The organism is Citrobacter sp. Cy070, from assembly GCF_030332245.1.
In the GTDB taxonomy this organism is placed as follows: Bacteria; Pseudomonadota; Gammaproteobacteria; order Enterobacterales; family Enterobacteriaceae; genus Citrobacter; species Citrobacter youngae.
The window spans coordinates 114546-321001 of sequence record NZ_JAOWIG010000065.1 but is presented as its reverse complement, the minus strand read 5'-3'; the positions used below and the strand labels follow the sequence as shown (position 1 = coordinate 321001).

At 52.1% G+C, this 206456-nt stretch carries 190 protein-coding genes, 3 tRNA genes, 1 other RNA gene, 1 pseudogene and 1 riboswitch (1 of these 196 only partly in view); of the genes and pseudogenes, 88 read left to right on the top strand and 107 right to left on the bottom strand.

What is annotated here, in order from left to right; translation table 11 throughout:
- From OGY19_RS12120 to OGY19_RS12050, 15 genes are all read right to left on the bottom strand, one after another.
- Positions 1-775 (bottom strand): T6SS effector BTH_I2691 family protein (locus OGY19_RS12120; RefSeq protein WP_286596526.1); only part of this gene is annotated, 775 nt, incomplete at its 3' end.
- A gap of 58 nt (positions 776-833) precedes the next feature.
- Entirely contained in the window at positions 834-1805 is a 972-nt protein-coding gene (locus OGY19_RS12115; protein ID WP_286596524.1) for a DUF4123 domain-containing protein, read from the bottom strand.
- 13 nt (positions 1806-1818) lie between these two features.
- On the bottom strand, positions 1819-4191 hold the full coding sequence (locus tag OGY19_RS12110; RefSeq protein WP_286596523.1) for a type VI secretion system Vgr family protein: 2373 nt from the start codon (positions 4189-4191) through the stop codon (positions 1819-1821).
- A 43-nt stretch (positions 4192-4234) separates the two neighbouring features.
- Complete coding sequence (locus tag OGY19_RS12105) at positions 4235-4690, bottom strand: putative T6SS immunity periplasmic lipoprotein (protein WP_137378847.1); 456 nt, start codon at positions 4688-4690, stop codon at positions 4235-4237.
- A gap of 90 nt (positions 4691-4780) precedes the next feature.
- Entirely contained in the window at positions 4781-5230 is a 450-nt protein-coding gene (locus OGY19_RS12100; RefSeq protein ID WP_331254164.1) for a putative T6SS immunity periplasmic lipoprotein, read from the bottom strand.
- Positions 5230-5760 carry a type IV secretion protein Rhs gene (locus OGY19_RS12095; protein WP_286596521.1) on the bottom strand — a complete coding sequence of 177 codons (531 nt, stop codon included), beginning with the start codon at positions 5758-5760 and terminating at the stop codon, positions 5230-5232. Before OGY19_RS12095 ends, OGY19_RS12100 begins: the two co-directional genes overlap by 1 nt.
- A complete protein-coding gene (gene tssH / locus OGY19_RS12090; RefSeq protein ID WP_286596520.1) occupies positions 5750-8377 on the bottom strand; it encodes a type VI secretion system ATPase TssH in 2628 nt (875 codons plus the stop codon). Before tssH ends, OGY19_RS12095 begins: the two co-directional genes overlap by 11 nt.
- A 163-nt stretch (positions 8378-8540) precedes the next feature.
- Complete coding sequence (gene tssD, locus OGY19_RS12085) at positions 8541-9032, bottom strand: type VI secretion system tube protein TssD (RefSeq protein WP_003024437.1); 492 nt, start codon at positions 9030-9032, stop codon at positions 8541-8543.
- 16 nt (positions 9033-9048) lie between these two features.
- On the bottom strand, positions 9049-10713 hold the full coding sequence (locus OGY19_RS12080) for an OmpA family protein (RefSeq protein ID WP_061068584.1): 1665 nt from the start codon (positions 10711-10713) through the stop codon (positions 9049-9051).
- A 3-nt stretch (positions 10714-10716) separates the two neighbouring features.
- Positions 10717-11358, bottom strand: a complete 642-nt coding sequence (gene tssL, locus OGY19_RS12075) for a type VI secretion system protein TssL, short form (RefSeq protein WP_048213209.1) — start codon at positions 11356-11358, stop codon at positions 10717-10719.
- Positions 11359-11363: 5 nt separating this feature from the next.
- On the bottom strand, positions 11364-12701 hold the full coding sequence (gene tssK / locus OGY19_RS12070; RefSeq protein WP_061068585.1) for a type VI secretion system baseplate subunit TssK: 1338 nt from the start codon (positions 12699-12701) through the stop codon (positions 11364-11366).
- Between the two features lie 23 nt (positions 12702-12724).
- A complete protein-coding gene (gene tssC, locus OGY19_RS12065) occupies positions 12725-14254 on the bottom strand; it encodes a type VI secretion system contractile sheath large subunit (protein ID WP_137376165.1) in 1530 nt (509 codons plus the stop codon).
- A gap of 65 nt (positions 14255-14319) precedes the next feature.
- Positions 14320-14817, bottom strand: coding sequence for a type VI secretion system contractile sheath small subunit (tssB, locus tag OGY19_RS12060; protein ID WP_048213212.1), 498 nt, complete (start codon positions 14815-14817; stop codon positions 14320-14322).
- A 468-nt stretch (positions 14818-15285) separates the two neighbouring features.
- The gene (gss, locus tag OGY19_RS12055; protein ID WP_061068587.1) at positions 15286-17148 is read right to left on the bottom strand and encodes a bifunctional glutathionylspermidine amidase/synthase; all 1863 of its coding nucleotides are present in this window, start codon (positions 17146-17148) and stop codon (positions 15286-15288) included.
- A 153-nt stretch (positions 17149-17301) separates the two neighbouring features.
- Entirely contained in the window at positions 17302-19590 is a 2289-nt protein-coding gene (locus tag OGY19_RS12050; RefSeq protein WP_286596516.1) for an FdhF/YdeP family oxidoreductase, read from the bottom strand.
- A 217-nt stretch (positions 19591-19807) separates the two neighbouring features.
- Between OGY19_RS12050 and yghU the strand changes: the two genes are divergently transcribed.
- Complete coding sequence (yghU, locus tag OGY19_RS12045) at positions 19808-20674, top strand: glutathione-dependent disulfide-bond oxidoreductase (RefSeq protein ID WP_048213215.1); 867 nt, start codon at positions 19808-19810, stop codon at positions 20672-20674.
- 95 nt (positions 20675-20769) lie between these two features.
- On the opposite strand, the gene hybG is transcribed toward yghU, so the two are convergent.
- The 11 genes from hybG to yghX form a co-directional block, all read right to left on the bottom strand.
- Entirely contained in the window at positions 20770-21018 is a 249-nt protein-coding gene (hybG, locus tag OGY19_RS12040) for a hydrogenase maturation factor HybG (RefSeq protein WP_048213216.1), read from the bottom strand.
- A gap of 30 nt (positions 21019-21048) precedes the next feature.
- Positions 21049-21390: a hydrogenase maturation nickel metallochaperone HypA gene (gene hypA / locus OGY19_RS12035; protein WP_003828349.1), complete on the bottom strand. Its 342-nt coding sequence runs from the start codon at positions 21388-21390 to the stop codon at positions 21049-21051.
- On the bottom strand, positions 21383-21871 hold the full coding sequence (hybE, locus tag OGY19_RS12030; RefSeq protein WP_005123148.1) for a hydrogenase-2 assembly chaperone: 489 nt from the start codon (positions 21869-21871) through the stop codon (positions 21383-21385). Before hybE ends, hypA begins: the two co-directional genes overlap by 8 nt.
- On the bottom strand, positions 21864-22358 hold the full coding sequence (locus tag OGY19_RS12025) for a HyaD/HybD family hydrogenase maturation endopeptidase (RefSeq protein ID WP_061068591.1): 495 nt from the start codon (positions 22356-22358) through the stop codon (positions 21864-21866). The genes hybE and OGY19_RS12025 overlap by 8 nt, the downstream gene beginning before the upstream one ends.
- Complete coding sequence (gene hybC, locus OGY19_RS12020; protein WP_003024476.1) at positions 22358-24061, bottom strand: hydrogenase 2 large subunit; 1704 nt, start codon at positions 24059-24061, stop codon at positions 22358-22360. The genes OGY19_RS12025 and hybC overlap by 1 nt, the downstream gene beginning before the upstream one ends.
- The gene (gene hybB / locus OGY19_RS12015; protein WP_115601464.1) at positions 24058-25236 is read right to left on the bottom strand and encodes a Ni/Fe-hydrogenase cytochrome b subunit; all 1179 of its coding nucleotides are present in this window, start codon (positions 25234-25236) and stop codon (positions 24058-24060) included. The genes hybC and hybB overlap by 4 nt, the downstream gene beginning before the upstream one ends.
- Positions 25226-26212, bottom strand: coding sequence for a hydrogenase 2 operon protein HybA (gene hybA / locus OGY19_RS12010; RefSeq protein ID WP_115601463.1), 987 nt, complete (start codon positions 26210-26212; stop codon positions 25226-25228). Before hybA ends, hybB begins: the two co-directional genes overlap by 11 nt.
- 2 nt (positions 26213-26214) lie before the next feature.
- On the bottom strand, positions 26215-27333 hold the full coding sequence (gene hybO / locus OGY19_RS12005; RefSeq protein ID WP_016154493.1) for a hydrogenase 2 small subunit: 1119 nt from the start codon (positions 27331-27333) through the stop codon (positions 26215-26217).
- A 188-nt stretch (positions 27334-27521) separates the two neighbouring features.
- Positions 27522-27809: a DUF2623 family protein gene (locus tag OGY19_RS12000; protein WP_048213218.1), complete on the bottom strand. Its 288-nt coding sequence runs from the start codon at positions 27807-27809 to the stop codon at positions 27522-27524.
- 85 nt (positions 27810-27894) lie between these two features.
- Positions 27895-29535, bottom strand: coding sequence for a methyl-accepting chemotaxis protein (locus OGY19_RS11995; RefSeq protein ID WP_115601462.1), 1641 nt, complete (start codon positions 29533-29535; stop codon positions 27895-27897).
- 215 nt (positions 29536-29750) lie between these two features.
- A complete protein-coding gene (gene yghX, locus OGY19_RS11990) occupies positions 29751-30638 on the bottom strand; it encodes a YghX family hydrolase (RefSeq protein ID WP_048213220.1) in 888 nt (295 codons plus the stop codon).
- A 155-nt stretch (positions 30639-30793) separates the two neighbouring features.
- On the opposite strand from yghX, the gene OGY19_RS11985 reads away from it, so the two are divergent.
- Positions 30794-31834 carry an aldo/keto reductase gene (locus OGY19_RS11985; RefSeq protein WP_005123138.1) on the top strand — a complete coding sequence of 347 codons (1041 nt, stop codon included), beginning with the start codon at positions 30794-30796 and terminating at the stop codon, positions 31832-31834.
- 77 nt (positions 31835-31911) lie between these two features.
- Here the strand turns inward: OGY19_RS11985 and OGY19_RS11980 are convergent, their stop codons facing one another.
- Entirely contained in the window at positions 31912-32415 is a 504-nt protein-coding gene (locus OGY19_RS11980; protein ID WP_319026329.1) for an ESA_00282 family adhesion-associated protein, read from the bottom strand.
- A 103-nt stretch (positions 32416-32518) separates the two neighbouring features.
- Here OGY19_RS11980 and OGY19_RS11975 point away from each other — a divergent pair, with 103 nt between their 5' ends.
- Together OGY19_RS11975 and OGY19_RS11970 are read left to right on the top strand one after the other, a co-directional pair.
- Positions 32519-32923: a hypothetical protein gene (locus tag OGY19_RS11975; RefSeq protein ID WP_115601461.1), complete on the top strand. Its 405-nt coding sequence runs from the start codon at positions 32519-32521 to the stop codon at positions 32921-32923.
- 1 nt (position 32924) lies between these two features.
- On the top strand, positions 32925-33332 hold the full coding sequence (locus tag OGY19_RS11970) for a hypothetical protein (RefSeq protein WP_048213223.1): 408 nt from the start codon (positions 32925-32927) through the stop codon (positions 33330-33332).
- A gap of 75 nt (positions 33333-33407) precedes the next feature.
- On the opposite strand, the gene exbD is transcribed toward OGY19_RS11970, so the two are convergent.
- Together exbD and exbB are read right to left on the bottom strand one after the other, a co-directional pair.
- Entirely contained in the window at positions 33408-33833 is a 426-nt protein-coding gene (exbD, locus tag OGY19_RS11965; protein WP_048213224.1) for a TonB system transport protein ExbD, read from the bottom strand.
- A 6-nt stretch (positions 33834-33839) separates the two neighbouring features.
- Positions 33840-34574 (bottom strand): tol-pal system-associated acyl-CoA thioesterase, encoded by a 735-nt coding sequence (gene exbB / locus OGY19_RS11960; RefSeq protein ID WP_048213225.1) that lies wholly within the window; start codon positions 34572-34574, stop codon positions 33840-33842.
- 251 nt (positions 34575-34825) lie between these two features.
- Here exbB and metC point away from each other — a divergent pair, with 251 nt between their 5' ends.
- Together metC and yghB are read left to right on the top strand one after the other, a co-directional pair.
- Positions 34826-36013, top strand: coding sequence for a cystathionine beta-lyase (gene metC / locus OGY19_RS11955; protein WP_115601460.1), 1188 nt, complete (start codon positions 34826-34828; stop codon positions 36011-36013).
- Positions 36014-36144: 131 nt separating this feature from the next.
- Positions 36145-36804, top strand: coding sequence for a DedA family general envelope maintenance protein YghB (gene yghB, locus OGY19_RS11950; RefSeq protein WP_048213227.1), 660 nt, complete (start codon positions 36145-36147; stop codon positions 36802-36804).
- Between the two features lie 69 nt (positions 36805-36873).
- Here yghB and OGY19_RS11945 read toward each other — a convergent pair whose 3' ends face one another.
- A complete protein-coding gene (locus OGY19_RS11945; RefSeq protein ID WP_115602380.1) occupies positions 36874-37773 on the bottom strand; it encodes an AraC family transcriptional regulator in 900 nt (299 codons plus the stop codon).
- Positions 37774-37966: 193 nt separating this feature from the next.
- On the opposite strand from OGY19_RS11945, the gene yqhD reads away from it, so the two are divergent.
- The 4 genes from yqhD (at position 37967) to OGY19_RS11925 (ending at position 42205) form a co-directional block, all read left to right on the top strand.
- Positions 37967-39130 (top strand): alcohol dehydrogenase, encoded by a 1164-nt coding sequence (gene yqhD, locus OGY19_RS11940; RefSeq protein ID WP_048213229.1) that lies wholly within the window; start codon positions 37967-37969, stop codon positions 39128-39130.
- A gap of 104 nt (positions 39131-39234) precedes the next feature.
- Positions 39235-40062, top strand: a complete 828-nt coding sequence (dkgA, locus tag OGY19_RS11935; protein WP_048213230.1) for a 2,5-didehydrogluconate reductase DkgA — start codon at positions 39235-39237, stop codon at positions 40060-40062.
- Between the two features lie 188 nt (positions 40063-40250).
- Positions 40251-41705: a DASS family sodium-coupled anion symporter gene (locus tag OGY19_RS11930; protein WP_286596512.1), complete on the top strand. Its 1455-nt coding sequence runs from the start codon at positions 40251-40253 to the stop codon at positions 41703-41705.
- 44 nt (positions 41706-41749) lie between these two features.
- Positions 41750-42205: an HIT family protein gene (locus tag OGY19_RS11925; protein WP_048213232.1), complete on the top strand. Its 456-nt coding sequence runs from the start codon at positions 41750-41752 to the stop codon at positions 42203-42205.
- 94 nt (positions 42206-42299) lie between these two features.
- Here the strand turns inward: OGY19_RS11925 and OGY19_RS11920 are convergent, their stop codons facing one another.
- The 5 genes from OGY19_RS11920 to OGY19_RS11900 all read right to left on the bottom strand — a co-directional run bounded on the left by OGY19_RS11920 (position 42300) and on the right by OGY19_RS11900 (position 49850).
- Complete coding sequence (locus OGY19_RS11920) at positions 42300-44471, bottom strand: YgiQ family radical SAM protein (RefSeq protein WP_040233974.1); 2172 nt, start codon at positions 44469-44471, stop codon at positions 42300-42302.
- Positions 44472-44660: 189 nt separating this feature from the next.
- Positions 44661-46073 carry a cell division protein FtsP gene (gene ftsP / locus OGY19_RS11915; RefSeq protein WP_005123112.1) on the bottom strand — a complete coding sequence of 471 codons (1413 nt, stop codon included), beginning with the start codon at positions 46071-46073 and terminating at the stop codon, positions 44661-44663.
- Positions 46074-46144: 71 nt separating this feature from the next.
- Entirely contained in the window at positions 46145-46882 is a 738-nt protein-coding gene (gene plsC, locus OGY19_RS11910; RefSeq protein ID WP_040233973.1) for a 1-acylglycerol-3-phosphate O-acyltransferase, read from the bottom strand.
- A gap of 196 nt (positions 46883-47078) precedes the next feature.
- Positions 47079-49337, bottom strand: a complete 2259-nt coding sequence (gene parC / locus OGY19_RS11905) for a DNA topoisomerase IV subunit A (protein WP_101742476.1) — start codon at positions 49335-49337, stop codon at positions 47079-47081.
- A gap of 117 nt (positions 49338-49454) precedes the next feature.
- Positions 49455-49850 carry a YgiW/YdeI family stress tolerance OB fold protein gene (locus OGY19_RS11900; RefSeq protein ID WP_005123105.1) on the bottom strand — a complete coding sequence of 132 codons (396 nt, stop codon included), beginning with the start codon at positions 49848-49850 and terminating at the stop codon, positions 49455-49457.
- A gap of 152 nt (positions 49851-50002) precedes the next feature.
- On the opposite strand from OGY19_RS11900, the gene qseB reads away from it, so the two are divergent.
- The 4 genes from qseB to OGY19_RS11880 all read left to right on the top strand — a co-directional run bounded on the left by qseB (position 50003) and on the right by OGY19_RS11880 (position 53044).
- A complete protein-coding gene (gene qseB / locus OGY19_RS11895) occupies positions 50003-50662 on the top strand; it encodes a quorum sensing response regulator transcription factor QseB (RefSeq protein WP_101742475.1) in 660 nt (219 codons plus the stop codon).
- Positions 50659-52008 (top strand): quorum sensing histidine kinase QseC, encoded by a 1350-nt coding sequence (gene qseC, locus OGY19_RS11890; RefSeq protein WP_115601459.1) that lies wholly within the window; start codon positions 50659-50661, stop codon positions 52006-52008. The genes qseB and qseC overlap by 4 nt, the downstream gene beginning before the upstream one ends.
- 109 nt (positions 52009-52117) lie before the next feature.
- A complete protein-coding gene (locus OGY19_RS11885) occupies positions 52118-52699 on the top strand; it encodes an NAD(P)H-dependent oxidoreductase (RefSeq protein WP_048213236.1) in 582 nt (193 codons plus the stop codon).
- 30 nt (positions 52700-52729) lie between these two features.
- The gene (locus OGY19_RS11880) at positions 52730-53044 is read left to right on the top strand and encodes a putative quinol monooxygenase (protein ID WP_003024557.1); all 315 of its coding nucleotides are present in this window, start codon (positions 52730-52732) and stop codon (positions 53042-53044) included.
- 107 nt (positions 53045-53151) lie between these two features.
- Here the strand turns inward: OGY19_RS11880 and parE are convergent, their stop codons facing one another.
- Genes parE through nudF form a run of 5 tightly spaced genes read right to left on the bottom strand, consistent with a single transcriptional unit; the run spans position 53152 to position 57557 of the window.
- On the bottom strand, positions 53152-55044 hold the full coding sequence (gene parE / locus OGY19_RS11875; protein WP_040233967.1) for a DNA topoisomerase IV subunit B: 1893 nt from the start codon (positions 55042-55044) through the stop codon (positions 53152-53154).
- A gap of 28 nt (positions 55045-55072) precedes the next feature.
- Positions 55073-55654 carry an esterase YqiA gene (gene yqiA / locus OGY19_RS11870; RefSeq protein WP_003024575.1) on the bottom strand — a complete coding sequence of 194 codons (582 nt, stop codon included), beginning with the start codon at positions 55652-55654 and terminating at the stop codon, positions 55073-55075.
- The gene (cpdA, locus tag OGY19_RS11865) at positions 55654-56481 is read right to left on the bottom strand and encodes a 3',5'-cyclic-AMP phosphodiesterase (protein WP_048213238.1); all 828 of its coding nucleotides are present in this window, start codon (positions 56479-56481) and stop codon (positions 55654-55656) included. Before cpdA ends, yqiA begins: the two co-directional genes overlap by 1 nt.
- A 24-nt stretch (positions 56482-56505) precedes the next feature.
- Positions 56506-56928 carry a DUF1249 family protein gene (locus OGY19_RS11860; protein WP_005123087.1) on the bottom strand — a complete coding sequence of 141 codons (423 nt, stop codon included), beginning with the start codon at positions 56926-56928 and terminating at the stop codon, positions 56506-56508.
- The gene (gene nudF, locus OGY19_RS11855) at positions 56925-57557 is read right to left on the bottom strand and encodes an ADP-ribose diphosphatase (protein WP_040233966.1); all 633 of its coding nucleotides are present in this window, start codon (positions 57555-57557) and stop codon (positions 56925-56927) included. The genes OGY19_RS11860 and nudF overlap by 4 nt, the downstream gene beginning before the upstream one ends.
- 199 nt (positions 57558-57756) lie before the next feature.
- On the opposite strand from nudF, the gene tolC reads away from it, so the two are divergent.
- The 3 genes from tolC (at position 57757) to OGY19_RS11840 (ending at position 61239) form a co-directional block, all read left to right on the top strand.
- Positions 57757-59238, top strand: coding sequence for an outer membrane channel protein TolC (gene tolC, locus OGY19_RS11850; RefSeq protein WP_086523458.1), 1482 nt, complete (start codon positions 57757-57759; stop codon positions 59236-59238).
- A gap of 157 nt (positions 59239-59395) precedes the next feature.
- Positions 59396-60073 carry a DUF1190 family protein gene (locus OGY19_RS11845; protein ID WP_003024591.1) on the top strand — a complete coding sequence of 226 codons (678 nt, stop codon included), beginning with the start codon at positions 59396-59398 and terminating at the stop codon, positions 60071-60073.
- A 5-nt stretch (positions 60074-60078) separates the two neighbouring features.
- Positions 60079-61239 (top strand): glutathionylspermidine synthase family protein, encoded by a 1161-nt coding sequence (locus tag OGY19_RS11840; protein ID WP_115601458.1) that lies wholly within the window; start codon positions 60079-60081, stop codon positions 61237-61239.
- A gap of 43 nt (positions 61240-61282) precedes the next feature.
- Here OGY19_RS11840 and ygiD read toward each other — a convergent pair whose 3' ends face one another.
- On the bottom strand, positions 61283-62071 hold the full coding sequence (gene ygiD / locus OGY19_RS11835; RefSeq protein WP_105242194.1) for a 4,5-DOPA-extradiol-dioxygenase: 789 nt from the start codon (positions 62069-62071) through the stop codon (positions 61283-61285).
- Between the two features lie 147 nt (positions 62072-62218).
- Here ygiD and zupT point away from each other — a divergent pair, with 147 nt between their 5' ends.
- The 4 genes from zupT to dsbI all read left to right on the top strand — a co-directional run bounded on the left by zupT (position 62219) and on the right by dsbI (position 66809).
- A complete protein-coding gene (gene zupT, locus OGY19_RS11830; RefSeq protein WP_003024600.1) occupies positions 62219-62992 on the top strand; it encodes a zinc transporter ZupT in 774 nt (257 codons plus the stop codon).
- A 636-nt stretch (positions 62993-63628) separates the two neighbouring features.
- Positions 63629-65425 (top strand): arylsulfate sulfotransferase AssT, encoded by a 1797-nt coding sequence (gene assT / locus OGY19_RS11820; RefSeq protein WP_286596505.1) that lies wholly within the window; start codon positions 63629-63631, stop codon positions 65423-65425.
- Positions 65426-65448: 23 nt separating this feature from the next.
- Complete coding sequence (locus OGY19_RS11815) at positions 65449-66117, top strand: thiol:disulfide interchange protein DsbA/DsbL (RefSeq protein WP_048213244.1); 669 nt, start codon at positions 65449-65451, stop codon at positions 66115-66117.
- Positions 66118-66131: 14 nt separating this feature from the next.
- A complete protein-coding gene (gene dsbI, locus OGY19_RS11810) occupies positions 66132-66809 on the top strand; it encodes a protein-disulfide oxidoreductase DsbI (RefSeq protein WP_115601457.1) in 678 nt (225 codons plus the stop codon).
- An 83-nt stretch (positions 66810-66892) separates the two neighbouring features.
- On the opposite strand, the gene ribB is transcribed toward dsbI, so the two are convergent.
- Entirely contained in the window at positions 66893-67546 is a 654-nt protein-coding gene (ribB, locus tag OGY19_RS11805; RefSeq protein WP_048213246.1) for a 3,4-dihydroxy-2-butanone-4-phosphate synthase, read from the bottom strand.
- Between the two features lie 106 nt (positions 67547-67652).
- A riboswitch (FMN riboswitch) is annotated at positions 67653-67802 on the bottom strand.
- Between the two features lie 132 nt (positions 67803-67934).
- Between ribB and ubiK the strand changes: the two genes are divergently transcribed.
- Complete coding sequence (ubiK, locus tag OGY19_RS11800; RefSeq protein ID WP_048213247.1) at positions 67935-68231, top strand: ubiquinone biosynthesis accessory factor UbiK; 297 nt, start codon at positions 67935-67937, stop codon at positions 68229-68231.
- Between the two features lie 33 nt (positions 68232-68264).
- Here ubiK and glgS read toward each other — a convergent pair whose 3' ends face one another.
- Positions 68265-68471, bottom strand: a complete 207-nt coding sequence (gene glgS, locus OGY19_RS11795) for a cell surface composition regulator GlgS (protein ID WP_086523459.1) — start codon at positions 68469-68471, stop codon at positions 68265-68267.
- A 260-nt stretch (positions 68472-68731) separates the two neighbouring features.
- On the opposite strand from glgS, the gene OGY19_RS11790 reads away from it, so the two are divergent.
- The 3 genes from OGY19_RS11790 to OGY19_RS11780 all read left to right on the top strand — a co-directional run bounded on the left by OGY19_RS11790 (position 68732) and on the right by OGY19_RS11780 (position 71336).
- On the top strand, positions 68732-69361 hold the full coding sequence (locus tag OGY19_RS11790; RefSeq protein WP_115601456.1) for an OB-fold-containig protein: 630 nt from the start codon (positions 68732-68734) through the stop codon (positions 69359-69361).
- Between the two features lie 24 nt (positions 69362-69385).
- Entirely contained in the window at positions 69386-71065 is a 1680-nt protein-coding gene (locus OGY19_RS11785) for a flotillin family protein (RefSeq protein ID WP_115601455.1), read from the top strand.
- A gap of 211 nt (positions 71066-71276) precedes the next feature.
- The gene (locus tag OGY19_RS11780) at positions 71277-71336 is read left to right on the top strand and encodes a type I toxin-antitoxin system Ibs family toxin (RefSeq protein WP_137346154.1); all 60 of its coding nucleotides are present in this window, start codon (positions 71277-71279) and stop codon (positions 71334-71336) included.
- 124 nt (positions 71337-71460) lie between these two features.
- On the opposite strand, the gene hldE is transcribed toward OGY19_RS11780, so the two are convergent.
- The 3 genes from hldE to OGY19_RS11765 all read right to left on the bottom strand — a co-directional run bounded on the left by hldE (position 71461) and on the right by OGY19_RS11765 (position 77221).
- On the bottom strand, positions 71461-72894 hold the full coding sequence (hldE, locus tag OGY19_RS11775; RefSeq protein ID WP_048213251.1) for a bifunctional D-glycero-beta-D-manno-heptose-7-phosphate kinase/D-glycero-beta-D-manno-heptose 1-phosphate adenylyltransferase HldE: 1434 nt from the start codon (positions 72892-72894) through the stop codon (positions 71461-71463).
- A 59-nt stretch (positions 72895-72953) separates the two neighbouring features.
- Positions 72954-75794 (bottom strand): bifunctional [glutamate--ammonia ligase]-adenylyl-L-tyrosine phosphorylase/[glutamate--ammonia-ligase] adenylyltransferase, encoded by a 2841-nt coding sequence (glnE, locus tag OGY19_RS11770; protein ID WP_115601453.1) that lies wholly within the window; start codon positions 75792-75794, stop codon positions 72954-72956.
- A gap of 125 nt (positions 75795-75919) precedes the next feature.
- The gene (locus OGY19_RS11765) at positions 75920-77221 is read right to left on the bottom strand and encodes a CYTH domain-containing protein (protein ID WP_115601452.1); all 1302 of its coding nucleotides are present in this window, start codon (positions 77219-77221) and stop codon (positions 75920-75922) included.
- A gap of 241 nt (positions 77222-77462) precedes the next feature.
- Between OGY19_RS11765 and OGY19_RS11760 the strand changes: the two genes are divergently transcribed.
- On the top strand, positions 77463-78083 hold the full coding sequence (locus OGY19_RS11760) for a TIGR04211 family SH3 domain-containing protein (RefSeq protein ID WP_115601451.1): 621 nt from the start codon (positions 77463-77465) through the stop codon (positions 78081-78083).
- A 61-nt stretch (positions 78084-78144) separates the two neighbouring features.
- The gene (locus OGY19_RS11755) at positions 78145-79386 is read left to right on the top strand and encodes a multifunctional CCA addition/repair protein (RefSeq protein WP_192464326.1); all 1242 of its coding nucleotides are present in this window, start codon (positions 78145-78147) and stop codon (positions 79384-79386) included.
- Positions 79387-79447: 61 nt separating this feature from the next.
- Here the strand turns inward: OGY19_RS11755 and bacA are convergent, their stop codons facing one another.
- Entirely contained in the window at positions 79448-80266 is an 819-nt protein-coding gene (gene bacA / locus OGY19_RS11750) for an undecaprenyl-diphosphate phosphatase (protein ID WP_115601449.1), read from the bottom strand.
- Positions 80267-80356: 90 nt separating this feature from the next.
- Positions 80357-80725, bottom strand: a complete 369-nt coding sequence (folB, locus tag OGY19_RS11745) for a bifunctional dihydroneopterin aldolase/7,8-dihydroneopterin epimerase (protein WP_115601448.1) — start codon at positions 80723-80725, stop codon at positions 80357-80359.
- Between the two features lie 106 nt (positions 80726-80831).
- Between folB and plsY the strand changes: the two genes are divergently transcribed.
- On the top strand, positions 80832-81449 hold the full coding sequence (gene plsY / locus OGY19_RS11740; RefSeq protein WP_003024662.1) for a glycerol-3-phosphate 1-O-acyltransferase PlsY: 618 nt from the start codon (positions 80832-80834) through the stop codon (positions 81447-81449).
- Positions 81450-81480: 31 nt separating this feature from the next.
- Here plsY and ttdR read toward each other — a convergent pair whose 3' ends face one another.
- Entirely contained in the window at positions 81481-82422 is a 942-nt protein-coding gene (gene ttdR, locus OGY19_RS11735) for an L-tartrate utilization transcriptional activator TtdR (protein WP_115601447.1), read from the bottom strand.
- A gap of 212 nt (positions 82423-82634) precedes the next feature.
- Here ttdR and ttdA point away from each other — a divergent pair, with 212 nt between their 5' ends.
- The 10 genes from ttdA (at position 82635) to ureG (ending at position 90708) form a co-directional block, all read left to right on the top strand.
- Complete coding sequence (ttdA, locus tag OGY19_RS11730) at positions 82635-83543, top strand: L(+)-tartrate dehydratase subunit alpha (RefSeq protein ID WP_115601446.1); 909 nt, start codon at positions 82635-82637, stop codon at positions 83541-83543.
- A complete protein-coding gene (ttdB, locus tag OGY19_RS11725) occupies positions 83540-84145 on the top strand; it encodes a L(+)-tartrate dehydratase subunit beta (protein ID WP_115601445.1) in 606 nt (201 codons plus the stop codon). Before ttdA ends, ttdB begins: the two co-directional genes overlap by 4 nt.
- Positions 84146-84193: 48 nt before the next feature.
- Complete coding sequence (locus tag OGY19_RS11720; protein ID WP_115601444.1) at positions 84194-85657, top strand: anion permease; 1464 nt, start codon at positions 84194-84196, stop codon at positions 85655-85657.
- Positions 85658-85778: 121 nt separating this feature from the next.
- A complete protein-coding gene (locus OGY19_RS11715) occupies positions 85779-86603 on the top strand; it encodes an urease accessory protein UreD (RefSeq protein ID WP_222116523.1) in 825 nt (274 codons plus the stop codon).
- A 10-nt stretch (positions 86604-86613) separates the two neighbouring features.
- A complete protein-coding gene (locus tag OGY19_RS11710) occupies positions 86614-86916 on the top strand; it encodes an urease subunit gamma (RefSeq protein ID WP_115601442.1) in 303 nt (100 codons plus the stop codon).
- A gap of 9 nt (positions 86917-86925) precedes the next feature.
- Entirely contained in the window at positions 86926-87246 is a 321-nt protein-coding gene (locus OGY19_RS11705) for an urease subunit beta (RefSeq protein WP_115601441.1), read from the top strand.
- Positions 87239-88942 (top strand): urease subunit alpha, encoded by a 1704-nt coding sequence (gene ureC, locus OGY19_RS11700; protein ID WP_115601440.1) that lies wholly within the window; start codon positions 87239-87241, stop codon positions 88940-88942. The genes OGY19_RS11705 and ureC overlap by 8 nt, the downstream gene beginning before the upstream one ends.
- Positions 88943-88951: 9 nt before the next feature.
- Entirely contained in the window at positions 88952-89410 is a 459-nt protein-coding gene (gene ureE, locus OGY19_RS11695) for an urease accessory protein UreE (RefSeq protein WP_003024684.1), read from the top strand.
- On the top strand, positions 89410-90081 hold the full coding sequence (locus OGY19_RS11690; RefSeq protein WP_115601439.1) for an urease accessory protein UreF: 672 nt from the start codon (positions 89410-89412) through the stop codon (positions 90079-90081). The genes ureE and OGY19_RS11690 overlap by 1 nt, the downstream gene beginning before the upstream one ends.
- Positions 90082-90090: 9 nt before the next feature.
- Positions 90091-90708, top strand: coding sequence for an urease accessory protein UreG (ureG, locus tag OGY19_RS11685; RefSeq protein ID WP_115601438.1), 618 nt, complete (start codon positions 90091-90093; stop codon positions 90706-90708).
- Positions 90709-90745: 37 nt separating this feature from the next.
- Here ureG and tsaD read toward each other — a convergent pair whose 3' ends face one another.
- Positions 90746-91759 (bottom strand): tRNA (adenosine(37)-N6)-threonylcarbamoyltransferase complex transferase subunit TsaD, encoded by a 1014-nt coding sequence (gene tsaD / locus OGY19_RS11680; protein WP_115601437.1) that lies wholly within the window; start codon positions 91757-91759, stop codon positions 90746-90748.
- A gap of 236 nt (positions 91760-91995) precedes the next feature.
- Here tsaD and rpsU point away from each other — a divergent pair, with 236 nt between their 5' ends.
- The 3 genes from rpsU to rpoD all read left to right on the top strand — a co-directional run bounded on the left by rpsU (position 91996) and on the right by rpoD (position 96203).
- A complete protein-coding gene (gene rpsU / locus OGY19_RS11675) occupies positions 91996-92211 on the top strand; it encodes a 30S ribosomal protein S21 (protein ID WP_001144069.1) in 216 nt (71 codons plus the stop codon).
- A 234-nt stretch (positions 92212-92445) separates the two neighbouring features.
- Entirely contained in the window at positions 92446-94191 is a 1746-nt protein-coding gene (gene dnaG, locus OGY19_RS11670) for a DNA primase (protein ID WP_003024697.1), read from the top strand.
- Positions 94192-94355: 164 nt separating this feature from the next.
- Positions 94356-96203 carry an RNA polymerase sigma factor RpoD gene (gene rpoD / locus OGY19_RS11665; protein WP_003024699.1) on the top strand — a complete coding sequence of 616 codons (1848 nt, stop codon included), beginning with the start codon at positions 94356-94358 and terminating at the stop codon, positions 96201-96203.
- Positions 96204-96248: 45 nt separating this feature from the next.
- Here the strand turns inward: rpoD and mug are convergent, their stop codons facing one another.
- A complete protein-coding gene (mug, locus tag OGY19_RS11660) occupies positions 96249-96755 on the bottom strand; it encodes a G/U mismatch-specific DNA glycosylase (protein WP_115601436.1) in 507 nt (168 codons plus the stop codon).
- Between the two features lie 124 nt (positions 96756-96879).
- On the opposite strand from mug, the gene OGY19_RS11655 reads away from it, so the two are divergent.
- Positions 96880-96955, top strand: a tRNA-Ile gene (locus tag OGY19_RS11655).
- Between the two features lie 231 nt (positions 96956-97186).
- Here the strand turns inward: OGY19_RS11655 and OGY19_RS11650 are convergent.
- The 5 genes from OGY19_RS11650 to OGY19_RS11630 all read right to left on the bottom strand — a co-directional run bounded on the left by OGY19_RS11650 (position 97187) and on the right by OGY19_RS11630 (position 102140).
- Positions 97187-97510, bottom strand: a complete 324-nt coding sequence (locus tag OGY19_RS11650; protein WP_001573898.1) for a DUF1889 family protein — start codon at positions 97508-97510, stop codon at positions 97187-97189.
- 113 nt (positions 97511-97623) lie between these two features.
- Positions 97624-99435: a diol dehydratase reactivase subunit alpha gene (locus OGY19_RS11645; RefSeq protein WP_115601435.1), complete on the bottom strand. Its 1812-nt coding sequence runs from the start codon at positions 99433-99435 to the stop codon at positions 97624-97626.
- A 10-nt stretch (positions 99436-99445) separates the two neighbouring features.
- Positions 99446-99874: a glycerol dehydratase small subunit DhaB3 gene (locus tag OGY19_RS11640; RefSeq protein ID WP_005131409.1), complete on the bottom strand. Its 429-nt coding sequence runs from the start codon at positions 99872-99874 to the stop codon at positions 99446-99448.
- Positions 99875-99876: 2 nt separating this feature from the next.
- Positions 99877-100461 carry a propanediol/glycerol family dehydratase medium subunit gene (locus tag OGY19_RS11635; protein ID WP_040230555.1) on the bottom strand — a complete coding sequence of 195 codons (585 nt, stop codon included), beginning with the start codon at positions 100459-100461 and terminating at the stop codon, positions 99877-99879.
- Between the two features lie 11 nt (positions 100462-100472).
- Positions 100473-102140, bottom strand: a complete 1668-nt coding sequence (locus OGY19_RS11630) for a propanediol/glycerol family dehydratase large subunit (RefSeq protein WP_061068648.1) — start codon at positions 102138-102140, stop codon at positions 100473-100475.
- Positions 102141-102533: 393 nt separating this feature from the next.
- Here OGY19_RS11630 and OGY19_RS11625 point away from each other — a divergent pair, with 393 nt between their 5' ends.
- From OGY19_RS11625 to OGY19_RS11610, 4 genes are read left to right on the top strand one after another with little or no spacing between them, the layout of a single operon-like run.
- Positions 102534-102962 carry a GlcG/HbpS family heme-binding protein gene (locus OGY19_RS11625; protein WP_061068649.1) on the top strand — a complete coding sequence of 143 codons (429 nt, stop codon included), beginning with the start codon at positions 102534-102536 and terminating at the stop codon, positions 102960-102962.
- A 22-nt stretch (positions 102963-102984) separates the two neighbouring features.
- The gene (dhaT, locus tag OGY19_RS11620; protein ID WP_048213323.1) at positions 102985-104148 is read left to right on the top strand and encodes a 1,3-propanediol dehydrogenase; all 1164 of its coding nucleotides are present in this window, start codon (positions 102985-102987) and stop codon (positions 104146-104148) included.
- A gap of 15 nt (positions 104149-104163) precedes the next feature.
- Positions 104164-104517, top strand: a complete 354-nt coding sequence (locus OGY19_RS11615) for a glycerol dehydratase reactivase beta/small subunit family protein (RefSeq protein ID WP_061068650.1) — start codon at positions 104164-104166, stop codon at positions 104515-104517.
- Complete coding sequence (locus OGY19_RS11610; protein WP_061068651.1) at positions 104518-105048, top strand: cob(I)yrinic acid a,c-diamide adenosyltransferase; 531 nt, start codon at positions 104518-104520, stop codon at positions 105046-105048. It begins immediately after the preceding gene.
- On the opposite strand, the gene dhaR is transcribed toward OGY19_RS11610, so the two are convergent.
- Both dhaR and OGY19_RS11600 read right to left on the bottom strand, forming a co-directional pair.
- Positions 105026-106951, bottom strand: coding sequence for a dihydroxyacetone kinase operon transcriptional regulator DhaR (dhaR, locus tag OGY19_RS11605; RefSeq protein WP_048213505.1), 1926 nt, complete (start codon positions 106949-106951; stop codon positions 105026-105028). The genes OGY19_RS11610 and dhaR overlap by 23 nt on opposite strands.
- A 92-nt stretch (positions 106952-107043) precedes the next feature.
- Entirely contained in the window at positions 107044-108141 is a 1098-nt protein-coding gene (locus tag OGY19_RS11600; RefSeq protein ID WP_005131422.1) for a glycerol dehydrogenase, read from the bottom strand.
- 560 nt (positions 108142-108701) lie between these two features.
- Between OGY19_RS11600 and OGY19_RS11595 the strand changes: the two genes are divergently transcribed.
- Positions 108702-110360 (top strand): glycerone kinase, encoded by a 1659-nt coding sequence (locus OGY19_RS11595; RefSeq protein WP_048213326.1) that lies wholly within the window; start codon positions 108702-108704, stop codon positions 110358-110360.
- Between the two features lie 90 nt (positions 110361-110450).
- Here the strand turns inward: OGY19_RS11595 and cfa are convergent, their stop codons facing one another.
- Positions 110451-111605: a cyclopropane fatty acyl phospholipid synthase gene (gene cfa, locus OGY19_RS11590; RefSeq protein WP_048213327.1), complete on the bottom strand. Its 1155-nt coding sequence runs from the start codon at positions 111603-111605 to the stop codon at positions 110451-110453.
- 67 nt (positions 111606-111672) lie between these two features.
- Here cfa and OGY19_RS11585 point away from each other — a divergent pair, with 67 nt between their 5' ends.
- Positions 111673-112521 carry a helix-turn-helix domain-containing protein gene (locus OGY19_RS11585; RefSeq protein ID WP_115602379.1) on the top strand — a complete coding sequence of 283 codons (849 nt, stop codon included), beginning with the start codon at positions 111673-111675 and terminating at the stop codon, positions 112519-112521.
- Here the strand turns inward: OGY19_RS11585 and OGY19_RS11580 are convergent.
- Entirely contained in the window at positions 112518-113300 is a 783-nt protein-coding gene (locus OGY19_RS11580; protein ID WP_115601434.1) for a siderophore-interacting protein, read from the bottom strand. The two genes, OGY19_RS11585 and OGY19_RS11580, sit on opposite strands and share 4 nt — an antisense overlap.
- Before the next feature lie 239 nt (positions 113301-113539).
- Between OGY19_RS11580 and OGY19_RS11575 the strand changes: the two genes are divergently transcribed.
- On the top strand, positions 113540-114223 hold the full coding sequence (locus tag OGY19_RS11575; protein WP_115601433.1) for a PadR family transcriptional regulator: 684 nt from the start codon (positions 113540-113542) through the stop codon (positions 114221-114223).
- On the opposite strand, the gene OGY19_RS11570 is transcribed toward OGY19_RS11575, so the two are convergent.
- The gene (locus tag OGY19_RS11570; protein ID WP_048213330.1) at positions 114220-115785 is read right to left on the bottom strand and encodes a methyl-accepting chemotaxis protein; all 1566 of its coding nucleotides are present in this window, start codon (positions 115783-115785) and stop codon (positions 114220-114222) included. The genes OGY19_RS11575 and OGY19_RS11570 overlap by 4 nt on opposite strands.
- A 318-nt stretch (positions 115786-116103) precedes the next feature.
- The gene (locus OGY19_RS11565; RefSeq protein ID WP_048213331.1) at positions 116104-117624 is read right to left on the bottom strand and encodes a methyl-accepting chemotaxis protein; all 1521 of its coding nucleotides are present in this window, start codon (positions 117622-117624) and stop codon (positions 116104-116106) included.
- Positions 117625-118054: 430 nt separating this feature from the next.
- Here OGY19_RS11565 and ygjG point away from each other — a divergent pair, with 430 nt between their 5' ends.
- From ygjG to OGY19_RS11550, 3 genes and pseudogenes are all read left to right on the top strand, one after another.
- Positions 118055-119434: a putrescine aminotransferase gene (gene ygjG, locus OGY19_RS11560; protein ID WP_168216430.1), complete on the top strand. Its 1380-nt coding sequence runs from the start codon at positions 118055-118057 to the stop codon at positions 119432-119434.
- A gap of 70 nt (positions 119435-119504) precedes the next feature.
- A pseudogene (locus tag OGY19_RS11555) lies at positions 119505-119906 on the top strand (MGH1-like glycoside hydrolase domain-containing protein); the annotation flags it as partial.
- Positions 119907-120051: 145 nt separating this feature from the next.
- Entirely contained in the window at positions 120052-122070 is a 2019-nt protein-coding gene (locus OGY19_RS11550; protein ID WP_116360758.1) for an NADPH-dependent 2,4-dienoyl-CoA reductase, read from the top strand.
- Positions 122071-122124: 54 nt separating this feature from the next.
- Here OGY19_RS11550 and rlmG read toward each other — a convergent pair whose 3' ends face one another.
- Positions 122125-123261, bottom strand: a complete 1137-nt coding sequence (rlmG, locus tag OGY19_RS11545; protein ID WP_061068656.1) for a 23S rRNA (guanine(1835)-N(2))-methyltransferase RlmG — start codon at positions 123259-123261, stop codon at positions 122125-122127.
- A gap of 84 nt (positions 123262-123345) precedes the next feature.
- Between rlmG and OGY19_RS11540 the strand changes: the two genes are divergently transcribed.
- The 4 genes from OGY19_RS11540 (at position 123346) to sstT (ending at position 127643) form a co-directional block, all read left to right on the top strand.
- Positions 123346-123849, top strand: a complete 504-nt coding sequence (locus OGY19_RS11540; protein ID WP_048213335.1) for a M48 metallopeptidase family protein — start codon at positions 123346-123348, stop codon at positions 123847-123849.
- Positions 123850-123918: 69 nt separating this feature from the next.
- On the top strand, positions 123919-124917 hold the full coding sequence (locus tag OGY19_RS11535; protein WP_115601429.1) for a Gfo/Idh/MocA family protein: 999 nt from the start codon (positions 123919-123921) through the stop codon (positions 124915-124917).
- Positions 124918-125187: 270 nt separating this feature from the next.
- On the top strand, positions 125188-126156 hold the full coding sequence (locus OGY19_RS11530; protein WP_048213337.1) for a TerC family protein: 969 nt from the start codon (positions 125188-125190) through the stop codon (positions 126154-126156).
- A 242-nt stretch (positions 126157-126398) separates the two neighbouring features.
- Positions 126399-127643 (top strand): serine/threonine transporter SstT, encoded by a 1245-nt coding sequence (gene sstT / locus OGY19_RS11525; protein ID WP_061068658.1) that lies wholly within the window; start codon positions 126399-126401, stop codon positions 127641-127643.
- Between the two features lie 14 nt (positions 127644-127657).
- Here the strand turns inward: sstT and OGY19_RS11520 are convergent, their stop codons facing one another.
- The 3 genes from OGY19_RS11520 to uxaC all read right to left on the bottom strand — a co-directional run bounded on the left by OGY19_RS11520 (position 127658) and on the right by uxaC (position 131407).
- Complete coding sequence (locus OGY19_RS11520; RefSeq protein WP_115601428.1) at positions 127658-128212, bottom strand: YgjV family protein; 555 nt, start codon at positions 128210-128212, stop codon at positions 127658-127660.
- Positions 128213-128346: 134 nt separating this feature from the next.
- Positions 128347-129834: a UxaA family hydrolase gene (locus OGY19_RS11515; protein WP_115601427.1), complete on the bottom strand. Its 1488-nt coding sequence runs from the start codon at positions 129832-129834 to the stop codon at positions 128347-128349.
- A 160-nt stretch (positions 129835-129994) separates the two neighbouring features.
- Complete coding sequence (uxaC, locus tag OGY19_RS11510; protein WP_048213341.1) at positions 129995-131407, bottom strand: glucuronate isomerase; 1413 nt, start codon at positions 131405-131407, stop codon at positions 129995-129997.
- A 474-nt stretch (positions 131408-131881) separates the two neighbouring features.
- Between uxaC and exuT the strand changes: the two genes are divergently transcribed.
- From exuT to OGY19_RS11455, 11 genes are all read left to right on the top strand, one after another.
- The gene (gene exuT / locus OGY19_RS11505; protein ID WP_048213342.1) at positions 131882-133183 is read left to right on the top strand and encodes a hexuronate transporter ExuT; all 1302 of its coding nucleotides are present in this window, start codon (positions 131882-131884) and stop codon (positions 133181-133183) included.
- Between the two features lie 134 nt (positions 133184-133317).
- A complete protein-coding gene (gene exuR / locus OGY19_RS11500) occupies positions 133318-134094 on the top strand; it encodes a transcriptional regulator ExuR (RefSeq protein ID WP_005131459.1) in 777 nt (258 codons plus the stop codon).
- A 349-nt stretch (positions 134095-134443) separates the two neighbouring features.
- Complete coding sequence (gene yqjA / locus OGY19_RS11495) at positions 134444-135106, top strand: DedA family general envelope maintenance protein YqjA (protein WP_005131462.1); 663 nt, start codon at positions 134444-134446, stop codon at positions 135104-135106.
- A gap of 3 nt (positions 135107-135109) precedes the next feature.
- A complete protein-coding gene (gene mzrA, locus OGY19_RS11490) occupies positions 135110-135493 on the top strand; it encodes an EnvZ/OmpR regulon moderator MzrA (RefSeq protein ID WP_048213343.1) in 384 nt (127 codons plus the stop codon).
- Positions 135494-135641: 148 nt separating this feature from the next.
- Complete coding sequence (locus OGY19_RS11485; RefSeq protein WP_115601424.1) at positions 135642-136010, top strand: DUF1090 domain-containing protein; 369 nt, start codon at positions 135642-135644, stop codon at positions 136008-136010.
- Positions 136011-136043: 33 nt separating this feature from the next.
- Entirely contained in the window at positions 136044-136349 is a 306-nt protein-coding gene (locus OGY19_RS11480) for an ElaB/YgaM/YqjD family protein (RefSeq protein ID WP_003024832.1), read from the top strand.
- 2 nt (positions 136350-136351) lie between these two features.
- Positions 136352-136747 carry a phage holin family protein gene (locus OGY19_RS11475; RefSeq protein WP_048213345.1) on the top strand — a complete coding sequence of 132 codons (396 nt, stop codon included), beginning with the start codon at positions 136352-136354 and terminating at the stop codon, positions 136745-136747.
- Positions 136747-137046 carry a YqjK-like family protein gene (locus OGY19_RS11470; protein ID WP_048213346.1) on the top strand — a complete coding sequence of 100 codons (300 nt, stop codon included), beginning with the start codon at positions 136747-136749 and terminating at the stop codon, positions 137044-137046. Before OGY19_RS11475 ends, OGY19_RS11470 begins: the two co-directional genes overlap by 1 nt.
- A 175-nt stretch (positions 137047-137221) precedes the next feature.
- Positions 137222-137614 carry a DoxX family protein gene (locus tag OGY19_RS11465; protein WP_048213347.1) on the top strand — a complete coding sequence of 131 codons (393 nt, stop codon included), beginning with the start codon at positions 137222-137224 and terminating at the stop codon, positions 137612-137614.
- A gap of 71 nt (positions 137615-137685) precedes the next feature.
- The gene (yqjG, locus tag OGY19_RS11460; RefSeq protein WP_115601423.1) at positions 137686-138672 is read left to right on the top strand and encodes a glutathionyl-hydroquinone reductase YqjG; all 987 of its coding nucleotides are present in this window, start codon (positions 137686-137688) and stop codon (positions 138670-138672) included.
- A 382-nt stretch (positions 138673-139054) separates the two neighbouring features.
- Entirely contained in the window at positions 139055-139420 is a 366-nt protein-coding gene (locus OGY19_RS11455; RefSeq protein WP_115601422.1) for a DUF805 domain-containing protein, read from the top strand.
- A 37-nt stretch (positions 139421-139457) separates the two neighbouring features.
- Here OGY19_RS11455 and yhaJ read toward each other — a convergent pair whose 3' ends face one another.
- Positions 139458-140354 carry a DNA-binding transcriptional regulator YhaJ gene (yhaJ, locus tag OGY19_RS11450; protein WP_048213350.1) on the bottom strand — a complete coding sequence of 299 codons (897 nt, stop codon included), beginning with the start codon at positions 140352-140354 and terminating at the stop codon, positions 139458-139460.
- A gap of 104 nt (positions 140355-140458) precedes the next feature.
- Between yhaJ and OGY19_RS11445 the strand changes: the two genes are divergently transcribed.
- Together OGY19_RS11445 and OGY19_RS11440 are read left to right on the top strand one after the other, a co-directional pair.
- Complete coding sequence (locus OGY19_RS11445; RefSeq protein WP_048213351.1) at positions 140459-141160, top strand: pirin family protein; 702 nt, start codon at positions 140459-140461, stop codon at positions 141158-141160.
- A 26-nt stretch (positions 141161-141186) separates the two neighbouring features.
- Complete coding sequence (locus OGY19_RS11440; protein WP_186336729.1) at positions 141187-141336, top strand: protein YhaL; 150 nt, start codon at positions 141187-141189, stop codon at positions 141334-141336.
- A 54-nt stretch (positions 141337-141390) separates the two neighbouring features.
- On the opposite strand, the gene OGY19_RS11435 is transcribed toward OGY19_RS11440, so the two are convergent.
- The 19 genes from OGY19_RS11435 to garP all read right to left on the bottom strand — a co-directional run bounded on the left by OGY19_RS11435 (position 141391) and on the right by garP (position 166990).
- Entirely contained in the window at positions 141391-142701 is a 1311-nt protein-coding gene (locus OGY19_RS11435; protein WP_115601421.1) for an L-cysteine desulfidase family protein, read from the bottom strand.
- Positions 142702-142725: 24 nt separating this feature from the next.
- Positions 142726-144057, bottom strand: a complete 1332-nt coding sequence (locus tag OGY19_RS11430; protein WP_286596491.1) for an SLC5/6 family protein — start codon at positions 144055-144057, stop codon at positions 142726-142728.
- Between the two features lie 283 nt (positions 144058-144340).
- A complete protein-coding gene (gene tdcG, locus OGY19_RS11425) occupies positions 144341-145705 on the bottom strand; it encodes an L-serine ammonia-lyase (protein WP_061068663.1) in 1365 nt (454 codons plus the stop codon).
- An 87-nt stretch (positions 145706-145792) separates the two neighbouring features.
- Positions 145793-146188 (bottom strand): enamine/imine deaminase, encoded by a 396-nt coding sequence (locus tag OGY19_RS11420; RefSeq protein WP_048213355.1) that lies wholly within the window; start codon positions 146186-146188, stop codon positions 145793-145795.
- A gap of 13 nt (positions 146189-146201) precedes the next feature.
- Entirely contained in the window at positions 146202-148496 is a 2295-nt protein-coding gene (pflB, locus tag OGY19_RS11415) for a formate C-acetyltransferase (protein WP_115601419.1), read from the bottom strand.
- A 28-nt stretch (positions 148497-148524) separates the two neighbouring features.
- Positions 148525-149733 (bottom strand): propionate kinase, encoded by a 1209-nt coding sequence (gene tdcD / locus OGY19_RS11410; RefSeq protein WP_115601418.1) that lies wholly within the window; start codon positions 149731-149733, stop codon positions 148525-148527.
- A 31-nt stretch (positions 149734-149764) separates the two neighbouring features.
- A complete protein-coding gene (gene tdcC / locus OGY19_RS11405) occupies positions 149765-151096 on the bottom strand; it encodes a threonine/serine transporter TdcC (protein WP_005131699.1) in 1332 nt (443 codons plus the stop codon).
- Positions 151097-151118: 22 nt separating this feature from the next.
- The gene (gene tdcB, locus OGY19_RS11400) at positions 151119-152108 is read right to left on the bottom strand and encodes a bifunctional threonine ammonia-lyase/L-serine ammonia-lyase TdcB (RefSeq protein ID WP_048213358.1); all 990 of its coding nucleotides are present in this window, start codon (positions 152106-152108) and stop codon (positions 151119-151121) included.
- Positions 152109-152206: 98 nt separating this feature from the next.
- A complete protein-coding gene (gene tdcA, locus OGY19_RS11395) occupies positions 152207-153145 on the bottom strand; it encodes a transcriptional regulator TdcA (protein ID WP_048213359.1) in 939 nt (312 codons plus the stop codon).
- 674 nt (positions 153146-153819) lie between these two features.
- A complete protein-coding gene (locus OGY19_RS11390) occupies positions 153820-155658 on the bottom strand; it encodes an ATP phosphoribosyltransferase regulatory subunit (RefSeq protein WP_048213360.1) in 1839 nt (612 codons plus the stop codon).
- Between the two features lie 148 nt (positions 155659-155806).
- Positions 155807-157075, bottom strand: a complete 1269-nt coding sequence (gene hisS, locus OGY19_RS11385) for a histidine--tRNA ligase (RefSeq protein ID WP_115601417.1) — start codon at positions 157073-157075, stop codon at positions 155807-155809.
- Positions 157072-158454: an amino acid permease gene (locus OGY19_RS11380; RefSeq protein ID WP_260846220.1), complete on the bottom strand. Its 1383-nt coding sequence runs from the start codon at positions 158452-158454 to the stop codon at positions 157072-157074. The genes hisS and OGY19_RS11380 overlap by 4 nt, the downstream gene beginning before the upstream one ends.
- A 212-nt stretch (positions 158455-158666) precedes the next feature.
- Positions 158667-159803: a histidine decarboxylase gene (locus OGY19_RS11375; RefSeq protein WP_048213363.1), complete on the bottom strand. Its 1137-nt coding sequence runs from the start codon at positions 159801-159803 to the stop codon at positions 158667-158669.
- A 40-nt stretch (positions 159804-159843) separates the two neighbouring features.
- Positions 159844-161196 carry a histidine-histamine antiporter gene (gene hdcC, locus OGY19_RS11370; RefSeq protein WP_115601415.1) on the bottom strand — a complete coding sequence of 451 codons (1353 nt, stop codon included), beginning with the start codon at positions 161194-161196 and terminating at the stop codon, positions 159844-159846.
- Positions 161197-162330: 1134 nt separating this feature from the next.
- An RNA gene (rnpB, locus tag OGY19_RS11365) (RNase P RNA component class A) lies at positions 162331-162707 on the bottom strand.
- 32 nt (positions 162708-162739) lie between these two features.
- A complete protein-coding gene (gene garK / locus OGY19_RS11360) occupies positions 162740-163885 on the bottom strand; it encodes a glycerate 2-kinase (RefSeq protein ID WP_061068667.1) in 1146 nt (381 codons plus the stop codon).
- A 65-nt stretch (positions 163886-163950) separates the two neighbouring features.
- Positions 163951-164841 carry a 2-hydroxy-3-oxopropionate reductase gene (garR, locus tag OGY19_RS11355; protein WP_048213366.1) on the bottom strand — a complete coding sequence of 297 codons (891 nt, stop codon included), beginning with the start codon at positions 164839-164841 and terminating at the stop codon, positions 163951-163953.
- A 28-nt stretch (positions 164842-164869) separates the two neighbouring features.
- Positions 164870-165640, bottom strand: a complete 771-nt coding sequence (gene garL, locus OGY19_RS11350) for a 2-dehydro-3-deoxyglucarate aldolase (protein WP_115601414.1) — start codon at positions 165638-165640, stop codon at positions 164870-164872.
- 15 nt (positions 165641-165655) lie between these two features.
- The gene (garP, locus tag OGY19_RS11345) at positions 165656-166990 is read right to left on the bottom strand and encodes a galactarate/glucarate/glycerate transporter GarP (RefSeq protein WP_048213368.1); all 1335 of its coding nucleotides are present in this window, start codon (positions 166988-166990) and stop codon (positions 165656-165658) included.
- Positions 166991-167401: 411 nt separating this feature from the next.
- Here garP and garD point away from each other — a divergent pair, with 411 nt between their 5' ends.
- The 8 genes from garD to OGY19_RS11305 all read left to right on the top strand — a co-directional run bounded on the left by garD (position 167402) and on the right by OGY19_RS11305 (position 175556).
- Positions 167402-168973: a galactarate dehydratase gene (garD, locus tag OGY19_RS11340; protein ID WP_115601413.1), complete on the top strand. Its 1572-nt coding sequence runs from the start codon at positions 167402-167404 to the stop codon at positions 168971-168973.
- A 179-nt stretch (positions 168974-169152) separates the two neighbouring features.
- The gene (locus OGY19_RS11335) at positions 169153-170007 is read left to right on the top strand and encodes a tagatose bisphosphate family class II aldolase (protein ID WP_061068670.1); all 855 of its coding nucleotides are present in this window, start codon (positions 169153-169155) and stop codon (positions 170005-170007) included.
- 133 nt (positions 170008-170140) lie between these two features.
- Positions 170141-171412: a tagatose-bisphosphate aldolase subunit GatZ gene (gene gatZ / locus OGY19_RS11330; protein WP_115601412.1), complete on the top strand. Its 1272-nt coding sequence runs from the start codon at positions 170141-170143 to the stop codon at positions 171410-171412.
- Positions 171413-171426: 14 nt separating this feature from the next.
- A complete protein-coding gene (gene gatA / locus OGY19_RS11325) occupies positions 171427-171891 on the top strand; it encodes a PTS galactitol transporter subunit IIA (protein ID WP_048213372.1) in 465 nt (154 codons plus the stop codon).
- A gap of 29 nt (positions 171892-171920) precedes the next feature.
- Positions 171921-172205, top strand: coding sequence for a PTS galactitol transporter subunit IIB (gatB, locus tag OGY19_RS11320; protein WP_003828616.1), 285 nt, complete (start codon positions 171921-171923; stop codon positions 172203-172205).
- A gap of 4 nt (positions 172206-172209) precedes the next feature.
- A complete protein-coding gene (locus tag OGY19_RS11315; protein ID WP_286596483.1) occupies positions 172210-173583 on the top strand; it encodes a galactitol-specific PTS transporter subunit IIC in 1374 nt (457 codons plus the stop codon).
- A gap of 44 nt (positions 173584-173627) precedes the next feature.
- Positions 173628-174671, top strand: a complete 1044-nt coding sequence (gene gatD / locus OGY19_RS11310) for a galactitol-1-phosphate 5-dehydrogenase (protein ID WP_061068672.1) — start codon at positions 173628-173630, stop codon at positions 174669-174671.
- A 111-nt stretch (positions 174672-174782) separates the two neighbouring features.
- Positions 174783-175556, top strand: a complete 774-nt coding sequence (locus tag OGY19_RS11305; protein ID WP_048213375.1) for a DeoR/GlpR family DNA-binding transcription regulator — start codon at positions 174783-174785, stop codon at positions 175554-175556.
- 113 nt (positions 175557-175669) lie between these two features.
- On the opposite strand, the gene rsmI is transcribed toward OGY19_RS11305, so the two are convergent.
- A complete protein-coding gene (rsmI, locus tag OGY19_RS11300) occupies positions 175670-176533 on the bottom strand; it encodes a 16S rRNA (cytidine(1402)-2'-O)-methyltransferase (protein WP_003024942.1) in 864 nt (287 codons plus the stop codon).
- A 63-nt stretch (positions 176534-176596) separates the two neighbouring features.
- Between rsmI and OGY19_RS11295 the strand changes: the two genes are divergently transcribed.
- The 4 genes from OGY19_RS11295 to dolP are packed head-to-tail and all read left to right on the top strand — an operon-like array spanning position 176597 to position 180211.
- The gene (locus tag OGY19_RS11295; protein WP_115601411.1) at positions 176597-178648 is read left to right on the top strand and encodes a penicillin-binding protein activator; all 2052 of its coding nucleotides are present in this window, start codon (positions 176597-176599) and stop codon (positions 178646-178648) included.
- Positions 178606-179001 (top strand): YraN family protein, encoded by a 396-nt coding sequence (locus OGY19_RS11290; RefSeq protein ID WP_115601410.1) that lies wholly within the window; start codon positions 178606-178608, stop codon positions 178999-179001. Before OGY19_RS11295 ends, OGY19_RS11290 begins: the two co-directional genes overlap by 43 nt.
- Before the next feature lie 34 nt (positions 179002-179035).
- A complete protein-coding gene (gene diaA, locus OGY19_RS11285) occupies positions 179036-179626 on the top strand; it encodes a DnaA initiator-associating protein DiaA (RefSeq protein ID WP_048213380.1) in 591 nt (196 codons plus the stop codon).
- A 9-nt stretch (positions 179627-179635) separates the two neighbouring features.
- Positions 179636-180211, top strand: coding sequence for a division/outer membrane stress-associated lipid-binding lipoprotein (dolP, locus tag OGY19_RS11280; RefSeq protein ID WP_048213381.1), 576 nt, complete (start codon positions 179636-179638; stop codon positions 180209-180211).
- A 93-nt stretch (positions 180212-180304) separates the two neighbouring features.
- Here dolP and OGY19_RS11275 read toward each other — a convergent pair whose 3' ends face one another.
- Positions 180305-180940 carry an NAD(P)H-binding protein gene (locus tag OGY19_RS11275; RefSeq protein WP_115601409.1) on the bottom strand — a complete coding sequence of 212 codons (636 nt, stop codon included), beginning with the start codon at positions 180938-180940 and terminating at the stop codon, positions 180305-180307.
- 37 nt (positions 180941-180977) lie between these two features.
- Positions 180978-181406 carry a YhbP family protein gene (locus OGY19_RS11270; protein ID WP_115601408.1) on the bottom strand — a complete coding sequence of 143 codons (429 nt, stop codon included), beginning with the start codon at positions 181404-181406 and terminating at the stop codon, positions 180978-180980.
- A gap of 52 nt (positions 181407-181458) precedes the next feature.
- Between OGY19_RS11270 and OGY19_RS11265 the strand changes: the two genes are divergently transcribed.
- Complete coding sequence (locus tag OGY19_RS11265; RefSeq protein ID WP_115602378.1) at positions 181459-181749, top strand: GIY-YIG nuclease family protein; 291 nt, start codon at positions 181459-181461, stop codon at positions 181747-181749.
- On the opposite strand, the gene OGY19_RS11260 is transcribed toward OGY19_RS11265, so the two are convergent.
- Both OGY19_RS11260 and ubiT read right to left on the bottom strand, forming a co-directional pair.
- Positions 181746-182249, bottom strand: a complete 504-nt coding sequence (locus OGY19_RS11260; protein WP_048213385.1) for a GNAT family N-acetyltransferase — start codon at positions 182247-182249, stop codon at positions 181746-181748. The genes OGY19_RS11265 and OGY19_RS11260 overlap by 4 nt on opposite strands.
- Complete coding sequence (gene ubiT, locus OGY19_RS11255) at positions 182243-182767, bottom strand: ubiquinone anaerobic biosynthesis accessory factor UbiT (protein ID WP_003024968.1); 525 nt, start codon at positions 182765-182767, stop codon at positions 182243-182245. The genes OGY19_RS11260 and ubiT overlap by 7 nt, the downstream gene beginning before the upstream one ends.
- Positions 182768-182987: 220 nt before the next feature.
- Between ubiT and ubiU the strand changes: the two genes are divergently transcribed.
- From ubiU to OGY19_RS11240, 3 genes are all read left to right on the top strand, one after another.
- Positions 182988-183983 carry a ubiquinone anaerobic biosynthesis protein UbiU gene (gene ubiU / locus OGY19_RS11250; RefSeq protein ID WP_115601405.1) on the top strand — a complete coding sequence of 332 codons (996 nt, stop codon included), beginning with the start codon at positions 182988-182990 and terminating at the stop codon, positions 183981-183983.
- A gap of 8 nt (positions 183984-183991) precedes the next feature.
- Positions 183992-184870, top strand: coding sequence for a U32 family peptidase (locus OGY19_RS11245; protein ID WP_105242198.1), 879 nt, complete (start codon positions 183992-183994; stop codon positions 184868-184870).
- 78 nt (positions 184871-184948) lie between these two features.
- Positions 184949-185956, top strand: coding sequence for a luciferase-like monooxygenase (locus OGY19_RS11240; RefSeq protein WP_115601404.1), 1008 nt, complete (start codon positions 184949-184951; stop codon positions 185954-185956).
- Between the two features lie 90 nt (positions 185957-186046).
- On the opposite strand, the gene mtr is transcribed toward OGY19_RS11240, so the two are convergent.
- The 12 genes from mtr to OGY19_RS11180 form a co-directional block, all read right to left on the bottom strand.
- Positions 186047-187291, bottom strand: a complete 1245-nt coding sequence (mtr, locus tag OGY19_RS11235) for a tryptophan permease (RefSeq protein WP_115601403.1) — start codon at positions 187289-187291, stop codon at positions 186047-186049.
- A 145-nt stretch (positions 187292-187436) separates the two neighbouring features.
- The gene (gene deaD / locus OGY19_RS11230) at positions 187437-189359 is read right to left on the bottom strand and encodes an ATP-dependent RNA helicase DeaD (RefSeq protein WP_061068683.1); all 1923 of its coding nucleotides are present in this window, start codon (positions 189357-189359) and stop codon (positions 187437-187439) included.
- Positions 189352-189432 (bottom strand): protein YrbN, encoded by an 81-nt coding sequence (gene yrbN, locus OGY19_RS11225; RefSeq protein ID WP_010723222.1) that lies wholly within the window; start codon positions 189430-189432, stop codon positions 189352-189354. The genes deaD and yrbN overlap by 8 nt, the downstream gene beginning before the upstream one ends.
- Before the next feature lie 106 nt (positions 189433-189538).
- A complete protein-coding gene (gene nlpI / locus OGY19_RS11220) occupies positions 189539-190423 on the bottom strand; it encodes a lipoprotein NlpI (protein WP_040234121.1) in 885 nt (294 codons plus the stop codon).
- A 109-nt stretch (positions 190424-190532) separates the two neighbouring features.
- Complete coding sequence (gene pnp, locus OGY19_RS11215; RefSeq protein WP_047408353.1) at positions 190533-192665, bottom strand: polyribonucleotide nucleotidyltransferase; 2133 nt, start codon at positions 192663-192665, stop codon at positions 190533-190535.
- A 245-nt stretch (positions 192666-192910) separates the two neighbouring features.
- Positions 192911-193180 (bottom strand): 30S ribosomal protein S15, encoded by a 270-nt coding sequence (rpsO, locus tag OGY19_RS11210; RefSeq protein ID WP_000059465.1) that lies wholly within the window; start codon positions 193178-193180, stop codon positions 192911-192913.
- Positions 193181-193453: 273 nt separating this feature from the next.
- The gene (truB, locus tag OGY19_RS11205; protein ID WP_048213392.1) at positions 193454-194398 is read right to left on the bottom strand and encodes a tRNA pseudouridine(55) synthase TruB; all 945 of its coding nucleotides are present in this window, start codon (positions 194396-194398) and stop codon (positions 193454-193456) included.
- On the bottom strand, positions 194398-194802 hold the full coding sequence (gene rbfA / locus OGY19_RS11200; RefSeq protein ID WP_003024988.1) for a 30S ribosome-binding factor RbfA: 405 nt from the start codon (positions 194800-194802) through the stop codon (positions 194398-194400). Before rbfA ends, truB begins: the two co-directional genes overlap by 1 nt.
- Positions 194803-194948: 146 nt before the next feature.
- Entirely contained in the window at positions 194949-197639 is a 2691-nt protein-coding gene (gene infB / locus OGY19_RS11195) for a translation initiation factor IF-2 (protein WP_048213393.1), read from the bottom strand.
- A 24-nt stretch (positions 197640-197663) separates the two neighbouring features.
- Positions 197664-199151, bottom strand: a complete 1488-nt coding sequence (nusA, locus tag OGY19_RS11190) for a transcription termination factor NusA (RefSeq protein WP_043017784.1) — start codon at positions 199149-199151, stop codon at positions 197664-197666.
- Between the two features lie 28 nt (positions 199152-199179).
- A complete protein-coding gene (rimP, locus tag OGY19_RS11185; RefSeq protein WP_061068860.1) occupies positions 199180-199632 on the bottom strand; it encodes a ribosome maturation factor RimP in 453 nt (150 codons plus the stop codon).
- Positions 199633-199839: 207 nt separating this feature from the next.
- Positions 199840-199916, bottom strand: a tRNA-Met gene (locus OGY19_RS11180).
- A gap of 334 nt (positions 199917-200250) precedes the next feature.
- Between OGY19_RS11180 and argG the strand changes: the two genes are divergently transcribed.
- Positions 200251-201594 carry an argininosuccinate synthase gene (argG, locus tag OGY19_RS11175; RefSeq protein ID WP_003024998.1) on the top strand — a complete coding sequence of 448 codons (1344 nt, stop codon included), beginning with the start codon at positions 200251-200253 and terminating at the stop codon, positions 201592-201594.
- A gap of 191 nt (positions 201595-201785) precedes the next feature.
- On the opposite strand, the gene OGY19_RS11170 is transcribed toward argG, so the two are convergent.
- The 3 genes from OGY19_RS11170 to OGY19_RS11160 form a co-directional block, all read right to left on the bottom strand.
- Positions 201786-201872, bottom strand: a tRNA-Leu gene (locus OGY19_RS11170).
- A 9-nt stretch (positions 201873-201881) separates the two neighbouring features.
- A complete protein-coding gene (gene secG / locus OGY19_RS11165) occupies positions 201882-202214 on the bottom strand; it encodes a preprotein translocase subunit SecG (RefSeq protein ID WP_006687886.1) in 333 nt (110 codons plus the stop codon).
- Positions 202215-202381: 167 nt separating this feature from the next.
- Positions 202382-203275 (bottom strand): LysR family transcriptional regulator, encoded by an 894-nt coding sequence (locus tag OGY19_RS11160; RefSeq protein ID WP_061068684.1) that lies wholly within the window; start codon positions 203273-203275, stop codon positions 202382-202384.
- 148 nt (positions 203276-203423) lie between these two features.
- On the opposite strand from OGY19_RS11160, the gene iadA reads away from it, so the two are divergent.
- Positions 203424-204557: a beta-aspartyl-peptidase gene (gene iadA, locus OGY19_RS11155; RefSeq protein WP_101741909.1), complete on the top strand. Its 1134-nt coding sequence runs from the start codon at positions 203424-203426 to the stop codon at positions 204555-204557.
- Between the two features lie 10 nt (positions 204558-204567).
- The gene (dcuC, locus tag OGY19_RS11150) at positions 204568-206034 is read left to right on the top strand and encodes a C4-dicarboxylate transporter DcuC (protein WP_115601400.1); all 1467 of its coding nucleotides are present in this window, start codon (positions 204568-204570) and stop codon (positions 206032-206034) included.
- 49 nt (positions 206035-206083) lie between these two features.
- On the opposite strand, the gene glmM is transcribed toward dcuC, so the two are convergent.
- Positions 206084-206456 carry the 3' portion of a phosphoglucosamine mutase gene (gene glmM, locus OGY19_RS11145; protein ID WP_115601399.1) on the bottom strand. The gene runs 965 nt beyond the window's last position, so the window shows 373 of its 1338 coding nt (coding positions 966-1338); its start codon lies beyond the right edge, outside the window; its stop codon occupies positions 206084-206086.

Sequence of the window (206456 nt, the reverse complement as noted above, 5' to 3'; positions counted from 1 at the left end):
CTATCCCTGCTGCATCATGCAACGCCATCAGCAACGGTGTCACGGGGGAACCGTCTGGCTTCACACCCCGTTCCTTCATCTGCCGGATTGTATTTCCGGCCACTCCGTTCTTCCACGGATACAATGTCTCCTGCGGCCCCGGCTCTTTGACTATGGCATAGCGTTCACTCACACACTGGCTGACGCGGATTTTAGTATGGGTGCCATACGGTAACCGCATTGCCGGACACAGCTGGCTGCCCTGCGCCGGGATGTAATCCAGAACCCTGGCGAGATTTGCTGTGGTTGCCTCTGTTATTTGCTGTGAAGCCTGGGGCGCCGTCCAGTTTGAGGAACTCAGGCGCTGCATTCTGCGCTGCCTTTGACCGCTATCGCCCGCGTAACGCTCCATCGTTTTTTCCGTCCAGGGACACTGCGTGAATGCTATCCAGATATCATTCTCCAGGACTTCATAAGGCAGCGTCAGAAAATCCTTTCCGCCATCACTGTACGTTCCCTGCCGACAGTCTGGCTCTGATTTCTCCAGAACATTTTTCGCCGACAGCTGTTTCCACAAACTGCCGTCATCACACACCGACCACGCTTCCCAGTCCGTCAGGTACGGATAATAGATATAGATATATCCCCTGCGCATCGCGCGTAGCGCATAGTGATAGTTTTCGTTTTCCGCCGGGTAAGCTGATATTCCAGATTTTGCCCACGCCGGCAATGGTTCTTTAATATATTCAGGAACCACCGCATAGCGTACAGGTATTAATGCCGGTCCCTGTGACATACAGTCACATTTATGATTTATCATCCCTGTTCTCCCACATATTCGAACTGTAAATTGCTTAATTAATGTTTGCTCGAATTTCATTCCATTGTTGTTCTGTGATATGAGATATGATTTGAGTAAATTTCCCCCTCTCACTTAAGCTATTTATTTCAAGCAAGTTTTTAATAAATTCATGGTTATAAAACTCCGGAGCAACATTAATTGAACACTGGCCCCACTTGATAAGATCTTCTTGATCAGAAAAAGTATATAATACAGCTCTTTTAAGTGACTGCTGCAATAGCTTAAATACCGCGGGCTCTGAAAACCGTTCACGACTCAAATTAGCCAGACGATAATTACAGATAACTCTATTTTTTATCCCTGCAAAATTTATATCACGCCAATTGTCAGCGCTCAGCGATAACGTATATGAAAGTCGCAGTTGATTCTCAGACTGATTTATTTTATTGATAAACTGACCATCGCCATCAATAAAACTCCACACTTCAATTGGCCCTAACAAACGTCGTTGTTGCCAGTCATCCAGAATAGATAAAAGAGAGATCATAATTGCCGGATCATAATACCGAAGCAAAACATCTTTTCCATCATGCTGCTGGATTGCCACCTTTCCCAGATAATCTGCGAGATTTACAATGTTTTCTTCGCAAGAAAGCCAACCACATACCATCCTGCCCTTACCCAGCAGTATTTCATTAGGTTCGATCTCTTGCAGAGCTTGCATAATGCTTTCTTGTAGTAACTTACAATCCTCAGGTAAGGATAAATTCAGTGAAACCAAACAAGGTTCAAATTCAGATGATAGATAACGAGTAGCAACAGGTACCCTTACAACATATCTATTTGTTATTTCATTATAGAATGATGATTCTTTATTTCTCAACCTTATAATTGCAGTATCAATCATTAAAATGCAATTTCTATTTAACGTTCTAAAAGAATTAAATATTTGCTCACCAATATAATCCCCTTGTTTTTGCATTGCCTGTAAGGAGTAATCATAAGTTATTAATGATTCCTTCATTATTGGTCCTCCATCAACCCAGCGTCACTGTAGGGCTTTGCGTACCACCAGCAGCATCAATAGCTGTGGCGCAAGGATCCGGTAATTCTATGCTGGCATTCAATGTTGCAGGAGCCATTTTCTGAATCCCAATGCTCTTTACGCGTACATTACCAGGCGCCCCTACTTCTATTTCACCATCTTTAAGCCTGATATACGCGCCACCACAACTGAGTACTAACTCTGTCGCTGCGGTAATGATCACCTGCTCATCCTTGCTGGCTATACTCAACGTTTTCTTTGCCAGCAGATCCATTGCATCTCCCTGTGCCTGAATTTCCACTTTTCCTTTGCTGGCGAAAATTTTAATCCCCATCCACTGAGCGAAAAGACTTATTGTTTCTTTCACACCAAGGCGGAATTTTTTAGCGACACTGACATCCGTGTCCGCTCCGGAGGTTACAATGACATTCTCACCTGATGAGAGTTGGATGCTGGCAGGAGTCACCTGCGCAATGCCAGCAGGGGCAGAAAAAAGTAAAGCCTGTTTCTTGAGGTCTGTCACAGACTCCATTAACAATGCTTTTTGCCTCTCGATATCAGCCAGTTCTGCTTTCGCTTTTTCTGCTGCAGAGCGAATACCTTTCGCATCCTGAAGCGCAGCTTGTAAGTTAGCTACTGCTTCATGCATATCTAACTGCAAACCTCCAGCTAATTCCTGGCGATCGGCACTGATAAAGATCCCTTTCCCAGCCCGAATAGCTCCCCACTGGTCTGTACGCAGTTCAAACCCCTCGCCCCGCAGCGCACGCTGTGCATCCACGTTATGCCCCAGGTTCAGCTGCGTCTTGCCGCCGTACTCGGTGCTGAGCTTGACGTGCTCCTCGCCCCGTTTGTCTTCCATGCGCAGCTTGTTGTTCGCGGGCGTGCGGATGACGTTGCGGGTGTGGTTTGCCTGTGTCACATGGTCCGGATGCCGGGAGTCGTGCAGCGCATGGGCGATATAGGGTCGGTCCGGGTCCCCTTCATGAAACGCCACCGCCACTTCTGTGCCCTGTATCAGCGGGAAGTGAATCCCGTAGGTGTCGCCACCGTAGGGTTTGGCCAGGCGCAGCAGCATGCTCTCGTAACCCTGCTGTTTGCTGTCCTGGTCTGCATCAAACTTCACCCGGTACAGCCCCTCCGCCGTCTGATGCGCGTAGATATCCCCGCTTTTCGGGCTGCTGACCCGCGCCGTCAGCGTGCCGCTGACCTTCGGTCTTGCCTTCAGCGCCGGACGCCAGCACTGCGTCTCACTGTACGGTACCGCCGCCAGCGTCACCCTCAGCGCATCCTTCCTGCTGCCGCTGAACCCGGCCCGGATGACCACCACCGGCTGCTGCAGCACGCCCGGCAGCGTCGACGGCACGCTGTTGTCGGTTATCGTCAACACCTGTCCCGGACGTAACCCCGCATCCGTGCTGAAACCCGTTATCAGCGTCTGCTCCGCCAGAAAACGCTCGTGGTCCAGTCGCGCCCAGAAGTTCCCGGTTTCCGCCGCCGGATCGAATGCATCCCCGGTTTCAAGATGGCGCGGTTTGTAGTGATACACCTCGCCATAGCGCATTTCCTCGCCTTCGCCGCCGGTGATATCCGCCCTCGCCGACTGCAGCACTTTCTGCGCTTCGCGGTGGTTATAGTCTTTTGTCGTCACTCCCGCCGGTGCCACCTGGTGCAGAATGTTCAGTCCCCAGACGGAGTCCGCCCCGCTGTCGCTCATTCCTGACGGGCTGTTCAGCGCCAGCCGTTTATCAAACTCATAAGCGCTCTGCTGGTCTGCAAAATGCACCACTTCCGTCCGGGTGTCCGGCTGCAGCGTGAAGAAGTAAAATATCCCCACTTCCGCCAGCAGACGCTCAATAAACGCCAGGTCGCTCTCCTGATACTGATTTATCTGTTCACGCTTCGGATAACTCTGTGTCAGCGTGAATTCATACTCCCAGCCATGCAGGGCGTGCTCCTGCAGGATTTCACTCACCACTTCCGGGACCGATTTGTTTATGAAGAAACGGTGCGTGCGGAACTGTTTATCCAGCAGGGAGAGATAAGGCTCGACGATAATTTGATATCTTGATTCATCGGCAGAACCAGATACCCGCTGAAAATCAGTTATCACACCATGGACTATTTTCTGCGTCGTCATAGATGCCAGCTTGCCAGCATTCATCGTCAATGTTGCTACCTGACGCACAAATTGATTTACCTGAATATCTTTATCTGTACTGGTAAACAAAATACCATAGTAATAATTCCGGCTCAGCCCTTCAGAACCACTGAAATCCTCTACATCCAATACAGAAGAGCAAGAAGGAATAGATAAACTATATCGATTAAGCGTAGTTGCTACCGTTTGATGAGACTTATCCATAAGATTAACTCCGTTCAACGCACTTTATTTCCCGATTTAAAAATCACTTATCCATCGCAGAATAAGGCCTGGCTATTTCCATATCGGTAAGATGGATGTTATAAATACGACCATTAGAAATCTCCACCCCACTAACAACACTTCGGGGTCTATCACTTGAATAAGGAATCTCTAACGTGTACGTAACTACAAACTGGCCACTAGCAGGAAAAGTATAAAAATCGGGTGTTATGCACCATTTATTATTAAGAAGAATAAGCGGTGGATTTGGCATAAATTTCTCATCAGCAAATTCAGCACCTCTACGAGTAACCGTAATGATACCTGGTTTGTACTCTTCAGAGTCCTTCACCCAGAAGCAGATATTTTCCCCAACCACGCTAACTGTGGCTTCCTCATCGGTAAATGATCTGTCACCATATCCAGGGCACCCGGTGAGAAATAACAGACTGTAACTCAGCAAAGTTGCATTAATTAACTTCTTAGCTCTTTTTACCAAAGAAGCCCTCACAATGCTTATCTAATGGCATTTTCATAACGAGGTCCATACACAGTGAAGTCATTATGATTTATACATACTTGAAGTGTTTTACCTATCCATCTCAGAATATGGTCGTATGATTTCCATATCGGTAAGATGAAAATTGTGGACATTCCCATTAGAGACTTCCACACCACTAACCACGCGCTGCGGTCGGTCATCTAAACTATCATTTGGTATACTATAGGAAACGATAAACTGCCCCTTATCTGGAAAAGTATAAAAATTAGGAGTAATACACCATTTCTCGTCAATCAATATCAATGGTGGATCTATAGTGAATTTTTCCCTTCCGAATTCAGATCCTCGTTGAGTAATAGAAATGATACTGGGTTTATGTTTCGCAGAATCATTCACCCAGAAACAGACATTTTCCCCAACCATGCTAACCACCGCTTCCTTATCAAGAAGTAACACATCCCCATATCCTGGACATCCGGTGAGAAATAACAGACTGTAACTCAACAGACTGAAACAACAAAATAATCTACCTTTCATCACCAGGGAAATCCTCGAAGAGTATTTCTATACGATTCTCTGATTACATTTTCATGAATATCCCCATCTAAAGTTATATTATGATTGAACCGCATATCCAGCCACGTTCTATATCCACTCTTTTTTAGAATAAAGCTATCCGCGATAATTTGAGCCTGCTGCTCCATGGGGTACTCGCTTAGAAGTCGTCCATCCAATTTATATCGATAACTGACTAACCAACTCACCAGACCTCGACAAATAACGTTCATGCCATTTTCTCGCTGCCAGACATGGCTCATTTCATGGATAAATAAATGTTGCGAATAGGGTAATGCCTGAGAAAAATCTTCCCGATACAGTTCACGAAAGTAAATCTCACCGTCAGGCGTCATCGCCGTATTCGAATCTTGTAAATTTAATGGTAAATAACTATCTCGATGAATCCACACTTTATGGTACTGGAGAGCAGAACCAAATACAGACTTTGCCAGTTCAATCTCTCCAGATGTAAGCGTTCTGAGACCACCTTCTTTAATATTATTTGGCACTCTCAAACTCCATCATGATGCCCTTCAACTCATCCCAGCTAAGGATCAGAGAGTGTGGCTTTTGCTGCCGGGAAAGATATGTTAACAACTGCTGACTGAGCACTGGCAAGATTTGTTGGTTCAGCAGACTGTCGATATTCCTCGCCCCCGTATCCGGTAGCAGGCAAGCGGCGGTCAGGGCATCAAAAAGGTTCTCGGATATCGTCGTGGTGATACCGTAGTGGCGCTGCAATCGCTGGCTAACCTGATCCAGCTTCATTTGTACAATGGTGCGCAGCGCTGGTTCACTGAGCGGGTGATAGATAATGGTCTGGAAACGTGCCAGCAGCGCCGGCTGAAAATGGTCGCGCAAAAGCGGGCGCAGCAGTTCATGCAGATCGGGCTCTGTCGCTTCCGGCTGTTCTTCCAGCAGCTGCATCACGGCATCGCCGCCAAGATTGGAGGTCATCAAAATAACGGTATTGCGAAAATCAATTTCACGACCTTCGCCATCGCGCATGAAACCACGGTCAAATACCTGATAAAACAGGTTCATGACGTCGCGATGCGCTTTTTCTACTTCATCCAGCAGTACCACGCTATAGGGGCGCTTTCGCACGGCTTCGGTCAGGATCCCTCCCTGACCATAACCCACATATCCCGGAGGCGAGCCCTTGAGCTGGCTCACGGTGTGCGGCTCCTGATATTCAGACAGATTAATGGTGATCAGCGATTTTTCACCGCCAAACAGAATCTCGGCCAGCGCCAGCGCCGTCTCCGTTTTCCCGGTACCGCTTGGTCCGGTAAGCAGAAACACACCCTGCGGGCCGTTTTCCGGCGTAAGACCCGTTTTCGATGCGCGCAGTCGTTGCGCGATGGCATTAAGCGCATAATCCTGCCCGACAACGCGTTTTCCCATCTGAGTTTCAAGCGTCAGCAAGTCTGCCTGGGAGTCCTTCATTAGTGAAGACAACGGGATACCGGTCCAGTCGGCAATCACCGTTGCGACAGTGCGCGCGTCTACATCCGGAAACAGTAAAGGATGACCCTGCTGAAGCACACTAAGCTGCTGCTGCAATTCAACCGTCTCCGCCTGACGGGAAATATCATGGCGGCTGGCCAGCAGTTGCTCAGTGAGCGCTAATTCCTGGCCATACTGGGTTTCGCGTTCATCTAGCTCGACAAGCAGACGATTTTCTTGCTGTTCAATGCTCGCCAGCCTTTCACCATGCTGACCATTTCCTAGCGCGAGATCTGCAAGCAACGCCTGCTTTTCGATTTCAAGCGCGGTGATCTCCGACCTCAAACGCGTCAGTGGTTCCGGAACGGTATCAAGGCTGATACGTACTCTTGCACCTGCGGTGTCCAGCAGGTCGACGGCTTTGTCCGGCAACTGCCGCCCGGTAAGGTAGCGGCGAGAGAGCGTAACAGCGGTTTTAACCGCGTCGTCAGTGATGTGAACGCCATGGTGTTCCGCATAGCGTGATTTCAGACCGCGCAGCATCAAACAAGCAGTGTCATCATCTGGCTCATCCACTTTCACCATCTGAAAACGCCGCTCCAGCGCAGCATCACGCTCAAAATACTGTTTATATTCGCTCCATGTGGTCGCCGCGATGGTTCGTAGTTCACCTCTGGCCAAAGCGGGTTTTAGCAGGTTGGCTGCGTCAGCGCCTCCCGTCTGATTACCAGCCCCAATGATGGTATGTGCTTCATCAATAAAGAGCAGAACGGGGGTTGGCCATTGCTGAACGGCATCAATGATATTTTTTAAACGCTGTTCAAACTCTCCTTTCACCCCAGCCCCCGCTTGAAGCAGCCCAAGATCCAGCGTGCGTAACGTCACCGCTTTCAGGCTATCCGGCACGTTACCTTCCGCAATACGCAGCGCCAGTCCCTCCACCAGAGCGGTCTTGCCGACGCCGGGTTCCCCGACCAGAATGGGATTGTTTTTTCGCCGACGGGACAGCACATCCACCATTTGACGAATTTCATTATCGCGACCAAATACCGGGTCGATATCGCCGGCACGCGCTTTCGCGGTGACGTCCTGCGTAAATTTATCGAGCACGCCTTGTAATGCTGACGACAACGTCGACTGAGCCAGGCCAGGACGCGATTCATCATCAGGAGAAACCTGCGCCAGAGCGGCTTCCTGCTGTCTTTCGGGACGTTCATCCGACTGGACATTTAATAGCGGCAGGAGTCGTTCCAGTTGAGTATGTCCGGCGCTCAGAAGAGGCCACAGGCCATCACACTTCAGTAGTGAAGGTTTGCCTACCAGTGCCATCAGCAGATGCACACCCCGTATCTGCGAATTTTCATCCGTTGCGGCGCATAGCCATGCTTGTTGCATTAAAGAAAGAAGCGCATCAGACAACTGCGGGCGGCTTTTCACGGAACGAGGCTGAACATCCAGATGCACCAGCAGCGACTGCCAGAGATTGTCGATATCCCATTCATAGCGACGAGCGATGACGGTAATATCGCCCTCCCCCTGCTCAAGCAACTTCAGTAGCCAGTGTTCAGGCGTGATTTCTGCATGCGCGCGCGTCTGGCATAACGATGCAGCCGCTTCAAGCGCCTGAGCACAGTAGGGATTGAGACGACGTAATAACACTGCTGACTGGTGTTCCATTTGGTTCCTGACTCCCTGTATTCAGGCACGCTACCGCCCGTGGCCGTAATCCAATGCCCATAAGGTAATAAGTGACGTTGATACTCTCTGCTTAACCCCCCACTCCGGACGCTCAGCAGAGGGCATAAAAAAACGGATGAGGAAATCCTCATCCGTTAGTGCATTACGCGGTGGTACGCTCGTTCCAGGCGTCAGAATGGATAATGTTGCCATCCTTATACGTCCAGACGATCTTCTCGTAGCGCAGTTCTATCTGTTCCAGGTGGTTGTGCTTCTCTTTAGCCGGATCCTTGATGTCGTACATCACAGGATTTACTTTCACCACCTTCACGTTGTGCAGAGTGGTGTTGAAGTATTCCACTTCCTGACCCGCATCATTAATGCGATACCATTTGAACTCTGCCTGGCGCAGGGTCTGACCGGTCGTTACAGCCTTGTACAGATACGGGCTGGAGGCATCGATTTCCTTAGTGAAAAGGAATGGGGTATGGATGCGCGTCCCGGTCAACTTACCGGTGTTGTTATCGGTAGGGATGTACAGGTTATGTTCCTGAGCCACTACTTCGATACTGCCCACACGGTCTTTCACGTCAACAGAGCCTTTAATATCCGCACCGCCGTCATCTTTCAGCCAAAGGTAGACTGGAATTGCCATAACTCTTTCTCCATTTTTACTTCGCTAATGCGTCACCATCTTGCGGTGACGGTTCCCTCATGCCCGGCACCCGACAGGCATCAACCTGCGGAACCAGACTGATCTCTACACGGCGGTTGGCAGCCCGACCCTCCAGCGTATCGTTGGTTTTGTAGGGATGTGATTCACCGTAACCCTGAACGGCAAAGCAACTCTCTGCGACGTCACCGGTATCACGCATCCAGTCGCGAACAGATTCCGCACGTTTGAGAGAGAGCTGCTGATTAGATTTATCGTCACCCACATCATCGGTATGCCCGGCGATGACTATCAGCCAACCGGGCCTGGCTTTGATATTGACCAAAGCTCGAATGAGCACTCTTGTTGAACCCGCTTTTAGCGCCCATTTGCCCGTATCAAACAGCGACATGCTGTCAAGACGCACGGTTTGCGGGGAGGTCGCTTTTGGTTTTTCAGGTGGCAACCAGTCGCTGATTGCGGCCTGCAAAGGTGGGATCAATCTCATCCCCTGGTACAATCCCATTGAAAGAGAAAGGGGTTCGCCGCGCTGATACCAGCGATCAAGCCGCTGCGCATCCCGACGAAGTTGATCCTGAGCCTGAATCTTTGGCTCGACAGGATTGCCGCTAAGATGGCGGTATAGTGTCAGATGATCGTTTGTGATCCTGATGAGATGCTGGTTATTGATAAAGCTGCATGCCATCGCCAGTCCAACAAAAATGCCGCATAGCAGACCACTTATACCCACAGTTCGTTGAAATGCTGTCAGCGCCCGGCGGCGGGATAAAAAAGGCAATGCTAAATCAGGAAAAGGCAGCAGTTCGGACGCTGCAGAAGCCGCAGGAGAAATCGTTGTTTGATCGGTGATATGCCGCTGCCACAGGTTATTTTCACAGGCCGCTAATGAGGTGAAACACACAACCCGTAAAGCAGAGAAAAGTGGCGGAGCATGGCGCTCGGCATCGCCTTGTACCTTCTTCAGCCAACCCAGTAAAGTATCTAACCACACTGCATGTGTAAGGTGAGAATGGCGAGCCGAGTGCTCTTGCGATGAGAAAGGAACAAAATCATCTAATCCTGTAGCCGACTGCACTTCAGTATCCTGAGGGGTGCGAATAAACCAACGCACAGTCTCATTGCACTGAGGAGAATTCAGCCAACAACACAGCCAAAACGGCGGTATACCTGATAACCAACGCCGACTCTGGGTCACCACCCGCCGCCAACTGAGCAGCATGTGCTTGAGCGCGTCTTCATCATTATGCCGTTCCGGGATCAATGCCAGCATCACGGAAACGCGCATAAGAAGCCCCGGACGCTGCACAGCTATCTGACGAACCAGAGCACTGTAATGCTCTGGGGATTGAACAGATAAATACCAGCCCTGTGAACTCTCGCAGGAATCGCCACGTCCGGCAAACAAAGGAGCAGTATCGCCACATACCAGCACAACAGGTCCACTGAAACTCTCTGGAGGGAGCGGAACGTCATGAGCAGAATGAGCAGACGTCAACCGACCATATTGACGCCAGCCATAAACGATCCCTGGAATGGAAAACAGTAAAATAAAGACGGTAAGACCACTGCGAACACCCATACTTAACGGACTGAATCCCCAGACCAGCAACAAAGCCAGCACGGTTGCCAGCGCATAGTTAACGATCCCTCGCAACTGAGCCATGTCTTAACCCTGCCCAATAAGCTGAGCAATCTGCCCTTGTAAGACATGAGAAAATGTGAGCCATAAAGCACCCAACGCCAGTGCGCCGACAAGCCATGCCAGCCACCAGCGGCGCTTACCGCCAGAGAATCCGGAAGCCCGCATGATGACTGGCGCATCGTGCTTTAACTTAAAAGGCATTGCCTGAGTCGTCAGCGCTTCAAGAACATCTTCACGACGCTCGTCTCCTTGCTCACGATAACGCCCAACAAAACCGAGCGTGATTGCGCGATAAAAGCAGGTTAATACGGCGGTATCAGGAACGGGCTCGCGCAGTACGGTACGGATACGCTCCCAAAGTTCTTCCCCGGCATTGGTGGTGTTGAAATAGCGAGCCTGTAAAGGTGTCGCAAGCCAGGTGATATAACCGCTATCCTGGCGGTTGCGGTTCAATACGCTTTCATCCAGTAATGCACATTGCGTATAGAGCATGTGCTCAACGCTGTGTTCGCTGTATCCCATGTCACGTAAGGCCTCACGTGCAGAATCAATCCATTGGCAGGCCCGGCGATAGAAAGCAGCCCCATCGTCGACTTCCGACCCATCACGTAATTGGCTTACAGCAAGCCAGGTTGGCCAGAACACCTGATCAATATCCTTATTCATTTATTTCAATCCCTTAATACTGCAAATAGCTCAAGTTGAATCTCTCCCAACGTTCCCGGCACATAGAAAGCGCAATTACCGGCGTCCAGCATGGACTGGGCGGTTGGATGATTAATCTCAAGAGCAAAATATTGATTTTCCAGTCGTAGTGGGATGGCTGCGGGTACATGCGTCAGCGGTTTTAATGGAATGCCGCTAAGTGCCACATTGACGACATCCGACACATCAGCCCGACTCCCTGCTTTACACAGCTGTGGAAACTGCGTCAGGAGGACATGCGCTGGAAGAGCCGAACGAACGGACAGATAAAAATCAGCGCCTTCACGCAGTCGGGCATCCGACAGAGCGCCATACCAGAACTGTCGCTCCTGCGTCAGTTCAATCGCGACAACGCGAGATGGCAGGCTGGCTTCCAGTAGTTCCACCAGCAGTGCAAACAGTGGCGGGAATACCTGCTGCGGATTTGCGTGCTGGTATGGAGGTACAACACTGACATCATTGTCTAATGAAAAGGTCAGCAGGCTGCCGGCTAACCGCGCCAACTCACGCCACAAAAGCTCGGGGTGACGGCCCGGATTTTGCAGCATTTCTTTCAGAACAGGCTCCGAGCTATTAAGTGCATTTAGCAGCCAAAACAATGAAACGTCTGCTACCGCAAAATCCGCCATTCGTTCGTTACTTTCACGGCGCAAGGCCATCAGGCGACGGCAACGCGCCTGGATACGGTGTACTAAATCACCGAGCGAGTTGATTAATGAGGGGCTCGCTGAGAGTGAAAGCGAGGGTGGTAAAAAATCGCGTCCCAGCTCCCATTGCCCCTGAGCATTACGAATAAGGCAAGCTACCGGACAGGTCAGATAAGCGCTGTTATCGTCATGGGCATACCGGAGGGTAATAGCATGCCGCAGTACCGCCATATCAGTCCGTTCCTGGCCTGCGAGATCCTGCACTGGTAGCCATTCCTGCTGCCAGCGACACGGACGGCTAACGCCGTTGCCTGATGAAAGATTGCCGCCATTAGCTGAAAGCAGCGGCAACGCCAGCACGATATCAACGCTGCTGTAACCAGTAAGATGCGATAAATCACACGCCGGAGGCAGGTTATCTGAAATACCTGTATCCACTAACGTACCGTCAGGAAAGCGCACCACCAGATTAACGGGATTCAAACGGGAAACCGTTAGCGCACTTTCATCAAACTCCGCACTGATGACGCCCCACGGTGATGAAAGTGACATGTGAGCAACAACGTCAGCGACATAAGCATCCCAACGTGTCTGTTGCTGAAACTGCTGGGGAGCCAGAAAGGCCCCCTCGCTCCATAACGGACGATAGATCTTCATCGCACCTCCTGTGCGCTGCGTCGTTAAGATTTCGACTTCGGCATTTGTGAAACTAACGACAGACTGACGTCCATACCTTCAACCTGGAAATGCGGAATGGCATACAGGCGTACACGGAAGAAACCGGGGTTATCCTCAATATCCTCCACCACGACACGCCCATCACGCAGCGGGTGTGATGCCTGCAAGTCGTCGCCAGGATCGGTCATTTCGGTTACCAGACTGCGCAGCCAGTTGTTAAGTTCAAGCTCAAGCAGACGGCGATCTTTGGTCGTGCCAATATTTTCCCGCTGCAAGATTTTCAGGTAGTGAGCGATGCGAGAAAGCAGGAAGATATACGGCAGACGTGAGTTAATCCGGCTGTTAGCCGTCGCTTCCGGAGTATCAAACTGCGCAGGTTTTTGAGCCGAGTTAGCAGAGAAGAAGCAGGCGTAATCACGATTCTTATAATATGAAAGCGGAATAAAGCCGAGGTTAGCGAATTCAAACTCGCGGGTTTCCGGAATCATCACCTCAGATGGAATCTTCACCTGATTACCCGTACCCAGATCGTACAAATGGATAGGCAAATCTTTAACTGCGCCGCCCGCCTGCGGCCCACGGATCTGGACGCACCAGCCATTCTTGATAAAACTTTTCACCATGTTGACAGCGAAAGAGAAAGAGGCGCTGGTCCACAGATATTTTTCGTGATCCGGCCCCTTAACTTCTTCAACATAGTTAAAACTGCGTACCGGCACCGTATCAGGGCCGTACGGCAGGCGACCCAGCACACGCGGCATAGTCAGCCCGATGTAGCGTGAATCATCGCTATCACGAAATGCTTTCCACTTGATGTATTCAGCTCGTTCGAAATAATCATTGATATCTTTTATGGCCGCGACGTCTTCCATATTTTCTTTCAGGAAGAATTTCGGCCCCACGGCACCAATAAACGGCATATGACAGGCTGCCGAGACGCCAGAAATATTGCGCAGCAGTGCAATATCCTGCGGGCTGTTATCAAATTCGTATGCTGAAATCATTGCCGCAATGGGTTCGCCGCCTGGCTGATCATATTCTTCAATATAAACATGGCGGTATAACCCGCTCTGGATAAGTTCCGGCGCGTCGTCAAAATCATCACGTAACGCATCCTTGCTGATATCCATCATTTCTACCCGGACATTTCGACGAAAATCGATGCCGGTGATCATCGAATGTAAACCGCGCCAGAGCGATTCTTGCTTCTGAAACTCAGCATGATGCATGACTTCATTTACCTGATCGCTAATCTGCTTATCAAGGCGAGCAATTTGTTCATCAAGCAGCGTTTTATCCAGGCGCTCTACTGGCTGTGCGGCATCCGCCAGACATGAGACCAGAACCTGAATAGCGGCGGTCACGCGTTCAGCTGGAGCGGCATCAGAAAGCGCTTCATCACTCTGCCACGCATCAACATTTTTTAATGCCGAAACCGGGGAAAGATTAATTTTGTCAAAGAGGGATTGATAAACGCTGCGTTCATTGGTCGTAGTGGCCGCGACTGAAGAGGTATGTTCCTGAACAGACATCAACATATTCCTTTTATGATCCTTTACTATTCCTGCCAATTAAGCGGAGGAAACCCTGTATAGCGTTAAATCTCTTCTGGCATCATGGTTGCCAGTTCATCACGCAGTTCCTGACTCAGGGCTGGATCCTTAAGGATGGTTTCCAGCTCGCGACGAAAAGCAGCGTTATCGAGTAAGTTAGATTTCAGGTCACGAAGTAAGTTACGCATAGCTAACAGAACGCGTAATTGTGGGATATTCCTGGCTACCTGCTCGGGCTCAAAATCGTGGATATTTTTAAAAGTAAGATTAATATCGTCTTTTCTACCATCACCAGCTAACGTATTTTTAACACTCAGATTAACGACTGGTGAGAACTTAGCTAACACATCGTTGAAATTATTCTTATTAATATCAACCTTTTCGCGTTCCGATAGAGGTCGTTGTTCTCTACCATTACTGAAATCACCCACGGTCAAAAGTTTTAACGGCAATTCAACCTTTTTCTGAACGCCTCCGGTATGTAAATCTAACTTGATATTAACGCGTGCCGTCGGCACTTCATTCTGAAAACTGTCACCCATACATCCCTCTCAGACCGGCGATTCCTGCCGATATTTTGCATTTCCTGACGGAGCATTTTCCAATCGCTCAACGAGTTTCATACAACGTCATTTCTGTGGGCAGTCAACAATGACTGTTAATGACAATTAATGATTATAATTAGTGTGGCGATGTAATCCGATATATTCTCTAATAGAAAACATGATCAATATCACTGTTCAACAAAATAATACATCAGTATTATTTATTTAAAAGAGAGATCAAGAAGCTCTTTATCTAATACAAACAACAGGAATTAAATAATGTTAAATGCATTCACTGAATAAATGTATTTTTATTATGCAAGTATTAATAAGGGGAATATCTATAATTATATATATAGACCACATCATTTATTAAAATATAATCGAAATCAATTAAACTATAAATAAAAAAAGCCGAAGATATACTTCGGCTTTTCGCACCTCATTCCTGAGCACGCAGAAAGATTACGCTTCCTGCACCACAATCAACGGCTCGATATCGCTCTCTTTTTTAATCACTAGCGACTCATCACCGCGCAGGCAGGTCCCGCCGTAGTTACCACCTACGGTGAACGTACAAACCTGAATATATTTACCGGCAACCTTCGGCAGACACCAAAGCTGCTGATAAATGTTCTTCTGCTCAGCAAACTTACCGCTGGTTTTATCCAGTAGCTCTTCCTGATGACTCACCAGATCGATGTTGCTGCCACAACGTCCTGCAATAGGTTTCACCGCATAACCGGTTTGCGCCAACTCTTCATTAACAGTGAAATCGGTATCAAGCAGATAGCGGTGATGCGGGAAAAGCTGCCAGAGGATCGGCAATATCGCTTTGTTGCCAGGGATCACCGTCCACAGAGGTTCGAAGACCAGCACTTCCGGGCGCAACAGCACGTCGATTAAACGTACTTCCTGATTGGTATGCCCGGTACGAATTGGCACCGCGGCGTACTCCGTTTCGCTGACCTCTCGCACCTGCTCAATCGCGGTTTCCCACGCCCAGGTTTTCCAGACGCAGTTCACCAGGCGACCGTCACCGTCAATCAGTTGACCGGCGTCATCCCAGCGTAGCTCATCGAGGCCACGCAGAATTTTGCTGTCAAACCCGGCCTGACGCAGCGCCTGCTGCATAAACTGCGCGTGGTAGTTTTCTTCGATATCCTTATCCTGCATGATGTGGACAAACGGACGTGCGCGGCTGTGCTTCCAGGCACCCGCCAGTTCGTTGATCAACCCTTCAGCCGGGTTGTGTCCCTGCCCTGTGTAGCCTCGCTCGGCCCATCTTTCGAGAATCAAGCCAGCTTCGGTATGGCACGAGGCGGAATCGGCATTGTACTCATACACCTTCAGTCCGCGTTCATCCATACAGAAATCCATACGACCCGTAATCATATGATGTCGACGACGCTGCCAGGAAAGGCGCAGACGCGGCCAGAGGATTTTCGGGATATCGAACAGCGCCAGCAGGTTGTCGTCTTTCAGCACCTTGTCGGTCGCGTGCAGGTACATCAGGTGTAACTCGTTAGTGGCTTTGATCAGCTCCTGCTCGGCACTCTCGGTAATGGTGAAGTACTGATGCGGATCCTGATTAATGACGTGACCGTTCGCCAGCACGTAGGCTTTTTGCAGCGGATCCTGCTCATCCAGCCATTTACCGTCGAACTGTCCGTTATCTTCCAGTCGCGCGCTGCCAATTTTCAGCGAGTCATTGGCGATCTCCGGCTGCGGCAGGCTGTAACGGGTATCCTCGGTCTGGATCATCCAGCCAAGGATGGTGGTGTCGTCAAAGGTATCCCGCAGGGTGTAGCAACCGTTTTCAACCACCATCTCCAGTTCACGGGTCCACTGCTGTCCGGGAGGCAGCGGCGTATGGAGCACGTTCTGTTCGGCAATACGGATTTTGTTTTCCAGCAACTGGGTGACGACCGCCACATGGCCGGTGTCTTTAAATTCGCCGCCTTTTTGCCAGATAAGCAACGCGCCTGCTACCGGTGCGCGGGGTGAACCATTGGGAAATGCCTGTAACGGCAGGATATTGTCATTCACCACTTCACGCAGGAAGCGTAAGGAGAAAATCTCCCAGGCCATGCCTACATCGGTGAAGACCACGCCATAGTTTAGGAAAAGAAAGCGGCGTGCGAACTCTACGCACTGCCATTTGTGGCCCATGTATTCGTCGTCGATATAGCTGCGAAATGCCGCATCATCGTCGTAGTCCCGTGGGTCAAGGGAGCTGTAATCTGAAGAGTAGATTGCTACGCCGCCTGGGGCGTAGCCCAATAATGTCCCGAATGGGGCATCCTGACTGGTCGTTCCTTTGCTCATGCACCTTACCTCAAAACAATACAGCCTGAGCAGGTTGGCGTGAATTTTTCGCTCTGATTGCCTGCTCTGCGACACTAACCGGACAGAGGTCGACATCATCATACACCTCAACGCAGCGACTGGCGCTCAGAGGCGAAAAATTCACAGCAGGAACTACGCCTGGGTAAGGATTACCGGCACGCTTTTATACGCCGGAGTCAAACTTTGTGTGTCCACCGCGTCCAGCGACAGCAGGACATTCGCTTCAGGCAGATAAGCGCCAATTGAGCCCGACGCCATGTTGTAAATCACCACCGTTAAGCCGTACATGATGCGATCCGCGCACGGCTGGCCGTTGTCACCCAGCGCCTGAACGTTGACCACATCACCCTGGCTCAGACCGCGAGCCGCCGCTTCCTCGGCGCTTAAAAACACCACATCCCGACGACCGGTAATGCCGCGATAGCGATCGTTCATACCATAAATCGTGGTGTTGTACTGATCGTGACTGCGTAGCGTCGCTAGTATCAGCGTATCGGCAGGCTGATTTTCCCGCTCTACCGCCCGCTGATGGCTGACGATAAAGTTGGCTTTGCCATTTACCGTTCGCCATTCACGGCGCGATGCAGGGGTATCCATACGAAACCCGCCCGGCTCGGCAATACGGGCGTTGTAATCGTGGAACGCCGGGATCACGGCTTCAATGGCGTTACGGATCAACGCGTAGTCCCCGGTTAACGCTTCCCAGTTGATCGGCGAAAGAGGCAGCGTGGCGCGTGCTATGCCCGCCACAATCGCGGGCTCTGATTTTAGCCAGCGGGAAGCCGGTTTCAGCGCGCCGCAGGACGCGTGGACCATCGACATTGAATCTTCGACGGTCACCGACTGAATGCCCGTCACCTGCAGATCGCGCTCGGTTCTGCCCAATGCGGGGAGCAGATAGTTATGTTTTGCCAGCAGCAGGTGCGATCTGTTCAGTTTGGTCGCAACGTGAACCTGCAGATCCAGCTTTTTCATCGCCGCAAAAGTACGCTGCGGCTGTGGCATCGCCACCGCCAGATTGCCGCCCATGCAGATGAGCGCTTTTGCATCGCCCCGCTCGATGGCGCGAATACTTTCCACACTGGAGCGGCCATGTTTGCGCGGTACACGGATAGAAAAATACGTCTCAAGGCGTTGCAGGAAATCTTCTGATGCTGCCTCGTTGATCCCCACCGAACGGTCACCCTGCACGTTAGAATGACCGCGCAACGGGCAGATCCCCGCCCCCGGCTTACCTATGTTGCCTTTCAGCAGCAACAGATTTACCAGTTGCTGGACGTTCTCAGTGCCGTTTTTATGCTGGGTGATACCCAGACCATAACAAACAATCGTGGCGCGGGATTTACTGTAGCTGTGCGCCAGATCTTCCATCTGACTGCGCGTCAGTCCCGAGTCCTGTTCCAGCTCCGCCCAGCTACGCTGGCGTAAGTCATCATACAACGCGGCATATCCGGCGGTATGTTCATCGATAAACGCATGATCGAGCGTTGGCTGCTGATCCAGTAAAATCCGCGCTTCATCCATTTCGATCAGCGCCTTCATGATGCCTTTAAGCAGCGAGGCGTCACCGCCCATTTTGACCTGGTAGTAGTCGTGGCTCAGCGCCGTCGCCTGGCCGGTGAACATCTCTTTCGGACTTTGCGGAAAACTAAAGCGCTCAAGCCCCCTTTCGTTCAGCGGATTAATGGAGATAATTTTTGCCCCGCGTTTGGCAACGTCGCGTAAGGTGGTCAGCATGCGCGGATGGTTAGTGCCAGGGTTATGCCCGATACAAATCACCAGATCGCAGTGGTCAAAGTCCTCAAGTTCAACGGTTCCTTTTCCAAGGCCAATGGCCGGCGTTAGCCCGGCGCTGGTCGGTCCGTGGCACATGTTTGAGCAATCAGGGAAGTTGCTGCTGCCATATTCGCGGGCAAACAGCTGATACAAGAACGCTGCCTCATTTGACGTTCTGCCGGAGGTGTAAAACTCAACCTGTTGTGCTGAATCATAGCTGCGCAGACGCTCACCGATTTCCTGGAAGGCGATATCCCAATCCACCGCCTGCCAGGTGTCTGACGCTGCATCGTATTTCATCGGATGCGTTAAACGACCGATATTTTCCAGCGCATAATCGCTGTAGTGCCAGAGCGTGGAAACCGGGTGACGGCTGAAAAATTCCGGTGACGCTTTCTTGCGGGTTGTCTCCCAGGTGACTGCCTTAACGCCGTTTTCGCACAGCTCCATCGGTGCCCGATGGCCTGGGTCCGGCCACGCACAGCCCGGACAGTCGAACCCTTTCACCTGGTTCATTTTAAACATCGCGATAATGTCGCGGGCGACAGCCTTTTGCGAAAACAACGAAGCAGTGACGGCTTTTACCGCGCCCCCCCCCCCCGCCGGGCCCTGATAACCGCTTACTCCTGGAACACCCTTTTTCATTATTACTGCTTATTCACCGCCAATTTTTGATGGTGAATACGGTAGCAATTTCCGTCCAACATTGATTTCCTCTTCATGGAGTACGGGCCAGGTACAATGAACGGGTTAGATTTATCTTCCCCTTTCAGCACAAAACGGCATAAAGTCCCAATCTGTTAAATTGAGTTCTACCTGGCTGCTACACTGCATCAAACAACCACTCAGAAGGCAGGTCACTATGTCAGACAATACCTATCAGCCCGCGAAAGTCTGGACGTGGGAAAAATCGAACGGCGGCGCATTCGCCAATATCAATCGCCCTGTTTCCGGCGCTACACACGAGAAAACGCTGCCAGTTGGCAAGCATCCGCTGCAGCTCTATTCGTTGGGTACGCCAAACGGGCAGAAAGTGACAATTATGCTGGAGGAGCTGCTGGCGCAGGGCGTGAAGGGCGCGGAATACGATGCCTGGATCATCCGCATCGGCGATGGCGATCAGTTTTCCAGCGGCTTTGTGGAGGTGAATCCGAACTCGAAGATCCCGGCGCTACGCGATCACTCGCAAAACCCACCGGTTCGCGTATTCGAATCTGGCGCAATCCTGCTCTATCTGGCGGAAAAGTATGGCTATTTTCTGCCGCAGGATTTACCAAAACGCACCGAAACGCTGAACTGGTTATTCTGGCTACAAGGCGCAGCCCCATTCCTCGGCGGTGGCTTTGGCCACTTCTACAACTATGCGCCAGTGAAGATTGAGTACGCGATCAACCGCTTCACCATGGAAGCCAAACGCTTACTCGACGTGTTGGATAAACAGTTAGCACAGCATCAGTTTGTCGCCGGAGATGAATACACCATTGCCGATATGGCGGTCTGGCCATGGTTTGGCAATGTGGTTCTGGGTAACGTGTACGACGCGGCAGAGTTCCTTGATGCAGCAAGCTACAAGCACGTGCAGCGCTGGGCAAAAGAGATTGCGGCACGTCCGGCAGTAAAGCGGGGCCGTATTGTAAATCGCACTAACGGACCGCTGAACGAGCAGCTTCATGAACGCCATGACGCCAGCGACTTCGATACCAATACTGAAGATAAGCGACAGGCTTAAAATGCCTGATGGCGACGCCGGGGCGTCTTATCAGGCCTACAAAGACGCCCTGGCGTAGGCCGGATAAGGCGTTTGCGCCGCCATCCGGCATAAAATCAAGCGCTGGTGACGTCATACTCCATGCGGCGAAGTGCATCCAATGTGAATTTAGCTTCATCTTCATCAATGATGCTCATGGCGAACCCTACGTGCACCAGCACCCATTGCCCGACCAGTTCGGCAGGCTCGCCTTCACATATCAGGGCAATATTGACATCACGCTTGATGCCGCACACTTCAACCTGCGCAAGCTGGTGAATATCTTCACCAACGGCCAGAACCTGACCAGGGACTCCAATACACATATCTGACTCCGCCCCATAGCAACCTATGGGCTATTCGACTTCAATACTTTTCACTTTCAGTGAATCGCCAGCATCTACCCGCAGACGATCGCCCTGACAGAGAGGACACTGCGCATCATGCTGGGTGATCTCTACGACCTGACTGCAATCCCAGCACCACGCCTGGGCGGGTTTGTAATCAATATGCAGCTCACAACCCTGGGCCAGCGTCCCCTGACAGACGATGTCGAAACTGAAACGCACGGCGCTCTCTTCAACGCAGGAGAGCGCCCCGATTTCCAGCCAAACGCCGGTTACACGTTTGACACCGTGCTGCTCTGCCTGCTGTTGAACAATCTCAACCGCGCTCTGACAAAGGGACAGCTCATGCATTTTCGCAGTTCCGACGACCCAGCAGCAGCGCGCGGCGGTTGAGCTGCGGCGCATTTGGATCGCTTACCGGCAGCGATAACAGCATTCGTGCGCAATCGTCAGTCAGGCGCACACCTTCTTGCGCAGACATGCTGTGCGAAAGCGGCGACATCAGCGAACAGGAGAGGTATTGCGATACACCCTCCAGTTCACCCACGGTAAAGGTCATTTCGCCATACGGCAGACGCAACCCGATTTTTTCGCTGACTTTACGCACCGGCCAGACCTGATCCGGCCCTGGGAAAATCAGCGCGCTGAGCATCCAGGGTGTGATAACACACCCCGTCCACTGTCCTTCAAACAGCGTAAAATCAGAGACATATACCGGCATATTCGGATGCAGGAAAGAAAGATCGTGCATCGAACGCCGGGCAACCTCTTCAAACGCGGCCTGAATTTGCTGCTTCGGGGCTGTCTGAAAGCCTAAGAACTCCTCAGACATGTGCCTTCTCCCGTGGAATAGCTTCAACGCCAGACTCGCGCAGCGCGGCAAGAACCTGCTCAAGCGCAGGTTCAATCATCGCTTCGACCGTTGGCGTTAGCCCGATATGCGGCTCCAGCGATTCCGGAATAACGCCGACTAACGTCAGCTTTTTCGGAAACTCGCCAGTGAAACGCAGGGCCGACAAAACGTCGGCCAGGCCAAGCTGGTGCGGTGAGATTTTGTTGGTAAACAGCGCAGGGATCTCTTCATCCCGCAGGACCATCATCGTTCCTGGCGTGTTTTTCTTCGACACAATGGCGTCAGCAATGATCAGATGATCTCTGTTCGCCATATCGCCGAGAAGCTCCATCCCAGCCGTACCACCGTCCAGAACATCAACAAAGTCTGGCAGGATGTACCGTTGCTCTAATGCCTCAACGATACGCACCCCGATGGCTTCGTCGGTCAGCAAAATATTGCCGACCCCTAAGACTAATATCCGCATTACAGAACCTTAACTGAGACCACTTCGTTCCCGTCAACGTCCACCACATGCACCGCACATGACATACAAGGGTCGAAGGAGTGAATGGTACGAACCACTTCCAGCGGTTTGTTTGGATCGGCAATCGGCGTTCCTACCAGCGAGCGCTCATACGGTCCCACTTCATCATTAAAGTTACGTGGGCCAGAGTTCCAGGTTGACGGAACAACCGCCTGGTAGTTGCTGATAATGCCATCTTTAATCACCATCCAGTGAGACAGCATACCGCGCGGCGCTTCGAGGAAACCGACACCTTTGAATTCGCCCGTTGCCGGGATATCCGGTTTCACGAAGGTGGTGTGGTCGCCTTTACCGATGTTCACGATCAGCGCGTTGTACTGATCCTGCAGAACGTTCTGCAGTTCACAGCAGTGAACGGTACGGCCAATAATACGACCCAGCGTAGAGTGCAGCTGCGACACTTCGATAGTTTTACCGGTCAGCTTGGTGTAAATCGCGATGATTTCATTCAGCTTGGCATGGGTAGACTCGCGTTTGGCCGCCAGTTTACACAGCATGTTAGCCAGCGGACCCACTTCAACCGTTTTCCCGTAGAAAGTCGGCGCTTTAACCCAGGAGTACTTGCCGTCATCTGACCAACCGGTGTAATCAGGAACCGTTGTGCCTTCCCACGGGGCCTGCGGCGCTTCGTCTTTGTACCACGCGTGTTTCGCACTCTCCTGAATCCCTTTGATCAGGTACTCATCGGAGTGAGAGGTGATCGGACGATAGGTCGACAGATCTTCATTAGTAATGTAACCACCCGGGAACAGGAAGCTGCCGTTTTTACCGTCAGTCGGGAATTCCGGCGCGCTCAGATAGTTAACCGCACCCTGACCACGCTCCAGCCACTCAGGATAGAATGCAGCAATAACCGCGGTATCTACCTTGTAAACCTGCTCAACGAAGTCGCTCAGCTTATCAATGAAAGACTTGATGTACATCAGGCGTTCAAGGTTCAGCACGCCAAGACCGTCGAGGTTAATCGGGTTAGCAACCCCACCTACCGCCAGGTTCTGGATGTGCGGCGTTTTACCGCCCAACAGCGCCACAACGCGGTTGGCATCACGCTGGCATTCCAGCGCCTGCAGATAGTGAGCGACCGCAATCAGGTTCACTTCCGGCGGCAGCTGCATTGCCGGGTGACCCCAGCAACCGTTAGCAAAAATGCCTAACTGACCGCTGGCAACAAGATCTTTGATCTTGTTCTGAACCTTGGTGAACTCTTCTGCGCTGTTCAGGTGCCAGGAGGACACGCCGTTCAGCATGGCAGATGCTTTCGCTGGATCGGCTTTCAGCGCAGAAGTGATATCCACCCAGTCCAGCGCAGACAGCTGATAGAAGTGAACAATATGGTCATGCGTGGTGTGCGCGGCCAGAATGATGTTACGGATGTACTGTGCGTTTACCGGAACATCAATATTCAGCGCGCTTTCAGCTGCACGAACAGAAGAGATAGCGTGAGTTGTGGTGCAAACACCACAAATACGCTGCACAATCATCCAGGCATCGCGCGGATCGCGGTTTTTCACGATCTCTTCCATGCCGCGCCACATGGTACCGGAAGCCCATGCTTTAGATACCACGCCATTTTCGATTTCGCAGTCGATGCGTAAATGACCCTCAATACGGGTTACCGGATCAATAGTAATTCTCTGGCTCATGCTTTGCTCGCCTCATGACGATTTTGATCGTTTTGTTTTAAAGGAGGAAGTATCGGCAGTAGACGAATGAGTACGATGTATGCACAAATCTCAATAGCCACAAAACCAATAGAAATCAACAGCTCTTCCCAGGTCGGGAAGTAGTGGTAGCCACCACCAGGATTGAACGCCACCAGCGAATAGGACAGACGCCATGTTGCACAACCCAGCAATGCGCTCAGCGCAGACAGATACAGCATGCGCGAGTCGTTACGCAGCTTAGTGACGCGCAGCACCACCAGCGGGAAGACCATCAGCACGACCTCAAGCCAGAACATGGCTGAGTAGAAATCGCCTGCAAACGCATACGACAGCTTGTCGCGATAGATCAGCTCGCCAAAGCGCAGGACCACGAAAATCGCCAGCAGCACGCTGATGGTGTTCGTCAGCTTAATGAACAGACTTTTCTCGTCCGGACCGTTACCTTTCAGACCCGCTTGTACCAGTGAGCCTTCAAAAATGACGATCGAGAAGCCCATTATAAAGGCGGTTAATACCGAGAAAAGCGGCAACATTTCATAAGCTTGCCAGAGCGGATGTACTTTATAGCCCGCAGAAATCATCAATGACCCCATTGAAGACTGGTGCATGGTCGGCAGCAGCGCGCCGAGGGCAATAATAAAGAACATCACTTTATTCAAACGCTTGAGAGAAACTTTCCACCCCAGACGTTCAAACAGAGCCGGCGCAAATTCCAGCGCCATGATGCCGATATAGATGGTCATACAGACCGCCGTTTCGAACAGTACCGAGTTCACGTTGAAGTGACCCGGAATGTAGAAGTACGGCAGGTTCCAGTAACGACCGACGTCAATGGTGATCGACAAACCACCCAGCGAGTAACCAAACAGGCTTGCCAGCAACGCCGGACGTACCAGTGGATGGTATTGTCCTCTGTTGAAAACATACACCGCCCACGCCAGCGCCCAACCGCCGCACGCAAAGCCAGTACCAATCAACAGGTCAAATGCGATCCATACGCCCCACGGGAAACCGCCGTTCAGATCGGAGACTGAACCCAATCCGAAGACCAGACGTTTCACGATCAGGAGCATACACAGGACGATAAGCGGCCCAAAAATAATGACCGGTTTGCTGATTATTTTTCCGCCCAGCGGTTTAGGATCATGACTCATGATCGTCTCCTCCATCGTGATGGTCGTTTTTCGTGTTACGACGAACCAGCACGGTTAAGCCCGCCAGCGCAGCCAGGGGTAAAATCATGCCCTTGTACAGGGAATGTTGAACATGTTCGGAACGCGCACCGGTTGAAAGGTCATCCAGTTTTGGCAGATCCAAATCCTCGTAAGGAACACCCGTCAGCACCATAACCTGCGTACCACCGCCTTCCTTTTCACCGTACAGGTGCGGATAGTACTTCGGTACCGTATGCAAATAAGTATCACCAGCGTTCACTGTCTGACGCGGATAGTGGTATTCGCTGCCAGGCTTCAGTGCGAGACGTTTTTTCGCCTCAGCCATCAGCTCTTCACGGGTACCAAAAATCACTGCACCGGCAGGACACACTTCAACACATCCCGGTAAGCCACCTTTGTCCAGACGTTCAACGCCTTTCTGGTTACACAGTTCACATTTATGAAGCGCACCAAATGGGTTGTTGTAGTCGTATTTAGGGACGTTGTACGGACAGGCGACCATGCAGTAACGACAGCCCGTGCAGACATCTTTGTCATAGTGGACGATGCCGGTTTTCGGGTCTTTCTTCAGCGCGGAAACCGGGCAAACGGAGACGCAGTTTGGATCGACACAGTGCATGCACTGTTTCTTAATGTATGCGTAACCATTTTCTTCCTGGTCTTTGTTAACGCCTGTTCCGCTACGCCACACCTGGATGATGTTGTTGGTGTACGGTGACAATTTGTCGTTGTTCGACCAGGTCTGCTCGCCTTCCGGGTTACGGGCCGGGAAGTTGATATCCTGACACTTAGTGACGCAGGCCTGGCAGCCTACGCACAGCGTCGAATCATAGAGCATCCCAAGAGAACCCGGGATCGGCGGACGGTTTTCTGCAGCCGCATGGCTGACGGACGGCGCGGCGCCCAACAGCAATGCCCCGCTGGAGGCTGCTTTAATAAAGTTACGTCTGTTCACGGTTATTCTCCCCGTGAGTCAGCGTTATCTTTCTTCTGCTGACGCCCCAGTTCACGTACCGCCATCACGCTGACGCCGGCAACCAGTCCTACTACGCCGCCAAGCAGCCCAATAGCCCCAGCTGAAATGTTGCCGCCTTCTTTCATGTTGACATCAGGCTTCTCTGAACGCGGGGTTTGGTTTTCCACATGGGCGAGTTGGTGAATGCCTTTATGGAAACCGACGCCTTCTTCGTTACAGCCGTAGCAAGGATGACCAATAGCCACCGGCCACACGCCGCCAACATCACAGAATTGCAATGTTGAGCAGTTGCCGTACGTTTCTGGCCCTTTACAGCCCAGATGATAGAGGCACCAACCTTCACGATGGCCTTCATCGCCGAACTCTTTAGCAAAACGACCGGCATCAAAGTGCGGGCGACGTTCGCAGTGTTCGTGAATCAAACGACCATAGGCGAATGTCGGACGGTTTTTGGTATCCAGCTTCGGCGGCTTACCGTAAGTGATGATATGCGCGACCGTGGCGAGGAAGTTATGCGGGTTAGGCGGACAGCCTGGGATGTTGATGATGGTTTTGCCTGGCAGAACTTCTTGCAAGCCGACTGCACCCGTTGGGTTCACGCCAGCGGCAGCCACACCACCCCATGCGGCACAAGAGCCGATAGCGATGATAGCTGCTGCACCTTCGGCCGCTCTGCGGATGTGATCCACAATTGGCTCACCGGCAACCATGCAATAAATACCATTATCTTTTAGTGGTATAGAACCATCTACCACCAGAACATATTGCCCTTTGTACTTCTCCAGAGCGTTATGTTTGTTCTCTTCGACCTGGTGGCCAAAGGCGGCAGAGAGCACCTCATGATATTCAAGAGAGATAGTCTCCAGAACGAGGTTTTCCACTGTAGGGTGTGTCGCACGAAGCAGCGATTCAGTACAACCCGTACACTCCTGAGCACCAATCCAGATAACCGGCGGGCGCTGAGGACGAGAAACTGATTCGGCCATTTCTGCGGCGGCTTTGCTACTGAGCCCCATAGTAGCGGCCAGTGCTGCACAAAGCTTCATGAAATCACGGCGATTGATGCCGTTCGAATTGATGAGAGAATTATCTCCAGTCATTTTATTGTTATTCCGTTGCGAAGACCTGGCTTTTATTTTGCACCATTCGCATGTTGCATATTGCGATCGGCGCGCCATTACCACACTTTTTATATGGTTATGTGCATTATAATACTTCGGCGGAGCAACAAAACGAAGGCGTAGGTCAATAGTGTAATTAATTAAAGCAAGATAATACCCCTTTTGGATCAAGCTTCGAGCCGATAGCCGGCCATGAAAAACCGAATTGTTGTACTCGACTGGTTCTCTTTGAAGAAATCCATCACCATCTCTTTATCCAGCCCGTAACGACGCGTCAGGATCCCCGCTTCCCATGCGCTGAGCTGTCGGTCACCCGTTTTTTCAAACATTCGATGTGAAAAACCCAGAACAAAACCGCGTTTATAATCTGAACAAAAATTCGCCACTGAACGAGCACTGTCCGCACTTGAGGCGTTCAATCCGGCCATCAGGCCCTTTCCAAAATGGTTGTCCATGCATAACCTCCAATCGCTATATAACAAATTATATAGCGATTTTTTAAGCAAAGGCCAGAGGTATCACGCACTTTTTTGTGCCAGATTAAAAGGACACCCACTCGTCCGTTTTAGGTGCTGCAGAGGTTCTGCTTTCTGTGGAAGGGGAAGCGGTATTGGCAGCGGCGTATTGCACATCATTCGCAGACAGGCGGAACTGTTGCACCGAGCGTTGTAGCTCTTCCGTTTGCCGTTCCAGCGCCACTGCCGCAGCGGATACTTGTTCTACCAACGCGGCATTCTGTTGCGTCACGCTGTCCATCTGCGTGATCGCAACACTCACCTGCGAGATACCTTTATTCTGCTCTTCAGAAGCAGAGGCAATTTGTTTCATGATAACGGTCACTTCGGTGGCACCGCGCAGAATCGCTTCCATGGTTAATCCCGTCTCTTTAACCAGACGAGCGCCCTGTTCGACACGACGCGACGATTCACCGATTAATGTCTCAATCTCTTTTGCCGCACCGGCGCTACGGCTGGCGAGATTACGTACTTCCCCTGCTACCACGGCAAAACCACGTCCCTGTTCACCAGCCCTGGCCGCTTCAACGGCGGCGTTGAGCGCCAGAATGTTGGTCTGGAAAGCAATGCTATTAATGACAGAGGTAATTTCTGCGATCTGTTTAGAACTGGCAGCAATACCGTCCATGGTGTCGACCACTTCAGAAACCAGGGTGCTTCCTTTACCTGCCGTTTCTGTCGCCGTATCGGCGAGTTGGCTGGCCTCACGCGCATTTTCGGCGTTAAGTTTTACCGTAGCGGTCAGTTGCTCCATGCTGGCAGCGGTCTCTTCCAGCGCCGCGGCCTGCTCCTCAGTACGGGAAGAGAGATCATTATTGCCGGTAGAAATTTCCGTAGCGCCTCGCCAGATGTTGTCACTGCCTGAACGAATCGTACTTACGGCTTCACGCAGGCTGTCCTGCATTGCGCACAATAAAGGGACCAGTTGGCCCACGCAGTTACGCCCAAAATCTTCAATTGGATGGCTGAGATCGCCCTGGGCAATCTGGCGGAACTGCAAGCGAATGCGACCGAGAGGTTTCACCATCATGGTAACGAGGTAACGATCGGTGAAGAACAGGAGGGCAATCCCGAGGATAACGGCAGTAATAATCAGTGTCCGAATGATCGACGTTTTACCGTCTACCATGATACGCGTCGCATCAAGTCTCTTTCCGGCGGTGGTATTAAACAGCTCAGCGCTGGCACCAAATTCACGGCTCAGTGCGGGCGTAATCGTGCTGGCATGTTCCGAAAACGCCGTAAGCGAGCCCTGCTGCGCCAACTGCATTTGCGGTATCACGCCTTTATCCAGCAAAGCTTGCCACTTGGCCAGCACTGTTGCTGAAATTTCCGGGTCCATCGGTCCTGGAGACAATGTTTTCATCTCCTGGAGCTTTTGGCTCAGATTATCCAGCGATTGCTGGGCAGGTGCAAAATCAGGCGTTTCACCACCAATTTTGACATCCACAGCACGGCTCAGGCGTGTCACAAAGCGAAAGTACTGATCGTTCCCCTGACTCAGTACCGTCATCTGTTTGACAAGATGACGGTCAATATCGTTGCCTTCTGATATTTTTGATAAAGCATGAAGACTGAATAAACCCACGCCCGACCAGAGCAGGCAAAAAAGTCCCAGTATCGCCAGCATGACAATACGAATAGTGAAGTTTTTCAGCAAATACATAATAATTTCCTTGCCATTGATGAGGAATTCGCCATCAGGCGATACTTCCCCTTGTTATCGGCAGGCAATGAAGAAGATATAATACGTTCTTTATTTTTTTACTTTTTTAAGTCTATCTATTATCCCTGCTGGTCATATCAATATGAATGTTAATGAAATTAGGTAGCATTATTATTCAGATAATTAACCTAAAGCTGTAAGTAATGCGTTGTTTTTCATAACAAATATTTATCAAACCAGGCAAGAGTGCGTTCCCAGGCTAAATCAGCAGCTGCTTTATCATAACGGGGTGTCGAATCGTTATGAAAACCATGATTAACACCGGGATAGATATATGCTTGATAGATTTTCTTATTCACTTTGAGTGCAGCTTCATAAGCGGGCCAGCCTTCATTAATTCGTGTGTCTAGTTCTGCATAGTGTAATAATAAAGGCGCATTAATTTTAGGGACATCAGAAGCAGGAACCTGACGACCATAAAAGGGCACCGCACATGCCAGTTCAGGGAAAGCAACAGCCGCTGCATTCGCCACACCACCACCGTAGCAAAATCCGGTGATCCCCACCTTTCCTGTCGCCATCGAATAACGCTGCATAAACTCAATAGCGGCAAAAAAATCATTCATCAGCTTAACGGGATCAACCTGCTGCTGTAATTCCCGGCCTTTATCATCATTGCCGGGATAACCGCCCAGTGAACTTAATCCATCGGGTGCCAGTGCAATATAACCCGCCTTCGCCACCCGCCGTGCTACATCCTCAATATACGGATTCAGCCCACGATTCTCATGTACCACTACCACCGCCGGAACCTTCCCCGTCACCTTCGCGGGTTTCACCAGATAACCTCGCACATCACCATGCCCATCAGGCGATGGATAGGTAATGTATTCTGCCAGAATATCGGGATCGGTAAATTCTACCTGCGTTGCCAGGGCATAGTTCGGTTTCAGCAAATTGAATAGCGCCAGTGCCGTCATGCCACCTACCGCATATTTCGCCGCCAGATTCAGAAACTCGCGTTTCGTAATTTTGCCATGGGCGTAATAGTCATAGTAATCGAGTAACTCCTGCGGAAAGTCTTTAGCAGTCAGACGCGGCATGGTCGCACTCCTGAGTGATGTTTTTTTAAGCAAAGCACAGCGGTCTGTTTTTGCCCAGTTTTTCATCCCAATGTGACCTGGTGAACGGGATATTCACCACGAACCCGCTAGAATAGAAACGTTGTTTTGAAATTCACCTGCACTAAGGAGATCTCATGGCCTGGTTTGCCAATCCTGAACGTTATGAGCAAATGCTCTATCGCTACTGTGGGCGCAGCGGCTTGCGCCTGCCCGCGCTGTCGCTGGGTTTATGGCACAGTTTTGGACACGTTCACGCTCTGGATTCACAACGAGCACTGCTGCGAAAAGCATTTGATTTAGGGATCACTCATTTTGATTTAGCCAATAACTACGGGCCACCTCCGGGCAGTGCTGAAGAGAATTTTGGTCGATTGCTGCGCGAGGATTTTGCACAATATCGTGATGAATTGATCATCTCGACCAAAGCGGGTTACGACATGTGGCCGGGGCCTTACGGTTCTGGCGGCTCACGCAAGTATCTGCTGGCCAGCCTCGACCAGAGCCTCAAGCGCATGGGTCTCGACTACGTCGATATCTTCTATTCGCACCGCGTTGATGAAAATACGCCAATGGAAGAGACCGCTTCCGCGCTGGCCCATGCTGTGCAAAGTGGCAAAGCACTGTATGTCGGTATCTCATCTTATTCGCCAGAGCGCACGCAGAAGATGGCCGAACTGCTGCGGGAATGGAAAATTCCGCTGCTTATCCACCAGCCATCCTACAACCTGCTTAACCGCTGGGTAGACAGCAGCGGATTGCTGGATACGCTGGAATCCAACGGGATGGGCTGTATTGCCTTCACCCCGTTGGCGCAGGGGCTCCTGACAGGGAAATACCTCAACGGTATTCCTGATGGTTCCCGCATGCAGCGTGAAGGGAAAAAAGTCCGTGGGCTGACGGAAAATATGCTGACGGAAGCAAATCTTAACAGTCTGCGTTTGCTCAATGAGATGGCCCAACAACGTGGGCAGTCGATGGCGCAAATGGCGTTAAGCTGGCTACTAAAAGATAACCGGGTCACATCGGTATTAATTGGTGCCAGCCGACCTGAGCAGTTGGAAGAGAACGTTCAGGCACTGGCAAACCTGACATTCAGCGCCGAAGAACTGGCACAGATTGATAAACATGTCGCGGACGGCAAGCTCAATCTGTGGCAGGCCTCATCAGACAAATAACGATCTGAACATTACGCCGGGTGTAGTCCTACCCGGCCTTAATGGCCTGCTGATGAGAGTGGCAAGTAAATCTCGCCTCACACCTCGTCCTCTTTAATCAACGGACGCTGGTATTCCGGCCATACCAGTGCGACAAGTGCAGGATAGGCTTCCAGGCTGAACTCCCTGAAGCACTGCCGCAAGTTAAGCACATCCAGATCGGCGTGCGGGACTTTCTCCCCGCTGAGGCAGCGCTTTTTAATATTGTCATAATACTTATAAACCGCAGAGTTAAGATCGCTACAGCGCCGCTGCGCGTCAAAGAGCCCGGGCGTTTCATTCAGCTCCACCATTGTCATCCTCTTGACTGTGGAGTGGATAAAATCAATATATTCGTGATTGACTCGCCAATACCATACCGGAGTAATCGAATTCATCAGGGCAGAAAAATGATCTTCTCCCTCTTCTTTACTTAGCATTTCCGGCTGGCGCTGTGCGTTAACATCTTCTGCATAACGGTTTTTATTTGCACTACGCATTAGCAAAAGTACCCCGCAGGTAAGCAATAGCAGGGTAATAACAGAATAAAATATACTGTTCATAGCGGGCTCCATTTTTTTTGATTTTAAAATTACCCCATGCTATTGTCAACGCGGCCTACCTTATTAAAAACATCATATTATTGGCAGCAAAGGATATTTCAACATGCTTCCCGAGCATCTTGTTCCCTCTCGTTTTCATTTATCCGCAACCCCGAACAATACAAATACCACAGAAAATAGTGAAAATTTGACTCAGGGAAAGATAAAACTAAGTGATTACGAATCAGAAATTTTGATTAGCTCCGTAGCTACCGGCCAGTCCCGGAATATGTTATTTGAAGAGTGCGATCGTCATTTAAAAGAGCGCCTTTTCCGCGCCGCAAAAATTGAGTCATTTACTCGTCTGCTCAATTCATTACAGGCGGAAGGCGACATTAACGCCCAGGAATTAAGTAAAATTTTGGCCAAAAAAACAACCATGATAAATGAACAAGGCAACAAAATTTGGCTTAATTTAATTACTCGCGAAACCAACGATCCTATTTTTTATTCTCTGGAAGAGAAATAAAATGAAAGATGTTGAAGATAATAATGTTTATTTGGCTTTAGATAACCACAAAAGCGATGAGTTTGTCTTAAAACAAAATCTATCTGTGTTGATAGCCAATAAAAACACGACGCTGGAAAGCCTTGCTCAAGAGATGGTTTCTATTCCCGCCGCACTGGTGCGGATGAAATGGCAAAATCGTCATGAAATCTACGCACTGCAAGCCAAAGAAGAGATTTACGGTGCCACTATCGAGGCCATCATCGCTCAGCAACCAGAATTGCGGGACAAAATAATGGCCCGTCTGGAAAGCACATACCAGCATCTGCTTGCACGTGAAACTGCCACACTGCGCCTGACCCGCAAGCTATCCGATGGGAACTATGAGCCCACAAAAATCACTACGGTGGCGTTGGACGAGAACAGATAAGGCAAAAGACTTGCAGAGGAGTGATGTCAGGAGAAGCTTGCCGGGTAAGGTCAAACCTGTACCCGGCAACAAGGATTATTTGGCTTTCACGGTCTCTTCACCGACCAAACCAATCTTCAGGTAACCCGCCTGGTGCAACGTATCCATAACCTTCATCATAGTTTCGTAGTCGACGGTTTTATCTGCCCGGAAGAAGATGGTGGTGTCTTTCTTGCCTTCAGTTAGCGCGTTTAACTCGTTAATCATCGTCTCATCGGTGACCTGATCGTTACCAATAAACATGGTGTTATCGGCTTTTACTGACAGGTAAACCGGTTTTTCCGGACGCGGTTGCGGCGTACTGGTGGATGCAGGGAGATTGACCTTCACATCCACGGTTGCCAGTGGCGCTGCCACCATAAAGATGATCAACAATACCAGCATGACGTCGATAAACGGCGTCACGTTGATGTCATGCATTTCACCGTTATCGTCCAGGTTTTCATTAAAGCTCATTGCCATGGAACATTATCCTACACGTAATTTCTGCGCAGCACGTACCGGGTGTGCAGACGCGCTTGCACTCAGGTCCAGGTCACGACTTTGCAGCAACAGCACCTGCGCCGCGACATCGCCCAGCATCGCTTTATAGCTGCCGATCTGACGAGCAAAAATGTTGTAGATAACAACAGCAGGGATTGCCGCGACCAGACCGATCGCGGTTGCTAACAGTGCTTCTGCAATACCTGGAGCAACAACAGCCAGGTTGGTGGTTTGGGTTTGTGCGATACCGATGAAGCTATTCATGATGCCCCATACTGTACCAAACAACCCGACAAATGGAGAGATAGCCCCGATGGTTGCCAGGTATCCATTACCCCGCCCCATCTGACGGCCAACGGCGGCAACGCGACGTTCCAGACGGAAACCGGTACGCTCTTTGATCCCTTCGTTGTCATCACTGCCTGCTGACAGTTCCAGTTCATTCTGTGCTTCGTTAATCAACAGAGCACCCAGGCTTTTGCCATCGAATCCAGCGGCAATCTCACTTGCCTGATCTAAAGAGCGGGCATCTGCCAGCATTTGCTGTTCACGCTTAAGACGGCGCTTCTGCGTAAAGAACTCAAGGCTCTTACTAAAGAAGATAGCCCAGGTGACCACTGACGCCAAAATCAGCCCAATCATCACGCACTTAACCACGATATCGGCGTGCTGATACATACCCCAGACGGAAAGGTCCGTCTGCATCAAATTATTACCCACTCTGTATCTCCAGGACGCAAATCACAAAATCTGAGCGTAATCATATCAAAACGACGTCGAATTGATAGTCGTTCTCATTACTATTTACATAGTGCCGCACCTTTGGTTTCTTTTCCTTGCGCTCACGCAGTAAAAAAGTCACCAGAAATCGATTTGAGAATATTTTGTACTTTATGGCTGTTCTGCAGGACGCGGCAGATGAGATTCATGCTAGTTTAGACATCCAGACGTATAAAAATAGGTAATACAACATGGCAGATAAGCAGCTTGAGACCAAACTCGTTCACGCCGGGCGTAGTAAAAAATACACGCTGGGTTCGGTAAATAGCGTGATCCAGCGCGCGTCTTCACTGGTATTCGACACCGTTGAGGCGAAAAAACAGGCGACGCATAACCGCGCAAACGGTGCCCTTTTCTATGGCCGTCGCGGCACGCTGACGCATTTCTCACTGCAGGAAGCGATGTGTGAACTGGAAGGCGGGGCCGGTTGCGCCCTGTTCCCCTGCGGTGCAGCAGCCGTTGCCAACACCATCCTTGCCTTTGTTGAACAAGGCGATCATGTGCTGATGACCAACACCGCCTATGAACCCAGCCAGGATTTTTGCACTAAGGTGCTGGGCAAGCTTGGCGTGACAACCGGCTGGTTCGATCCGCTGATTGGCGCGGATATTGTGAAGCATATACAGCCGAACACTAAAGTCGTTTTTCTTGAATCTCCAGGTTCTGTCACCATGGAAGTTCATGATGTTCCAGCCATTGTTGCCGCCGTCAGAAGCGTAGTGCCTGACGCGATCATCATGATTGATAACACCTGGGCTGCGGGCGTGTTGTTCAACGCGCTGGATTTCGGTATCGATATCTCAATTCAGGCAGGGACGAAATATCTGATTGGTCATTCCGACGGCATGGCTGGGACAGCGGTATCCAATGCCCGTTGCTGGGATCAACTGCGTGAAAACGCCTATCTGATGGGACAAATGCTGGACGCCGATACCGCCTATATGACCAGCCGTGGATTGCGGACGTTAAGCGTTCGCCTGCGCCAACACCATGAAAGCAGTTTAAAAGTCGCCGAGTGGCTGGCTGACCATCCGCAGGTTGCCCGCGTGAATCACCCGGCACTTCCCGGCAGCAAGGGACACGAGTTCTGGAAACGCGACTTTACCGGTAGCAGCGGTCTGTTCTCATTTGTTCTGAATAAGAAGCTAAATAATGAAGAACTGTCTGCGTACCTGGATCACTTCAGCCTGTTCAGCATGGCCTATTCCTGGGGCGGTTTTGAATCACTGATTCTGGCTAACCAACCGGAACATATCGCGGCAATCCGTCCGCAAGGCAAAGTGGACTTCAGCGGAACGCTCATCCGTTTGCATATCGGTTTAGAGAATGTTGACGATCTGATTGCCGATTTAGCCGCAGGATTTGCCCGAATCGAGTAACATTGCCGCAGATGGACATATATGCAGACACTTCTGGTGGAAAAGTCTGCAATTGTTGCGTCCGGGATCAAGGCATCCCGGACAATTCAGGAGTACAATCCACTTATAAACGCTGTTCCACAGGAAAGTCCATGGTAGTCATTCAAGATATTATCTCCGCGCTTTGGCAACACGATTTTGCCGCGCTGGCGGACCCACACGTCGTGAGCGTGGTGTACTTCGTGATGTTCGCCACACTGTTTTTAGAAAATGGCCTGCTGCCCGCCTCCTTTTTGCCCGGTGACAGCCTGCTATTACTGGCAGGAGCGCTGATTGCTCAGGACGTGATGAGTTTTTTACCTACCATAGCGATTCTGACTGCCGCTGCCAGTCTCGGTTGCTGGCTGAGCTACATTCAGGGGCGCTGGCTGGGCAACACGCGGACGGTAAAAGGCTGGCTGGCACAATTACCTGAAAAATATCATCAGCGTGCTACCTGTATGTTTGACCAACACGGGTTGATGGCACTACTCGCCGGACGTTTCCTGGCGTTTGTACGTACCTTACTGCCAACCATGGCGGGGATTTCAGGGCTGCCTAACCGTCGCTTCCAGTTTTTTAACTGGCTGAGCGGGCTGCTGTGGGTCACTGTGGTCACCAGTTTCGGCTATGCGCTCAGCATGATCCCGTTTGTTAAACGCCACGAAGATCAGGTGATGACCTTTTTAATGATCCTGCCTGTTGCCCTGTTAACCGCAGGTCTGCTGGGAACGCTGTTCGTGGTGATTAAAAAAAAATACTGTAGCGCCTGAGTATCAGCCGTATGCCGGAGTCACTCCGGCATTTCGTTGATGGCGCGCAGCGTTAAGGCCGACAAGAAATCACCCCCCCTGCATCATCCGAATTCTGGCTGCATCTTCTCCTGGCGTGACGCCAAAGTAACGTTTGAACTCCCGACTAAACTGCGATGCACTCTCATAACCTACGCGCATGGCCGCCGCGCTGGCTTTCATCCCGTCATGAATCATCATCATCCGCGCTTTATGCAATCGATAGCTCTTCAGATACTGTAACGGTGAAGTACTGGTCACCGATTTAAAATTATGATGGAACGCCGACACGCTCATATTGGCCTCTGCCGCCAATTGCTCAACATTGAGATTTTCGGTGTACTTGGTTTCAATTCGCTTCAGCACACGGCTTATCAAACTGAAATGTGTCTGGCGACTGACCAGCGCCAATAACGCGCCACCACGCGGCCCGGTCAGTACGTGGTAGAGGATCTCACGAATAATCTGTTTTCCCAGAATACGTGCATCCAATGGCCGCTCCATCACATCCAGCAGGCGTTCCGCAGCACAGAGAATTTCATCGGATAGCGTCGCCGAATTGATCCCGCTTGCCGCCATTGCAGGCTGGAACAGCTCATCCTCACCAATATCCATCAGCAATTCCTGCAATTGCAGGATATCGACGTTCAGGCGGATACCAGCCAACGGAACGTCCGGTGTCGCATACGTTTCACATTCAAAGGGTAAAGGTACTGTGAGCAGTAAGTATTCGTTGGCATCATAGCGAAAGACACGCTCGTTGATATAACCAATTTTATATCCTGAAAAGAGAAATATAATGCCAGGCTGATACATCACTGGTGTGCGCGCCCCAGGTTCAGAGCCGTACAGTAAGCGAATATCAGGCAGCAGATCATTTAATTTATTTTCATTATTTTTCAGATGCTTAATTTTATCTGTCAGCAGGAGACAGATCTCATCACGGTTCATAGGGCACCATTTCATCATTGATTTTCAGCCCTGATATAGTGCGGACTTTTATCCATTTTCTCCAGTAGTCTGTAGAAATGGGCAAGACATTGGCAGAAATGAGCATTGAGAGGAACGCTTCTGACGACCACAATGTTCACCATCAGGCAGGCACTCGCCTACCCTCTTTTTTACCCACACAAGGTAACGAGCAATGAACAACTTTAATCTCCATACCCCAACCCGCATTCTGTTTGGTAAAGGCGCGATTGCAGAACTGCGCGACCAAATCCCACAGGATGCTCGCGTACTGATTACCTACGGCGGTGGTAGCGTGAAAAAAACCGGCGTTCTGGCACAGGTTCAGGATGCACTGAAAGGCCTGGACGTGCTGGAATTTGGCGGTATTGAGCCGAACCCGTCTTATGAAACGCTGATGAACGCGGTAAAAATCGTGCGTGATGAGAAGGTGACATTCCTGCTGGCGGTAGGCGGCGGTTCTGTTCTGGATGGCACAAAATTCATCGCCGCAGCAGCACATTACGCTGACGGTGTTGACCCATGGCGCATTCTGGAAACACGCGGTAACGACGTACAAAGCGCCGTTCCAATGGGCTCCGTATTAACTCTGCCGGCAACTGGCTCCGAATCTAACTCTGGCGCGGTAATTTCGCGCAAAACGACTGGCGACAAACTGGCCTTCATGACCCCGTTTGTCCAGCCGGTATTCGCTGTACTCGATCCGGTTTACACCTATACTCTGCCGCCACGTCAGGTTGCCAACGGCGTGGTAGATGCTTTTGTTCATACCGTAGAACAATACGTGACTTATCCGGTAGACGGGAAAATTCAGGATCGCTTCGCCGAAGGCATTCTGCTGACGCTGATAGAAGACGGTCCGAAAGCATTGCAGGAGCCGGAAAACTACAATGTGCGTGCGAACGTCATGTGGGCAGCCACTCAGGCGCTGAACGGACTGATCGGCGCAGGCGTACCGCAGGACTGGGCAACCCATATGCTGGGTCACGAACTGACGGCAATGCACGGACTTGACCACGCTCAGACACTGGCCATTGTTCTGCCAGCGCTTTGGAATGAAAAACGCGATACCAAGCGTGCCAAACTGCTGCAATACGCAGAACGCATCTGGAATATCACCGAAGGCTCCGAAGACCAGCGCATTGATGCCGCGATTGCCGCCACCCGTCAATTCTTCGAACAAATGGGTGTACCGACTCGCCTGTCTGACTACGGTCTGGATGGCAGTTCCATCCCGGCACTGCTGGAAAAACTGCAAGCGCATGGCGGCACGAAACTGGGTGAACATCAGGACATTACGCTGGACGTCAGCCGCCGGATTTACGAAGCTGCCCGCTAAGGTTTTTTAACCTCCGACTTTCGTTTTTGGGTATTTATACCAGACTTAAGTCACACCTATGTCACCGGAGTATGTTCCGGTGACAGTCATTAAGGGGAGGAATTATGACCACTCCAACCATTATCAAACTACAGGATGGTAACGTCATGCCGCAACTGGGCCTGGGGGTCTGGAAGGCAAGCAACGAAGAAGTCATCACCGCCATTCATAAAGCGCTGGAAGTAGGGTATCGCTCAATTGATACCGCTGCGGCGTACAAAAACGAAGAAGGTGTCGGCAAAGCAATACGCGATGCTGGCGTACCGCGCGAAGAGTTATTCATTACCACCAAGCTGTGGAATGATGATCAGAAACGCCCACGGGAAGCGTTGCTCGAAAGCATGGAGAAACTCCAGCTCGATTACCTCGATCTCTACCTGATGCACTGGCCTGTTCCGGCGATCGATCACTACGTTGAAGCGTGGGAAAACATGATCGACCTGCAAAAAGAGGGGCTGATTAAGAGCATCGGCGTGTGCAACTTTCAGATCAATCATCTCCAGCGCCTGATGGATGAAACAGGTGTCCCGCCGGTGATTAACCAGATAGAACTGCATCCACTGATGCAACAGCGCCAGCTGCACGCCTGGAACGCCACACATAAAATCCAGACCGAATCCTGGAGCCCGCTGGCGCAAGGCGGCAAAGACGTATTTGATCAAAAGATCATTCGCGACCTCGCTGAAAAATATGGCAAATCACCGGCGCAGGTCGTCATTCGCTGGCATCTGGATAGCGGCCTGGTGGTGATCCCGAAATCCGTCACCCCTGCCCGTATCGCCGAGAACTTCAATGTCTGGGACTTCCGCCTGGACAAAGATGAACTCGGTGAAATAGCAAAACTCGATCAAGGTAAACGCCTTGGCCCTGACCCGGATCAGTTCGGCGGTTAATCTCTCCTCTCCAGCCCGGCATTCCCGTCGGGCTTTTCTCCTGTCGAAATATTAAGAAACAATAAACGCGCAACTATTGATGTATTTATGGCACATCCACGTGCAGCATTACGCAATATAACTTACTAATTATTCAGTAATAATATTGATTTAATGAACACATCACAAATATCTATAGGTGCGTGACCATGGCGGAAAAAACACAGCAAGGCGTCAAATGGCTCCCATTAATTCTTATACTATTTATTTCTGCCGGGCTCTGGCAGCTTACCCCACCCAGTGGGTTAAGTGCGCCAGCCTGGCATTCAGCCATTATCTTCGTTGCTACCATTGCTTCTATCGTGGCAAAAGTTCTGCCTATTGGCGCAGTCGGCATTATCGGTATTACCGTTTTTGCCCTCGCTTATGCTGCCGGGGATAAAACCGCCAGCGGCGCTATTACCACCGCACTGAGCGAACTGAACAGTTCTCTGATCTGGCTGATTGTCGTCGCCTTTATGATTGCCCGCGGGTTTATCAAAACGGGCCTCGGACGACGTATTGCGCTGCAGATGATCCGCCTGCTCGGCAAGCGCACGCTGGGACTCGCCTACGGACTGGCGTTTGCGGACCTGATACTTTCCCCCGCAATGCCAAGCAACACGGCCCGCTGCGGCGGCGTCATCTATCCCATTGCCGACTCCCTGGCGCGCAGTTTCCACTCGAACCCGGAAGATGAATCCCGCAGTAAAATCGGCACCTTTCTTATCACCTGTATTGGCAACGTCAACGACGTCACCGCCGCGCTCTTTATGACCGGATATACCGGCAACCTGTTGGCAGTGAAGCTGGCGGCCAATGCGGGGGTCACTCTGACCTGGGGCTGCTGGTTTATGGCGGCATTGCTGCCTTGCCTGGTTTCCTTACTGCTGGTTCCATTACTGGTCTACTGGATTGTGCGCCCGGAAATTAAACACACGCCGGATGCCCCTAATCTGGCGCGTAAAGAACTGGCGGAAATGGGCCGTATGTCACGCGGGGAATGGCTGATGCTGGCGACCGTCGGCGTCCTGCTAGTACTGTGGATTTTTGGTGATACGCTGGGCGTCGACGCCACCACCGCCTCATTTGTTGGTTTATCCATCTTGCTGCTCAGCGGCGTTCTGAGCTGGGAAGATGTCAAAAGCGAGAAAGGTGCGTGGGATACACTGATCTGGTTTGCCGCACTATTGATGATGGCAAATCAGTTGAAAAAACTGGGTTTTACCACCTGGTTTGGCAACCTGATTGGCGATAGCCTGAGCAGTACTATGCATGGGACCAGTTGGGTGGTTGTCCTGCTGCTGCTCAACGCCGCGTACTTTTATACCCACTACTTTTTTGCCAGCGGTAATGCGCAGATTGCGGCGCTGTATGCCGTTTTCCTTGGCGTCGGTCTGCATTTGAATATTCCTGCAGCCCCTACGGCGTTGATGCTGGCCTTCACCAGCAGCCTGTACTGTTCCCTCACTCAGTACACTCACGCTCGCGGGCCGATTCTGTTTGGTGCCGGGTACGTACCGACGGGAGTCTGGTGGCGAACAGGATTCATCATCAGCCTGTTCAATCAAGCCGTCTTTATCACTGTAGGGCTGATGTGGTGGAAGATGCTGGGTCTGTACTAAACTCACTGCGTCCTGACGAAACGTCTTATCTACGGAGAAAAGGAATGACCTGTATTTTCTGTCAAATTGTTGAAGGTAAAGCGCCCTGCCATAAAGTCTGGGAAGACGAGCATCACCTGGCCTTTCTGTCGATTTTCCCAAACACCGACGGTTTTACCGTGGTGATCCCGAAAAAGCACTACCCAAGCTATGCATTTGATATGCCGCCACAGGCGCTGGCAGACCTGATGCTGGCGACCCAAAAGGTGGCGAAAAAACTGGATAAGGCTTTCCCGGATGTCAGTCGTACGGGGATGTTTTTCGAAGGGTTTGGCGTGGATCATGTGCACAGTAAGCTCAGCCCTATGCATGGCACAGGTGATTTGACGCACTGGAAACCGATTGAGTCCCGGCAGACTAAATTTTTCGAGCAGTATGAAGGGTATCTGTCGTCACATGACCACGAACGGGCTGACGATGAAAAACTGGCCGCATTAGCGGCCAGAATTCGCGAAGCATAAATACTGAGCATGTCTGCCGGATGGCGGTGCGAGCACCTTATCCGGCCTACGGTCTGTCTGGCCCGGTAAGCATTTCACTACCGGGCAAGACAGATTAGCGCCCCGCGACTTTCCCGCGTTTTTTATTCGCCGCAGGTGTCTGACGCTGGTGCGCGACTGGCGTATGCTTGGTCAGTGCCGGACGTGTATGGCGGTTCTGACGACGTGCTTCACGCATCTCTTCCAGCGTCGGGGCCGGAACCAGACATTCGCGACGACCGCCAATCAGATGCTTTTTCCCCATATCTTCCAGCGCCTGACGGATTAACGGCCAGTTAGCAGGATCATGGTAACGCAGCAGTGCTTTATGCAGACGGCGCTGTTTATCACCTCTTGGCACTACCACATCTTCACTCTTATAACCAATTTTGCCCAACGGGTTTTTCCCGGTGTAATACATGGTTGTAGAGTTTGCCAGCGGTGATGGGTAGAAGTTCTGCACTTGATCCAAACGGAAACGACGCTGTTTCAACCACAGAGCCAGATTCACCATATCCTCATCACGCGTACCCGGGTGCGCAGAGATAAAATAGGGGATCAGGTACTGCTCTTTACCGGCCTGTTTAGAGTAGGTATCGAATAACTCTTTAAAGCGGTCGTAGCTGCCCATACCCGGCTTCATCATTTTCGACAATGGGCCTTCTTCTGTATGCTCCGGCGCAATCTTCAGGTAGCCACCCACATGGTGAGTTGCCAACTCTTTAATATAGCGCGGGTCCTCCACGGCGATGTCATAACGCACCCCGGATGCGATAAGGATCTTTTTAATGCCTTTCAGATCACGCGCGCGGCGGTAGAGATTAATCGTCGGTTCGTGGTTAGTATCCATATGCGGGCAGATATCCGGGTAAACGCAGGACAGACGACGACAGGTCTGTTCTGCACGCGGAGACTTACAGCGCAGCATATACATGTTTGCAGTTGGACCGCCGAGATCGGAAATCACGCCGGTAAAGCCCGGAACGGTATCGCGAATGGCTTCGATCTCATTGATGATCGAATCTTCAGAACGGCTCTGGATAATGCGCCCTTCGTGCTCGGTGATCGAACAGAACGAGCAACCACCAAAACAGCCACGCATGATATTGATCGAGAAACGGATCATCTCATAGGCGGGAATACGGCTGTTACCGTACGCCGGATGCGGTACGCGCTTGTACGGCAGTGCAAAGACGCTGTCCATTTCTTCAGTCGACAACGGGATCGCTGGCGGGTTAACCCAAATATAGCGATCGCCATGCTTTTGCATCAGCGCACGCGCGCATCCTGGGTTCGTTTCGTGATGCAGAATACGCGACGCATGGGCGTACAGAACTTTGTCGCTCTTCACTTTCTCGAAAGACGGTAACAGTACGTAGGTTTTTTCCCACGGCTTCGGACGCGGCGGCTGTACGGTTACCGCTTTCGCTTCTTGTTTTTTCGGTGCGACCGGTTTGTTATCAGCACACGGTAAGTCTTCGCCATACGGATGGGGGATGGGGTCAATTTTCCCGGGCATATCCAGACGTGTGGAATCCACTCCACTCCAGCCCGGCAGCGCTTCTTTAACCATAATCGCGGTATTACGCACGTCGCGGATCTGATCAATGGTTTCGCCCATCGCCAGACGGTGCGCGACTTCCACCAATGGACGTTCGCCGTTACCAAACATCAGCATGTCAGCTTTTGAATCCACCAGCACGGAACGGCGCACGGTATCTGACCAGTAATCGTAATGCGCAGTACGGCGCAGGCTGGCTTCAATACCGCCGAGAATAACCGGCACATCTTTCCAGGCTTCTTTACAGCGCTGGGTATAAACCAACGTCGCACGGTCCGGGCGTTTACCCGCCACGTTGTCCGGCGTATAGGCATCGTCATGGCGCAGTCGGCGATCGGCGGTATAACGGTTGATCATCGAGTCCATGTTACCGGCGGTTACGCCGAAGAACAGGTTAGGTTTGCCCAGACGCATAAAGTCATCTTTGCTGTTCCACTCCGGTTGGGCGATGATCCCCACGCGAAAGCCCTGCGCTTCCAGCATACGGCCGCAAATAGCCATGCCGAAGCTCGGGTGATCGACGTACGCATCGCCGGTAACCAGAATGATGTCGCAGCTATCCCAGCCAAGTTGATCCATTTCGTCGCGTGACATCGGCAAAAATGGTGCCGGCCCAAAGCAGGCAGCCCAGTACTGCGGCCAGGAGAAAAGGTCTCTGTCCGGTTGGATCAGGGATATTGCGCTCATAATGCTTCCAAAAAAATGGTAAAAAAATAATCAAAGGCCGGGGATTATACGCTGGATCAACAGGGGAAATGAAGGAGTATTGTAAGGATGTTAAATTTCATCTCTGCTGGTGCTACGCTGACCGTTCCTGTGCTTTCGCACGGTCCAGGCCGGGTTAGGCGAAGCCGCCACCCGGCACAGGAATATCTATTACGGTGCCGGATTCACCAGCATCTGGCCAATAGAACCACGGTCTGCCATTTCCAGCGTCTGGCTGTTGAAGTAGAACGGGAAATGCGCCCAGGAAGGCTGCCCATAATAGACCAGCAACTCCACTTGCCCATCAACCCAGACGGTATCTTTCCAGCCACGGTCTTCCGGGAACGGCATCGCGCCATTCACATTACGGATCAGGAAAGAGACGCCTTCAATATGGAACGACTGCGGCATATCTGCACGCACCGTCCAGCGCTCCCAGGATCCCTGCTGCGCCGTGATATCCATGCGATTGACATCCCACAGTTGGCCATTGATTCCGGGATCGTCATCAAGGCTAATATCACGGCTGCGAATCGGCGAGCCGCTCAAAATTTCGGTGGGTAACAGACGCATTGGCAGGCTATCCGTTACCAGCGGCAGAAGGCCGGTTGGTCGCAGAGTCAGTACCAGCGTGGAGATCAGGATACTGGAAGGTTCAAAGAAACCACGGATCCTGTCGACAATACTGGCCGCCTCGCCGCAGGTAATCGAAACTTCATCACCGTTGGTCATATCGACCAGAATCTCACGACGCTCGCCTGGCGCCAACGATAGCTGCTTCACCGAAACCGGCGCGGGTAAAAACCCCTGATCGCCTGAGATAACATGCAGCGCACGACCATCGCTCATTTTCAGCAAATAACGACGCGAATTTGAGGCATTCAGCAAACGCAAACGCACCCAGCCGCGGGACACTTCGACATACGGACTTTGCGCCCCGTTGACCAGAAGAGTATCCCCCACAAACCCCCCACTGCCCGGTTCGCTATATTCTGGCGTACCGAAGTTATCCAGACGCTTATCCTGAATAATGACTGGAAAATCATCCACGCCGTAGTGGTTAGGGATCGGCAGTGATTTACTCACTTCATCTTCAACCAGCCACATCCCGGCAAGGCCGTTATAGACCTGCTGGGCAGTGCGATTTGGCGTGTTGGCGTGATACCACAAGGTTGCAGCACTCTGGCGAATCGGCAGCACGGGCGCCCAGTCCGCATTAGGCGACATCATACGCGCCGGCCCCCCCATAAGAGGACCCGGGACCTGTAATCCGGCAACGGTCATTGAGACATTTTCTGTCAGACGGTTGCTGTAGATAAGCTTGACGTCATCACCTTTCCAGACGCGGATTGTCGGCCCCAGGTAGCGCCCGTTAACACCCCAGACGGGTGCGCGCGTGCCCGGCGTAAACGACCAGTGCGCACGTTGCAGCGTCATAAATAGCGGCTGTCCCCGACGGGACTCCAGCAGGGGGGGAACAGGTAGCGGTTGTTGCTGACCGGCAGCATTAGCCTTCAGCGGAACAGCACCTGCACACAGTGCGATCCCCGATGCCTGAATGAACTGACGCCGACTGAATGACATATAAGCTCCATGAAAAACTGGCGATTAACACGCAGGAAATCATTTCCTGTAACAAACCCGAAATGAGCGAATCAAACCTTACCGGCAGCTTCCCGCTCAGCAACTTCTTTATCGAGTTCTGCGATTTTTTGTTCCATCAGCGTGCGGCAATGCGCTGCCAGTTCACGAACCTGATCTTTACCAAAATGACTGATATCCACTGGCGGCAGCATCTCTACAATCGCCAGCCCATTATTGAGTCGGTTCAATTTGATCTTATTAGAGGTCGTTGAAACGCAAACAGGGATAACCGGGACACCCGCAGCAATTGCCGCATGGAACGCACCTGTTTTAAACGGCAGCAGACCGCGACCGCGGCTACGCGTTCCTTCAGGGAACATCCAGATAGAGATACGACGCTTTTTAAAGTGGTTCACCACCGCCGCAATGGTGCTGTGCGCTTTGGCGCGGTTATTTCTGTCGATCAACAGATTACCGGTGAGCCAGTACAGTTGTCCGAAGAAAGGGATCCACAACAGGCTTTTTTTACCTACTGTGACCGTCGGTGGCTGAACGATATTCGCTGCGGTAACCATGTCATAGTTATTCTGGTGGTTACAAATATAGATAGCATTACCATAGTTCTTCGCGTCAGGCGGCATGCGACACTCGACCTTCAGGCCATACAGGGGAGCCAGGCGACCAAACATATGGCCGAACGTCGCAACGTGTTTTGGATTTCTTGGGCTGAACAGACAGTATATGCAACCGAAAATACAGACCAAAATGCAGTAAATAACAGTAATAATTAAACGAAAAATATATAGCATAACAACCTCTAAAGGCCTAAGAGCCTGGCATTCTACGTCACCTGATTCCGAACACTGCATCAGGTTAGGGCATTGTTAAGAGTGGCTCTCTGGAAAAGCGTATTGTTAATCGCAACGCACGAATAAACAACGGTTTCACGGGAATTTTTAAAACAAGCTCTCCCTGTGCGAAAACAGGGAGAGCCAGACGCTGGCGTTATTCTTCACTGTCGCCGTGACTGGCGCGTCGAGGCGAGTCAATCTCAACACGATCGATGCGTTGCAGACCGCGCATGAGCGTACCGCGACGACCACGCTCGCCGGTTACCTTCTGTAGCTCTTCAGGGCGCAGTTTAATTTTGCGTTTCCCGACGTGGATAGTCAGCGTGCTTTGCGGCGGTAGCACGTAGAGTTGTGCCAGACCATCTTCGCCTTTCGCAGCTTCCGCAGAAGGAATATTGATTATCTTGTTCCCTTTGCCTTTCGACAACTGCGGCAAATCGCTCACCGGGAACATCAACATGCGGCCCGCATGGGTAATCGCCAGCAGCATATCGGTTTCATCTTCAATCACCACCGGCGGCATAACATGCGCGTTTTCCGGTAGCGTAATCAATGCCTTGCCCGCACGGTTACGCGCGACCAGGTCATTGAAGGTGCAGACAAAACCGTAACCGGCATCAGATGCCATCAGCAGCTTCTGATCGTCGCCTTCCATCAGCATATGCTCAACCGTCGCACCCGGTGGCAGCGTGAGCTTCCCGGTCAACGGCTCACCCTGACCACGCGCCGACGGCAGCGTAATCGGGTCGATAGCATAACTACGCCCGGTTGAGTCAACGAACACCACCGGTTGGTTGCTCTTACCCTTCACAGCCGACTTAAAGCTGTCGCCCGCTTTGTAGCTTAAACCTGGCGCATCGATGTCGTGGCCTTTCGCGCTACGCACCCAGCCACTCTGGGACAGCACAATGGTCACCGGCTCAGACGGCAGCATGTCATGCTCGCTCATCGCCTTCGCTTCTTCACGCTCCCGCAGTGGAGAACGGCGATCGTCACCATAGGCATCCGCATCAGCCTGCAGTTCTTTCTTCAGCAGGTTACTCATTTTGCGTTCAGAGGCCAGAATGCCCTGCAGTTGATCGCGCTCTTTCGCCAGTTCGTCCTGCTCACCGCGGATTTTCATCTCTTCCAGTTTGGCAAGGTGGCGTAATTTCAGCTCAAGAATGGCCTCCGCCTGAGTTTCTGAAATACCAAACCGCGACATCAGCTCGGGTTTAGGTTCATCTTCATGACGAATAATTTCGATTACTTCGTCAATATTGAGGAACGCTATCAGCAAACCTTCAAGAATGTGCAGGCGTTTGAGTACTTTCTCCAGGCGATAGTTCAGGCGACGGCGCACGGTATCGCGGCGGAACGTCAGCCACTCGGTGAGGATCTCCAGCAGGTTTTTCACCGCCGGACGACCGTCGAGGCCAATCATGTTCAGGTTAATGCGATAGCTTTTTTCCAGATCGGTAGTAGCAAACAGATGGTTCATCACCTGTTCCATATCTACGCGATTCGACCGCGGGACAATCACCAGACGAGTCGGGTTTTCGTGATCCGATTCGTCGCGCAGGTCATCGACCATCGGCAGCTTTTTATTGCGCATCTGAGCGGCGATCTGCTCCAGCACTTTAGCCCCGGAAACCTGATGCGGCAGCGCGGAAATCACCACCGCGCCGTCTTCTTTCGTCCATACCGCACGCATACGTACGGAACCGCGTCCGTTTTCGTAAATCTTACGAATCTCCGCACGCGAGGTAATGATTTCTGCTTCGGTCGGATAATCCGGCCCCTGTACGATATCCAGCAGTTGATCCAGCGTCGTTTTCGGCTGCTCAATCAGCGTAATTGCCGCTTTGGCCACTTCACGCAAGTTATGCGGTGGAATATCCGTCGCCATACCCACGGCAATTCCGGTCGTGCCGTTTAGCAGGATATTCGGCAGACGCGCAGGCAGCATTTTCGGCTCCTGCATGGTACCGTCGAAGTTTGGCACCCAGTCTGACGTGCCCTGACCGAGTTCACCCAGCAGGACTTCCGCATATTTAGACAGGCGGGATTCCGTGTAACGCATCGCGGCGAAGGATTTCGGATCGTCTGGTGCCCCCCAGTTCCCCTGCCCGTCAACCAGCGGATAACGGTAAGAGAAGGGCTGGGCCATCAGCACCATCGCTTCATAGCAGGCGCTGTCGCCGTGCGGATGGTATTTACCCAATACGTCACCGACGGTACGGGCGGATTTTTTAAATTTGGCGCTGGCATTCAGCCCCAGTTCGGACATCGCGTAAACGATGCGACGCTGAACAGGTTTCAGACCATCACCAATAAACGGTAACGCCCTGTCCATGATGACGTACATGGAGTAGTTCAGATAGGCGTTTTCCGTGAATTCATGCAGCGCAAGGCGCTCTGCCATATCGCTCATTAATCGTGGTTCCTCAACTTATACCCGTCTATTGAAGGGCAATATTGCCGCAGATACTACCCTATCTGGCGTGTTGAGTCACAAAGAAAAGGGCCGCGACTGCGGCCCTGATGGGGATTATTTGGCAACTTTGGTAATCTGTTTCACGTCGATTTCAACGGAGTTCCAGTCTTTATCCACTTCACCCTGGATTTCAACCACATCCTGCGGCGTGACGGTCACGCCGTTCCAGCGTTTGTGGTCGATATCTACGTTCACTGTGCCGGTTGCATCTTTAAACACATACAGGTCGTCGGAAATACGCTCAACGATGTTCCCGCGCAGGGTAACCCAGGTGTCATCACGCAGCGATTTGGCGCTTTCTACCGTCGTGCTGCTACCGTTTGGGCCAACAAAGCCGCCATTTTGGCTTTGCGTTGTCGTCGTCGGTCCAGAGAAGCCGCCCTGCTGCGCTGCCAGAACAGGTGCGGAACACAGTGCCATTACGGCAACCATTGCAGCTAATTTTTTCATCGTCATGTCTCCCTTTCATGTTGGTTTACGACTATTAAATAAGTTAATCCTTAACAAGTTCTTAAGGCAAAAAAAGATACTTTTTTTACTGTACAGAGGCTGTAGCCACAGGTTTACTTGACGGTAATGAGAGCGACCGCAGGGAAGAACATATGCGTATTTTACTGGTAGAAGATGACACGCTGATTGGCGACGGCCTGAAAACAGGTCTGAGTAAAATGGGTTTCAGCATCGACTGGTTTACCGAGGGTCGCCAGGGGAAAGAAGCACTGTACAGCGCCCCTTATGATGCGGTGATCCTCGACCTGACGCTGCCAGGCATAGACGGGCGCGATATCCTGCGCGAATGGCGAGCCAACGGGAAGCAGGAGCCGGTGCTGATTCTTACCGCTCGTGACGCGCTGACAGAACGCGTGGAAGGTCTGCGCCTGGGCGCGGATGACTATCTGTGTAAACCCTTTGCGCTGATCGAAGTTGCCGCCCGACTGGAAGCATTGGTACGCCGCGCCAGCGGCCAGGCCACCAGCGAACTGCGCCATGGTCAGGTAACGCTTAATCCCGGCGCGCTGGTCGCCACGTTCGCAGGTGAGCCGTTATCGCTTAAGCCAAAAGAGTTCGCGCTGCTGGAACTGCTGATGCGTAACAAAGGGCGCGTCCTGCCCCGCAAGCTGATTGAAGAAAAACTGTATAACTGGGATGAAAACGTCTCCAGTAATGCGGTGGAGGTCCACGTCCATCACTTGCGCCGTAAGCTCGGCAGCGACTTTATCCGCACGGTACATGGCATTGGCTACACCCTGGGTGACGCATGAAACTCACACAACGCCTGAGTCTACGCATCAGACTTACGCTTATATTTATCATTTTGGTTTTGGTAACCTGGTTGATTTCCAGTTTTGTCGCCTGGAAACAAACCACCGATAACGTTGACGAGATGTTTGACACGCAACTGATGCTGTTTGCCAAACGGCTGGTCACACTGGATCTTGATGAACTAAAAGCTTCTGAGCGCATCGCGCAGACACCGAAAAAGTTCAAACATGGCCATATTGACGACGATGTACTGACCTTTGCGGTCTACACGCCGGATGGGAAAATGGTTCTTCATGATGGTGACAATGGTCAGTACATTCCCTATAGCTATCGTCGGGAAGGGTTTGACGATGGTTATCTGAACGGTGATAACGATAAATGGCGCTTTATCTGGCTAACTTCAGCGGATAAAAAGTACCGGATCGTGGTCGGTCAGGAGTGGGAATATCGCGAAGATATGGCCCTGGCGATCGTGACGGCCCAATTGGTGCCGTGGCTGGTCGCCCTGCCGCTGATGCTGCTGATCCTGATTGTCCTGTTAAGCCTTGAACTTAAGCCGCTAAAAAAGCTGGCGCAGGCTTTACGTGTGCGGGATCCGGAATCTGAAGAACCACTGAGCCTGAAAGGTATTCCTGGCGAGGTTCGCCCACTGGTTGATTCGCTCAATCAACTGTTTATCCGCACACACTCGATGATGGTTCGCGAACGGCGCTTTACCTCTGATGCCGCCCACGAACTGCGCAGTCCGTTGACGGCACTGAAGGTACAGACCGAAGTCGCGCAGTTGTCCGACGATGATCCGCAGGCACGACAAAAAGCGTTAATGCAGATGCAGACGGGAATTGACCGCGCTACCCGACTGGTTGATCAGCTCCTGACGCTTTCGCGCCTCGACTCCCTCGACAATCTTCAGGATGTGGCGGAAATCTCGCTGGAGGAGCTTCTGCAATCCGCGGTGATGGATATCTACCATCCGGCACAGCAGGCGCACATCGATGTGCGGTTGCAGATTAACGCGCACCACATCACGCACACGGGACAACCGCTGTTACTCAGCCTGATGGTCCGAAATCTGCTGGATAATGCGATTCGCTACAGCCCGCGGGGGAGCATTGTGGAAGTGACGCTCAATACCCGCAATTTCAGCGTCAAAGATAACGGGCCTGGCGTTGCGCCGGAAATCCTGACGCACATCGGTGAACGCTTTTATCGTCCGCCGGGACAAAGTGTTACCGGTAGTGGTCTGGGCCTGTCGATCGTTCGTCGTATAGCGACTTTACACGGGATGTCTGCCTCGTTTGGTAATGCTCCGCAAGGCGGGTTTGAGGTCAAAATCAGCTGGTAAAGACCGCATTATTGCTAGTAATGCAAAAGACTTTGCACATTTTGCTAATTTCACCGCACCACCCGTGGGGGTAAAATCGTCCTCAAACGTATTTCCTTGAGGACACAAAATGAGCAACATTCTGATTATCAATGGTGCGAAAAAATTCGGCCACTCTAACGGTCAGTTAAACGACACCCTGACCGAGGTCGCGGACGGTATCCTGCGCGACCTCGGGCATGATGTTAAAGTCGTACGCGCGGACAGCGATTATGACGTAAAAACAGAAGTGCAGAATTTTGTCTGGGCCGATGTGGTTATCTGGCAAATGCCTGGCTGGTGGATGGGCGCACCGTGGACCGTGAAAAAATACATCGATGATGTGTTTACCGAAGGTCACGGTACGCTGTATGCCAGCGATGGTCGTACACGTTCAGATGCCTCTAAAAAATACGGCTCAGGCGGGCTGATTCAGGGCAAAAAATACATGCTGTCCCTGACCTGGAACGCGCCAATGGAAGCCTTCACTGAAAAAGACCAATTCTTCCATGGTGTTGGCGTTGATGGTGTGTATCTGCCGTTCCATAAAGCAAATCAGTTCCTGGGAATGGAAGCGCTGCCGACCTTTATCACCAATGACGTGATTAAAATGCCAGATGTTCCACGTTATATCGCAGAATATCGCGAGCATCTGACCGAAATTTTTGGTTAACTGGTAACCTGGAATTAGAAGGAGTTAACCATGCTTACCGTTATTGCAGAAATCCGTACACGTCCAGGTCAACACCACCGCCAGGCGGTACTGGATCAGTTTGCTAAAATCGTTCCGACTGTACTGAAAGAAGAAGGCTGCCACGGCTATGCGCCAATGGTCGATCATGCAGCAGGTGTGAGTTTTCAGACCACAGCACCAGACTCAATCGTGATGGTTGAACAGTGGGAAAGTATTGCGCACCTTGAAGCGCATTTGCAGACCCCGCATATGAAAGCCTACAGCGAAGCCGTGAAAGGCGACGTGCTGGACATGAATATCCGTATTCTGGAGTCGGGTATTTAAGGTTGTCGATTTGCCGGATGAGGCTTTGCTATCCGGCATATAATCGCTTCGTCAGATGAGAGCCGGATAAGGCATTTTACGCCCCTCTCCGGCTTTTCTACATGCAATTAGCCTTCGAGATCCGCCAGGTCACCTTTCTCTTGCAACCAGTTACGACGATCCTCTGAACGTTTCTTGGCCAGCAGCATATCCATCACCGCATTCGTACGCTGATCGTCCTCATCATCAATGATGAGCTGCACCAGGCGACGCGTATTGGGGTCCAGCGTCGTTTCACGTAACTGCATCGGGTTCATTTCACCCAGACCTTTAAAGCGCTGGACGTTCGGCTTGCCTTTCTTGCGCTTTAACTGCTCCAGCACGCCCGCTTTTTCTTCTTCTGTTAGTGCGTAATACACCTCTTTGCCGAGATCGATACGATACAACGGCGGCAGCGCCACATAGACGTGACCGTGTTTCACCAGCGTACGGAAGTGTTTCACAAACAGCGCGCACAGCAGCGTAGCGATGTGCAGACCATCGGAGTCCGCATCCGCCAGAATACAGATCTTGCCATAGCGCAGTTGGCTCAGATCATCACTGTCCGGATCGATGCCGATCGCTACCGAAATATCATGCACTTCCTGCGAGGCCAGCACTTCATCAGAAGAAACCTCCCAGGTATTGAGGATCTTACCTTTGAGCGGCATGATCGCCTGGAATTCACGATCGCGCGCCTGCTTGGCCGATCCGCCCGCCGAGTCACCTTCGACGAGGAACAGTTCGGTGCGATTGAGATCCTGTGCGGTACAGTCCGCCAGTTTCCCCGGTAGCGCCGGACCGCTGGTCAGCTTTTTGCGTACCACTTTTTTCGCCGCACGCAAACGACGCTGTGCGCTGGAAATCGCCATTTCCGCCAGCAGCTCGGCTGACTGCACGTTCTGGTTCAGCCACAGGCTAAAGGCATCTTTCACTACGCCAGAAACGAATGCCGCACACTGACGTGAAGAAAGACGCTCTTTGGTCTGTCCGGCAAACTGTGGATCCTGCATTTTTACCGACAGCACATAGGCGCAACGATCCCAGATATCTTCTGCTGACAGCTTCACGCCGCGCGGCAGAATATTACGGTACTCGCAGAATTCACGCATCGCGTCCAGCAGTCCCTGACGCAGGCCGTTAACATGCGTACCACCCTGCATGGTTGGGATCAGGTTGACATAACTTTCAGTCAGTAATTCACCGCCTTCCGGCAGCCAGAGCAGCGCCCAGTCTACGGTTTCTGTTTCACCGCTGAAATTACCGATAAACGGTTTTTCCGGCAGCGTTGGCAGACCGTTTACGGCTTCGCTCAGGTAGTCATTCAGACCGTCCTGGTAGCACCAGCGCTGCTCGCTGTTGTTAACTTCATCTTTAAAGGTGATCTCTACGCCCGGACACAGCACCGCTTTGGCTTTCAGTACGTGCGTTAAGCGAGAAACAGAGAAACGCGGGCTGTCAAAGAAGGTTTCATCCGGCCAGAAGTGTACGCTGGTACCGGTATTGCGTTTACCACAAGTACCGACCACCTGCAGATCCTGCACTTTGTCACCGTTTTCAAACGCGATGTTGTATACCTGCCCGTCGCGGCGTACGTTCACTTCCACACGTTTGGACAGGGCGTTAACAACGGAGATACCGACACCGTGCAGACCACCGGAGAACTGGTAGTTCTTGTTGGAGAACTTGCCGCCCGCGTGCAGACGACAGAGGATCAGCTCAACCGCCGGAACGCCCTCTTCAGGGTGAATGTCTACTGGCATGCCGCGTCCGTCATCAATGACTTCCAGAGACTGGTCGGCATGTAAGATCACGTCCACGCGTTTCGCGTGGCCCGCCAGTGCTTCATCCACACTGTTATCAATCACTTCCTGTCCAAGATGGTTCGGACGGGTCGTATCGGTGTACATCCCAGGGCGACGGCGTACCGGCTCAAGCCCAGTGAGTACCTCAATGGCATCAGCGTTATAAGTTTGCGTCATGGTTTAAATAAGCAATTCGAATTGATCGTCAGAAACTGTGCAGTCCAAGGAAATCGACAATCGGGTTGAAATAATCTTCGAAGCCCGTGAATGCGTGGTTTCCGCCCTCAATAACTGTCTGACGGCAGGAGGCGTAATACGCCACCGCCTGGCGGTAGTCCAACACTTCATCGCCCGTTTGTTGAAGCAGCCAAATCAAATCCGGCGCTTCCAGCGGGTCAATCTGCATGACTTTAAGATCGTAAATATGGCGTGACTCTAGCACATATTGCTGCCCCGTGTAGGGGTTCTCGTTTTGACCGAGATAGTCGACCAGCAGTTCATAAGGCCGTACAGCAGGGTTCACCACCACTGCCGGCAGCATAAAACATTGCGACAGCCAGGTGGCGTAATAGCCTCCTAATGACGAGCCGACAATCCCCAGCGACTCGCCGCCATGCTCAAGGATAATTGACTCCAGCATCTCTGCGGCCTGGGCCGGATACGGAGGTAACTGCGGTACAATCATCTCAACGTGCGGATGGTGCTCCGCCAGCCAGTTTTTTAGCAGACATGCCTTCGCCGAGCGAGGAGAACTGTTAAATCCATGAAGATAGAGAAGCGTAGACATCAGTAGCCTTCTGAAGCGGTATCAGGGTGGAACCGATTACCCTGTAGACGACACACCTGGGTCTGTAACGTACCGTCGGCAAAGAGTTCCAGCGTCCGCCAGCCGGGGCTGATGGTATCTAACGTGAAGTTGGAACAATGCGGCTTAAACTGCACGCAGGTCGATGGCGTCGCCAGCAGGCGGCGGCCGTTCCAGTCGAGATCCAGCTCCTGATGAATATGCCCGCACAGCAGATACTTTACGCGCGGATAGTTCACCAGCACGTTGTCGAGCTCCGCCGCATTGCGCAGACTGTGTTGATCGAGCCAACTGCAGCCCGCAGGCAAAGGATGATGATGCAGAAGCAGCAAGGTATTGCGCTCAGGCGCATCGGCAAGTTTACGCTCCAGCCATTCAAGCTGAAATTCGCTTAACTCACCGTGAGGGACGCCGAACACCTGGCTGTCGAGCAACAATATTTGCCACTGTTCACCGATGAAGATGCGTTTGGCGGGGGAAATACCCGCATCCTGAAGCGCGCTGTACATCGCTGGCTGAAAGTCGTGATTACCTGGTAACCAAACGCAGGGCGCACGAAAACTTGCGATGCCCTCAGCAAAATGCTGATAGGCCGCAGCGGATTGATCCTGCGCCAAATCCCCAGTCGCAACGATCAGATCGTACTCTGGCGACTCTGCATGTATGGCATCCAGTACGCACTGGTAGCTATCCCAGGTGTTCACACCCAGTAAGGTTTCATGCTTTTCGGCAAACAGGTGAGTGTCTGTAATTTGTAAGATCCTGACTCTGGCCTCACCAGCCAGAGGAAGGGTTAACAGGCTTTCCAAATGGTGTCCTTAGGTTTCACGACGCTAATAAACCGGAATCGCCATCGCTCCATGTGCTAAACAGTACCGTAACCAGTCGGCCAAAAACTGATTAATTTGATGCTTTTCGTCGCGTTGATGCAACTTTTTATTTGGATAATCATACCGCGCTTTGAAGCGAAAGATCTGCTGACTTGAACACACTTCAGCCACCCTCGCATCATGATACAGGCGCACGGTCAGCGACGGCAGGCTCCAGTAGGTAACCGCTGGTGCCGTCTGTTCGATCGCGACAAGCGTAGTGTATCGGGTCGATTCCACAATCGTTAATCGATATTGTGCGTTTGCAACCTGATAGCTCACTGTTTCACCGGCTGCATCATTGCGTGGCAACAGGCGGCGCAACTGCGAAAAATTGGTTTCGCACAGGCGCATCATTTCAGGGAAGTCAGGTGTGTAACGCTTCATTTTTTCCACTCAGTTTTTAACTCTTGATAGTGCAGCTGTAACCATTGCAAGGCGATGACAGAAGCCGCGTTGTCGATTATCCCCTCTTCTACCCATTGATAAGCCTGTTCCCGACTCACCACATGAACACGAATATCTTCGTTTTCATCCGCCAGACCGTGGATACCATTTGCGGTCGAAGCGTCCACTTCACCTACCAAAATAGACAGGCGCTCACTGGTGCCGCCAGGGCTTGCCAGATAACTCAGCACGGGTTTCGTACGTTTAACGTCCAGTCCGGCTTCTTCCATTGCTTCACGGCGAGCCACATCTTCAACGGTTTCGCCTTCCTCAATCATTCCGGCTACCATTTCCAGTAGATACGGCGTTTCGCTGGTGTCATAGGCCGCGATGCGGATTTGTTCGACCAACACAACTTCATCCCGCTCAGGGTCAAAGGGTAGCAAGACTGCCGCGTGTCCGCGCTCAAAAATTTCACGCTTCACTTCACCGCTCATACCACCGTTAAACAGGCGATGACGGAAGCGATAAAGATCCAGTGAAAAAAAACCGCGGTATAGTGTTTCTCGTGCAATAATTTCTACATCATTTTTAGTGAATGTCATTGGCAAGTTGTCTGGTTTACGCATTGTGCTGTCCTGGTACCAATAGTGATTAAAATGTGAATTTCAAGGTCGTTTGACTGCTGTTTGAGCGCCCTTGTGTTAAATTGATGCAAATTAACGCCGTATGGCACGTAACGCCAACTTTTTGAAGTGGCGGATTCTGCTAGAATCAGCAATTATTTTTACAATTTGATCAGCGCTAAATACTGCTTCACAACAAGGAATGCAAATGAAGAAATTGCTCCCCATCCTTATCGGCCTGAGCCTGTCGGGGTTCAGTACTCTGAGCCAGGCAGAAAACCTGATGCAGGTTTATCAGCAAGCACGCCTGAGCAACCCGGAATTGCGTAAATCCGCCGCCGATCGCGATGCTGCATTCGAAAAAATTAACGAAGCGCGTAGTCCTTTACTGCCGCAACTGGGCTTAGGTGCCGATTACACCTACAGCAATGGCTTTCGTGATGCCAATGGCGTCAACTCCAACGCGACCAGTGCTTCGTTAAGCCTGACTCAGACTCTGTTCGATATGTCAAAATGGCGTGCCCTGACGCTGCAAGAAAAATCAGCGGGCATCCAGGACGTGACCTATCAGACCGATCAGCAAACGCTGATCCTGAATACTGCCACGGCTTATTTTAACGTATTGAACGCGATTGACGTGCTGTCTTACACCCAGGCACAAAAAGACGCCGTTTATCGTCAGTTGGATCAGACGACCCAGCGTTTTAACGTTGGCCTGGTCGCCATCACTGACGTACAGAACGCCCGTTCACAGTACGATACCGTGTTGGCAAATGAAGTTACCGCGCGTAACAACCTGGACAACGCCGTTGAACAGCTGCGTCAGGTCACCGGCAATTACTACCCGGAACTGGCTTCGCTGAATGTTGATGGCTTTAAAACCAACAAACCGCAGGCGGTAAATTCGCTGCTGAAAGAAGCAGAAAACCGCAATCTGACGTTATTGCAGGCACGTTTAAGCCAGGATCTGGCGCGTGAGCAAATTCGTCTGGCACAGGACGGTCATCTGCCGACGCTGGGTTTAACCGCCTCTACTGGTGTTTCTGATACCTCTTACAGTGGTTCTAAAACTAATACCTCTCAGTATGACGACAGCAACCAGGGCCAGAATAAAATTGGTCTGAACTTCTCGCTGCCGCTGTACCAGGGCGGGATGGTTAACTCGCAGGTGAAACAAGCGCAGTACAACTTTGTTGGCGCCAGTGAGCAACTGGAAAGCGCGCACCGCAGCGTAGTACAGACCGTTCGTTCATCATTCAACAACATTAATGCGTCTATCAGTAGCATTAATGCGTACAAACAAGCGGTTGTCTCTGCCCAAAGCTCCCTGGATGCGATGGAAGCCGGCTATTCTGTAGGTACACGTACCATTGTGGACGTGTTGGATGCTACTACCACGCTGTACAACGCTAAGCAGCAGTTGGCAAATGCGCGTTATACCTATCTGATCAACCAGTTAAACATCAAGTCTGCGCTCGGTACGCTTAACGAGCAGGATCTGGTGGCGTTGAACAATACGCTGGGTAAACCTATTTCCACCGCGCCTGACGCCGTTGCGCCGGAAAACACCCAGCAAGACGCCGCAGCAGATGGTTATACTGCCAACAGTGCGGCACCAGCGGTCAAACCGGCAACAGCACGTACAACCAGCAGCAGTAACGGCAACAACCCGTTCCGTAATTGATGCTGTAGACGGGGCCTCGGCCCCGTCTGAACGTAAGGCAACGTAAAGATCTGCCCCTTCCTGCGCATTCTCGCCTCTTCCCGCTTCAATTTCGACCAGTCATCCTCTATCCTGAGCATTATTTACTGTGTTTACCACTGGGTCCTGGAAGACAAAAATGAAACGGACAAAATCGATACATCATGCCTCGTTCCGCAAAAGCTGGAGCGCGCGCCACCTGACTCCTGTCGCCCTGGCAGTTACCGCAGTGTTTATGCTCGCGGGCTGTGAAAAGAGTGACGAAACGGTTTCGCTTTATCAGAACGCGGACGACTGCTCTGCGGCGAATCCGGGTAAAAGCGCCGAATGCACCACCGCGTTTAACAATGCGCTGAAAGAAGCTGAACGTACCGCGCCAAAATACGCCACTCGTGAAGACTGTATCGCTGAATTCGGCGAAGGCCAGTGCCAGCAGGCTCCTGCGCAAGCAGGTATGGCGCCGACCGGTGAAGGTCAGGCTCAGGCGCAGAATCAAAGCAGCGGCAGCTTCTGGATGCCACTGATGGCAGGCTACATGATGGGCCGACTGATGGGTGGCGGAATGGGCGCTCAGCAACCGCTGTTTAGCTCGAAAAACCCAGCCAGCCCGGCTTACGGCAAATACACAGATGCCAGCGGCAAAAACTACGGCGCAGCAACGCCGGGCCGCACCATGACCGTACCAAAAACCGCCATGGCGCCGAAACCTGCCACCACCTCTACCGTAACCCGCGGCGGATTTGGTGAGTCAGTCGCCAAACAGAGCACCATGCAGCGTAGCGCAAGCGGCACCACCACACGTTCAATGGGTGGCTGATCGTCATGGAAAGAGTCAGTATTGTTGAGCGCCCGGACTGGCGCGATAAGGCCACCGAATACGGTTTCAACTTTCACACCATGTACGGCGAGCCGTACTGGTGTGAAGACGCGTACTATAAGCTGACGCTTGCTCAGGTCGAAAAGCTGGAAGAGGTCACCGCAGAGCTGCATCAGATGTGCCTCAAAGTGGTGGAAAAGGTCATTAACAGCGATGAGCTGATGACCAAGTTTCGTATTCCGAAGCATACCTGGGGCTTTGTCCGCCAGTCCTGGCTGACACAGCAACCGTCGCTCTATTCCCGCCTCGATCTGGCGTGGGACGGTAGCGGTGAACCTAAGCTTTTAGAAAACAACGCCGATACGCCAACCTCATTGTACGAAGCCGCCTTTTTCCAGTGGATCTGGCTGGAAGATCAGCTTAATGCGGGCAACCTGCCGGAAGGCAGCGATCAGTTCAACAGCCTGCAGGAAAAACTGATCGAACGTTTCACTGCGCTGCGCGAGCAGTACGGTTTTCAGTTGCTGCACCTGACCTGCTGTCGCGATACGGTCGAAGATCGTGGAACGATCCAGTATTTGCAGGATTGCGCGGCTGAGGCTGAAATTGCCACTGAATTTCTCTATGTCGAGGATATCGGGCTCGGTGAAAAAGGTCAGTTCACGGACATGCAGGACCAGGTGATCGCCAATCTGTTCAAGCTCTATCCGTGGGAGTTTATGCTGCGTGAAATGTTCTCCACCAAGCTGGAAGACGCTGGCGTCCGCTGGCTGGAACCGGCCTGGAAAAGCATTATCTCCAACAAAGCGTTGTTACCGCTGCTGTGGGAAATGTTCCCGAACCATCCGAATCTTCTGCCGGCGTACTTCGCCGAAGACGACTATCCGCAGATGGATAAGTTCGTCGTGAAACCGATCTTCTCGCGTGAAGGCGCTAACGTTTCCATCATTGAGAACGGTAAAACGATCGAAGCCGTGGAAGGGCCATACGGTGAAGAAGGCATGATCGTGCAGCAGTTCCATCAGCTACCGAAGTTTGGCGACAGCTATATGCTGATCGGCAGCTGGCTGATTAACGATCAACCTGCCGGGATCGGCATTCGCGAAGACAGAGCGTTGATCACCCAGGATCTCTCGCGCTTCTATCCGCATATTTTTGTCGAGTAATTCGTTGTGCCCGGTATCGCTAATGCTTACCGGGCCTACGTTTTTATCCCACCTGTACTGACAACATACTCAGGCTACCCATCTCAATCCCATCAACAGGAATCGTCACCGGCTCTTTGCCATCCCACGCGCCGAGGACATACAGCAGCGGCAGATAGTGATCCGCCGTTGGGTTCGACAGCGATCCGCCTTCATGATCCATATAGTTAACCAGCGGGTGCTGTTCAACCGGTCCCTGCCATGTCAGGTTGGCTTTAACATAATCGTTAAATGAGGTCGCCCACGGGTATGGTGTATTCTCACCATGCCAGCGTGCTGTACGCAGGTTATGCACTACGTTGCCACTGGCCACCAGCATAATGCCTTCATCGCGCAACGCTGCCAGCTTACGGCCCATTTCAAAATGCCACGCCGCAGGTTTGGTGCTATCGACACTCAACTGCACCATCGGGATATCTGCGTTCGGGTACATCTTGATTAGCACACCCCATGAACCGTGGTCAAAACCCCACGCTTCTTTGTCTAAGGCGACGGGCACAGGAGCAAGCAAGTCAACCAGATGCTGTGCCAGTTCTGGCGAGCCCGGGGCCGGATAATGCGTGTCATACAGTGCCTGCGGGAAACCACCAAAATCGTGGATAGTTTTAGGTGCTTCCATCGCGGTTACGCCAGTACCGCGTGTAAACCAGTGTGCCGATACCACAACAATCGCTTTCGGGCGCGGCAACGTTTCCCCCAGTTGCTGCCAGGCACGGGTATAAACGTTATCTTCCAGAACATTCATTGGGCTGCCGTGTCCCAAAAACAATGCTGGCATACGAGTTGAAGACATGATGATATCCTTACTGAGGGAGTCATTTTGATATCACCACAATACGCTTTTTCGGTTGATGAAGAACTCAGATAACCATGATGAAGATCATCAGTTATTTTGACGATCCGCCCCGAACAGCAGATTGATAAGGAGTTTTATTTGTCGATGTCAGTACCTTTACTTCTGACCTTACTGGCAGGCGCCGCCACATTTATCGGTGCATTTCTCGGCGTGCTGGGACAAAAACCCTCTAACCGCGTTCTCGCGTTTTCTCTGGGTTTTGCCGCAGGTATCATGTTGCTGATCTCCCTGATGGAAATGTTGCCAGCCGCACTGGCAGCAGAGGGAATGTCGCCGGTGCTGGGTTACGGGATGTTTATCGTTGGTTTGCTGGGCTACTTTGGCCTGGATCGTTTGCTGCCGCACGCTCACCCTCAGGATTTAGTCCAAAAAACCACACAACCATTACCCGGTTCCATTAAGCGTACTGCGATTTTATTAACTCTGGGTATCAGCCTGCACAACTTCCCGGAAGGGATTGCAACTTTTGTTACCGCCAGCAGCAACCTCGAACTGGGCTTTGGTATCGCGCTTGCCGTCGCATTACACAATATTCCTGAAGGATTAGCCGTTGCAGGTCCGGTCTATGCAGCCACGGGCTCCAAACGTACCGCTATATTCTGGGCCGGGATCTCGGGAATGGCGGAAATATTAGGTGGGGTACTGGCATGGTTAATTCTGGGCAGTTTGATTTCGCCCGTGGTGATGGCGGCAATTATGGCCGCGGTCGCCGGAATTATGGTGGCGCTGTCAGTCGATGAATTGATGCCACTGGCAAAAGAGATCGACCCAAATAATAATCCCAGCTATGGGGTCCTGTGCGGAATGTCGGTGATGGGGTTAAGCCTCGTCATCCTCCAGTCCATGGGAATCGGATAATCCAGAGGGCGGATGCCACCCTGCTCATTTACAGCATCCGCTCATCCATAGCAGAACGTGAAGGACTATTCCTGTTCCTTAATCACGCTGTTATCTTCACCAGAGCGACGAAAGAGTTTGTTTCGCGCCTCGAGCAATGCGTCTCTGTCTTGCCGGAATGCCCGACAATAACGCTTCATATGGCAATAATAACCCAATGCAACGAATGCAATTAATACGATCCAATACCAGGCAATAAACATTCTTTTACCCTTAACATTTAACATCATTAAACATTTAACGTTAAAATTTTACACAAGCTTATTCTGACATACTCCTATAGTGGCATATTCCAGAAACAAATATATGATTTCGATCATATAAACCAGCGGCTAAGCCAATAGTCAAACTCGCTATAGAAAATAAAACAATGTCGACAAGATCACACTACGCAATAATAAATATTGTTCTCAGAATATCTCACTCATACTATCGGAAATAATAAAAAATAATTTCTGCAAATAATACATTTTATCAATATTAATATATTCACCATAATAGTTGAATCAGTAACACCATTTTATATTTTATCGACACCATGAAAACATAATATATTCAGCATAATTATATTTATAGGTAATATAAGGAGATATATCCATGTTTATACAATATCGAAAAACGCTTCTCGCAGGCACTCTGGCACTGACGTTTGGATTAACAGTCGGAAACTCTTTTGCCGCGGGTTTTCAACCCGCCCAACCCGCAGGGAAACTGGGCGCAATAGTCGTTGATCCTTATGGAAACGCCCCGCTTACCGCGTTAGTGGAATTAGACAGTCACGTTATCTCAGATGTTAAAGTCACCGTTCATGGCAAAGGCGAGAAAGGAGTTCCTGTTACTTATACTGTTGGCAAAGAATCGTTAGCAACCTATGACGGCGTGCCTATTTTTGGTCTTTATCAAAAGTTTGCTAATAAGGTCACCGTTGAATATAAAGAAAATGGCAAAGCCATGAAGGATGATTATGTGGTGCAAACGTCCGCCATCGTTAATCACTACATGGATAACCGTTCAATTTCCGATTTACAGCAAACGAAAGTGATTAAGGTAGCGCCTGGTTTTGAAGACCGTCTCTATCTGGTGAATACCCATACCTTCACGGCACAAGGGGCGGAATTCCACTGGCATGGCGAAAAAGATAAAAATGCCGGCATCCTGGATGCGGGTCCTGCGGGCGGGGCATTACCCTTTGACATTGCCCCCTTCACCTTTATCGTCGATACGGAAGGTGAATATCGTTGGTGGCTGGATCAAGATACCTTCTACGATGGCCATGACATGGATATCAATAAGCGCGGTTACTTGATGGGTATCCGGGAAACGCCGCGCGGCACCTTCACAGCCGTTCAGGGTCAGCATTGGTACGAATTCGATATGATGGGGCAGATTCTGGCCGATCATAAGCTACCGCGCGGATTCCTTGACGCATCGCATGAATCGATCGAAACAATCAACGACACCGTGCTACTTCGCGTGGGCAAACGCGATTATCGCAAAGAAGATGGCATCCATGTGCAAACCATCCGTGATCAGATAATTGAAGTAGACAAGTCCGGCCGTGTGGTTGACGTGTGGGATCTGACAAAAATACTCGATCCGATGCGTGATGCGCTTCTGGGTGCACTGGACGCAGGCGCGGTATGCGTCAACGTTGACCTCGCTCATGCCGGTCAACAGGCGAAACTGGAGCCAGATACACCTTACGGTGACGCCCTCGGGGTGGGTGCAGGTCGTAACTGGGCGCACGTTAACTCCATTGCCTATGATGCCAAAGATGACTCCATTATTATCTCTTCCCGCCATCAGGGCGTCGTTAAAATCGGTCGCGATAAACAGGTGAAATGGATCCTCGCTCCGTCGAAAGGCTGGAATAAGGCGCTGGCAAGCAAGCTGTTAAAACCGGTTGATGGTAAAGGCAACGCGCTAAAATGTGACGAAAACGGCAAGTGCGAAAACACCGATTTCGATTTTACTTATACACAGCACACCGCATGGCTCTCGAGCAAAGGGACATTAACCATCTTTGACAACGGCGATGGTCGTGGACTCGAACAACCAGCATTGCCGACGATGAAATATTCCCGTTTCGTCGAATATAAAATTGGCGAGAAAAAAGGTACCGTTCAGCAAATCTGGGAATACGGCAAAGAACGCGGTTACAACTTCTATAGTCCCATCACCTCGGTTATCGAATATCAGAAAGACCGTGACACCATGTTTGGCTTTGGTGGTTCAATTAATTTATTTGACGTTGGGCAACCAACCATTGGCAAAATCAATGAAATTGACTACAAGACCAAAGAAGTCAAAGTTGAGATTGATGTCCTTTCAGATAAGCCAAACCAAACTCACTACCGTGCATTACTGGTCCGCCCACAACACATATTTAAATAATCGCGTTAGATTAAGGATTAATTATGTCATCTAAATGGATTACTTCATTATTTAAAAGCGTGATATTAACCGCAGCGCTTGCCTCGTCGTTTGCCGCCTCCGCTTTTACAGAAGGCACTGATTATATGGTTTTAGAGCAACCGATTCCGAATGCTGATAAAACGTTAATCAAAGTATTTAGCTACGCCTGCCCGTTCTGTTACAAATATGATAAAGCCGTGACTGGCCCGGTTTCTGAAAAAGTGGCCGATCTCGTCACCTTCACACCATTTCATCTGGAAACCAAAGGGGAATATGGTAAACAGGCCAGTGAAGTTTTTGCAGTAATGATTGCTAAAGATCAGGCCGCAGGGATTTCATTATTTGATGCCAAATCGCAGTTCAAAAAAGCGAAATTCGCTTATTACGCTGCTTACCACGACAAGAAAGAGCGCTGGTCAGATGGTAAAGATCCGGCCGCATTCATTAAAACAGGTCTGGATGCTGCAGGCATGAGCCAGACAGATTTTGACGCCGCGCTGCAAGATCCCACCGTTCAGCAAACGCTGGAGAAATGGAAAGCGGCATACGACGTAGCCAAAATTCAGGGGGTTCCGGCTTACGTCGTTAACGGTAAATACCTGATCTACACCAAAAGTATCAAATCCATTGACTCCATGGCTGAGCTTGTCAGAGAGCTGGCGACAAAATAAACAGGGACCAGGCTATGGCTTTCATAAAAGGATTTTGGCGGGACTTACGTACCACGCCGGTTGATACGCTGGTGAGATGGCAGGAACGGCGCTTTCTGTGGCTACTGATGGCGTGCGCGATGGGCGGGTTAATAATACTGGCGCACTCATTCTTTCAAATCTATCTCTATATGGCTCCCTGCGAGCAGTGTGTCTACATTCGCTTCGCCATGCTTGTGATGGTTTTCGGTGGATTGATCGCGGCAATAAATCCCAAAAATGTTGCTCTGAAGCTTATTGGCTGCATCGCGGCATTTTATGGCAGCATCATGGGCATTAAGTTCTCCATCAAACTTAACGGCATTCATTATGCTGTACATAACCCGGATCCGGACTCGCTGTTTGGCGTCCAGGGATGTTCCACCGATCCGATATTCCCTTTCAATTTGCCGCTGGCAAACTGGGCTCCGGAGTGGTTTAAGCCCACAGGAGATTGCGGCTATGACGCCCCCGTGGTTCCCGATGGCGTAGCGCTCAGCAGTACGCAAAAGTGGTTTATCGATCTATACCAACAGTCTGAAGGCTGGTATCTGCTCCCGCCGTGGCATTTTATGAACATGGCACAGGCCTGTTTGCTGGCCTTTGGTTTATGTTTACTACTGCTGGTGATAATGAGTGGAGCCTGGGCTTTAAAACTGACCAGAACCAAATAATTGGAGCAAGAAACAAAAAAACCGAAGCCAGGAAGACGGCTTCGGTTTTTTATGCTTACCACAACTAACGTGGTAATAGTCTATTAGCTGGCTTTGCGCTCGTGCGCCTGACGATAAGCCACTAAATCTTCGATAGTGACTACAGCCATATTGTGCTTGCCGGCAAACTCAATGCACTGTGGCGCACGCGCCATAGTACCATCATCATTAGTCAATTCGCACAGCACACCAGCCGGTTTAAAACCAGCCAGCGTCACCAGATCGATGGTGGCTTCGGTGTGGCCACCGCGAGTTAACACACCGCCAGCCTGAGCACGCAGCGGGAAAACGTGACCCGGGCGATTCAGATCGGAAGGTTTAGCGCCATCTTTAATCGCCGCGCGAACTGTAGTGACACGGTCTGCTGCGGAAACACCGGTAGTCACACCTTCTGCAGCTTCAATGGTCACGGTAAAACCCGTACCATAAGCGCTGGTGTTATTTTCCACCATCATCGGCAGATCGAGCTGTTTGCGTCGGTCTTCAGTGATGCACAGGCAAACAATACCGCTACCGTGACGGATGGTCAGCGCCATCTGTTCAACGGTCATGGTTTCTGCCGGGAAAATCATATCACCTTCGTTTTCACGGTCTTCATCGTCAAGCACCATCACACCGCGTCCTTCACGCAGTGCAGCAAGCGCATGTTCAACACGTTCGAAAGGCGTACCAAAAGAGGAAAGTAGCGTCTGATTCATGGTAAAAAAACCTCACTAAATTTATGGTTACCAGAATCAGGGCAGTCTTAGGAGTGCCGTCAAAGCGGCAAAAAAATAACGTGAGCGGGTCCATGCCCGACTGGATCGTTACTCTCTCCCATCCGGACTCTAACCGTCGGCCCCGGAATTACACCGGATCTGCTGACCTTTTCGCATTCACGAAAAGCGCTCGCGGGCTTTCAACATCAGTTGATTTACCGCCGGTGGGGAATTTCGCCCCGCCCTGAGAATAAGCGGGTTAACTATAACGCTATTGATTACCTTCATCAACGCCTTTACTCGTCTTAGCTTCACACAATTCTGGTTTATGCCTGTGCCAGTTCGCACTACAATAGGCAGCAACACGTACCAGTTCAGGGAAACCACAATGATTGACCCGAAAAAAATTGAGCAGATTGCTCGTCAGGTTCACGAGTCGATGCCGAAAGGGATCCGCGAGTTTGGCGAAGACGTCGAGAAGAAAATTCGTCAAACGCTTCAGTCACAGCTGACCCGTCTGGATCTGGTAAGCCGTGAAGAGTTTGATGTACAGACTCAGGTTTTGCTGCGTACTCGTGAGAAGCTGGCGCTGCTTGAGCAACGCCTGACTGAGCTGGAATCGCGTGAAACAACGGCAGAAGTTAAGCCTGCCCCGGCGATCCCATCAGTCGATCCGCAAGAGTAAAAACGACAACGGGCCGCAAGGCCCGTTTCTCTGTTAGTGTTCCAGTTCCAGCTTCCTGGCCTCCGTCGCCTGCTGGCAGTAAAGTGCATAGCGTTTGCAAAACCAGCTACGGTGTTCTTCATCCATATTCCCAGTTATCGCCTGGATATCAACGGGATGGCCCTCAGCCTGCATCCTGGCAAAACTTCGGGCCAGGAAATCGAAATTGTTCATTGAATACATACTGCTGTTCATGAGCATACCCTCCAGTTATTGAATATCTGCTAAGGCCATATGCTTTTTCTGATTTCAGTATTTCCCTGGATGCGAAGATATTCTGCACATATTGTGCGCAAAAAAACCTTCAGCTTCACAGTTTCCTACGAAATCTAAGAGGGGGATGAGCCTCTTTTCGGATTCAAGACCAGGAGGACGCATGTTATTGTAACGTCATGTAAAAGTAAGAGGTGAAACCATTACTTTTGACACTATCAGGGAACGCGGTCGCAGGAGGAAGAAAGTTGGTTTTATTCACGGATTATAACGGACCCTACCTGTTTGCTATTTCATTTGTCCTGCTGATTGGCTTACTGGAAGTCATCTCTCTTGTTTTCGGGCACTTCCTTTCGGGCGCACTGGATGCGCATCTCGATCACTACGATGCCCTGACTTCAGGCAATATTGGACAAGCGCTGCACTATTTGAATATCGGACGTATTCCCGCACTGATCGTGCTGTGCTTACTCGCTGGCTTCTTTGGACTCTTCGGCATCCTTCTTCAACATGGTTCGGTCACACTGTGGCAAGCTCCGCTCAGCAACCTGCTGCTTGCTCCGCTGAGTTTTATTCTTGCCGTCTTCGCCGTGCATTACAGCGGAAAAATCATTGCTCCCTGGCTGCCACGGGATGAAACCACCGCTCTCGCAGAAGATGAGTTTATCGGCAGCATGGCGATTATTACCGGACATTCCGCAAGTGCCGGAACCCCATGCGAAGGGAAATTTACCGATAAGTTCGGGCAGACCCACTATGTGCTACTAGAGCCTGAAGCAGGCAAAGAATTCAAAAAAGGAGACAAGGTGCTGATTATCTGCCGACTCTCCGCAACGCGTTACCTGGCCGAGCTAAACCCCTGGCCAAATGTTTTGTAATTTTTACTTTAAGGGAATAACACAATGGATGATGTTTTTGGCATGTTACCTTCATGGATGTTTACCGCCATTGTGGCGGTGGTCGTCTTAGTAATTATCGGGATTATTTTTGCCCGCCTGTATCGTCGTGCGTCTGCTGAACAGGCGTTTGTGCGTACCGGCCTTGGCGGACAAAAAGTGGTGATGAGCGGCGGCGCAATTGTCATGCCTATCTTCCACGAAATCATTCCTATCAACATGAACACCCTCAAACTTGAGGTAAGCCGTTCAACTGTCGACAGTCTCATCACCAAAGACCGTATGCGCGTAGATGTTGTCGTCGCCTTTTTCGTGCGTGTGAAACCGTCTGTTGAAGGGATTGCTACCGCCGCACAGACGCTGGGACAGCGGACGCTGTCACCAGAGGATTTACGTGTGCTAATAGAAGATAAGTTTGTCGATGCCCTGCGTGCCACTGCGTCCCAGATGACCATGCATGAACTGCAGGATACGCGTGAAAACTTCGTTCAGGGCGTACAAAATACCGTCGCGGAAGACCTGTCCAAAAACGGCCTGGAACTGGAGAGCGTTTCACTCACCAACTTTAACCAGACCGAAAAAGTCCATTTCAACCCGAATAACGCCTTTGATGCCGAGGGTCTGACCAAGCTGACCCAGGAAACAGAACGCCGTCGCCGCGAACGTAACGAAGTCGAACAGGACGTTGAAGTTGCGGTACGTGAGAAAAACCGTGATGCGCTGTCGCGCAAGCTGGAGATCGAGCAGCAGGAAGCCTTCATGACGCTCGAGCAGGAGCAGCAGGTGAAAACCCGCACGGCCGAGCAAAACGCCAAAATCGCCGCCTTCGAAGCCGAACGTCATCGTGAAGCTGAACAGACGCGTATCCTTGCCGAACGCCAGATTCAGGAAACAGAAATCGAACGCGAGCAGGCGGTGCGCTCAAGAAAAGTCGAGGCCGAGCGTGAAGTTCGTATCAAAGAGATCGAACAGCAGCAGGCAACGGAGATAGCCAACCAAACCAAGTCCATCGCCATTGCTGCCAAGTCCGAGCAACAGTCTCAGGCTGAAGCGCGAGCTAACGATGCCCTGGCCGAAGCGGTTCGCGCCCAGCAGAACGTAGAAACCACCCGCCAGACCGCGGAAGCGGATCGTGCCAAACAGGTCGCGCTGATCGCCGCGGCGCAGGATGCAGAAACCCAGGCAGTTGAACTGACCGTGCGGGCAAAAGCCGAAAAAGAAGCCGCAGAATTGCAGGCGGCGGCAATTGTTGAACTGGCCGAAGCGACGCGCAAAAAAGGTCTCGCAGAAGCCGAAGCCCAGCGTGCGCTCAACGATGCCATCAACGTGCTTTCCGACGAACAGACCAGCCTGAAATTTAAGCTGGCTCTGCTGCAGTCTCTGCCAGCGGTTATTGAGAAATCCGTTGAGCCAATGAAGTCTATCGATGGGATCAAGATTATCCAGGTTGATGGCCTGAATCGTGGTGGCGCCGTCGGTGAAGTGAATGCAGGTAACGTAAGCGGTGGAAATTTGGCTGAGCAGGCATTATCAGCCGCCCTTGCCTATCGTACACAAGCGCCGCTGATTGACTCGCTGTTAAATGAAATTGGTTTGTCCGGCGGTTCGCTAAATGCGCTTACCACTCCGTTAAACGCCACGACAACAGTCGACGTTAACCATCAGACAACGATAAAAGAAGAATAACGACTTCTGCCTTATGTCCCCCGTCCCTGGCCCATAAAGCCGGGGATTTTTTATTCTGGCGCGCCGTTTTGCGTGGATGCTCCAGCAATAAAAAAACCTGCGGGAGAAAGCCCTTGCGCCTGTCAGGTCGCTCACTAACAATCGCTTGGTCAGCAAGGGGCTGCAACGAGAAAGCCCCTCTCGAAGAAGGGGCTTTAATAAGGAAAGGGTTATGATGAAGCGAGTCATCATACTGGTTGTGCTGTTACTGTTAAGTTTCCACGCTTACTAACAGTCAATCAGAGGGGGGAGAAATCCCCTCTCACCCTTATTCCTGTACTTTAGGTCGAAAAAACAGCAGCGTCAACAGCGGGAAACGCACAGAAACGAAAAGTTTGACCCGTTTCCAGCATTTGTTATTTATCGCTGTCTTTCTGGATCTTCTTGATGATATTGGTCGTCGAACAACCATCTTCGAAGTTCAGCACCAACACTTCTCCGCCGTTGGCCCATACCTCTTTGCTGCCCGCAATATCTTCTGGCTTATAGTCGCCGCCTTTGACCAGCAGATCCGGCAGGATGCCAGCGATCAGACGCTGCGGCGTATCCTCTTCAAAAGAGACCACCCAGTCGACGGATTCCAGCGCGCCCAACACGATCATGCGCTGTTCCAGCGGGTTGACCGGACGCGTTTCGCCTTTCAGACGTTTGGTCGACGCATCGCTGTTTACCGCCACGATCAGGCGATCGCCCAGCTTGCGCGCATTTGCCAGATAGGAGACATGGCCCGCATGCAGGATGTCGAACACGCCGTTAGTCATCACCACTTTCTCACCGCGCTTGCGGGCGCTGGCGACGGCCTGTTTCAGCTCAGATTCGCTCATCACGCCAAAACCAGTATCAGCCCGACCACGCACGGCGTTTTCCAGTTCAATCGGAGAAACGGTGGAGGTTCCCAGTTTACCGACCACAACACCGGCTGCGGCGTTAGCAAAATAGCACGCCTCTTCCAGCGAGTTACCCGCCGCCAGCGTCGCCGCCAGCACGCCGATTACCGTATCGCCCGCACCGGTTACGTCATACACTTCCTGCGCCTGCGTCGGCATATGCAGTGGCGATTTGCCCGGTTGCAGCAGCGTCATACCCTGTTCTGAACGGGTGATCAGCAGTGCGGAAAGGTCGAAATCAGCAATCACTTTCATGCCGCGCTCAACCAGTTCATCTTCGCTTTTGCATTTACCGGCTACCGCTTCAAACTCAGACAGGTTCGGCGTTAGCAGCGTTGCGCCGCGGTAACGCTCAAAATCGGTCCCTTTCGGATCGATAAGCACCGGCACGCCAGCCTTACGCGCCAGAGCAATCATTTGCTGCACGCTTGCCAACGCGCCTTTGGCGTAGTCAGAGAGCACCAGAGCGCCGATAGAACCCAGCGCCTGATTAATACGCTCGTGCAGCGGTTGCGGATCTACGCCTTCAAAACCTTCTTCGAAATCCAGACGAATCAACTGCTGATTGCGGGAAAGCACGCGCAGTTTGGTGATTGTCGGATGCGTCGGCACGGAAACGAAGTCGCATTTTACGTTCACATCCGCCAGCGTTTTGCTCAGCGCACGCGCCGCGTCGTCGATACCAGTCAAACCCACCAGACGAGAATTTGCGCCCAGAGAGGCAATGTTCATCGCCACGTTTGCTGCGCCACCGGGACGTTCTTCGATGGTATCGACCTTCACCACCGGAACCGGCGCTTCAGGTGAAATACGGCTGGTAGGGCCGTACCAGTAGCGATCCAGCATCACATCACCGACAACCATGACTCCTGCACGTTCAAACTCTGGCAGCGTTACTTTCATTCCTGTCTCCTGAGAGATTCTCTGAGGGTCTTAAAATTTGCGCGCGATAATAGCACACTTCACTCGGCAACCAGCCACTTCTGCCAGCTGTCACGCACCAGCGTACGTTCAGCACTGAAGTGTTCAGGCGCTACATGGCCCGGAAGTTCCTGCAACGCAAGATGGTGAAGTTCATCGCGCAGCGTTGTATAAGCGCGGGTAAGCGCCAGCGCTTCCTGCTCATCCATAATGTCGTTTTGCGCCAGCAATTCCAGAATGCGCACGTTATCCGACCAGCGCGTCAGCTTCGGTTTTTCATGCGCATAGCGCAGCACCAGATATTGCGTAATAAACTCAATATCGGTAATGCCACCCTCATCCGCTTTAATATCAAAACGATCCCGATGTTTATTGCCCAAATGGGCGCGCATTTTCTCACGCATTTCACGCACGTCGGTCTGCAAGGTTTTCCCATCACGGACGAGGGTCATGATATCGCGACGAATCGCATCAAACTGAGAGGTCAACTGCGGGTCGCCGTATACCACGCGAGCACGCACCAGCGCCTGATGTTCCCACGTCCAGGCTTCGTTGCGCTGGTAGTCAGCGAAAGCATCTGTTGAGGTCACCAGCATTCCCGCCGCGCCAGACGGACGCAGCCGCGCATCCACTTCGTACAAAATACCGGACGAAGTACGGGTACTGAAAAGGTGCATAATGCGCTGCGACAGACGCAGATAGAACTGTCGCCCGTCAATCTCACGCTCACCGTCCGTCATCACGTCCATCGGACAATCATGCAGGAAGATCAAATCGAGATCCGAACTGTAGCCCAGTTCCCAGCCGCCCAGTTTGCCATAGCCGACGACGGCAAAACCGCGCCCCTCACGTTCACCAAGATGCGTTGGCTGCCCGTAGCGAGCAACCATCTGCGTCCACGCCTGCTGGACTACCGCATCGATAATCGCTTCCGCCAGCCAGGTTAAGTGATCGCTCACTTTCATCACTGGCAGCGTACCGGCAATATCAGCCGCGGCAATACGCAGTAGCTGCGTTTGTTTAAACTGGCGCAGTGCCTCCAGTTGCTGTTCTTCGTCATCTTCCGGTACGCGCAGCAAATACTGGCGCAGCTCATCGCGGTAGGCATCCGTCGCGGTGGGTTGATACAGGGTGTTCGGATCCAGCAGTTCATCGAGCAACAGCGGATACCGCGCCAGCTGGCTGGCAATCATCGGCGAGGCGGCACAGAGCGAAATCAGGTGCTTAAGCGCTCCCGGGAATTCACTCAGCAGCTCCAGATAGGTCGTGCGGGTCACAATGCCCACCAGCAGCGGAGTGATGCGCGACAGCGGTATTGAGGCGTCGTCACGCGTACAGACATCGCTCAACAGATGCGGCATTAAATGATCCAGCACCTGACGTCCGCGCGGGCCAATGGTGCGTTTATCCAGCTCTTTGCGGAAATCGGCAATCAGAGACAGCACGCGCCGGCGATCTTCATCCGCCAGATGCGTCAGCACCGGCGTGGTATCATCTTCCTGTAATGCGTCCTGCCACAGTTCGCGCCACTGTTCTGAGAGTGACTCTTCCTGGGTTTCGGCCTCGTCATCGCCAATCAGCTCGTTGAATACCCGGCGCACGTTGTCCATATGATTGGCCAGCACATCAGTTAACTGTAGCCAGTCATCAACGTTCATCCCCCACGCCAGTCGCGCGCGATTCAGTTCATCGACCGGCAACGTCTGGGTCTGTTCATCATTGATGCTTTGCAGCAGGTTTTCCAGGCGGCGTAAATAGAGATAGGCTGCGCGCAGTTGTTCCGCGTCGGTATCAGAAAGCAAGTGCAGCGCATTGATGGCGCTAAGTGTCGGTAACAACGAGCGGGATTGCAGCGATGGCTCGCGCCCACCGCGAATCAGCTGGAATACCTGCACGATAAATTCGATTTCACGAATGCCGCCCGCCCCCAGCTTGATGTTGTCTTTCAGGCCACGACGGCGCACTTCACGCGCAATCATCCCTTTCATGTTACGCAGCGACTGGATCACGCTGAAATCAATATAGCGACGGAAGACAAAAGGCCGCAGCATGGCACGAAGCTCGCTGACGTATGTGCCGTCGGCATCGCCCATAATGCGGGCTTTAACCATCGCATAGCGTTCCCAATCGCGCCCTTGTTCCTGGTAATAATCCTCCAGCGCGGAGAAGCTCAGCACCAGCGGGCCGCTGTCGCCAAACGGGCGTAAACGCATATCCACCCGATAAACAAACCCATCCATTGTGGGCTGATCCAGCACTTTGATAAGCCGCTGGCCCATACGGGTAAAGAACTGGGCGTTATCCAGTTCGCGACGCCCACCCTGCGTACTGCCGTGTTCCGGCCAGGCAAAAATCAGGTCGATATCGGAGGAAAAATTCAGCTCGCCACCGCCCAGTTTCCCCATGCCTAAAATCAGCAGCGGCTGCGCAACACCTTCAGGATTACACGGCGTTCCCCACTCACGACAGCAGGCGTCATACAACCAGTCTCGAGCGGCAATAATCAGCGTTTCAGCCAGATGGCTTAACTGCTGCAAAATACTCTCTTCCGTCACCAGCGACAGCGTCTGTGCCCAGGCGATACGCACCATAATGCGACGGCGAAACAGGCGTAACTCACGCATCAGTGTGTTTTCGTCACTAACATCAGCCAATGCATGCTGTAACCAGTTGGCATAGTGTTGCCATTCATCCGCCAGGGGTGGAGCGCTTTCCAGCTCAGCCAGCCATTCGGGATGGGCAATAATGCTGTCACGGACAAAATCACTGAATGTAAGTACTGACTTCGCCTGAACGCTAAGTGAGGACTCAGATATTGCTGCTGGCAGCCGCTCAACAACGGTCGGCCAGTACTGCTGTAACGGTGAAGAGAGCTGCTTCATTTACGGGTTATCCTTTGAATGGTGCCGGATGCGTCTTTTCGCCTTATCCGACCTACATGACAGTTACACACATCGCGTAGGCCTGATAAGCGCAGCGCCATCAGGCATCCCGGCCTCGGCCCTGATTATCGTTTTCCGCTGTGCAGCCAGAACGGTTCCAGTGCAATCGCCTCGTTACGGAAGTGTTCAATTTCAATATATTGGTTGGCCGCAATGGCACGACGTAAGCCCTGCCAAGTAGCGATCCATTCCGATGCGACATTTTCGTCGTAGTATCCCGCCAGCATCAGCATGCTATCAATGTTGCGCGTCAAACGTGGAAGTTGATCGGCGTACTGATCGCCCAACGGCTGCGCAAAAGCGGTTTTCAGCTCAGCGGCATGGCGTGAAAGATGGGTATCAGAGAAGCGCTTAAAGGAGTCGGCAATTTTGCCCTGCGCCTTCGCATCCAGGAACGGCTGCCACCCTTTGGTCACCAGCCATTCGGTCAGCGCCAGCTTGGCCATTGCCGTTTGCGTACTGTAAACCGCCGAAATAGCAGAAACGTCCGACGCAATGATCGCTTCCGATTGGGTCAGCAAATCACGTAAGTGAGCGCTCGCTTTTCGTGGCACATTACCGCCAAACAACATCAGAATGTGACGCACCAGACCCATTGCCGCCAGCACCTCGGCTTTCGCCCCTTTCACGCCGCGTACCCACAGCTCTTCGTGGTACTGCCACTGTGATAATGCCAGCTCCAGCGCCGCTTCCAGCCCCTGCTCAATGCTCGCCTTCGCCGGAACCTTCAAAATCCGCGTCGGTTTGAGTTCGCGCAGCGCATTCCCCTGGGCCAAATGATAACCGCGCGCTGCCTTGCTCAAACTGCCCTGGCGTAAACCGGTTTGCGAAACCAGCTGGTTTGCCAGCTTCAGTACCGCACGGGTATCGCCGCTTAGCAGTTCAAGTTCAAGCTCACAGATAGGTTCTGCAAACTCGCCCGCTTTCACTTCCCCCAGATCGAGGGCCATTTCAATCCGGCTGCCATCAACATCAACCAACCATTTCTCACGGTAAAAATCGGTGCTGAACAACGGCTGCACTTGAGAAGCAAGTTCAGCGGGCAGTTTGCCATCAGGCCAGACTTCCGTTGGGAACAAGGCGAGATCCAGCTCAGGCGCGTTTAGCGCAACGTTAAATTCCGGTCGCTGATGCAGACCGCCCGTCACGCGTCCGGCAATTTTCATGGTCATTTCGTAATGACCGTTTTCACCGCGAATACGCAGCCCCATATCGTGACCACGCAACCACGCATCCGGCGTTTCGTAGTAAATATTCAGCAACTGGCTGGGCGCATGATGCTCTCCCCCCAGCGTATTCAGACGTTCACGTAGCGCATCGACAGCGTCACTATTAACGATAAATTTTAATTCGATTTCCTGGGCCATGGTCTTGTACTTATGGGTTATGTCACAGTTGAGAAAACTGACTGCGAACTAAGTTCGTTCTTTATGGTCAGTAGATAGTATTTTGCGCCAAATTGCCATGCAACGAGCAATTTGACGGGCGTAAAAGTTTCGAGTGGTGGCAAAAAGGACACAGATGATTCCGATTGATGTCGAATGCTTTGCGTAGAGACACTGATGCCACTACTATCGTTCCACTTTCTATGACAATAACGACAGCCTGATGCCAAAATTACGCCTGATTGGATTAACTTTACTCGCACTTAGCGCCACTGCAGTCTCTCATGCCGAAGAAAAGCGCTATGTCTCTGACGAACTGAACACCTGGGTCCGCAGCGGTCCGGGAGATAATTATCGCCTCGTGGGTACGGTTAACGCCGGCGAGGAAGTCACGCTATTACAGACCGATGCCAACACCAACTACGCCCAGGTGAAAGACAGCACCGGACGTACCGCCTGGATCCCACTGAAAGAGCTGAACAGTACGCCGAGCCTGCGTACCCGAGTTCCCGACCTGGAAAACCAGGTTAAGACCTTGACCGATAAGCTCCATAATATCGATACCACATGGAATCAGCGTACCGCCGACATGCAGCAAAAGGTAGCGCAAAGCGACAGCGTGATTGACGGGCTGAAACAAGAAAACCAGAAGCTGAAGAACGAACTTATCGTGGCGCAAAAGAAGGTGAGCGCAGCCAACCTTCAGCTCGATGACAAACAGCGCACCATCATCATGCAGTGGTTTATGTATGGCGGCGGCGTGCTGGGTCTTGGTCTGCTGCTCGGTCTGGTTCTGCCACACATGATCCCAAGCCGTAAACGCAAAGATCGCTGGATGAACTGAATCGCCTTCTCCGCCACACTGACATATGATTAAGGGATGTTTTTTTCAAAAGGAAAGTGGCGTGAAGATTTATCTGGTCGGTGGTGCTGTTCGGGATGCGTTATTAGGGCTACCGATTAAAGATAAAGATTGGGTCGTTGTCGGCGCCACGCCGCAAGGAATGCTCGACGCGGGTTACCAACAGGTAGGCCGCGATTTCCCCGTGTTTCTGCATCCGCAAACCCGGGAAGAGTATGCGCTGGCGCGTACTGAACGTAAATCAGGTTCGGGATATACCGGATTCACCTGCTACGCCGCGCCAGATGTGACGCTGGAGGCCGATCTTCAGCGGCGCGACCTGACCATCAACGCAATGGCCCGCGATGACAACGGGGAGATTATCGACCCGTATAACGGACGCGACGATCTGGAAAACCGCCTGCTGCGTCATGTTTCCCCGGCCTTTAGCGAAGATCCGCTGCGCGTGCTGCGCGTGGCGCGCTTTGCTGCCCGTTATGCGCACCTCGGCTTTCGTATCGCTGACGAAACCATGACGCTGATGCGCGACATGAACGCCGCTGGCGAGCTGGAACACCTGACGCCTGAGCGCGTGTGGAAAGAAACGGAAGGTGCCTTAACCACCCGCAACCCACAGGTATTTTTTCAGGTCCTGCGCGATTGCGATGCCCTGCGCGTGCTGTTCCCGGAAGTGGATGCCCTGTTTGGCGTTCCGGCCCCCGCACAGTGGCACCCGGAAATTGATACCGGTATTCACACGCTGATGACGTTGTCGATGGCGGCCATGTTAAGCCCGGAGGTCGACGTGCGTTTCGCCACGCTGTGTCACGATCTTGGCAAAGCATTAACGCCTAAAGCGCTATGGCCGCGCCATCATGGCCACGGTCCGGCGGGCGTTAAGCTGGTCGAGCAACTGTGTCAGCGCCTGCGCGTACCGAATGACATTCGTGATTTAGCCAAACTGGTGGCCGAGTTCCACGACCTGATTCATACCTTCCCGATCCTGCAACCGAAAACCATCGTTAAGCTGTTTGATTCCATCGATGCATGGCGCAAACCGCAGCGCGTGGAGCAAATCGCCCTCACCAGCGAGGCCGACGTGCGTGGGCGAACCGGTTTTGAAGCGGCGGATTACCCGCAAGGCAGGCTGTTGCGTGAAGCCTGGCTGGTTGCACAAGCGGTACCCACGAAAGATGTCGTGGAAGCGGGATTCAAAGGTCAGGCAATTCGTGAAGAACTGACCCGGCGTCGCATTGCGGCGGTGGCCAACTGGAAGGAGAAGCGGTGTCCTAAACCCACCGCCTGAACGGATATCACCCGTAGGCCGGATAAGGCGAAACGCCGCCATCCGGCACCACGGTAAGTCATCAGAAGAACACGACGTAAACGGCAGCCGCCACAATAAAGCGGTAAATAGCAAACGGAATGAACGAAATACGCTTAATCAGCTGCAGGAAGGTTTTGATCGCCACCAGTGCCACGATAAACGCCGTCACAAATCCAACTGCAAACATTGGGATATCTGATGCACTAAGGAACGACCAGCTCTTGTAGAGATCCAGCGCCGTCGCGCCCATCATCATCGGCACAGCCAGCAGGAAAGAGAATTCAGAGGCCGCGTAACGGCTCACCCCCATCAGCATACCGCCAGAAATCGTCGCACCGGAACGAGAAAAACCAGGCCATAGCGCCAGACACTGGAAACAGCCAATCATAAACGCCTGTCGATACGTCATATCATCCAGACCCGGCGCGCGCGGCTCTTTCGGTTTGAGGCACTCTGCGACAATCAGCAGCACGCCCCCCACCACCAGCGCATACATCACGTTGATCGGATGAAACAGTGACTTGATGGTGTCGTGGAAGACCAGCCCCAGGACAACGGCTGGAATCATCCCCAACAGGATATGCCCCAGCGTCAGCCGACCTTTACCAGTACCTTCATGCGGGGCCTTGCCAAAGTGAATGCCAATTAAACCAAACAGACGTCGCCAGAACATCACCACTACCGCCAGAATGGAACCCAGTTGGATCACGACTTCAAACGTTTTTGCGGTATCGCCCTCAAAACCTAACAAGTGGCCAACAATTATCATATGGCCGGTACTGGAAACGGGTAGGAACTCCGTCAGCCCTTCGACCACACCCAAAATTGCCGCCACCAGCAGCGAGTGCATATCACTCATCAATAAACCCCTAACGAAAGAGAAAAAGCACGGCAAAAAAGAGCCGACGTCAGGACTCTTTTATACCCGTTTGATTTAGAAATTATTAAATTAATTATTTTCTTTCAGATTATTGCCACGCTCAATGACGACCCCGACGTTTGCCGCACGGGCCACCGCACCAGGTTTGCTCAGCTTGATGCGCACCCACGGAGAATTAAAGCGGTTAAGTAGCAGATCCGCCACCTCTTCCGCCACACGTTCTACCAGCGCAAAACGCCCGCCTTCCACATGGTTAACAACCGTTTGAGCAATATCAGCATAGCTCAGGCAATCAGCCACATCATCGCTTTTCGCCGCTTTGCGGTTATCCCACGCCATTTCGATATCGAACACCAACTGTTGTTCGATCGTTTGTTCCCAGTCGTAAACACCAATAGTGGTGATTACAGAAAGTTGCTCTATAAATACAATATCCATCACGACCTGCCTGCTTTTTGGCTAACCCGGATACCACTTCCGGCGAAATATGCGTATTATCCACAGAAGTAGCGTTTTACACGACATTTTCAAAACGGAACAGCTTATGAGTGCAATCGCGCCTGGAATGATTATCTTCGCGTACCTCTGTGGCTCAATTTCCAGTGCTATTCTGGTATGCCGCCTTGCTGGATTGCCGGACCCGCGCGACAGCGGCTCTGGGAATCCGGGCGCGACAAACGTGCTGCGCATCGGTGGCAAGGGAGCCGCCGTCGCGGTACTGATTTTCGACGTCCTGAAAGGTATGTTACCCGTCTGGGGTGCCTATGCGCTAGGCGTCAGCCCCTTCTGGCTGGGATTGATCGCAATCGCCGCCTGTCTGGGACACATTTGGCCGGTATTTTTCGGCTTTAAAGGTGGAAAAGGCGTTGCCACCGCCTTTGGCGCAATTGCGCCGATTGGCTGGGACTTAACCGGCGTGATGGCCGGAACCTGGCTACTAACCGTCCTGTTAAGCGGCTATTCGTCGTTAGGCGCTATCGTCAGTGCGCTGATCGCCCCTTTTTACGTCTGGTGGTTCAATCCCCAGTTCACTTTCCCGGTGTCCATGTTGTCGTGCTTAATTCTGCTTCGTCACCATGACAACATTCAGCGTCTGTGGCGTCGTCAGGAGCCGAAGATCTGGACCAAGCTGAAGAAAAAACGCGAAAAAGACCCCGAGTGATTTTATTGTCGGATAGCGACGCGTCGGTGTCTTATCCGGCCTCGGGGATGTGATACCCCTCCACCGGTTTGCCTAATCGGTTCTGACACCACGTCGCCAGAAACTCCACGCACACGCGAAGCTTCACGCTGCGATACAACGGCTCCTGATAAACCGCCCAGATATTGGCGCTTTGCGCATAGTCCGGTAGCACCCGCACCAGTTCACCGCTAGCCAGAAACGGTTGTACGTCCCATTCAGAACGCAGCATGATCCCTTTTCCCTGCAGCGCCCACTGCAGCACAATCTCACCGCTGTTAGAAGAAAGGTGTCCCGCCACCTTAACCGACTTTTTCTCCTGGCCGTTATCCAGTTCCCACACCCCGTGAGTCATATCCCGTTCTTTGGTGACCAGACAATCATGCCGAATTAATTCCTGTAACGTCGTCGGCCCACCGTATTTTTGTAAATACGCCGGCGCTGCGCATAATATCCTTTTATTTTTCGTTAACAAATGCGCAATATAATAATCAGGAATTTCATCATTGATACGAATATCCAAATCGATATTATCCTGCGCCAAATCAATTTGCCGATCGTAAAGTTCAAAATGTACCTGTAATTCAGGATAGCTGTGCATCAATTCGGTAATTGCCGGTGCAATATAACTGCGCCCAAAACCAAAGCTACAGCCGATACGAATCATCCCTGCCGGACGCGTTTTGAGTTGCGTAACGTCATCGACCAGATGCTGATAACCTGCGAGGATCGCCTGCGCATGTTCATAGCAACGCTGACCACTCTCCGTTAGCGCCACGCCGCGCGCCGAGCGGCTTAGCAACGTAGCCCCCAGCGTAGACTCAAGGATCTGAATGCGTTTCGTCACAAACGCCGGCGTTTGCCCCAGCGTCGCAGCGGCGGCGCTAAAGCTGCCGCTATGAACAATTTCAACCAGCACCTGCAGGTCTTTCGCCAGGGGATACGTGTTCAGCATGATCGGTAATCCGTAATGTGGTTAACCGCAGTGTAATTCTCCCATACGTATTAAACCCTGCCCTGGCGCAATTTTTATTGCCTTATCTGGACATCATTCACGAACTGTTAATTAGATATTCACAGTGCCAAATAATATAAAACCACATTTTTAGTGGTAGTTTGTGGCGGAGAATTTATTTCCAGACAAATAAAAGAACTGGAGTTAATAAGATGAGCAATCAAAATAACCAACATGCGATAACTACGCTGACGAACATTGTCGCCGACTTTACCGCCATGATTTCTACCCGCATGCCTGACGATGTTGTGGATAAATTAAAACAGCTGCGTGAAGGCGAAACATCAAAGATGGGTAAAATCATCTACCACACCATGTTTGACAACATGCAGAAAGCTATCGACCTGAATCGTCCGGCCTGTCAGGACACCGGGGAGATTATGTTTTTTGTGAAGGTCGGTTCCCGTTTTCCACACCTCGGCGAACTGCAAAGCATTCTGAAACAGGCCGTTGAAGACGCCACGGTAAAAGCGCCGCTGCGCCATAACGCGGTTGAGATTTTTGACGAAGTGAATACCGGAAAAAATACCGGTACCGGTGTGCCGTGGGTCACCTGGGACATCATCCCTGATAACGATGACGCGGAAATCGAAGTCTACATGGCAGGCGGCGGCTGTACGCTGCCGGGGCGCTCGAAAGTGTTAATGCCTTCTGAAGGCTATGAAGGCGTGGTGAAATTTGTCTTCGAAAATATCTCCACGCTGGCAGTCAACGCCTGTCCGCCGGTACTGGTGGGCGTGGGTATTGCCACCTCTGTAGAAACCGCTGCCGTGCTTTCTCGTAAAGCGGTGCTGCGCCCAATCGGATCACGCCATCCAAACCCAAAAGCGGCAGAACTGGAACTGCGCCTGGAAGAAGGACTTAACCGTCTGGGCATTGGGCCGCAAGGGTTGACCGGGAATAGCTCAGTGATGGGTGTGCATATCGAATCCGCCGCGCGCCACCCGTCGACTATCGGCGTTGCCGTCTCTACCGGCTGCTGGGCGCATCGTCGCGGCACGCTGTTGATTCATGCCGACCTCTCCTTCGAAAACCTGTCTCACACCCGGAGCGCGTTATGAAAAAGATCCTCACAACCCCGATCAAAGCCGAAGATCTGGCTGACATTCGCGTTGGCGATGTCATTTACCTGAGCGGCACGCTGGTGACCTGCCGTGACGTTTGCCACCGCCGCCTGATCGAACTGAAGCGCCCGATTCCTTATGACCTGAACGGCAAAGCCATTTTCCATGCGGGCCCGATCGTCCGTAAGAACGGTGAAAAATGGGAGATGGTCTCCGTCGGCCCAACTACCAGCATGCGTATGGAAGCGTTTGAGAAAGACTTTATCGAGCAGACGGGCGTCAAGCTGGTGGTCGGCAAAGGCGGCATGGGGCCGCTGACGGAAGAAGGCTGCAAACAGTTTAAAGCGCTGCACGTCATCTTCCCGGCTGGCTGTGCGGTCGTGGCGGCTACTCAGGTTGAAGAAATTGAAGAGGTACACTGGACCGAACTCGGCATGCCGGAATCTCTGTGGGTATGCCGGGTAAAAGAGTTCGGCCCGCTGATCGTTTCCATCGATACCCACGGTAATAACCTGATTGCCGAAAACAAAAAGCTGTTCGCTGAACGTCGCGATCCTATCGTCGATGAAATCTGCGAGCACGTGCACTACATCAAATAACCCTCCCGGAGGGGCGTAACGCCTCTCCCTCTTCGCAGGGATACAACAATGGCACCTTTAGCTGGTTGGTGGCGATACCTGGCTCCGCTGGTGGTCATCGCCATTATTGCTGTTCTGCCCGTCCCCACCGGTCTTGAGAGTCATACCTGGCTCTATTTTGCCGTCTTTACCGGTGTGATTGTCGGGCTTATTCTGGAACCTGTACCGGGCGCGGTGGTAGCGATGATTGGCATTTCGATCATCGCTGTCCTTTCACCGTGGCTGCTGTTCAGCCCGGAGCAACTCGCGCAGGACGGTTTTAAATTTACCGCCAAATCGCTGTCGTGGGCGGTATCTGGATTCTCAAACTCGGTCATCTGGCTGATCTTCGCGGCCTTTATGTTTGGTACTGGCTATGAGAAAACCGGCCTTGGTCGGCGAATCGCGCTGATGCTGGTGAAAAAGATGGGGCACCGGACGTTATTTCTCGGCTATGCGGTGATGTTCTCCGAACTTATCCTCGCTCCCGTCACGCCTTCCAACTCCGCGCGCGGAGCCGGAATAATCTACCCGATTATCCGCAACCTGCCGCCGCTGTATAATTCACAACCCAATAGCGCCAGTTCACGCTCCATTGGCTCGTACATCATGTGGATGGGCATTGTCGCTGACTGCGTTACCAGCGCTATTTTCTTAACGGCGATGGCACCGAACCTGCTGTTGATCGGCCTGATGAAAGGCGCGTCCCACACGGCGCTGAGCTGGGGCGACTGGTTCTTAGGCATGCTGCCACTGAGCATTTTGCTGGTGCTGATCGTGCCGTGGCTGGCATATGTGTTGTATCCACCGGTACTGAAATCCGGCGATCAGGTTCCACGCTGGGCGGATACAGAGCTAAAAGCGATGGGACCACTCTGCGCCCGCGAGAAAAAGATGCTGGTGCTGATGGTCGGCGCACTGGTGTTGTGGATTTTCGGCGGCGATTTTATTGACGCGGCGATGGTCGGATACAGCGTAGTGGCGTTGATGCTGGTTTTGCGCATCATCAACTGGGATGACATCGTCAGCAATAAAGCCGCATGGAACGTCTTTTTCTGGCTGGCCTCGCTGATAACGCTCGCCACCGGACTGAACAACACCGGCTTTATCTCCTGGTTTGGCAAACTGCTGGCGGGAGGACTGAGCGGCTATTCGCCGGTGATGGTGATGGTAACGCTGATCGTGGTGTTCTACCTGCTGCGATACTTCTTTGCCAGCGCCACGGCGTATACCTCTGCCCTCGCGCCGATGATGATTGCCGCCGCGCTGGCGATGCCGGAAATCCCATTACCGGTCTTCTGCCTGATGGTCGGCGCCGCCATTGGCCTGGGCAGCATTCTGACCCCATACGCCACCGGTCCCAGCCCTATCTACTACGGCAGCGGCTATTTGCCGACGGTGGATTACTGGCGGCTCGGCGCTATTTTTGGCCTGATTTTCCTCGTGCTGCTGGTGATCACCGGTCTGCTCTGGATGCCCCTCGTGTTACTGTAAACTCCCTTGGGCGGCGTATTGTCGCCCCTTTTTCCATAAGCTTCTCATATGACCCTTTTCCCGATGCGCTGAGGCATACTTTTTTGTATGCAAACACCCTCATGCTGATAAGGGAAACGCTCTGGACACGGTTGCGTACGAGACACTCACACGGGGCTGGCAGGCCGAACTGGATCTGAATTTTACCCGCACCGGGCACAAAACGGTGCTCGCCTCGGCGCGTCATCATGGTCCATTGACGGTTCAGCGTCCGTTTTACCCGGAAGAGGAGGTCTGTCACCTCTATTTGCTGCATCCACCTGCGGGGATCGTTGGCGGAGATGAGCTTCATATTGCCGTCACACTCGACGAAAACAGCCATGCGTTAATCACCCAGCCCGGCGCGGGCAAGTTTTATCACAGCCGAGGGCCACAAGCGTTGCTGCGCCAGCACTTTACCCTCGCCTCGCACGCCACGCTGGAGTGGCTGCCGCAGGATACAATCCTCTTTCCCGGTGCCAACGCTGTTATTCAGTCTGTATTTCACATCGCATCAGAGAGTCGTTTGCTGGCCTGGGATCTGTTGTGTCTTGGGCGACCAGTTATGCAAGAGACCTTCAGCCACGGCGTGCTGCAAAATCGCCTGGAAGTGTGGCGAGATGACCTGCCGCTGTTGATAGAACGCTTGCAGTTGCAGGAGGGAGAGCTGAGTGGCGTTGCGCATCATCCCTGGGTCGGCACGTTGCTGTGTTATCCGGCCAACGAACACATGCTGGAGGGCACGCGGGAGCGGCTTATGGCGCTTGGCGATTACGCCGGGGCAACACTTAACGACTCGCTGCTGACAATCCGTTTTCTTGCTAACGACAACCTGGTTGTTCAGCGCGTTATGCGTGACATCTGGCAATTCCTGCGCCCGCTACTGACACACAAAGTGCCCGTACTACCGCGAATCTGGCAAACCTAAGAGAACCCTTATGGAACTGACCCCCAGAGAAAAAGATAAGTTGTTGCTGTTTACCGCCGCGCTGGTGGCGGAACGTCGCCTGGCCCGCGGGCTGAAGCTGAACTACCCGGAATCGGTGGCGCTGATTAGCGCTTTCATCATGGAAGGCGCGCGCGACGGGCAAACCGTGGCCGCGCTGATGGAGGATGGGCGTCACGTCCTGCGTCGCGATCAGGTGATGGAAGGCATACCGGAAATGATCCCGGATATTCAGGTTGAAGCCACCTTTCCGGACGGATCGAAACTGGTCACTGTCCACAACCCGATCGTCTAAGGAGCGGCAATGATCCCAGGTGAATATCAGATCGCAAAAGGCAATATCGCGCTTAATCAGGGGCGGGAGATCTGCACGATCGTGGTGGAAAATCATGGCGACAGGCCCATCCAGGTGGGATCGCACTATCACTTTTTCGAAGTGAACCCGGCGCTGCGCTTTGACAGGCTGGCCGCACGCGGCTTTCGTCTGAACATTGCTGCGGGCACAGCGGTGCGTTTTGAGCCGGGACAAAAACGTGAAGTCGAACTGGTGCGCGTTGCTGGCGCACAAAGGATCGTGGGTTTTCGCAGCGAAGTGATGGGCGCGCTGGAGGCAGATAATGAGTGAAATTTCCCGGCAGGCGTACGCCGACATGTTTGGCCCAACCACCGGCGATAAAGTGCGTCTGGCGGATACCGACCTGTGGATCGAAGTGGAAAAAGACTTCACCACCTACGGCGAAGAGGTCAAATTCGGCGGCGGAAAAGTTATCCGCGACGGCATGGGCCAGGGGCAAATGCGCGCCGATGCATGTGTGGATCTGGTGATAACCAACGCGCTGATCGTCGATCACTGGGGGATCGTGAAAGCGGATATCGGTATCAAAGCCGGCAGGATCTTCGCCATCGGCAAGGCAGGTAATCCCGATATTCAGCCCAACGTTACGATCCCGATAGGCGTGGGAACTGAAGTCATCGCCGGGGAAGGCAAGATCGTCACCGCAGGCGGCGTGGATACGCATATTCACTGGATCTGCCCACAGCAGGCGCAAGAGGCGCTGGTTTCCGGTGTGACAACGATGATCGGCGGCGGCACCGGTCCGGCCGCGGGCACTCACGCCACCACCTGTACGCCGGGTCCGTGGTACATCGCTCGCATGCTGCAGGCGGCAGACACGTTACCGGTTAACATCGGTTTACTGGGCAAAGGTAACGGCTCAAATCCTGACGCCCTGCGCGAGCAAATCACCGCGGGCGCAATTGGCCTGAAAATCCATGAAGACTGGGGTGCCACGCCTGCCGCTATCGACTGCGCGCTGACCGTGGCCGACGAGATGGACATCCAGGTCGCGCTGCACAGCGACACGCTCAATGAGTCCGGTTTCGTGGAGGATACGCTGGCGGCGATTGGCGAGCGCACCATTCATACTTTTCACACCGAAGGCGCGGGCGGCGGTCATGCGCCGGATATCATCACCGCCTGCGCGCATCCGAATATCCTGCCCTCCTCTACGAACCCGACGCTGCCCTATACCATCAACACCATCGACGAGCATCTCGACATGCTGATGGTTTGCCACCATCTCGATCCGGATATCGCCGAAGACGTGGCCTTTGCCGAATCACGCATTCGCCGGGAAACGATCGCTGCCGAAGATGTGCTGCATGACATTGGCGCCTTTTCCCTGACCTCGTCCGATTCACAGGCAATGGGGCGCGTGGGCGAAGTGATCCTGCGCACCTGGCAGGTGGCGCACCGCATGAAGACGCAGCGTGGAGCTTTGGCAGAAGAAACCGGTGACAACGACAACCTGCGCGTTAAACGCTACGTCGCCAAATACACCATTAATCCGGCGCTAACCCACGGTATCGCCCATGAAGTCGGCTCCGTTGAGCCTGGCAAACTGGCCGATCTGGTGCTGTGGTCACCGGCATTCTTTGGCGTAAAACCGGCGACGATCGTTAAAGGCGGGATGATCGTCTGTGCGCCGATGGGCGACATCAATGCCTCGATCCCCACCCCGCAGCCGGTGCATTACCGCATGATGTTCGGCGCACTTGGCGCAGCGCGGTATCACACCCGGCTGACCTTTATTTCGCAGGCCGCTGATGCGCGAAACATCGCGCAGCAGCTCAATCTGCAAAGCGCCATCGCCGTCGTTAAAGGCTGCAGAACAGTGAAAAAGGCCGACATGATCCACAACGACCTGCAACCCAATATCACCGTCGATGCTCAGACCTACGAGGTGCGTATTGATGGCGAACTGATTACCAGCGAACCGGCAAACGTTTTGCCGATGGCACAACGCTATTTTCTGTTTTGAGGAGTGACGATGATCTACCTGACCCAACGCCTGGACCACGCTCACCGCGTCACCGCAAGCGTCACGCTACCCATTGATATGCGAGTAAAAAGTCGTGCCAGAGTGGCGCTGAACGACGGTCGCGAAGCCGGGCTGATGCTACCGCGCGGTTTGCTGTTACGCGGTGGCGACCTGCTGACCACCGACGATGGCAGCGAAGTGATCGAAGTGATCGCCGCGCCGGAGTCGGTTTCCGTGGTGCGCTGCGCCGATCCTTTCCTGCTCGCCAAAGCCTGTTATCACCTCGGCAATCGCCACGTTCCGTTGCAAATCCTGCCCGATGAGCTGCGCTACCATCACGATCACGTGCTGGACGCCATGCTGCGACAGTTCAACCTCGAGGTGACGTTCGCTCAACTACCGTTTGAACCGGAAGCAGGCGCTTATGCCAGTGAATCACACGGGCATCATCACGGCCATGCGCACTGATGCATAACACCCAACAGCTGCGTCTGATGCAGCTCGCCAGCAGCGCACTCCCGGTGGGGTCGTTTACCTGGTCCCAGGGTCTGGAGTGGGCGGTGGAGATTGGCTGGGTGAAAAGCGTCGATGACTTCTCTGCCTGGCAAATTCAGCAGATGGAGCAGAACTTTTTTACCGTCGACCTACCGCTGCTGGCGAGACTGTATCGCGCCTGCGAGCAGGACGATCTCGCTGCCGCACGCCGCTGGACCACTTACCTGTTAGCCTGTCGCGAAACCCGCGAACTGCGGGATGAAGAACGCAGCCGGGGCGCGGCGTTTACGCGGCTGGTCACCGACTGGGAGGCGGATTGCTCGCGAGAGTGGCGCCCCCTCTTCGCCGACAGCCAACTCTGCGGCATGGCCTGGCTGGGCGTGCGCTGGAGAATTCCCCTGACCGAACTGGCGTTAAGCCTCGGCTACAGCTGGATTGAGAGCGCTGTGATGGCTGGCGTCAAGCTGGTTCCTTTTGGACAACAGGCGGCCCAGCGTTTGATTATTGCGCTCTGCGATCGCTATGCGCAGGGTCTGGCACAGGCGCTGGCGTGTCCTGACACCAGTCTCGGCTCCGCAACGCCGTTGGCCGCCATCGCCTCTGCCCGGCATGAAACGCAATATTCCCGATTATTCCGCTCCTGAGGAGAAAAAATGAGTAACAGCAAGCATCCCCTGCGCGTAGGCGTTGGCGGCCCGGTCGGTTCCGGCAAAACGGCGCTGCTGGAAGCGTTATGCAAAGCCATGCGCAGCAGCTATCAACTGGCGGTGGTCACCAACGATATCTACACCAAAGAAGATCAACGCATTCTCACCGAAGCGGGCGCACTGGAGCCAGACAGGATCGTCGGTGTGGAAACCGGCGGTTGCCCGCATACCGCCATCCGCGAAGATGCATCGATGAATCTGGCTGCCGTAGAGGCGTTAAGCGAGAAATTCGGCAATCTGGATCTGATTTTTGTGGAAAGCGGCGGCGATAACCTGAGCGCCACCTTCAGTCCGGAATTAGCGGATCTGACGATCTATGTGATCGACGTTGCCGAAGGCGAGAAGATCCCGCGTAAGGGAGGCCCGGGGATCACTAAATCCGATTTTCTGGTGATCAATAAAACCGATCTGGCCCCTTACGTCGGCGCCTCGCTGGAGGTGATGGAACGCGATACCCTGCGTATGCGCGGCGAGCGTCCGTGGACGTTCAGCAATTTAAAATCCGGAGAGGGTCTGGAAAAAATTATCGCGTTTCTGGAAGAGAAAGGAATGCTGCGGATGTAGCGTCTTGCCCGGTAACATTGCGTCACCGGGCAAAAAATCACGCCGCCGGTAATTCCGCCAGCGGCCAGCGTGGGCGCACGGTTACGCCAAGATCCGCCGTTGCGCCTGCTTTAAAACGCACCATGCCCGCGTAGGCGATCATCGCCCCGTTGTCGGTACAAAATTCCGGACGCGCGTAAAATACTTCGCCACGACGTTTTTGCATCATTTCAGCCAATTTTGCGCGCAGCGTACGGTTCGCGCTCACGCCCCCCGCCATCACCAGACGTTTAAAACCGGTTTGATCCAGCGCGCGTTTGCACTTGATCATCAGCGTATCAACTACCGCATCTTCAAAGGCACGGGCGATATCTGCGCGCGTCTGATCGTCATTTTCGTTATTACGAATGGTATTCGCGGCAAAGGTTTTCAGCCCGGAGAAGCTGAAATCCAGCCCCGGACGGTCGGTCATCGGGCGCGGGAAGACAAAGCGTTTTTCAACGCCTTGCGAGGCCAGCTTTGACAGCATTGGGCCGCCAGGGTAATCCAGCCCCAGCAGCTTGGCGGTTTTGTCGAACGCTTCGCCAGCAGCATCATCAATCGATTCGCCGAGTAATTCATACTGACCGATACCGTTGACGCTAATCAGCTGCGTGTGACCGCCAGAAACCAGCAGCGCGACGAACGGGAACGCAGGGGGATTATCTTCCAGCATCGGCGCCAGCAGATGCCCTTCCATATGGTGCACAGGAATTGCTGGTACGCCCCAGGCGAACGCCAGTGAACGTCCTACGGTTGCGCCAACCAGCAGCGCGCCAACCAAACCAGGACCTGCGGTATACGCTACCGCATCAATCTCTTTTGCCGTCAGTCCCGCCTCTTTCAGCGCGGCCTGGATCAGCGGTACGGTTTTACGTACGTGATCGCGCGAGGCCAGTTCTGGCACTACGCCGCCGTAGTCAGCGTGTAATTTCACCTGACTATACAATTGGTTGGCTAAAAGACCTTTTTCATCGTCGTAAATGGCGATGCCGGTTTCATCGCAGGATGTTTCAATACCCAGTACACGCATGACTTGTTTTACCTCGCTCTATTACCGCGCAGTGTAGGACCAATGCGGGTTGATGTAAAACTTTGTTCGCCCCAGGAGTTCCGCTCGTGTATACTCCTTGTCCTTATAAAAGTCCCTTTCAAAATCGCGTCGGTGCTTTACAAAGCAGCAGCAATTGCAGTAAAATTCCGCACCATTTTGAAATAAGCTGGCGTTGATGCCAGCGGCAAACCGAATTTATTAAAGGTGAGAGTTACATGCCGGTAATTAAAGTACGTGAAAACGAGCCGTTCGACGTAGCACTGCGTCGCTTCAAGCGTTCATGCGAAAAAGCAGGTGTTCTGGCGGAAGTTCGTCGTCGTGAGTTCTATGAAAAACCGACTACCGAACGTAAGCGCGCTAAAGCTTCTGCTGTGAAACGTCACGCGAAGAAACTGGCTCGCGAAAACGCACGCCGTACTCGTCTGTACTAATCCATTGAGAGCCAAAGCTCTCAATTCAGACTGAGTTGTAGTTGTAAGGCCGTGCTTCCGGAAGGAATGCGCGGCTTATTTTCGTTTATGCATTGGCATATACACAAAATCATTCAGTATGCATCAAGGCGGCAAGTGAGTGAAGCCCCGGGGCTTACATAAGTAAGTGACAGGGGTGAGCGAGCGCAGCCAACACAGAGGCAGGCTGAAGGATGAAGTGTATAAAAGGGGCATATGGCTGGACGAATTCCACGCGTATTTATCAATGACCTGCTGGCAAGAACCGACATCGTCGATCTCATCGACGCGCGGGTAAAGCTGAAAAAGCAGGGCAAAAATTATCACGCGTGCTGTCCGTTCCATAACGAAAAAACCCCCTCTTTCACCGTAAACGGTGAAAAACAGTTTTATCACTGCTTTGGGTGTGGCGCGCATGGCAACGCCGTCGACTTTCTCATGAACTACGACAAGCTCGAGTTTGTGGAAACCGTCGAAGAACTGGCCGCAATGCACAACCTTGAAGTGCCCTATGAAGCAGGCAGTGGCCCCAGTCAGATAGAGCGCCATCAACGGCAAAGCCTTTATCAATTGATGGACGGCCTGAACACTTTTTATCAACAGTCTTTGATGCAGCCCGCCGCTACCCCTGCGCGCCAGTACCTGGAAAAGCGAGGATTAAGTAGCGACGTTATCACCCGTTTTGCTATTGGTTTTGCGCCCCCCGGCTGGGACAACGTCCTGAAACGGTTTGGCGGCAATGCTGAGAATCGCAAATCGTTGGTCGATGCGGGGATGTTGGTCACCAACGATCAGGGACGCAGTTACGATCGCTTCCGCGAACGGGTGATGTTCCCCATCCGCGACAAACGTGGTCGGGTCATTGGTTTTGGTGGACGCGTGCTGGGCGATGCCCTGCCGAAGTATCTCAACTCCCCGGAAACCGATATTTTCCATAAAGGTCGCCAGCTGTATGGCCTTTATGAAGCCCAGCAGGATAACGCCGATCCGCAGCGCCTGTTAGTGGTAGAAGGCTATATGGATGTGGTGGCGCTGGCGCAATACGGCATTAACTACGCCGTGGCATCCCTTGGGACATCCACCACCGCCGATCACATTCAGCTGTTGTTCCGCGCGACGAACAACGTAATTTGCTGTTACGACGGCGACCGCGCCGGGCGCGATGCAGCATGGCGCGCGCTGGAAACCGCACTGCCCTATATGACAGACGGACGCCAGCTACGCTTTATGTTTTTACCTGACGGCGAAGATCCCGATACGCTGGTGCGTAAAGAAGGGAAAGAGGCCTTTGAAGCCCGGATGGAGCAGGCGCTGCCGCTCTCTGCGTTTTTATTTAACAGCCTGTTGCCGCAGGTGGATTTGAGTACCCCAGACGGACGCGCACAGCTCAGCACGCTGGCATTACCGCTGATTACTCAGGTACCAGGCGAAACGTTGCGCATTTACCTGCGACAGGAGTTGGGAAACAAGCTCGGCATTCTGGATGACAGCCAGCTTGAACGTTTAATGCCAAAACTGGCAGAAAATGGGGCTTCCCGCCCGGTTCCACAGCTAAAACGTACGACCATGCGTATACTTATAGGGTTACTGGTGCAAAACCCGGAGCTCGCCCCGCTGGTTCCACCGTTAGGCGCACTGGATAGCAATAAGCTGCCTGGACTTGGCTTATTCAGAGAACTGGTCAACACTTGTCTGGCTCAGCCAGGTCTGACCACCGGGCAACTTTTAGAACACTACCGCGGTACAAATGATGCTGCGACCCTTGAAAAACTGTCGATGTGGGACGATATAGCAGATAAAGATATCGCAGAAAAAACCTTCACCGACTCACTCAACCATATGTTTGATTCGATGCTTGAACTGCGCCAGGAAGAGTTGATAGCTCGTGAGCGCACACACGGTTTAAGCAGCGAAGAACGCCGGGAACTCTGGACACTGAACCAGGAACTGGCGAAGAAATAACAGAAAGACAAAAGTATTTAACGGCTTAACTGCCGAATATCGATCGGGAAGCCCCCGACAGCCGCACGGAGAGGCAGCGGCAAAATATAAGTATGCCCTCGTTTTGCCGTTGGCGGTTTTACCGCCCAACACCAATCAAACGAATTAAGTGTGGATACCGTCTTATGGAGCAAAACCCGCAGTCACAGCTGAAGCTTCTTGTCCAACGTGGTAAGGAGCAAGGCTATCTGACCTATGCCGAGGTCAATGACCATCTGCCGGAAGATATCGTCGATTCAGATCAAATCGAAGACATCATCCAAATGATCAATGACATGGGTATTCAGGTGATGGAAGAAGCACCTGATGCCGATGATCTGCTGCTTGCTGAAACCTCCAACAGCACCGATGAAGACGCGGAAGAAGCGGCTGCCCAGGTTCTGTCCAGCGTTGAGTCCGAAATCGGTCGTACAACTGACCCGGTCCGCATGTACATGCGTGAAATGGGTACCGTTGAACTGTTAACCCGCGAAGGCGAAATCGACATAGCTAAACGCATCGAAGACGGGATTAACCAGGTTCAATGCTCCGTTGCCGAATACCCGGAAGCTATCACCTACCTGCTTGAGCAGTACGATCGCGTAGAAGCTGAAGAAGCACGTCTTTCCGATCTGATCACTGGCTTTGTCGATCCAAACGCGGAAGAAGACATGGCGCCAACGGCGACCCACGTCGGTTCTGAACTCTCTCAGGAAGAGATGGATGACGATGAAGACGAAGATGAAGAAGATGGCGACGACGACAGCAGCGATGACGACAACAGCATCGACCCTGAGTTAGCGCGTGAAAAATTCGGTGAACTGCGTACTCAGTACGAAATCACTCGCGACACCATCAAAGCGAAAGGCCGCAGCCATGCTGCCGCGCAGGAAGAAATTCAGAAGCTGTCCGAAGTGTTCAAACAGTTCCGCCTGGTGCCGAAGCAGTTCGACTACCTGGTAAACAGCATGCGCGTCATGATGGACCGCGTGCGTACTCAGGAACGTCTGATCATGAAGCTCTGCGTTGAGCAGTGCAAAATGCCGAAGAAAAACTTCATCACCCTGTTCACTGGCAACGAAACCAGCGAAACCTGGTTCAACGCGGCAATCGCGATGAACAAACCGTGGTCTGAAAAACTGCACGATGTGGCCGATGACGTTCACCGCGGCCTGCAGAAACTGCAGCAGATTGAAGAAGAAACCGGCCTGACCATCGAGCAGGTTAAAGATATCAACCGTCGCATGTCCATCGGTGAAGCGAAAGCCCGCCGTGCGAAAAAAGAGATGGTTGAAGCGAACTTACGTCTGGTTATCTCTATCGCTAAAAAATACACCAACCGTGGCCTGCAGTTCCTGGATCTGATTCAGGAAGGTAACATCGGTCTGATGAAAGCGGTGGATAAGTTTGAATACCGTCGTGGTTACAAGTTCTCCACCTATGCAACCTGGTGGATCCGTCAGGCGATCACCCGTTCGATCGCAGATCAGGCGCGTACCATTCGTATCCCGGTGCATATGATTGAGACCATTAACAAGCTCAACCGTATCTCCCGTCAGATGCTGCAAGAGATGGGCCGCGAGCCGACGCCGGAAGAGCTGGCTGAACGCATGCTGATGCCAGAAGACAAGATCCGTAAAGTGCTGAAGATCGCGAAAGAGCCTATCTCCATGGAAACGCCGATCGGCGACGATGAAGATTCGCATCTGGGTGATTTCATCGAGGATACCACCCTCGAGCTGCCGCTGGACTCTGCGACCACCGAGAGCCTGCGTGCCGCAACGCACGACGTTCTGGCTGGCCTGACCGCTCGTGAAGCGAAAGTTCTGCGTATGCGTTTCGGTATCGATATGAACACTGACCACACGCTGGAAGAAGTCGGTAAACAGTTCGATGTTACCCGTGAACGTATCCGTCAGATCGAAGCGAAAGCGCTGCGTAAACTGCGCCACCCGAGCCGCTCTGAAGTACTGCGTAGCTTCCTCGACGATTAATCTCGCCACATAAGCATAAACGCCACCGCAAGGTGGCGTTTTTCTTTATAGTCCCCGCCTGAGCAGGGCGTCGTTCACTTCCCGATACGCTTCCACCAGTTTATCCAGCGTGATCCGGCTTAACCCGCTGGGATTCGGCAATACCCATAATTGCGTCGCGCCAATGGTCAACGTCTGCTTCCCCCACTGCGCCCCACGCTGGCTAAGGCCCTGCTCAAAGGCCTGCTTACCGAGGATTGCGAGCGCGGCGGGCTGATACTCTTCTATTTTCTCAATGAGCAGACGACCGCCGCTACGCATCTCTTGTAGCTTCACTTCATTGGCTTGTACCGTTGGTCTGTCGACAAACTTAGTCACGCCGCAGCGGAAATCCAGCAGATGCTGTGCCTCTTCAGGTTTAAGCTGGCGATCGGTGAACCCCGCCTGATGGATAACCTTCCAGAAGCGATTCGCGGGATGCTCAAAGGGAAATCCTGTACCCGCAGAAGAGAGCCCCGGATTGATGCCGCAAAATACTACCCGCAGCCCCGGTGCCAGTATGTCCTTAACCATAATTACTCCGAACAATACATCAAGGGACAAGTATAACGGACTGAAAATACATTGTTTATAAAAACAGCATCCGTACGCTTATGTCTGGATTGCAACGCGGAGTTACTTTATAATCCACCGCCACGGCCCCTTAGCTCAGTGGTTAGAGCAGGCGACTCATAATCGCTTGGTCGCTGGTTCAAGTCCAGCAGGGGCCACCAAATAAAACAAGGACTTGCGAGAAATCGCAGGTCCTTTTTGTTATGGGAAATATATTCAATTGTTGGCAAACCAATAATTGAGTAGTTCGGGATGTGTAATGATCTCTGGGAACACGCCACGCGGGGAATAAGGTATATCATGCGATACGCCAGCCCATATTGCTGGCATGCCATTAGGACGCTGCCATCCCGAGATGGAAACGTCCGTTAGCGTGTTATTCGATAGTCAGCTCACACGAGTTCTTTGAGCTGCTCCTGCATATAGGTCGAAAAATACTCTGGATTCTTGATAAGGATACGGTTACCGGAGGCGACTTTTTCTGCCCATCCGGCTACTTTTTTCGTGAACTCAGGATTCCATCCCTCCTGCTCACCCCGTGCCATTACAACTTCCGGACTCGCTGGCACACCTAAGTCATGCAAATACTTTAGGATTCCCTTAGCGGTACTTTCATCCATTGAATGGGGTACTGACGCCGAAGTGTTCATACCACCAATAAAATCCAATGCTTTCTCAATTGCTGTTGGCATGCTCTTATCCTTAAAATTAACCACGTGAGAGACACATTTATACTATGTACCCAACTCCGTCGGGATATCAAAGAGAACGTTGCCTTTATTTGATTTACCCCGCAGCTAAACGCTTGCGGCGGCTGTTTTCTGCACGATTAATTCGCCATTCCGGCCAAAACCAGCCCGGTCGCCACCGCATTACGCGGCCCTTCGGTACCACGAATGTTGCCCTGTCCGGCGACAACCCCGTAATGTGCCAGCGCGTCGGTAATCATCTGTGGGATTTCGAAATCCAACGAGGAACCGCCCACCAGCACCACGAAAGAGATATCGCGAATGGATCCGCCGGGAGACACCTGGCGCAATGCACGCAGGCAGTTGGTCACAAAAACCTTCTCTTTGGCCTGACGGCGCACCAGACGAATTTTTTCCAGCGAAGTCTGGTTATCTACCGGGATCAGCTCGCCATCTTTCAGATACACCACTTTGGCGAACACTGATGGGCTGAGTGGTTCGCGGAAAAACTCCACCGCACCGTTCTCATGACGAATACTGAACAGGCTCTCTACTTTCGCCAACGGGTATTTTTTTATTTCCTCGGCCAGAAACGGATCGCTCAGACCCAACTCCGTCTGAATCAACAGGCTGACCATATTACCCGCACCGGCCAGATGTACCGCCTTTACTGTCCCTTCGCTATTGATGATGGCTGCATCAGTGGAACCTGCGCCTAAATCGAGGATCGCCAGCGGTGCAGCACATCCAGGCGTCGTTAACGCACCTGTCACGGCCATATTGGCCTCTACCCCTCCTACTTCAACGGAGGTGTTTAATCGCGCGCTCAACTCGCTGGCAATAGCCTGCATTTGTAAACGATCGGATTTCACCATCGCCGCAATGCCGACAGCATTTTCCATCGAACACTCCCCGGCGATGCCGCCCTGCACCTTGCGCGGAATAAACGTATCAACCGCCAACAGATCCTGAATATGCACCGCGTTCATATCATGCCCAGTCAGCGAGGCCATCACCTTTCGCACTCGCTCCAGCATGCCGCCTGCGTGCGTACCAGCTTCCCCACCAATATCGCGCACGGGCGCGCAGGCGTTCATCGCCTGCATAATGGCCTGCGCACCTTGCGCTACGTCGGCTTCACCGCCGCGCTTTTCACCACGGATAAAGATCTTACCCGCCGGGATCACTCTTGATTGCACATCGCCCTGCGGGGTTTTCAGCACCACGGCGGAGCGGTTACCAATCAGCGCTCTGGCAATAGGGACGATGGTTTGTGTTTCCTCCGGCGTCAGGGCAAAGAACGTGGCAATGCCGTAGGGGTTAGACAGTGCACGAACAACCTGGCCCGCGGCCGCGACTTCAACCGCCGCCAGCACGCCTTCCGGCACCTTCTCCAGCAGGGTGACTTCATCAACCACCGGCATTGGCCGACGCAGGCGATTATTCACCAACACGCCATCATCTTTTTTCAGGATGGCCGCCACCACGTTGATTCCGCGATCCAGTGCCTCATTGATGAGCCAAACTGCCTCGAGAAAATCCATTGCCTCACCCACCAATGGGATCCAGCCCTGAGCAAATCGATCCTCACTCAATGCCGCCAGCTTCTCCACAGCAATGGTGGTTCCCATTCCCACGCCAACGCCGCCGGGCGTTTGTGGGTTATGCCCTATCATCGTTGATTCGGTAATGATGGTTTCCGTAATGGTTTCCATCGCCACATCGCCAATCACCGGTGCGGCTTCATTGATACAGATTTTTGCCACATCTTTAAGCGACCATGGCGTTTTTTCCAGCGCCTGCTGCAGGGAAGCGACCACCCCGGCAATATTGTCCCGCGTTCCTTTCATGCCCGTAGTCGCGACAATCCCGCTGGCGATAAACCGGTCATGCTGCGCCAACGCCACTTCCGTGGTGGCGTTGCCGATATCAATCCCTGCGATTAACGGCATATTCCCTCCGTCACTGGCTGCCTTTACGCAGCTTGTTTCTCTGCTGATACACCTCTGCCGACTCACGCACAAATCCGGCGTTCACCGTCGCGTGCCAGGTATGTTCCAGCTCATCAGCGATCGCCTGTAGCTCCGCGAATGAAGAGCGAAACGGACGTAGCGCGTTGTAGATTTCCAGAATGCGGGTATCCGGGATGGCAATCAGTTCGGCCGCGCGGCGGAAGTTGCGCGCCACGGCGTGACGTTGCATCTGTTCGGCAATCTGCGCCTGATACTCCAGCGTTTGCTGAGAAATACGCACATCCTGCGGCCCTACATGTCCCGCCAGCACATTCTCAAGGGTGATATCGGTTAGCGGTTTCCCGGTGGGGGTCAGGATTTTCTCCGGGCAGCGGGTAGCTAAAGGATAATCCTGCGCGGTCATGATGTTGTCGTTCATTGTCATTCCCTTACTAATGCAATATGCAGCGTGACAGGCGCAGCATCCTGCACCACATGCTTGGTTTCTTTAATGTGAAACAGCGCGGCTTTGGCCATAAATTTGGGGCGCACCATCTGGTCATTGACCACCGGAACCGGCGAGGGCGACTCTTTGCGTGCATAGCGCGCAGCGTTCTTTCCAATCTGGCGATAGGTTTCCAGCGTCAGCAGCGGGGCCTGAGAGAAGAGTTCAAGGTTACTCAGGGGCAGCAAATCACGCTGATGAATAACTGTGGTTCCCTTTGACTGAATACCAATCCCGATGCCGGAGCCACTGAGGTTCGCCGCATCCCACGCCATAAAAGAGACATCAGAGGTGCGCAGAATTCTCACCACTCGCGCATGCAGCCCCTCTTCTTCAATCCCTGCCACCAGCTCTTTCAGAATCGCGTTGTGCGGCATATCAATCAGGGTTTTATGCTGGTGCTTGCCAAAGGCCGGCCCGACGCCAATCACCACTTCATCAGCGCGATCGTCTGCTTTTGCCGCCTCGCCTTCACTGACCTGCAAGGTAAAAACGGGCTTACGTTCAGTTGTGCATTCCACGGTGTACCGCCTTATTCAATCGAGCTGGGCTGAACCACGCCCGCAATATTTTTAATTTCTGCCCAGCGTTCGGCACTGATGCGATAGCCGGTGCCGGGTCCCTGATAATCATTGATGTCATTCACGGCGCTGACCACGTCGAACTGACGATCCAGAATGGCCGATGTTTGCAGGTAATCACCGGTCACGCGCTGTCTCAACATATTGAGAATATTGCTGGCGATATCTTCAAATCCGCTACCGCTTAGCGCCCCGACGATATCCAGCCCGGTAATGTTGCGCTTCATCATCTCTTCCACTGCCGCCAGATCTTCCACCACATTGCGCGCAGGCATGTCTTTGCTGCCGTGAGCGTAGGTGGCAGCCTCCACTTCCTCATCACTGATAGTCGGCAGGCCCAGTTCTCGGAATACCGCCTGGATAGCCCGCGCCGCCTTGTTACGGATAGCGATGGTTTCTTCTTCGGTTACCGGGCGCAGGCCGCCGTCAACCATCAGGTCACGTTGCAGTATGTTGTAATCATCGAAGTCTTCAGCATCGAAGTTAGAACCGGCAAACATGTTGTCGTAATTGGGGACGGCGCTATAGCCAGAGAAGATAAAGTCGGTGCCGGGCAGCATCTGCATCAGGGTGCGGGCGGTACGGCGAATATCGGAGTGTGAGAAGGTCTGGTCATTAGCCGAGGCCACTTCAAGGTCGAGCATCGACGCAATCAGGTTTTCCGCCAGTACCGCGCGGATCCCCGACGGCACTGCGCCCGTCATCCCGATACAGCTAACCGCGCCGTTTTGCAGCCCCTGTACACCCGCGCCTTTGGTGATAAAAATGCAGCGCGACTCCAGGTACAGCATCGATTTACTTTCGGAATAGCCCATCAAGGCTTCCGAACCGGTACCGGAGGTATAGCGCATCTTCAGGCCGCGGGACGCATAGGCCGAGGCGAGAAATGCTTTTGACCATGGCGTATCGTCGCCGTCAGTGAATACCGATTCCGTTCCGTAGACCGACACCGTTTCGGCGTAGCTGGTTAACCCACGCATTCCCAGCTCCAGCTCAGTAGCCTCTTCAACAGAACATTGTGTCAGTACGCCAGGGCGACCACACTGAGAACCGACCAACAGCGCAAGGGCGTTAAACGGCGCATAGCGGGCAATCCCGACCGTCGTTTCCTGTTCGGAAAAACCACGAATCCCCGCTTCAGCGGCATCGGCGGCAATCTGCACCGGATTATCTTTCAGGTTGGTCACATGGCACTGGTTAGAGGGGGTGCGTCGGGCGCGCATTTTTTGCAGCGCCATCATCATCTCTACCACGTTCATTTTCGCCATCACCTCCACCGCTTTCGCCGGGGTAATAGCGGTGGTAATAGCAATGATCTCTTCGCGACTGACGTGGATATCCACCAGCATTCTGGCGATCTCCAGTGCGTCGAGCTGCATGGCACGCTCGGTTTCAGCCACGTTTATCGCGTAGTCGGCAATAAAGCGGTCAATCATGTCGAACTCGGCGCGGCGCTTGCCGTCCAGTTCAACGATACGACCCTTTTCCACCTTCACAGAAGAGGCTGGATCGTAGGGACTTTCCATGGCGATCAGACCTTCTTCCGGCCATTCGCCAATAAGCCCATCCTGATTTACAGGGCGCTTCGCAAGAACTTCGAATCGTTTTGATCTTCTCATAGTTTATAGACTCAAAAGATAAAGAATAGGGACGCCAGGCTGTATCGCTGGTGCTCTATCCCCCCAGCAATCGCCTTTATCAGCAATAGCCGAACTTTAAATGAGCAGGCCGATAAAAAAATAAAATTAATTACGTTCCAATTTGATACATATTTAAATGTCAGCGTTTCATATTGAAACGGTCAACAGGAATATCCATAAAGAATTGTGACGCGCTTAAATGATCATTATCAACAAATGCCGAACGCAGGGAATTAAATTAATATTTTAGAAAAATCCACACTATTGACTTAATAACGCGTCGCGAGAAAATACAGAAAACCCAATGAGAAAAAATAGCTGTAGCGCGATATTTTTTGCGACCTCAGCCCTACAACCTTGTCAGGAGATACTGTGAATAAGAGCCAACAAATTGCCACCATTACGCTGGCGGCCGCAAAGAAAATGGCGACTGCCGTCGAGGCAAAAGCGATTGAAATCAACGTTCCGGTGGTCTTTTCCGTGGTCGACCACGGCGGAAACACGCTACTGATGCAGCGCATGGACGAGGCGTTTGTCACCAGTTGTGATATTTCTCTCAATAAAGCCTGGACCGCCTGCTGTCTGCGGCAGGGCACCCATGAAATTACCGATGCAGTACAACCAGGTGCTTCTCTATATGGTTTACAGCTCACCAACCAACAGCGAATCGTTATTTTTGGTGGCGGTTTACCTGTTGTATTTGACGGTCAATTAATTGGTGCCGTCGGCGTTAGCGGCGGCACCGTGGAACAAGACAGATTATTAGCAGAAACCGCACTGAATTGTTTCTCTGAATTATAATTTAAATCTAAGAAGGTATATTATGAGCTATCGTATGTTTGATTACCTGGTGCCAAATGTGAACTTCTTTGGCCCCAATGCTATTTCCGTTGTCGGCGAACGTTGCAAACTATTAGGCGGTAAAAAAGCGCTGCTGGTCACCGATAAAGGTCTGCGGGCGATAAAAGACGGTGCGGTAGATAAAACGCTGGCACATCTGCGTGAAGCCGGGATTGAGGTGGTCGTATTTGACGGCGTAGAGCCGAACCCTAAAGATACCAACGTGCGCGACGGTCTGGAGGTCTTTCGTAAAGAGCAGTGCGATATCATCGTTACTGTCGGCGGCGGTAGCCCGCATGACTGCGGTAAAGGTATCGGTATCGCAGCCACGCACGAAGGCGATCTCTACAGCTATGCCGGGATTGAAACCCTGACCAACCCGCTGCCGCCGATTGTCGCGGTGAATACCACTGCCGGTACCGCCAGCGAAGTCACCCGCCACTGCGTGCTGACCAATACCAAGACCAAAGTGAAATTCGTGATCGTCAGCTGGCGTAACCTGCCGTCGGTTTCCATTAATGACCCGCTGCTGATGCTCGGTAAACCCGCCCCGCTGACCGCCGCCACCGGGATGGACGCCCTGACCCACGCCGTGGAAGCCTATATTTCCAAAGATGCCAACCCGGTCACCGATGCCGCCGCTATCCAGGCGATCCGCCTGATCGCGCGTAATTTACGTCAGGCTGTGGCGCTGGGCAGCAACCTGAAAGCCCGTGAAAATATGGCCTATGCTTCGCTGCTGGCGGGTATGGCCTTCAACAACGCCAATCTCGGCTATGTTCATGCGATGGCACACCAGCTCGGTGGTCTGTACGACATGCCGCACGGCGTGGCAAATGCGGTATTGCTGCCACACGTAGCCCGTTATAACCTCATCGCTAACCCGGAAAAATTTGCCGATATCGCTGAGTTTATGGGCGAGAACACCGACGGGCTGTCAACCATGGATGCCGCTGAGCTGGCCATTCACGCCATCGCCCGTCTCTCCGCTGATATCGGCATTCCGCAGCATCTGCGCGATCTGGGCGTCAAAGAAGCCGATTTCCCGTACATGGCGGAAATGGCGCTGAAGGACGGCAACGCCTTCTCTAACCCGCGCAAAGGGAACGAGAAAGAAATTGCCGAGATCTTCCGTCAGGCTTTCTAATCCAAAGGGGGCGCAATGTCACTTTCATCACCGGGCGTACATCTGTTTTATCACCCACGCTGGCAGGATACCCGCGCGCTTGATGAACTGTGCTGGGGACTGGAAGAGCAAGGCGTCCCATGCCGGACGGTCTGTTGCGACGAGAATGACTGTGCGCTGGCGTTGAGCAAACTTGCGGCCAAAAGCTCCACGCTGCGTGTCGGTCTTGGTCTTAACGCCACGGGTGATATTGCTTTAACCCACGCCCAGTTGCCAGAGGATCGGGCGCTGATCCGTGGTCATATCGCCGCCGGAATGGCGCAGATCCGCACGCTTGGTGCCAATGCTGGTCAACTGGTCAAAGTGCTTCCTTTCAGCGAGATAACATAAATGTACCGTATCTATACCCGCACTGGTGATAAGGGCACAACCGCGCTGTTTGGCGGCAGCCGTATCGACAAAGACGATATCCGCGTGAATGCCTATGGCACCGTGGACGAACTGATTTCCCAGCTTGGCGTCTGCTACGCCAGCACGCGCCTGACAGAGCTTCGCCAGGATTTACATACCATCCAGAAGACGCTGTTTGTGCTCGGCGCGGAACTTGCCAGCGATGAGAAGGGTCTTGCTCGCTTAACGCAGACGATCAGTCCCGAGGATATTCAGGCGCTGGAGCAGCTTATTGATCGCAATATGACGCAAAGCGGTCCGCTAAAAGAGTTTGTTATTCCGGGGAAAAACCTCGCATCGGCACAGCTACACGTTGCGCGCACGCTGGCGCGTCGGCTGGAGCGACTCCTCATCACCATGGGCAGAACGTTGACGCTGCGTGATGAGCTTAAGCGTTACATCAATCGTCTGTCAGATGCGCTGTTTTCGATGGCCAGAATCGAAGAAACTACTCCAGATGTTTGCGCTTAAACTGGCTGGCATCGATGTCGTACTGCTTCATCTTGCGCCACAAGGTGGTGCGGCCAATATTCAACAGTTGCGACATTTCCTGCACACGTCCGCTGGTGACGCGGGCGGCATGGATAATCGCCTCTTTTTCGATGGCGGTAAACGTCAGGCTGGCTGGCAGCAGTGAAGATGCTGCTTCCAGACCCGGACGTTCGGCAAACAGATAATCCGGCAGATTACTCAGGCGAATATGGCCATTGTCGCTACTAATGGCGATATTTTCGATAATGCTGTTGAGTTCAAAATCATTGCCCGGCCACGAGTAGGCCACCAGTTGCGCCAGCGCGTCATCGTCCAGCTTCAGGCTAGATGAAAAGCGTTTTTTCAGGCTATTTAAGCGTGTATGAATCAGCGCCGGAATGCTGTTACGCCGTGCCCGCAGCGGTGGAATAACAATTTCAAAGGAGTGTAACGCGTAATACAGTTGGCGGCTAAAGCGGTTTTGCTCCACCAGGTTGGCGAGATCAACCGTGGTAGTAGCAATCACTTTGACATCTACCGGGATCAGGCGGCGGGCATCAAGTCGGGTCAATACGCCCTGCTTGATAACCTGCAACAACGCGGATTGCAACTCTGGTGCCAGATACTCAATTTTTTCCAGAAACAGCGTACCGCCGTTCGCCAGTTCAAGGCGGCTCAGCCGACCGTTTTCATCATCGGTTGGCGCACTGCCCATAAAATCCTGCCCCAGCACGCTGTTGGCATACAGTTGGCAGTTCACGGCGATATACGGCCCGCTGGCACGTTCACTTTCATTGTGAATAGCCTGGCTCAATAGCTCTTTACCCACTCCCTCTTCACCACACAACAGAATAGGGAAACTCCCTCTCGCCGCCTGGCGACCAAAATGGATCAGCCGGCGGGTTTCCGGGTCATCCGTCGACATCTGTTCAAAGGTGTGGCTGACTTTTCCGAGCTGGCTGGTCATCAGTTGGCGCATTTGTTCGACCGGGTGCAGCAGCAGAATAAAGCTGTTACCCTGCTCTTCAACAATCGGCTTCAGGGTAATGACGGCATCAACAAACTGATGCTGACTTTCAAAGGTGACTTCGACGTGATTCAGGCCGCGGGCATGTTTGATCGCCCGGCGCAGCAGCATGGGCAGATTGAGCAAGTCATTAATGTTTTTACCCTGGCTGGCCTGTGCATCCAGATGTAAAAGCAAAGCGGCACGGGCATTAAGAAATTGCAGAACGCCCTGCTCGTTCCACGCCATCACGCCATCATCCATGCTTTCCAGCAGTCCGTACATCTGATTCAGATGGCGGTTAGATTCGGCCAGCAGGCTATCAGTCAGCAAAGAGTTGCCGACTTCTCTGGCAATCGCCAGCGTCAGGGACAAATCAGAAACGCACTCATGCTCTACCAGACAGCACAAGGAAATAGAGCCAAACAGTCGACCATGGTTATCGAATACCGGCGTCGAGCAGAACGACCACGGATGCAGCGCCTGCTTAAAATGCTGATCGCCAGAGGTTTTTGTCGGCTGCCCTGGCATCGTTGCCAGCGATAGCGCACAACTGCCGATAATGCTTTCCGCACAGTAGCTACCGTCACGAAAGCCAAGTTCCGCCAGCTGTTCCACCGTCTGCGGATCGCCGCACCGGCTGAGAATACAAGCCGATTCATCCAGAATCAGCAGTGCGCACGGACGTCCATCCATAAACTCCCAGGCATCTTCCAGCGCAGCCTGTCCAATCGTCAGTAGCGCAGTCTTACGGCGACAAATCGACGCAAAAGTCAGTCCCTGTGCCTGATGCGGTGCCTGCCAGGTTTCCCGCTGCATAAACTTGCTGCAACGATGCCATGACTGAGCAATGACCGAAGAGACTTCCTTCCCGATGCCATGAGTGTGCGCCGTCATATCCATTTCCGCTGTTTTACCATAGACAACCCCTCCGGCAGAGACTGCCAGAGGGGGAGAAGATGCCAAATAAAAGGCTTACCGACGTCTGATTAACGTGCCAGCCACTGCTGTCCCAGCAGGTCTGCCGTCAGAATAGCGGCATGGACGCTTTCAGGCGTCACCGGGAACGGCATATTGTGAATGGTTTCACCTTCCGCGCAGGTGGCTTTCGCAACGGCCATAATCTTAGCGTCGATGCCGTCTTTCACGCCCATTTGCGCCAGCGTTACCGGCAGATCTACTTTCTGGCAGAAATTCAGCACCGTTTCGATCTCTTCCATCGGGCTGTTCTGCAGCACCAGTTGCGCCAGCGTACCAAAGGCGACTTTTTCACCGTGGTACAAATGGTGGCACTCTTCCAGAATCGTAAAGCCGTTGTGGATCGCATGCGCCCCTGCAAGACCGCTGCTTTCAAAGCCGATGCCGCTGAGGTAAGTGTTCGCTTCCACGATACGTTCCAGAGCATCGGTCACCACGCCAGCTTGCGCCGCCAGGCGAGCCTTTTCACCTTCTGCCAGCAACGTATCATAGCACAAGCGCGCCAGGCTCAGGGCCGCCGCCGTGGACTGTCCTCCCGCCATGCTGGTCGCTCTGGCATCAAAACACGCTTTTGCTTCAAACCAGGTCGAGAGCGCATCGCCCATCCCGGCTACCAGCAGACGTACCGGCGCTTTGGCGATAATTGCCGTATCCATGACAACCATATCCGGGTTTTTCGGGTAGATCAGATATTCTTCGAACTCACCGGCTTCGGTATAGATAACAGACAGCGCACTGGTTGGCGCATCAGTTGAGGCGATAGTTGGGATCACCACCACCGGCAGTTTCTGGTAGTAACCGATCGCTTTGGCTGTATCCAGCGTTTTCCCACCGCCAATCCCAACCACACCACGGCAACCGTGCTGCTTCAGAATGGCAATCAGGCGATTAATTTCAACATGGCTGCATTCGCCATTGAAGCGTTCCGCGTGGCAACTAATACCGTGGCTGTGCAGGCCATTGAGTACTTTGTCTCCCGCCAGTTTCATGACGAAGTCATCTGCAATCACGAAAAAGCTGTCTGCCAGATTTTTAGCGTATTGACCAAATAAGGTAGAAGCGTCAGGACCCTGGAGATATTTGGCTGGAGATTGAATAACTTTTAGCATTCCTTTCATCCTCAAATAAGTACATGTTTTTACATGGTGAGCCCTGGCGTTAACCTGTTTAGCCTATTGCGAACGGCGAAAACGGGAGACCGGAGCGATGCAATAACTGTATGGCGAGGCGGGAACAAAAAAATCATTCGTCTTTTTGTTCTGATATGAAACAGATAAAAATGACATGCGTTCCATATTGAAACGGTTAACCCTGAAAATACTAAGGTTTGCGATCCCGATCCGTTCATTTTCCGACAAATCCTTGCAGAACGCGAAAATCAAATTCCCTTTGCCCCTCTCTGACGCCGTTAAAAGCAGTAACAAAACGTTTACTGTGCGGTGTGGCCAGCATTGAAAAGGCGATAAAAAAGTCGAGCGGGCTCGCATTGTGATCGTTCATCTCACAAATGCGTTCCATTACGGAACAAAAAATAACAATTACGTTCCGTAATGAAACTCATTTTGCCGCTGTTTTTTTCCACGCTGACTCCGCCAGAATCTCCCCATCGCCTCCGCACCATGACAATGCATTCGGGGGTTTGTCTTACACTCAACCTCGAGGAGCCGTTATGTCTCAATTCTTTTTTAATCAGCGTACCCAACTCGTTAACGACGTCATCGACGGTACGATTATCACCAGTCCGTGGAACAATCTGGCGCGTCTGGAAAGCGATCCGGCTATTCGCATCGTGGTACGTCGCGATCTCAACAAAGATAACGTGGCGGTCATTTCTGGCGGCGGTTCGGGACACGAACCTGCGCACGTTGGTTTTATCGGTAAAGGCATGCTCACCGCTGCGGTCTGTGGCGACGTTTTCGCCTCCCCGAGCGTGGATGCGGTACTGACCGCCATTCAGGCGGTGACCGGTGAGGCGGGCTGTTTATTGATCGTTAAAAATTACACCGGTGACCGTCTTAATTTCGGTCTCGCCGCCGAGAAAGCCCGTCGCCTTGGCTATAACGTCGAAATGCTGATTGTCGGCGACGATATCTCCCTGCCGGATAACAAGCATCCTCGCGGGATTGCGGGCACTATCCTGGTTCATAAAGTGGCAGGCTATTTCGCTGAACGCGGCTACAACCTCGCTACCGTCCTGCGTGAAGCGCAGTATGCAGCAAGTAACACCTTCAGCCTGGGCGTCGCCATTTCCAGTTGCCACCTGCCGCAGGAAACCGACGCTGCACCGCGCCATCATGCGGGCCATGCCGAACTGGGCATGGGCATTCACGGCGAACCGGGTGCTTCGGTTATCGACACGCAAAACAGTGCGCAGGTGGTGAATTTGATGGTGGATAAACTGCTGGCGGCACTGCCCGAAACCGGCCGTCTGGCAGTAATGATTAATAACCTGGGCGGCGTGTCCGTTGCTGAAATGGCTATTATCACTCGGGAACTGGCAAACAGCCCACTGCATCCGCGTATCGACTGGCTGATTGGCCCGGCCTCGCTGGTCACCGCCCTGGATATGAAAGGTTTCTCGCTGACCGCCATCGTACTGGAAGAGAGCATCGAAAAAGCACTGTTAACCGAAGTAGAAACCAGCAGTTGGCCAACCCCGGTTCCACCACGCGAAATCAACTGTGTGCCGTCATCGCAGCGCAGCGCGCGTGTCGAATTCCAGCCCTCAGCCAACACGCTGGTTGCCGGGATTATTGAGCAGGTCACCGGAACGCTTTCCGATCTGGAAACACACCTCAACGCGCTGGATGCCAAAGTAGGCGATGGTGATACGGGTTCAACTTTTGCCGCTGGTGCACGTGAAATCGCTGACCTGCTGCATCGTCAGCGACTGCCACTGGATAACCTTGCCACGCTGTTCGCCCTGATCGGCGAACGCCTGACCGTGGTGATGGGCGGGTCCAGCGGCGTACTGATGTCCATCTTCTTTACCGCCGCCGGGCAGAAACTCGAACAAGGGGCTAACGTTGCCGAGGCGCTGAATACGGGCCTGGCGCAGATGAAGTTCTACGGTGGTGCAGACGAAGGTGACCGTACGATGATTGACGCGCTGCAACCCGCACTGACGTCTCTGCTGGCACAACCGCAAAACCTGCAAGCCGCTTTTGACGCCGCACAGGCAGGCGCAGAACGTACCTGTCTGTCGAGCAAAGCCAATGCGGGCCGCGCATCGTATCTCAGCGGCGAAAGCCTGCTGGGCAATATGGACCCCGGCGCGCACGCCGTCGCAATGGTGTTTAAAGCGCTGGCAGAGAGTGAGTTGGGATAAGCCATAAGTGCCTGATGCGCTGCACTTATCAGGCCTACGAGTGCAAAGCTTTGTAGGCCGGATAAGGCAACGCCGACATCCGGCGGAACGTTAACGATAAACGCGGATCCCGCCTTCTACGCCCCGGCTAAACAGTACTTGCCACAGCTCAATATCTCTGGCGCGGAACGCACCAGCACAAGCGCACAGGTAATAATTGAACATCCTTCTGAAAGTCGCGGAATAACGCGATGACAGCTCCGGCCACGCCTGATTAAACCGCGCATGCCAGGCCATCAGCGTTTTATCATAGTCACTGCCAAAGTTATGCCAGTCTTCCATCACGAATCGCGACTCGCTCGCTTCAGCAATATGAGAAATCGCCGGTAAGCAGCCATTCGGGAAAATATATTTATTGATCCACGGATCGACACTCATCCCTTTTTTATTGCTACCAATAGTATGTAACAGGAACAGCCCATCCGGTTTTAAACAACGGTCGGCGATGCTGAAATAGGTGTCGTAGTTTTTCGGCCCTACGTGTTCAAACATCCCCACGGAGACAATACGATCGTAGTGTTTATCGAGGTCGCGATAATCCTGCAGCAGAATATTAACGTCCAGCCCTTCACAGCGCTGCTGCGCCATTTTTTGCTGCTCTTTCGAGATAGTGACGCCTTCTACCGCCACGCCGTAATGACGCGCCGCATATTCGGCCAGCCCGCCCCAGCCACAACCAATATCGAGTAAACGCATACCCGGTTTCAGTTGCAGCTTCTCGCAAATCATTTTTAATTTGGCGTTTTGCGCGTCTTCTAAAGTGGTTGCCTCTTTCCAGTAGCCACAGGAATATTGCATGTGGGGATCCAACATGAGTGCAAAGAGATCGTTGCCAATATCGTAGTGTTCTTTACCGACAATCCACGCACGACTGCGAGACTGCAAATTAAACAGGCGGGCGCTGGCAATACGTAATATATCTTTCAGATTTCCCGGCATTTGCTGGTCGAGTTTTGCTTTCAGAATTTTGCAAAACAGAACATCGAGGCGTTCACAGTCCCACCAGCCTTCCATATAGCTTTCGCCAAGCCCCAGGGAGCCTTGTTGCAGCACCCGTTTAAAGAAACCGGCATGATGAAGTTGAATGTCCCAGGGGCGGGAACCATTGATCTGAATATCTGCTTGCTGGAGCAGCTCTTTTCCCATTCGGGTCCAGTTATCATTTGTTTCATTGACGATGACAGCATCTGAACAAAGCGTGTTCATGGTATTTACCAAAAGTGGGCTATTAATTATTACGCAAGATTATTATGGAAAAAAGAATGTATGTATTATGATTTGCGGACAAGATCTATCGAACAGCGGCCACACCACCGGGAGCATTGACGATTTATTTATGGAAACTCTCGCGCAAAAACATTGGAATTCCTTCCCGGACGATTCCATGGCAGAACTGCCGCAGGACGTTTACTTTCGCTCTTATGTCCTGGAAGCCAACCACCATGTTCCGCAGCACTCGCACGCTTTTATGCAGTTTCATTTTGCCCGCAAAGGCAGTATGCGCATTGATGTCGCCGGCAAGTGCTGGATAATCCCCGCGCATTACGGCATCTGGATCCCCAATAATACTGAGCATGCAGTTTGGGCGCTGGATGATGTGCATTTAGAGAATCTGGATATTAAACCGGGTTTTCTCGAAGAAAGTATCTATGAGTGTAAAGTCGTGGCGATCAGTGATTTCGCCAGAGAGTTTATTCATTACGCCACGAATTCAATTTCAGGCCATTATGATAGCCAGTCAAAAGAAGGCAAACTGGTCAGTGTGCTGGTTGACATTATTCTGCAATTACCAGAGGTCGCCTTTGTATTACCCTGGCCGCAGGATCGTGAATTAACCCATGTGTGCCGAACAATACAAGCGTCACCGGCGCTGGAACATTCAGTAGAGTATTGGGCACAACATTTGGGTATGTCTGCCCGTACCTTTTCGCGTCATTTCAAAAAAGAAACCGGATTACCCTTCAGCGTCTGGAAGCAAAAAATGCGAATTCTGGAGTCTGTACTCATGCTGAAGAAAAATAAAAGCGTAACCGCCGTGGCGCTCGATGTGGGATATTCAAGCACCGCAGCGTTTAGCTATGCATTCCGCCAGGCGTTTGGCGTTTCACCGTCACATTATTAATTAACGTTCCGACGTTGATGCCAGTAAGCCGCGGCACGCACCAACTGCTGATCGAAAGCCTCAGTAGCAAAGCGAGCGCTCAGGTTTTTCACCACTTTTCCTTCGCCAGTTATCCAAATGAAATAATCCTGTGCAGGTACGGTCAGCTGTGAAAGCTGATCATTCACTGCCTGTTCGTCATGGCCGACAAACCACTGAATCGTAAAACCATCGAGATGAGCGAAATAATCCTGATACGCTGCATCGTGTACGCTAACCAGCGCCGTCACGTTTGGACGTACCGCTAAACGACCGATCGCCTCCAGCCGACGACGTAGCGCAGGCATTCCAGATTCATCACACACGTAAACCTGGTACGCATAGTCTTCTGGTACCACCAGCGAGCCACGCGGTCCGCCAATCGTCAATTTGTCACCTTCACGCGCATTCATCGCCCACGTACTCGCCACGCCGCCGTCGTGGATATAAAAATCCAGCGCCAGTTCATGGCGTGCCTGGTCATACAACGGCGTGTAATCACGGGATACCGGACGCACACCCTCCGGCCAGACAATCCCCTCATCCGTCACTACGGGCGGCACAAAGTGACTGCCCGGCTCAGGGAAAAAGACCTTGGTGTGGTCGTCAAAACCATGTGAGCTAAAACCATCCAGAGCGTCACCGCCCAGTACAATGCGCTGGAAACCCGCGCTGATACGTTCAACCCGCAGGACGGTCAGTTCACGGAAGCGCAGCTCATTGCGAACGCGCTGTGGATAGCGTGGAGTGTTATTTGTCATTTTTTCGCCTTCGTGACAGAGATTAGATATATCTAAATAAATTTTAAATGATAATGATTGCTAATTGAGAATATTGCAAGAACTTTTTTGATAGAGTATGGATAGCGCACCCCAAACGCGAAACAAAAAAATAAATATATATAAATCAATAAATTAAATTAATATTCCTGCATGCACTTGCAAATAGAAAAAGTTTAGATATAAATTAGATATATCTAAATAATGTCAGGAGATGAATGATGCAAGATCATCATGAAGGGTGCTGCAAACATGCAGAACACCAGCACGAAGGCTGCTGTAAGGGTGAAGGACATCGCCACGAAGGTCATCACAGCGAACACCACGAAGGTTGCTGTAAAGGTGAAGAACGTCATCACGAAGGCTGTAACAAAGAACACCACCATGAGCATGGCTGCGGACACCGCCACGGTCGCGGCGGCGGTGGCGGTGGCGGTCGACGTCAGCGTTTCTTCGGCCACGGCGAATTACGGCTGGTGATTCTCGATATTTTGACCCGCGATGCCAGTCACGGTTATGAGCTAATCAAAGCCATTGAAACATTGACTCAGGGTAATTACACCCCAAGCCCGGGCGTGATTTATCCGACACTGGATTTCTTGCAGGATCAGTCGCTTATCGCCATCCGTGACGAGGAAGGCGGACGTAAGCAAATCACAATCACCGAGCAAGGCCTGCAATGGCTGGAAGAGAACCAGGAACATCTGGAACATATCCACGAACGTATTAAAGCACGCTGTGTCGGCTTTGAATTACGCAAGAATCCACAGATGAAAAGAGCACTGGAGAATTTTAAAGCCGTGCTGGATCTGCGGGTCAATCACGGTGACACCAGCGAAGCGCAAATCAAGAAGATCATCGGTATTATCGATCGCGCATCGCTGGACATCACCCAGCTTGATTAAGCAGGCTGCGCGTCCTCTTTACGTACGCGGAACACTTTAATCATCTCTTTTAAGTGTAATGCCTGTTCGTTTAATGACGCCGCTGCCGCAACGGACTCCTCTACCAGACAGGAGTTCTGTTGCGTGGTGGTGTCGATCAGGCCAATCGCACTGTTAATCTGCGAAATACCGTCCGTCTGCTCGCGGCTGGCCTGACCAATTTCCCGCAATATCACATCCATTTCTTCAACGTTAGTGACCATTCCATTGATCAACGCGTTGGCTTTTTCAACCAGCACCAGTCCTTCCCGGGTTTGACTGGTGGAGTCTTCAATCAGATTGCGGATCTCACTGGCAGACGATGCGCTTTTTTGCGCCAGTTGACGCACTTCTCCGGCTACTACCGCGAAACCACGTCCATGCTCACCGGCGCGCGCCGCTTCGACAGCCGCATTCAGCGCCAAAATATTGGTTTGAAAAGCAATCGAATCTATCAGGTTGATAATCTCTGACATACGGTTAGAGGTTTCATTAATCACGCGTATTTTCTGCGTCACCTGATTCATCATCTCACCGTTGTTTTTCACCACCGCCGCCGCTCCCGTAGACAGCTTCGTCGCTTCATGGGTATGGTCTGCCGTCGTTTTGACCGTCGCTGTAATTTGTTCCATCGACGCCGCTGTCTGTTCTACCGAGCTTGCCTGTTCTTCGGTACGCGCAGCCAAATCCTGATTACCCGCGACAATCTGCGCCGCCGCCGCAGAGATATTTTCGGAGCCGTTTTGCACTTCCTCGACAATCTCTAACAGTCGGGTTTTCATTGCCATCAGCGCTTGCAGCAGCACACCGGTCTCATCCTTCTGTTCCATACTGATGTTGCGAGTAAGGTCGCCCTGCGCAATCGCCTCGGCAAACTGCACAGCTTCATTAAGAGGTCGGGTAATTGAGCGCACAATATACCACCCCATCACACAACCGGCGGCAATGCTTATCAGCGCCAGAGTAATCAACAGCGCGCGATTGGTGTGGAAATCATATTCCACCTGAGCGCCCGCCTTCTGCATCTGGGCATCTTCAATGGCGATCAATTCCTGCACTTTTGCTTTATACGCCTGCTGCACATTCACCGTGCGGGTCATCATCTCGTGCATCGCACCGGAGCGATCGTGATTCTGCAGCGCCTGCAGAATGCGGAATCGGGAAGCCAGATACTGCTCACGCACATCGCGGATATCCGCAACAATTTTTTTGGATGCATCATTGAGAGGTGCAGCACTCAGCGCATCCAGCAGAGCAGAAATTTGCTGGCTGATGGTATCGAGCTTTTTCTGGGACGCCTGGGTCCATTTGCCTTCCTCATCCAATAACATCAATTGTTGAGTACTGACAAACTCCTGAAAATTATCAATGAGCAGATTGGCTTTTACCGTAATCGGATAGTCATTGGTAATGATGTTCTGCATCCCACTGTTACTACGATCCAGACTCAACAGCGAAAGGCCCGAACTCACCATCATCAGTACAATAAACAAACCAAACGCGATAAATAATTTCGAGCGAATCTTTACGTTATGCAAGAACATATTTTCTCCCTGGAGACAGTTTTCTTCAGACAGATATCCTTATCGGTCAACAATCATCTAACTTTATGATATTGATCGTTTTTTAATTTTCACCAATGTTACGAAATAGTTTTTGACGATGAATAAATCAAGACCGATCGTTATATAAGCGATATTTAACAATATTTAAAAACAGGACGCTCGCGGTCAGAACAGAATAAGGAAAATAGAATCGTAATACCAAAGTGGTATCATTTAATATATGATTAACAAAATCATTACAAAAAACGCCTACCGGGGACGATAAGCGTTTGGCGGGAAAATGGGATAGGGTGAGAATTAATGCAGCACGGTCACCGCATCTTCCAGGCGACCGGCACGATGTTTCACCATTGCTGAAATCTGCGCGCTCTCTTCGACCAGTTCGGCATTTTTCTGCGTAATATTGCTCAACTCATTTACGGCACGGGTCAGGCTGGAAAGACCATCTGACTGCTCCAGCGTTGAATGGCTGATTTGAGCAATCAACTGCGTCACATTCTGGACCTGCGCCACAATATCATCCATTGTCCGCCCTGCGGCATGAACCTGATCGGAGCCGGACTGCACCTTGTCGGCGCTGGCATCAATCAGTTTACGGATGTCATTTGCTGCGCTTGCACTACGACTGGCAAGATGGCGTACCTCTCCGGCCACCACCGCAAATCCTTTTCCTTGTTCGCCAGCCCTGGCCGCTTCAACCGCCGCATTCAGCGCCAGAATATTTGTCTGGAAGGCGATATCGTTAATCAGGGTCGTGATAGTGCCGATCCGTTGGGTGCTGTTGGCAATATCGTCCATTGTTTTAATGACTGTATCCATCGCCTCACCGCCCTGTGTCGCTGCGCTGCTGGCGGCAATAGACAGCTTGTCAGCCGCCGCTGCTGTCGCAGAGTTTTGCTTCACCGATGCCGCCATCTGATTCATGGTGGTGACCGTTTCCTGCACATTTTCTACCGTCTGCTGCGTATGCTTGTTTAAATCATCGCTGCCTTTCGCCAGCGTTTCACTGTCGTTACGCACACAGCTGACCTGACTCGACACGTCATGAATAAGCCAACGGCACATTAACCCTAGCTGCCCCACCGCCCGTAGCATCAGACCCAGTTCATCGCTACGGTTAAGATGGGTCACGCTGTTGCGCTCACCGGTCGCGACTTTCAGTGCCTGCTGGGCAACATTCTCAATGGGGCGCACAATCTGCCATTCGAAAATAACCGTCGCCAGCATCATCACCAGCGCGCTCACCAACAGTTGCGGCCATTCAGCGCCCATCTGCTGTAGCGCAGTTGCCAGGATGACAAACATAAAAGCCATGACACTGCGTACCCGCCAGCGAACCGGAAGCGACGGGAGTTTACCCAACCAGCCTTTACGTACCACCAGCCCCTTATGGACGCGCCGATGACAACGGCCTTCATTGAGTGCTTTATATAAAGGTTCGACCGCCGCGATTTCCGCTTCCGTCGCCCGGGTACGGATCGACATATACCCGGTTACGCGTCCTTCCCGCACCATCGGCACCGCATTGGCCCTCACCCAGTAGTGATCGCCATTCTTCCGCCGGTTTTTCACAATACCGCTCCACGGTTCCCCCTGTTTCAGGGTGTACCACATATCCGCAAACGCCGCTTTCGGCATGTCCGGGTGACGAACCAGGTTGTGCGGCTGAGCAAGTAATTCATTCAGCTGATAGCCGCTGACCTGAACAAAGGTATCGTTCGCATGGGTGATATAGCTTTGTAAATCGGTGGTCGACATGAGGGTGATATCATCATCCAGCGGTGTATTTTGCTGACTAACGTAGGGATGAGAAGACATGGTTGCGTCCTGTGCAGGTTATCTGGTTGTTAACTCTTTCGGCTTATGTTATTTCGGCGCTAATCTTTTTAACTTTAGTTGTTAAATTTGATTTAGATCGCAATTTGCGATTAAACCTCAAAATTTGTATGTTTTCTAATTCATTGATTTAAAATACTTTCATTGCGTAACTATTCAATGCACCTTCACTCAGCGCACCGCAATAGTGCAATTTTTGCCCACTTTTAGCGCAATAACGCGTTTTTCTCGTCGGTTTTACGCGCGTAAACCTGGGCAAAATGCCAGCAAATGTTAATGTTTGAGATTAAATGTTGTACAAGCAAGATCTTCCCTGGTGTTTATCCCGATTTTCGTTAAGCGCGTCGGGATGGCGCAATCCCTGCAATACTTAATTCAGTATCATGTGATACGCGAGCTCCGGGAGCATATTTTGAACAGGTTACCTTCCAGCGCATCGGCTCTGGCCTGCAGCGCACACGCACTGAATCTCATCGAGAAGCGAACGCTTGATCATGAGGAAATGAAAGCACTAAACCGAGAGGTGATTGATTACTTCAAAGAGCATGTCAATCCGGGGTTCTTAGAGTATAGAAAATCTGTAACTGCCGGCGGGGATTACGGAGCCGTAGAGTGGCAAGCGGGAAGCCTGAATACGCTTGTCGACACCCAGGGACAGGAGTTTGTCGATTGCCTGGGAGGTTTTGGAATTTTCAACGTGGGGCACCGTAATCCAGTAGTGGTCTCCGCCGTACAGAATCAACTCGCGAAACAACCTCTGCACAGCCAGGAATTACTTGACCCATTACGGGCCATGCTGGCAAAAACGCTTGCTGCACTGGCTCCCGGAAAGCTGAAATACAGTTTCTTCAGTAACAGCGGGACCGAGTCGGTTGAAGCGGCGCTAAAACTGGCGAAAGCGTATCAATCGCCGCGCGGTAAATTTACATTTATTGCCACCAGCGGAGCCTTCCACGGTAAATCGCTGGGGTCGCTATCCGCCACCGCTAAATCAACCTTCCGCAAACCGTTTATGCCGCTGCTGCCGGGCTTCCGCCATGTTCCTTTTGGCGATATTGATGCCATGCGCACCGTCCTGAACGAATGCAAAAAGACCGGCGACGATGTTGCCGCCGTGATTCTGGAGCCAATCCAGGGGGAAGGAGGCGTGATCCTGCCGCCGCAAGGGTATTTAACCGCGGTACGTAAACTTTGCGATGAGTTTGGCGCGCTGATGATCCTCGACGAAGTGCAAACCGGCATGGGGCGCACCGGCAAGATGTTCGCCTGCGAACATGAAAACGTGCAGCCTGACATTCTGTGCCTGGCCAAGGCGCTTGGGGGTGGCGTAATGCCAATTGGCGCGACCATTGCCACAGAAGAAGTGTTCTCCGTCCTGTTCGACAATCCTTTCCTGCATACCACCACGTTCGGTGGCAACCCGCTCTCATGCGCGGCGGCGCTGGCGACCATTAACGTCCTGCTGGAGCAAAATTTACCCGCTCAGGCAGAGCAGAAAGGCGATATGTTGCTGGATGGCTTCCGTCACCTGGCGCGTGAATATCCGGATCTGGTACACGACGTTCGCGGCAAAGGCATGCTGATGGCGATTGAGTTTGTCGATAATGAGATTGGCTACAGCTTTGCCAGTGAAATGTTCCGTCAGCGAGTGCTGGTCGCCGGAACACTGAATAACGCGAAGACGATCCGTATTGAACCGCCGTTAACATTAACGATCGAGCAATGCGAACTGGTATTGCGATCAACCCGCAAAGCCCTGGCCGCATTACGGGTGAGCGTGGAGCAGGTCTAACCACTGCCGGATGGCGATACTAACGTATCTTATCCGGTCTACTAAAGGACCTCCTTTGTAGGCCGGTTAAGGACCGGAAGGCTGGTCACCGCTGTTTAACGGTGCGGCCACACAATCCCATGCGGATGCGGTAGTTAGCGTGATGCTCGATCCGAAAGAGTTCAACACATATGTCCCACTTGGCACCGCAGCACTGACCAATCCGGCCTTCGGCGCGGACATATACTGGCGCGGACGCGTCTGGGTGGATCAGTTCTGGTTCGGGCTAAAAGGGATGGCGCGTTATGGCTATCGCGCTGAAGCATTAAAACTGGCCGATACTTTCTTCCAGCATGCCAAAGGGCTGACGGCAGAAGGTCCAATTCAGGAAAACTACAACCCGTTGACCGGCGCACAGCAGGGCGCACCTAACTTCTCCTGGAGCGCGGCACATCTTTATATGCTGTATAACGATTTTCTTAAACAGCAGTAACGTCGATTGGCTCTCCTGAAAAGGAGAGCCTCTTTTTTGAATCCCATCACAATCACGGCATTCCCCTTTTCCCTTTTACGCGGCGACGGCTAAATTAGTAACTCATCCGACCACATAACAATAATTTTACATACTGGACACCTTTATGAGCTATCCGTCGCTGTTCGCCCCGCTCGATTTGGGATTCACCACGCTTAAAAACCGCGTGCTGATGGGTTCAATGCATACCGGTCTGGAAGAGTATCCTGATGGTGCAGAACGGCTGGCCGCGTTCTATGCTGAACGCGCTCGTCACGGCGTAGCCCTGATTGTGACCGGAGGAATTGCGCCCGCGTTATCGGGCGTGGGTATGGAAGGCGGGGCGATGCTGAACGACACCAGCCAGCTCGCACACCATCGCGTCATTACCGATGCGGTTCACGATGAAGGCGGGAAAATCGCCCTGCAAATCCTGCACACTGGTCGCTACAGCTATCAACCGCATCTGGTTGCGCCTTCAGCCATTCAGGCCCCTATTAACCGCTTTACGCCGCATGAGCTGACGCACGATGAAGTGCTGCAACTGATTGAAGATTTTGCCCATTGCGCCCAACTGGCGCGGGAAGCGGGCTACGATGGCGTGGAAGTGATGGGATCCGAAGGGTATCTGATCAACGAATTCCTGACTCTGCGCACCAATCAGCGTAATGATGAATGGGGCGGCGAGTATGCCAACCGCATGCGTTTTGCCGTTGAGGTGGTACGGGCGGTACGCCAGCGCGCCGGCAATGACTTTATCATTATCTTCCGCCTGTCGATGCTCGACCTGGTGGAAAACGGCGGAACCTTCGACGAAACCGTCCAGCTTGCACAGGCGATAGAAGCTGCAGGCGCCACCATTATTAACACCGGTATTGGCTGGCATGAGGCACGCATTCCCACTATCGCGACCCCGGTACCGCGCGGCGCGTTTAGTTGGGTGACGCGAAAGCTGAAAGGGCATGTGACGATCCCACTGGTTACCACCAACCGCATTAACGATCCTAAAGTCGCCGATGATATTCTGGCCCGTGGCGATGCCGATATGGTGTCGATGGCTCGCCCGTTCCTCGCCGATGCCGAACTGCTGTCAAAAGCGCAAAGCGGACGAGCGGATGAGATCAATACCTGTATCGGCTGTAACCAGGCCTGCCTGGATCAGATCTTCGTCGGCAAAGTCACCTCTTGCCTGGTCAATCCGCGCGCTTGCCATGAAACCAAAATGCCGATCGTTGCGGCCACTCAGCCGAAAAATCTGGCGGTGGTCGGCGCGGGCCCTGCGGGTCTCGCTTTCGCCATTAATGCCGCCGCGCGCGGGCATCACGTTACGCTGTTTGACGCATATGGCGAGATTGGCGGGCAGTTTAATATCGCCAAACAGATCCCCGGCAAGGAAGAATTCTATGAAACCCTGCGCTACTACCGCCGGATGATCGACGTGACTGGCGTAACGCTGAAACTGAATCACTTTGTCAGCGCACGCGATCTGCACACCTTCGACGAAGTGATCCTCGCCAGCGGGATCGAGCCGCGCATGCCGCCGATCGAGGGGATCGATCACCCTAAAGTGCTGAGCTATCTCGACGTCCTGCGCGATAAGACGCCAGTGGGTAAACGCGTGGCGATCATTGGCTGTGGCGGGATCGGTTTTGATACCGCCATGTATCTGAGCCAGCCTGGCGATCCCACCAGCCAGAACATTGCCGAGTTCTGCGTGGAATGGGGAATCGACACCAGTCTGCAACAGCCCGGCGGTTTACGTCCGGAAGGCCCACATCTACCCCGCAGCCCACGCCAGATAGTGATGTTGCAGCGTAAAGCCAGTAAACCAGGGCAAGGTTTAGGCAAAACAACGGGATGGATCCACCGTGCTACCCTGCTTTCACGCGGCGTAAAAATGATCCCGGCGGTGAGCTATCAGAAGATCGATGATGACGGGTTACACGTGATGATCAACGGCGAGCTACAGATCCTGAATGTGGATCACGTGGTGATTTGCGCCGGACAAGAGCCACGCCGTGAACTGGTCGATCCGCTGCACGCGGCAGGTAAAACTGTGCATCTGATCGGCGGCTGCGATGTGGCAATGGAACTGGATGCCCGACGCGCTATTGCACAAGGCACCCGACTGGCACTGGAAATTTAACGTCACGTCTTTCGTAGGCCGGATAAGGCGTTAGCCGCCATCCGGCACACGCGATTAGCGGCGACGACCAGTTTTGACCGCTTTCAGCACCACGAATTTATTATTGGTGGCGATGGTCACGCAGTTGCCGAAAATCTTCTTCAGCTTGTGGAAGTAGTCGAGGTGGCGGTTGGCCACGATGTACAGTTCACCATTGATTTTCAGGCAGCGGCGCGCGTGGTGGAACATCTCCCAGGCGATATTATCGGTCAACGCATGCTTCTGGTGGAACGGCGGGTTACACAACACAGCGTTAAAGCGGAAAGGCTCCACGCCAGACAGCGCGTTGTTGATCATAAACTCGCAGCGATCCAATGCTTCCGGCATGTTGCTTTCGACGTTCAGACGGCTGGAAGCGACCGCCATCGGCGATTCATCCACAAAGACCACGCTGGCTTGCGGGTTCTTCTCCAGCAAAGTCAGGCCAATCACACCGTTGCCACAACCGAGATCGACAATCTCGCCTTCGAGGTTTTCCGGCAGATGTTCCATAAAGAAGCGCGCACCAATATCCAGCCCGGTACGGGAGAAGACGTTGGCGTGGTTATGGATAGTCCACTCGGTGCCTTCCAGCTTCCAGCTCAACGTTTGCGAGGCAGCGGCCAGCTCAGGTTTGCTGAACGTACAGTTGATCAGACGGGCTTTTTTCCACGCCAGCGTCGTGGTGGTTGGCCCCAACACTTTTTCGAACAGCTCCAGCGTCGAGGTATGCACATCGCGCGCCTTCGCGCCCGCGATGATGCGCGTTTGTGGCGTCACCACTTCACGCAGCGCGCGCAGTTGCTGTTCCAGCAGCGCCATGGTTTTTGGCAGCTTAATCAGCACCACGCCCGGCGCCTGCGGATATTCAGCGGTGCTGTCGAGGAATTTGACGCTCGACTCGGCAATATCGTTGTGACGCAGGTTCTCGCGTGTGGCAAGCTCGCTGAGATAAGAGTCGCCAATGCTATACGGCGTATGTTCCGCCAGCGCACAGCCCAGCGCGCCGAAAGTATCATTCAGGAGAAGCACCGGGCCGCTAATCTCGGTATCGTCCAGCTGTTGCAGCAGATATTCATCTGCAGCTTCCCACGCCAGCAGCGGGTTAACGTCATCCGTCTCCGGGAAACGTTTAAGTGACAGCGAACGGAAACCGTTGTCTATGTGGCTCATCGGCCCTCCTGAATGGTAAAATTTCGGCGTATCCCTGAAAAGGGTGCGTGAGTATACACTTTTTATACTTTATATGGGGCACTAATGAGTCAGTTGACCTATCTGCAAGGCTACCCGGAGAATTTACTTTCCCAGGTTCGTACGCTGATTGCTGAACAGCGTCTGGGGGCGGTGCTGGAGAAGCGCTATCCGGGTACGCATGACTTCGCGACCGACAAAGCGCTCTGGCAATATACCCAGGATCTGAAAAATCAGTTTCTGCGAAACGCCCCGCCGCTGAATAAAGTCATGTATGACAGTAAGATACACGTGTTGAAAAATGCGCTGGGACTGCATACTGCCGTCTCCCGCGTGCAGGGCGGTAAGCTAAAGGCTAAAGCGGAGATCCGCGTCGCCACCGTGTTTCGCAATGCCCCCGAACCCTTTTTACGCATGATCGTCGTGCATGAACTGGCGCATCTGAAAGAAAAAGAGCACGACAAAGCGTTTTACCAGCTCTGCTGCCATATGGAGCCTCAGTATCACCAACTGGAGTTCGATACCCGCCTGTGGTTAACGCAACAATCGTTAAAGCAAACTGCGCCGTAGCGCACTGGCTTTGTCTTCAGGGCATGCTAAATTGACGCAAGGATCCCTTTTCGCAGCCTGAAGGCCTTTATGATACGTTTCGCAGTAATTGGCACAAACTGGATCACCCGCCAGTTTGTCGATGCCGCCCATGAAACCGGCAAATATAAGTTAACCGCAGTCTATTCCCGTAGCCTTGAGCAGGCGCAGACCTTCGCCAATGATTATCCCGTCGAGCATCTGTTTACCTCGCTGGAGGCAATGGCGCAAAGCGACGCGATTGATGCTGTTTACATTGCCAGTCCGAACTCTCTGCACTTCCCGCAGACAACGCTGTTTCTACAGCACAAAAAGCATGTCATTTGCGAGAAACCGCTGGCCTCAAACCTGGCGCAAGCCGAAGCCGCTATCGCCTGCGCGCGTGAAAACCAGGTGGTGCTGTTTGAAGCATTTAAGACCGCCAGCCTGCCTAACTTCCTGCTGTTACAGGAATCTCTTCCCAAAGTTGGAAGAATCAGAAAAGCGTTTATCAATTACTGCCAGTACTCCTCGCGTTACCAGCGCTATCTCGACGGTGAAAATCCCAATACGTTTAATCCGGCGTTCTCCAATGGCTCGATTATGGATATCGGTTTTTACTGCCTGGCCTCGGCGGTTGCGCTATGGGGTGAGCCAAAAAGCGTTCAGGCCAGCGCCAGCCTGCTGGAGAGCGGTGTGGATGCCCACGGCGTGGTGGTGCTGAATTACGGCGATTTTAGCGTCACGTTGCAGCACTCGAAAGTCAGTGATTCCGTACTGGCCAGCGAAATTCAGGGCGAATCAGGGTCACTGGTTATCGAGAAGATTTCCGAGTGTCAGAAAGTGTGCTTTATTCCGCGCGGGGGCAAAACGCAGGATCTTACGGTGCCTCAGCACATCAATACTATGCTTTATGAGGCAGAGGCGTTTGCTCATTTGGTTGAATCCGGCGAAGTGGATCACCCGGCACTGGCCGTCAGCCGTATCACCGCTAAACTGCAAACGGAAATTCGCCGCCAGACCGGTGTAGTTTTCCCGGCAGACGAAACGGTAATCCCGCTGACTGCGTAAATGTGTGTAAAACGAATGTTGCAGGCCATTGACTGAATGCATGGCCTGTAATATTTTGTAACCCGCAAAGGGGAGTAACTTCGTTGTCGGTTGATCGTCATTACGATGTGTGAAAAACCACATCCGGTCACCGGGCGATAACAAAGGAATACGCCATCGTATTCCTTTGTTGTTGTAAGTGAGACCTTGCCGAATGGCAAGGTCTATGCATAAAAAGCAGCGGCTAACGTCATTCGGCGTTGGCCGTTTTTTTATGCATGGGGAAATAAAATGAATACTGTCGGCACACCGTTGTTATGGGGTGGCTTCGCTGTTGTGGTGGTCATTATGCTGGCCATTGACCTGCTGTTGCAGGGTCGTCGTGGCGCGCACACGATGTCGATGAAGCAGGCTGCGGCCTGGTCAATCGTCTGGGTAACGTTGTCGTTGCTGTTTAACGCGGCATTCTGGTGGTACCTGGCTGAGACTCAGGGCCGCGCCGTTGCCGACCCGCAGGCGCTGGCGTTCCTTACCGGCTATTTAATTGAAAAATCGCTGGCAGTAGATAACGTCTTTGTCTGGCTGATGCTGTTCAGCTACTTCTCCGTCCCCCCTGCATTGCAGCGTCGGGTACTGGTGTATGGCGTACTGGGTGCGATTGTATTACGTACGATCATGATCTTCACGGGCAGTTGGCTTATCGCCCAGTTTGAGTGGCTGCTGTACGTGTTCGGCGCGTTCCTGCTGTTTACCGGCGTGAAGATGGCGCTGGCGAAAGAAGACGCTTCCGGTATTGGCGACAAACCCTTAGTGCGTTGGCTGCGCGGCCATTTACGTATGACCGATACCATTGAAGACGAAAAATTCTTTGTGCGTAAAAACGGTCTGCTATTTGCGACGCCGCTGATGCTGGTATTGATCCTGGTTGAGCTGAGCGACGTGATTTTCGCCGTCGACAGTATTCCGGCAATCTTCGCCGTCACCACCGATCCGTTCATCGTGTTGACCTCGAACCTGTTTGCTATTTTAGGTCTGCGCGCGATGTACTTCCTGCTGGCAGGTGTGGCGGAGCGTTTCTCCATGCTGAAGTACGGTCTGGCGGTCATCCTGGTGTTTATCGGTATCAAGATGCTGATCGTCGATTTCTACCATATCCCGATCGCTATTTCGTTAGGCGTAGTGTTCGGTATTCTGTTTGTAACGCTGATTGTGAACGCGTGGGTCAACCACCAGCACGATAAAAAGCAACAAATACAGTAAGGTTATCTGCTAGCTGAAAAGCCCGACGGCACACTATGTGCGTCGGGCTTTTTGTTTATCATGTCAAAATAATGTTAACCCAAAGTTATAAAATATGATCTCAACGCGGAATCCAGCATATTTCTCTTCCCGAAGCTTTATCTTTCCTTATACTCAACCAGGCAAACACTTTGTTACATCCAGAAAGATGCGTCATGAGAACGCACAATGGATGAGCAACAACACAATCAAAGGATCACGACATGACTACGCAACGTTCATCGGGGCTACTCTTGCGTTTGGCGCAAGGGAGCCTGGTTAAACAAATTTTGGTAGGTTTGGTACTGGGGATTTTACTCGCACTGGTGTCAAAACCTGCGGCAGAAGCCGTTGGTCTGCTGGGTACGCTGTTCGTCGGCGCATTAAAAGCCGTCGCGCCAATTCTGGTTTTGATGCTGGTCATGGCCTCTATCGCCAACCACCAGCACGGGCAAAAAACCAACATCCGCCCCATCCTGTTCCTCTACCTGCTCGGAACGTTTTCAGCCGCGTTAGCAGCCGTCGTCTTCAGCTTCGCCTTCCCGTCGACACTGCACCTTTCCAGCAGCGCTGGCGATATCGTGCCGCCATCCGGTATTGTTGAAGTGATGCGTAGCCTGCTGATGAGCATGGTTTCCAACCCAATTGACGCCCTGCTTAACGCCAACTATATCGGTATTCTGGTCTGGGCCGTCGGTCTGGGCTTTGCGTTGCGCCACGGTAATGAAACGACCAAAAATCTGGTCAATGATATGTCCAACGCCGTTACCTTTATGGTGAAGCTGGTGATCCGCTTCGCCCCGATCGGCATCTTCGGCCTGGTCTCCTCCACGCTGGCAACCACCGGTTTTGCCACGCTGTGGGGCTACGCGCAGCTGCTGACCGTACTGGTCGGTTGTATGCTGTTGGTGGCGCTGGTGGTCAACCCGCTGCTGGTATTCTGGAAAATTCGCCGTAACCCGTATCCGCTGGTGCTGGCCTGTCTGCGCGAAAGCGGCGTGTACGCTTTCTTTACCCGTAGCTCTGCCGCCAACATTCCGGTGAATATGGCGCTGTGTGAAAAGCTGAATCTGGACCGTGATACCTACTCGGTATCTATCCCACTGGGCGCCACCATCAATATGGCGGGCGCGGCGATCACCATTACGGTGCTGACGCTGGCGGCGGTGAATACGCTGGGAGTCCCGGTTGATTTACCGACGGCGCTGTTACTGAGCGTGGTGGCGTCGCTGTGCGCCTGCGGCGCATCGGGCGTAGCGGGTGGCTCCCTGCTGCTGATCCCGCTGGCGTGCAATATGTTCGGTATCCCGAATGACATCGCCATGCAGGTGGTGGCCGTTGGCTTTATCATCGGTGTATTGCAGGACTCCTGTGAAACGGCGCTGAACTCTTCTACTGACGTGCTGTTTACCGCAGCAGCCTGCCAGGCTGAAGACGAACGTCTGGCAAATAACGCCCTGCGCGGCTAATCACAGCCCCTCCGTCATCGGGCGGAGGGCTTTTCTTGCTGTACGCTTTTTTCAATTTTGAACGGATCAATTCCGCGCTTTTGCATCCGCCGAAAGCGGATAATGTTCAGGCCGTTCATCACCAGAAAGCTGCCTTCGATCATCGTCCCGCCAATCGATCCTAACCAGAAATTATGAACAACCCAGCAGGCGGTTGCACACCACATCACACAGCGCACGGTTAGCCCTTTGCAACGAAACAGTGCCCAGGTACTGGCAAGCGTGCCAATAATAGGCAGTAGCTCCATAGCATGCTGCAATTTTGCCAACCCAAGAACCAGCGTGAGGAGAATAAAAACGGTCATTACCCACAGTTTGCGGGTATGCATTGAGACCAGGGTACGTACGGTATTAAGCTCAGCGCTCATTCCCGCGGGCCAGGCCCCCATCAGGAAAAAATGCACGCCAATGGTGGCGCTATAGACGGCGAGCTGTAGCCGGAACCGGCGCTCGTCACGATTAAAAAAAGTGGTAATACCGATCAGAAAGGCGATGACACCTACACCCTGGGCCAGCCAATACGCGGTCATGCAAGCAACCCCAACTCCATTTTGTAGGCCGGATAAGGCGTGTTCGCCACCATCCGGCAACGGTTTGTGCCTGATGGCGCTACGCTTATCAGGCCTACGGTTTGCGCAGACCTGCAGGCACCATCAGGGATTTATTACAGCGTCACTCCCGACTTAAACAGCGCGAGTTCCCGGAAATCGTTGCGCTCATTGCAGGTTTGCTTGCCGTTAGCAAACTCAACGATGGTATCGACAAACTCGTTCAGCAATTGCGGCATCGCTTTACCGTGGATTAGCTGCCCGGCATCAAAATCGATCCAATGCTTTTTCTTCGCGGCCAGCTCGCTGTTGGTCGCGATTTTCACCGTCGGTACAAAACCGCCGTACGGTGTACCGCGCCCGGTACTGAACAACACCATATGACAGCCGGCCCCCGCCAACGCACTGGTCGCAACGGCGTCATTACCCGGAGCACTTAACAGATTCAGACCAGGCGTTTTCAGGCGTTCACCGTAGCGTAGTACATCGACAACTTTGCTGGAACCCGCTTTCTGTGTACAGCCCAGTGATTTATCTTCCAGCGTGGTGATACCACCCGCTTTGTTCCCCGGCGATGGGTTCTCGTAGATCGGCTGGTCGTGAGCAATGAAGTATTGCTTGAAGTCATTGACCATGGTCACCAGCTTATCGAAGGTTTCTTCATCGCGGCAGTGGTCCATTAATAGCTGCTCGGCACCGAACATCTCCGGAACTTCAGTCAGCACGGTAGTCCCGCCGTTGGCGATCACGTAGTCAGAGAAACGTCCCAGCATCGGGTTAGCGGTGATCCCGGACAAGCCGTCAGATCCGCCACATTCCAGACCAAACTTCAGCTCGCCGAGCTTACCCGGCTCGCGCTTATCGTTACGCATCACGTTGTACAGCTGATGGAGATGTTCAATCCCTGCTTCCACTTCGTCTTCCTGATGCTGGCAGACCATAAAGTGAACGCGGTCAGGATCATACTCCCCTAACGTTTCGCGGAAAGCATCCACCTGGTTGTTTTCACAACCGAGGCCAACCACCAGCACCGCCCCCGCATTCGGGTGACGCACCATGTTTTGCAGCATGGTGCGAGTGTTGATGTGGTCATCGCCAAGCTGTGAACAGCCGTAGGTGTGGCTGAAGAGATGCACGCCGTCGATACCGTCAGCGTCATTCGTTTCTTTCAGGAAACGGTTCTGCATCTGGCGCGCCATGGCGTTGACGCAGCCTACGGTTGGCAGGATCCACAGTTCATTACGCACCCCAACGTCACCGTTCGCGCGACGATAAATCTGCACATCGCGATCGGCAGGTTGCGCGACTTCCGGCTGGAAATCAGGTTGGTAGCGATACGTGTCCAGGTCGCTCAGATTGGTGCGCGTGTTATGAGCATGAATATGCTCACCCGCCGCAACGTCCGCCAGCGTATGGCCGATTGGCAAACCGTATTTAATGACGTTTTCGCCTTTCGCAATATCGCGTAAAGCGAATTTATGACCGCGAGTCACCGCCTGGCTCAGGGTGACGACCTGACCATCAACGGTAACTTCCATCCCTTCAGCCAAATCAGCGAGCGCTACCGCGACGTTATCCAGCGCATGGATCTTGATGTATTGCATATCAACCCGGACCTTAGAGCCTATCTCAGTAGGCGTATATTGTCGCAGCCAGTTTGGACACGGACAGCGCGCAAAAACCGGAGCGTACACGCAGTACGTGAGGATTTTGAGCACTGCCCAGGTTCAAACTGGCAAGTAAAATAGCCTAATGGATAGGCTCTTAGTTCAGTTCAATGGCGAAGTAATCACGCGCATTGTTGAAGCAAATATTTCTCACCATCTCACCCAGCAGCTGGATGTCGGCAGGTGCTTCACCGGCGGCAACCCAACGGCCAATCATCTGGCACAGAATACGGCGGAAGTATTCATGGCGCGTGTAAGACAGGAAGCTGCGGCTATCAGTCAGCATACCCACAAAACGGCTCAGCAGACCGAGCTGTGCCAGTTGGGTCATCTGACGTTCCATCCCGTCTTTCTGGTCGTTGAACCACCAGCCGGAACCGAACTGCATTTTGCCCGGCATACCTTCGCCCTGGAAGTTACCGATCATGGTGCCCAGCACTTCGTTATCGCGCGGGTTCAGGCAGTACAGGATGGTTTTCGGCAGCAGGTTCTGTTCATTCTGCTTGCTTAGCAGTTTGGACAGTTCTTCAGCCATCGGACGATCGTTAATGGAGTCGAAACCGACATCCGCGCCCAGCAGTTTGAACTGACGCAGGTTGTTATTACGCAGTGCGCCAATGTGGTACTGCTGCACCCATTCGCGACGTGCGTATTCAGCGCCAAGGAACACCAGTACGGCAGTTTTGAACTGGGCAACTTCATGCTCGCTCAGAGTTTCACCCGCCAGACGACGCGCCAGGATGTTATCCAGTTCAGCTTCGTTAGACTCGGCAAACAACACCACATCCAGCGCATGGTCGGAGACTTTACAGCCGTGCGCAGCAAAGTGATCAAGACGTTTGGTCAGCGCGGTTTGCAGGTCGGTAAAGCGGCGGATCTCGGTGTCAGACACTTCACCGAGCTTCGCCATGTAATCGTTAAAGGTCGCCAGTTCAATGTTGAAGGCTTTATCCGGACGCCAGCTTGGCAGCACTTTGATAGCAAAGGTGCTGTCTTTCGCGACCGCTGCGTGATGCTCCAGAGAATCGATCGGGTCATCGGTGGTGCCGACCATTTTCACATTCATCTGCTGCATGATTCCACGTGCGGAAAACCGATCCTGCGCCAGCAATTCGTTGCACTGATTCCAGATTTCATCGGCAGTTGCAGGAGACAACAGCTTACCTGTAATACCAAATGGGCGACGCAGTTCAAGATGCGTCCAGTGGTAGAGCGGGTTACCGATGGTGTGTGGGACCGTCGCGGCCCATGCATCAAACTTCTCGCGATCGGACGCATCACCGGTACACAAGCGTTCAGCGACGCCGTTAGTGCGCATGGCGCGCCACTTGTAGTGATCACCTTTCAGCCAGATGTCATACAGGTTATTAAAACGGTAGTTATCCGCGATTTGTTGCGGCGGCAAATGGCAGTGGTAGTCGAAGATTGGCTGGTCTTTAGCGTAATCATGATACAGACGGCGGGCAAATTCGGTATCCAGCAGGAAATCTTCAGTCATAAACGGGGTCATTATCGTCTTCCTCTCAGCGAGTGCGTCAGATTGCTTATGTTTTGATGTTGTCAAAGTTATCACACCAATTTCCATACGCTGAAGATATTTTCGTGAGTTAGATCAACAAATGATGACAAAAAAATTACTCTCAAAGAGGTAAAACTCACGGCAAGCCGCGCCAGCACTGGCTTTGCTGAATCGAATTAATGACCACACGAAGATTCACACTTTTGTGATGGCACTCACCTTTTAAAGCTGTATGACAAGTTATCTTTTTGCCGTCGCGATACATAAGCCGACGGAATGCAAATTACCGATGGTCCGCCATCGGATTGACCGGTACGGAAACCGAATTAGCACAATCATTGACATGGCAAAGTTCGGGGCAGTGCCGGTTTTTTTTCGGTCACGCCCTTCGTAAAAGAACATCCTCCGCCCTGGACTGGAAGATGACCGCTCGTTAGCGGACATAACAAAACGATGAGGTTTTACATGCGTAAAATTAAAGGGTTACGTTGGTACATGATTGCACTGGTGACGCTTGGCACCGTGCTGGGTTACCTGACACGTAACACTGTGGCGGCAGCTGCGCCAACTCTGATGGAAGAGTTACACATCTCCACTCAACAGTATTCCTATATCATCGCAGCGTATTCTGCTGCTTACACCGTAATGCAACCCGTTGCTGGCTACGTGCTGGATGTGCTCGGCACCAAAGTAGGCTACGCGATGTTCGCCGTTCTGTGGGCCGTCTTCTGTGGTGCCACGGCTCTGGCTGGTAGCTGGGGTGGACTGGCACTGGCACGAGGCGCAGTCGGTGCCGCAGAAGCCGCGATGATCCCTGCGGGTCTGAAAGCCAGTTCAGAATGGTTCCCGGCAAAAGAGCGTTCGATTGCCGTAGGTTACTTTAACGTCGGCTCTTCTATTGGCGCGATGATCGCTCCGCCGCTGGTCGTGTGGGCTATCGTCATGCACAGCTGGCAGATGGCGTTCATTATTTCTGGTGCCCTGAGCTTCATCTGGGCGATGTCCTGGCTTGTCTTCTATAAGCACCCGCGCGACCAGAAAAAACTGTCTGACGAAGAGCGTGATTACATCCTTAACGGTCAGGAATCACAGCATAAAAACAGCACAGCGAAGAAAATGTCGCTTGGCCAGATCCTGCGTAACCGCCAGTTCTGGGGTATCGCACTGCCACGTTTTCTGGCAGAACCAGCCTGGGGGACATTCAACGCCTGGATCCCGCTGTTCATGTTTAAAGTCTACGGCTTTAACCTGAAAGAGATTGCGATGTTCGCGTGGATGCCAATGCTGTTCGCTGACCTGGGCTGTATCATCGGGGGTTACTTACCGCCACTGTTCCAGCGCTGGTTCGGCGTAAACCTGATCGTGTCCCGTAAAATGGTCGTCACCATGGGTGCACTGCTGATGATTGGCCCAGGGATGATTGGTCTGTTTACCAGCCCGTATATTGCTATTGCCCTGCTGTGCGTCGGTGGTTTTGCTCACCAGGCACTGTCTGGCGCGCTGATTACGCTCTCTTCTGACGTATTTGGCCGCAATGAGGTCGCGACAGCTAACGGCCTGACGGGGATGTCAGCCTGGCTGGCGAGTACTCTGTTTGCCCTGGTCGTTGGCGCCCTGGCTGATACCATCGGCTTTAGCCCGCTGTTCGCCGTACTGGCAGTATTCGACCTGCTCGGTGCGTTAGTCATCTGGACGGTACTGCAGAACAAATCGGCAAGCGAGATTGATTCAGGTCCGCAAACCGGCTCTCCCGCTACGCAAAATTAACCTGACGCTAGTCGTCATAGGTATATAATGCAGAGCCGCCAGTTAACTGGCGGCTTTTTTGTCGGTGCGAGTAGAGCCGCCATCGCAAAAGTGGTATAACAAATATAGTCTGCTGTATCATGCCTGGAGTGCATATGGAAATCACTGAACCACGACGTTTGTACCAACAACTTGCTGCCGATCTAAAAGAACGCATCGAGCAAGGCGTCTATCTGGTGGGCGATAAACTTCCCGCCGAGCGCTTTATTGCCGATGAAAAGAATGTCAGCCGTACCGTGGTTCGTGAAGCGATTATCATGCTCGAGGTTGAAGGCTACGTTGAGGTGCGTAAAGGATCAGGTATCCACGTCATCTCTAACCAACCCAAACATTATGTTGCTCCCGACGAAGGTCTGGAATTCGCCAGCTACGGTCCTTTTGAATTGCTGCAAGCGCGTCAGCTTATTGAGAGCAACATCGCCGAGTTTGCCGCCACCCAGGTGACCAAGCAGGACATCATGAAACTGATGGAAATCCAGGAGAAGTCGCGCAACGAAAAAAGCTTTCGTGACTCCGAATGGGACCTGCAGTTCCATGTTCAGGTCGCGCTAGCGACGCAAAACTCAGCTCTGGCCGCCATTGTTGAAAAAATGTGGACTCAGCGCGTTCACAACCCCTACTGGAAGAAATTGCACGATCACATTGATCTGCGCACGGTAGACAACTGGTGTGATGACCATGACCAGATCCTGCGGGCATTAATTCGCAAAGATCCGCATGCAGCCAAGCTGGCGATGTGGCAGCACCTTGAGAACACGAAACAGATGCTGTTTAACGAAACCAGCGATGATTTCGAGTTCAACGCGGATCGTTACCTTTTCACGGAAAATCCGGTCGTTCATCTGGATACCGCGGCAAACAGCACAAAATAAACGTTCTGACTTTCACAGGCGCGATAACAGCGCCTGTTTCTGACACTCAGTAAGCATTAGGTATAAAGTGTCAGCCTGTGTAAATCCTCTCGCCTCACTCCCTTGCGATCAGCAAAATCAGAGTTCAACCACCGTAATTTATATAACGGACAACGTTGACCTTTGTTACAATTAGATGCTATTTGAATTTTTATGTTTGAGAGCTTGCTTACTTCACAACTTTACAGGGAATAGTTCAGGCCGTGAATTTGTGTCAGACCGCGAACCATGTAAAAAACACCAATAAAATTGCGGCGTTACAAACTCCAGAAAACCGGCATGACAACAACCGATTCTCCAGGAATATTGAATGGAACTACTGACTCAATTATTGAATGCTTTATGGGCTCAGGATTTTGAAACTCTGGCCAATCCTTCCATGATTGGTATGCTGTATTTTGTACTGTTTACAATTTTGTTTCTGGAAAATGGGTTGCTACCCGCGGCCTTTTTACCTGGTGACAGTTTGCTGGTACTGGTCGGCGTTCTTATTGCCAAAGGCGCAATGGGTTTTCCGCAAACGGTACTGCTACTCACCACCGCAGCCAGCCTCGGTTGTTGGCTCAGCTATATTCAGGGCCGATGGTTGGGTAATACCCGCACGGTGCAGAACTGGCTTTCACATCTTCCGGCTCATTATCACCAACGCGCGCATCATCTTTTCCACAAGCATGGCTTATCCGCGCTGTTGGTCGGTCGCTTCATTGCGTTCGTCAGAACATTACTGCCGACCATTGCCGGGCTGTCAGGCCTGAATAATGCGCGTTTTCAGTTCTTCAACTGGATGAGCGGGCTATTGTGGGTACTGATTCTGACCACGCTAGGCTATCTACTGGGCAAAACACCTGTTTTTCTTAAGTATGAAGATCAGCTCATGTCCTGCCTGATGCTGCTTCCTGTCGTATTACTGGTGGTTGGCCTGGCCGGTTCACTGGTTGTACTCTGGAAAAAGAAATACGGGAACCGAGGGTAAATTATGCTGAAATCACGCATAACGATCCGACGACTGGCCTGGTCCACCACCTTTATGTTGTTTATCGGCGCGCTGCTCCTGACCTGGTCGGTCATCCGCCAGCAGGAGTCAACGCTTGCCATTCGTGCTGTAAACCAGGGAGCCAGCATGCCTGATGGCTTCTCTATCTGGCATCACCTGGACGCCAACGGCATTCGCTTTAAAAGCATTACTCCACAAAATGACGCGCTGCTGATCACCTTTGATTCCAGCGCGCAGAGCGCAGCCGCAAAGGTCGTGCTGGACCGAACGTTGCCACACGGCTTCGTTATCGCTCAACAGGATGATGACAATCAGGCAGTGCAGTGGTTATCTCGTTTACGGGATACACCGCACCGCTTTGGTTAATCTCCAGGAATCTGAATTAGATCACTCACTTTGGTGATTTCACCGTTTAGTGCCTATGATTAATAAACTGAAGTTATGACCTACAGCTTTATTATTCTGGAGCATCGACCACAAAACATCGGGTCGCATCACAATGGAAGGTTCAAGAATGAAATACCACATCGCTTTGGCCATTAGCCTTTTCGCACTCAGCGCCGGCAGCTACGCGTCCACCCTCTGTCAGGAAAAAGAACAAGATATTCAGCGGGAAATTAGTTATGCCGAAAAGCACAATAATCAGAGCCGCATCAATGGGTTAAACAAAGCGCTTAGTGAAGTTCGGGCAAACTGTACTGACAGCAAACTGCGCGCGAATCACCAGAAAAAAATCGCAGAGCAGAAAAATGAGATAGCCGAACGTCAGCGTGATTTAGCCGAAGCTAAGCAAAAAGGCGATGCTGATAAAATCGCAAAACGCGAACGTAAGCTTGCAGAAGCTCAGAAAGAGCTGAAAGAACTTGAGACCCGCGATTACTAAGTAAGGTAACTACCCACTCACCTGGAGAAAACTATGTCAAAAGATAACGCTACGGAAAATCTGCGCGCTGAACTGAAATCCCTTGCGGATACGCTCGAAGAAGTACTGAGCTCCTCTGGCGATAAGTCGAAGGAAGAGATGAGTAAAATTCGCAGCAAAGCCGAACATGCGCTGCGCGAGAGCCGCCATCGTCTGAGCGAGACCAGCGATGTGATTGCTAAGCAAACCCGTGAAGCGGCCGCTAAAGCCGACAACTATGTGCGCGAAAACCCATGGACAGGCGTCGGCATTGGCGCTGCGGTCGGTGTGGTGCTTGGTGTACTGCTGTCGCGCCGCTAACAATGGCTGACTCTCAACACGCACAAGGTCCAGGCAAAAGCGTCCTGGGGATTGGACAACGGGTCCTGACGATTTTTGTTGAGATCGTAGAGACGCGGCTGCGGTTGGCCGTCGTTGAGCTGGAAGAGGAAAAAGCCAATCTCATCCAGATCCTGCTGATGCTTGGGCTGACCATGCTGTTTGCGGCGTTTGGTCTGATGAGCCTGATGGTGCTTATCATCTGGGCCATCGACCCTCAATATCGCCTGAACGCCATGATTGCCACTACCGTTGTGCTGTTGCTTTTAGCGCTTATCGGTGGGCTATGGACGTTGCGAAAAGCGCGTAAAACAACGCTGCTGCGCCATACGCGCAATGAACTCGCTAACGACAGGAAGGCCCTGGAGGATGATGCATAATGAGCAGTAAAGTCGAACGTCTACAGCGTAAGGCGCAACTGCTTGGACAGATCCAGCAGCAACGGCTGGATCTGTCAGCCACTCGCCGCGACTGGCTGGAGGCTACTGAAGTCTACGATCGCGGCTGGAAAACGCTGTTGAACCTGCGTGGTTGGGTGTTAGTCGGGAGCAGTATTATGGCGGTTCGCACCATCCGTAATCCGAACCTGCTGGTACGCTGGGCCAAACGCGGCTTTAGCGCCTGGAGCATCTGGCGTCTGGTGAAATCGACCATCAGACAACAGCAGTTGCGCGGCTGATCCCCTCACCTTCCACCTAACCTCAAATTTTTTGAAAATTTCTGACAGTTTTCCTTGCTAACAATTCTCATTAGCCACGTTTATTATTCTCTTCATCGACAGCAATGACGCCCTCTGCGGCGTCGTTGCACAAAAAAACACAATAAGCCGCCTGAGTGGTTTCCTGGAGAGTATGATGAAGAAATTAGAAGATGTTGGTGTACTGGTAGCGCGCATTCTGATGCCAATCCTGTTTATTACCGCAGGTTGGGGAAAAATCACCGGATATGCGGGTACCCAACAGTACATGGAAGCCATGGGCGTCCCAGGATTTATGTTGCCGCTGGTGATTCTGCTTGAGTTTGGCGGCGGTCTGGCAATTCTGTTCGGTTTCCTGACCCGTACTACCGCGCTGTTCACCGCAGGCTTCACGCTGCTGACGGCATTCCTCTTCCACAGCAACTTTGCGGAAGGTGTGAACTCTCTGATGTTTATGAAAAACCTGACCATCTCAGGCGGCTTCCTGCTGCTGGCTATCACCGGTCCGGGCGCATTCAGTATTGACCGCGTACTGAATAAAAAGTGGTAAGCAAACTATACTGAACACATCAAAAAGCGAGGAGATATCTCCTCGCTTTTGCTATCTGAGGAGCGAAAATTATGGGACAACTCATTGACGGCGTCTGGCATGACACCTGGTACGACACCAAATCAACCGGGGGGAAATTTCAACGCTCTGCATCGGCTTTCCGTAACTGGCTCACCGCGGATGGCGCCCCAGGCCCAACGGGTGAAGGTGGCTTCGCCGCCGAAAAAGACCGCTATCACCTGTACGTTTCTCTGGCCTGTCCGTGGGCACATCGCACGCTGATTTTGCGTAAACTCAAAGGGCTGGAACCGTTTATTTCCGTTTCCGTTGTCAATCCGCTGATGCTGGAAAACGGCTGGACCTTTGATGACAACTTCCCTGCGGCCACCGGCGATACGCTTTACCAGCACGAGTTTCTCTATCAACTGTATTTACACGCCGATCCGCACTACAGCGGCCGGGTAACGGTTCCGGTGCTGTGGGATAAAAAAAATCACACCATCGTGAGCAACGAATCTGCAGAAATCATCCGCATGTTTAACACTGCGTTTGATGCGCTGGGTGCGAAAGCCGGAGATTACTATCCACCTGCCCTGCAAAGCAAAATCGACGAGCTGAACGGCTGGATTTATGACAACGTCAATAACGGCGTGTATAAAGCGGGATTTGCCACCAGCCAGGAAGCTTACGACGACGCCGTAGAAAAAGTCTTTCAATCGCTGGCGCGACTGGAGCAGATCCTGGGTCAGCATCGCTACCTGACCGGAGACCAGCTAACTGAGGCCGATATTCGCCTGTGGACCACGCTGGTACGCTTTGATCCGGTTTATGTCACCCACTTCAAGTGCGACAAACACCGCATCAGTGACTACCTGAATCTGTACGGTTTCCTGCGTGATATCTACCAGATGCCGGGCATTGCGGAGACCGTCAACTTTGACCATATCCGTCATCACTACTTCCGTAGCCACAAAACAATCAACCCGACCGGTATTATTTCTGTTGGGCCGTGGCAGGACCTCAGCGAACCTCATGGACGTGACAGCCGTTTTGCATAATTTACACAGGTCTCCTTGGGGGGAATGCTTGTCAGTTAAGCATTCTGCAGAACATGAGATTTCGACTCAGGGTTCCGTTCACCTCAGCGGTATCACTTTTCTGAAGCGCTGATACCCGTGAACGCCCTTTACACGTTCACAGGAATCGGTGTTTCAGAGAAACTATGAACATGAGGTGAACGGAACCCTTTCTCTGAGAGAGCATATTCATAACTTCTACCCACACAGGCGATACTTTCTGAAACTGAGGCGTTAACTGAATAGCATTACCCATCTGCGGGCCAAATAATTAATACTACAAACATTTACCAGCATTCCATTCGCAGCTATTCTTAATTTGATTGCTTTAAAAACAAGTAATTGAACGCAGAACGAGGCGAAAATGGATTGGTATTTAAACGTATTAAAGAACTACTTTGGTTTTGGTGGTCGTGCACGGCGCAAAGAGTACTGGATGTTTATTTTGGTCAACATCATCTTTACGTTCGTGCTGAGCGTGTTAGACAGGATGTTTGGCTGGCAACGCACCGGGGGAGAAGGCATATTAACAACGATTTATGCAATTCTGGTTTTTATACCGTGGTGGGCAGTACAGTTCCGGCGTTTACATGACACCGACCGTTCAGCCTGGTGGCTACTGGTGCTGCTGATCCCGATTGTCGGCTGGTTGGTCATCATTATTTTCAACTGTCAAAACGGCACGCCGGGGAGCAACCGCTTCGGCGCTGACCCCAAACAGTTGTCCTGAATTTAAATACGCCCCTTCCGTTGAAGGGGCGTATTTCTTATTTCCCGGCAAACAGCTTGGGGATTTCCCGCAAACACCAGGACTTCGCTTCGCCCATACTGTCCCGACGCCAGGCCATGATGATATCTATTTCGTTTGTCGATTCCGGGCTAACCACACGCAGCCGGCCAGCCGCAATATCCGCTTCCACCAGCGGGTATGGCATCGTCGCCACGCCAAGTCCAGCCAACAGCGCCTGGCGTTTATCTTCTATCGTACTCACCGTCAGGCGTGGTTGTTTATCGAGAAGCTGAACTGTCAGCACCGGGCGTTCACGGGCAGTATCCGCCACCGCTATGCCCCGGTATTTCACACGAGTGACTTCTGACAACGGTTCCGGCTCCTGGTGGATCGGGTGATCCGGCGCCGCCACATACACGTTCATCAGCGAGTACAGCTTGCGCGAGTTAATTTCTGATGATGAGCGGAAATGCATATCCGGCGCGATCACGATATCCGCTCTGCCCTGCTCCAGACGCTCCCACGCCCCGGCCAGCACTTCAGTGATGACGGAAAGCTGCGTGTTCGCCTTTCCGGCAAGGCGGTCAATAAGCGGGAAGAATGCCGCCGTTGGCACCAACGCTTCAGTGACAATCGTCAGATGCGTTTCCCAACCACGGGCCAGTGCTTCAGCATCGGTCGTCAGTTTATCCGCAGCCTCCAGCAACACGCGGCCACGTTCAAGCAGCATACGCCCGACGTTGGTAAATTTTGTGCGGTGACCTGAGCGGTCAAACAGCACCACGTCCAGCTCTTCTTCCAGTTTCTGCATGGTGTAGCTGAGGGCGGAAGGTACGCGTCCCAGTTCATCTGCCGCGGCGGCAAAGCTGCCGCGCCTGTCTATTGCGTCCATGACGCGTAACGCTTCAAGCGTTAAAGCCCGTTCTTTGGCCATCTCGTTCTCATTCAGGAAATTTGAACATACCGGGCAGAATATCTGGCTAACAATGCAGCGTCTAGCCATTTAACATAAAAGGAAGTAAAGAGAGGTCAAGAACTATGATTACTACCCGTACAGCCAAACAATGCGGGCAAGCAGACTACGGCTGGCTGCAGGCCCGTTATACCTTCTCCTTTGGACACTATTTTGATCCTAAACTGCTGGGTTATGCCTCGCTGCGTGTTCTGAACCAGGAAGTTCTGGCACCGGGGGCCTCTTTCCAGCCACGTACCTATCCAAAGGTTGATATCGTCAATCTGATCCTCGAAGGGGAAGCAGAGTATCGCGACAGTGAAGGTAACCATATTCAGGCCAAAGCCGGAGAGGTGTTACTGCTCGCTACGCAACCTGGGATCAGCTACAGCGAGCACAATATCAGCAAAGATAAGCCCCTGACCAGAATGCAGCTCTGGCTGGACGCCTGCCCGCAGCGCGAAAACGCCTGCGTACAGAAAGCCACGCTGAGTGCAGGTAAGCATCAGCTGCTGGCCTCACCGGACGGTGAACAGGGTAGCCTGCATCTTCGCCAGCAGGTCTGGGTACATCATGTTGAGTTGCAAAAAGGTGAATCACTGAGTTTTCAGTTACATGGACCTCGCGCGTATTTGCAGTCGATCCATGGCACGTTCCACGCGGTCACTTCAGGTGCCGAAAAAGAAGCGCTCACCTGCGGTGATGGCGCATTTATTCGTGATGAAACTAACATAACGTTAGTTGCCGATACCCCATTGCGCGCTTTGCTGATAGATTTGCCCGTATAGTCATTGGAATCAAGGGAGTACGACTATTGCGCAAGAAGTCATCAAAAAAACACCAGCCGCAGGCTGCGCCGAAAAAACAGGAAACAGTTCCCTTCGGCTATGAAGAAATGCTGACAGAGCTGGAAGCGATTGTGGCCGATGCTGAACTACGGCTGGAAGATGAAGAAGCCGCCTGAAAAGGCGGCTTAGACTTATGCCGGGTGGCGGCAACGCCTTACCCGACCTGGGGATTAATGCGCCTTACTGGCCATGATCTCAATGATCTGCTTATCGGTTTCCTGCATCGAACGACACGCCAGCGCACACAGGTTAGCGATAGATTGTTCCACGTTATGCGCCACAATCCCTTCGTTTCCGGTTACGGCAGTATCATCCAGCGCCATGAGTACCGCTTTCCACGCCGCAGATGCGCTGGTTGAGACTTTCATCGCACAGCTGTTTGAAGCGCCATCGCAAATCATTCCGCTCACGTCGCCAATCATGCTGCTGATCGCCATCGCGATGGTGTTGTAGCGACCATCTACGATCCATGCCATCCCCGCTGCTGCGCCCATTGCGGCCGTAGTTGCCGCGCACAGCGCAGACAAACGCGGAAGCTGATGATGGATGTAAATAGCGCTCAGGTGAGACAGCATCAGCGCACGCGCCAGTTTCTCCTCATCTGCGCCAAAATGCTCAGCTACAACCATCACTGGGACGGTGGCGGTAATCCCCTGATTACCAGAACCGGAGTTGCTCATGGCCGGCAGCGTCGCCCCGCCCATTCGCGCATCCGATGCCGCGCTGGTACGAATAAGAATGGCAGTGGAGAGATCGTTCGCCAGCAGACCACGTGCGCACTGCTTCTCCAGCGTAGTTCCGATGTGCAAGCCCCAGTTGCCGCGCAGTCCTTCCTGAGACAGCGCACCGTTCAGTTTTGCCGCATCAAGAATAAAGCGAATAGCGTCAAACGGCACAGCATTCACAAATGCCACAATCTCTTCCAGCGACGTGTGGGATAGCACTGCCAGCGGGGATTCCTGCTCATCAGCCTGAACCTGCTCAGGCTTAGTAAACACCACGCCGTTATTGGTCTCGATGTGTACAATGTTGGTATGACCGCCGACAATCGTCACGCACGCCCATCCTTCAGCACCGTAAACCTTCGCGCGGGAAAAGAGGATGTCCTCGCAAGGCTCCTGCAGCATCACAGCAACCTTCCCTGCGTTAAGCATCGTTTTCGCATCAGCAATCGCTTGTGGCGACGCGTCTTTCAGTACTTCTAACCCAGCCTCGGCATTTCCCCCCAAAGCCCCCAGCGCAGCCGCTACGGGAAGACCTACCATCCCGGTACCCGGCACGGTAACGCCCATGCCGTTTTTCATCAGGTTTGGTGAGACCCACGCATCAATGCGTTCCACCGCGCCGTCCAGCTCAGCAGAAGCGACGGCCGCAGCCAGAGCCAGAGAGATAGGTTCAGTACAACCCAGCGCAGGTTTTACTTCTTCCTGCACCGCGCGAATAAAACTATCCCATAATGGATTCAATGTAGTCTCAAACATAACAACAACCCTTGCTCAGATAACTCAGGAAAATGCCAGGAACGGAGAAACGCACAACAACAGGCCGGTGACGATAATCAGGTACAGAGAGGCGCCTTTGTATTTGTGCAATGCAGGAACTTTGTAGACCAGCCAGGCCGGGATCAAGCAGCCCACCATGCCGAAGATTGGGCTACAAATAGAGGTGAAGCTCAGCACCGGCGCATTGAGCACAATTGCACTCCAGGCCAGCAGGATGGCGAAAACCATAATGCCGCGCTGAACCAGGGTTTCGTTGATTTTCTCGGCTGGCATTTTGCTGCGCAGCACGTTCATTACGATCCCCTGAGTCGCTTCACGAAAGCCTAAGTAAACACCGAAGAAAGCGGTCATCACGGCGAAAATGTTCAGGATAACGCTGACGATTTTCACCCAACCTGCACCATCACCACTGATAAACTGCGCAGCAATCGCCAGAGCGGAAATGTTCTGCTCATAGGCTTTAACCGCTTCGTCATGCCCCATCGCCAGCGTGAAGGAAACGGCGTAGAAAAAGACGGTGACAAACAGAATACCGAATGCGATGTTCATAGCACGCAGAGCTTTATGGCGTGCCACCTCAATCGATTTCTCACGAGAGCGGTACGAAATAACCATCGGGCTTAGCGTCTGAATAAACAGAATTGAAGTCAGGGTAAACGGCAGCGTGATAATTGCGTTTTTGATCAGCAGCGCCATCGGCGGCAGTGAGCCCGCGTTATACAAATGCCACATTCCCACCATCGATACACCAAGCGCAGCCACCACCAGCAGCTTGGTCAGCACCATGCCGGTGGAGATTTTAAACAGCAGTTTTTCTCCGCGTGACGAGATGGCCACCAGGATGCAAATCAGCACCAGGCCATAGAACGGGCTGTCGGACAGTAAACCTTCAGTAACGCCAAAAGTGTGCAGATAAGAGGCGCTATCGTTAGTGATAGCCGTGGAGTAGACGAACATCCAGATTACCAGCATCACAAAATATAATGCGCCTAACAGGATGCCCCAGTTTTTACCCAAATAGCCGCTGATTACGCTCGGGTAGTCTTTGCATTCCGGAGATTCCGCAAGCGTGTTAATAAACAGGCGCTGGAACAGATAAATGGCTGGGTAGCCAATGATAGAGGACAGCAAGAACACCCACAGCCCCATCAACCCGACCTGGACAGGAAGAAAAACAATCCCCGCACCAATCGCCATACCGATACTCATAATGACCCAGCCGGTATCCGTGCTGTCGAACTTAATAGCTTCCCGCCATTCGCTTTCGTTCATTCCCGCCCGACGCGCAGGCGCTGATGCGTCGAGTATTACGCTGTTATTCGTTGCCGTTTCCATAAAAATCTCGCTCAAAATGTAGGGTAAGGTTTTATTATTTTTCCGTTCCGCATCAATGCGATACGCGGTACGAGTCGTGCAGGCGAGTTCGTTTGAATGGAGAAATCATACGCCGAGGGTCAGAGAAAAACTTCACATAAATACCCCTTCATTTCATGATGTTTAATAAAATTATTCTATTTTATATTTACAAAATGGGATTATTTTCTATTTTTGAAGCAGATCACAACAAAAAAAAGGGCGCACTCAAGTGCGCCCAAAGGAGAAATAAACACAAATTCAGTTAAGTGCAAATCACTTTGATAGCCAGGCCTCCACGTGAAGTTTCACGGTATTTGTCGTTCATGTCTTTGCCCGTCTCATACATGGTCTCGATCACTTTATCGAGCGAAACGCGTGGTTCTGACGTCCTACGTAGCGCCATGCGCGCGGCGTTGACGGCTTTCACTGCGTTGATCGCATTACGTTCAATGCACGGGATTTGCACCTGCCCGGCCACCGGATCGCAGGTCAGCCCCAGGTTATGCTCCATAGCGATTTCCGCCGCAATACACACCTGAGACGGGCTACCGCCAAGCAACTCTGTCAACCCGGCAGCCGCCATTGAACAGGCTACGCCAATTTCCCCCTGGCAGCCGACTTCGGCACCCGAAATCGAGGCATTCATCTTATACAGCGCACCTATCGCCCCCGCGGCCAGCAAATAACGGGCGATGGAGTTGGCATTCACCGGACGGCGGAACTTGTCGTAATAGGCCAGGACGGCGGGAATAATCCCGCATGCACCGTTGGTCGGTGCGGTCACCACCCGACACCCGGCGGCGTTTTCTTCGCTCACGGCCAGCGCGAACATGTTGATCCAGTCAATGACGTTCATCGGGTCGCTGGACAGGTTGTCGCTGGAAACCAGCAGCCGACGCAGTGCCACGGCGCGACGCGGTACATTAAGCGGGCCCGGAAGCACACCTTCGGTATTCATGCCGCGCTCAATCCCGGCATGCATGACGTCCCAAATGGCAGCAAAGCCAGCATCGATTTCTTCTTTGCTGCGCATCGCCAGTTCGTTTTGCATCATCAGGCCGGAAACAGACAGCCCGTTGCGCTCACACAGTTTCAGCAGTTCGCTGGCGGAATGAAAATTGTAGGGCACGTGTGCTTCAACATCATGCGCCTGACCAAATTGCTCCTCTTCAACGATAAAACCACCGCCGACGGAGTAATAGGTTTTGCTTAATAGCGTCTCGCTGCCGTTCCACGCGGTGATACGCATACCATTTTCATGGCGCGGCAGCGTTTCGGCGTGAAAGAGAATATTTTCGTCTGGGGAGAAATCGACAATATGCGTGCCCTCTGCCACCGGTAAACGTCCGGTACGGGCTACTTCCTGAGTAAAACCAGCGATTGAATCTATATTAACGTTTTGCGGACTGTTACCGGCCAGCCCCATCATAATGGCGACATCTGTCGCATGACCTTTTCCGGTCAGGGAAAGCGATCCGTAAAGATCGACCACAATATGTGTGGCCCTGGGAAGTTCCCCGCTGCTGACCAACAGATCAATAAAGCTTTTACCTGCATTCATTGGCCCCACGGTATGGGAGCTGGAAGGTCCAATGCCAATCTTGAAAATATCGAATGCGCTAATCATATCCACACCCTCGGATTGCCGTTCAGTGAAGACCAGGTTTCACACTCATTAAGGATCGGGGCGATCCTGAGATCGCCCCGCAAGGGATTACAGCATGTCGCCACGTACGGCGATGGCTTCAATCTCCAGCTTCACATCCTTTGGTAAGCGGGCGACCTGCACGCAGCTGCGCGTAGGGTAGATTGCCTTATGCTCATCAAAGAACTGCTGGTACACCTGATTGATGGTGGCGAAGTCGTTCAGGTCGGAAACGAAAACGGTGGTCTTCACGATATCGCTCACTTTCAAACCTGCAGACTCGACAATCGCTTTCACGTTCTCCAGGCTTTGACGCGCCTGATCGGCTACGTTTTCCGCCACTTCACCGGTCTGTGGACACACCGGGATTTGACCTGACGTCAATACCATGCTGCCCAGATCCACACCCTGTACGTAAGGCCCAATCGCCCCTGGCGCACATTCGGTTGCAATAACTTTTCTCATAGTCCCTCCGGCGTCAGAGCGCCTGGGTGAAAGTACGTGAAATAACATCCTGCTGCTGTTCGCGGGTCAGCGCGTTGAAGCGCACCGCATAGCCAGACACGCGGATCGTCAGGTTCGGATAGTTTTCCGGGTGCTCAATGGCATCCATCAACATTTCACGGTTCATGACGTTAACGTTCAGATGCTGCCCGCCTTCCACATGCGCTTCATGATGGAAGTAACCGTCCAGCAGACCGACCAGGTTGGTTTTACGTACGCTGTCCTCTTTGCCCAGCGCTGCCGGCACAATGGAGAAGGTGTACGAGATACCGTCTTTGGCATAGGTAAACGGCAGTTTGGCGACCGAGGTTAACGACGCCACCGCACCTTTACGATCGCGGCCATGCATCGGGTTCGCCCCTGGCGCAAACGGCGTACCTGCGCGACGTCCGTCCGGCGTGTTACCGGTTTTCTGTCCGTACACTACGTTGGAAGTGATGGTCAGGATGGACTGCGTCGGCACCGCGTTACGGTAAGTTGGCAACACCTTAATTTTCTTCATAAAGCGTTCGACCAGGTCGCAGGCAATGCTGTCCACGCGCTCGTCGTTGTTGCCGTATTGCGGATAGTCGCCTTCGATTTCGAAATCAATTGCCAGGCCGTTTTCATCGCGAATCGGTTTCACGCGGGCGTACTTAATAGCCGACAGAGAATCCGCCGCTACGGACAGACCCGCCATGCCGCAGGCCATCGTGCGATAGACATCACGATCGTGCAGCGCCATCAGCGAAGCTTCGTAGCTGTACTTGTCGTGCATGTAGTGGATGATGTTCAGCGCGCTGATGTACTGCACGGCCAGCCAGTCCATAAAGTGGTCCAGGCTCTCCATCACCGTGTCGTAGTCCAGCACGTCATCCATCAGCGGTGCCGTTTTCGGCCCGACCTGGATTGTCAGCTTCTCATCCACGCCGCCGTTGATTGCGTACAGCAACGTTTTGGCGAGGTTGGCACGTGCACCGAAGAACTGCATTTGTTTGCCGATAACCATCGGGCTGACGCAGCAGGCAATGGCATAGTCATCGCTGTCAAAGTCGGCACGCATCAAATCGTCGTTTTCGTACTGCAAAGACGAGGTGATGATAGACACCTGGGCAGCATATTTTTTGAAGGCAATCGGTAGCTGTTCAGACCACAGCACCGTCAGGTTCGGCTCAGGTGCCGGGCCCATAGTGTGCAGCGTATGCAGGTAGCGGAACGAGTTTTTCGTCACCAGCGTGCGGCCATCCAGCCCCATACCGCCGATAACTTCGGTCGCCCAGATAGGGTCGCCTGAGAACAGGGTGTCGAATTCCGGCGTACGCAGGAAGCGTACCATACGGATCTTCATAATGAAGTGGTCGATCAGCTCCTGCGCCTGCTGCTCGTCTAAAATTCCCGCTTTGAAATCGCGCTCAATGTAGATGTCGAGGAACGATGCGGTGCGACCCAGCGACATCGCGCCGCCGTTCTGCGATTTCACCGCAGCCAGATAAGCAAAGTACACCCACTGCACCGCTTCCTGCGCATTACGCGCCGGGCGGGAGATATCGCAGCCATATTTCGCCGCCATTTCCTGCATTTGCAGCAGGGCGCGGCGATGTTCAGACAGCTCTTCACGCAGGCGAATCGTGGCTTCAAGATTCTGCCCCCACTCCAGGTTCGACTGGAGATCGGCAAACTGCAGTTCACGCTCGCGCACCAGGTAGCGGATACCGTACAGCGCGACGCGGCGATAGTCACCGATGATACGGCCACGACCATAGCCGTCCGGCAGACCGGTCAGCACGCCGGATTTACGGCAGCGCAGCATATCCGGAGAGTAGGCGTCGAATACACCCTGGTTATGGGTTTTACGCAGTTCAGTAAACTGGTACTCAAAATCAGCATCCATTTCACGGCCATAAGCATCAAAAGAGCTTTTGATCATGTTGATGCCGCCAAACGGATGCAGAGCACGCTTGAGTGGCTTATCCGTTTGCAGACCGACGATTTTTTCCAGTTCCTGTTCAATATAACCCGCATCGTGTGCGGTAATTGTCGTCGCAATATTGGTATCAAAATCAACCGGCGCATGCGTCGAGTTTTCAATACGGATGCCCGCCATGACTTTTTCCCACAATGCTGTGGTCGCAGGCGTGGCTTCGGCGAGGAAAGATTCATCCCCTTCATAAGGCGTATAGTTGTGCTGAATAAAATCACGGACATTAATTTCTTCTTTCCAGTCCGTACCTTTAAAGCCATTCCAGGCTTCGGCATACAGCATATCGCTGGTATCGATATTTACCTTCATGAAAAATAATCTCTCTGCTGAAAATTAATTATGCAAATTCTACTGGTGTATTAATTTTGCCTAACGCAATGGCATCACGCGCAATCATTTTCTCTTCATTCGTGGGAATAACCGCACAAATAACATGAGCATCTTTATTGGAGATAATTCTTTCGCCATGGGAATTTGGCAGACTATTCATTTCACTGTCGATATTCACACCTAAAACAGCAAGGTGCTCAATCACCAGGCGGCGAATTAATACCGAGTTTTCACCTATTCCACCGGTGAAAATAATCCCATCAAGACGATGCAGCGATGCGGCATGCCCGGCGATATGACGCGCGATACGATGCACAAACGTTTTAATCGCCAGTTGCGCACGCTCATGTCCCTCGTGCCAGGCTTTTTCCAGCGTACGTAAGTCGGACGACAAACCGGAAATACCCAGCAGGCCAGATTCCTTATTAACTACGCGTTCAAGGTCGCTTAGCGTCTGGTTGGTTTCACTGGCGATCCACGCCATCGCACCGAAGTCCACATCACCGCTGCGTGTCCCCATCATCAGGCCTTCCAGAGGCGTCATCCCCATCGAGGTATCCACGCTCTGTCCATTACGCACCGCACAGATAGACGCCCCATTCCCGAGGTGAGCCACAACCAGGCCAGAATCATCATGCGGTAGCTCAAGCAGCTCATGCGCACGTTGAGAAACATAGCGATGCGACGTGCCGTGGAAGCCGTAACGACGAACGCCCAACTCTTCGAAATATTTCCACGGTAAACCGTACAAATACGCTTCAGGCGCCATCGTCTGGTGGAAGCTGGTATCAAATACCGCAACCTGCTGCCGGCCAGGGAAAAGATGCTGAGCAGATTCGATTCCGCTTAAGTTCGCATAATTATGTAACGGTGCTAAAGGAGAGACCCGGCGGATATTTTCGATAACTTCATCAGTAATAATGGCTGATTCGGTAAAGATATTTCCGCCGTGGGCAATGCGGTGGCCAATTAAGGCCACGCTGTCCATTAAATTACGTTTCTCCAGTTCAACGGCAATGGCTTTTAATGCGTCTTCGTAGCTGTGGTGAGCCAGCTTAGCTGGCTCTCCTCCATTAATTGCTATGAACGCATTTTCAGAGTTAATACCGTCTGCAATTCCCGCCAGTAAAACTTCACAGTTTGCTGCATCCAGCACTGAGAATTTAATGGAAGATGAACCACAGTTAATAACCAGTACTACCGGAAACTCATTCATTTCACTACTCCGCTCATCCTGAGCTTATGGATTAAAACAGTTTGTAGACAATGTTCAGGATGGTCAGCAGACCAATCGCGGTAACAAACACGTTATCCAGACGGCCACGGTATTTCGCCAGTGACGGCGCTTTACGGATGGCATACATCGGCAGCAGGCAGAGCAGTGAGGCGATAATCGGCGCGCCCATTGCTTCAATCAGGTCCAGGATGTTCGGGTTGGCGTAAGCCACAACCCAGGTGGAGCCCATGATGAAGATCATGCTGATGGTGTTCAGTTTGCCGACGGAAACTTTCGTTTTATCGCCTTTGTAACCAAACTTCAGCACCAGACCGTTCAGACCTTCCAGCGTACCCAGATAGTGGCCGAAGAAAGATTTGAAGATAGCGACCAGGGCGATGATAGAAGCACCGTACTCCAGAACGGTCGCGAAGGTGGACTTCGTACCGGACAGTGACGCGAAGTGGTTCGCCAGGTAAGACAGTACTGGAATGTTCTGTGCTTTCGCATCCGCCATATTTGCCGGAGACAGCGTAAACAGGCAGCTAAAGGCGAAGAACATAACCACGGCAACCATCAGCATACTGGCGCGGGAGATGATTTTGGAACATTTCTGCTCGGTAAATTCGCGACCGAAATCTTTCTCATACTCTTCGCGTTTAGAGACCACGAAGGAAGAAACGATTGGCGAGAAGTTGAAAGAGAACACCATGATGGAAATACCCAGCCATACGGTAACCAGGATGCCGTCATGGCCAGTCAGTGCGATATTGCTGAGATCAACCTGATCGATAACCGCAGAGTTCCAGTAAGGAATCAGTGACAGAGAGATTAGCACCAGGCTGGCGATAAACGGCCATACCAGGTAGCTCATCACTTTAACCATCAGATCTTTACCGAACCAGATGACGAATGCCATCAACAGCAGCAGGAACAGTGCCACGAAGCCACGGTTTAACGCGGGCATCTGCAGCTGGTTTTCCCAGAAGGTCATAAAGGTGTTGGTAATGGTGACGCCATAAATCCACAGCAGCGGACAAATCGCAAAGAAGTAGAGGAACGTGATAACCACGCCGCCCGTTTTACCAAAGTGCTCTTCAACCGTTTCTGTGATGTTACCGGAAGGATTAGAACCGGAAAGACACAGGCGTGCCAGCGCACGGTGGCAATAGAAGGCGATGGGGTATGCTAACACCAGCATGATCAGAATGGGGATCAGTCCGCCAAAACCTGCGCGGATAGGGAAGAACAGCACCCCTGCGCCGATGGCTGTACCAAATAAACCCAGTGTCCAGGTGGTGTCCGATTTGCGCCAGGACGACTGTTTTGTCTGGCTGGATACAATGCTATCAGTAGTACTCATATCCTATCCTCAACGAAGTATATTAAGCGTCAACTAAACCAGTAATTTGAGATACACGAGAAAGGTCGATATTACCGCCAGAAATAATGCTGACTGTTTTTCTGTTCTGGATATAGCTATCTAATTTCCCGCTTAATAATGCTGCGCATGCCAGCGCACCGGCACCTTCAGTCACAACTTTATTTCGCTGAATTAATGCCACCATGCTGTTGCGAATTTCATCTTCGCTGACCAGGACAATGTCATCCACCAACTCACGAACAATTTCATACGTTAAAGTACCCGGGCGAGAGACGTCACAACCATCCGCCAGGGTGCCGGTCGTTCGGTGCGTGGTTATTTCTCCAGCGTGGAAAGATGCCGCCATGCCGTGAACGTTTTCAGACTGCACACCAATAATTCTAATTGTTGGGTTGATAGATTTAATTGCTACGGCAATACCCGCAATCAGTCCGCCACCGCCAATTGGTACAATCACGTTATCGACATCGTACAGATCTTCTAAAATTTCCAGGCCAATCGTTCCCTGGCCCGCAATAACTTTCGGGTCATCGTATGGCGGAATAAAGATACGGCCTTCCGTTTCCACAATCTCGCTGACCTTCGCGATGGTGTCGTTGAAGTTGTCGCCGTGCAGCACAACTTCTGCGGAATAATCGCAGGTTGCCGCCACTTTAGACTTCGGCGCGCCTTTTGGCATCACCACTTTGCCGTCGATACCGAGCATAGCGCAGGAGAGAGAAACGCCCTGCGCATGGTTACCTGCAGAGCAAGCCACCACACCCTTCATTCTTTCTGCTTCAGTTAAGGAACTGAGCTTGTTAAAAGCGCCACGGATTTTAAATGAACCGGTACGCTGCATGTTTTCAAACTTGAGGAAAATTTCCCCTTTGCAACGTTCACTAAAATAGTTAGAGCGAGGCATTCCCGTTTTATAAATTTTCCCCGCCAGTCTTTTTTTCGCTTCGAGGATATCTTCAATTGCAACTGGGAGATCGTATGTAATGTGCATTAGAACCTCTTACCTGGGTATTAAAGTAAATAGATAGCCGTGACCAACGTCTGATATAGACCGATGGCGTTAATTTCTCATTAAAACAAGTTCAATCTTTAATCAATTTCAATTAATTGCTTTCGTCTACAAGAATTATATGATGAATATTCTTTGGCTAATTCAACCAAAATAGATGCTGCTTTTTTTATTCGATAATTTTTAGACCAAACGGCGGCATAACGTGCAACCGGTAAGGCTTCTTCTACCGGGATAGTAATAAACTGGTCTGAACCAAATGGGGCGGTCATATCACAGGGAATTACTGTTAAGAAATCAGCATTGAGAACAAGATTATAAATCGTGACAACGGAGTCTGTTTTAACGATGTTTTCACTGCTGATGCCATTATTTTGTAACGTGGTGAGAAGTTCGCTGTAGTAACCCATATTCGTTTGTGGCAACACCCACTGTTCGTTTTTCAACGCGCTCAGCGAGGTGATGCCGGTGCATGTTCGGGACTTACTGGCCACCAGAATAAACTCTGACTCAAAAAGCGGCTCAACATGGAGGTCCTGCAGTTTCATCTCATCACTTAGCGTACCAATGGCGAAATCCAGACGCCCATCGCGTACCGCAGGTAAGAAAGAGGAGAGCTGAGCCTCATACATGGAAACCTGCGCTTTCGGGAACACCTCTTTAAATTTTTTTATCATGCCGGACATGATGGTAAAGGCGATCAGTGAAGGGAAGCCAAACGACACATCAACGACCGCGTTGCTGGTCATGCTGTTCATCTCATCAACCATGTTTTTCATTTCGCGGGTAATGGATTCAGACCATGAAAGCATCACCTGACCTGCCTGGGTCAGTGTCACACCGGTATTTTTACGTACGACTAACTCAATACCAAAATAAGCCTCAACATCGTTAATGATTTTGCTGACAGCGGGTTGAGTTAAACCTAATTCTTTTGCAGCCGAGCCGATAGAACCACTTCTAATGACTTCCTGAAAGACCACTAAATGCTGTGTTTTAGGGAGAGTAATAGTATTCATATCGACCTGCGTTAATTACTTTGTTGACGGCAGGAAGTGTACCAAATTAAGCAATCGAGGATATGTGCGACCACTCACAAATCCCCTTCACTTACATTTTGTAAGATTATTATTAAACAATAAAATTCTTTATAATCAACAAATTACAAAAACACGATCTCACTTTAACCTGACTTTAATCAAAAAAAGATGGGGGGATAACGGAATTTTATGGCAATAACACACCTGTTTTTTCCGCTATTTCCAAAAATCGTGAAAGGCTATATTTCAATCAATTACAGAGCAATTATCCGGCAAAATGATGCTTAAATTTAATAAGCAACTTATCAAATTTAATTATATTTTAATTGTAACCATGAATAAATAACGCCATGCATCACATTTTTTCGCCTTATTTGTTTGTAAAGAAACATTGCATTTATTAATATTCAAATCAAATCATACATAAAATTATCATATGCAACATTATATTAACACTGGTTTTGTACGATTTATCAGCGAGTAATTTTGTGATGGCGATCGATTGCGTTCATTTATTCTCGAGAAAAACGTATCGCACAGCGTTTTGTGTTGGTTGTCACAAAACGGGAAATATCCACCAGTACCTTTTACCAGATAAAGAACGTTATCCCCTTCAATAAAGGGAATGCCACTTCTCATTGCGAGCCACCGGGTTACATCATTAACGCCATACTTAAATGCGCTGTCACTTCATGAAGGGGGATTTGCACCCAGCAATGGTTTTCTTCATCACAAAAAGTGACCTCATTGTCGCTGCCGTCTATAAGCAAAATAAAACGTGCTCCCTGGCGTTGCGCGTTCTTCTGCCGGGTCGATAAGCGTAGCGTGGAGCAGTCATTGACAATGCTCAAATGCGGGAAATTACGCCTGAGCCGGCGGCCAAGTAGTATTGCCTGATCCCGTGCCCGTTCCTGGCTGGGTATGATGACAACATCGACATGCTTAGCATAATCGCTGCTTTTTTTCGTAGCGGTAAGCAACTGCATAATCGGTTCCAGCATGAAAGCGAAGCCGCATGCAGAGACAGGATGCCCAATTAGCCGACTGGCGCTATTGTCGTAACGCCCGCCCCGACACAGTAATTTATTGTGATGCAACGAATCCGCATACCATTCAAAAAGCTGGTCGTTATAGTCATTTACGGGGAAGAGATTTTTATCGTGGGTAAAAGGGATATTCAGTGCAGTCAGTGAGTCGCAAAGGTGCGTAAAACGCTGACGGGATTGTAATGACAGGCATGCTTCAAGTTGCGGCGCCTTTTCTGCCAGGCGCAGCATCAAATTATCTTTATCACTCAGTAAGCGCTCAGGATGTTGCTCCAGGCAAGCTAACTGCCTGGCATTAAGCAGTGATGCCAGCGGCTGATAGTATTGCTGCAAGTGACGGCGAAATTGAGTGAACTCTTCGACATTGCCTAATGTATTGATTTTGAGTTCGACAAACGGCAACAGTTGTAGCGATTTGAAAAAATCGTACTGTAAGGAAATGAGTTCAATCTCAATGCCAATATCTGGATAGCCAAACGCTTCCACGCCCAATTGATGAAATTGGCTGATGTTCTGCTGGTTCTGACGGCGGAACATTGCCCCCAGATACCATAATCGTGTGCCAATTTGTAAATTCTGATATTGCGATAAAAGCCGTAGACAGCCCATCGTTCCATCACCGCGAAATAACGCCTGATGATTAAGCATTAGCTCATCACTTTCACCGGAAAAAGACCTCGTAGCGTTTTCTTCCAGCCTTTCAAGAAGCGGCATGCGGATCTCCTTGTAGCAATACTGCTGCAATAAATACTCCGCTTTTTTTTCCAGCCACTCCCAGTCCGCGGCGGGGTTCTGGTAATGCTTACGTGGACGACCACTTTTTCGTGGCCGCAGATTCCGCTGATATTTTTCTTCCAGCGACTGAGAGTAAGGTGTCGTTGCCAGTAGGCAGTTTTGCGCCAGTGATGACTCAATACGCGTAATGACTGCCGGAACAATCATCCCCAGGCAAAAGCGCTGGTAGGCACCGGAACGCTGCGCCGCATTTTCTCCGAGGCGCAGGTACTCTTCATGGGGAGTGATCCGCACTTCGGGGGAATCAGCAAAACTATGATGCGGAGTTTCATCCACGCAATGGCATTCAACGTATTTTTTTGTCAGTAAGAAATAGGCGTTGGGTTCGACGGGGCAGCAATTGTATCGACTATCCCAAAGCGTGCCATGGCGTTGGTGACGGTGGTTGAAGTAGTGGGTGTAACCTTTGGCGATATATTGCATAAAACGCCCGAGGCATTCTTTATCAGGAGCGGACAGAAATAAAAATATTTTCTTTGATGAAAGTGAATACGCATGTAATCTTACCGCATAGATACTCATTGCAGTATCGACGCATTGATAAAAATACTGGTAATCCTCTTCACCTTTAAAAATAGTTTCATCATTATGCCCGCACAATTGCACGAGGTGAGGAATTCCATCGATAAATAATCGGTTTTTTCGTGGCATAGGAATAATGTTTAAATAATATTTAAGTTGGCTAAATAGTGTTTTTTATTAGTGCATAAGCCACGTCTGTTAATATATTAGGATTTCTAGAGAATCTTACAGGAGCTACCAAAAGACAACAAGATGCCCTTTTGATAGCCCAGTTCACTTATTTCTGGTTAAGCTCATCAAGTCGTAATGCAATATCTTGAATCGCTAGTAGATTTTGCTGGTTATTTTGTAAATCCCAAAGACGAATTTGTTGATCAGCATTAATGGTCAGAATAAAACGACAACCGCTCTTAAGGGCATTTTGATGCTGTCGTTTAAGTTTGGTACCGCTACAATCAGTGAGGACACGCAAACCAGGCAAGTCTCGACGAAGCGCGCAAGCCAGCACTTGCACCTGTATGCCCCCATCCTCCAGCTCGCTGGTAATCACAACGTCAGGATGGAATTGCCACTGAGGATTCAGACCGTCATAAACAGTCTGCAGCAGAAGCAACAATCGTTCGATACCTATGGCAAACCCACAGGCGGGCAATTTCTTACCATTAAATAACTCAGCCAGACCATCATAACGACCACCACCGCAGACTGTCCCCTGAGAACCTAAGTCATCGGTAATCCATTCAAAAACAGTGCGTGAATAGTAATCCAACCCGCGCACCAAGCGTGGGTTAATGTGATAGGTTATATCGGCATTGTCGAGCAGAGTCCGCAACGTATTGAAATGCCGCTGTGAATCATCCTCCAGAAAATCCAGTAAACGAGGTGCGTTCTCTATCATTTCTTGCATTTCAGGGTTTTTACTATCGAGGATACGCAGAGGGTTTGCGTCCAGACGCTTGATGCTGTCTTCGTCCAACAAGTCTCTATGTTGAGTAAACCAACTCACCAGTTCCCTGCGATGTGCCTGGCGTTCTTCCGGCGTCCCTAATGAGTTAATTTCCAGCCGGACGTTCTGTGATATGCCTAAATCTTCAAATAGATCGCGCACCATAAAGATCAGTTCAGCATCAACATCGGCACCAGACATTCCGAAGGCTTCGACGCCAAACTGCGTGAACTGGCGTAACCGCCCTTTTTGCGGACGCTCGTAACGAAACATCGGTCCCTGATACCACAAACGCTGTGACTTGTTGTAACACATGTTATTTTCCAGGACCGCACGCATACATCCGCTGGTCCCTTCCGGACGCAAGGTAATATGCTCACCGCTTTTATCGGTAAAATCGTACATTTCTTTTGAGACAATATCGGTCGCTTCACCCACCGCACGTTCAAAGAGCGCAACGGGCTCCAGGAGCGGCAGACGCATTTCCTGGTATCCATAACGAAACGCCATTTGATGAAATTTACGCTCCAGCCACTGCCACATTGGTGTTTCGTCAGGCAGCACATCGCGCATACCTCGTATAGCCTGAATTTTGCTCATGACAACTCCTTGCTTAATAAAGAAAAAGATTGTTCAGTCAAATTGTGCTGCGGGACACCCTTGTTCAGACGATGGCGCCGGGCAACATAAAGAAGGTAAAGAGGGATGGTGATCATCTGTAAAATAATGCCCCATACCACGGTAGAGGCACTCTCTGTCATTAGCGCCAGTGCAATAAAGCTCAACGCAACCAGGCTGAGGCAGCAATAACTCCAGAAACTGGCATCACCTCCCCGGCGATGAACAACTATCATGACCGGCAGTGATACTGCAGCAAATGCATAGGGGAGTAAGCAGGCAGAGATGGCCAATGTAATCACGCTCTGGAACTGGTTCTGCAGATTTGGCGACAATGTGAATAGCAGGAGTGCAGTCATCAGCGCTGCAGTAAAAATCAACCCACACCAGGGAACACCATGGCGGTTAGTACGGGCAAAAAAAGCAGGGAGTAAATTATCTTCCGCCGCAGCCCTGGGCACTTCAGTTTGCAGGATTTGCCAACCAGGCATCGCCCCGAGGCAAGCGATAACGACCATGGCTGAAATAATCGCCCCAACCGTACTTCCCCACATTGCTTTTGCGCTGTCGGCAAAAGGAGAGGAGGAGTTCATCAGCACATCATGGGGGAGTAGCCCCATCATGACATTGGTTGAACTGGCATAACATAACCCAGCGAGCCCCAACCCTAACAAGGTGGCCAGAGGTATTGTGCGGCGTGGGTTTTTCACTTGGCTAAACGAGACAGATGCAGATTCAATGCCCAGAAAACCCCATAATGAGATAGTTGCCGCGTTAATGATTGCCTGATGATCACTGACGCCACTAAGATTCCAGGCTGCCTGATAACGCGCAACGTCAAAATGTCCCCAGCCCATGACGCCGATGCTGAGGATCACCAGCACCATGCAGCTGCCCGTGAACATTTGCATATAGCCAACCCGTTTCGCTCCACGTAATCCCCAAAGAACAGAGCACCAAAGCAGCACTATGCATGCTGTCGTACCATAAAGTGGGTTGTGTAATACCGGGAAGAAGAAAGAGAGATATCCCACGCCGGCTAACAGCAGCGCGCAGTTGCCAATCCACGTTGACAACCAATAGAACAATGTCATTTGTAGGCCGATAAAGGGGCCAAAGCTGGCAGTAATACTGGCTATGATGCCGCCATTGCGCGGAAATAACTCACTCATTTTGCAGAAAATGAGTGCCAGGGCAGCAATCGCTAAAAACGCGAGTCCCCATCCCCAGACAGAGATTGAACCTATTCTCGCAAGCGTGGCAGGCAGCATAAACACACCGCTACCCATCATATTTGATGCTGTCATCATGGTCAGCGCAAGCAGACCCATTTGGTTTGTCTTCGCGCAACATTTATCCATGCCAGTCCTCATTTAATAGATCATAGTGAGATGAACGGGACTCCTCCCGCGCATGTCCAGGGCCAAAGTTTGTCGTTACAACCCATCGGTAAAGCGTTAATCTCGTTGAAGGCTCTGTAAGAACAGAGCCTGATAGACGCAACCGATAATGATTGGTCTCGGCATCGGTTGCGCCGCCCCTGAGGGCAGTGATGATTATCACTGCCCTTTCTTCATGCGGCCTGCTGGTTCAGGTCAGCAATCACATCGTCAATCAGCTCATCAATCTTGCTGGAGTCAAGGTGGTGCGCAGTGGTAATCAGGTGAGCGATGTCACCGGAGGTGGCCAGACAGTGCTTCTTCCAGACAGCTTCTGACGGACAAGGGAAAACCACGGTAATAGAGTTTTTATTGCGCCAGGCATCAATACCAGCAGCCTGTAAGCGATCGACTGCGTACTGCGCCATATTCAGGCTATGTTCAATGCGGCGTTGCCAGTCGCTCCAGGAATGGCTGCGAATAGCTTCCCACATCATTAGCGGTGTATGGCCGTTACGAGAACCAGAAATGGTTTTATCGTGTGCAGAGATGTAATCAATTTCGACAGAAATCCGATCAACGTTTTTCCTTTTCGCTACCACGATGCCGCAGGGAATAGGCGAACCAATCATTTTGTGACCTGAAACGCCAATAGAATCAATACCATCAGCGAAGTTAAAAGGCTGCGGATCGTTCACAAACGGCAAAATCATACCGCTCAACGCAGCATCAGCGTGTAGATAATAATCGTCACGTTTGATACCCAGTTGACCAATCCGTTGTTGGATCTCAGCAATATTATCAATAGCGCCACGAACGGTTGTGCCGATATTTGCAAAAATAATCGGATGTTCTTCGTTATCGCGTTGAATTTTACGAATCAAATCATCATAGTCCATCTCACCATTCGGCTGTGATTCCACCAGACTTGATTTAATGCGCAACAACTTAACAATTTTCGCAACGGAATAATGAGTATCTTTCGAGTAATAAAGCGTACCTTCTGGAAACAGTTCACGCCCCAGATAGCAGCCAAACATATTGCCTTCAGTTCCCCCATTGGTAACGTAACCCCAGCTTTCTTCAAATGGGATTTTGAAAATACTGGCGAAATACTCCATTACTTCTTTTTCAAAATCAAACGAGTTCAGCAAATAATTGCAATACTCCCCCCAGTCACCACAATTATTTATGGAGAAACGCATAAACCGTTCCAGTATCGTGTAATCGAAGTCGGCTGACTCCGGATAACCTATATTAAAATACTGATTTTTTACGCAATATGACCAAAAAGCATCGAGCTTATTCTGATCGACAATAGATAATGTCATTTTAAACTCCCGTGGATAAAACCAATACAGTTGGATACGTTTAGATACGTTTATCTAAATAAAGAATATCCTGACCTTTCTTACTACGCCCGGCAGCAACAAATGAGAACAATGGAATGGTTACCATCATCATCAAGATGCCCCAGAATATGGAGTCGCTGCCAGAACCAAGCAAAGCAAAAATGCAGTAAATCATGCCAATAACAACCAACGTGCAGTAAAACATAAACGATCTTCCACGATTGGCTTTCTTTGAAACAAGGATAATTGGAAGCGAAATCAGGGCGTACATATATGGCAGAAGTGAAGCAAATACCGACATTAAGATTACAGCCTGGAATTGTTTCGCCAGATTCGGAGATGCCGTCAGAAGCAAGACAATACTCATTAATACACCGGTAAAAACGAGGCTTTTCATCGGGACATCTTGCTTGTTGGTTTCTTCAAAGAATTTCGGGAAAAGTCCTTGTTGAGCACCTGCGCGCGGGCCTTCTGACTGAAGTATCAACCAACCTGAAATTGAGCCAAAGCAGGCAATGATGCTCAGTGCGGAAGCAATGTTCCCTGCCGTATTACCGAACATATAGCGTGCGGCATCAGCAAAAGGTGCGGCTGAATCTACCAGAACATTATGTGGTACCAACCCCATAATAACGGTGCAGCTACCAACATAGCATACGGAAGCGATTAATAACCCCATAACGGTAGCCCGAGGAACCGTGCGTTCTGGATCTTCGACCTGACCGGTAGAAACGACTGCAGATTCAATACCAAGGAAGCCCCATAGCGCAATCGACGCAGCAGAAATAATTGCCGAGGAATCACTATGTCCCGTTCCATTATAAACTTCAGTATAGAGCGACGGGTTAAACCAGAACCACCCAATACATCCTACGCCTAATATTACGATTAACCCGCAGGTTGCGGTAAAGGATTGTGCCCGCCCCGCAACTTTGGCACCAAAACTAGCAAGGAAAACAAATGCCCACAGAATAATAATTGCGGCAATACAACCGTAAGTTGGATTTTTGAGCTCCGGGAAAAAGAAACTGAGATAGCCGACACCTGCGACCAATAATGCAACGTTACCTACCCATGCGCTGATCCAATAGCACATTGTTGTCTGAAACCCAATGAATGGGCCGAAGGCATCACTGGCATAAGCAACGATACCGCCGGTACGAGGTGTAATTAAACTGGTTTTAGCGAAAACTAATGCAAGTGCAATAACACCGATGATGGTAAATACCCATCCCCATATTGAGATGGAGCCTATGCCTGCGAGATTAGTTGGCAACATAAATACGCCAGACCCCATCATATTTGATGCAGTCACTAACGTTAGGGCAATGACTCCCATTTTATGAGCAGAGCCTGAGCTTACTGTTCCCATAATGGTTTCCTATTAATTTAAAATTTTGCAATAAGTGGAAATTCGTACTGAATTCGTGGGTCATTGTTATGAATAGAAATGTCCATTATTGTGACAACAATCAAAAATAATAATGAATCAATTTTTTTTGAGCGGTTTTTCCGCTCACTTTTTAACCATTTTATTAGTAATTGACTCTGTCCCCTTTTATTCGACCTGAATAAAGAAAAGGCGACACTAAAATAATCAGAAAAAAAATCACGACGATCATTTATTAATAATGTAATTTTTTGTTGATGGTATTGCTTTAATGTTAAAGATCATGAGTAATTTAAAGACACCCTGTTTATCACGCCAAAAACGGGTATTTCTGATATGAATAAAGTAGAAGATGGCAATTCAAAGGAGAGAACATAATTTATGTTATAACGGACAGAATGATGACTTCCTGTGGGCCAGGCAACACAAAGCAAAAACCCCGCCGGAGCGGGATTCTATAAAGAGTGAAGCTGACCGATAAGCCGCGTTCTTTTGAACATAGCGTCGTGGACAGTCATTCATCTACTCTGTCTCACAAAGCAAAAACCCCGCTGAAGCGGGGTTCTATAAAGAGTGAAGCTGACCGATAAGCCGCGTTCTTTTGAGCATAGCGTCGTGGACAGTCATTCATCTACTCTGTCTCACAAAGCAAAAACCCCGCCGAAGCGGGGTTCTATAAAGAGTGAAGCTGACCGATAAGCCGCGTTCTTTTGAGCATAGCGTCGTGGACAGTCATTCATCTACTCTGTCTCACAAAGTAAAAACCCCGCCGAAGCGGGATTCTATAAAGAGTGAAGCTATCCGATAAGCCGCGTTCTTTTGAGCATAGCGTCGTGGACAGTCATTCATCTATTCTGTCTCACAAAGCAAAAACCCCGCCGGAATGGGATTCTATAAAGAGTGAAGCTGACCGATAAGCCGCGTTCTTTTGAGCATAGCGTCATGGACAGTCATTCATCTATTCTGTCTCACAAAGCAAAAACCCCGCCGGAGTGGGATTCTATAAAGAGTGAAGCTATCCGATAAGCCGCGTTCTTTTGAGCGTAGCGTCGTGGACAGTCATTCATCTATTCTGTCTCACAAAGCAAAAACCCCGCCGAAGCGGGGTTCTATAAAGAGTGAAGCTGACCGATAAGCCGGGTTCTGTCGTGGACAGTCATTCATCTAGGCCAGCAATCGCTCACTGGCTCAAGCAGCCTACCCGGGTTCAGTACGGGCCGTACCTTGTGAACCCCTATTTGGCCTTGCTCCGGGTGGAGTTTACCGTGCCACGGACTGTTACCAGCCGCGCGGTGCGCTCTTACCGCACCCTTTCACCCTTACCTGATCCCACTTGCGTGGGCCATCGGCGGTTTGCTCTCTGTTGCACTGGTCGTGGGTTTCCCCCCCAGGCGTTACCTGGCACCCTGCCCTATGGAGCCCGGACTTTCCTCCCCTCCGCCCGTCTCCCCCGAAGAGGACGACGACGAAGCGGCGACTGTCTGGTCAGCTTCGGCGCGCAGTATAGAGGGTTCGTGCGCCTTTGTCACCCCGCACTACGCATTCCGATCGCCAGCGTGGCAGCGATATTCCTTGAAGCGCGGTAAATATTATCCGATGCCCCGCGGAAAGCGTCCTCCAGCGTGCCGATCCGGGTTAATACGCTAAACACCGCATCAATGCCATATTGGTGTACCACGTCCACATCGCGTGTCAGGCTACCGGCAATACCAATTACTGGTTTATGGTACTTCTTCGCTACATTTGCCACACCAATCGGCACTTTACCATGCACACTCTGGCTGTCGATACGCCCCTCACCGGTGACCACCAGCGTACAATCGTGAATATGTTCTTCCAGATTGAGCGCCTGAGTCACAATCTCGATACCACTGCGCAGCTCCGCGCCTAAAAAAGCCATTAACGCGGCCCCCATACCACCAGCCGCTCCCGCGCCAGGTACGTCTTTCACATCCACCCTGAGCGATTTTTTAATGATATCGGCATAGTGGGAAAGATTGCGGTCCAGCTCGACAATGTGTTCCTCAGTCGCCCCTTTCTGAGGCCCAAAGATGCGGGATGCGCCAGTATCACCCGTCAGAGGATTCGTCACATCACAGGCAACACGGATTGAACAGGTTTTTAAGCGCGGATCCAGCCCCGAAACATCGATGGTATTGAGGCAAATCAGGCTACCGCCGCCGTAACCGATTTCAGTACCGTTGGCATCACAGAGTTTTGCTCCCAGTGCCTGCACCATACCCGCGCCGCCGTCATTGGTCGCGCTACCGCCAATGCCGATAATGATACTTTTCGCACCGCTTTCCAGCGCCTGCAAAATCAACTCTCCGGTACCACAAGACGTTGTCACTAATGGATTGCGTTTTTCAGGAGGAACCAACGCCAGGCCGCTGGCTGCAGCCATTTCGATAAACGCGGTTTTACCGTCACCGGACATGCCCCAGCAGGCATTCACTTTTTCACCCAGCGGCCCCGTCACCCACGCGGAATATTCACTCCCTTGCGTGGCGGCAATCATGGCTTCGACCGTTCCTTCGCCGCCGTCGGCCACCGGAACTGAAACATATTGCGCATCGGGAAATATTTCCCGAAATCCTTTTTCTATTGCCTGAGCGACCTCAGTGGCAGATAGACTTTCTTTATAAGAGTCTGGGGCAATTACGATTTTCATAGTTATGTAGCCTGACTGTGCCGCGCAAGGCAAGAAATACAGGGCGCACATCCGCGCCCTTCTTGTTAGCGTGTGACTTCCACTTTCGCCAGTTTTTCGTAGTAGCATGCAAGCGCGCTGTGATCGGCGGTGCCCAGCCCATCTGCACGCAGCGCCTGCATCATCTCCATGACTGCAGCAGTCAGCGGCAACTGCGCGCCGACCCCATGAGAAGTGTCCAGCGCATTCGCCAAATCTTTGATATGCAGGTCAATACGGAAGCCTGGCTTGAAGTTGCGGTCCATAACCATCGGCGCTTTCGCGTCCAGCACGGTGCTTCCCGCCAATCCGCCACGGATCGCCTGATACACCAGATCCGGGTTCACACCCGCCTTGGTCGCCAGCGTCAGCGCTTCAGACATCGCCGCAATGTTCAGCGCCACAATCACCTGGTTCGCCAGCTTAGTGACGTTACCCGCGCCAATGTCGCCGGTATGTACCACTGAACCAGCCATCGCTTTCAACAGATCGTAATACTTGTCGAAAATCGCTTTATCGCCGCCGACCATCACCGACAACGTGCCATCAATCGCTTTCGGTTCGCCGCCGCTTACCGGTGCATCCAGCATATCCACGCCTTTCGCTTTCAGCGCGTCGCTGATTTCACGGCTGGCCAACGGCGCGATGGAGCTCATGTCGATAAGCACTGTGCCCGGTTTCGCCCCTTCAATAATACCGCCTTCCCCCAGCGCAACTTCTTTCACATGCGGCGAGTTCGGCAGCATGGTGATGATCACGTCGCACTGTTCGGCAATATCTTTCGCCGTGGCGGCGGTTTCTGCACCTGCGGCAATGACTTGTGCAATGGATTCCGGGTTACGGTCAGCAACCACCAACGAGTAACCTGCCTTGAGGAGGTTTTTACTCATTGGTTTACCCATGATACCGAGGCCAATAAAACCAACTTTCATTGTCATGTCTTTATCTCTCTACTGTCGATGGTGGTTATTTCTTAAAAGAATCAGCCAGTTTCTGCGTGGCTGAACGGAACACGCCAAGGTCGCTGCCAACAGCAACAAAGGTCGCGCCCCACTCCAGATAACGACGCGCATCCGCCTCTACCGGGGCCAGAATTCCGCTTGGTTTGCCATGTGCTTTCGTGCGGGCAAAAATGTGCTGGATAGCTTTCTGCACATCAGGATGCGACGCATTGCCGAGGTGGCCTAGCGCCGCAGCCAGATCGCTCGGACCAACAAAAATACCGTCTACGCCGTCGGTCGCCGCGATGGCGTCAACGTTACCAACGCCCTGCTGACTTTCAATCTGCACGATGATGGTGATGTTCTTATTCGACTGCGCAAAGTAGTCCGGTACGGTGCCAAACATATTGGCGCGATGGGAGACGGACACGCCGCGAATACCTTCCGGCGGATAGCGGGTCGACGCCACGGCGTTCACCGCCTCTTCTTGTGTCTCAACGAACGGGATCAGGAAGTTGTAAAACCCAATATCCAGCAGGCGCTTGATAATCACCGGCTCGTTGGTCGGTACGCGCACGACTGGCGCGCTGGCGCTACCTTTCAGCGCCATCAATTGCGGGATAAACGTCGAGATATCGTTCGGCGCGTGTTCGCCATCCAGCACCAGCCAGTCAAAACCTGCCAGGCCTAAAACCTCGGTACTGATTGGGCTGGCTAATGCAGACCAGCAGCCAATCTGAATCTGTTGCGCCGCGAGGGCCGCTTTAAACTTATTCGGAAAAATCGTGTTATTCATCGCCTATACCTTTGTTTATTTCTGCAATTCCATACGTTTAATGTCACCGACAATAAACAGGTAGCAAACCATCGCCATCAGCGCCGAGCATCCTACAAACATCAGCGCAGCATTAAATGAGTGCAGCTCGCTCACCAGATAACCAATCACCAGCGGGGTGACGATGGAAGCGACGTTGCCAAATACGTTAAATACCCCCCCGCACAGACCGACGATTTCTTTCGGTGCGGTATCGGAGATCACCGGCCAACCCAGCGCGCCGAAGCCTTTGCCGAAAAACGCCAGCGCCATCAGCGCGACGACCAGGGTAGTGTTATCGGTGTAGTTACACAGAATAATGGTCGACGCGAGCAACATTCCGAGCACAATCGGCAGCTTACGTGCCAGGGTGATGCTGAAGCCGCGTTTAATCAGATAATCAGAGAACACACCGCCGAGCACGCCACCGGCAAATCCGCACAGCGCAGGAATCGACGCCACCAGACCCACTTTCAGAATCGACATGCCTTTTTCTTGCACCAGGTAGATCGGGAACCAGGTCAGAAAGAACCAGGTGATGGTATTGATAAAATACTGTCCGAAGAACACCCCAAGCATCATGCGATTAGTCAGCAACTGCTTGATATAATGCAGCTTAGGACCGCCAGATGCCGCAGCGCCCGGCTTCTTGTGATCCATATCCACAACCGCGCCGTTGTCAGAGATAAACTTCAGCTCTTCCTGCGACATACGCGGGTGATCGGTTGGGTTATGAATAAACTTTACCCACAGGCCGGTGAGCACAAAACCGATAACGCCCATCACGGTAAAGACGTGCTCCCAACCCCAGGCGAAGGTCAGCCAGCCCAGCAGCGGCGAAAACAGTGCCAGGGAGAAATATTGTGCGGAGTTAAAAATTGCGGATGCGGTACCGCGCTCTTTTGTCGGGAACCAGGCCGCCACAATACGGGCGTTCGCCGGGAAGGACGGCGCTTCCGAGAAGCCCAGCATGAAACGCATGATGAACATTGAAATACCCGCCCAGGCCAGCGGAAACATATCCACGAATCCCTGCAGGAAGGTAAACAGCGACCAGAAAAACAGGCTGTAAGTGTAGACTTTCTTCGAGCCGAACTTATCGAGCAGCCAGCCGCCGGGGATTTGCATCAACAGATAAGCCCAGCCGAAGGCGGAGAAAATGTAACCCATTGAGATGGCGCTAAGCTGTAGCTCTTTCGCCACTTCCGTACCGGCAATAGACAACGTCGCACGGTCCGCGTAGTTAACGGCGGTAACAATAAAGATTATCAGCAATATTAAATAACGAGTGTGCGTACCTTTCTTTTTCTCTACCACCGTATCCAGTATCATACTATTTACCTCAGGTTACCTCGGGCACATGTCTTTTATTATTCGGCAGGCATTTTTAAGAATTAATTACCACCAATAAAAATACGCAATAATTTATCAGGTGCTATGAAACCGTGATTTAGTATAATCAGCACGACAAGGTTAATCATTGTGCAAATGCTCACTAAAGAAAATACGTTAGAATATTATTCTGGGCAAATGCACATAAGCATGGGCGCTAATGCACACATTTACGTATTGCCACCTCTGGCAGCATGATGTACCTGAGTTTAAGTGATCATGGTCACATTCTCAGATTTAATCTCCTGACATTCTTATTTCACAATACCAAGTTTTTATTGCTTTTAATTAGCTGCAATATAACAACACCCATACAATTATTATCACCACCTGGCTGGAGAATACTGGACAATGGCCGACATCGAAATTAGACAAGAATCGCCAACGGCGTTTTATATTAAAGTTCACGACACAGATAATGTGGCGATTATTGTCAATGACAATGGTCTGAAAGCCGGGACACGTTTTCCGGATGGACTGGAGCTAATTGAACATATTCCCCAGGGTCATAAAGTGGCGCTCGTGGACATTCCTGTTCACGGCGAAATCGTGCGTTATGGCGAAGTGATAGGCTATGCCGTTCGCGATATCCCCCGCGGTAGTTGGATCGATGAATCGATGGTTGAACTGCCAAAAGCCCCGCCGCTGGAAACATTACCGCTGGCAACCAAAGTCCCGGAACCGCTGCCGCCGCTGGAGGGGTATACCTTCGAAGGGTACCGCAATGCTGACGGCAGCGTCGGCACCAAGAATCTGCTCGGCATCTCCACCAGCGTGCACTGTGTGGCGGGCGTGGTGGACTATGTAGTGAAAATCATTGAGCGCGATCTGCTGCCCAAATATCCGAACGTCGACGGCGTGGTGGGGCTCAATCACTTGTACGGCTGCGGCGTGGCGATCAATGCCCCTGCCGCCATCGTGCCGATTCGTACAATCCACAATATTGCGTTGAACCCGAACTTCGGCGGTGAAGTAATGGTCATCGGCCTTGGCTGCGAAAAACTCCAGCCTGAGCGCCTGCTGGAAGGTACTCACGATGTGAAAAGTATTCCGGTAGACAGCGCCAGTATTGTCAGCCTGCAGGATGAAAAACACGTTGGTTTTAAATCCATGGTAGAAGACATTTTGCAGGTCGCTGAGCGCCACCTGGCAAAGCTCAATCAGCGCCAGCGCGAAACCTGTCCGGCATCAGAACTGGTTGTCGGCATGCAATGCGGCGGCAGCGATGCGTTTTCTGGCGTAACGGCCAACCCGGCGGTAGGTTATGCCTCCGACCTGCTAGTTCGCTGCGGTGCGACCGTGATGTTCTCGGAAGTGACCGAAGTCCGCGATGCGATCCATCTTCTGACCCCACGGGCAGTTAACGAAGAGGTGGGCAAGCGTCTGCTCGAAGAGATGGCCTGGTACGACAACTATCTCGATATGGGAAAAACTGACCGCAGCGCTAACCCCTCTCCGGGTAACAAGAAAGGCGGTCTGGCAAACGTGGTGGAAAAAGCACTGGGTTCTATTGCCAAGTCAGGCAAGAGCGCGATTGTCGAAGTATTGTCGCCGGGTCAGCGTCCAACCAGGCGCGGCCTGATTTATGCCGCCACCCCGGCAAGCGATTTTGTCTGTGGTACGCAGCAGGTTGCTTCCGGCATTACCGTGCAGGTGTTCACCACCGGTCGCGGTACGCCGTACGGTTTGATGGCCGTGCCGGTGATAAAAATGGCGACGCGAACTGAACTGGCTAATCGTTGGTTTGACCTGATGGACATCAACGCAGGCACCATCGCGACCGGAGAAGAAACCATCGAAGAAGTAGGGTTAAAGCTATTCGAGTTCATTCTCGACGTGGCCAGCGGTCGTAAGAAAACTTTCTCGGATCAGTGGGGATTACATAACCAGCTGGCGGTATTTAACCCGGCACCGGTAACCTGATTTTTCACTGTTTTTTCTTCAGGAGCATGTCTACGGGCATGCTCTTTTTTTTGGCATAAACTTTCGCAACCCTCCCATTACTTTCGAAACTTTCATTTTTCAGATCGAAATCACAAAAAAACATTACGAAACCCTATACTTTATTTCGAAGAAAGAAATCGAAAGACTTCGGAGGAAGTATGTTTATCATTTCAAGCAAAACGATGCTGAAGAAGGCTCAACAAGAGGGCTACGCCGTCCCCGCGTTTAACATCCACAATCTCGAGACCTTACAGGTTGTCGTGGAAACGGCTGCCGAGCTACGTTCTCCGTTGATCGTCGCCGGAACGCCAGGTACGTTTAGCTACGCTGGTGTAGGTAATATAGTCGCTATCGCCAGCGAGCTGGCCAGAAGCTGGAACCACCCCCTGGCAATTCATCTCGATCACCATGAAAGCGTCAGCGATATTGAAGCGAAAGTCTCCGCAGGGATTCGCTCTGTCATGATCGACGGCTCCCATTTACCGTTTACCGATAACATCGCGTTAGTCAAACGCGTGACGGATTACTGCCACCGCTATGACGTCAGCGTTGAAGCAGAACTGGGACGCCTGGGCGGGCAAGAAGATGATCTGATCGTGGATGGCAAGGATGCACTTTATACCCACCCTGAGCAGGCTCGAGAGTTCGTAGAAAAAACAGGTATCGACTCACTGGCAGTCGCCATTGGCACTGCCCATGGCTTGTACACCGCAGAACCAAAACTGGACTTTGAACGGTTAGCGGAAATTCGTCAATGCGTTGATATTCCTTTAGTTTTACATGGCGCTTCCGGCCTACCCCCTCAGGATATTAAACGCGCAATCACTCTCGGGATCTGCAAAGTCAACGTCGCTACCGAACTCAAAATCGCCTTTGCTGACGCACTCAAAAACTACCTGAGCGCCCACATCGATGCGAACGATCCACGGCACTACATGGTGCCAGCAAAAACAGCGATGAAAGAGGTGGTACGTAAAGTCATTGCCGACTGCGGCTGCGAAGGAAAGCTGTAAGTCCTTCATTAATTTGAATTGCACGGGTGCTGACAAAGGTTTGTTTTTAAAGCTGGATCACGAAAGATGCTTTTACCCTTTGCCTTCAATCCAAAAATATTATGAAGATAAACAAAAGATATCGGAGATAGAAGTGAAAGAAATAATCTCTCGTCATAAAGCGGGTGAACATTTGGGCATTTGTTCTGTTTGTTCAGCCCATCCGCTGGTGATTGAATCCGCATTACGTTTTGATCTCAATACAGACAGTAAAGTGCTGATCGAAGCGACATCTAATCAGGTAAATCAGTTTGGCGGCTATACCGGGATGAAGCCTGCCGATTTCCGTGACTTTGTGTATAACATTGCAGAACAAGTCGGTTTCCCTCGTGAAAGACTGATTCTCGGGGGCGATCACCTCGGTCCTAACTGCTGGCAAAATGAACCGGCAGAAGAGGCAATGGCGAAATCCGTAGATTTAATTAAAGCTTATGTCGCCGCTGGATTCAGTAAAATCCATCTTGATGCCTCTATGTCCTGTGCTGACGATCCCACACCGCTAGATCCAATGGTTGTCGCCGAGCGCGCCGCTGTGTTATGCCAGGCCGCAGAAGCAACAGCCACTGAAGAACAGAAACGCCAATTAACTTACGTTATAGGGACAGAAGTTCCTGTACCTGGCGGAGAAGCCAGTACTATTGGTACCGTACATGTTACCCGCGAAGAAGATGCTGCCCGTACTCTGGAAACACACCAGGTCGCTTTTCGCGCATTAGGGCTTGAAGAAGCATTAACCCGTGTGATCGCCATTGTCGTCCAGCCAGGCGTAGAGTTTGATCACACACAGATCATTCACTATCAACCACAAGCCGCACAAGCGCTTTCCGCCTGGATCAAAGAGACGCCGATGGTCTACGAAGCGCACTCCACGGATTATCAAACCCGTCAGGCCTATCGTGACCTGGTACGTGACCACTATGCGATTCTGAAAGTCGGTCCCGCGCTGACTTTCGCCCTTCGCGAAGCTATTTTTGCGCTGGCACAAATGGAAAATGAGCTGATCTCTCCGGAACAACGGAGCCGGGTGCTGGAGGTGATTGATGAAGTCATGCTGAATGAGCCGGACTACTGGAAAAAATACTATCGTCCAACCTGGAGCCAGGCGATGGTCGATATTCACTTCAGCTTGTCTGACCGTATTCGCTACTACTGGCCTCATCCGCGCATTCGTCAAAGCGTAGAAAAGTTAATTGCCAACCTGAACGGTGTGGCATTACCGCTGGGGCTAATTAGCCAGTTTATGCCCGTGCAGTTTGAGCGCCTGTCAGAAGGAACGCTCACGGCTACACCACATAATCTGATTATCGACAAAATCCAGGACGTTCTGCGTGCCTATCGCTTTGGCTGCGCGCCAGTTATCGCCTGAAATCTGGAGAATATATGAGCCAACTCTTTGTCCGAACCGGAATTAACTTTAGCTCGTGTCAGCATGCGCTGGTGCACATTGGGGAAGAGATGCTGGCCAAAGGGGTCGTGCATGAAAGCTACCCGCAGGCCCTGATTGAGCGTGAAGCAACCTTTCCAACTGGAATCGCGCTGGAACATCATGCCGTTGCGATCCCGCACTGTGAAGCCGTTCATGCGAAATCGCCAGCTATCTATCTGATTCGCCCAGAGACGCCTGTCAACTTTCAGCAGGCAGATGATGATGAAGAGATAGCGGTCTCTTTAATTATTGCCTTAATCGTTGAGAACCCGACGGCGCAGCTGAAGCTCCTGCGTCGTCTGTTTAGTGAGCTGCAAAACCCGAACACCATTGAAGCATTATTGAATGCGCCAGATGCTGAACTGGCAATGCTCTTTCGGGAAAAAATCCTTGAGTCTGAGCCTTGCGCCCAGGCTTGATAAAAAACTGATAATAAAAGGAATACCCTATGAAACGTAAAGTAATTGTGGCTTGTGGCGGTGCTGTAGCAACTTCAACAATGGCAGCAGAAGAAATTAAAGAATTGTGTGAAGCCAACAATATCCAACTCGACCTGGTTCAGTGCCGGGTAACGGAAATCGAAACCTATATGGATGGAGCAGATCTTATCTGTACCACCGCCCGTGTTGACCGTACTTTTGGCGATATCCCTGTGGTCCACGGCATGCCTTTTGTTTCAGGCGTGGGTATCGAAGCGTTGCAGCAAAAAATACTGACTATCCTCGTGGGGTAACGCCATGTTTAGCGAAATAATGCGTTATATCCTCGATTTAGGTCCAACGGTTATGTTGCCGCTCGTGATCATCATCTTCTCAAAACTATTGGGGATGAAGCTCGGGGATTGTTTTAAATCTGGTCTGCATATTGGGATCGGCTTCGTCGGCATTGGTCTGGTTATTGGCCTGATGCTGGATTCTATCGGGCCTGCCGCAAAAGCAATGGCGGAGCAGTTTCAAATCAACCTGCATGTCATTGATGTTGGTTGGCCGGGTTCATCACCAATGACCTGGGCTTCGCAAATTGCGCTAATTGCGATTCCTGTCGCCATTGGTGTGAATATCCTGATGCTGGTTACCCGCATGACCCGCGTGGTGAACGTCGACATCTGGAATATCTGGCATATGACGTTTACCGGCGCCATGTTGCATCTGGCAACCGGTTCATACTGGCTGGGCATTCTCGGCGTGGTTGTTCATGCCGCCTTCGTCTACAAACTTGGCGACTGGTTTGCGAAAGACACGCGCGACTTTTTCGGTCTCGAAGGTATTGCCATCCCACACGGCTCATCAGCCTATCTGGGGCCAATAGCGGTCCTGGTTGATACGATCATTGAAAAAATCCCGGGCCTGAATCGCATTCATTTCAGTGCAGATGATGTACAGAAACGCTTCGGTCCTTTTGGTGAGCCAGTCACCGTCGGTTTTGTTATGGGCTTAGTGATCGGCTTGTTAGCCGGGTATGACATCAAAGCAGTATTGCAACTGGCGGTAAAAACTGCTGCCGTCATGCTGCTCATGCCGCGCGTCATTAAACCGATTATGGATGGCTTAACACCTATCGCGAAGCATGCCCGCAAACGCCTGCAGGCGAGATTTGGCGGTCAGGAGTTCTTAATTGGTCTGGATCCCGCATTGCTGCTCGGCCATACGTCGGTGGTTTCCGCCAGCCTGATCTTTATTCCGCTGACCATTCTGATTGCCGTCCTGGTCCCAGGTAATCAGGTTCTGCCCTTCGGCGATCTCGCCACCATTGGGTTCTTCGTCGCAATGGCGGTAGCCGTTCATCAGGGGAATCTGTTCCGCACGCTGATCTCTGGCGTCATCATCATGGGCATCACCTTGTGGATCGCCACCCAGACCATCGGCTTACACACTCAGCTTGCCGCCAACGCCGGGGCACTGAAAGCAGGTGGAATGGTCGCCTCTCTGGACCAGGGGGGCTCGCCGATCACCTGGTTACTGATTCAGCTCTTTACCTGGCAAAACGTCGTGGCGTTTGCAGTTATTGCCATCATTTACTTCGCAGGTGTGCTATTGACCTGGCGCCGGGCACGTAATTTCGTCGCCGCCGAAAAAGCAGCCGCTATCTCAGAAAGCCAGCCCACATATTAATTTCTGGGGAGCATTTGCTCCCCTTCACATTTCTGGAGACTCTTATGAAATCAGTGGTTATTCACGCTGAGGGAGACGTACGCGTTGAAGAACGTCCCATGCCCCAACTGCAAGCCGATAACGATGTATTGGTCAGGGTGGTTAGTTCAGGACTTTGCGGTTCTGATATCCCGCGTATTTTCTCTCATGGTGCGCATTATTACCCAATAACGCTGGGTCATGAATTTAGCGGTTATGTTGAATCCTACGGCACTGGCGTTACTGATATGCAACCAGGCGACGCCGTTGCCTGCGTGCCGCTGCTCCCCTGCTTCCACTGTCCTCAGTGTGAGCGTGGTTACTTTTCGTTATGTAAGCAATATCAGTTTGTCGGTTCGCGTAGCGAAGGGGGCAATGCGGAATATGTGGTCGTAAAACGCGCTAATCTGTTCCGCCTGCCTTCAGATATGCCGATTGATGACGGGGCATTCATCGAACCGATTACCGTCGGTTTGCACGCCTTCCATCTGGCCCAGGGCTGCGAAGGTAAAAACGTGATTATCGTTGGCGCAGGCACTATCGGTTTGCTGGCGATGCAATGTGCCCGCGAACTCGGTGCAAAAAGTGTCACGGCAATTGATATCAACCCACAAAAATTGACGTTAGCGAAAGAGTTGGGAGCCACTCACGTATTCAATAGCCGGGAGATGGGCGCGGCGGAAATCTATTCTGCACTGGCCGATTTGCAGTTCGATCAGCTTGTACTGGAGACAGCAGGAACACCACAAACCGTAGCCCTGTCTGTAGAAATTGCAGGCCCTCGCGCACAGGTAGCGTTAGTGGGTACATTGCATCAGGACCTGACGCTGACTTCCAGTGTATTTGGCCAAATACTGCGTAAGGAATTAACCATTCTCGGCAGTTGGATGAACTACTCCAGCCCATGGCCAGGAGAGGAGTGGGAAACCGCTGCACGCTTGCTGACCGAAAAACGTTTACAGCTGGAGCCGTTAATTGCCCATAGCGGCGATGCTGACAGTTTTGCCAAAGCGGTAACATCACTCAATGGCGCACCGATGCAGGGAAAAATTCTGCTCAAATTTGCCTGACCTCACGAGCCAGCAACCTGCGCTGGCTCACATTTCCTTTCGAAATTTAGCGTTCACCTTTCGCAATCCTTCGATTAAACTAGTGATAGTTAAATTATCAGGTAAATCAATATGAACTCATTTGAGAGAAGGAACAAAATTGTCGACCTGATTAATACGCAAGGCAGCGTGCTGGTAATGGACCTTTCGAATACCTTTGGTATTTCTGAAGTGACTATTCGCGCCGACCTGCGGTTATTAGAGGAGAAAGGTCTTGTCACCCGTTTTCACGGCGGAGCGGCAAAACCAGGAAGCCACCTGGCTGAAGGCGACAATCAGGAAGTGATATTGGAAGAGCGGTATCAACTTGCCAGCGATCCGAAAAAAAGGATCGCCCAGGCCGCGACCGCAATGGTCGAAGAAGGCATGACCGTCATTCTCGATAGCGGAAGCACCACCTTGCTTATCGCGGAGGCGTTAAACCGAAAAAGTAATATCACCGTTATTACCAATAGCCTACCCGCCGCATTCACGTTGTCGGAAAACAAAGACATTACGCTGGTCGTCTGCGGTGGAACCGTGCGCCATAAAACGCATTCAATGCATGGCACTATCGCTGAACGTTCCCTACAAGGGATCAGCGCTGACCTGATGTTTGTGGGTGCCGATGGGATTGATGCCACAAATGGCATTACGACATTTAACGAAGGCTACTCCATTAGCAGCGTCATGGCAGCTGCCGCACATAAGGTCATCGCGGTGCTGGACGCGACAAAGTTCAATCGCCGTGGCTTTAATCAGGTATTGCCGATGGAGAAGATTAATTGCGTGATAACCGACGATAGCATCAGCAAGCAGGACAAATCAGCGCTGGCTAAAACAGGCGTTGAGTTACTGATCGTTTAGTTTTTTACCCGCCACATCCCGCTTTTCTTCGCACCAACGCGTTGCAACTTTCCTTTTTGCTGCAACGCTATCAGCGCGTTCTTCCGACAAGCTGGCGATTAATCCAGCCTCTCTTACTCTCCCTGCTGTTCCAGCGCGTGTTTGTACAGCGCATTCTTTTTCACGCCGTGGATTTCAGCGGCCAGCGCGGCGGCCTTTTTCAGCGGCAGTTCGGCCTGCAGCAGCGCCAGGGTTCGCAGCGCATCGGCAGGCAGATCGTCTTCTTGCGCTTTATGCCCTTCAACAATCAGCACCATTTCGCCTTTGCGACGATTTTCATCTTCCTTGACCCACGCCAGCAGCTCGCCAACCGGTGCGCCGTGAATGGTTTCCCAGGTTTTGGTCAGTTCACGCGCCAGCACCACGTAACGGGATTCTCCCCAGACGGCAACCATGTCTTCCAGGCTATCCAGCAAGCGATGGGTAGATTCATAAAAAATCAGCGTACGCGGTTCAGCTTCAATGGCTTTCATCGCATCACGGCGGCCTTTGGATTTCGCAGGCAAGAAGCCTTCGTAGCAGAAACGGTCTGAAGGCAGACCAGCAGCGCTCAGGGCAGCAATCGCCGCACAAGGACCAGGCAGGGGAACAACGCGGATCCCCGCTTCGCGACAGGTGCGCACCAGATGGTAGCCAGGATCGTTAATCAGCGGCGTTCCGGCATCGGAAACCAGCGCAATGTTTTGCCCTTCTTTGAGTTTCGCCACCAGCGTTTCCGCTTTTTGTTGCTCATTGTGATCGTGTAACGCAAACAAACGGGCGTTAATCGCGAAGTGTTGTAACAATAATCCGGTATGACGGGTGTCTTCAGCGGCAATCAAATCAACGGCTTGTAAAACTTCGAGCGCTCGTTGGGTAATATCAGCCAAATTTCCTATAGGAGTAGGTACAATAAAGAGTTGGCCTTGAGAATTATCCGCCGATTCGTGTTGTTTCATTGTGTCGTCCGTATTGCCGATTTAATATTGAGCATTGAGTAAAAAAATATCACTGGATACAGTATGGTACCCTCAACATTTTCTCGTTTGAAAGCCGCGCGCGCGCTACCAGTCATTCTGGCTGCACTGATTTTCGCAGGCTGTGGCACCCAGGCGCCAGACCAGAGTGCAGCCCATATGCAGGGCACTGCGCAGGCTGATTCCGGCTTTTATCTGCAACAAATGCAGCAAAGCTCAGATGATAGCAAGACCAACTGGCAATTACTCGCCATTCGTGCACTGCTGAAAGAAGGCAAGAGCCAGCAGGCTACCGAGCTATTCAACCAGCTACCGCAGAAACTCAGCGATACTCAGCGTCGTGAGCAGTCGTTGCTCGCCGTCGAGATCAAGCTCGCGCAGAAAGATATCGCTGGCGCTCAGGCCCTGCTGGATAAACTCACTCCTGCCGATTTCGATCAAAACCAGCAGGCCAGATACTGGCAGGCGCAAATCGACGTCAACCAGGGGCGCCCATCACTGATGCTACTGCGCGCCCTGATCGCCCAGGAACCGCTGCTGGCCGCGAATGCTAAGCAGAAAAACATCGATGCCACCTGGCAGGCGCTGTCATCCATGACCCAGGAACAAGCGCAGGCGCTGGTCATCAATGCGGATGAAAACGTGCTGCAAGGCTGGCTGGATCTCCAGCGCGTCTGGTTCGATAACCGTAACGATCCGGACATGATGAAAGCAGGTATTGCTGACTGGCAGAAACGTTATCCGCAAAACCCGGGCGCAAAAATGCTGCCAACGCAATTGGTTAACGTGCAGAGCTTTAAGCCCGCCTCCACCAGCAAAATTGCGCTGCTGCTGCCGCTGAACGGTCAGGCCGCTGTATTTGGCCGGACTATTCAGCAAGGCTTTGAAGCGGCGAAAAATATGGGTACTCAACCCGTATCGGCCCCTGCTGTAGCTGCGCCTGCTGTGGATACAACAGCTGCGACGGCCACAGAACAGCCGCAAACGACTGACGGTGTTGCCAGCCCTTCTCAGGCGTCAGTCAGCGATCTGACCAACGAGACGCCAGCTCAGCCAGAAACACCTGCTGCGCAGCCCGCAGCACCCGCTCAGCCAACAACCGCCAGCGCACCGGCGAATCCATCAGCAGAGCTGAAAATCTACGACACTTCATCACAGCCTTTGAACCAAATCCTGACTCAGGTTCAGCAGGATGGCGCCAGCATTGTGGTTGGCCCACTGCTGAAGAACAATGTTGAAGAGCTGATGAAAAGCAATACGCCATTAAACGTGCTGGCGCTTAATCAGCCGGAGTCGGTGAAAAACCTGCCGAACGTCTGCTACTTCGCTTTGTCGCCAGAAGATGAAGCGCGCGATGCCGCACGCCACATCCGTGAACAAGGAAAACAAGCACCACTGCTGTTGATCCCGCGGAGTTCGTTAGGTGATCGCGTTGCCAATGCCTTTGCTCAGGAATGGCAAAAACTGGGCGGCGGCGTAGTGTTGCAGCAGAAGTTTGGCTCCACCGCCGAGCTGAAAATGGGCGTCAACGGCGGTTCGGGAATTTCCCTGACTGGCAGCCCGGTGGCCTCCTCTGTACCTGCGCAACCTGGCGTGACGATTGGCGGTCTGACGATACCGGCTGCGCCTACCGATGCGCAGATCACCGGCGGCAGCGGTCGTGTTGATGCCGTGTATATTCTGGCGACGCCGGAAGAAATTGCCTTTATTAAGCCGATGATCGCTATGCGCAACGGCAGCCAGAGCGGTGCGACGCTGTACGCCAGCTCCCGCAGTGCGCAGGGTACCGCTGGTCCTGATTTCCGTCTGGAGATGGAAGGCCTGCAGTACAGCGAAATACCGATGCTGGCAGGCGGCAACGAGCCGCTCATGCAGCAAGCGCTGAGTGTAGTACGCAATGACTACTCACTGGCGCGCATGTATGCAATGGGCGTCGATGCCTGGTCGCTCGCTAATCATTTCTCGCAAATGCGTCAGGTGCAGGGCTTCGAAATTAACGGCAACACCGGCGCATTGACCGCAACGCAGGATTGCGTAATTAACAGGAAGTTATCATGGCTCAAATACCAGCAAGGACAGGTCGTCCCCGCCAGTTAACGAGCAAACAGACCGGTGATACGTGGGAAACGACTGCGCGTCACTGGCTGGAAAGCAAAGGACTGCGTTTTATCGCCGCCAACGTACGTGAGCGTGGCGGCGAAATCGACCTGATAATGTGTGAAGGCAACACCACCGTCTTTGTTGAAGTCCGCTATCGGCGCTCGGCCCAGTTTGGCGGCGCAGCGGCGAGTGTGACCCGGAGCAAACAACACAAATTATTACAGACCGCCCGCTTGTGGCTTGCGCGCCACAATGGGAGTTTTGATACTGTGGATTGCCGGTTCGATGTGTTAGCCTTCACCGGAAATGATGTTGAGTGGTTTAAGGATGCGTTCAACGACCGCTCATAGTTGAAGATTCAGAGCCTGGTTCTTAAGGATTAGCGTGTTAGATAGAATTAAAGTCTGCTTTACTGAAAGCATTCAAACTCAGATAGCTGCGGCTGAAGCACTCCCGGATGCGATCTCCCGTGCAGCCATGACGCTGGTTCAGTCCCTGCTCAATGGCAACAAAATTCTCTGTTGTGGTAATGGGACGTCCGCTGCCAACGCACAGCATTTTGCTGCCAGCATGATCAACCGTTTTGAAACAGAACGCCCAAGTTTACCTGCGATTGCACTAAATACTGATAATGTGGTCTTAACTGCGATTGCCAACGATCGCCTGCACGACGAAGTTTATGCAAAACAAGTCCGTGCGCTGGGACATGCAGGTGATGTTCTATTGGCAATTTCTACGCGTGGTAATAGCCGCGATATCGTAAAAGCCGTTGAAGCAGCCGTTACGCGCGACATGACGATCGTTGCGTTGACCGGTTATGACGGAGGGGAGCTGGCCGGGTTGTTGGGGCCACAGGATGTTGAAATCCGCATCCCGTCACACCACAGCGCCCGCATTCAGGAAATGCATATGCTGACGGTCAATTGCCTTTGCGATCTCATTGATAACACGCTTTTCCCTCACCAGGATGATTAAGGAGTACACATGAAGGCATTTTCGCCGCTCGCCGTCGTTCTCTCAGCATTGCTGTTGCAAGGCTGTGTAGCTGCCGCCGTTGTCGGAACAGCAGCTGTCGGGACGAAAGCAGCAACGGATCCTCGCAGTGTCGGCACCCAGGTAGATGATGGGACCCTGGAATTACGCGTCAATACGGCGTTGTCGAAAGATGCCCAGATCAAGAAAGAAGCGCGAATCAACGTGAGCGCATATCAGGGTAAAGTGCTGCTGGTCGGTCAGTCGCCAAATAGCGAACTGTCTGCGCGGGCAAAACAGATTGCGATGGGCGTAGAAGGTACGACTGAGGTCTTTAATGAGATCCGTCAGGGCCAGCCAATCGGTCTGGGCGATGCGTCCAACGATACCTGGATAACCACCAAAGTACGTTCCCAGTTACTGACCAGCGATCAGGTGAAATCCTCTAACGTGAAAGTCACCACCGAGAATGGAGAAGTGTTCCTGTTAGGTCTGGTGACCGAACGCGAAGCGAAGGCGGCGGCAGACATCGCCAGCCGGGTAAGCGGCGTGAAACGCGTCACTACGGCCTTTACGTTTATTAAATAATACTGATGCCGGATAGCGACGCATGGGCGTCTTATCCGGCCTACAGGACGTAATCGTTTGTAGGCCGGATAAGCGTCAGCGCCATCCGGCATTTTATTTAGCCCTTTCGCGTAACTCGGAAGAGGTCAGTATCGTAACGCCCTCCGGTCCAGGCGCCAGCGCCTCCGCCAGCATAGCCCGCGCAACATCGCGCGCTTCAATCGACTTCCAGTTACCCGGCAGCAACCGAAATAATGGCGCTAAAAACATTTCATTCGCCCGCTGTTTATCCCGATCACCCAGTAGCATAGAAGGCCGGGCAATGGTCAGCCGGGGCCATTTCTGCGCGATCAGCGCCTGCTCCATTTCCCCTTTCACCCAATTATAAAAAAACGGCGAATGTGCATTGGCTCCCATCGAACTCACCACCAGCATATGCTGTGCCCCCAGCCGACGCCCCGTCAGAGCTGTATCCACTACCAGCGTATAATCCGCGTGGATAAACGCCTCTTTACTACCCGCTTCACGTCGGGTCGTACCCAGACAACAAAAGACAATATCGACCGGATCGGTAACCTGCGCCAGAGCATCGGTTAGCTGCGGATCGTGGGGATTATAGATGCCAACCGTATCAGCCAGCGGTCGACGCGTCGGCGCCGTAATGGCATTGATCCGGGGTTCATTCAGTAGCATCCGCAATAAATGTCCACCCACCAGACCCGTTGCACCGGTTATTAACACCTGGCTCATCGTTTATTTTCCCCTGACGCTTCAATCACTCTTTTAACTATAGATCACGTAGCCAGTGCATCTTTTTACCGAAGCCCAGCGTGTTGTCAGTGAATTTGACTTCATCCAGTCGAATCTCCCACACGGGCGCTGGCAACATTCTGGCGATGGGGAAACGGCGGTTGTAGGCGTTACGCGCGGTTTCACTCTCCTGCCCTTCAAGACGGCGAATTTCCCCCTTAAACTGCACGCCACGAATCAGGGCGACCGTTTTGGGCTGACCATTTACCGTGCCGGCAATCGGTGCACACGATCCCGACATCTGCGCATGGCGCGTTTTATCTTCGGTCAGCACATAGAATGCCATCTTCTGCGCATCAAACAGGTAAAACGCATTGGCGCACCACAATTCACCTTCATGGTGTACGCACCAGGTCACGACGTGCTGTTTTGCCAGCCAGCGAGACACCGCAGTCAGTGTTTCCATTTCTGTTCTCTTTTATACTGTAGGCCTGAAAATTATCACGTCGATGGTGACAATGACACCCTGGTATCTGTACCTGATCCGTACCGCTGACAACGCCTTATACACCGGAATAACCACCGATGTGCAGCGCCGCTATAAGCAGCATCAAAGTGGGAAAGGCGCGAAGGCGCTACGTGGAAAGGGGGAACTCACGTTGGCATTTGCGGCGCAGGTTGGCGACCGTTCGCTGGCCCTGCGCATAGAGTATCGGGTCAAGCAGCTTACAAAACGCCAGAAAGAGCGTCTTGTGGAAGGCGAAGGGTTTGAGACTCTACTGAGGAGCCTGCAAACCCCCGACACTTAAAAGCGGTTGAAATGGTCGTGATATTCCACCAGGCCAGAGACGCCCTCCAGCGCATCTTCTGCCAGGCGATGCACCTGGAAGGCACTTTCTGTACCCGGCCAGCGGCAACGCAGGTCGTGATGGGCCGCCAGTTCGAAGCCAAAGCGGCTGTACAGTGCCGGATCGCCCAGCGTAACCACCGCGGCGTAGCCAAACTCGTTCAGGGAATCGAGTCCTTCATAGACCAGTTGACGCGCCAGGCCCTGTCCCCGGTAGTTTTCATCCACCGCGAGCGGCGCCATGCCGACCCATTGCAGATCTTCACCCTGCACATCGACAGGGCTGAACGCGACGTAACCCACTACCTGACCTTCATCATCGGTAGCAACCAAACCCAGCGTTAAGAAACCATCTTCACGCAGGTCGTGGACTAATTTTGCTTCCGCATCGCTCTCAAATGAACGGCGCAGCAATGCATCAATACCAGGGGCATCAATGGGAATCTCAACTCGAATCAGCATGGCTCACCTACCGAGGTCTGTTTGGTTTCTGGCGACGTTTTCATACCCGCCTCAACAAAATCCGCCAACTGCATCAGCATGACGCGCAACGCTTTAGGCATCTGCTCCAGTTCGATGGCATCCATCAGATTTTTTACGTATAGCCCTAATTCTGTATCACCTTCAATCACCAGGCGACGCTGGAAGAAAAGCGTATCCGGATCCTGCTTGCGGGCCACGATCATCAGGAGATCGCTGGCATCTGCGCTAAAACTCACATCCGCATCTGCATTCTGGCTGACGATAAGTTTATCGTTCTCAACAGAGGTATACCATTTGAGGTCAATGTCACGCACATGAATGCTCAGCCAGCGACCTTCGAGAAACTCCAGCTCCCCATCGGCCAGCGCCTGACTAAACTGCCAGCTCAGAACCTGTTCCAGAACCTGGCGCTTCAGCGCAAAGGGCGTCAGTTTAACCGGTACACTCATCAGAGAAGGACCTAAATGTACTAAGCGTGAACGCAGTTTATCCAACACGAGCTTTACTCCCTGTTTCAATAGTCCTGCTATTTTGCCATATCAAATAAACGACATAGCGGCATAAATCAACAATTCGCTACGAAATTGTTACCTCTTTATTGGTGTCACCAATACGACTTTAACTGCCTCAAATCAAAAATTGTCTCAGCAAGGTTAACTAAAATCCCTCTTCGTTAACATTTCTGCGCCCTACATGGCGCAACGTTCAGGATAAATTATGGAGCTGCTCTGCCCTGCCGGAAACCTCCCGGCGCTTAAGGCGGCCATCGAGAACGGCGCTGATGCTGTCTACATCGGGCTGAAAGATGATACCAACGCCCGTCATTTCGCCGGCCTTAATTTTACCGAGAAAAAATTGCAGGAAGCGGTGAGTTTCGTTCATCAGCACCGCCGTAAGCTGCACATTGCGATTAACACCTTTGCCCATCCGGATGGGTATGTACGCTGGCAGCGTGCCGTTGATATGGCAGCGCAACTGGGTGCGGATGCGCTGATCCTCGCCGACCTCGCCATGCTTGAGTATGCCGCAGAGCGCTACCCGCATATTGAGCGCCATGTCTCTGTTCAGGCATCTGCAACCAATGAAGAGGCGATTAATTTCTACCATCGTAACTTTGACGTCGCCCGCGTGGTGCTGCCACGCGTGCTGTCGATTCATCAGGTGAAGCAATTAGCCCGCGTAACCCCAGTTCCGTTAGAAGTGTTTGCCTTCGGCAGTCTGTGCATTATGGCAGAAGGTCGTTGCTACTTATCTTCTTATCTGACAGGCGAATCGCCAAACACCGTGGGTGCCTGCTCCCCTGCTCGCTTTGTGCGCTGGCAACAGACCCCACAAGGGCTGGAATCCCGTCTAAACGAAGTTCTGATCGATCGCTATCAGGATGGAGAAAACGCCGGTTATCCGACGCTGTGTAAAGGTCGCTATCTGGTTGATGGCGAACGCTATCATGCACTGGAAGAGCCCACCAGTCTGAACACGCTGGAACTGCTGCCCGACTTACTGGCCGCCAATATTGCTTCGGTCAAAATCGAGGGACGTCAGCGCAGCCCGGCTTATGTCAGCCAGGTGGCGAAAGTGTGGCGTCAGGCGATCGACCGCTGTATGGCCGACCCGCAACACTACGCCCCGCAGGACGCGTGGATGGAAACGCTCGGTTCAATGTCCGAAGGCACGCAGACCACGCTTGGCGCGTATCACCGTAAATGGCAGTGAGAGAAGCAATGAAATATTCCTTAGGGCCGGTGCTGTGGTACTGGCCGAAAGAAACGCTGGAAGATTTTTATCAGCAGGCCGCCGTAAGCCAGGCCGACGTTATCTATCTTGGCGAAGCGGTATGCAGTAAACGTCGCGCCACCAAAGTGGGCGACTGGCTGGATATGGCGAAATCACTCGCGGGCAGCGGTAAACAGGTGGTGCTGTCGACGCTGGCGCTGGTGCAAGCCTCTTCTGAACTGGGAGAGCTGAAGCGCTATGTTGAAAATGGCGACTTCCTGCTGGAAGCCAGCGATCTCGGCGTGGTAAACATGTGCGCCGAGCGCAAGCTGCCGTTTGTCGCAGGACATGCGCTCAACTGCTACAACGCGGTAACCCTGCGTTTGCTGCTCAAGCAGGGCATGACGCGCTGGTGTATGCCGGTTGAGCTGTCCCGTGACTGGCTGGTAAACCTGCTCAACCAGTGTGATGAGCTGGGTATTCGCAATCAGTTTGAAGTCGAGGTGCTGAGCTACGGGCATCTGCCGCTGGCGTACTCCGCCCGCTGCTTTACCGCACGCTCTGAAGATCGTCCCAAAGACGAATGTGAAACCTGCTGCATCAAATACCCGAACGGACGCGATGTGCTGTCGCAGGAGAATCAGCAGGTCTTTGTGCTCAACGGGATCCAGACCATGAGCGGCTATGTTTACAACCTCGGCAACGAGCTGACATCGATGCAGGGTCTGGTTGATATTGTGCGCCTGTCCCCCTCGGGCACTGAAACATTCGCCATGCTTGATGCGTTCCGCGCCAATGAAAATGGCACGGCCCCATTACCCCTTGCCGCCCACAGTGACTGCAACGGCTACTGGAAGCGACTGGCTGGTCTGGAGCTGCAGGCGTAAAAAAGCTCACTTTGTTAACAACGGTAATCAAATTTTAATGCAGTATTAAAAGATTAACCGGTAACAAAGTGAGCCGTTATGACTGACAAAACTATTCCGTTCTCGGTGCTGGATCTGGCGCCGATCCCTGAAGGTTCTTCGGCAAAAGAGGCCTTCACGCACTCGCTTGATCTCGCCCGACAGGCCGAAAAGCGCGGCTACCACCGCTACTGGCTGGCAGAACATCACAACATGACCGGCATCGCCAGCGCCGCAACTTCAGTGCTGATTGGCTATCTGGCTGCCAATACCACCACACTGCATCTCGGTTCCGGTGGCGTTATGCTGCCTAATCATTCGCCGCTGGTGATCGCCGAGCAGTTCGGTACCCTGAATACGCTGTATCCGGGACGCATCGATCTTGGGCTTGGCCGCGCGCCGGGGAGCGATCAGCCAACGATGCGTGCGCTGCGCCGCCACATGAGCGGTGATATCGATAACTTCCCACGCGACGTAGCTGAACTGGTGGACTGGTTCGACGCCCGCGATCCTAACCCTCATGTGCGCCCGGTTCCCGGCTACGGCGAGCAGATCCCGGTCTGGTTATTGGGCTCCAGCCTGTACAGCGCACAGTTGGCAGCCCAGCTCGGCCTGCCGTTTGCCTTCGCGTCGCATTTTGCTCCGGATATGCTGCATCAGGCGCTGCATCTGTATCGCACCCAGTTCAAACCCTCAGCGCGGCTGGCAAAGCCGTATGCGATGGTGTGCATCAACATCATTGCCTCTGACAGCAATCGCGACGCCGAATTTCTTTTCACCTCAATGCAGCAGGCGTTTGTGAAACTGCGTCGTGGCGAAACGAGCCAGCTACCGCCGCCGGTAGAGAATATGCATCAGTTGTGGTCCGCTTCTGAGCAATACGGCGTACAACAGGCGCTGAGCATGTCGCTGGTCGGTGATAAGGCGAAAGTGCGGCACGGTCTCGACGCTATTTTGCGTGAAACCCAGGCCGATGAGATTATGGTTAACGGCCAGATTTTCGATCATCAGGCACGGCTACATTCGTTTGATTTGGCGATGCAGGTGAAAGAAGAGTTGCTGGGGTAGTACGTTGTTTTGCCCGGTGGCGCTTCGCTTACCGGGCCTACAGGATCAAGTAGGCCGGATAAGGCACAGCCGCCATCCGGCACAACAACGTTACTGATAAACCGGTAACAGATTAAAGCTCGACAGAATATGGATAATCGCGTTGCCGATACCAAATACCAGGATCAGCGCAATCATCGGCTTGCCGCCCCAGACGCGGAATTTCGGGCTACCGAAACGCTCGCGGGATTTACGCGCCAGCAGCGCCGGAACAATGGCAGCCCAGATAGTTGCCGCGAGTCCTGCATAGCCAATGGCGTACAGGAAACCGTTCGGCCACAGCAGGCCACCGATAATTGGCGGGACAAACGTCAGCAATGCCGTTTTAAAACGCCCCATCGCCGAGTCATCAAAGCCAAACAGATCCGCCAGATAGTCAAACAGACCGAGCGTGACGCCGAGGAATGAACTCGCCACCGCAAAGTTAGAGAACACCACTAACAGTAGATCCAGGCTGCGGCTGTTCAGCACGCCGCTCAGCGCCTGTACCAGCACATCAATGTTACCACCCTGCTGCGCAATACCGATAAACTCCGGACGTGGAATATTCCCCATCGTTCCCAGTAACCATACGGTATACAGTACCAGCGCCAGCAACGTGCCATACACCAGACACTTCACAATGGTTTTCGGATCTTTACCGTAGTACTTCATCAGGCTCGGGACGTTACCGTGGTAGCCGAACGACGCCAGACAAAACGGCAGCGTCATCAACAGGTACGGCGTATATGAAGCGTTGCTTTGTGCCACGTTAAACAGCGTAGTGGGCGTAACATGCCCCAGCAGACTGCCAAAGGTCAGGAAAAAGGTAATCACCTTTGCGCCCAGCACAATTGCCGTCATGCGGCTAACCGCTTTGGTGCTTAACCACACCACAAATGCCACCAGCAGCGCAAAGCCAAGACCCGCCGCGCGCGCCGGAACATTCAGCGACATCTCGGAGAAGGTGTGATGCAGAATCGACCCGCTCGCTGAGATATACGCGTAGGTCAGAATATAGAGAACGAAAGCAATCGAGATGCCGTTCACCACGTTCCAGCCTTTGCCCAGCAGATCTTTCGTGATGGTGTCAAAGCTGGAACCAATGCGGTAATTGAGGTTCGCTTCGAGGATCATCAGTCCGGAATGCAGCATACAGAACCAGGTGAAGATCAGCGCCGCCATTGACCAGAAAAACCACGCCCCGGACATGACCACTGGCAGAGAAAACATCCCCGCGCCAATAATGGTGCCGCCGATGATCACCACGCCGCCGAGCAGCGAAGGTGACGTTTGGGTGGTGGTTAGTGTTGCCATTTAGCCATCTCTCCAGTCATTTATATTGTGACTACATCTCAATGTGCTGCACTGTACCAGTACACGAGTACAAATGAAATAAAAAAAGCCCCGATTGTTGAGATCGGGGCTGTATATATTACTTTACGCTTTTATACCGTAAGGCTTATGCGTCACCGCCGAAACGACGACGACCAGCGGAGTCATCACGACGCGGAGCAGAAGAATCGTCACGACGCGGACCACGGTTGCCTTCACGACGTTCGCCGCTGAAACGACGACCATCGCCACGACCGCCTTCACGGCGCTCACCGCTGAAATTACGACCTTCGCCACGACCGCCTTCACGACGCTCGCCGCTGAAACGGCCACCGCCACGACGCTCACCACCGGTGTGCGGAACGGCATCGCCAACCAGCTGCATATTCATCGGCTTGTTCAGGATGCGAGTACGGGTAAAGTGCTGCAGCACGTCGCCCGGCATACCTTTCGGCAGCTCGATGGTGGAGTGGGAAGCAAACAGCTTGATGTTACCGATGTAACGGCTGCTGATATCGCCTTCGTTAGCAATCGCGCCAACGATATGACGAACTTCAACACCGTCATCACGGCCCACTTCAATGCGGTACAGCTGCATATCGCCAACGTCACGACGTTCACGACGCGGACGATCTTCACCACCACGGTCATTACGCGGGCCACGATCGTTGCGGTCACGCGGACCACGATCGTCACGGTCGCGGAATTCGCGTTTCGGACGCATCGGCGCATCTGGCGGCAGGATCAGCGGACGTTCGCCCTGAGCCATTTTCAGCAGTGCGGCTGCCAGCGTTTCGATATCCAGCTCTTCTTCCGGCTGCATTTTCGCCAGCAGAGCACGGTACTGATCCAGATCGCTGCTTTCCAGCTGCTGCTGTACTTTAGCGGCGAATTTTTCCAGACGGCGTTTGCCCAGCAGTTCTGCGTTCGGCAGTTCTACTTCCGGAATCGTCAGCTTCATGGTGCGTTCGATGTTACGCAGCAGACGACGCTCGCGGTTCTCAACGAACAGCAGCGCACGGCCAGCACGACCCGCACGACCAGTACGGCCGATACGGTGAACGTAAGACTCGGAATCCATCGGGATGTCGTAGTTAACAACCAGGCTGATACGCTCAACGTCCAGGCCACGGGCCGCAACGTCGGTTGCAATCAGAATATCCAGGCGGCCATCTTTCAGACGTTCCAGAGTCTGCTCACGCAGGGACTGGTTCATGTCGCCGTTCAGTGCAGCGCTGCTATAACCGCTACGCTCCAGCGCTTCTGCCACTTCCAGGGTCGCATTTTTTGTACGAACGAAGATAATCGCCGCATCAAAATCTTCTGCTTCCAGGAAACGCACCAGCGCTTCATTTTTACGCATGCCCCATACAGTCCAGTAGCTCTGGCTGATGTCAGGACGCGTGGTAACGCTGGACTGAATGCGTACTTCCTGCGGCTCTTTCATAAAGCGGCGGGTAATACGACGAATCGCTTCCGGCATAGTCGCAGAGAACAGAGCGGTCTGATGACCTTCCGGGATCTGCGCCATGATGGTTTCAACGTCTTCGATGAAGCCCATACGCAGCATTTCGTCTGCTTCGTCCAGTACCAGACCGCTCAGTTTAGAGAGGTCCAGAGTCCCGCGCTTCAGGTGATCCAGCAGACGGCCCGGCGTACCGACGACGATCTGTGGTCCCTGACGCAGGGCACGTAATTGCACGTCATAACGCTGGCCGCCGTACAGGGCAACCACGTTCACGCCGCGCATGTGTTTAGAGAAATCCGTCATGGCTTCTGCAACCTGAACCGCCAGTTCGCGGGTCGGTGCCAGCACCAGAATCTGAGGTGCCTTCAGCTCAGGATCAAGATTGTTGAGCAGCGGTAAAGAGAACGCTGCAGTTTTGCCGCTACCTGTCTGGGCCATACCCAGAACATCGCGACCGCCCAGCAGATGCGGAATGCACTCTGCCTGGATTGGAGATGGTTTTTCGTAACCCAGATCGTTAAGGGCTTCAAGGATAGGAGCCTTCAGGCCCAGATCTGCAAAAGTGGTTTCGAATTCAGCCATGTAGTACGTGTGCCTCAAAATTAATGGCGGCCAGTCTACATAACTCATCATGAAATTGATCTGCAATTTTCATTGAAAAGTGTGAACCGGCTCAAAGTAGGTGTATTAACGAACAACAACGCCCTCACCCGTGAAGGTGATGGCAATCAAAAAAGATTACGGGCTGATGTGTACGTCAGCTATTGCTGGTCCGATTCTGCCAGGTCATCTTGGTCCTGGCCCAGGAGCGATAATTCCAACAATGCGTATCGGTGCTCAACAAAGTTATGAACGTTGTTAGCCACCGCCAGTTTGAACAATGCCGTAGCGTTGTCCAAATCCCCCAGACTTAGGTAGTACTTACCTAAATAGAAGTTGGTTTCACTGAGATGCTCAGCGAGCGAGGTGTTATCCGTTGCGTCCGCCTTCAGGCGTTCCATCAGCGTTGCTTCGCTAATGTTGCCCAGGTAGAACTCGACAATGTTCCATCCCCATTGCTCTTTATCCGATTTCTCAAAGCGTTGCTTTAACGCTTCTTTAGCCTGCTTCTCATCGAGCTTCTGCTCGGCGAGATAAAGCCACAGACTACGGAAAGGATCATTGGGATCGTCTTGATAAAACGCTAGCAGATCATCTTGCGCTAACTTGTCGCGACCGCCGTAATACAATGCGATGCCGCGATTTAAGTGCGCGTAGTTGTAAGTTGGATCAAGCTCAAGTACAGAATCAAACGCTTCATAGGCAGCATCAAAATTGCCTGCCTGCGTTAAATATATACCTAAGTAATTGAATACTTCAGGCATATCTGGTCGGATTGCCAGCGCTTGTGAAAAATCATTTCGCGCCAGTGCCCTCAGACCGAGACTATCATACAACACTCCGCGCTCATATAAAAGCTGTGCGCGTTCGTCATCGGTTAAAGCCCGACTGGCAAGAATTTGTTCCATACGTGCCAGAATCACTTCCTGCTGCAAAGTCGGTTGCAATGGTACTGCGAGGACTTCACTCTTACGCCAGGTGGAATTACTGCATCCAGCCAGCGTGAGTGCTGTCGCAACGAAACACCAGCGCAAAAAAGGCTTCATTTCCCACTCCCGAAGACAACGATTGAATGAACGTCCAGGTTCCCCGGTTGCTAACAAGGCATCCTGCCGGGTTAAAGGCCCTCCGCTCTCACGGAGGGCAATGGCAACCTTACTCGCCCTGGCTTGCCGGAGCTTCCGGTTCGCCTGCAGGCTGAGACTGCTCAGTTGCTTCTTTAATGCTCAGACGTACACGGCCCTGGCGATCAACTTCCAGAACTTTGACCGGTACTTCCTGACCCATCTGCAGGTAATCGGTCACTTTCTCAACGCGCTTATCAGCGATCTGAGAGATGTGCACCAGACCTTCTTTACCGCCACCGATGGCAACGAATGCGCCAAAGTCAACGATACGGGTCACTTTACCATTGTAGATACGGCCCACTTCGATCTCTGCGGTGATCTCTTCGATACGACGGATAGCATATTTCGCTTTTTCGCCGTCGGTCGCAGCAATCTTCACGGTACCATCATCTTCGATTTCAATGGTGGTGCCGGTTTCTTCGGTCAGAGCACGGATAACAGAACCGCCTTTACCGATAACGTCTTTGATCTTGTCCGGGCTGATCTTGATGGTGTGGATACGCGGAGCAAATTCAGAGATATCGCCACGCGGTGCGTTGATCGCTTGTTCCATCACACCCAGGATGTGCAGACGCGCACCTTTAGCCTGGTTCAGAGCAACCTGCATGATTTCTTTGGTGATACCTTCAATTTTGATATCCATCTGCAGTGCAGAGATACCGTCGCGGGAACCCGCCACTTTGAAGTCCATATCGCCCAGGTGGTCTTCGTCGCCCAGGATGTCAGACAGAACAACATAGTTGTCGCCTTCTTTCACCAGACCCATCGCGATACCCGCAACGGCGGCTTTGATTGGCACGCCTGCGTCCATCAGCGCCAGGGAAGCGCCACATACGGAAGCCATAGAAGAAGAACCGTTAGATTCGGTGATTTCAGAAACCACACGCACGGTGTACGGGAATTTATCCAGTTCCGGCATCACTGCCAGTACGCCACGTTTCGCCAGACGACCGTGACCAATCTCACGACGCTTCGGAGAACCGACCATACCGGTTTCACCTACGCAGTACGGAGGGAAGTTGTAGTGGAACAGGAAGTTGTCAGTACGCTCGCCCATCAGTTCGTCGAGGTTCTGTGCATCACGAGTGGTGCCCAGGGTCGCAGTAACCAGCGCCTGAGTTTCGCCACGGGTGAACAGTGCGGAACCGTGGGTACGCGGCAGAACGCCAGTACGCACGTCCAGACCACGGATCATGTCTTTTTCACGGCCATCGATGCGCGGCTCGCCTGCCAGTACGCGGCTACGAACAACGTTTTTCTCGATAGCGTGCAGAATTTCACCCAGCTCGTTAGCGTCCAGGGTTTCGTCTTCAGCCACCAGAGTCGCGATGGTTTCAGATTTGATTACGTCAACCTGAGCATAACGCTCTTGTTTGTCGGTGATGCGGTAAGCGTCGCTCAGGCGAGCTTCTGCCAGTGCGGCAACGCGCGCGTTCAGCGCTTCGTTGACGGCTTCTGGCTGCCAGTCCCAACGCGGTTTGCCAGCTTCTTTCGCCAGCTCGTTGATGGCCTGAATAACAACCTGCTGCTGTTCGTGACCGAATACCACAGCGCCCAGCATCTGGTCTTCGCTCAGCAGTTCAGCTTCGGATTCAACCATCAGTACGGCAGCTTCTGTACCGGCAACAACCAGGTCCAGCTTGCTTTCTTTCAGTTCGTCCTGAGTCGGGTTCAGTACGTACTGGTCATTGATGTAACCAACACGTGCAGCACCGATCGGGCCGTTGAATGGGATGCCAGACAGCGTCAGCGCAGCAGATGCACCAATCATGGCCACGATGTCCGGGTTAACCTGCGGGTTAACGGAAACAACGGTGGCGATAACCTGAACTTCGTTAACGAAGCCTTCCGGGAACAGCGGACGAACCGGGCGGTCAATCAGACGCGCAATCAGGGTTTCGCCTTCGCTCGGACGGCCTTCACGACGGAAGAAGCTACCTGGGATACGGCCAGCAGCGTAGGTACGCTCCTGATAGTTAACGGTCAGCGGGAAGAAATCCTGGCCTGGTTTCGCTTTTTTCTGGCCAACAACGGTAACAAATACCGCAGTGTCATCCATGCTAACCATAACAGCGGCAGTCGCCTGACGCGCCATCATGCCGGTTTCCAGCGTAACGGTATGCTGACCGTACTGGAATTTACGAACGATCGGATTAAGCAAAATAATATCCTTTCTCTATTTTTTGACGGCACATTTTGCGCCATCGTTAATACCCGATCTTCTGCGCATCCTCGCGACTAATGACAACCCTAACCCATAAGCATGAGTAAAGCCTCTCATTAGCCGCGCGAACCTCTGCAACGGAAGATCATTCATAGCAACAATACATTAGTTTCCAGCGAATTGCTGCCATCTGCTGGAAAAAAGGGGCCATGAAGGCCCCCTCTTTCTGAAACTCGAAAGAATTAGCGACGCAGACCCAGACGCTCGATCAGCGCAGTGTAACGTGCAACATCTTTACGTTTCAGGTAGTCGAGCAGTTTACGACGCTGAGAAACCATGCGCAGCAGACCACGACGGCTGTGGTGATCTTTTTTGTGCTCTGCAAAGTGGCCCTGCAGATGGTTAATCTGTGCAGTCAACAGTGCAACCTGAACATCGGTAGAACCGGTGTCGTTTGCATCACGACCAAACTCAGAAACGATTTTAGCGGTAGCTTCAGTACTTAGAGACATTTTAAAACTCCAAAGTGTTAAGAATGAAAGGATGCCGATCTCTAATTCAGCTATCCCAGTGTATACACTTCATCCTTCAAGCTGACTCTGCGTTGGCTGCGTCCGCTCACCTCAGTCACTTACCTGAGTAAGCTCCTGAGGATTCTCAGACTTGCCGCCTTGATGCAGCTTGAATGATTTTGTGTATACGCCACGCAGATTGTTAAACAATTCACGCGACGTTAAGCGGCAGTATTCTACTCGCAGCGCCCTTTTATCGCAAGACAGAGAGCGCTATGCAGGATACTCAACCACCAGGCGGCGGGGAGCAACACGACCTTCATCGTCCATTTCCCCCATGCCGATAAACTTGCCTTCATCACCTTCCGTCACGCGCACCAGTCCTTCCAGCGGCGCACCTGACGTCCGTACCGGATTACCATTTTTAAAGTAAACCGACGATGTTAAAGGTAAATTAACTACCGGATAGTCTGATGCCGGACTGTCCATTGGCATCAGCAAAGGATCAAGCAACTGCGCCGCCGGAATATTTTGCTGTTCTGCCTGCTCAACCAGTTCACGCAGATGCTCCAGCGTGACCATACGATCCACCGGATACTTGCTGACCGTCAGACGACGCAGATACGTGACGTGCGCGCCGCAGCCCAACTTCTCACCGAGATCGTCAACAATGGTGCGAATATAGGTGCCTTTGGAACAGTGAACTTCCAGTTCCAGTTCGTTACCTTCATGGCGAATAAACAGCAGCTCATAGACGGTAATCGGGCGCGCTTCACGCGGCACTTCAATGCCCTGACGCGCATATTCGTACAGCTTCTTACCCTGATACTTCAGCGCCGAATACATTGACGGGATCTGCTCGATATCGCCGCGGAAAGTCTCCAGCGCGCTTGCAAGCTGCTCAGCGGTGAAGGTTACCGGACGTTCCTGCACGATTTGCCCATCAGCATCCGAGGTGTCAGTACGCTGGCCCAGACGGGCAACCACACGATAGCGTTTATCAGAATCCAGCAAATACTGTGAAAACTTCGTCGCCTCACCGAGGCAAATCGGCAGCATGCCTGTCGCCAGCGGATCCAGCGCGCCGGTATGTCCCGCGCGGTTGGCATTGTAGATGCGCTTTACTTTTTGCAGTACGTCATTGCTGGACATGCCTTGCGGTTTGTCCAGCAGCAGAACACCGTGAATGTCGCGACCACGACGACGAGGACGACTCATCAGTCCTCCTTGCTGTCGTCCGCTGGGTTCACACGACGCTCATCGTCATGTTTCACCACGCTGGTCACCAGGTTGGACATGCGCATCCCTTCGACCAGTGAGTTGTCGTAGAAGAAGGTCAGTTCCGGCACGATACGCAGACGCATGGCTTTACCCAGCAGAGAGCGGATAAAACCAGAAGCTTCCTGCAGCGCCTTAATACCATTTTTAACGGCAGCTTCGTCCTGGTCGTTCAGGAACGTCACGAATACTTTGGCATACGCCAGATCACGGGACATCTCAACACCAGACACGGTAGTCATCATGCCCACGCGTGGGTCTTTGATTTCGCGCTGCAGGATGAGTGCGATTTCTTTCTGCATCTCCTGCGCGACGCGCTGCGGGCGACCAAATTCTTTCGCCATAATAAATTCTCCAGAATAAAGACAAAAAAGGGGCAATAAGCCCCTTTTTAAATTTCTTGCCGGGTGGCGCTTCGCTTACCCGGCCTACGCTTAATCATCTTCTCAGGATTTTGGGCTGCAAGTTGCGGCCCAAAAGACGACGAAGATTATGCGATGGTACGTTTGATCTCAATGATCTCGAACACTTCGATCATATCGCCAACGCGAACGTCGTTGTAGTTCTTAACGCCGATACCACATTCCATGCCGTTACGGACTTCGTTGACATCATCTTTGAAGCGGCGCAGGGATTCCAGCTCACCTTCATAGATAACCACGTTGTCGCGCAGTACGCGGATTGGGTTGTGACGTTTAATCGTACCTTCGGTAACCATACAGCCTGCGATAGCGCCGAATTTCGGTGATTTGAACACATCACGCACTTCAGCCAGACCAATGATCTGCTGTTTCAGCTCCGGAGACAGCATGCCGCTCATCGCTGCTTTCACTTCATCGATCAGATGATAGATGACGGAGTAGTAACGCAGATCCAGGCTTTCAGATTCGATAACTTTACGTGCAGATGCATCAGCACGGACGTTGAAGCCAACCAGAATCGCGTTGGATGCCGCTGCCAGAGTCGCGTCGGTTTCGGTGATACCACCTACGCCAGAACCAATGATCTTCACTTTGACTTCGTCGGTAGACAGTTTCAGTAAAGAGTCAGAAATCGCTTCGACAGAACCCTGCACGTCGGCTTTCAGGACGATGTTCACTTCGTGAACTTCACCATCAGTCATGTTAGCGAACATGTTTTCAAGTTTAGATTTCTGCTGACGAGCCAGTTTAACTTCACGGAATTTGCCCTGACGATACAGTGCAACTTCACGGGCTTTCTTCTCGTCACGAACGACAGTAACTTCGTCACCTGCAGCCGGAACACCGGACAGACCGAGGATTTCCACCGGAATGGATGGACCTGCTTCAAGGACTTCCTGACCCAATTCGTTACGCATCGCACGAACGCGACCGTATTCGAAGCCACAGAGTACGATGTCGCCTTTGTGCAGCGTACCTTCACGCACCAGTACGGTAGCAACCGGACCACGACCTTTATCCAGGAAGGATTCGATAACCGCACCGCTCGCCATACCTTTACGCACAGCCTTCAGTTCCAGTACTTCGGCCTGCAGCAGGATAGCGTCCAGCAGCTCATCGATACCGGTACCCGCTTTCGCAGAAACGTGAACGAATTGGCTCTCGCCGCCCCACTCTTCCGGCATGATGCCGTACTGGGACAGTTCGTTTTTAACGCGATCAGGATCCGCTTCTGGTTTATCGATCTTGTTGACTGCAACCACTACCGGCACACCTGCCGCTTTCGCGTGCTGGATTGCTTCGATAGTCTGCGGCATCACGCCGTCGTCTGCTGCAACAACCAGAACAACGATATCCGTTGCCTGAGCACCACGAGCACGCATGGAGGTAAACGCGGCGTGACCCGGGGTATCCAGGAAGGTGATCATACCGTTGTCAGTTTCAACGTGGTACGCACCGATGTGCTGAGTAATGCCGCCTGCTTCGCCAGAGGCCACTTTCGTGGAACGAATGTAGTCCAGCAGAGACGTTTTACCATGGTCAACGTGACCCATGATGGTGACTACCGGTGCGCGCGGTTCAGCCGCAGCGCCGGTATCACGGTCGCTCATTACCGCTTCTTCCAGCTCGTTTTCACGACGCAGGATAACTTTGTGGCCCATCTCTTCGGCAACCAGCTGTGCGGTTTCCTGGTCGATGACCTGGTTAATGGTCGCCATTGCGCCCAGTTTCATCATCGCTTTGATGACCTGAGAGCCTTTAACTGCCATTTTGTTCGCCAGATCGCCAACGGTGATGGTTTCACCGATCACAACGTCACGGTTAACGGCCTGAGCTGGCTTCTGGAAGCCCTGCTGCAGAGCGGAACCTTTACGCTGCTTACCGCCTTTACCACCGCGAACCGCGGCACGCGCTTCTTCACGGTCAGCTTTAGATTCAGCGTGTTTGTTGCCTTTCTTCGCCGGACGCGCTGCTTTCGTGCTGCGAGTACGACCACGGCCGCCTTCGACTTCACGATCGTTCTCGTCTTCAGCCTGGCGAGCGTGCTGGGAAGTGGTGACGTGATAATCGCTGGTATCTTCAACAGGTTCAGCGTTATTCACACCATTTTTCTCATTTTCTTCCGCCATACGGCGAGCTTCTTCCGCTACGCGGCGCGCTTCTTCTTCAAGCTTGCGACGTGCTTCTTCTTCCGCTTTACGCTTCAGTTCAGCGGCTTCATTTTCACGGCGGGCTTTTTCGGCCTGGGCGGTTTTAGTCATATCGTCGGTCTGTTGATTGCTCACTTTGTCTTTTTCCGCAGCTTCACGTTTCGCTTTATCAGCGGCTTCACGCTTAGCTTGTTCTGCGGCCTCACGTTCGGCTTTTTGTTGCGCCTCGCGTTTGGCAGCTTCTTCTGCCTCACGACGGGCTTGCTCTTCCGCTTCACGCTGCGCCTGCTCTTCCGCGGCAAGGCGTTCAGCCTCTTGCGGATCGCGTTTCACAAAGGTGCGTGTCTTGCGGACTTCGATTTGTACCGATTTACTTTTCCCACCGGTACCTGGAATATTGAGAGTACTGCGCGTTTTACGCTGCAATGTCAACTTATCCGGCGCAGAGCCGTTTTCACGGTTCAGGTGCGCCAGTAAGGTTTGTTTCTCTTGTGCGGATACAGAGTCGTCAGCAGACTTCGGGATACCTGCATCAGCAAATTGCTGTACCAGGCGATCCACGGAGGTCTGTATCTCTGCAGCCAGTGTTTTTACGGTTACATCTGTCATACTGTTCCTTCCTGCTACAGTTTATTACGCTTCGTCGCCGAACCAGCAAATATTACGGGCAGCCATAATCAGCTCACCGGCTTTTTCGTCGGTCAACCCTTCGATATCAGCCAGATCATCAATGCCCTGTTCAGCGAGATCTTCCAGCGTACAAACACCACGGGCAGCCAGTTTGAAGGCCATCTCACGATCCAATCCTTCCAGATTCAGCAGATCGTCAGCCGGTTTGTTATCACCGAGGCTTTCTTCCTGGGCCAGTGCCAGAGTGGTCAGTGCGTTTTTAGCACGCTCGCGCAGCGCTTCAACGGTCTGTTCATCCAGGCCGTCGATTTCCAGCAGCTCTTTCATTGGCACGTAGGCCAGTTCTTCCAGCGTCGCAAAACCTTCTTCCACCAGAACGGTCGCGAAATCTTCATCGATATCGAGATATTTGGTGAAGGTGTCAATGGCTGCATGTGCTTCTGCCTGATGCTTCGCCTGCAGGTCATCAACGGTCATCACGTTGAGTTCCCAACCGCTCAGTTGTGAAGCCAGGCGGACGTTCTGACCATTACGTCCAATCGCCTGCGCCAGGTTACCGGCTTCAACCGCGATATCCATGGTGTGTTTGTCTTCATCCACCACGATAGAAGCGACGTCTGCTGGCGCCATTGCGTTAATCACGAATTGCGCCGGGTTATCATCCCACAGGACGATATCAATACGCTCGCCGCCCAGTTCGGTAGAAACCGCCTGAACGCGCGCACCGCGCATACCAACACACGCGCCGACCGGATCAATACGCTTGTCGTTGGTCTTAACGGCGATTTTCGCACGCGACCCTGGATCGCGAGCTGCCGCTTTAATTTCGATCACTTCTTCGCCAATTTCTGGCACTTCAATGCGGAACAGTTCAACCAGCATTTCCGGTTTGGAACGAGTTACGAACAGTTGCGCACCGCGCGCTTCCGGGCGTACAGAGTACAGAACGCCACGAATACGGTCACCAGGGCGGAAGTTTTCACGCGGGAGCATGTCTTCACGCAGGATCACGGCTTCAGCATTGCTGCCCAGATCCAGAGAAATGTTGTCGCGGTTTACTTTCTTCACCACGCCAGTAACGATTTCGCCTTCGTGCTCGCGGAACTGATCAACAACCATTGCACGTTCAGCTTCACGTACTTTCTGTACGATAACCTGTTTCGCGGTCTGGGTAGTGATACGGTCAAAGGTGACAGATTCAATCTGATCTTCAACATATTCGCCCACGTTCAGACTTTCGTCTTCGAAACGTGCCGCTTCCAGCGTAATTTCTTTGGTCGGCTGAGTAACTTCTTCTACGATTACCCAACGACGGAAGGTATCGAAATCACCGCTTTTACGATCGATTTCTACGCGAACGTCGATCTCTTGCTCATATTTTTTCTTTGTTGCTGTAGCCAGCGCACTTTCCAGCGCTTCAAAAATTTTCTCGCGTGGCAGCGCTTTTTCGTTGGATACGGCTTCAACAACAGCCAAAATTTCTTTGTTCATCGCGGGCTTTTCACCTCAATCCAGACTGTTAAAAGTGGGGAACCAGGTTCGCCTTCTGGATATTACTCAGCGCGAACACTTCATCTTTACCGTCGACTGTGACCGTGATCATCTCACCGTCCACCGCTTTGATAACGCCCTGCCATTTACGGCGGTTTTGTACAGCCATACGAAGAACCAGCGTGACTTCTTCACCCAGGAAACGCACGTAGTGTTCAGCTGTGAACAGAGGACGGTCGAGACCCGGAGAGGAGACTTCCAGGTTATAGGCAACGGTGATCGGGTCTTCGACATCCATCACGGCGCTTACCTGATGGCTCACATCAGCACAATCATCAACATTGATGCCATCTTCACTATCAATATAGATGCGCAGTGTGGATGTGCGACCGCGAATAAATTCGATGCCGACCAGTTCGTAGCCCAGGGCTTCAACCGGCGCTGTAATCATCTCTGTTAATTTTTGCTCTAATGTGGACAAGCCCACCCCCAAGACATAAAAAAAGGGCCTAAAGCCCAGTTATTCTGTAGTCAGATAACAAAAAACCCCGATAAATCGGGGTTTTAGATAACTGAACCCTATAACCGCACCTGCGGTTCGGAAAACCTTCCGAAAGAATTTTTTTCAAATCCAGCTACGAAGGCCTAAGTCTCCACAGTATATTTGAAAAAGAACTCTAAGGGAAAGTGGTTGCGGGGGCCGGATTTGAACCGACGACCTTCGGGTTATGAGCCCGACGAGCTACCAGGCTGCTCCACCCCGCGCCTGAAACGTGGCAAATTTTACGCGTTTTGGGTAAAAAATGCAAATACTGCTGGGATTTGGTACCGAGGACGGGACGTAAAATCTGCGCACAGTATATTGATTCACTATGCGTTATGTCAACCTTGTTACGACTATGCAAATCAATGAATGCTGGCCCGTGGATGTTCAGCAAGATAAATATGCCATCCACGCCGTTATTTAACGAAATTATCACTAAACTCTTCCTGTCATCCAGAAAAGATGATTAAATGAAAACTCATTTATTTTGCATAAAAATGCAATTAGTATAATAAGCCGACCTCTTCACCAGTCTATCAAGCAGGGTTTTATTTTATGACGACGATTCTCAAGCATCTCCCGGTAGGTCAACGTATTGGTATCGCTTTTTCCGGCGGCCTGGACACCAGTGCAGCACTGCTGTGGATGCGACAAAAAGGGGCTGTCCCATATGCATATACTGCGAATTTGGGCCAGCCGGATGAGGATGACTATGACGCCATCCCTCGCCGTGCAATGGAATATGGTGCTGAGAATGCTCGCCTGGTAGATTGCCGTAAGCAACTGGTTGCCGAAGGGATCGCTGCCATTCAGTGCGGTGCATTCCACAACACCACCGGCGGACTGACCTATTTCAATACCACCCCGCTGGGTCGTGCAGTCACCGGCACCATGCTGGTTGCTGCCATGAAAGAAGATGGCGTAAATATCTGGGGTGACGGTAGCACCTATAAAGGGAACGATATTGAACGTTTCTATCGTTACGGCCTGCTGACCAACGCCGAACTGCAGATTTACAAACCATGGCTGGATACCGACTTCATCGACGAACTCGGCGGTCGCCATGAGATGTCCGAATTTATGATTGCCTGTGGTTTCGACTACAAGATGTCTGTCGAAAAAGCGTATTCCACCGACTCCAATATGCTCGGGGCGACCCACGAAGCTAAAGACCTCGAGTTCCTGAACTCCAGCGTCAAAATCGTCAACCCGATTATGGGCGTGAAGTTCTGGGATGAGAGCGTGAAGATCCCGGCAGAAGAAGTGACCGTGCGTTTTGAACAAGGCCATCCGGTTGCCCTGAACGGTAAGACCTTCAGTGACGACGTTGAGATGATGCTGGAAGCCAACCGTATCGGCGGCCGTCATGGTCTGGGTATGAGCGACCAGATTGAAAACCGTATCATTGAAGCAAAAAGCCGCGGTATCTATGAAGCCCCGGGGATGGCACTGCTGCACATCGCCTACGAGCGTCTGCTGACCGGTATTCACAACGAAGACACCATTGAGCAGTATCACGCGCACGGTCGCCAGTTGGGTCGTCTGCTGTATCAGGGCCGCTGGTTCGACTCTCAGGCGCTGATGCTGCGTGATGGTCTGCAACGTTGGGTAGCCAGCCAGATCACCGGCGAAGTCACGCTGGAACTGCGTCGCGGTAACGACTATTCAATCCTCAACACCGTGTCTGACAACCTGACCTACAAGCCAGAACGTCTGACCATGGAGAAAGGTGATTCGGTATTCTCGCCAGACGATCGTATCGGTCAGTTGACTATGCGTAATCTGGATATCACCGATACCCGCGAGAAGCTGTTTGGCTACGCGCAGTCTGGCCTGCTGACCGCTTCTTCCACAACCGGCCTGCCGCAGGTTGAGAATCTGGAAAATAAGGCGAAGTAAAGATACACCATCTTAAGGCCGCGAAAGCGGCCTTTTTTATGCGCGGAATATAGAGTGTTTGTAGGCCTGATAAGCGTAGCACCATCAGGCGTTGTAATAATGTCGGATGGCGTCGTAAACGCCTTATCAGGCCTACAGCCACAAATGACAGACGAAAAAAAAGACGCTTTTCAGCGTCTTTTTTCGGAATTTGGTACCGAGGATGGGACTCGAACCCACAAGCCCGTTAGGGCACTACCACCTCAAGGTAGCGTGTCTACCAATTCCACCACCTCGGTACAGAATATTTAGTGCGGGATATCGCTGGTCGGCTGAGCCGGAGCAGCTGGCTGAGTTTGTTCGGTTTTCGCCGGTGCGCTCAGATTTTCCCACTCACTTCCTTTATTGGTCTTATTGCTGTTCATGTTACCCAGCACCAGACTGATAATGAAGAACAGAGTTCCTAACACAGCTGTCATACGGGTCATGAAGTTGCCAGAACCACTTGAACCAAACAGTGTACCAGAAGCGCCTGCGCCAAAAGAGGCTCCCATATCAGCGCCTTTGCCTTGCTGCAGCATGATCAAGCCTACCAGGCCAATTGCCACAATAAGGAAAACTACTAAAAGAGCTTCGTGCATAATCAACCTGTTCCTTGCGGAGTTGCCGCGTACAATGCTTCGACCAATAAAGCGGGAATTTCAACTGTTTCCCACTGAAGCGGGTGTGAATACTAACCAAAGCGAATAACCTTCGCAAGGGCAATTTGTTAGCATTGTATCAAGTGCGGAAAAAATCGCCACATCAATCAAAAACGCAGCAACTTATCCCAGCATCGCTGCATTACTGACCGCTGATCGTCAAGGTTTGCCCAAACAACAATTGGGATCTCACAAACCAGATCCGAATTTTCTGGCCAACACTGAATGATCTCCTGATTCACCAGCTCCTCAGCCACCATTGATTCAGGTAACCATGCCATTCCCATATGGCGCAGTACCATTTCTCGTATTGTTTCGCTTAGCCCAGTCTCAAACACTTTTTTCAACCGTGGGCGCACTCGTTGTTCTGCCGGATCAATAATACGTCTGACAAAGGTATAGTCGCTGTAGCATAGCCAGGGGATCGCGGTATGCGGATCATCCAGTTTGTCCGCGAGTTGCGCAGAAACCACCGGGATAAAACGCTCATATCGCCATAAAGAACGTTTCAGCCCTCCGGCAATCTCCAGCCCCGGTTGTGAAGAGGGTAAATCGTACGTCACCAGCATATCAATTTGCCGGTTTATCAGGGCATTAAAGTGATTATCAATCCCCTGGATGCTGGCATTTACCGTGAAGTTTAATTGCGGTTCACTTTGGCGCAAATAGTTGATCATATCCGGCAAGATATTCACCGACAGCGTATGCAGGCTAACCATTACCAGCGTATTGTCCGTTGCTGGCATCATCGCCGACAGCTCGTGGCGCGCCTCTGTTAACGTGCTGAGGACGTGCCTGGCATAAGGTTCAAAGCGTTCGCCATAACAGGTTAGTGTAACGGGCGTCGTGGTGCGGTCAAACAGCGGGACCCCCAACATCTCCTCCAGAGCCTTTATACGTCGGCTTAGCGCGGGTTGGGTGATATGCCGCTGTATCGCTGCCTGGGAGTAATTCCCATACTGACTCAACGCCAGAAAATCTTCTAACCACTTCGAATCCACGTCTCATTCCCCATCATGCCATAACCGTATCCACCGATGACAAATCGGCAATAGTCACAGTTATAGTAATGGCTTTAATGTGGGCATCATAACAACAATATTCTGTTTCACCTGCCGACTCTCACCCTCGACGTTTGACAGGACCGATATGTTTACTTTACTGACCAATGCCCGCGTTTTTTCTCCGGAGGATTTAGGCCTCTGTTCCCTGCTCATACATGCCGATCGCATTGTGGCTGTTGAAAAAGATATTGCACTCTTTGATGGTGTCAAAGAGGTCATCGATTGCCGCGGTAAGTGGGTAATTCCCGGAATTATCGATCAGCATGTTCATCTTACCGGCGGCGGCGGTGAAGCCGGCTTTGCCAGCCGGACGCCAGCCGTCAAGCTGCGCGATCTGATTCAGGCCGGTATTACGACGGTCGTCGGCGTGCTGGGTACTGATGCGATATCCCGCTCCCCGAAAGATCTTTACGCCAAAATGCAGTCCCTCAATCTGGAAGGCCTGCGTGCGTATATGCATACCGGAGCCTACGCGGTACCCAGCCCGACAATTACACGATCCATTCGCGATGATATGGCATTTATCCCGGCAATCCTGGGTGTCAAAATCGCCCTCGCCGACCACCGTGGCTCTTACCCCTCTTTCCAGGAATTATTGAGGATAGTCAGTGATATCCGCGTGGCTTCACTGCTGGCCGGAAAAAAAGGGTTGCTGCACGTACACCTGGGCAATCTGCCGGAAGGGATGTCACAGCTGATGGAACTGTGTGATGCCGGTATTCCAATTCATCACATTTCACCGACGCATGTCGCGAGGACAGAAGCATTGTTCGAACAGGCTATCGCTTTCGCACATCGCGGTGGCCATATCGACGTGACGTCTGGCGGCAGTCGATTTATGCCCCAGGAGCAAGCGATTCTCCACGCGCTGGAATCACAGGTTCCGGCCGATCGCATCACCATTAGCTCTGATGGCAATGGCAGCGTGCCGCGCTTTAATGCGCAAGGCATCGTAGAAGGGTTAAGCGCCGCGCCGGTAGCTGGCAACCTCAACCTGCTGCCTCGTCTGATTGATGTCGGTATTCCAGTGTCTCAGGCGATCGCGATGTTGACGGCGAACGTCGCACGCTCACTGGGTATTTCTGGCGGCGTACTTTGCGCAGGAGAACGTGCTGATATTTGCGTGCTCAATGACGACCTCTCACTGGCCCACCTGTTTGCCGCTGGAAAGCCGCTACTGCGTGATGGTGAGTGTCTGGTTACCGGCAACTTCGAGTAAGGGGGCGAGAATGTCATTATTACTGGCGCTACTCGCCATCATTTTTGCCGGACGTCTGATCCTGAAAAAGTACCACCCTCAGTCGGTGTTGCTCTTAACCGGGATCGTACTACTGCTTGTCGCGCATTTTAGCGGGATGACCACGCTCAGTAGCCTGGTAAAAAAGAGCACCGGATTTGGCCCCTTTGACGCCTTTGAGTTTATTCGCGACACCCTGAGCGTGCGTCTCGGCGGTCTCGGGCTACAAATCATGCTGATAGGTGGCTTTGCCACCTATATGTCGGCCATTGGCGCAAGTCAGGTGCTGGTGCGCGTCACATCCCGCCCCTTGCAACGTCTGAACTCCCCTTACCTGCTGCTAGGGCTGGCCTTGCTGCTGGGCCAATTTCTGTCGCTATTTATCAGTAGCGCCACCGGACTGGGTCTGCTATTGATGGCAACGCTTTACCCCCTGCTGACCCGTCTTGGCTGCAGCCGCGCCGCCGTTGCTGCAGTTATCGCCAGTACCTGTGCCGTTGAATTTGGCCCGGGTTCCGGGAACTCAGTTCTCGCCGCCAAAACGGCGGGTATCGAGGTAGTTAACTATTTTGTTCAGGATCAGTTACCGATCGTTGTCCCCGTTATTCTGTTCATCGCCCTGCTGCATATTGTTGTACAACGCTTTTTCGATCGCCGGGAGAGCGATGACAATACCGCGCAGCAAATGCAGACATTAACCTCAACCGAAGAAGCCGAAGCGCCGGTTGCCTGGCTATTCCTGCCGATGTTACCGCTGGTGTTGATGCTGGTGTGCAGTGATTTAGTATTCAGCTCACTCAAAATTACGCTCGATACCGCCGTACTGATAAGCCTGGCCATTACCCTGATTTGCGAATATTGCCGCCATCGTAAAGCTCGCGACGTGATGGCTGGCGTACAAAAAGTCTTCGACAGCATGGGCAGTGTGTTTGCCACGGTAGTCACGCTGATTATCGCCGGTGAAGTCTTCTCCGCCGGTCTGAAAGCGATTGGTGCGGTTGATGCGCTGCTGTCACTCTCAGGAGAATTTGGCCTCAGCGCAGCTTCCATAATCTTGCTGATGACGCTAATCACCTTTGCGATTTCAGCGTTAATGGGCTCCGGAAATGCAGCATTTTTCTCCTTCGCCCCGATGGTGCCGGATATCAGCCGCCATATCGGCAGCGACGTGGCGGTTATGATGCTACCGATTCAGATCTCAGCGGGCATTGGACGGACATTGTCGCCTATTGCCGGCGTGATTATCGCCATCGCCGGGATCGCAGGTGTATCACCGGTGGATATCGTTAAACGCACCGCAATTCCGATGCTGGGAGGATGGCTGCTGATGATTGCGCTGACATTCGCCCGATCCGGACACTTGTTGGCGGTTCTCCCGTGGCTGAGCGTCCTCGTGCTATTGATGGTCGGTGGCTACTTCTGGCAGCGCCGACGTAAACAGCCGCTGGCAGTACAGTAAAAAAAACCGGAGTCTCTCAGACTCCGGCTCTTACACTTTACGGAAAGGGTTAAACGGCTTTCACTGCATCCGCAATGCGGTGCGCAAACTCCGTAACCTGTGCTTCGTCTTCACCTTCAACCATCACACGGATTAATGGCTCAGTGCCCGACTTACGCAGCAGTACGCGTCCACGGTTACCCAGTGCCGCTTCAACCTCTGCCATCACCGCTTTCACGCTTTCGTGTTCCAGCGGATCGCCGCTGCCTGCGGTGTAACGTACGTTAACCAGCAGTTGCGGGAACATTTTCATGCCGCTGCACAGATCGTGCAGACTCATATGGTTACGCACCATCGCTGCCAGTACCTGCAGACCCGCCACAATACCGTCACCCGTGGTGGTTTTATCCAGCAGGATCACATGACCTGAGTTTTCCGCGCCG

What these genes read in the sequence shown, in the direction of transcription:
- rlmG (WP_061068656.1), bottom strand. Translation starts at nt 123,261, where the DNA reads ATGAGCCACATAGACAACGGTTTCCGTTCGCTGTCACTTAAACGTTTC.
- iadA (WP_101741909.1), top strand. Translation starts at nt 203,424, where the DNA reads ATGTTTACTTTACTGACCAATGCCCGCGTTTTTTCTCCGGAGGATTTA.
- uxaC (WP_048213341.1), bottom strand. Translation starts at nt 131,407, where the DNA reads ATGACCCCGTTTATGACTGAAGATTTCCTGCTGGATACCGAATTTGCC.
- OGY19_RS12000 (WP_048213218.1), bottom strand. Translation starts at nt 27,809, where the DNA reads ATGGACAACCATTTTGGAAAGGGCCTGATGGCCGGATTGAACGCCTCA.
- yrbN (WP_010723222.1), bottom strand. Translation starts at nt 189,432, where the DNA reads ATGAAAATTGCAGATCAATTTCATGATGAGTTATGTAGACTGGCCGCC.
- OGY19_RS11930 (WP_286596512.1), top strand. Translation starts at nt 40,251, where the DNA reads ATGGCGGAAAAAACACAGCAAGGCGTCAAATGGCTCCCATTAATTCTT.
- hybC (WP_003024476.1), bottom strand. Translation starts at nt 24,061, where the DNA reads ATGAGCCAGAGAATTACTATTGATCCGGTAACCCGTATTGAGGGTCAT.
- dhaT (WP_048213323.1), top strand. Translation starts at nt 102,985, where the DNA reads ATGAGCTATCGTATGTTTGATTACCTGGTGCCAAATGTGAACTTCTTT.
- OGY19_RS11760 (WP_115601451.1), top strand. Translation starts at nt 77,463, where the DNA reads ATGCCAAAATTACGCCTGATTGGATTAACTTTACTCGCACTTAGCGCC.
- OGY19_RS11880 (WP_003024557.1), top strand. Translation starts at nt 52,730, where the DNA reads ATGCTTACCGTTATTGCAGAAATCCGTACACGTCCAGGTCAACACCAC.
- OGY19_RS11575 (WP_115601433.1), top strand. Translation starts at nt 113,540, where the DNA reads ATGCAAGATCATCATGAAGGGTGCTGCAAACATGCAGAACACCAGCAC.
- garR (WP_048213366.1), bottom strand. Translation starts at nt 164,841, where the DNA reads ATGACAATGAAAGTTGGTTTTATTGGCCTCGGTATCATGGGTAAACCA.
- cfa (WP_048213327.1), bottom strand. Translation starts at nt 111,605, where the DNA reads ATGAACACGCTTTGTTCAGATGCTGTCATCGTCAATGAAACAAATGAT.
- OGY19_RS12080 (WP_061068584.1), bottom strand. Translation starts at nt 10,713, where the DNA reads ATGGCTCAGTTGCGAGGGATCGTTAACTATGCGCTGGCAACCGTGCTG.
- tdcB (WP_048213358.1), bottom strand. Translation starts at nt 152,108, where the DNA reads ATGCACATTACATACGATCTCCCAGTTGCAATTGAAGATATCCTCGAA.
- OGY19_RS11705 (WP_115601441.1), top strand. Translation starts at nt 86,926, where the DNA reads ATGATCCCAGGTGAATATCAGATCGCAAAAGGCAATATCGCGCTTAAT.
- yqiA (WP_003024575.1), bottom strand. Translation starts at nt 55,654, where the DNA reads ATGTCTACGCTTCTCTATCTTCATGGATTTAACAGTTCTCCTCGCTCG.
- gatA (WP_048213372.1), top strand. Translation starts at nt 171,427, where the DNA reads ATGAGCCAACTCTTTGTCCGAACCGGAATTAACTTTAGCTCGTGTCAG.
- OGY19_RS11615 (WP_061068650.1), top strand. Translation starts at nt 104,164, where the DNA reads ATGTCACTTTCATCACCGGGCGTACATCTGTTTTATCACCCACGCTGG.
- tssK (WP_061068585.1), bottom strand. Translation starts at nt 12,701, where the DNA reads ATGAAGATCTATCGTCCGTTATGGAGCGAGGGGGCCTTTCTGGCTCCC.
- tsaD (WP_115601437.1), bottom strand. Translation starts at nt 91,759, where the DNA reads ATGCGTGTACTGGGTATTGAAACATCCTGCGATGAAACCGGCATCGCC.
- OGY19_RS11465 (WP_048213347.1), top strand. Translation starts at nt 137,222, where the DNA reads ATGAAGAAATTAGAAGATGTTGGTGTACTGGTAGCGCGCATTCTGATG.
- OGY19_RS11245 (WP_105242198.1), top strand. Translation starts at nt 183,992, where the DNA reads ATGAAATATTCCTTAGGGCCGGTGCTGTGGTACTGGCCGAAAGAAACG.
- rpsU (WP_001144069.1), top strand. Translation starts at nt 91,996, where the DNA reads ATGCCGGTAATTAAAGTACGTGAAAACGAGCCGTTCGACGTAGCACTG.
- rsmI (WP_003024942.1), bottom strand. Translation starts at nt 176,533, where the DNA reads ATGAAACAACACGAATCGGCGGATAATTCTCAAGGCCAACTCTTTATT.
- tolC (WP_086523458.1), top strand. Translation starts at nt 57,757, where the DNA reads ATGCAAATGAAGAAATTGCTCCCCATCCTTATCGGCCTGAGCCTGTCG.
- OGY19_RS11840 (WP_115601458.1), top strand. Translation starts at nt 60,079, where the DNA reads ATGGAAAGAGTCAGTATTGTTGAGCGCCCGGACTGGCGCGATAAGGCC.
- parE (WP_040233967.1), bottom strand. Translation starts at nt 55,044, where the DNA reads ATGACGCAAACTTATAACGCTGATGCCATTGAGGTACTCACTGGGCTT.
- OGY19_RS11520 (WP_115601428.1), bottom strand. Translation starts at nt 128,212, where the DNA reads ATGACCGCGTATTGGCTGGCCCAGGGTGTAGGTGTCATCGCCTTTCTG.
- ftsP (WP_005123112.1), bottom strand. Translation starts at nt 46,073, where the DNA reads ATGTCATTCAGTCGGCGTCAGTTCATTCAGGCATCGGGGATCGCACTG.
- yghU (WP_048213215.1), top strand. Translation starts at nt 19,808, where the DNA reads ATGTCAGACAATACCTATCAGCCCGCGAAAGTCTGGACGTGGGAAAAA.
- yqjA (WP_005131462.1), top strand. Translation starts at nt 134,444, where the DNA reads ATGGAACTACTGACTCAATTATTGAATGCTTTATGGGCTCAGGATTTT.
- hdcC (WP_115601415.1), bottom strand. Translation starts at nt 161,196, where the DNA reads ATGGGAACAGTAAGCTCAGGCTCTGCTCATAAAATGGGAGTCATTGCC.
- ribB (WP_048213246.1), bottom strand. Translation starts at nt 67,546, where the DNA reads ATGAATCAGACGCTACTTTCCTCTTTTGGTACGCCTTTCGAACGTGTT.
- OGY19_RS12115 (WP_286596524.1), bottom strand. Translation starts at nt 1,805, where the DNA reads ATGAAGGAATCATTAATAACTTATGATTACTCCTTACAGGCAATGCAA.
- tssB (WP_048213212.1), bottom strand. Translation starts at nt 14,817, where the DNA reads ATGGGTGACAGTTTTCAGAATGAAGTGCCGACGGCACGCGTTAATATC.
- tssC (WP_137376165.1), bottom strand. Translation starts at nt 14,254, where the DNA reads ATGTCTGTTCAGGAACATACCTCTTCAGTCGCGGCCACTACGACCAAT.
- ureE (WP_003024684.1), top strand. Translation starts at nt 88,952, where the DNA reads ATGATCTACCTGACCCAACGCCTGGACCACGCTCACCGCGTCACCGCA.
- garK (WP_061068667.1), bottom strand. Translation starts at nt 163,885, where the DNA reads ATGAAAATCGTAATTGCCCCAGACTCTTATAAAGAAAGTCTATCTGCC.
- OGY19_RS11600 (WP_005131422.1), bottom strand. Translation starts at nt 108,141, where the DNA reads ATGCTAAAAGTTATTCAATCTCCAGCCAAATATCTCCAGGGTCCTGAC.
- ygiD (WP_105242194.1), bottom strand. Translation starts at nt 62,071, where the DNA reads ATGTCTTCAACTCGTATGCCAGCATTGTTTTTGGGACACGGCAGCCCA.
- OGY19_RS11580 (WP_115601434.1), bottom strand. Translation starts at nt 113,300, where the DNA reads ATGACAAATAACACTCCACGCTATCCACAGCGCGTTCGCAATGAGCTG.
- hybG (WP_048213216.1), bottom strand. Translation starts at nt 21,018, where the DNA reads ATGTGTATTGGAGTCCCTGGTCAGGTTCTGGCCGTTGGTGAAGATATT.
- OGY19_RS11445 (WP_048213351.1), top strand. Translation starts at nt 140,459, where the DNA reads ATGATTACTACCCGTACAGCCAAACAATGCGGGCAAGCAGACTACGGC.
- hybB (WP_115601464.1), bottom strand. Translation starts at nt 25,236, where the DNA reads ATGAGTCATGATCCTAAACCGCTGGGCGGAAAAATAATCAGCAAACCG.
- OGY19_RS11815 (WP_048213244.1), top strand. Translation starts at nt 65,449, where the DNA reads ATGTCATCTAAATGGATTACTTCATTATTTAAAAGCGTGATATTAACC.
- garL (WP_115601414.1), bottom strand. Translation starts at nt 165,640, where the DNA reads ATGAATAACACGATTTTTCCGAATAAGTTTAAAGCGGCCCTCGCGGCG.
- OGY19_RS11530 (WP_048213337.1), top strand. Translation starts at nt 125,188, where the DNA reads ATGAATACTGTCGGCACACCGTTGTTATGGGGTGGCTTCGCTGTTGTG.
- OGY19_RS11480 (WP_003024832.1), top strand. Translation starts at nt 136,044, where the DNA reads ATGTCAAAAGATAACGCTACGGAAAATCTGCGCGCTGAACTGAAATCC.
- ubiU (WP_115601405.1), top strand. Translation starts at nt 182,988, where the DNA reads ATGGAGCTGCTCTGCCCTGCCGGAAACCTCCCGGCGCTTAAGGCGGCC.
- OGY19_RS11335 (WP_061068670.1), top strand. Translation starts at nt 169,153, where the DNA reads ATGTTTATCATTTCAAGCAAAACGATGCTGAAGAAGGCTCAACAAGAG.
- OGY19_RS11420 (WP_048213355.1), bottom strand. Translation starts at nt 146,188, where the DNA reads ATGAGAAAAGTTATTGCAACCGAATGTGCGCCAGGGGCGATTGGGCCT.
- tdcC (WP_005131699.1), bottom strand. Translation starts at nt 151,096, where the DNA reads ATGAGTACTACTGATAGCATTGTATCCAGCCAGACAAAACAGTCGTCC.
- tssH (WP_286596520.1), bottom strand. Translation starts at nt 8,377, where the DNA reads ATGGAACACCAGTCAGCAGTGTTATTACGTCGTCTCAATCCCTACTGT.
- OGY19_RS11860 (WP_005123087.1), bottom strand. Translation starts at nt 56,928, where the DNA reads ATGAAGCGTTACACACCTGACTTCCCTGAAATGATGCGCCTGTGCGAA.
- gatD (WP_061068672.1), top strand. Translation starts at nt 173,628, where the DNA reads ATGAAATCAGTGGTTATTCACGCTGAGGGAGACGTACGCGTTGAAGAA.
- OGY19_RS11710 (WP_115601442.1), top strand. Translation starts at nt 86,614, where the DNA reads ATGGAACTGACCCCCAGAGAAAAAGATAAGTTGTTGCTGTTTACCGCC.
- OGY19_RS11885 (WP_048213236.1), top strand. Translation starts at nt 52,118, where the DNA reads ATGAGCAACATTCTGATTATCAATGGTGCGAAAAAATTCGGCCACTCT.
- yqhD (WP_048213229.1), top strand. Translation starts at nt 37,967, where the DNA reads ATGAACAACTTTAATCTCCATACCCCAACCCGCATTCTGTTTGGTAAA.
- OGY19_RS11455 (WP_115601422.1), top strand. Translation starts at nt 139,055, where the DNA reads ATGGATTGGTATTTAAACGTATTAAAGAACTACTTTGGTTTTGGTGGT.
- glgS (WP_086523459.1), bottom strand. Translation starts at nt 68,471, where the DNA reads ATGCTCATGAACAGCAGTATGTATTCAATGAACAATTTCGATTTCCTG.
- OGY19_RS11995 (WP_115601462.1), bottom strand. Translation starts at nt 29,535, where the DNA reads ATGTATTTGCTGAAAAACTTCACTATTCGTATTGTCATGCTGGCGATA.
- ureG (WP_115601438.1), top strand. Translation starts at nt 90,091, where the DNA reads ATGAGTAACAGCAAGCATCCCCTGCGCGTAGGCGTTGGCGGCCCGGTC.
- ubiK (WP_048213247.1), top strand. Translation starts at nt 67,935, where the DNA reads ATGATTGACCCGAAAAAAATTGAGCAGATTGCTCGTCAGGTTCACGAG.
- OGY19_RS11975 (WP_115601461.1), top strand. Translation starts at nt 32,519, where the DNA reads ATGCTTCCCGAGCATCTTGTTCCCTCTCGTTTTCATTTATCCGCAACC.
- bacA (WP_115601449.1), bottom strand. Translation starts at nt 80,266, where the DNA reads ATGAGTGATATGCACTCGCTGCTGGTGGCGGCAATTTTGGGTGTGGTC.
- OGY19_RS11765 (WP_115601452.1), bottom strand. Translation starts at nt 77,221, where the DNA reads ATGGCCCAGGAAATCGAATTAAAATTTATCGTTAATAGTGACGCTGTC.
- OGY19_RS11980 (WP_319026329.1), bottom strand. Translation starts at nt 32,415, where the DNA reads ATGAACAGTATATTTTATTCTGTTATTACCCTGCTATTGCTTACCTGC.
- exbD (WP_048213224.1), bottom strand. Translation starts at nt 33,833, where the DNA reads ATGGCAATGAGCTTTAATGAAAACCTGGACGATAACGGTGAAATGCAT.
- OGY19_RS12050 (WP_286596516.1), bottom strand. Translation starts at nt 19,590, where the DNA reads ATGAAAAAGGGTGTTCCAGGAGTAAGCGGTTATCAGGGCCCGGCGGGG.
- rbfA (WP_003024988.1), bottom strand. Translation starts at nt 194,802, where the DNA reads ATGGCGAAAGAATTTGGTCGCCCGCAGCGCGTCGCGCAGGAGATGCAG.
- OGY19_RS11610 (WP_061068651.1), top strand. Translation starts at nt 104,518, where the DNA reads ATGTACCGTATCTATACCCGCACTGGTGATAAGGGCACAACCGCGCTG.
- hybE (WP_005123148.1), bottom strand. Translation starts at nt 21,871, where the DNA reads ATGTCTGAGGAGTTCTTAGGCTTTCAGACAGCCCCGAAGCAGCAAATT.
- OGY19_RS11640 (WP_005131409.1), bottom strand. Translation starts at nt 99,874, where the DNA reads ATGAACGACAACATCATGACCGCGCAGGATTATCCTTTAGCTACCCGC.
- sstT (WP_061068658.1), top strand. Translation starts at nt 126,399, where the DNA reads ATGACTACGCAACGTTCATCGGGGCTACTCTTGCGTTTGGCGCAAGGG.
- OGY19_RS11920 (WP_040233974.1), bottom strand. Translation starts at nt 44,471, where the DNA reads ATGAGCGCAATATCCCTGATCCAACCGGACAGAGACCTTTTCTCCTGG.
- OGY19_RS11565 (WP_048213331.1), bottom strand. Translation starts at nt 117,624, where the DNA reads ATGTCTTCTCATCCCTACGTTAGTCAGCAAAATACACCGCTGGATGAT.
- OGY19_RS11240 (WP_115601404.1), top strand. Translation starts at nt 184,949, where the DNA reads ATGACTGACAAAACTATTCCGTTCTCGGTGCTGGATCTGGCGCCGATC.
- exuR (WP_005131459.1), top strand. Translation starts at nt 133,318, where the DNA reads ATGGAAATCACTGAACCACGACGTTTGTACCAACAACTTGCTGCCGAT.
- OGY19_RS11690 (WP_115601439.1), top strand. Translation starts at nt 89,410, where the DNA reads ATGCATAACACCCAACAGCTGCGTCTGATGCAGCTCGCCAGCAGCGCA.
- zupT (WP_003024600.1), top strand. Translation starts at nt 62,219, where the DNA reads ATGTCAGTACCTTTACTTCTGACCTTACTGGCAGGCGCCGCCACATTT.
- tdcD (WP_115601418.1), bottom strand. Translation starts at nt 149,733, where the DNA reads ATGAATGAGTTTCCGGTAGTACTGGTTATTAACTGTGGTTCATCTTCC.
- OGY19_RS11260 (WP_048213385.1), bottom strand. Translation starts at nt 182,249, where the DNA reads ATGCTGATTCGAGTTGAGATTCCCATTGATGCCCCTGGTATTGATGCA.
- OGY19_RS11970 (WP_048213223.1), top strand. Translation starts at nt 32,925, where the DNA reads ATGAAAGATGTTGAAGATAATAATGTTTATTTGGCTTTAGATAACCAC.
- truB (WP_048213392.1), bottom strand. Translation starts at nt 194,398, where the DNA reads ATGAGTCGTCCTCGTCGTCGTGGTCGCGACATTCACGGTGTTCTGCTG.
- ttdB (WP_115601445.1), top strand. Translation starts at nt 83,540, where the DNA reads ATGAAAAAGATCCTCACAACCCCGATCAAAGCCGAAGATCTGGCTGAC.
- pflB (WP_115601419.1), bottom strand. Translation starts at nt 148,496, where the DNA reads ATGAAGGTAAATATCGATACCAGCGATATGCTGTATGCCGAAGCCTGG.
- OGY19_RS11485 (WP_115601424.1), top strand. Translation starts at nt 135,642, where the DNA reads ATGAAATACCACATCGCTTTGGCCATTAGCCTTTTCGCACTCAGCGCC.
- OGY19_RS11570 (WP_048213330.1), bottom strand. Translation starts at nt 115,785, where the DNA reads ATGTTCTTGCATAACGTAAAGATTCGCTCGAAATTATTTATCGCGTTT.
- OGY19_RS11845 (WP_003024591.1), top strand. Translation starts at nt 59,396, where the DNA reads ATGAAACGGACAAAATCGATACATCATGCCTCGTTCCGCAAAAGCTGG.
- ttdR (WP_115601447.1), bottom strand. Translation starts at nt 82,422, where the DNA reads ATGCTGAACACGTATCCCCTGGCGAAAGACCTGCAGGTGCTGGTTGAA.
- OGY19_RS11585 (WP_115602379.1), top strand. Translation starts at nt 111,673, where the DNA reads ATGATTTGCGGACAAGATCTATCGAACAGCGGCCACACCACCGGGAGC.
- OGY19_RS11315 (WP_286596483.1), top strand. Translation starts at nt 172,210, where the DNA reads ATGTTTAGCGAAATAATGCGTTATATCCTCGATTTAGGTCCAACGGTT.
- dolP (WP_048213381.1), top strand. Translation starts at nt 179,636, where the DNA reads ATGAAGGCATTTTCGCCGCTCGCCGTCGTTCTCTCAGCATTGCTGTTG.
- rpoD (WP_003024699.1), top strand. Translation starts at nt 94,356, where the DNA reads ATGGAGCAAAACCCGCAGTCACAGCTGAAGCTTCTTGTCCAACGTGGT.
- OGY19_RS11550 (WP_116360758.1), top strand. Translation starts at nt 120,052, where the DNA reads ATGAGCTATCCGTCGCTGTTCGCCCCGCTCGATTTGGGATTCACCACG.
- ureC (WP_115601440.1), top strand. Translation starts at nt 87,239, where the DNA reads ATGAGTGAAATTTCCCGGCAGGCGTACGCCGACATGTTTGGCCCAACC.
- OGY19_RS11595 (WP_048213326.1), top strand. Translation starts at nt 108,702, where the DNA reads ATGTCTCAATTCTTTTTTAATCAGCGTACCCAACTCGTTAACGACGTC.
- rpsO (WP_000059465.1), bottom strand. Translation starts at nt 193,180, where the DNA reads ATGTCTCTAAGTACTGAAGCTACCGCTAAAATCGTTTCTGAGTTTGGT.
- OGY19_RS11375 (WP_048213363.1), bottom strand. Translation starts at nt 159,803, where the DNA reads ATGACATTATCTATTGTCGATCAGAATAAGCTCGATGCTTTTTGGTCA.
- secG (WP_006687886.1), bottom strand. Translation starts at nt 202,214, where the DNA reads ATGCACGAAGCTCTTTTAGTAGTTTTCCTTATTGTGGCAATTGGCCTG.
- qseC (WP_115601459.1), top strand. Translation starts at nt 50,659, where the DNA reads ATGAAACTCACACAACGCCTGAGTCTACGCATCAGACTTACGCTTATA.
- OGY19_RS11275 (WP_115601409.1), bottom strand. Translation starts at nt 180,940, where the DNA reads ATGAGCCAGGTGTTAATAACCGGTGCAACGGGTCTGGTGGGTGGACAT.
- OGY19_RS11470 (WP_048213346.1), top strand. Translation starts at nt 136,747, where the DNA reads ATGAGCAGTAAAGTCGAACGTCTACAGCGTAAGGCGCAACTGCTTGGA.
- tdcA (WP_048213359.1), bottom strand. Translation starts at nt 153,145, where the DNA reads ATGAATACTATTACTCTCCCTAAAACACAGCATTTAGTGGTCTTTCAG.
- OGY19_RS12110 (WP_286596523.1), bottom strand. Translation starts at nt 4,191, where the DNA reads ATGGATAAGTCTCATCAAACGGTAGCAACTACGCTTAATCGATATAGT.
- OGY19_RS11535 (WP_115601429.1), top strand. Translation starts at nt 123,919, where the DNA reads ATGATACGTTTCGCAGTAATTGGCACAAACTGGATCACCCGCCAGTTT.
- plsC (WP_040233973.1), bottom strand. Translation starts at nt 46,882, where the DNA reads ATGCTATATATTTTTCGTTTAATTATTACTGTTATTTACTGCATTTTG.
- OGY19_RS11945 (WP_115602380.1), bottom strand. Translation starts at nt 37,773, where the DNA reads ATGAACCGTGATGAGATCTGTCTCCTGCTGACAGATAAAATTAAGCAT.
- ttdA (WP_115601446.1), top strand. Translation starts at nt 82,635, where the DNA reads ATGAGCAATCAAAATAACCAACATGCGATAACTACGCTGACGAACATT.
- OGY19_RS11265 (WP_115602378.1), top strand. Translation starts at nt 181,459, where the DNA reads ATGACACCCTGGTATCTGTACCTGATCCGTACCGCTGACAACGCCTTA.
- yqjG (WP_115601423.1), top strand. Translation starts at nt 137,686, where the DNA reads ATGGGACAACTCATTGACGGCGTCTGGCATGACACCTGGTACGACACC.
- dcuC (WP_115601400.1), top strand. Translation starts at nt 204,568, where the DNA reads ATGTCATTATTACTGGCGCTACTCGCCATCATTTTTGCCGGACGTCTG.
- garD (WP_115601413.1), top strand. Translation starts at nt 167,402, where the DNA reads ATGGCCGACATCGAAATTAGACAAGAATCGCCAACGGCGTTTTATATT.
- OGY19_RS11305 (WP_048213375.1), top strand. Translation starts at nt 174,783, where the DNA reads ATGAACTCATTTGAGAGAAGGAACAAAATTGTCGACCTGATTAATACG.
- OGY19_RS11430 (WP_286596491.1), bottom strand. Translation starts at nt 144,057, where the DNA reads ATGGAAACGGCAACGAATAACAGCGTAATACTCGACGCATCAGCGCCT.
- yhaJ (WP_048213350.1), bottom strand. Translation starts at nt 140,354, where the DNA reads ATGGCCAAAGAACGGGCTTTAACGCTTGAAGCGTTACGCGTCATGGAC.
- mzrA (WP_048213343.1), top strand. Translation starts at nt 135,110, where the DNA reads ATGCTGAAATCACGCATAACGATCCGACGACTGGCCTGGTCCACCACC.
- OGY19_RS12100 (WP_331254164.1), bottom strand. Translation starts at nt 5,230, where the DNA reads ATGAAAGGTAGATTATTTTGTTGTTTCAGTCTGTTGAGTTACAGTCTG.
- OGY19_RS11925 (WP_048213232.1), top strand. Translation starts at nt 41,750, where the DNA reads ATGACCTGTATTTTCTGTCAAATTGTTGAAGGTAAAGCGCCCTGCCAT.
- argG (WP_003024998.1), top strand. Translation starts at nt 200,251, where the DNA reads ATGACGACGATTCTCAAGCATCTCCCGGTAGGTCAACGTATTGGTATC.
- OGY19_RS11785 (WP_115601455.1), top strand. Translation starts at nt 69,386, where the DNA reads ATGGATGATGTTTTTGGCATGTTACCTTCATGGATGTTTACCGCCATT.
- OGY19_RS11540 (WP_048213335.1), top strand. Translation starts at nt 123,346, where the DNA reads ATGAGTCAGTTGACCTATCTGCAAGGCTACCCGGAGAATTTACTTTCC.
- yghX (WP_048213220.1), bottom strand. Translation starts at nt 30,638, where the DNA reads ATGCCGCGTCTGACTGCTAAAGACTTTCCGCAGGAGTTACTCGATTAC.
- hybO (WP_016154493.1), bottom strand. Translation starts at nt 27,333, where the DNA reads ATGACTGGAGATAATTCTCTCATCAATTCGAACGGCATCAATCGCCGT.
- garP (WP_048213368.1), bottom strand. Translation starts at nt 166,990, where the DNA reads ATGATACTGGATACGGTGGTAGAGAAAAAGAAAGGTACGCACACTCGT.
- nudF (WP_040233966.1), bottom strand. Translation starts at nt 57,557, where the DNA reads ATGCGTAAACCAGACAACTTGCCAATGACATTCACTAAAAATGATGTA.
- metC (WP_115601460.1), top strand. Translation starts at nt 34,826, where the DNA reads ATGGCAGATAAGCAGCTTGAGACCAAACTCGTTCACGCCGGGCGTAGT.
- parC (WP_101742476.1), bottom strand. Translation starts at nt 49,337, where the DNA reads ATGAGCGATATGGCAGAGCGCCTTGCGCTGCATGAATTCACGGAAAAC.
- qseB (WP_101742475.1), top strand. Translation starts at nt 50,003, where the DNA reads ATGCGTATTTTACTGGTAGAAGATGACACGCTGATTGGCGACGGCCTG.
- dnaG (WP_003024697.1), top strand. Translation starts at nt 92,446, where the DNA reads ATGGCTGGACGAATTCCACGCGTATTTATCAATGACCTGCTGGCAAGA.
- OGY19_RS11435 (WP_115601421.1), bottom strand. Translation starts at nt 142,701, where the DNA reads ATGTTTGAGACTACATTGAATCCATTATGGGATAGTTTTATTCGCGCG.
- yghB (WP_048213227.1), top strand. Translation starts at nt 36,145, where the DNA reads ATGGTAGTCATTCAAGATATTATCTCCGCGCTTTGGCAACACGATTTT.
- OGY19_RS11290 (WP_115601410.1), top strand. Translation starts at nt 178,606, where the DNA reads ATGGCTCAAATACCAGCAAGGACAGGTCGTCCCCGCCAGTTAACGAGC.
- OGY19_RS11985 (WP_005123138.1), top strand. Translation starts at nt 30,794, where the DNA reads ATGGCCTGGTTTGCCAATCCTGAACGTTATGAGCAAATGCTCTATCGC.
- folB (WP_115601448.1), bottom strand. Translation starts at nt 80,725, where the DNA reads ATGGATATTGTATTTATAGAGCAACTTTCTGTAATCACCACTATTGGT.
- mug (WP_115601436.1), bottom strand. Translation starts at nt 96,755, where the DNA reads ATGGTTAAGGACATACTGGCACCGGGGCTGCGGGTAGTATTTTGCGGC.
- deaD (WP_061068683.1), bottom strand. Translation starts at nt 189,359, where the DNA reads ATGGCTGAATTCGAAACCACTTTTGCAGATCTGGGCCTGAAGGCTCCT.
- dkgA (WP_048213230.1), top strand. Translation starts at nt 39,235, where the DNA reads ATGACCACTCCAACCATTATCAAACTACAGGATGGTAACGTCATGCCG.
- nlpI (WP_040234121.1), bottom strand. Translation starts at nt 190,423, where the DNA reads ATGAAGCCTTTTTTGCGCTGGTGTTTCGTTGCGACAGCACTCACGCTG.
- gss (WP_061068587.1), bottom strand. Translation starts at nt 17,148, where the DNA reads ATGAGCAAAGGAACGACCAGTCAGGATGCCCCATTCGGGACATTATTG.
- OGY19_RS11295 (WP_115601411.1), top strand. Translation starts at nt 176,597, where the DNA reads ATGGTACCCTCAACATTTTCTCGTTTGAAAGCCGCGCGCGCGCTACCA.
- tssD (WP_003024437.1), bottom strand. Translation starts at nt 9,032, where the DNA reads ATGGCAATTCCAGTCTACCTTTGGCTGAAAGATGACGGCGGTGCGGAT.
- OGY19_RS11900 (WP_005123105.1), bottom strand. Translation starts at nt 49,850, where the DNA reads ATGAAAAAATTAGCTGCAATGGTTGCCGTAATGGCACTGTGTTCCGCA.
- gatB (WP_003828616.1), top strand. Translation starts at nt 171,921, where the DNA reads ATGAAACGTAAAGTAATTGTGGCTTGTGGCGGTGCTGTAGCAACTTCA.
- hypA (WP_003828349.1), bottom strand. Translation starts at nt 21,390, where the DNA reads ATGCATGAGCTGTCCCTTTGTCAGAGCGCGGTTGAGATTGTTCAACAG.
- OGY19_RS11390 (WP_048213360.1), bottom strand. Translation starts at nt 155,658, where the DNA reads ATGCCACGAAAAAACCGATTATTTATCGATGGAATTCCTCACCTCGTG.
- assT (WP_286596505.1), top strand. Translation starts at nt 63,629, where the DNA reads ATGTTTATACAATATCGAAAAACGCTTCTCGCAGGCACTCTGGCACTG.
- exuT (WP_048213342.1), top strand. Translation starts at nt 131,882, where the DNA reads ATGCGTAAAATTAAAGGGTTACGTTGGTACATGATTGCACTGGTGACG.
- OGY19_RS11475 (WP_048213345.1), top strand. Translation starts at nt 136,352, where the DNA reads ATGGCTGACTCTCAACACGCACAAGGTCCAGGCAAAAGCGTCCTGGGG.
- nusA (WP_043017784.1), bottom strand. Translation starts at nt 199,151, where the DNA reads ATGAACAAAGAAATTTTGGCTGTTGTTGAAGCCGTATCCAACGAAAAA.
- hisS (WP_115601417.1), bottom strand. Translation starts at nt 157,075, where the DNA reads ATGAGCAAAATTCAGGCTATACGAGGTATGCGCGATGTGCTGCCTGAC.
- OGY19_RS11380 (WP_260846220.1), bottom strand. Translation starts at nt 158,454, where the DNA reads ATGGATAAATGTTGCGCGAAGACAAACCAAATGGGTCTGCTTGCGCTG.
- dhaR (WP_048213505.1), bottom strand. Translation starts at nt 106,951, where the DNA reads ATGACGGCGCACACTCATGGCATCGGGAAGGAAGTCTCTTCGGTCATT.
- glnE (WP_115601453.1), bottom strand. Translation starts at nt 75,794, where the DNA reads ATGAAGCAGCTCTCTTCACCGTTACAGCAGTACTGGCCGACCGTTGTT.
- OGY19_RS12025 (WP_061068591.1), bottom strand. Translation starts at nt 22,358, where the DNA reads ATGCGGATATTAGTCTTAGGGGTCGGCAATATTTTGCTGACCGACGAA.
- plsY (WP_003024662.1), top strand. Translation starts at nt 80,832, where the DNA reads ATGAGTGCAATCGCGCCTGGAATGATTATCTTCGCGTACCTCTGTGGC.
- hldE (WP_048213251.1), bottom strand. Translation starts at nt 72,894, where the DNA reads ATGAAAGTAACGCTGCCAGAGTTTGAACGTGCAGGAGTCATGGTTGTC.
- OGY19_RS11630 (WP_061068648.1), bottom strand. Translation starts at nt 102,140, where the DNA reads ATGAGAAGATCAAAACGATTCGAAGTTCTTGCGAAGCGCCCTGTAAAT.
- tdcG (WP_061068663.1), bottom strand. Translation starts at nt 145,705, where the DNA reads ATGATTAGCGCATTCGATATTTTCAAGATTGGCATTGGACCTTCCAGC.
- dsbI (WP_115601457.1), top strand. Translation starts at nt 66,132, where the DNA reads ATGGCTTTCATAAAAGGATTTTGGCGGGACTTACGTACCACGCCGGTT.
- mtr (WP_115601403.1), bottom strand. Translation starts at nt 187,291, where the DNA reads ATGGCAACACTAACCACCACCCAAACGTCACCTTCGCTGCTCGGCGGC.
- OGY19_RS11645 (WP_115601435.1), bottom strand. Translation starts at nt 99,435, where the DNA reads ATGCCGTTAATCGCAGGGATTGATATCGGCAACGCCACCACGGAAGTG.
- tssL (WP_048213209.1), bottom strand. Translation starts at nt 11,358, where the DNA reads ATGAATAAGGATATTGATCAGGTGTTCTGGCCAACCTGGCTTGCTGTA.
- OGY19_RS11720 (WP_115601444.1), top strand. Translation starts at nt 84,194, where the DNA reads ATGGCACCTTTAGCTGGTTGGTGGCGATACCTGGCTCCGCTGGTGGTC.
- infB (WP_048213393.1), bottom strand. Translation starts at nt 197,639, where the DNA reads ATGACAGATGTAACCGTAAAAACACTGGCTGCAGAGATACAGACCTCC.
- OGY19_RS11515 (WP_115601427.1), bottom strand. Translation starts at nt 129,834, where the DNA reads ATGCAATACATCAAGATCCATGCGCTGGATAACGTCGCGGTAGCGCTC.
- OGY19_RS11270 (WP_115601408.1), bottom strand. Translation starts at nt 181,406, where the DNA reads ATGGAAACACTGACTGCGGTGTCTCGCTGGCTGGCAAAACAGCACGTC.